The sequence below is a fragment of the Moraxella atlantae NBRC 14588 genome (assembly GCF_001591265.1).
Taxonomy (GTDB): Bacteria; Pseudomonadota; Gammaproteobacteria; order Pseudomonadales; family Moraxellaceae; genus Faucicola; species Faucicola atlantae.
In genome coordinates, this window is the sequence record NZ_BCUL01000003.1 from 1 (window position 1) to 170,295 (window position 170,295).

Consider the following 170,295-nt stretch of genomic DNA (forward strand, 5'->3'; position numbering starts at 1 on the left):
TTGGACTGCGACAACGATTAGCCGAACCCTAGCGTCTTAATCCCCTAGGAATCGGGGAAGGCTTTGAACCAGGGGCAGCTTTAAGCGCGTCAAGCTGCTTGCGTCTTAATCCCCTAGGAATCGGGGAAGGCTTTGAACTACTATTGTCAGAATTGTGTATTTACGGCGATCTGTCTTAATCCCCTAGGAATCGGGGAAGGCTTTGAACTGCACTTATTTTTATTTATCAATAAAAACAACCAGTTAAAAACAAATTTTAGTAGACAAAATTCAACTAAAAAGTTGGTGATTTTTTGACCAATTTTTGTTTTTATACAGTTCAAGGCAAATTTGACTTCCTCCCCTTGCTAAAGCAAGGGGATTCCTTCTACAAGACGGTCAAGCCCGACCGCAAGAATGTTTTTACTGGCATTGATATCTCTATCATGCCATGTGCCACACGAAGCACATATCCATTCTCTTATTCCAAGCGATTTTCTACCTTTCGGACTATTGGCGGTGATTTCACCGCAACACGAACATCGCTGGGTCGTGTATCTCTCATTCACGATTTCAAAACGGCAACCTGCGTTCTCGCATTTGTAGGTCAGTTGTCGTTTCAGATAAAAACTAGCGAGTCCTATTATAGCAAAAACCTCGCTATTTTCCAACACTTACGTTATTAACTAACACCACTATCCACCAAATAAAAAACAAAGCCGTAAATGGCAACGCCCCCAAAAACAAAGAAATAATCATAAAAGCAAATGGTTTAATAGGTTCCATATCATATCTCCAGTTTAGATTAAAATTATCATTAAATAGCCATAAATACCGACAACGCCGACTCGACTTTTTCATTAAACTTATCCGCCGACGTGTCTTTCACCGCCTCCGTGATTTGGATAAACTTGTCATGGTCGGGTGTGGTAAAACTAAACATATCTTTTTGCGGAAACATATGCCGAATCAGCATCATCGCCTCTTTACACTTGACCGAACTGATGTCATCACCCCGAGACGCCAATAGCGTAAACAGCGTGCCAAGTCGCCACGTCATCTGCTTGGCACAGATGGCATTGAAATACACGCCAATGATTGGCACATTGCCCAATACTTTGTCAAAAATGGCATCAGAAAGCACCTCTGGCAAAATGTTGGCAATCACCTTTAACGCGTCATCCGTCTGAATTTCTGGCTGACCATACACCGCCCGAATCTCATTCCACAGCGTGGCATAAATCAGCGGAATCGCCCCCACATCCACCGCCGTGGTCGCAATAAACCCAAAAAATCCACTCACACCTTGCAAAACCGCATTGCTATTGGCTTTATTATCGATAATTTGATAACACGCTTGGGCGGGTTGGGCGTGGCTAAGTTGATGGGTTGAGTGAGTTGGTGTTGGCATCGTTGGATTTGTGGTTGTTGTATTCATAAAAGCTCCGTGTGATTGATAAATGCTATTGGGTGAAATGGTTGAATTAACTGCGTTGGATGAGTGAGTTGGATTAAACGCATCAAAACTCGACCTTGCTGGCTGATTGGACGGCTGACTAGCGTCGATGAGCTCGTCACAGCCCGAATCTTCTCCAAGTTGGACAAAATGGGTAAACTGTCTATCCTGCTCACTCACGTTGTCCCCGTATTGCGGTATGATAGGGCTAGATTGCCGATTTGCGGCAGCGAAAGCATTGGCAAACTCTTGTTCAATCCCCTGTTGGTAATAACCTTGCCCAAGATTTTGGGGGTGACTGTATCCATAGTTTTGCCGATAGTTATTAGGTCTATATCTTGAGCGTGAAGTTGGTAGTAGTTGGTTTAAGACGCTGTCCACGCCTTGATTGACTTGGCGTTGAGTCATACGGTTCATACGGCGATTGGCGTGGCGTTTCAGGCTGTTTTTTAGATAATTTGGCATAGACACTCCAAAGACTTGTGATGACGTTGTGATGACGTTGTGATAGTTAGTATAGTCACAATTATTTGATAACTTGGATTTTGTAAGCTTATGGTTTGTCCCCCACTCCACCTTTACCACTGCATGCGCTCACCTGCCTCGCCAAATACCATCACATCAGGACAACGCTTGCCCACCACGAATGCTTGTTCTAACGGTGCCACGACATAAACCCGCACATCATCATGGTTTGGGTTGATAATGGTTTGAATTTTTTTAATCAGCTTATCCATGGCATCAGGATAAAGCGTGGCGTAATACACCGAATACTGTAACTGAAAGCCGTCTTTACTCACCAACCGCTGTAGGCGTTGCAAACGTTTTGGGCTGGTAATGTCATAGCAGATTAAAAAGTTCTGTTTGTGCATGGGTTAATTCTCCCTATCATCAAAATCGCCCAACATCACCAGTTCCGCACTGGGCAATGAAGTGTCCTTGGTTAAGCGTTTTTGCCATAGCCAGACATGGCGAAAAGCGGTCTTTCGCAGTATCGGCTTTATCTTGCTAAAGGCTTGATAAAAGCGATTGCGTCCCGACTTTAGCAACTCGCACGGACGCTGGGCAGACGGATTGACGCTAAAATCCGCCATTGTCAAAATCTGTTGATGAAATAATTGCCATACCCAATACTCAATCTCACCCCGTTGTAACTCGACAAAATCACACGCCAGTGACGCACGCCCATACGCTATCTCGTGCAACACGCCAAGATATGGGTCAAAGCCAACGGCATACACGGCTTCTTCATAAATCGCCTGTAACAAGGTATAACCCAATGACAAGATGGTATTGACCGGGTCAAGCGGTGGACGGCGGTTGCGGTTGTTAAAGCCAAGACTGGGGTCAAAAAACGCTTGATACTGGCGAAAAAATACCGCCGATGTCGCCCCTTCAATACCCCGTAGGCTGGCAAGATTGTCACTATCATTTTGTTTGAGCCGAAACTTGGTGCTATTTAATTGGGCTATCGCCTCATGAACAGCGGTAGCCAAACCATCGTTGCTTTGTAAAAGACTAATTCGTTGTAACAACTGCACTTGGCGATGGATTTTTAGACGTATTAACTGTCTTGCCCAGTATTGTTTTTGGCTGTCATCAGACAGGGTTTCATATTGTTTTTGGCGTCTTGTCACGCCCGCCTGCCACTGCCCTTGCACAAAACACGCCTGCCCCAACGCCCCAGACGGCAATATCACCACCGCAATGCGACATTCAGCCAATTTGGTCAATAAGGTGCTATTGAGCACCACTGAACTCACCAGCGTGATGCTCTGTATCTGTGAAAATGGCAAAGTGACAGGACGGTTAAAACTTGGATGATGCAAAATCAGTAGCTGTCTGTCGTAAGTTAGCTGACAGCCTTTTTGGTCAATCACGATATCTCGCATGGTTACCCCTTGTAATAAAAATTTGCCAAAAACATCGGTTTAGCCGATATAAAACAGATTTGAAGCTGACGCATGGTCGATAGGCGATTTTGGGAGATTTTGCCAATACACCGATTGCACTTTGATCACAGCACAGCCATCTTCGCCCAAGACAGCGTGCTGTAGCATAAATTCGATAAGCTGTTGGCGTTCATGCTGGGATAATGAGCATTCATACGCTGAATACTGCCCCGAAAATGAATGGCGTTTGACCCTATACCGAAATAAGGCTTGGCGTTTGGGTTCGGCGATGTCATAACAGGCGAGATAAAAATTGCGTTGCATAAAAAAACCCCATCAATGTGGGGTTAGTATGACATCCAAAAATGCTAGAGATAGAAAGTATAAGCTTATCATTGTGGGGGCTTTTTGAAATGAAATTGGTAAAAATCACGCACTTTTTCAAACAATGAACGATAAGGCTTATAGTTTTGGTACATGGCTTGTTCCATTTTGATTTGTACATCTAACCGTTCTTTGAAGCAGATATGGAGCAATTCGTTAAACCGCTCTTTGCTTGCTGTTTGCACTTCGGGATAAAATTCTGGGAAAAAATCTTGTTTGATTCTATCGTTGCGAATATAGACTTCTTCATCCAAGTACAAACTACAAATGCCCATCTCATTGACCGGCTGATTCTGAAAAACGCTCATCGCTTCATCAAAATCATGTCCGACATACAGCACCGTGGCTTGTTCATCGCCATAATGACAACACAGCACTTGGATAAGTTTTGGCTTAGGTATTCGAGCCATGACACTGGTAAAAACTTCAATGGTGGGCTTATTCATACGCTTCTCCTACTAAAAATTTGCAAAAAAAATGGCATACCAACGCGAGTAACGCCGTTAGTATGCCATAGTAGTTTGATAGGTGCCGAAACGGTAAGCTTGTGGTTTTAGGGACGTTAAATGGTAGATTTGGATTTATGCAAAGCTTCTCCTGCTTTTTGTAGCTTAAAGCTATCACCCTCTTTGATCATAAAAATTCGGTAATGATTGCCATCAATATCGCATTCCCAATAGCCTTTATCACGATACTGTTGCTCTTTTAATGGCTTGGCATCGAGTGAGCGTAGATTGGGATTGTTGGGGTTTTCTGCAAAAACGGCTAGTTGATCAATGGTGGTGTTAAGTTTAGGTATTAAATGGTTTGGCATAGCCTTAATACTGTCATAAAATTCTGGCATAAAAATAATTTTGCCAGAAATACTTTCTTGTAATTTTTCGCTGTACAAGGCATTTTTTTGCGATAGCCAAAGTAATTCGCCCCATTCCGACAATATGGTCTGACCTGCCAAATCAAATAACAGACTATCTGGAATCTGGGCAAGTTGTTCGGGCTGAATAGCTAGGTCATTGACTAAGCGACGAAATGCCACTAAGTTTTTTTCAATTACCTTACTATCGAGCTTAAAGGGTAATTGAGGAATAAATAATAACTCACTACTACCTTCAAATAAGTAAAAAGCCTGGTCAGCATAAATACTCGCAATTGCTTGCAAAAAACCGTTAAGGCTTTTGAAGCCACCAGTCAAGTTAAAATAGATTTGGTAGCCACTCGTTTTATAGCCGTCAATAATTTCAATCAGTTGTCTAGCCAAACCTGTCAATGCTTCTCGAAAACTTGCTAACTGTGAAGTACGTAGTCCTGAACTGTTTATGATTTGGCACTGGTAACCTTGATTTTTTAGCCATTGGCTAATGATATCAGCTGTCGCCTGCCCCATAAGGGTATCAGTGGCTAATAAGTAGTAGATATCTTGTGGGGTTGTGTTGCTTTGGTTTTGCCATGCCAGTAATCCGTTTAATTCAGCACTCATTCGCTTAATTTCACGTAAATCTTTCATTGCAAGTAGCGTAGATTTTCGTTCTTCAATATGATCCTGTAGATGTATCGCAATATCATCTGGTATAGCCGACCATTCAACTGTATTGGAGTAGCGAGTGATATTATTACGAACATCACTTGAAGCTTGATTGGTTAATACACTTGTCCCACAGGTAGATAAAATAAAATTTGCCATTTTGAATAGACCTTTGATAAGCAACTAAACGTGAATCGTGCGAAATGTTAAATTAATCCGACTTGATTTTACCCTTTTTTGCTTCGGCACGCTATGTTGCCAATGGTGCTGTAATTCGCCTGCCATCACCAGCACACTACCATGATGGAGGGGAATCTCGACTTTAATGTCGTGATTGTCTTTTAACCGCAATAAAAAACGCCGACTTTCCCCAAAATTGACTGATGCAATCATCGGGTTTTTACCCAATTCTGGCTCGGCATCGGTATGCCAACTGATATGGTCTTCGCCTGAGCGATACCAGTTACACAATACACTATTAAATCGACGTTTGCAGATTTTTTCTAGTTCATCACGAAGCTGATTGAGCTTATCTGTCCAAGTTTTTGGTTGCAAGGTAATGCCAGAATAAGTATAAGGGCGGTCACTATCGCCATACCAAGCCGATACTCGAGGCAAGCGATGTTCTTTGCCATACATTTTGATGGTGTCTTGATGCCATGCGATATTAGTAAACGGCATAGCATTGATATCCATTTCGTTTCGCCAGTCATACTCACGACTGTTGATGCCATCACACGCCAAAAAATAATCGAAAAACGCATCGCTTTGGCTTTGGTCAAAATAATGTGGTGCGTAATATAAGCGACCATAAGGCACGGCAATGACAATGCCTTTACCATCATTATGCAAATGAGCATCAAAATCGGTGTTTTGAAATTTGCCATTGATAATCAGCTTATTGAGTGTATTTTCTTCATCAAAGATGTTAAATAAATCCATGTTTTTTCCTGTAAGAATTACGCCACTTGATGAAAAGCCGAATCGTTATTGAGCGACAGCATAAAGCCGATGGCTTTGGAAGTGCGAGACGTAAAACCACCCTGTATCACATCATAGCATTGGTAGGTTTCGTTATAACGCTCAATATAAGTCGCATAGCCAAGCAGTTGGCGAGACAACAAATTTAAGCCATTAAAGCCTGTCGGATGGGCAATATCACTGGCAATAATATGCTGAACGCCTGACAATTGACGGATTTGTCCTGTGATATGGCTTAATTGTTGTTGCACAGCACGCACGTCTAAGATATATGACATCAAATGCAGGGTATCTGCCCCATTGCTAAAGTTTGGCACGGTGGCATTTGCCAAGAGACAATTTTGGGTCGTGATATTAGCATTAAAGCCATACGCTTGTGCCAAGCATAGCACTTTATAACTGGCATTGCCCAAAGACACGCTTGATGGCTCAATCAAATGAATATTAAGGTGAACGGTTTTTGGGTCTTTTTGACTGGCGATATGCTCCATCGTAGCAAGCGTTGCCACGCCTTGACCACAACCATAGTCAATGATATTGATAACACTATCACGCTGTTCAATGGTGAGATTATCCGCTAATACCGCACGAAAGGTCGTGTAGTGGCTCATACCATACGCCACGCTATAAAATAACGCATCGTTTTGGCTAGCAAGGGGCTGGGTCGCACGTCCTGTGCGATTGACAAATTCACCATACGTCATGGGTAGATTGGGGGCGACTTGTGCCACTAGGCTGTGATAAAAGCCAGCGAAACCTTGAGTGTTCATTGATTGGCAAGCGGTGTTGATGATAGCGTTCATAATGCGTTCCTCATTGTGAGTTGATGAACGCATTATGACGGTTTTTTAAAGGTAGGTTGAAAAGTATAAGCTTATGCTTTAATCAGCATTATTTATTTTATTGATAAGTTTTCCTAAAGCTTTATCTTCTATGAGGTCCATAACTCTTTTTGCGTGCTCTTTGAACCTTATTTTCTGTTCATCATCAAAATATGACCAATTATTTTCAAATGCTTGTTTGAATTTTTTACTCGCATTACCCTTGATGGTCTTAGTTACCTCAATTTCTGCTTGTGCAATAAAATCTTCAAGCTCAAGTAAAGTACGCTCTTCCTCAGTTGCCGTTTTCTTTTGTTCTTTACGTTTTTCCTCAGCTTGTTTTCTAGCTATTATCTTTTTGACAGTCATCATTTGAGCATCGAGTCTATTATGGTAAGAGAAGTCTATAGTAGAAGACTCAATATTGGTTAGTTTATATTGATGAAATTCTTCCATGAATTCATCCAAATATTCTTTCTTACGCAAATCAGCGTAAGCTTTAGGAGTAGATAAATATTCTAGATTTTGGCTTTGGTTGTCATATTTAGCATAATCTAGCAAAGCTTTTATTTCACCAGATTTTTCCCAGCTTTGATTGATGGATTTAAAGATATTTTCCATATAATCTATAAATTCTTGGCGACAAGCCATTAAAAACAACTCAACATCATCAATATTTTGGTGATCGTTGCGACGTAGTTTAATCGCACCATTATCTATGGCTAAACTTACTTGTCCTAAACCATAAGGTTTTCCTATACCAATTTGATGACGTAATTCTGTACGCCCACCAAAGTCTAATACCCAAATCAGAGCACCAAGCTCGACAGGTCTTAGATTATGAAAACGGATTTTGCTGCTAAATTGAGTATTCTCAGGTAATGTTTCAAAACGAACTTGCACTTTTGGTGTAGATTTATCGGGTGGTGGCAAAATATCTACCGGTTTAACGGGGTAGCGTTTCCAACCAGATAATTCTGCATTATTCTGCATTAACTGGTTAAAATCTTTATTTGATGTTTGACGAATGTACAATGGATAGTATGTTGCTTTTGGTGAACTTAGCACAGTCGGCATTGTTTTTGTTAGATGAAACTCATTTTGATTTAGGAAGCCTAAGCCGATATTAACTCGCCCTCGTAAGGCACTATCATCTTCAATAAAACCAAACAACAAATCTGAAAAATCTGCATTTGAGAATTTAATATGTTTACTACTTGTATGCCCAATTGCATCATGAATGCTGTTGTCATAAGCCAGCTTATACATTAAAGCCAAACCTAGAGAACGCACACTGCCATCAGTGTTAGTATGATAAAAAACAGGAATGCCATATTTTAATTGACTAATATTTTTTTGCCAAAATTTCCACTCGTCCGTATCTGCATGAATTTGTTTAAATCCACTCATCACTTTGGCGGAAATTGTCAGTGAGTCTTGATTTTCACTAAAGAAAATGAATTCATATTTTTTAGCACTTTTGTTGTCTTTAAATGCGGGTCCTGGCTGTCCAGTTACCACTAACTGACCTTTAATAGAGCCCGAATTATTTAATTTTGCTAGACTCTTGCCGTTCTTACTTTCGAATTTATCTTCAAATTTGACATTTGGACAAATCGTTAGCGTACTATAACGTTGTCTAATTGTTTTAAGCTTTTTCCAGTCATCATAATTTATATTGAAATTATTAATAATTTCTTGCTGATGAACTCGCACATATTTACAAGGCGTTATAACCCATTCAGAATTCTTAAAAGTTAACCACCCTGCTTTAGGACTTTCTTTAGTAATTGCTTTTGTATAAAAGTTCTGTGATTGTGAAATATCACGCACACCCAATTTCTGGTCTTCAACTTGTTTAAATCGTGAGAAAGTCGCAATCTCTAAAACATTACGTAGCATACCTTTTAAACTACTAGCAGGAATAGCGGGTTGACCGTCAGGTGTTTTAAAAAAATTAACGATCCCAGCAGATTGCTCGCTAGAAGGTGTTTGTTCACCACCAACGCATAGTTCGCTTAAAGATTTGATATTAAGACCAAACTCCCCACAAATACCATCTTTAAAGGGTTTATCATGACTGACTTGCTCTGCCCATTCTGGTAGCACTACTAAGTTTGATAACGGTACAAAACGATAAGGTGCTTGAATACTCATTTTTATTCTCCCTCAAAGCCATCAAATACGGCAATATCTGCGACAGGTGCGTTTTCCTTAAAAGACCAAAGGCGTTGATAGACCAGTTTTCTATTGCTATCAACCTCATATTGCATCATTTTCTCTGCCAAATGTGTTGGTTCATCATTTTGTGTCATTGCATAGCTTGTGATTTGCCATACATTTTTACCAATATAATCTAAGATAAAGCTCGTGCTGTCTCCATCATGCCATTCAGCATTTAAGGGAATTGACCGCCATTTGTAAGTATCTTGATATAAATGATGAATAAAACTGGTCTCTTGCACCCAACCAGAAATATTGCCTTGATTTTCAATATAAGCCACTAAATCATTGATAGAATGAAATGTCTGTACTGTGGTTGTTAGTGAGATAGGCTTATATTTGCTAATATCAAATTTCACGTCTTGTTGGTTGGCAATCAGTGTTAAATCTGCCAATAACTTTTGAATATTGTTTGACATAAATTATTCCTCTGCCATCCATTGTTCTTTATTTGACCAAGTCACGCCTTGACCTGTAGCATCTAAAAATACACCCAAGCCACGACTGCCAGATGCTCCCAATGGTAGCCATCCATTCGCCAAATCTTCTAAGGTTAAATCCAATGCCTTTTTGACGTTTGGTTCAACTGATTTTTTGCTATCCAAAATTTCAAAATTCACTTCAATATTACTTTGGTACAAATCAGCTTCACTAAACAATGCACCGCTAATCACGCCAGCGGTATAGCGGTCAATTTTATTGTGAATCACTTCTTGGATTTTTTCATTATTTGGGGTTAAATAAAAATCACGAATTGCCAAAATACCTGCTTCGCCTTCAACGTCTTCGTCTTTGGCATAACCAAATAAGGTTTTGACTGCTAGATTTTCATTGGTTTCAACACAATTACCATCTTCAACAAAGCAACCTGTTAAACAGTTATAATGATAGGCAATGCGATGCCGTAACGCTCCTTTAATTGCTGTGGCAGGCAAAATATAAAACTGCTCGGTAAACTTGCCCTTGTTATTTTCCCATGTGATTTTTGGTTCATGCATCGGCAATAAATCTGGATTTCGTTCTTTTACTAGTTTTTGTAGATATTGCTCACCACCACCAACACGCCAAAATGACTCCGCTTGTAATTTTAGATTTGCAGAAACAACAGGTAACACATCTTGTTCTGCGATATTTTTTAATCCTGTAAAATCAGCTCGGCTACGGTTACGTTGTCGATAGGCTTGAGCATCCGTTGCATTGGTTAAATCCCACTTTGCTTCATGAATTGCTTGGATTTTGAACAAGCCATAACCATTTCTTGTTCCTTGTCCAAATCGCAAAGGCATATGCAAAAGTTTAATAAAGTTTTGCCATATCTGTTTTGATTCATCAGTATCGTCGCCCCAATAATGAATAACGGTACTGTAGCGTGTACCCGCAGGAATTAATGTGGTATCAAATTTACCACTATCATGAGTAACACCCTTGTCGTTTAACTGAACACGTTGCCGGACAATTGGTTTTGTGTCTAATAATTTATTTAATAACTCATCTTTTAATAATTTTTCATCAGACAACAGACCTTCTTGAGCGATATTTTGACTATTATGTACAAGTCCCCAAGAGATATTAAGCCATGAACTTTGTCCGTCATCACCTTTTGCATAGCCAAATAGTTGGTTTGTAGCCTGCTCATCAAATTGTTTTTGATAGGCACTTCTTAACACACCTGCGATACTCGTTGCAGGTAGTGTGGGCAAGCCATTGGCATCTCTGACAACTAACGAATCGTGCGTCGTATCACCAAATCCAGTATGAACAGCATGAGCACTTTGAGCTTCGAAAGTTACTTTTACCATATTAAAATAGGGACGTGAGCTAATCATTTATCTGCTCCTTCTGCATCTTCTTTATTTAAACCTAGGCATACTTTTTCCCATTCATTTGACATACCAAGCACTGCCAACTCACCTATAATTTGTGGGAAATAGGATTCTTGTTTATAGTTGGATAACTGTTTTAGCAAAAAAGTCCCTAGATTTTGATTGTCTTGAGTGTCAAAGGTTAGATCCCAACCACTATTTTTATATAATTTACCGCTTTGACGATTATCCGTTTCTTGTACATTTTTCACATATAGAAAACCATTCGTTTCATTTGCTAATTCATGCCACAATTTTGACGAATCGTTACGAAAGCGATTTGCAAGCTCTTTTAACCCACCAAATTGTGTACGAGATGGGGCTTGTTGCCCTACCGATTCGAAGTTCGATGCATAGCGTACCCCATGAAAACGGCGAGCAGAGTTGATTTTTCCACCTAGTTGAGCAAAAATTTCATTCGCCAGTTGTTTGGGTTTTACACCAAATGCTATCGCATTGACACGTCTTGTTAAGGTTTGAACAAGCTGAGTTTTAGGCTCTACAATTTCGGTTACTTGCCCGACTTGTTGCTTAGTGCTATTGTTGATCCAAGTTGGATAAGTTTGTTGTAATATCTCAGGATTGATTAAAACCTGCCCTAAGCCTTGTTCTGTGTATAAACCAATACCTTGCTCTAAGGTCTTAACAACTTCATCAAAATTCACATTATCAGGCAATTGGTAACGCAATACACTACCTTGTACAATTACTTGACGCTCTTTGTCATAGTGTTTGCGGTAATTATTAAAAATACTATAGCGACGTGTACGTACAAATGATTTATCGCTTAGCCATTCTGTACCATCAGGCAACCCTAATTGTGCTGGTTTTGGTAATAGTGTGATTTGATTGTTATCCTGCAAGCACATATCACTTAATAACCATAAGGTTAAAATTTTATCAGCTTTAGGTTTTTGGTTTGGTTTATTGTCAACCTTACAGATTTCCACCTTCCCAAATTGCGAACTACGAGAACGTCCAAGATGAGCCGTACCATCTAACGATTGGAGAATCTTTTGCCATAAACCATCGTTAATATCATCATCGGCTTGCACGCTAAATTGTAGTTGCTGTCCTTTAGATAGTGCCTCATAGCCAAATAACTGACCATTGGCAGCACGATTATGGTTTTTATCAATCGCAGTTTTTAAGGTTTGTTCTTTGATTGGCGTGATTTTTTGACCAAAACTGTTAATATAGAAATTTCTTAATTGAACTGGCTGACGGTTTTTCAATTCTCCATCAGTAATGTTTGAAACATCAAATACTTGACTAGCTAAAATATTTTTTTCTTCTAAGTAAGTTTCACCCTTAAAATTATGCAAGCTTAAGGGTACAGGATAGCCAATCTCATTATTAGATGTTGGTAATGCATTTAAAAAACGAATCTTTCCGCTATGAAATACAGTAAACGCATCTTCTTGCGAAAGTTCATTGTAAATTTTGCCTGCGACCAAACCTAAAATACTTGAGCCAGAGATATAATCTAAGCTTTGGTGAGCCCCAGCTGTCGCGGCTTGCTGACTGATAATAACAGGCTGCTTTAAGTCAATAGTAAAAAATTGTTGTTTCATCATTGTTCCTTATGTTAGTCCTCAAACGTCACAATCACTTCCCCAAGCCCACGAGTACGATGAGCTCCTATAGCATCAATGAGAGGCAAGGCTTTTTCGATAATTTGCCATGCTGTATTTGATTCTAAGAATGCTTTTTGTTGAGCGATTAACTCGGATTCTAAGGCTGAAATTTTTAGGGTTAATTCGGTATATAACCGACAAGGTAAAGTAACCTCAATACCTCTTAGACTATTTTCAACAGCTGTTCCTGTCTCTGGATTGATTGCAGTGCTATAAAGCGGTTGATATAACGCTTGACGATATTGAACTTTATCCGCTTGCTGTAAGAAGCTATACTCAGGTTCGGACAAAGTCGCATTGTCCACAAACAACATCCCTGAAAAAGTATCAAATCGAGTTAAATCCTGACTTTCACTACCAAAAAGCAGTTCTTCAAAACTTTGACGTTTACCTGTAGGCAATACAAAGTCTTTGTACCAACCCCACGCTTCAGCACGACGCACCGCATGACGCAACAAACCTTTCAGTTGTTTACCTGAAACGTAAGGTAACCCGTAATTATCTTTTAAACATACTGCATCAAGATGATAGCCTTCACCACGCCCACTACCTACGTGCCAATAGCCCTGAAAATCAAGTTTTAATTTTTTATCCGCACTACTCATTATGCAACCTCGCTGTTTTTATTTGATTTTCCAGCCTCTTTGGATACGGTGATTAGAGATAATAAGTCACCCAAGACGGTATGATATTTTTGACCATTCACTAGGCTAACGGGCAGATCTTTTTGCAAACCTCCAATCAACTTAGTCAAATCATTTTCAAACTGTATAAAGTCTTTTCTTTCTTTAGTTTCTTGTTTAGAAAGATTCACTTCATTTTTTTCAGCCAAATTACGCCAACGACGATATACCTGTTTTGCTTGAGCAATATCTGCATGAATTAGTGTCGCTAGTTCACGCAGGGTTGTATCGTTGAGTGAAGATTTTGATAAATGCTGCTGTAAGCGTAATAAATCTTCAATATTAGCCAACTGTTCATGATGCTCATCAACCAAGTAAGCAGGTAGTGTTAAATCATAGGTTTGTTCGCCATGATCAGCAATTTGCGTTTGTGCATACATGGTCTTAGCATCTTCTAAGATGCTGTCGTTAACTTTGTAAAAAGCAATACTAGAAGGAATTATTTCCACTTTATCTGTCGAATCATCAGATTTTTTATGACTACGTGAATAGTTTTTTGCCTGTTTACACAAATCTTCCGCCAAGCCATAGGCTCTATAAAATGGCTGTGATGCCTTCATAAAGACGATACCAGCACAGGCAGTCAGATAATTCGGTAGTTTTTTGGCATTTTCAGATAAATTATTTTCTTCAAAAGCTTTTTTCAAAATAGCCATTTGCGTTTTACTGGATTCTTTAAAAGCTTTTAAAAAGGCATTGGTAAAATCAATAGCTAAATCCGCACGAACAATCACAGATAAATCATCACCACCAAGTACAAGTGGGCGTGCAGGTATAACATTGTTTTCATTACGATATTCAACCAATTGACTTTTAGTAGCAACTTTAGTTGCTTCAATCGTAGCGGTTGTAATCCCTTGTGAGAAGGTTTTGTAAAGTGTTTCATACGTCGTATCATTGGCTTCCTTGCAAGCATCATTCAAAAGACGTAAGATTTCGCCTAATCCATTACCGTCGGCATGAATCAATCCCACTAATTGACGGCGACCAAGTGGAAAACGTTTATCATCTTTTGCATCCTTTTCAAAATTATTTGGAAAGTGTATTTCATTATCATCAACAAAACGCTGTGTTAATGATTCACCATCTTTTCTCTTAAAATTTCGTAAAATTGATGTGGATAAATCAAGCGACTCTCTGCCAGAAGCTTCACGATTGCTATGTTCAACAGCAGCTAAACCCGTTCTAGGACTACGTTCGGTAATTGGGCTAGCATTTGGTAGTTCAATTTGTACCTTATTACGTTCTTCTGCAAGTTTTTTAATACCTTTGCTAACGGCATCTTTTATTGAATCTGCTTCGCTCATGGCATCAACACGTTCTAGGCCTGGCAACCACTGTGCAGATGCAACTCGCCAGACAGATTGGAAACGTAAAGCATCTTCTTTATTATCAAAAATAAGATAAAATACACCGCCTGCTATACGGGGTGTTTTTACTGTATCTTTTAAATGCAATGCTTCTAGTACTTGATTTACATAGCCTTTCTCGCTACAGATATAATCGATTAGTTCACTACCTGCAATCATGTCTTTAAGTTTGCCTGTTGCAAACAAAAAACGTTGAATGCCACGGGCTTCGAATAAATAAGCATATTTCATAATTTTATGTCCCCTAGTCTTTAAAGCTATCTATAATTGTTATATTGTCTGGGTTGATATTAAGGAAAAAAGGCTCTCCTCTTTTATCTTGGGTCAATTCAAGTTTACTAGCCAATTCCAAACCTAATTTTTCTTCCAAATTAGACTTTAGGCGTGATTTAACGGTTTCAAAAAAACGCTTATCTACGTCTTCGATTATCTCATCATCCACCAAATTATCATTTAAAGGTGATAAATAGTCTTTCTTTTTCACAGCCTTTGACTTACTTTTGGCTGTTTTCATTTCCTTAACTTCAAATTCAAGACCCTTTACCTTTTTAACATCTTGATAGTATTGACGATATTCTTCTGTTAGTTGGGCAACATAACTAATTTCATCTTTCTTAATATCTTTACTTTTCATATTACCTGTTGGAGCAATGATTCCATTTCCACCTTGTTTGCGATTTTCTGCAAACCAATGTAACATTGCAAATTCACGGGGGGGTAACTTGAATTCAAATTTATTGTTAACAACTATTTGGTAGTTAGCTAAATCTATTTTTAAGGAAATAGTATTAAATGACTCATTGATTTGCTTAACAACTTCACTAAAAGTCTTCTGTTCATTTTTAAGCTGATGCTTAGTAGAAATTGCATCTCGCATTCTGACAAACGGAATTTGAGCAAGCCAAACTTGAGCGTCTTTGGCATTTAAACGTTTATCGGTAAATTTTTGGGTGACAAAGTAGTCTGTGGTTGTTGGATAATAAAAGCCTTTTGCTGTTTCAAATTCACTGTCCACCAAAACATGCGACATTCTATCTTGGCTACGTCCATATAACGATAACGCATACCCAGCATAAAAGCCCATGGTCTTACGACCACCTGCAATAGAAACGTGCAAGTTTACATTATCATCTTGGGTAAATTCACGCACCTTTTGGCAAATCATATCGGCAGCTAGTTCATTGTCAGCAGGTGTTTTTAAATCTTTTAGAGCAATGCCATCCTTGCTAATCACATGTAGGGATTCTTTGTCAAATTTGGTATGGGTAAGTACAGGATAATCGCTTTTTAGTTTTGCAAAAACCTGTTCATCAAACAATGTGGCACGAATTTGGTTCAAGCCATCTTCAGTGCTTAATACATGAATCTCATCAGGTATCCATTTATCAGTTTTGTTCGGGTCACATGCTAGTGCCCAAACGGTTTCAGTAATGATTTGAGGAGTCATGCCTGTGACTAAAAATAAAATGTTACGATTCATACAGTTACCTTTTTAAACATAGTTTTAAATTTATATTAAGTATTTGTTTTGATATGATTATTTGGTTTAAAGCCAAATAATATACTAGACAAACTAACATTATTCCACTATTAAAAGTGTGGAATAATCATGTTTTTAACTTGACTTTGCAATGATTGCTAAGATTTGTTCCAAAATAGCCAAGTAACCGTGACCATAGGTGTCAATGGTTATCCAATTTACCCTTTTACCAATTATCGATTCAGCTTCGCACGTTTGTAGCCAGTTTTTCACCCCTTGATAATTGGCTTTTAGCAACAAGACTGATTCTATACATTCTTCGTGCAAGCCATAGTCACGCTGACGATTGGCATATCTATCGAGCAAAGTTTTTTCATCGCAATCAAGTTGAATAACAACGTCTGGAATTTTAATGACGCTTTCTTTTTGTCTGACGGCTTGATAATAAGCCAATGGCGACAAGCTATCATCAATCTTGTGCCAACGTACCGCAAGGCTTGTTATGATGCTACGGTCACCCAAAATAATATCTGTCTGCCAATCAATGCAACTGGCATGGTAATTTGAGCGTTCGGCATACAGCATTTCTCGATAACTATCACAGTTGCTATTTATTGCATATTGCATTTCTAACGGATGCTGTGAAGGCATAGGACGTGTTGGTGATAACACGGTATGGGTTTTACCATCTAACGGTAACGCTGATGCCAAAATGCTGTCTAAATGTGACACCATCGTTGATTTGCCCACGCCCTTAATGCCTTCAATTGCAATATACATCCAAGCTCCCATTTCATCTAAGATTACGGCTTATAAGAAAAAAGCTGATTAATTTCAATTTCCCACACTTGATTGCCCAGCGTGAGTTCTTCAGAGATTTCACCAACGGCTAGCCCATAAATCGCTTTGGCAAGTGGGGCGTTGTAGCCGATTTGCCAAGCATTGACATCGGTTTCATCAAAGCCGACAATTTCCCAAGTTTCGTTTAGTTCTTCGTCAGTATTTAGGTTATAACGGGTAATATTGACGACCGAACCGATGGCGACTTGCTCGATAGGACGATTGCCATCCATGATGGTCAACGGTTTGGCTTGAGCGATTCTATCGGTCAAGGTTTTCACCAAATGATTTAGATTGGCTTCCATCTGCTGCTGACGGTTAAACTCTGGATTGTCATGCCAGCCATCGCCCGATAATTCAAACGCCACTTGGCGATGTTCTCGCACTTCGGCGTATTCTGCTTGCTTGCGGGCTAGCATGGCTTTGAGATTGGCAAAGCCTTTTTCGGTCAAGAAAATGTCAGTTGGAATGCTGTTTGACAGTGCATTCATGATGTCTCCAAAATAAAAATAGAAAGTTTAAGTGTTAATAGCATAAGATAAACGATAAAAATTTTGCGGATTTATAAGCTTATGGAAAAATCGCTTTTATTTCCGCTGCGTCCTGCTCATCAAAGAGATTTAATAGATGATGCAAGCAATCAATGGCTTGGTTGTTGATTGACAAAGGTGCTTGTTGCGATTTTTTTAAGCGATGTCGCTCATTTATCATCTGATTAATGGCAACATTAGCTTGCCATTGTTGGCAGATTTTTCGCAAGCTTTGGTGGGGTTTGAAGTCAGTCAAGGCATAACCCTGTTCCAATAGCAGAATACTGATATGACGAAACAGTCGGTCATACCCATTTAAAAATTGTTGCGAATTTTCCTTTAACTGACGTGAACGCAGTTTTTCTAGGCTTGATTGTTCAAGCTCAATCAATGGATTTGTGGTGTCCAAAGTAGCAATTTGCTGGTGGCTTAGTAATGTTTGCAAAGTAGCGGTGGGAATCGTTAAATGTTGCATAAAAACCTCATTGTTAAAGTAGAAAAAAGCTAAAATTAAATTTGCTGGTTTTGAGTACCCTAATTTGAGAGCAATAACTAGCCTTGAGCCAAAAAACGCTCAATGGCTTCTCGTAACTCGTCAGGCGTCAGTTGTGCAGGTGCTAGCGTGGGATTGTCACTGCTGGGAAACAAGCGATTGGTCATGCTATCCGTTGGGGCGGTGCAAATCATGGTGGCGACCAGATTGTCCCCAGGGTGATTGATTTTATGTAGCTCATGCGGATACATGACATACGTATTGTCTGCATGCTGAACCACGTCTTGCGATTTGACCAGCGGGGTTCTGTGTAAAAATGCTTTTTGGGCAGGCGTGTTGCCTTGTTTGGCAGTATAGCGATACTCATCTGCCATGATGGTGGGTTGCTCTTGAGTGTCGGTGGCATCTTGCCAAATCTCACTTTTGAGCGTACCCACCAACACATGCGACGCAAAGCCCCAACGATGGCTATGAATATTTTCCTCACAGGCAACGCCATTGAACCAAATGTGCAAACGCAATTTATAGCCTTGGTCAAGCAACACAATTTTTAAAAAGCCATTGCCATGCCAGTACGAACGTTTGGCAATCGTGGCGAGCTGGGCGGGTGTGTTCAAAATAGCTTGGAGTAACGATTTAACCTGTGAAAGGCGACAGTTTTGCTCCAACAAACCAGCCAATGATGTCAAATCGTGTGCAGACGTGTGAGCAAAATGGCTATCGAAAACCTGTTGTAATACAGGTAAAGCCAGACTATCAACGTGATTGTGAGTGGTTGAAGAAGCTAGATTTGAGGAAATGAGATTTGAAGAAGCAAGGCTAGCAAGCGTATTTGAAACAACGGTGTTAGCAAAAATCATGTTCATAATAACTTCCTCATCATTGATTGGATGAAGCTATTACACACGATTTGATAGACTTTTTTTTATTCTATAAGCTTATGGTATTGTTGATTTGATATCACTATCGAAGCTGTAATTGGTACTGTCCCAAGCCAAGCGTGGTATTTTTTCCCACATGCAGATACTGCCCAAGCCATAGTAGCGGTAGCAGGCGGTTTAGCGTGTCGGTATCAGCGGTAAGTGAGATATCGCCAATCAAACCAAATAATTCAATTTTGCGATTTTGCCGGCTAGAATTACGTTTCACCTTTACCGAACTAACCTCCACGTCCATGGTAATTTTTTCGATATCTGCAAGATATTCGGCAAAGTTGGTGTAGATAGATTGCCATTGGTGGTTGGGGTCATGCTGTTCATTACATTGTTTAATGCGGTTAAATAGGCTAATCAGCAAGTTTTTTGGCTCAAACTGATTGGGAGAAAAAGCGACTTTACCTTGATGTTGCACCCGAAACGGGCTTAAAAAATGCAGGGTGACTTTGGATAAGTTCTCTATCGGGTCAATATTAACGATTCGCCGAATTTGTTCATTAGGCATATTCAATTGATGCTCAGATGAGTTAGCCAAAAAAACCGTTTGCGTTTGATTGCTCACTTTTATTAACTCGCCACAGGCGCGATGTGAGCCATTATCAAAGCCTAACTCGATCGCTTGTTGCCACGCTTTTAATACCAACGTATAGTTGTCGATAGCTTGCCCCAATAGCGTCACGCCAAACGTCCAAGTCTGCGTCGCATGAATGGTACGAATCCGGCTATTGGGCAGTTTGATAATATAAGGATTGCTGGATTGCTGGCTGTTTTGATGGGTTTGGATGAGCTGAGTTTCAAAAATGCGCGTATATTGACAGGTTTGGTTAAGCGGGCATTGTTTGCAGTCGGGCAAGTCGGTGATACAAGCTAATTCTCTTAACGCATGACCGAACGCCCCCCGAAGCATCGAGCCGGGGTGTTCGGGTAGCTGAAGCGTATCTCGCTGTCGTACAGTAAGATGAAAGGTGGCGATGTTCACTATATCAATCGACCAAGTATTGGTTCAAATCTAATATTTGTTTTCCCTCAATGATATAAATATCTTTATTTTGGGCGTTAATTTTTGCTTTATGTGGTAATGGGTATAATGATACCAGCGTCTTTTTTGACCCAATACCAGCCACTTCACCTGTTGAGTCCAAATGCGATACATTACGATTCACTGTGGTAGTATCGTCTTTCCATTTAACCGTTTTGCATTCCACATAGTGAAAGTAACCGCCTTTGACAAAAGCAATATCAATCTCATTGGGCGATTCGTTAAAGGTATAATCGACACTGGCATGAATTTCTAGTTTCATGCCCTGTTGCAAATGCGCCATAAGATACTGATAGCCTGTCAACACTTCAAACCAATTACCCATGATAAATGTTAAATCGTCTTCATTATCAAGAGTGAGTTGTTGTGTCTGGTCATCATAAACCATAAAAGGCTCTGACAATTGACTTAAATCGATGAGCCAATTTTGATAAAATTTTAAATGACGGGGTTCAATTTTGACTGTATAGGGATAATCATTCGTCGTATGACTGGCACAGCACGCATTAAGAAATGAGATAAAGCGACTAGCTTTATCAAAATCATTTTGCAGATAAGTCAAGATTTTTAAGGCGTATTCCAGTTGTCTAGCAGGCAGTTTATTGAGATTTGTTTGTTTGGCAACTTTTTGATAGCCATAGGCATTCATGTAAATCTCAATCTCACTGGGACGGTCTATTTTAAATACCCTTAAATCGGGGTTGTTGCGAGCATACCAAACTATTTCACCTTGCATATTTTGATATAAACACTCAATATTATTTGGATATTCTTGTGCAATTTGGTCTTGAGCGATAGAAATAAGTTTAGTACCACCTGTGACGTTAAAAATAACGCTTTTTGGCTTATTGTGTTGTAGCCAATCTTGAATACAAGACTTGATGGCGAACACGTCATTTTCTTCAATGCCATTGGGTAAAAACAGTTCTTGGATAACAAAAGAGTGCTGAAATTGTTGGTTATTCTGTAATAAATCAGTCAGATGTTTAACGAAGTTCTTCTTGCGACTAAACTCAGTGCTGATAATGACAATCTGTTCAATATCAGTTTTGTGATTGGCAAGATGCCAAATGGTATGATAGTTGGCAAGGGTTTGGGCAGTGGCAGTAACAAAAAGTGTTTTCATAAGTGCTCACATTTAGCGAGTTAGCTTGCATTAATACAAAAGATAGCCCCGTATTTTGCCGACTGTTCTTTGATTTGACAAGAAAAAATATGGTGTTGCATGGTTTTACATCGTTTTTCTTTGTTCAATTCGTGCATACCAATCTCGACCCTTTTGCCCACAATGTTGTCCGATATAAATCTTTAGGTCTCGTGTCTGCTGATTAATCGTGCGCAGTTGCTCAAGCAAACGGCTTTTTTCGTTAAAAAGTGCTTGTCGCTGAGATTTCGCCTGTGCCAAAAAGTCACGTGTTTGGGTTAGTTGTTCACGAATCGCCTGTTTTTCTGTGCCTGTCACCAAGTCACGTTGTTGTTTGAGTTTGCCGATTTGTTCGCCCAGTAATTTTTCACGATTGGCTATCATCTTGAACAACTTTTTATGGTCTTCGTAGAGCTTATAGCACGCGTTTGCCGTTTGTACAGATGCATGATGTAGCTCGATATGTTGGTAATAATCCTTTGCCAATGCTCGATTGGCTCGCAAGGTTTTTAGTTCTTGTTGGCGTGCTTGGGTTTCTTTTGCCAGACGGTCACTTTTGGCATAATAATCATTACGAGCGTTATTTTCCTCACTACTTAACCAAGCCACTACGCCAACCGCTGCCACGCCTAATAACCAGTACATAAACCTTCTCCAACAATTAATAAAAAGCGAATAACATGTAAGCGACATTCATTTACCGCACATCGGTGAATGTGCGGGGCGATGTCCGCAAACTATCAGCAAGAATTGCAAAGGCATTGACCGCACTGTCATTTTGTCCAATAAAATCATTAATTAACGCCGATTGTAGCGTTATCATCATCTGCAAGGCTTGATTGAGCCGGACACGGATATCATTGGGCGTTGTGGGTGAGGCAATCGTTTGTAGCGTCATCATGATTTGTTGTTCCACACTTTTGATAAGTTTGGCTTTGTCTTTAGACTGTTTGCTGATTTGCTTTAGGGTAATACCAAAACCACGACTCATGGTATCGAGCAACGCCATATCCTTGGCAAATTGACGTTCAATTTCTGCCATTTGCAAATTGGCATGGGCGTGCATTTGCTCACGAGCCAGTTCAATTTGCTGAGCTTGCTGACGATACACCAAGATACTCTGACAAAGGTTAATGCCTTCTTTTAACACGGTTAAGGCTGCGGTTTGACTAACAATAGCGATAGGATTTGCCATAAAAATTCTCCAAGATTTGATGTGTTTATTGAGCGTATAATAAGAAATAACGGGTCTTCATACAGGTTTTATAAGCTTATGATGCAATACGATTGAGTAAGCTATAAAAATGCTCTCGCCCGCACCGACAGTCCCGGCATTATCATCATGCCCGCTAGACTGCCCAATATTTTCACCGCTTTTTTGACTTGCTGGCTTTCTGCAATCCCTGTAATACACCAACTGGCAAAATGCTCGCAGTTGTTGGTGATAAGATGGTATTTATTTTCGCCAAGTCGGCTCATGGCACGTTTGATGATTTCATCGGGTGAAAAGCATTTGATACCAGCATAGCTCACTACCTCGATTTTTTTGGCTTTGCCTTGAAATACCGCTAATGTGGTCACCTCCACAGGGGCAGATTTGAGCCCTTCACACAAGCCAGCATAGTGAATGACCATACCATTACCAAGGTATACCCCATGATGACTATAACCCAAACGAGCAACTTTAAGATGTGAGCCGATAGCGAAATGTGTCATGGTCATTACCTCATAGAAAATGAATTGGATAATTACGTTAATCAACGCCTATGCTTAGACAAAGACAATGGCAATGTCATAGACACCGTGAAGTTAACGCAAAAGATTCAAAACGTTATTTCGAAAAACAACGTTAAACGAGGTAAATCCAAATGATTGGATTAGTGGGACAGGCGGGTGTTAGGAGAGTTGCATTTTGGGTAAATCATCATGATTTTCCTTGAGTTGGTATTGAATTCGATAGTGTTAGTTTAGGTTAAAGTGACTTATCAATCTGAAAATATAAGCTTATATTTTTGGTCATTGCTATATCTCAATATCACTAACTTTGGTCACGGCAAATTCTTCGAGCGTGGCTTGGCAGGCTTTGAGTTGCTCGACATCCAATTCCACGCCACGCAGGTGTGGCGGAATTTGCAACGATAAATGCAAGTAACGCACGCCAAGTTGGTTAATTTGGTAAATCAGGTTGATAGGCAAAGTGCCGATGATGACATCCCCTGCTTGCAGTTTATCAAGCGATAAAAGGTGCTCAAGGTGAACGTCAAAATGAATATCGTGAGCCGTTGCCCATTGTAATGCACCAGTATGGCGGGTGATAAAATAGGTGGTCATGTTGGCTCCGATAGGTTGTTGTTTTGATGGCGTTTATTGTATCGGATTTTAGATTTTTTGCAGAAACGGTAAGCTTACAGAAATAAAAAAGGACAAAACGCTGGATTTTGTCCTTTTTTATTTCTGGATGTAATACATACCCATAATGATAACATTTCTAAACGGAATGATTTTATTAATATCCTTATTTGGTATGTTTTTAAAAATGGTGAAAAAATAGATTTAAATAGTCCATTTTTCATTATTGAAGATTACAACAGAAAATATGCCTTGTATAGACAACTGGGCAAAATTAAAATTGAGCGTTGGAAACAATGCCAAAAGCTTTTACCCTTTGGTAAAGACCTACCGCTGCCACATATCGTATTCTATGAATAGAGTGACCCGAGAAGCCTTCATAACTAACGACCGTCAGATACGTATTCCGTAAAACAAAATTTACGGTCACAAAATGGTCACGTTTTGGTCACAAGCGTTTGGTCACGTTAGTTTTTCTTTAAGATAAAAGTCCAAATACCTTACAACTTAACAATAAGAATTAATTTTCAAATTTCTGTAATAGAATAATCAGAAAATATAGAAAACTTTTAAAATCAAAAGTTTATACAAACCTGTAAGATAAAAAAACCTCAAATCAGGGGAGATTTGAGGTATAAACTGGTCGTTTTAAACTTCTAAAAGAAGTGGCGCAGCGGACGGGACTCGAACCCGCGACCCCCGGCGTGACAGGCCGGTATTCTAACCAACTGAACTACCGCTGCAAAAGCTGTCTAACATCAAGCAATCGACCACGCTAAGCATGATGTGGTGGGTGGTAACGGGATCGAACCGCTGACCCTCTGCTTGTAAGGCAGATGCTCTACCAACTGAGCTAACCACCCTCACTGGCTAGCCGTGTATTGTGCGGCTAACTTGACGTTTGGTGAGTGCGCATTATATAGACTTTTATATCAATGTCAAACGTTTTTTGCTATATTTTTAAAAAAATTTGCACTGTCCCACACGCTGCTGGCGTTATTGCGATTGGTGCTGCAAACGGCGTTGTTTGCGCTCTAGACCCTCTTGCTGGCGGCGCGCTTGCACGTCATCATTGATCTGTAAGGGTGGTACGGCTTTGGGCTTGCCTTTGTCATCCACCGCAACCATCGTAAAATAGCAGCTGTTGGTATGACGTACGGCACGGCTTTGAATGTCTTCTGCCACCACCCGAATGCCGATTTCCATCGACGTGCGCCCGACATAATTCACCGATGCCAAAAACGTGACCAACTCACCCACGTGAATCGGCTCACGAAAGGTCACCTGATCAACCGACAGTGTGACCACATAGCTACCGCTGTAGCGACTGGCGCAAGCATAAGCCACTTGGTCAAGCAATTTGAGCAGGTCACCGCCATGGACGTTGCCCGTAAAATTGGCGTATTCAGGGGTCATGAGTACCGACATGGTCAGCTGATAAGGCAGCGGCGCGCTGGGTGATTTGGTTTGTTCGGCAGTAGCGGTCATAGGTATGGCTTCACTGGGTTTAAAGTCAGTTTATTCAACTTGGTTTGGTGTGCCGATATCTGGCACAAAATCAGTCATTATAGAGACCAGTCATCGTCACGACAACCACCTACACCACACACGAGACAATATTTTTTTCATTTTTTTATCAAACACGCTTGACAGGTTGAAATTTTTTGCTAAAATATGCTCCACTTTTGACGCACAAGCAATTAAAAGCTTGCATCAAAACACCGACTATTCCCCAATAGCTCAGTCGGTAGAGCATCGGACTGTTAATCCGTGTGTCCCTGGTTCGAGCCCAGGTTGGGGAGCCATTTTAATACCCTTTTGTACCTTACAAAAGGGTTTTTTTTCGTATACAGTTTTTAATCGTCTGCCATTTAAACGACATATTTTGTCGTGTTGTGTGTTAGGCGGCTGGTAATCGGGCATTTTGCCATATTTTTTTTGGCATAAATTTGTTATTATTCTCACGTTTTGCGACGGTGTTGCCCAATATTACAAATTTGCTGACCAAAAAATTAGGCAACATGCGCGCTTAGCCTATTTGCAGCGAACTTGGAGACCATGATGTCCGCTGAGACTCACCCTGTCCAAACTTTGACCATCACCGCGCCCGATGATTGGCATTTGCACCTGCGCGATGGCGCGGCATTGGCAACCACCGTACCGCATGCGGCGGCTAGTGTGCGTCGGGCGATTTGTATGCCCAATTTGGTACCACCTGTCACCACCACTGCCCAAGCGTTGGCGTATCGCGAGCGGATTTTGGCGCAAGTACCTGCTGATTTGCGCCAATGTTTTGAACCGTTGATGACGCTGTATTTGACCGACAACACCAGCCCCAGTGAGATTGACACAGCGATGGCATCAGGCGTGATTAAGGCGGTCAAGCTCTACCCTGCAGGCGCGACAACCAATTCAGCAGAAGGTGTGACCAATATTGATCACTGTACCGATGTGCTGGCTAAAATGGAGAGTGTCGGGTTGCCGCTGTTGGTACATGGTGAGGTAACGCACGCGCATGTTGATATTTTTGACCGCGAAAAACGTTTTATCGATGATGTGCTGATCAATATCATCAATAAATTTCCTGCTTTAAAAATTGTCTTTGAGCATATCACGACCAGTGATGCAGCAGATTTTGTTCTGGCGCAAGGCAAGCAAGTGGCGGCAACGATCACGCCACAACATCTGTTGATGAACCGCAATGATTTGTTGGTTGGCGGTATCAAGCCGCATTTGTACTGCCTGCCTGTGCTCAAACGCCAAAGCCATCAGCAAGTGCTACTTGATGTGGCAACCAGTGGCAACCCTAAGTTTTTTATGGGCACTGACTCTGCCCCACATGCTACCCATGCAAAAGAAAACGCCTGCGGCTGTGCGGGCTGCTATACCGCACCGTTTGCGTTGGCATTGTATGCTGAGGCGTTTGAGCGCATGGGTAAGCTTGATAAACTGGAAGGTTTTTGTGGCGTGTACGGTGCGCGGTTCTATGGCTTACCTGTTAATACCGATACCATCACGTTGGTGCGCACACCGTGGCAAGTGCCAACAAGTTACCCGTATTTGGATGGGCATAGCCTTACGCCACTTTTGGCAGGGCAAACCTTGAACTGGCAAGTCCAAACGGACGCGCCACAAACAACCAATTTGCCCACGGCTGGCTGATGGTTTTGCTACCATTAAATCGCCCAACGACTGCCAAATGATTGATGTACCCATGACTGATACCGTACCCCACCCATCTACCCCAACCGATCATGCCATCACAAATCGCCCGATCGGTACGGCGATTAGCGAACGTTTTCGGCATTATTTGCCCGTGGTGGTAGATGTCGAAACGGCAGGCTTTAATGCGCAAACTGATGCACTGTTAGAAATCGCTTGTCAGCCGATTTTACTTGATGATCATGGCGTGTTTTATCTGGGCGAAGCGATAAATGCGCACATTGAGCCGTTTGAGGGTGCTAACCTTGAGCCACGCGCTCTACAGTTTACGGGCATCAATCCGCACAGCCCGATGCGTAAAGCCATTGCTGAAGACGAAAAAGCTGCCATGCGCCGTGTGTTTAAGCACCTAAAAAACGTGCGCCAAGCATCAGGTTGTACCAAATGTATTTTGGTTGGGCACAACGCACACTTTGATTTGGGTTTTTTAAATGCGGTGGTTGAGCGCACGCATACCAAAAACCAAAATCCGTTTCATCCATTTTCAGTGTTTGATACGGTGACGCTATCAGCGTTGGCATTTGGGCAAACAGTGTTGGCGCGCGCGTGCCAAGCGGCAGGTATCGCATTTAGCGGTAGCGAGGCGCATTCAGCATTGTACGACACCAAAAAAACCGCCGAACTGTTTTGTTATATTTTAAACCATTATCCGCGTTTGGCGTCTGCACTAGACAGCGCGGCGGATGACGACCACACGCCACAAGCAGATGAAGCGCAAGCGGACGCGCGTGATTTTTAAACCTTAACGAACACAATCACCACCAGCGCAATCGTCACCAACACGGCGGTGGCAATCGCCAGACGCTGTAAATACTGGTCATCCGCCTGTTGGGTTTGTTTGAGCCCATCTGCTGCTGCCATGCTTGCTAAGACCGCTTGTGCTCCCTTATGCCCATCGTCTGCCGCTTGTGTGAGCCAAAACCGCCCCTGCGCCATGTCAGGCGTTACCCCATCGCCTGCAAAATACAATTTACTCAATGCTTTGGCGGCGCGAATATCGCCTTGTTTGGCGGCGGTTTCAATCAGCACAAAGGCTTGTTGGGCATCGGCTTTGATACCCAACCGCGCATTACCACGAAAGATCACCAATGCCTGACGCAACAACGCATCGGGCAGCCCCTGCACGGCATAGTCGCTGATGGTGGCATAGGTTTGTGGGTCGTGTAAGTCATCTGCCTGTGCTTGCCATGCGCTGACCGCGTTTTGATACGCGGTATAATCCTTACCGTCTTCAGGTAGTATACCTGTGGCTAAATCTTGCGCCAATTCACTTAGGCTATCTTGTACGGCAGCACGATTTTCGATCAAAGAATGCGATTGCTTGAGTAAATTGATATGAATTTTGGGATTGGCAAGTGCGTGTTCGATATCAGCTTGACTAAGCATTTTGGGCTGAGCAAGCGGATTGAACGGTGTAGCAGGTGGCATTGGGCGCACAGTTGTCGGCAGCACGGAGTCAATCGTGGCATCACGGACAGTATTGGTAACAATCGATGACGTGGCGCTGATACGTTCGGTTGTGGCTGGCTGATAAAAATCGGGTAATTCATATTGACGATAATAGACAGGCGCAGCTTTTGGCACAGCTATTTGTGACACAAGGTGTCTTGGCATCGACAAATCACGGTCAATCAGCGGATTATCCAAATCCGCCACCACAGGCTGGTTTGCCATCCTATCAGCAGTTTGGTTATAAAACGCATGGCGCGGCTGCGTGTGCTGCATGGCATGGTCTGACGGCTGAAGTGATGACTGGGCTTGTGCGTGTTTCATGTTGGTTAAATGAGCTGAGTTATTGTTTGCGTGGTATATTTGGCATTATAAAGCATTTATCGCCAACATTTGCTAACCATTACTAACCAAAATCGCCTCAAACAACAACCAATACCTGCCAAAACGTGCATGACAATACACATGTTTTTTGTTACGCTATGCGCAATTCATATCGTTTAATAAACATCAATATTTAATTTGTTTAATATTTACTTTGTTTAAATGATACGAATCAATCAAAATCGATCAAAAATGGAGCACAATTATGGGACTATTCAGCTTTGCCAAAGATGTTGGTGATAAAATCTTTCATCGCAATAAAGACAACGATCAAGCCGCCAATCAAACACAGCCCCAAGCGCAAACCCAAGCTGCACCATCGGCACAAAATACTGCACCCAATGTGCAAGTGAGTGCACCTGCTGAGCCTAATCCACAAGAAATCGCCAATCTATTGATCAAACGCATTCAACAATATGCTAAGGTTGATGCACTGAGTGTAAACTACGATGGCAATACTGATACCGTGACAATCAACGGTACCGCAGCGACCCAAGCTGACCGCGAAAAAGCCATCTTGGCAGCTGGCAACGTACAACACGTTGAGCATGTACAAGACAACATGTCTGTTGTTCAACCTGCCGCTGAATCGCGCATGTATACCGTCAAATCAGGTGACACGCTATCAAAAATTGCCAAAGAAATGTATGGCGATGCCAACCAATACAATAAAATCTTTGAAGCCAACCAACCACTGTTGAGCGATCCTAACAAGATATACCCAGGTCAAGTGTTGCGTATTCCTGAATAATACCAGTGCTTTGGTTACAAGACATTATTAAAGCATAAAGTGTCAAAACCAGTGGTTTAGTGCCGCTGGTTTTTTATTGGCTTGCGTTTTTTTGGATATAGTGGGTGCAGACCGTGTGAAATCAGCAAAAATGACCAACCAATAAAAAAAATTCAAAAAAGGCTTGACTACACTCTCAAAGATCAGTATCATACGCACCACTTGATACGACTGTTCCCCAATAGCTCAGTCGGTAGAGCATCGGACTGTTAATCCGTGTGTCCCTGGTTCGAGCCCAGGTTGGGGAGCCAATCAAGCTTTATTTAAGCTTAGCTTGCTCAGCGTATCAAACCTATACATTGCCCGTTCCACGTGAATGGGTTTTTTTATGTTTGTATTTTTTGTCGTTACGTTGAACCCGTCCATTCAAACCTACCATGGCTGACCTCGCTTTTACTCCTGCCCAAACTCAGTTTATTAAATTACAACAAACGATTGACCGTGAGCGGATTGCGCGCTTGGTTGAGGCGCAGCAACAAGGCAAGCTGTCTGATGCCGACCGCGCGTATTATGGGCAACTGATTGATGATTTTATCGCCTTGGTGCAGCTGCCTGATTCGGCACGCTTTGCCATGCAGCTGCTGCCTGCGTTTAAAATCACTGTACCTGCCCTGCTTGATGGCATGGCATTTTGCGCGCTGCGTGATAAGTCGCCTGAAGCGTGCGTGTTTGCCGCATTTATGCTGGACCAATCGCTGCTCCAACGTGATTTATCACCGCTATTTCATATGGTGCTTGAGTACGGCACGCCACCGTTGTGGGTGGAGTTGGTCAAAAAAGTCAATCACGCACCTGCAGAGGCGATTGTACAAAAGGTGTATGCCAGTGACGCGGCGGTGCAGGCGTTTTGGGAGCAGGCGATTTTGGATCTGCCCGATGCTGATGATCTTAACGCCAGCGATTTAAACGCCGACAAGGTGTATAATGCACACTGATGGCTGATTTGGCAAGAATAGACCAAATCAAGTATCATGCCCGTTTTGTGTGATCTAGCGAGAACCTTCATGCCCAATAACCGTAGCCGCAGCCGCCACAAGAAAACCGCGCCCGTCATGGTGCCGCTGCATATCAAACTGACCGAAGAAATGCACGCGCTGTTGTCCGATGTTGCTAAGGCGCATGGTTTTCCGCGTATTCAAGGCTTGATTCGGCTGTATATTCGTCAAGGGTTGGATGCCGAAAACGTTGGTTACTCATTGGCGCAAGATCGCCGTTTTTTGGAAAAACTTAAACGTCAAGGGGTCAGCGAGGCTATCATCAATGAAGCACTCAAGCTTGATGCCACCACTGAAGCAGCAATCCCTGCCACAACCAATACCAATCCGCCACTGCCTTTATCGGCCGGTATGTCGGATTTGATCACCACGGATTTGGCGGATTTGATATCGCCCAATAAGCTTTAGGCGTTAATTTTGTATTGCTAAAAAAACGCCCGTGATGTGTCACTGGCGTTTTTTAGGCGGCATCTACTTTTAGGCGGCATCTACCCTTCGTTGGCTTAATCGGGGGTGTTTTCGTTTGGCATCACCACAGGTTGTCCTTCAATCGGTGGCAGTGGCTGCCCATTGAGTGCTGCATTCAGGCGGTCTTGATCAAGTGCATTTTCCCACTTAGACACCACGATGGTGGCACAGGCGTTGCCCGTGAGGTTGGTCAAAGCGCGGCACTCAGACATAAAGCGGTCAATGCCCAAAATCAGCGCCATGCCCTCGATGGGCACACTTGGCACAACGGCAAGTGTCGCTGCCAAGGTGATAAAACCTGCGCCTGTGATGCCTGCCGCGCCTTTTGAGCTTAGCATGGCGACCAGTAGCAGTGTGACCTGCTCGCCTAGCGTCAAATCGATATTGCACGCCTGTGCGATAAACAACGCCGCCATCGTCATGTAGATATTGGTGCCATCAAGGTTGAATGAGTAACCTGTCGGAATGACCAAGCCGACGACGGATTTTTCACAGCCTGCTTGCTCCATTTTTTGCATCAATGACGGCAAGGCGGCTTCTGATGAACTGGTACCCAGCACCAACAGCAGCTCATCTTTGATGTAGCGAATCATTTTGATAATAGAAAAACCGTTATACCGCGCGACAGCACCGAGCACAATCAGCACGAACAGCAGCGAGGTGACATAAAACCCAAGCAATAGCTGCAGCAAATTGCCAATCGAGCCGATACCATATTTGCCAATGGTGAATGCCATTGCGCCAAATGCGCCGATTGGGGCAGCTTTCATCAGCATTTCAACAACTTTAAACACAGGCAAAGAAATTTCTTGCAAAAATGCGGTAACGTTTTTGGCTTTGTCACCCATCTGCGCCAACGCGATCCCAAACAGCACGGCGACAAACAGCACCTGCAAGATATTGCCCTCGGTCAGCGGACTCACCAACGTTTCGGGAATGATGTTCATCACAAAGCCCATCACGGTGGTTTCATGCGCTTTACTGGCGTATTCAGCGACCTTGAGCGCATCCTTGCCGCTGTGCAAACTGGCAGGATTAATGTTGAGCCCTGCACCTGGTTGCAGCACGTTGGCAACAATCATACCGATAATCAATGCCAATGTTGAAAATGTGATGAAATACAACATCGACTTGCCTGCCACACGCCCAACCTGCTTCATGTTGCTCATGCCAGCAATGCCCGTGACGACTGTCAAAAAAATCACAGGCGCAATAATCATCTTGACAAGTTTGATAAACGCATCGCCCAATGGCTTCATTGCCGCCCCCGTTTCGGGAAAGAACATGCCAAGCACAATGCCCAGCGCAATGGCAATCAAGACTTGTACATACAAAATCTTGTACCACGGCTGCTTGGGGTGCATGGTTGCATGGGGTTGGGTATCGGCGGTCATCATTGTGAACTCCTGTCGCCCGTAGGCTGGACGCCTTGATCGAGCATTCCTCATAGTTGGGTAACGCAAAACCACACACCGTACACGCCAGTACCTACGGCTTGTACCGTCTGTCATCTTGACGTAACATTGTGGTAAGATAATCAACGGTTGGCTACGTTTTGTCGCGGTTTGTAACGCGGCTATTGTATAAAGCTGGGCTATGGGTGACAAGTCCCAACTCCATGCCATTTATTTTTGCGGTGTTTAGCCAAAAGTTTGCTAAAATTTTATGAAAAAACACTTGCATTTGGATTTTGTTTGTATATAATAGCCACCACAAAACGGAAGCGTGGCAGAGCGGTTGAATGCACCGGTCTTGAAAACCGGCAAGGGTGCGAGCCCTTCGAGAGTTCGAATCTCTCCGCTTCCGCCATATTCAAAATGGCTGAAACCTATACGCAGCAAGGGTTTCAGCCTTTTTTTATTGGGCGATATTTATGCCCGTGGGCTGGGTCGTGGGCTAGCGGTTTTGCTGGGTTTGGGCTCGATGCCTTGAAAATAAAGGCTTGGCGGTGGTTTTGCGTCAAGCCTTTTGTGTTTTTGCCGTGGGCTAGGATTGGTTGAGTGCGTTGTCTAGCTTGTGGATGATGTGTTTTGCATCTTGTGGGATAAATTTGCCGTAGTGCTTGTGAATCATGCTTGTGTCTGCGTGACCCAATTGGTTTGCTAGCCACTCCGCCGTTACTGCGCCCGTTGATAATACTTGGCTTGCGTATGTGTGCCGACCGTTGTTCAGTGGGCGGTATGTCACTCTACAAGCAGCTAGGTGGCGTTTCCAGAGGGTTTCTAGGCGTTTGTAGGTATAGTGGGTTTTGGTGTCGGGGTTGTACCACAACCATGTCACGCTTTGCTGGCTGTAGCTGATGTTGTCACGTTGTAGTACGTTGATACGATCTGGTTTGTGATGCTGGACAAGTTGGCATTGTGATTGTAAGGCAGCGACAACGTTAGGTAGCAGTTCTATTTGCCGACGACGTCGTCGGTTTTTGGTGGCTTTGTGGGTGTTATCGACGTAGCCGCGTTTGACGTATAAATAACCGTTGGCAAGGTCTAGGTCTTCGACTGCTAGGGGGATGAGCTCGTGAGTCGATAGCCCTGACCAAAGCATAACTGTCCATAAGTTCTTTAAGGCAGGATCGGTTTCTGTGTTGATGATTGTATCGATCTCTCGTCGATTGTAGGGATTGATGTCGTCGCTGTCTTTATCGCTAAGTTTGATGTATTGCGTGGGGTCTTTGGGATTTCGCTCATGTCTTGCCCAGTACGACCATATTGCGCGAAATATCATGAGTAAATCTTTGATGGTTTTGACTGCAAGTTTTTTGATTAAGATTTTGTACACCCAGTGCTCTACTTGTTCGGTGGTGATTTTGGCGATTTGTTTTTTACCCCAGTAGGGCTCGATGTGGTTTTGCATTTTGTTTTTGTAGGTGCGCCATGAGCTGGGGGCAATGGTCGCAGATTCGGTGGTCTCCCACACGCGAATGTAGTAGTCAAAATAGGCTTGGGGGCGTTTGGGAGAGTTTGGGAATACTTGGTTGCGGTCAAAAATGCCCATGCGCAGTTGCTGGGCTATCATGTCGGCGGTGGCTTGGGCGGTTTTTAGGTTTTCGGGGGTTGGCGGTGTATTGTGTAGGGTTTCGCGGTGGCGTTTGCCGTCGATTTTCCACCAGATGCGGATGCACGTTTTTAGTTTGTCGATGCCTGCTGAAATGTTTGTCGTGTGCATGGTTTATCCTTTTTCAGGTCGGATGGGTCATGGTAATGGGTTTTTTGGGCGTGCCAAGGGCTAAAAACACGGCTTTTTAGCCGTGTTTTTGGGCGAGGAGATAAAAAGGTTACAAAGGTGACATGTGGGCTAAACGTTTGATTTATTTGGCGTTTCTGGGGCCATAAAATGGTGATTTTTGGGGCACAAAACGGTTACTGCCCTAACCTTTTGTTTGCCGCTGTAGGCGTTTGAACCGCTCAATGTGATTTTGGCAGTCTATGCAGCGCATAACACCGCCTAGGCGTTGGCGTACAGTGGGAATTGGTTCGTCACAGTCTATGCAGTACGCGGCAGAAGGTGCGTCAAATTTTGGGGCACGCGCGAGGCTGTGCGTGATAGTCTGTTCGACGATGGTGTTGGCTTGGTCGATGATGTCAGGCATGGTTGAGCTCCTTGCAGCTTTTTCCTTTTTTGTAGTTTGCACTGTAGCAGTCTATGCATTGAGCTGTATATTTTGTCTTACCTTGTTTGTCTTTACCCGATCGATAAAAAAACTCTCGGGCGATGGGGTAATATTCTTGACAGAATGTACATTGTTTTTCAATGCCACAATCTGTTTGAATGGTTTTGGGTTTGTTCATCGTGTTTTCTCCGTTTCAGTCGGTGGGTTTTTTAAAAATCCAGCATTTAAACGTTGGTGAGCCTTCGTGGTTGCTACGTACGCTGACGTTTGAGCCGATAAATTTGTAGCGACTCGACTGTTTGAGTAGTCGCTTCATGATGGTCATGTCAGGCAGGTCTTGATAATTGACCTTGGCGGCTTTGTAAAATTGGTTGAGGTTAATAGCGACGGTGTCATCATCGACGCGACGGTGGTTGGTAAACTCGCGAATCGTGTTGAGGTACTCAAACACGCTCCAAAACCGCTCAACTTCGGGGTGGTCGGCTTGTAAGCGTGTGACGCGTGCGTGCGCCATGCCAAGCAGGGTATTTTGCGCGCTCCACGCCTGCTCTTTGGTCATCAGGCTGCCTAAAATATGCGTTTGCAAGCAGTCGATAAGGGCGGCAACTTGCGCATGATTGAGCGCGATACGGGTGTGGGTCACGCCATCGTTATGGTACGCTTGTTCGTGAAAGCGTACGCGCTCGCGGTAGGTGGCAAGGATGGCGGCTTCTTGCTTGAGCGCGTGCGCGATAAATCGGCTGGTAAATTCTAGCGGCAGGCGGTCAAGGTTATCGACGATTTGTTTTGTCTGTAGAGTCTGCCCATCTCGAGTAAGCTTGACGTGAATGATACGTGTTAGCATGGCTTCCGAGGCAGTGATTTCCTCGTTTTGGCTAATCATGATGGCAGCACGAAAAGGCGGTGAGTACGTGTCGTTGCCATTGTTTTTGACACCGCGTGAGCGAATAGGCCGTCCGTTGTAAGCGTCCTTGAGGCTATCCCATTCAAAAGTTTTGGCAAAGCGGCTTTTGCCTTCGTCGTCGTTGCGATCGCCCTCGATGAGGGCGATAGGCATGTTGGCAACTTGGGCAAAGTTTCGGTACACGGCGACGTTGGTGGATTTGGTCGGGTCGAATCCTTCGTAGTCTTCCCTGCCCGACAGTTTCCACATAAATTCTAGTAACCGCGATTTACCTGCACCTGCTTGACCAACAAGCTCAAAAAATGGGTAGCTGCGGTCAATTCCGCGGATTTGCTCGGCAAAGTAGCTGCCCAGCCACCATGCCAAGACGATTGTACCGTAGTCGCCGCGTACATGATGAAAGTCTTGCCACCAACGAAAGTCGGGCGCGTCTTTGGTGTTGATGCTCAAGACAGGGTCGCTGACTAGCGATTTGATTTCTAGCCGCCCGATTTTGAAGTAGTCTTGTGCGTTTTTGTGCGCGACTTTGCCTTGGCTAAATGCAACGTCATTAAAGATGTAAGCGTTGTGCTCTTTAGCATAGCCGATGAAGTCTGTGGTTTTGACTTCTTTTAAGCCCTCCATTTGGTGTTTTGCTATTAAATCTAGCTGCATGGCTGAGCCCGTCCACAATACGCCTGCGAAAACTGACAATAGGCGCGGTTTGAGTTTGCTGGGGCTAGATAGCTGATCGCCTGTAATCGTGGTTTGCTTTTCGCCTTTCGGAGTTGTGATACGTGTGAAGTACCACGATTCGTCTGTGATGTCGTTGCGCTGGAAGTATAATGCTTCTAGCTTAGCGTTGAGTATTTCGTGGGTGGTTGAGCTGCGGCGGACAAAGTCGGGCATTTGCTGCTCAACGTCGGCGTCCATCGCCTCCTCTAGCATTTCACTGACTTCGTGGCGTTTGACGCCGATTAGTTCGCCCAGTTGTTTGACGTCTAGCTCAAACCAGTAGGTTCGGTTGGCGTGCTCAAAGTAAAACTGTGTTAGCTTGGTGTGCATGTAGCGGATGACTGCTGCATCAGTCGCGCTGGCGGCTGTAAGCAGGTCGCCATAGTATCGGTAGGTCTTGAGGTGCTCGGCCGTGAGCTGTTTGAGCTCATGTAGGTCGTTCCAATCTAGTTTGCGGTGTTTGTCGTGTGGCGGTTGAGCGGCAACACTAGTAAACCCCAGCTTACGTGCGGCTTCGATGGCTTTTTTGGTTTCGCGCTGACCTGCTGAGTCATTGTCATACGCCCAAACCAGCGTTGGTAACGTGTGGCGGTGGCTGTCATAAAGTCGTTTTAGCTCTTGTAGAGAGATCTCTGGGAAGTTAGTGCAGCTGATGGGGCTTGCGGTGGCAAGCCCATGTTCGGCTAGGGCACAAGCATCAAAAATGCCTTCTGCGATCCAAATTTCTTTGGGTAAAATTGGGTTGGCAGGATGCCACCACCAATAGCCTTTGACGCTGTAGCCGTATTTAATGTTGGCTTTGGCGTGAAAGCGGTCGGCTTGGTCGATAAAACGCTCCCACCAGCCGCCGTTTGGCAAGCCAAAGCGGACTGTGGCTGTGCCGATGTTTTGCTTGCTGTCAAAGTATTGCTCTTGCGCGTAGCTGCCTTTGATTCTGCTGATATCTAAGCCGCGCCCTTCGGCAAGGTAGGCATCGGCGGCGGCGTTAGGATTTTTTGGGGTGCGCTGGTAGGTTTTTGACCAGTCTTTAAACAGGTCTTCAAACAATTCTTTGACATGGACTTCTAGGCCGCATTTGTTGAGTCGTCCACATTTGACCACGCGCGGTTTGTGCGCGTGGGTGTAGAGGGATTTTTTGTTGCAGTCGGGGCAGACGCCTTCGCGTAGCCATTCCCCGACTTGTTTAAAACCGTAGTCACGTTTCAGGCGTGACACGATTTCGTCATTTCTGTTCATCGTGTTTATCTCTTACGTAAAAAAAAATTAAGCAATACAGGTGTGCATGTCACTTGCGTAACGCAAGCCAGTGATTGCATAAAACGTTTGTTTGCACTCAAAAATCTCGCCATCGATCGTGTCGATTTGGCGGTCAATCCGTGCTCGGCGGTAATCGCTTGCACGATAGCGTGCTAGTTTGAGTTCATTGAGCTCACGATTTTTGCCGCTGATAAAATGAATCATTGCTGCAGATACGTGACAAATTTGTTCGGGAGTTAGTGATGTTGTGAGCATCGTGCTTTCCTTTTATGCCGAGTCAGTTGTGCCGCAATTTCAGGTTTTGGCGCAAGGCTCGGGTGTATTTGACTAACGATTTCAACATTGATGTTTGCCACGAACATACAGTCTGGGTTAGTACATGTGCCGACTATTTTTTTGAGTAACGACGTCATCTGCCGATGACTGTGCGTGCGCATTTTGCTATGACAGTGGGGGCATGTGATGTAGGCAGATGTTGTTCGTGGCATAGTTTTATAAAAAAAAATTACATTTTGGTTAGCACGGTAAAAAAGCCGCTTGGCAGCTGGTATTTTACGGTTTGGGTTTTTGTTTGTGCTGGTCTATGCTTGCGGCTATCGACAATGATTGCTTGTGCTTGCTCGATCAGCATCGTGCGCGCGGCGGTCGACTTCTGATCAAGATCGCGTAGACGCATGGCTTCTAAAAATGTGTCGAGCTCGTGTTGGTTGAGATAGACGTGCAAACGATTATCACGAACTTTGTCCCAGTTTTTGTATGTCATTTGACCACCTCCTGCTGCCATGCGTTTAGTGCGGCGGCAAGTGAGTCATCAAGTTCTGTTTTGTAAGCTGCGTCGTGCTGTTGATGCTCGACAAGAATTGTCGTTACGACTGCTTGCAGCGATGTTTGTTGCTGCACTGCTTTGTGCTTCAGATAAGTGTGCATTTGTTCAGGAATGCGCACCGCTAGTGTCTTTGTCATCGTGTTGTCCTGTTTTTACTGCAGGGGGTTTATGTTTGTGTTAAATTGCATGATTAACTGTTAATAACCTAACAATTTAACAAGCTAGCAATTTAACAAGGCTATTTTGACTTAAACAAAAGTTTAAGTCAAGGGGATAGGTTTAAAAAATGTTTAATTTAGGACTTGGTGATCGTTTGGTAGCTGAACGTCGGCGGCTGGGGCTGCATCAAACGCAGGTCAGTGAGCAGTTGGGTGTGAGTGTGGTCACGCTGTCCAACTATGAAAACGGCAAGCGCGTCCCCGACGTTGCTATGCTTGCGGCAATGGCGCAAATCGGCTATGACGTGCGTTATTTGCTCTGGGCAGCGCGTAGTGATGGGCAAGATGGTAGCTTGAGTGATGGCGAGGTACGGTGGCTTGGTCTTTATCAAGCACTGTCTGATGATGATCGCGAGCGTGTGCAGACGATGGTAGAGGCATTGGTGTCGCGATAAATAAAAAACCCCTGCACGTGGCAAGGGCTTGGGTATTGATGTGACGGGCTGATTGGTCGTTACTTGACTGGTCGGTCATACGGATCGATGTAGTCAGACTCAAGTACCGCCATCTCATCGAGCTCGGCGTATGCCCATGCGGTGATGCGAGCAATGTCGGCAAAGATTTGTTCTAAGCTAGTTGTCTCTAGTTTGACCATCGTGCCGTTTGCCGCCAGTGCGCTCAACGCGCATGTATAGCTGTGGATGCGCTGGAGTTCATTTTTTAGATGTTGATTGTTTGTTGTCATGATTAAATCCCTGATTAATAAAATCGCTGATGGCGTGCCATGTTTGCCACGCCGCGGTGATGTCAGCACTGCCCCACAGTTGGTAGCCAAGTAGTACGGCTTGGGCAGCGGCTAGGCTCAGGGCGAAATCCTCTTTTTTGGGGTGGTAGACATAGTCTATCCCCTGTCGCAGTTTGCTGTCGTGTAGTTCGTTGTACAAGATGCTCGGCAGGATTTTACTATACGCAGCTAGGTCAGTCATGTAAATAACAATGCGGCGTTTGCCTGCTAGCTGAGCGCGGCTAATCGGGAGCTTATCCACGGCTGAGCTCCTTTTGGTAATTGGTATAGATATCGTCTATTTGATAGCCGTCTATTGCGCTAAATTGACACATGCAGTGCAAAAATCCGTGCATCCGTTGGCTGCGTTCGGCATTATTCAGGTCGCTGCGTTCGGCGAGTTTGGCTTTGTACTGCTCTATTAGTTGGTTGGCTTGTAGTGTTGTGATGTAGTTCATGCCGCTGCTCCTGTTGATTGTGATTGTATTTGTTTTAGCTCGGCTTGGATGGTGGGTTGGTTTAGATTGATAAGCGCGCGTGCGGCAATGCGGTAGGCAGGGCGTGGTTCACCGTTGCCGTCGATGTCGATTGACCATTCGGATTCGATGGCGACGCGTGTGCCGCCAAATGCAATCATGAGCGCGTCAAATTCGGCGGTGGTGATGTCTGCTAAGGGCAGGATTAAATCCTCTAGCAGCCCTGTCACGCGCTCGTGGGTTAGGTACAGTGTGGGTGAATTGGGGTTAAGTTGGCTGGGGCGATCGCTGAGAAACGCTAATCCTACGTCCTGTGCTAGGGTATTAATGACGCGCCAAAAGGTGGCTTGGCGTGTTTTTGTGGGAGGGGTCAGCGGTGCTGTGGGCGCGGTGAGGCGTGCCAAGATGTCTTTGGGTACGCGCGGCGCGGTTGTCGTCGGTGCTGTGGTTGGTTTGGGTCGGCGTGTGAGCCATGCGCGTGCGCGGCGATTGAATGTGGATAGTGCAAAAGCGGTCATGATGACCTCCTGTACTTTGATTTTCGAAATTTACCCGTTTGGGGTGTCAAGAGGTTCGAAAGCCGAGTACAGTCGGCTGGGATTATTTCCCCGAAGGGTGTTGTATTCTCCGCCCTCTCGACGCAGGGTATTATACCGCTTTTTGCTAGGCAAAAAAACAGGCACAAAAAAGCCGCAAGTCTGTCGGGTGCGGGTTTCCGCTGTACTTTAAAGGTTTCGACACCTCTTAAGATTCATGGTAAAAGAAATTTTTGTGTTTTGCAAGCGGTTTTGTTATATTGTTAGCAATTTAACAAATTAACATTTTAATAGGTTGTATCTTTTGAGGATTGCGTCATGTTGCTGCTGGGCATGTTGGTGTGGGTGCTGGTTATCCCTGCGTTAGCAATTATGGCTTTTGCTGCGCCTGCGCGGTTAAATATACGCTCGCCTAAAAACCCAACGGGACGGTTTGCGCGTAAGCCCGTGCTATGGGGATTGGCGATTGCATGGCTGCTGCTGCCTGTGTTGCTGGTGCAGCTTGACCTTGTGGCGCGTGAGTCGATAAACCAGCCGACGGCTCACCTTGCGGCAACTGCCAATCCTGCACCAGCACCAGCACCAGCTGTTACTACGTCGCCTACTACCGCAATGCCGCCTGTGTCCCCTGCTGAGCCTGTCCCTACACGCGTGACTGAGAAAGATTTTGGCGTCACGGCGGATGAGTTTGGGCAACGTATCGCGCAAAAAACGGCTGAGCTTACGGGTGAGAATGTGCGTTGGCATAAGGGCGATTTTGCCCCCAATGCGGCAGGAAATGTGCACACAGCGGCGTTGCAAGAGAACGTGCTCATGAATGTAGCGATGACCGATGATGATAAGGTTAAAAGCGTGTCTTGCGTCTATACGGGTGATAAGCAACAGGATGATACTGCTGAGCAGATGTTGGTGTTGTCGGGGTTGGTGGCGCGTTCGTTAAATCCTACGCTGTCTAATGATGCAGCGGTGCAGCCGCTGATGGATATTACCAAATCGGCATTTGCTGAGTATCAGCAAGGCGGAAAAGCTATCGAGCGTTCAACCACGGCTGGGCAAGTGCGCTATACCGTGCGCATGGGTACTGGGTTATCTTTTATATTTACGCCAGTGTAAGGATAAATAATGCGGATTTTGGTAGCAGTGTTGATGATGGGTTTAACAGCTGGGGCGCAAGCACGGGTGAAATGCAGCCAATTTGCAACGCAAGCTGAGGCACAAGCGTATATGCAAAAGCACGGGGCGCGGTACCTTGACCGCGACCATGATGGTATTGCTTGTGAGCATTTGACTGGGGGTAAGCAAAAAGCGGCAAAGCTATCTAAGCGGCGCGCGTCAAAGACCGTTCAGCCCAGCGTCGTGCGCACGGTAAATAATCCTATGGGGCGTTGATTTTGCTGTCAGCGTTGCGCGGCAGTAGCGTGTATGCCTCATTGCTTGCTTGGTTGTCCCCCACAAAATTGTGGGGGATTTTTTTTGCAAATATTTTGCATTTTGATGCTTGCTTTATGTCTTTTAAAGTCATATAATAAACACATCAAGCATGATGCTTGGTACTTGTAAGTTTAATTTTATCAACGCCCATCGGGCAGGAGTATCAACATGTTAAATACCCAATCTATCAACACTGCTATCACTACCCTTGGTTTTGAGCTTGAATTATCTGACAAAGCCACTCGCATAAACGCCATCAACCCCCATGCTGTCCAAAACTGGGTCGATGACATCAAAGATGAATTTAAAGACGCTCTTTTGTCAAACCAAAACGCCCAGCAAGCCATCGCTGACATCGAAACATTGCTTGCCGAACAGCAAACGCTAACAGTCGGCGTATCATCTGCCGAACTCAAACAAGTCTATGAAATGCTAAAAAACCGTCAGTTGCACCCAGCGGGCGAATTTGATAACGCAGGTCGTTTTTATCTTGAAGATTATGAGCTGGTTGACGTACGCGCCCCAAGCGCAAAATACCCATTTAGTCAAATGAACGCTGGTCGCACCAGCAAGTTTGTCAAAGCAATGGCTGAAAAATACAAAGTCCAGACGCTTGATCAGCTTATTTCATTGTTTCGCAAAGCTAAATAAGGTGCGGCTATGAAATTTAAAACATTAGCTCGCGAATGGCTTGACGAAGTCCACACAAAACAGGTCAAAGATAGTACGTCTCTTAACGTGGGTGGCGAGGTCTCTCGCCACCTTTTTAAACGAATTGGCGACTTGGATATCATTGAGATTACTCCCAAAATTCTGCTAGATATCTTGTTGGAAATTAGCACTCATTCACCGCATTTGGCAAAGCGGCTCTGCCAACGACTTAATGCAATTTTTGTGTATGCAGGCATCATGGGGTATATCGATAGCAACCCAGCCTATCGTCTTAGTGCTTTTTTGCCAAAAAATAAAGTTAGGCATCATAATCACATTAGCGATGCCGCGCAGTTGTCGCAATTACTAAAAGATGTAGATAAAGAGCGCGGTATTAGCCTCGCCACCAAGTCGGCATTTTGGGTGCTTGTCTATACGTCAACGCGTCGCAGTGAGACGTGTCTTGCTTTGCGCAGCGAGTTTGACTTACCAAATCGAATTTGGCGCATACCTGCTGATCGCACAAAAACTGGCAATGCGCACACTGTCACGTTATCTGAGCAAGTCATTACCATCTTGAGCAAAGAATTTGCACGTGTACCTCAATCGCCTTGGGCATTTACCTCGCCACACACCAAGGCTGGCTTTAAGCATATTGATCCGTGGTCACCTTACTATCTTTTGGTAAAGTTGGGCTATCAAGGCAAACAAACGTTGCATGGCTTTCGCCATATTTTTAGCACGCATATGCACAACCTCGGAAAAAATAGTGACGCCGTAGAGTTGTCACTTGGTCACGTTATTCCCGGCGTCAAGGGGGTGTACAATCATGCTCAAATGTTCGATCAACGATTTGATATTATGCAAAACTGGGCGAATTACATCGATAGTCTGCGAGGTGTATCGTGATTTATGCTAAACTATTTGCAATAATCAATTATTGCGAAATTCTTATGTATATAATCAGTATTAACAATCATGTCGTCAAACAAACTGACAACCCCAACATTGCTTGGGCAAATTATCGTTCCTTTGCACGCGACCAAATTAATAAATCTGCCAACGTTACTATCAGCAAAGACGGCGCAATCTTACATCAAAAAGATGCTGATAAACTTTTGCTGGAAGATATTAACGTTGTGACTACCAACGACTTGTTCAATCTTGTGCTTGCTACGCTTAATTTTGATTCTAAGCGTTTGAAAAAGTTAGTTGCCGACAGTGATCTGTCTATTTCTAACAGTCGAATAGACGGCTGGACAAGAAAAATTGACGACCGTCGCTATGTAGATATGCACAACGATGAACTAGCGGCAATCCTTGAGCTACTGCTGACGGATTTACAGACAAGCATCAAGTCCCCTGCTAACATTGCTAAAATGCGCAAAAAACTTGGTTTAACCCAGGCCCAACTAGCCCAAGAACTAGGTCTCAAATCTGGCTTTAGACAAGTTGCTCGCTGGGAAGCTGGTGAGCAAGAGATGCCAGATGTGCGATGGAAAAAATTACAAGGTTTGATAAAATAATGCTTGCTTTATGTCTTTAAAAGTCATATTATAAACACATCAAGCACGATGCTTGTTACTTAAAAAAAATTAATTGCTTCCAACGCCCATCGGGCAGGAGTTAGTTATGAGTTTAGAAGAGGAAAAGGTGATGGCTGAAATCGAAAAAATCAAAGCTGAAACGGCAAGATTAATGATCGAAGCCGAAAAGCTTAGAGCTGAAACGCTAAAACTGCAAAAAGAAACCAAGCTGCAACCTTGGCTGCCTATTATCTTAGCTAGCGTTGCAATTATCGTCGCATTGATAAAATAACTACAATCGTTTAAAAAAAATATCGGGGCAACTGCTCCGATATTTTTTGTCTATAACATTTTGCTTCTGCAATCTTGCACAGCAAAAAAAATCCCGTGTTGTCGATGACAGGACAGGGTAGCTAGAAACGTTATTACCAGTGCTCGGCTCGTTATTACCAGTGCTCGGCTCGTTATTACCAGTGCTTAGGTCATTATTAGGGTAGCTAGAAACGTTATTACCAGTGCTTGCACCTGCCAAAGTTTGGTCATTACCTGCTAAGCTGTTGCAATGGCATGGGTTGTTTGGGTGCTGAAAACCGACACACGATGAGATCGGCAGGCTTATTTGCGTAACGCTTATTACACCTCACCCAAACGCGTGCATTATATCATTTTTTGGTGGTACCCGTGATGGTTTTAGCGATTGTTGGATTGGTTTTCGGGTCGGCAGGTTTGTCGCCGAACTGCTTGCCGATGGTTGCGACGAGATCTAGCTGAGTGGTCAAGCCGCTGTTTTTGCTATAGCTGTGGGTGGCTTTATCCACCGTCCATCTGAGTGCGTCGAGCTCGGCTTTGTAGCCTTGCAAGATGATAGGGGCTTCAGTGGTGATAGCAGGATAGGCATACGCGCAGTTAATCGATAGCTTGGCTTGCTCGCCTTCGATGCGTTTTTTTTCGGCCATTGCTGCGGCGGTGGCGGTGGTTTTGTCTTTGTGGTTTCCTTTGAGTTTTTTGGCAGTTTTGCCGCCTTGATCGGTTTCAACGGTGACGCGCTTGGCGGTATTTTTGTCGTGATAACTGGCTTGCACGTTGTCCACGTCGGCTTGGCGGTCTTCAATGCTAAAACGAAACTGGTCGCCCGTCTGCCGTGTGATGGTGGTGAGCGTCAGTGGTAGCCCTGTCACGCTGATGTTGGCATAGGGTTTAAAAATCAGCAGTTTGCCGTGCTTGATATTGACTGCCGCGCCAAACAGCCAACATAGTCGCGTGAGCAAATGCAAGTCAGACTCGTCGGTTTGGTCAATATGCCCGACATTGATAACTGCCAAGTCAGCAGTGATGGACAGCTGTAGTTCGTGGCGTTGTGCAATCTGTTGCGCGATGTCGCCCAGCGTTTTGTTGTGATAGCTCTGGCTGCGCCCTGCTTTCAGACTGCGCTTCATGTCTGCCGATTTGGCTTTGATGGTGAGAGTGTCGGGCGTACCGCTCCACTCAATGCTATCGACGATGTAGCTGCCCATGTCGTGTATGCCTGCGTCGATGTAGCCCAGCCAACATTGCAGCGTGACACCGCGCTTAGGCATGGCAAGTTTGCCGTCGTGGTCGTCAAGCGTCAGTGATAGCTCGTCCGCGTCACCTGTTTTGTTGTCGGTGATGGTTAGCGAGATGATACGCGCCATCACCATGTCATTGAGCGGCTTGTCGTCAGCAGTCAGGCGGATAATTGGCGTGCGAAGCATTAATCATCCCTTTTTTTTATCTCTTTGTAGACGTCATATATATCTTTTAACTTAAATATACTCACACCGAGTATAAAAAATACGCCCAATAAAATAATATTGCCCATAGGCGCACTCCCGAAATCACCTAAATCTATGTTGATAAAATTCATCATATACTACCTGTTCTAAGTGGTTTAATTTTTTGGTTTGTTTTACAAGCCAGTGTAACTGGTGTTAAAAACAAGTACCAAATTTCATATCACCTAGTTTGATACAGGTCGCTTATGCCGATTAGGGGGTGTTCCAACCCTTTTATTAATTCGTATTTGGAATATCTGGTGGCTTGTCCGCTTGGATGCGGTTGTCGTCAATACGGGTTAGTTTGAGTGTGCCGTCGATTTTTTGAGGTACGCCTTGGATGGTTAGATAATTGCGCGTCTCGTCAATGCTGTCGATAGCAAACACGCCGTAAATATAGCCTGTGCCATCGATGAGCACATAGCCTGCGCCTGTGTCCGCCATCTCGGATAGATCGTCAATGGATTGGCGGTTGCCAAAGCCGTGGGCTTGGTAGATAACAAAGGGGATGCTGATGGTCTCCTCACCTACCCCTGTGAATTGATAGCGGTCGCGGCCTTGTGCGACGGCGTTGCTGGCATAGCTCCACGCGCGGTTACGCTGGAGCTGGTCAAACGTCAGGGTGTCTGTCGAAAATACAAATTGTCCTAAGGCTAAAATCATCTACCACGTCTCGGGAAGGTCATACAAGGCGGTGTTTTGGGGTGCGCGTGCTTTGGCAACTTCCGCGGCAACCAGCTGGGCGATGTCCTGCGCAGATTGGTTGGGCGTGGCATACACGTTGATGGTGATTGGGGCTGCGGTGACGGGCTGCTGGGCGGCTAGGCTTGCGCTAATCGGGGCGCGGCTGTCAAAGCGGATAGCCGATGTGTCGAGCGCGTCACGCATGGCGGTGCTGGTGCTCAAGATAGCAGCGACGGGCGACTGGTTGGCAATAAGGCCGTTGTGCAAGCCCTGCATGATATTGTCACCAAACCCGAAAAACACACGGCTGGGTGAATGGATGCCCATCATCCCTGCAAACGCCGATTTGACCTGCGCGGCGGCGGTTTGGATGCTGGCAACGACGCTTTGGACACGGCTTGCGATGCCGTTGCGCAAACCGTCCATGATTTGTCCACCCATGGCTGACATTCGGGCAGGCAGTCCTGCTAAAAATGACATAAAGCGGCTAGGTAGGCTGGCAACATAAGCGACGGCTTGACCGCCGTGGGCGACAACCATGGCTGCAAATGTACCGATGGCGTTACCCACGGCGGATAGTGCCCACGCCAATCCGCCCACCAGTCCTGCAACGGCTTGCGTGATTAGGCTGACGATTGAGCCAAGTACCTGCCCAAAGGCGCGTCCTGCGTTGGCAGTGGAGTTGAGCTGGGTTTGGGTGAATTGTGCTGGGGTAATCAACCACATAAACGCCCCTGCCAGTTGTTGTAAGCCTGCGACAATCATGTCAAAAACAGCGCGCAATGGCGCAAACGCTTGGCTTAATATCCCCCACAACTGCATAAGTGTGGCTTGCACGGGTGCAACACCTGCTAAAAATCCCTGCCACAATCCGCTAAAAAACGCCTTGATGGGCTGCCAATAGTGATAAATCAGCAATGCCGCGACAGCGATGGCGGCAATTGCTGCACCGATGGGCGTGGCAATCAGTGCACGTGCGATGCTAAGCAGCCCCGTGCGTAAGACTGCAAATGCGCCTCGCGCAATGTTGGCAAGGCTGCTGATGCTGGGCGCAAGGCTGGCTAGGCGGCTGCCAATACTAGCAAAAATGCCAAGGTTTGCCCGTGCCAAAATGCCAATGTTGGTAATAAGCAGCCGCAATGTAATCAGCGGCATCAGCACTGTGCCGATGGTGATGCCGAGTGTGCCGAACACCACCAATCCACCCGCGATAGCCATCAGTCCTACCCCGATGGCACGGGTTAGATTTGGGTAACGCTCCATAATAGCTGTCATGCCCTGTAGGGCTTGGGTGGCGGTCTGTATCGCGCCTGTATACGCTGGTAGCACCGCTGTGCCAAACGCAAGGTATGCGTCATGTAGCTTGGCGCGTGCATCAAGCTCTTGCCCGACAGCGGTGTTGCGTGCTTTGGCATCTAACGCGTCGATGTTGTCCGCGCCTTCGTTGAGACGCGCGTTTTTGTGAATTTGCGCTCGCTGCATGTACATTTGCGAAAATAGGTTGGCCGCGGTGCGGTTGGAGAAGATACTGCCAATTGCGTCCATCACATCACGCTCTTCGGTGATGCCTTTGGCGTTGATAGCTGGGATTAAGACCTGCTCCATCCACGCAAATTGGTTGTCGCGGAATAGCTCGGCATTTTTGATAGCACCGATATCTAAAAATGCCAGCTGTCCAGCTTTGTCTTCCTTCACTTTGCTGCGATCGCCAATGAGATCAAATTTTTGCAGGTTGCCCAGCGCGCGTTTGGTTGTGCGACCTTGGTACAAGTTTTGGTATGCCGACATGAGGGCTGTACCTGTGCGATGGCCGCCCATCTCCTGCACCATTGGCTCAAGCATATAATAAAACGCCTTGTTGTCCATTAATTTGGCGGCAACACCGCCTGTTTTGATGGTGTTGAGCCACTCCTCGGCTTGGACGCGGCCGCCTGTGGCGGTGATGACTTGCTGAATGATGTTGGCTTGCTCTTTAAATGCGGCTTGGCTTTTGAGCCCGTTGCGCATTTCGATGACTTTGAGCATGTCCATGAATTTTTTTTCGTTTTCTGCGCCGTGTTCGTTGCCATACATCGCTTGATTGGCAAATTTCATTTTAGACAGCATGGGTGCTGCCCATTCTGCGTGATGTTCGTCAGCAAAAACGGTCATCGCATCGCGCATAAGTTCAAGATTTTCGGTTGTCGATGTGCCATAGGTTGTCATTGCCTTGGCAAACTTAATGGAGTCTTTGGTGGCTTTGTCGCCCAAGCCCAATGATGCAACGCGCGTCATCTCTGTTTGGTAGCGTTTTGCCTCGTTCATCGGCTTAGATAACGCGTAACCCAGCCCCATGCCCGATGCCAACGCGCCATAGCCGCTACTGCGCATGTCAGCGGCTTTATTGCGTGCGTTTTGGGCTTGGTTTTGGGCGCGATTGAGGGCGTTTTGGGTGTCTCGCAAGCGGTTGAGGGCGGCGCGTTGGCGGTCGATGTCTGCGGTGGCACGTGCAATGCGGCTTTGTAATTGTGCTTGCGATTGTCCAAAGCGTTGGGTGTTAAAGCCTGCCTGTTGCAATGCTTGCCCTAGCTGCGACATTTGGGCGCGGTAGCTGGCTTGGCGTGCATTGAGCTGGGCTAGCTGGTTTTGTAGCCGCTGTAGGCTGGCTTGTTGGCGTTTGGTTGGGTTGTCGGTGGCGGCAATCGCTGCCGCCAGTGTGCGCTCGGCTTCGGCAACTTGTTTGATTTTGGCTTGTAGTTCGCGCAGGTTGCCGCCAATCTTGGTGAGTTTGGCGGCCTTGTCCAGTGTAGATTGCATTTGCTGCACGGACTTTTGTGCCGCTGCCATGTCTTGCTGCATGCGCTTGGCTTGCTGTGAGATGGCCGACAGCGGTTTGCTGATGGCATCGGTGAGACGGAGCGTGGCTGATAAGTCAAGATTGGCTGCCATATGTGCGCTTATTTTTTAACTTGTGAGCGTTCGCGTGCTTTGTCATGCCATGTCATGAGTTCGTCAAGCGGCATGGCATGGCAGGTATCTGGTGTCCAATGGAATACGACGGCTAGATCGGCGATGATATCATCGATGCTGTCGGGGAGCGATCGCTCGGACTGGCGAAAAAATTGACCACCGCCGTGCATAGTTTGGTCATGTCAGACAGGTCTAAGTCGGCAACGTCGCGCTCTGTTAGGGCTGGGCTGCTCACACGCGGAATTAGTTTAATCATGGCATTGACATCAATTTGCATGACTTCTGCCAGAGATAGTCCGCGCAGGTCGCCTGTTTTTGGTTTGCGGATGGTGATGGTGTCAATGCTGGTGTCACCGCGCGTGATGGGGTTATCAAGGGTGACGCTGTCGCTATCGGGGTGTTGTAGATCAAGCATGTTATAGTCCTAACAGATTGTTAATTTGGCTGGTTTTATCAACACCGCCGACGATATAGACGCCATTTACGACGTCAATTTCTAGCAGCTGTACACCGTCATCAACGATGCGCAAATAAGTGACGGTGTATTCAATTTCTTGTTCGTTGATGTTGCCCAACTCCATTTCGCCCAGTTTAAGGCTGGTGGCAGAGCCGCGCATATAGACTTCGCGGACAACGTGTTCGCAGATGTCTTGGCGTTCATACGCACCGACATAACGGATCGGCAGGTCATTGACGCTGCACTTAGATAGCTGCGCGATGTGACGGCTATCGACGCCTGTGTAAGTGATAGTGCATTTCATTTGCTCAAAACCAACATCGAGAGCGATTTCGCCAATCATCCCTGCGGCGCGGTAGTCCTCAGTTTTTTTGGTGATTTCGGGCAGCTCGATGGTTTTGGCTGTGCCTGCGTAGCTGTCACCATCGACAAAAACATTAAAGTTTTTGAGGGTGGCTGGTAGTTGTTTTGCCATAAGATATCCTTTTAGCGTTAAGCGGTTTGGGCAATCAGTTTGCTAAAATCAACCAAATAACGGTCGGTGATGCGCTGATTTAAGTATAGGTTCTCGAGCGTCGGCACGGGTGTGTAGTCGTAGTCAATGTAGAGTAAGCCTTGGGCTAGGTCTGCGGTGTTGTTCCATTCTTCGTTGTACCAGCATGACGCGCCAATCAGCCAGCCTCTGGCGACAAATGCGCGTAACTTGGCGTTGATGGAGTCGATGATGTCGCGCACCAAAATCGGCGTAAGGGGCTTGTCGATGAAGGGAAAACAGCCCTCAATGATGGTGTCAAGCAAAAATTGCGCGGTACGGGTGACGGTCTCAAACGCAAAGCGCGGGTCGTCTGAGGTGGTGCGGTTGCCCCAAAATCTAAAGCCTTCGTGCTGAATAAGGCTGGTAACTTCATGGCTGTTGAGATAACCAACTTCGGTGTTGGGGTCTTCGATGTCCCATGTACGTGGGAGTGCAATGCCATCTACTGATGCGATGGCAACGTTTGAGATAGATTTGGTGAATGACGCAGGGTTGGTTTCGTCAATCAATGCGCGGAGCGCGAGGGCGGTTGCGATGGTTGGGGTCATGGGAAGCTCCTAAATACTATATATAAAAGCGGATAGATCCGTCAGAATTGACAGAGCCGGTAGAGTCCTGCGAAGAAACCTCAGGTTTGTATTTACTAAATTCGGGTATGTATTTAATCTCAATTAAATGATTCGGTTTACCCTGAATATATGTTTTTACCCTGCCATTTTCGAGTTCAAACACGCACATATAACCACCTTCGCCCTCGAAACCATCGCGCCCCTGCACTAGTTTGATGTCTGTATCGGCAATGAACCCATAGTTATACGCCCCAGATATCTTGTTGCGTACATCAATACCGTCCACCTTAAAATATTCATAAATTGTCGGATTGGCGACATTTTCGGCAATAAAATAATCATTAGAATTATCAGGGTCTATAGCCGAAAACATTGGAGGATAAATGGAACCCACATCAACTGGGGTTAAAACTTCCCCCAAAAAAGGCAAAGGCGCACCCACGGGCTGACCCCATTCGTTCTCAATCAAATGCAGTTCACGCGCGCCAAACTGGTCACGATACGCGGCAATCTTGGCTAAATCAGTAATCAGCGTGCCGTCATCACGACGTGGCGACGCATAGACAAACGCGCGGCGACGCTGGGCAATGCTAACCAGTTTGTGTACGATCGCAGGTGTGTCAATCAGTGGTGCGCCCAAAATTTTGGGTGTAACACCAAGTCGCGTTTGACACGTTAAAAGCTCGTCCAGCACATCAACGTCGGCGGCATCAGTGACGCGTAAAACAACGACAGTCGGATTGTAGATATCGCGAATCGCTTGCAGGCTTGCAGATAGTGTGCCTCGCTGACCTGCTTTTACCAAATGGTCTTTGGTTATACCTGTGAGCAAGACAGGAGTATCGGCTGGGTACATAATGGGGTCTGCATCAACACTGGTTGCGACCAGTCCTATCACGCTGATGTTGGCGTTGCGCATGGGCATTAAGCCTTGGGTAAGTTCTTGCGCGGTAATGCCGTGATGAAAGTTTGCCATGGTGGTGTCCTTAGCTATATGTTATGTAAAAATCCCAAGGTTTGGTTTTGATTTGCTGACGCTTGCTAAAACCATTAATCTTAATCACAAATTGTTGTGCGCTGTATTCGCTAACTGAGTATGTGTTGCCGCTGCCATCTGTGACGCTGACATCGCTTGCGGTCTGGTGGGCATAGCGTGGGATGTAAATATTATTCAAATCTGCGTCGCTCTCAAAGACGGGTTCGTCATTTGCCGATTCCGCCCCTGAATCAAACAACGTCCCTTCAAACCACGTGCCGTGTATGTCTGACGTGTAGTTAAAATTGGGCAATGTCGTATCAAGCAATATCAAATCTGCTGTGCATTCCGTGCCCTTCTTAATCGTTCTACCGCCTGCAAATGTGGTTTCTAAATAGTAAGGCTGACAGTCGGTATAACATGCTTGTAGATGCGCTGTACCCGTCACACGTTGAACAACTGGTGGCACAGGCTCACTTGGTGTGGCAGGCACGGGTCTATCGCGCGTGATATTTAGCGTAGCGGCGTTACTTTGGTCAAACTTAACGCTATAGCTAAAGTAAGATGGCAAGTCTGAATAGACGTCATGTCTGTCTTGCGCATCCCCCGAATCGTCAAGCTGATAATGCGCGATTTTATACTCACCTGCTGTCAGGTTTTTAGCGTTCAAGCTATCTTGTGTTTCATACCACGTTATATACGACTGTAATTTTCCGCTGCTGTCATTGATACTGAGGTTTGATAGCTCAACCTTGCCATTGATATTGCTTGGAATAACCAACCATAGCTCAGCACCTTCATCGGCATAGATGTCAAGCGATGAGTCTTGTGCACTTGTATTGCGCCACTGCAAGATGAGTGGCACGCTATTGATGGTAGGCGCAGGCTCGGCAACCTCCACCGTCGCACTGGCGGCGATATTCGGATAATCAACAAACGCCAAACTAACTGTCGATTTGCCGTAGCCCGTTTGCTTGTAAACATGCTGCACGCTATTGCCGTTAAAATGCACGTGTACGTCTTGTGCCGCGCCGCCATTGACAACCTGTGATAGCGTGACATCATCCGCGCCGCCAACGCGTGTCATGGTAAATGTAATAGTGCCGTCGCTGTTATTGACGCTGGCTGTGATGCCGTATTGTGGGTCTCCCCAATCATCACTCATGCGCTGCCAAAATGCCACCACATGATAATCCGTGCCGCCTGCTTTGTTGATTGCGCCAAACTCATTGCCCATTGTCTTAACTGCGCCATCATGCGCGCCAATGGTGCTAAAACCTGCCAATACTTTGCCTTGAGCAAAGCGTTGCCATTTACCATAGCGCAAATCAGCTGCCACTTCGTCGCCATTTTCGTAGTGCTTGGCGGTGGTCAAAATACCGCCCACGGGGATGCCCTCAAACGCATCGGTTTTACGCAAAAAATGCTCATCCACCCACGCTTGGGTAGCAGTAACAACATGCGTATCGACAACAAGTTGGACATTGGGGTTGTCCAGCTGAACAAACACTTTGATGCGGTAATCAACTGCTGCGGAATTATCGTCATTTGGCTTTTGCACCATAGGTAAATTGCCTACCCAAATTAGTGTGCCGCTATCGTCAATCAAGCCGAGCTCACGGATGGCAAATCCGCCAACTTCAAGGGGCACAATGCAGGTGATAGCGTATTGACGCTCATTGATACGCACGACAGACTCGACGCGGCCTTGATAGCGTTTTGATACCAGCGTTTGTTTACCCAGTCTTTGGCTAAAATCAACATCAACCCCCTGCCCGACGACAAATTCGGTGATGTTTACCGATCCGCCTGTGTTTGCGGCGGCGGCGATTTTGGAGGCACCAAGATTGGTTAGCAATAAGCGATAATCAGGCATTAGACTAACTCGCGGTCTGATAGCACATAACGCTCATCAATCAGGCGCAGCTCTAGGTAGCGTTTTTCGCCTGCTTTGATGGGCAGTGGGTAGCTTGCGTTGAAGTATTCTTCAGGGGCTTGCTGGGCGGTAGCAATATCAGTAATAACACGCTTGGCAACGTGAATTTCAATGTTTAATTCAGCTCCGTTGGTGTTATCAAGCGTAAAAATTAGGCTGTCTTGGTGTGTACGTAGCAAGCCATCATTGACAACTAGCACGGCATTGCCGCTGTGGTTTGCGCCATCGATGCGGATAAAATTGGGCAGGGTGATTTGCCCGTCCTCAACAAACTCGATGAGATAAAATGGCTTGGCATCGGCAAGCGGCAGGTTAAGTGTAACGCCTTGCGGCTGGCATAGGTTTGGCATACAAATTCCTTAGGCTATTTAAATGGCTATATTAGGTGCTGATGGTGATTTCTACGCCCACGACGGTGGCAGCGTATGCGCATAAACTGGCGATGGGGCTGTAACCGATGTAAACGTCGTAGTGAGCGGATAACCGCTTAACCGCGTCAATCACGGCGCGGATTTGTAAAATGCTATCAGCAATGACGCCTTTGGTGGGGCGTACTTCGATACTAAATGTCCCTGCGCGACCGTGTGGTTCTTTTTCAAACCACTCGATCACGCTGGTGTCGTAGCTCATTGCCGCCAATGCACGTTTGACAGCACCCAGCGTGCCTTTGCGTTCGTGCACCCACAGGCTATTTTTGATGACAGCACGTTTGACTTCATCTGTCCAGTTATCATTCCATTCATCGACACTCCACGCAAATGCCAAAAATGGCAGCAGGCTATCAGGCGCGTTGTCTATGTCCCAGATATTGGCAAACGGTACGGGGATCGGCTCAAGCTTGGCAGTAATAGTAGCAAGCGCATGTTCAAGCGGCTTGCTGTTGGCAGGCAGCAGGCTCTGGTGGCGCGTCGCAAGACTGGGCTGTGTGGGGTCGGCATGAATAAGAGCAACCATTAAGTGCCCTCCGAACGCGCGGTGATGTTAGCATTGGTGCAACGCGCAACCTCGCCGATATTGACGATGATGTCGCTAGCAGGCTCAATAAGTTCTATACGGCTCACGCCTGTAACATCTAACGCACCGATAATTCGACTGGTGGCGACACGGCTGTTGGGCTTAAAGTTTTCGTTAAGATACGCGCGTAGCGCGGTTAAACCATTCTGCAAAATCAAGTTTGGGCTAATGCCGTTCTTGACATACACGACTGCTTCAATGCGATAGTCGTGCGCGGTGGCGGCATGCACACGTACGAGATCAGTCAAAGGGCGCACGTCGTCCGCGATCAAGGTCTGATAAACGGCAGTCACGGCAGCATCAGACACACCGACGGGTTGATCAGCTTGCGCCAGTACGTCGCCTTTTATTTGCCCTGCCAAATAGACATCAACCTCGGTTGGGGCTGGGCTGTGTACGGTGACATTATGCACCTCTGGACTGGCTGATAGGGCGTGAAACTCATAGCTACCTGCTGATCCTGCACGGGTCAAGGCTTCGATGGACAGGCTTAGGCGGTAGCGGTAGTCGTCGTCGGATTCGTAAACCGCGGCGGTGGGCGGTATAGCAGTTGGGTTGGCGGCTTGGATAAGTTTGCGCTCAAGGCGGTAATAAGTAACGCCAATGTGGTCAAGGTCGCCGCCTGAGGCGAATGCCAACATAAGGGCGCGTGCTTTGCGGTTGATTTCGCTGATTTTGAGCACATAGCGGTATGCTAGCACCTCTAAAATTTTGTTGATGGGTTCACTTTCTAGCGTTAAAGCCTGTTGAATGGGGTGATCATCGGCAAAGTAAGCGGCGAACTCAGCGCGCAAACGGGTGACCTCGGTTTCAAAGTCGATGGGTTCAATCGCATTGGGTAGCGGCAACCCTGTTAAATTAATAGCGTGGTAAACACTCATGCTGCGCCCCTTACGAGGGTCAAGGAAGTGGGCAAGCGCGTGTTATCCGCGCGGCGCAAATCAAGCAAGACGTTCCAACCGTGGTTGCCTGTTGCGTTAGTGCCGTCGGGATTGGTTGAGAGCTGGACTTGGCGCACTTTGACGCGAGGCTCCCATCTTACCAATGCGGTGGCAATAGCGGACATGATTTTGAGCTTGGTCGCGGTGTTGGCAGGTTGGTCAATCAAAAACGGCAATAGGCTGCCGTATTCACGACGCAAGATGCGGCTGCCAATGGGAGTCATCAGAATATCGTAAATCGACTGACGCAGATGATCGTCAGGCTGTAGTAACGCGCCTGTGGTGCGACTCATACCCATGGCAAACTGGATATCCATCAACGCGGTGCTCCTGTGCTATCCGAACCACCTTTGACACCGCCATGACGGTGGTTTTGTAGGCTAATGCTGCCAGCGACGATGTCGCCATCGGCGTGGATGTTGCCGTTTACTTGCAAGTCGCCTGTGATGAGGACGGTGCTGTCCAAAATGGTGTTATTGATAGTCAAATGCAGTTTGCTGCCGCGTGTGTCGATTTTGAGCATGTCGCGGTCGTTGTAACGCACGAATATTTCGCTGGGGTCAGTGCTGGGGCTGGGCATTTGGTTGCTATACAGACTGACAACTGGGACAGCATTGGCAAGCTCGCCCGACGGACTGACGAGTAAAAACTGCTCTCCCACGGACGGGCAACGCCACACGCTAACCTGCCCTGCGGCAAGCGCAGGGATGGGTAGCCAGTCGGTTTCATTGTCCCCGACGGCTAGGCGCATGGTTTGGTCGCTGGGATTGACAGCGAACACTGTGCCGATTGTGGCGATGTTGTGGAGTTTGCGCTGGTAGTCTGCGTTCATAGTGATACCCAATGGTTAGGCAAATTGTGACAATAACGCGCGCGGCATTAAATAGATGTGATACCGCAAACGCGCGTTTGCGGTATTTTGATTTTTGGCAAGTGTGGGTTAGCCGTGATTGGTGATGATGAGCTCTTTGCCGTTGTTGGCATTACTGATTTGGTTTTTACCCAAACACCAGCGGATTTGTCGATCGGTGATGATAAAGTCGGCAAACAGTGCGCGCGTTTCGGGTAAGTCGTTGATGGATAGAATAAATTTGCCTTTGAGGTTTAGTAGCAAATCGCGCAGGCGCACGAAGTCATCACGACTAAAAAAGTCTTTGCCGTAGTAGTCCTCGGTCGCAAAATACGGTGGGTCAAGATAAAACATCACGTCGGCGCGGTCATAACGGGGGATAAGCTCGTGGTAGCTTAAATTTTCGATATTGACGTGTTGTAGGCGGTCGTGTACGGCAGCAAGACGTGTGCGGACTTGCTTGGCGATGTCTAGGCGTGTGCGGTTGTTGCTGACGGGGATGTAGTGCTGGTCAGCGACTTTGTTGCCAAATGCAAGCTTTAGCGTGTAGTAAAAACGCACGGCACGTTGTAGGTCAGTGAGCGTTGCTGGATCTTGGGCTTTGAGCCAGTTGAACCAATCACGGCTTATTGGGGTGGCTTGTAGCTCGATAACCAGTGCGTCAAAGTGAAATTTGACGACGCGGTAAAAATTGACCAATTCACCGTTGATGTCGTTGATGGTTTCATACTGGCTGGGCGTTTTTTTAAACAACACCCATGCTGCGCCTGCGAACACTTCAACATAGTGCGCGTGCTCTGGCATTTGTTCGATAATGGTTTTGGCAAGTTTGTGTTTGCCGCCAATCCAGCCGCTAAAGCTGTTGCCGCTGGGATTGTAAACTGGGCGTAAAAGTTGCGTCATGGCATCCTCGTGGGTAGTGGCGTTCGGGACGCTCAAGACAAGGACGCTCGATGGCGTTCGGGTTAATTGACGCGGTTAGCGTCAGTTGATTTAAGGTTTTACAGCGTGGACATTTAACGGCGACCACAGCCTCACCAGCGATGCGAAACAGCAGTTTCGCACACGCATTGCAACGATAATCTTGCATAGTCAGCCTTGTGCTAAAAAGTTGCGAATCTCGCGTATTATAAGCTGTTCGTCGGCTGGACTAAAGCCCACGGTTTCGCGCACGGGGTAATTGACGGCACGGGTGTTGGGCGATGGCTGGGCGGTCAGCCCGTATTGGTGGACGGACATGACACGCGCAGTACGTCCGCTAAAGCCTACCTCGGCATGGGTGGACGAGTAGGCAGTTTTAATCATGCGCGGCAATCGCTGGAACATCGCGCCGCGGCGGATGGCGCGGTGATGGTCGCGCTTACGGGGGACAAAGTGACCGCCGTCGGGGTTTTGCTGAGCGCGGATGCGTTGGGTCATGCTGCGCTTAAGTTTGGTGGCGATGCGCTGCATGAGTTTGCGCTTTTGTGCGTCGTCGAGGTTCAGGTCGATGCGGTGTAGCCATTCGACGAGTTCGGCGTAGTCATTCATGTTATGGGCGCAATGATGGTGTTGGCAATGTACGCCCCTACCTCGTCTGACCAAACCAGCTCAGGGCAAACGCTGGTTGTGCCGTCGTCTAGTATGTTGAGCTTGTCAGACAAAAGCAGGTCAATTTGTAAGTCGTAGCTCTCAAGGTCTATCACGTCGCAATCAAACATCAGTTGTGGGACGCTCATGGCATGGTGTTCGAACCATTTGCGGATAAAACCAAGTACGTCAAACGGCTGCTGTAACCGACAATCTAGCAGGTAAAATCGCGCGGTATAGGCGATAGTTTGGCTGGAGTCGGGCAGATCGCCGTTTAGGATTTGCAGCTGAACCTTGCTTGGGGTCAGCTCGTCAAATCGATCGATGAGGTCGTTGCGCAGGTTAAAAAGGTATTTCATTGTTCATAAACGACGTTCGGGGTAAAATCAAAAACAAAATCAAAAACAGCGGGGTCAGTAATTGGTTCAATCGCGACATTGCCTATAGTACCATCATGCGGAATAGCACGGAAAACGGCAGCATCGTTACCAAAATTACCGCTAAAAATCATTTGTTGATGGTTGTCTAGGTTGCTAATCTTAACGCGATTTGTCTCAAGTTGGACTGCAATAGGGTCGATGGCTTTATAAACCATCGGCAACGTTATATTTCTTCGAGCATGACTATCCCATATCATTATAAAGTTAGGATCAAATGTAATTTGAAGGTTGCGTTTATCAGCAGCAACGATAGGGTCGCCATTCATTTTATAGTCAGCAGGAACTAATTCAAGTGTAAGAGTCTGTCGGTCATAGAGGCAGTAAAACCTAAAAGTCCGAACATCAGATTTAAGTTTAACAGTATAACCACCTGAATGTAGACCGTTGCCATCCCAAGTGTGTAGGTATTTTTCCTCTGTACAATTTACCAACTCATCCCAAATAACACCGCTGTTATCAGAGCTAGAAGTGTTATTGTCTGAGCTAGAGTCGTCCTCGTTAGAGTTACCCATATTAGAGCCATCCAACTCAGCGATAAAATGCCCATCAATCTGCGACAATACCAACACCATCACTGCCCCTGCCCCCACCTGCTGGCGAACCACGCGCGGCAAATGGCTCTCCAACGGCTCAGCGGCATAAGCCAGTTTTGCCGCTTCGCGCGTGCCGATATACAACGCCAAGTCAAATGCTCCACCATCGCGATTGTCAATATCTAAAAACACGCGGTCATCTGCCGTGCGTAACAATGCGTCATTCAGAACCAGCTGCACAAGACCGTTGTTGTCCTTGCCGTTGATTTTGATGTGGTTGAGCATAGCAACTTGACCATTGATGACGGTTTCAAGCGGATAAAAACCGACGGTGGGGGTGACATCAATTGCTAACGTGCGTCCAATAGGCTGTAACATGATTTGACCTCGATGGGTGGTTGTGGAAAATTGCACGAGTAAAAACTAGTGCGCGGCAAAACGACGGTATGCGTCGGCTAGTTTTTTGTCATACTGATTAGTTTTGTAGCCTGCACCATTATAACGGTAGGCAAAGGTTGCCCAATCGTGGCGTTGCAGCTCATCAACCAGTTTATTTGTCTTGATAAAACGGCACATCGCGTCCAGTTGGCTCGCCTCGTCACGATACATCGCATTGACAAATGCCTGTAGCGAAGGATAGCCCAAGTTGCGCCAGTGGTAGCCCATGATTTGACCCAAGCCCCAGCTACATGCCTCCAGCGCGGACTCGCGGTGATATTGGGACGCGGCATTGAGGCGGTCGGGCTGTATCGCGCTGCTGCCGTATTTGCGACTGCCCCATTTGGGATAGCACAGGTCTGGGCGGTTTTGCATAACTGTGTTACGAGTTTTAGTCAGCCCTTTTTGAGTCAATAGTCGGTAAAAAATATGCGGCTCAAACAAAATCACGGGCTTGCCATCGCTGTAAAAACCGCTGCCGCTGGTCTCAACGCTAATTACTGCCTGCAGCGCGGCACGCTCAACGCCGATTGAGTCGGCGCAGGTCTGGATTTGCGCAAGGATGAGCTTTTTGTTCGCTGGGGTTGCCATTAGCAGTCCTTAAAAATCTTTTGTAGGCGCAGGTTGAACAAGTTGCGCTTGTAAGCGCGGCGTTGTTTTTGCAGTAAATGCCACATCAGCAGCATGGCGGTGGTCAGAGCGACAAATCCAAGACGGATAAACAACAGATGCGGCGGCATGGCTGCCCATAATTGCCATGTCTCGTATGTCATATAGACGTTACAAACCAACGCAAACAGCAGGCAACTACGCAAGCCCCACCAAGACACACTGTCGTGCCCACGGGTTTTGAGTAAAAACCAGACGAGACTGGCGGCTGATAGCAGCATTAGAGTAAATATAACTTTAATCATTTATCCACCCCCAGCACTTTGGCAACCCATTCGGGCAAAAGCTCTTTGATGCGCGCGGAATTTAAAACAGCGATCGCAAGGCGCAAAATAAAATAACCACCAACCGCCCATAAAAAACTGACCAACACGACCAAATCCTCAGAACTGTTGAGCCGCCCCATCAACTCAAGCGATCCTCGAGTAAAAAATAACCCTGCGCCAAACCCCAGCAGCACATGCCCAACGCTGGTAGCCGATGGGGGGAATTTTCTGTCCTCGCCAAATGCCAAATAACTGCCTAGCGCACCAATAACCGTGGCAATCAGCATGGACAGTGTGACGGGCGCAAGCTCGGGATGCAAAACGGGGGCGGCAAACGCCACACTACTGCATAACCAAAGCGACGCGGTGATGCTCCAGCCCAGCAAATAGCCCACAGTATCTAAAATAACGGTTGGTTTGATGGTCATGGTCAGTCCCAAATCTTAATTTGCGGTTGCACGCTGCCGACAGCTGCGGTAAACGGTAAAACGACGGTAGCACGCATAGGTAGCAGAGCGTGGGGTGCGTGATCGGGATTAAGTTCAACCAATTCAGGTAAATACCGCCCCGACTCACTACCGAAAAATCGATAGGCGATGCGATCTAGCGTGTCAAATTGCTGCGCCTGTGTGGTGCGCAAAATACTCATGCTCTGCCCTCACAACAGGCGTACGCGGTTGCGCGTGCGTCCCGTTAAGTCCGCCAAACAATGGCTAACAATGCGGCGCAAGCGGTCTGATTTGGTGCGCTCATTGTTTGCACGTGTATAGCCTTGTCCAATGGTGTCAAAGTCAGCATGTTCATCACACATCAATGCCGCCGCCTCATTCATAACAGCGCGCACATAGGTGCGCCGCCATGTCGGGTTTTGGTGGTATAAAAAGCCAGTGTCGCTCGTAGCTGTGCAGGCGACGGCTGGAAGAGAGCTTTGAGGCGTACGCGCTTGCAAACGGTGGTGATGGCTAACCTGCGCTGGGGCGTGCTCCCAAACGCAAGTGGGTGTGACGGCAGCGACGTGAACAAACAGCCCTGCTGAAGCTAGCTCGCCATTGATGGTGTCGTAGGCGTCACGGATATAGCCGACGATGCGCGCTGTGCCTAGGGATTTATCGACGCGCATCAGATCGATTAGATCGGCGGTGCTCATCGACGGGTACTGGTCGATGGGATTTGGCACGATGTGACTGTCGATTTGTTGATTGATGAGCATACGTTATCCAAATGGCGGTAGTCGGCATTGAGTTGCGATGGAGCGATGAGTCACCGCCAGCAAGCCTTGCCGAGCCGCCAACCCGCGGGTGGGGTTTATTCGCTTGCCTTGAGTTTGGCAAGATCAGTTTTGCAACCTGCGCCATCGTCCAGCATGATGGCACGTTCGTAGGCTTTGATAGCCTCTTTGGGTTTATCATCGCGCAAGGCATTGCCGTAGGCGCGGTAAAGCTTGGCGCGCACGGGGTCTGGCATATCGTGCGCGTTGGTGATATCAACGGCACGCGCGAGGGTATCTGTGTACGTGGCCGCGCTATCAGATCGTTTGATAATTTCGCTAGCAAACTGCTCGGCATACACGGTCGCCACGTCACGGCTAAACGGCTCGGGCATTGCCATGTTATTGAGCAGGGCAAATTCGGCGATATCTGTAGCGGTGCTAAAGTCGTGTGTGTCAAGTGCCCACACCATAAGCTTCAACAACATATCGTTTTGTGCGCCAACACCTGCTGCCAGCGTGCCTTCAATCCACGGCTTATAAAACGGCAAGAACTCGGCTTTAAGCTGATTTTTTTTGCTGTGCGACTGGATGCCTGACAGCTGCTCCCAGTCATTGAAAAATTTAAGCTCAATGGAGCTACCTATTTCGGGTTCGGCATCGATGACTGGGGCGGTCTGACGGGTCATAGTCGTACCCATGGGTCGGGAATTGGCTTGGCGAGCCAGTTTTTCGGCTCGCACACGCTCGAAATGGTCGCGTAAACTGCTCATTAGCCCTCCACCTCGATGTGACCGATGAACGCGACTTTGTCGTAGTCTTCGACGACGAAGCACTCATTGACCGATTGATAATCGGCGGTGCGATTCCATTCGGGTTCGTCGCGGAAGAAGCGTCGCAGCGTGCCGCGCTGTTGATAAATCGACAAGTTGTCGTAGCTGGTAATCAGCAATGCGCCTGTTGGGAAATACGCAGGGGTATCGACTTTGCGTGTACCCAACTGGGTTTTTTGATACAAACCGTTGGCGGCAATTTGTTCAGTGGGGCTAAGCACTTGATTGATAAGGCTCAGGTATTTATCAGACACCAATCCAGCGGAGGTGATGGCAATCAAATCAGTATTTTGGCGGAAACGCTCGGCGATAAGCTCATTGACTGCCATTTCGACCAGTGCGTCGATAGTTTTAAATTCATGAACAGCACCGACCTTGATGCTCTCGATGTAGCGTTCGGGCGCGTGGTCGCGGATTTTTTGCAACCAGCCGATATTCACGTCTTGTAGCTCGGGGTATAGCTCTTTGTTGCTGGTTTTGGCACGGTGCGTACCATTAAATCCGATGATTTGCTTATCCTGCGCCACAGCTTTGACGGCGAGGCGCGCTAAGCGTTGCTGGAAATCAGAGAACGCACCCCAGTTGTCGATGACTGCCCAGTCATACGCGACATCGTAGTTAGTTTGGGTGCATAAATAATCGTCGTCGGTCAGTGTACCGATGGTGGTAGGGCGACGCGGCTGAATACGGGTGTCGGTATTGCTGGCAATACGCTTGTCGTTGCCGAGGGCAAGCTTTGGGCCTGAGGCTTGTTTGACCATGACCATGTTTACTTTGCTCAAAAAGTCGGCTTCTTTTTGGTAGGCTTCGATCAAGGTTTGCTGTTTGGCTGGGGTTACGTTGAAGGGAGCGGCAAAGCTTTCAGCACCGTTGATGGTGGCAACGCGATTTTTGTAGGCGTCTAAGCCTTGGCGAGTAATATCGTCTAAAACGTACATGACATGTCCTTTTAAAAACCAAATCAGTAATCGGTTAGCGCGTGACCTGAGCCCACGAGCGGCACTGATGTAGTGGGAGCTGGTGCATTGGCAAATTCTTGGCGTAAGTCGGTGACGGCTTGGCTAAGCGTTTGCACGGCGGCGGCAATTTCGGTCAGCTGTGACTGATGGTTGCTGACTTTATCGTCCATTTTGCTAAATGCGCTGAGCACTGCATCCTGCTCAGCTGCGCTTAGGCCGCTAGGTTTTTTGTTAAACAAGTTGGCAAGCTTTTGCAAAAACGTGTCAGAGTCCTGCACGGGCTGAGGTTCGTGCGCGGCAGGTTGAGTGGTCAGCGCGGTTGGCTCGGTGGCGGTAGACGTGGCTGGTGCATTAGCGGCATTGTCGATAGTCATCAAAACAAGCTCCGTGGGTTCGGCGATGAGTGCATCTTGGGTATTGGTGAATTTAAGCGGCTCTGTACCGCGACTGGCTGGGGTGTCAGTAACGGCAAGCCCAACAAGATAAGCGCGGCCTGTGTCAGCAAACTTTGGGTAAAACTCAATGCTTGTAAACAGTTTTTTGCCTTCGCGGTTGGCATCGACGAGCACGGGCAGCGCAGATAGCGTGGCGTACAAGCACATAAGCTGCGTGTCCACGCCGTTAATTTCAAACGTCTCAATCTGAGCATCGACAGCAATAACATCACCGAGCACAGGATAGTTTGTCGCCCCAAGCCCTGCCCAACCCCCCATGTGCTCAACGTTGATACGCGCGGTATATTCAACGGGGTCATACGTGTCTGCCATATCAAGCAGTTGTTCACGCGACAATGAGCGTCCATCCACCGTCTGCCCCTCACGGGCGACGCGGAAGCGTTTGACAACACGTTTACCTGCTAAATCCATAATTAATTCTCGTTTTGTGTGATTGCGGCTCTATTGGTTTTAGTTTGCGGTGCACGTCAAGTTGTAGCAAATAATCGTTTACCGCAAACACGCGTTTGCGGTATCAAAAACAATGGCAATGCCCGTGCGCGCCTTTAATCTAAAGTAATGGACACTTTAACTGACAAACGTGAGCAAGCCCGACTGCTGTATGCACAGGGGCTGGGAGTAACCCAGATTGCTCGCCAACTTGACGAAAACCGCGCCACTGTCGCGAGCTGGAAGAAGCGCGACGGTTGGGTGCGTGCCGATATTTTTAGCGACGTAAATTTAGCAATAAAGGCGCGGCTGCTCGCGCTTATCGGCATGGACAAAAAGGGCAATGGTGAATACAAAGAAATTGATGAGCTGATGCGCCAGCTTGAGCGCGTGGCAAAAATCCAAAAATACAACGACAGCGGCAACGGGGCGGACTTAAACCCAAATCTAAAAAAACGCTACAAAGAAGACCGCAAAACGCCTGCTAAAAACTTATTTACCGACGATGAAATCGTATCGCTGGAAGAAGCATTTGTGCGCTTGCTGTATCCGTTTCAGCAAGCGTGGGTTGATGTGTTAAATGGACAAAAAGAAAATGGCAAGCAAAAGCATGCCCCTGCCCGAATTTTTATGATGTTAAAAAGTCGGCAAATCGGAGCAACTTATGTAGTGGCGATTTGGGCGTTGATTAATGCGCTACGCACCAAGAAAAACAAGATCTTTTTGTCAGCGTCGAAGGCGCAGGCATATCAATTTTTGGAGTATGTCAAAAATTTTGTCTTTGAAGTGCTCGGGCGTGAAATAAAAGGCGATCCGCTGGAACTGTCGTTTGAAGATAACACCAAGGTGACGTTTTACTACATGGGGACAAACGCACTGACCGCGCAAGGGCGGCATGGCGATGTCATCATGGATGAGTTTTTCTGGATTCGTAAATTTGATGAGTTTCGCGGTGTGGCATCGGGCATGGCATCGCAGTCGCAGTATCAGCAAATTTATTTATCTACACCCAGCTCAATTTTGCACCAAGCCTACGCGTATTGGTCAGGTAAAGACGGGGTCGGTACGCAGGACATCGATGTCAGCCACGCAACGCTTAAAAAACCAACGTTATGTGCCGATGGAAAGTGGCGGCAAATGGTGACAGTCAAAGATGCGATCAAGGGCGGCTTTGACAAGCTTGACCTTGAGCAGCTTGCCAAGGAATACACGCCCGACCGTTTTGACAATTTGTTCATGTGCGTGTTTTTGGACGATAGCAGCAGTTATTTTCCGTTATCGATCCTTGAGCCGAATATGATTGACAGTTGGCAGGTGTGGAAGGATTTTAAGCCGCTAGGCAGTCGCCCGTTTGCACGCCCCGTATGGGTTGGCTATGACCCGTCGTTTTCAGGCGATAATCCTGCCTTGGCCGTTATCGCACCGCCCGACAACGTCAATCAGCCCTACCGATTGCTTGAGCGTAAACACCTCGATCACATGCCCCCCATGCAGCAGGCGCAGTATATTCAGCAGATTTGCCAGCGGTATCAGGTAGCGTTCTTGGGCATTGACGTGACAGGTGCAGGGATTGCGGTGGCGGAGCACGTCAAGGCATTTTACCCAAATTACACGGCAATTAACTATAGCATTGATGTCAAAACAAGGATGGCGTTACGCGCTAAAGAGCTATTCCAGCGGCGTAAGCTGCATTTTGACGCAGGGCTAACGGACGTTGCCAAGGCGTTTATCGCTATTAAACAACAAGTGACGAGCGGCGGCGGACGCATGACGTTGGTGGCAGCACGCTCGAAAGAGACGGGGCATAGTGATGTGGCATGGGCAATCATGAACGCACTAGAAGCCGCCCCACTCGCTTCAACCGAAACCCCTGCCGCGACCCAATCACGTGTCGCGGTGCACCGCTAAGGATAAACGATGCACAATTTTTTGATGACTAGCTTCGGCGAACCCGAGCCCGTGCTAGATGGTCGCAAACTATTTGAGTATGATTTTTGCCCACGCATGGGGGACTACTACGAGTATCCCTACGACATTGCCGCTGTAGCAAGCCTGTACCGCGCGACCAGCCACCACACCAGTGCGCTGGTGACCAAGCGCAATGTTTTAACGAGTTTGTTTATCCCAAATGACCGCCTAAGCCGCCGCGACTTTGAGTCCCTCGTACAAAACTGGCTGGTGTTTAACAACGGCTATCTGCAATTACAACGCAGCCAAGGTGGCAACGTCATCAAAGCGCGTGCGAGACTGGCACGCACCACGCGACGGGGGGTGGATGATGGCGTGTATTATCACGTCGATTATACTGCTACGCCCCTGTCGTACCGACAAGACGAGGTGGTACACGTGTATAATCCCGACATTCAGCAAGAAATGTACGGCATCCCAGATTATCTAAGCAGCGTCAATGCGATTTTGCTCAACGAAGCGGCGACGCTATTCCGTCGCAAATACTACAAAAACGGGGCGCACGCAGGCTATATTTTGTATTTAAGCGATCCTCTCAGCACGCAAAACGACGTAGACGAGCTCGAGCAGGCGGTGCGCGATAGCAAAGGCGCAGGGAATTTTAAAAACTTGTTTATGTACGTGCCAAACGGCAAGCCCGACGGTGTCAAAGTCATTCCGCTTGCCGAAGTTGCCGCAAAAGACGAGTTTCACAACATCAAAATCGCCAGCCGCGATGATCAATTGGCAGGGCATCGTGTACCACCGCAACTAATGGGCATCGTACCTAACAACACGGCAGGATTTGGCGATATCAAAAAAGCTGCTGAGGTGTTTTACTGGCATGAGATTCACCCAATCAAAACCTTGCTGCTTGACATCAACGAAGCAGCAGGGGATGAACTGATAAAATTTGGCGAATATTCTCTGACTGCGATTAGCAATTAACGATTAGCAATTAAAAAGTTAAAACGTGTCGCAGCCGACACGTTTTTGACTGGCTGCCGCTTGGCAGTAGAGTTATAGTAGCTCCGACAGCGGCTGAAAACGCTGTAAAATCAAGGAGCTAACACGATGAAAACCTACAAATCAACGACCCGTCAAGAAGTGCTGTACATCAACAAAAACAGCGTTCAGCTTGCAACCGACCAAGGCATACCGCTGGCGATCACAAACTTACAAATCGCGCCCGACAGCCCACATTACATTTTTGTACAAGGCAAAGACTACGCTTACAAAGCGCGCTACCTAACGCGCTTAATTATCAACGCAGGCATCGAAGCACTAAACCAAGCCACAAAATCAGATTTTGCATAATCGCATAAACAAATAGAGCAAAGCCCCAACCGTACGTTGGGGCTTTGCTCTAGGCTCTATACAAACAATCGAAGCTAATCGTTGGCTGAACAAAAAAAACATCGTCAAAATTGACGATGTTTTTTTGTTTTAAACTTTTGGTTATAAGCATTCGCAGACCAAGGTCTCCAGCTCATCATAGTCCATTGCCGTGTAGGTGTTGGTCAATTCCTCGTCTTCGCCTTCATAAACGCTGATATAGACAATATCGGGGCGTACTTTTATCACAATATAAAACTGGGGCTTGGTAATAGTCACAGTGCTGTCGCTGTGTTCGACGTGTAAAGTATCGGCGTGGCGGTAAACAATAGCAGCGGTATGCGCAAGTGTAAACATAATCATTTCCTCGTGTTGGCCCGTTTCAGTCAGGTGTCGTTATCAACGAGAACAGTATCGCTCTACACGCAAGCAGTAGCAAGTCAATGAGCGAATAGAATAATGTCCAGCGCGACATCAAGACTCAAGCCACAATAAAAACAAACGCGTAAATCGGCTGGATCGTGTGTAGACGTCGGCCGCTCCCTCCCGCGCGGACGCGATATACATAAAAACGTGATTTTTATGCATCAAAAATTGAGCCAACGGTCGCAACAATAAGGGTTTGGGTAAAAATGCGGTGATGCAAAACGTTGCTGCTTGAGGCAATAAAAACTTACGCAAAATTGGATGAAAATTGAAGCTGTTCTCACGATCAGCAGCAAAAAAGGTTACAAGGTAACAAAATCGGATGATTTCACTTAAACTTTTGTTTATATTGAACTTATTTTGCAACTTTCGGGAGGTCACAAAAAGTTGCAAAAAAGGTTACATAAAAATAAACCTATAAAAATCAAAGATTTAATTTGTTGAGCAAGTAACCTTTTTAAAAAGTTACATGCAACCTTAAAATCACTTTTTTGTAACCTTTTTATTTTAAGTTTTTTATCATTAATATCAATTACTTAAATAAATTTTTCTGAGCCTGTAACCTTTGTAACCTTTTTATTTTGCTGTTTGAAAATTTTACAAACCCCTAAAACAACATTAATATGCGCCTAGCTTCCAAACTGTTTCAGCTACTCTATATAAATAATTTGCATGGGCTAGCCGTGGGCTGGGTCAATGAAATCATAAATATATCAAGTAGTTGATTAAAATAAGATTTTTCAGCGGAAACAGTTTTGATTTATATGGGTTTTTGAGTTCGAATCTCTCCGCTTCCGCCATATTCAAAATGGCTGAAACCTATATGCAGCAAGGGTTTCAGCCTTTTTTTATTGGGCGATATTTATGCCCGTGGGCTGGGTCGTGGGCTAGCGGTTTTGCTGGATTTGGGCGCGATGCCTTGAAAATAAAGGCTTGGCGGTGGTTTTACGTCAAGCCTTTTGTGTTTTTGCCGTGGGCTAGGATTGGTTAAAAACTTGACACGGTATAACTTTATGCCAAAGTTCGGTGATTGACAAATATTGCCATCTGTGTGAAATTGCTATTATTTTAGCTAAATATAAGCTGGTTTAGTTTAGGCTATTGATGATGACAACTGCACAATTTTATAACGAAGCTGACACACGCCGTCTTTTGATTGATCCACAACTAGCCCGTAAAGGTTGGACAAAAGGTCATAACTACTTGGTTGAATATCAAATCACCGATGGCAAAATCACTGTTAAAGGTAAAAAGACCCAACGTGACAAACCCTTGCGAGCCGACCATGTGCTTTATACTGATCATATGAGCCAAATGCTTGCCGTCATTGAAGCCAAGCACACCTTTGACTTCCTCCCCTCACTTTAGGGAGGGGAGGAAGTCAATTAGAGAACCTGACATGACCCCGATTATCCAATCGCTGCTTGATACAGATTTGTACAAATTCACCATGCTGCAAGTGCTGCTGCACAAGTATCCGCAAACCCACAGCGTATACTTGTTTCGCTGCCGTAACCTTGATGAGGCGGCGTATCCGCTGGCGGAATTGCTTGATGATGTCAATGCCGAGTTGGACGCACTGTGTACGCTACGCTTTACTGCCGATGAGTTGCAGTATTTGCGCGGTTTGCGTTTTATCAAAAGTGATTTTGTCGATTATTTAGAATTGTTTGAGCTCAAACGCCGTTTTATCGTCGCGTCGATTGATGCATCAGGACGGCTTGATATCCGTATCGAAGGTCCGATGATTCAGGCGATGATGTTTGAGATCTATGTCTTAGCCATTGTCAATGAGTTGTATTTTCGCAGGCTTGACCAAGCGGCAGCATTGGCAGAAGGCGAGCGGCGACTGGCGGCTAAAATCACGCTGCTCAAAGGCTACCGTACGCGCATGCAGGACAATGACGTACCGTTTTTGTTGTCGGATTTTGGTACACGGCGGCGTTATAGCTTTGCTTGGCAGCGGCATGTCATTGAACGGCTAAAAGAAGTGCCTGAGATTTTTCGCGGTACCAGCAATGTGTATTTTGCCAAAACGTTGGGGCTAACACCAATTGGCACGATGGCGCATGAGTTTTTGCAGGCATTTCAGGCACTTGATGTACGCTTACGCAATTTTCAAAAGGCGGCGTTAGAAGCGTGGGTGCAAGAATATCGTGGCGATTTGGGCATTGCCTTGACCGATGTTGTCGGCATGGACGCATTTTTGCGCGATTTTGATTTGTATTTTGCCAAGCTGTTTGACGGCTTGCGCCATGACAGCGGCGATCCATATGTGTGGGGTGATAAGGCGTATCAGCATTACAAACGGCTTAAAATCAATCCAAAAACCAAGATGCTTAACTTTAGCGACGGCTTGACGCTTGAGTCGGCATGGGATTTGTACGAATATTTTAACGACCGTTTTCAGCTGGGGTTTGGTATTGGCACGCATCTGACCAATGACATGGGGCAAACACCGCTCAATATCGTGCTAAAACTGGTTGAATGCAATGGGCAATCGGTGGCAAAAATTTCTGATAGCCCTGGTAAAACCATGACCGATAATGACACGTTTTTGGCTTACTTGCGGCAGGTGTTTGATATTCAATGAACTTGATTTTATTGCCTGCTGATTGTGCCGATACGGTGACATTAACCGATCGTGCGCTCGTGCAGCATTTGGATGGCGTGCTGCGCGCAGCGGTTGGGCAGACGCTCAAAGTTGGTAAATTAGGCGGTCGCATCGGGCAGGCGCGTATTGCTGCGCTTACTGCTGATACGGTGACCCTTACGGATATCGCTTGTCTAACCGCGCCACCACCCAAACTTAATTTGACGGTAGTGCTGGCATTGCCGCGCCCCAAGGTATTGCGGCGGTTGGTGTTGGATATGACCGCAATGGGCGTGCAAACGTTGTACTTGGTCAATAGTTATCGCAGCGAAAAAAGCTACTGGCAGTCGCCACTTGTGTGCCAAATCGATGACTATGTGCGTGAGGGCATGCAGCAGGCGTGCGACACCGTGCCGATGGCGGTGCATTTGCGTACGCGCCTTAAACCTTTTGTAGAAGATGAATTGCCCGCGCTGCTTGCTGGTAAACAAGGCTTGATTGCTCACCCGTATGCTGCTGCTACATTGCATGAACAGCTACCGACAGCTGAGCCAATGATTTTGGCGATTGGGGCAGAAGGCGGTTGGATCGATTATGAAGTGGCGTTGTTTGCCGCACAGGGTTTTATGCCCGTCAGCCTTGGGACGCGGATTTTACGCACCGAAAACGCTGTGAGCGTGCTGTGTGGGCAATTTTTGCTTCACTCACACCCATCCGCTGCCGGCCTTATGGCACAAAATCATCGATGATGGTTTTGCCATCGGTTTGTGTGGGCGGTGGTGCGTTATCAATCAAGCGCACTTGCGTTGCCACGCGCCGCTCGTGATGACTGTCTAAACAATCTAAAATCATCGCCAATTGCTGATAGGTCGCATCTTGGTGCTGTTTTGCCAATGCCTGCCCTTGCCTACCTGCCATCGCGGCGGCGTCGGGACGCGCTAACCAGTCGGCCAATATCGTGCTTAGCGCAGGTGCGTCGGCGGCTTGTTGCAATGCGCCAACGTCGTGCAGTTTATCGACAATCGCTTGACACGCCTGTGTGTACTGTCCCATAATAATGGGTTTTGCCACCACAGCCGCTTCAATCGGATTGTGCCCACCGATATCAACCCATGACCCACCGACCAGTGCAATATCCGCCAGTGCATACCACACACCAAGCTCGCCCATGCTATCTGCCAAATACACGCTATCTTGTGGGCTTGGGGCGACGTGTTGGCTACGGCGCGGCACGGCATTGCCTGTTTGTTTGGCAAAAAATTCTGCCACCGCATCAAATCGCTCAGGATGGCGCGGCACAACAATCAGCAACACAGCACGCGCATTGGGCAAGGCTTGCACAGCCTGCCAAATCAGTGCTTCTTCACCTGCGTGGGTGCTAGCCGCAACAATAACGCGCCGCGGTGCAAGTTGCCAATCTTCTTGCAAACGCATGGCACGGCGAATCATCAGCGGATTGGTTTTACTTGACCATTTGAGTGAACTAGCAACGCGGATTTTGTCACTGGTCGCGCCCAACTGGCGAAAACGCTTGGCGGAATCTTCGTCCTGCGCGATGATCAGCGTCAAATTATCCATCATGCTTCGGCTGGTACGTTTGGCACGCTGATAGCCGTGAAACGACTTATCCGACAGCCGTGCATTGACCAAAATACTGGCAATCTGCTGCTGGTTAAGCTTTGCCAGTGTCGTCGCCCACAGCTCGGTCTCGACAAATAACGCCGCCACAGGCTTGACATGCGCCAAAAATCGCTCAATGACCGCCGCGTTATCAACAGGGACAAAACTTTGGTACACCGTACCTGCCGTTAAATCATCGCCAAACAACTGTCCAACACGCGCATACCCCGTTTGGGTGGTGTTAGTGATCCATAGCGCGTAGCCTGCCGCTAGCAAGCCTTGCAAAATTGGCTCAACCGTATTGGTCTCACCCAATGACACTGCGTGGCACCAAATCAGTGGGCGCGTGGTGCGCACTGCTGCATAGTCTTTACCAAACCGCTCGCCAATCTCGCGGGTGGGCGCACGCTTAAGGTACAGCTTGGCGCGGTACAACGGCGCAAGCACGCGCATAGCAACACGGTATAACGTTGGCACAGCGGTCATGGGTATAAACCTTTTAAAAGCATTATTGACCTGACAAACACCAACATACTTACTTGCCGACGTTTGCCAAACCGCGCCATTGTAAAAAATCAAACCTAAAATAGCAACCGTTTCGCCTCATCGTGCTTCAGCACACCGCCAACAAAAAAACCCATCACCGTTGGGCAATGAGGTTTGGCAGCAAGACGCTGGCTACGCTTAGGCTTGTTCAGTCCAGCGTTTTTGTGATTCTTTGATCACTTGTTTGGCTTCTTCGATATCGCCCCAATGCTCAACCTTGGTCGTGCCTGCTTTTTTTAGGTCTTTGTAGTGGTTGAAGTGGAACTCGATTTGCTTGATCAACTGCGCAGGCAAATCTGCCAAGGTGCTGATGGCGTTGCCGTTGTTGCGATCATCGGCAGGTACCACGACGATTTTGTCATCCACTTCGCCATCATCGACAAACTTCATCACACCGATGACTTTGCCTTCCATAACCACGCCTGTGGGTAGTGGGTCTTGGGTGATGATCAGCGCGTCAAGCTCGTCACCGTCTTCATCTAGTGTCTGTGGAATAAAGCCGTAATTGGTCGGCTTGGCAAACAGTTTTGGCTCGACACGATCAAGCTGCAACACACCTAGTTTGCGGTTCCATTCAATTTTGTTGCATGAGCCTGCAGGAATCTCTACCACCACGTTAATCACGCCGCCATCAACGTCGCCTGCGTCTAAAATTTGGTTAAAGTCTGCCATGATGCGTCCTTTTTGTTGGGTTAAAATGGCTAAAATCAGCCTAAATGATCAAACTCACCAGCCTGTGGTGAAAGCTGCCCATAGCCTACCGCAAAATCCTGTGCTTGCCAACTGCTATCTTGCGCGCGCGTTATTCGTTTTTGGCATTTAATCGGCTGCATCAAGCTTTGTCGAAGTTTACCAGAAAATCATCGCTCAGCAAAAGCAAATTTCTGTGGAAATTGGCATTCATCAAACACGGGACATTTAGCGCATTGTGGGGCGCGCGCTTTGCAAGTATAGCGCCCGTGCAAAATCAAGTAATGGTGCGCATCTAACATGTAAACATTTGGGATACGCGCCACCAAGCCATCTTCAACGGCGCGTACCGTTTTGCCTGTTGCCAGTCCTGTGCGATTGCCTACACGAAAAATATGCGTATCCACCGCCATGGTCGGCTGCCCAAACGCGGTATTGAGCACCACGTTGGCGGTTTTGCGCCCCACGCCTGCCAAACTTTCTAAATCAGCACGGTTATCGGGCACTTGACCGCCAAATTTATCCAGCAAATCTTGACAGGTTTTGATGATGTTGCGCGCTTTGGCATTGTATAGCCCGATGGTTTTGATGTAATCCTTGAGCGTATCTTCACCCAAAGCCAAGATGGCTTGCGGCGTGTTGGCAACGGCGTATAGCTTGCGTGTGGCGTGATTGACGCTGACATCGGTAGCTTGCGCGGATAAAATCACCGCAATCAGTAGTTCAAAATGGCTGTGGTATTCAAGCTCGGTTTCAGGCTTGCCAATGGCGGCAGATAGTTTAGCAAAAAACGTCGGCACGCAGGCATCGGGCATACGTGGTGATGACGGTGTTTGCGCGGTTTTGTGCGTGATACGCGTCGGTTTGGTGGCTGATTGATTGGGCATGGCGGCGGTATGTTGTTTGGTCAAGGGCTCGTTGCGTTAGCGGATTGTAATGCCGCAAGTTCTGCCATGAGGCACTCAAGCTCGGCTTGTTTGGCAGGATTGGCGCGCGCGGCAAGCTGTTTTTGCAGTTTTTTGATTTGGGTACGCAGTTTTGCCGCCTCGATGGTGGTTTTGGCTTGGTTGGCGCTGATCTGCACTTTGCTGTCGTTGAGTTTAGCTTGTACCATGCTGACGACAGGTTGAGCGTTTTGTTGATCATTGACTTGGCGTTCAACGCGGCGCAAATGCGCATGATAACGCGCGCGTAAATCCGCTTGTTGGGCAGGGCGCTTGGCAGCAGGCGTGGGCGCGACGGGATATAAGTCAATACAATCCACAGGACATGGCGGCAAACACAGCTCGCAGCCTGTGCACCAATCGGCAAAAATCGTGTGCATTTGCTTGCCGCTACCGATGATAGCATCCACAGGGCACGCGGTGATGCATTTGGTGCAGCCAATGCAGTCATCTTCACGGATGATGGCGCGTATCTCGCTTGGGCGGTCGCTGACTGGGTCGGTTGCCCATTTTGATGGTTTGGCAGGTAAGCTTGGTTTGTTGAGCAACGCAGCAATGGTATCGGCAACAGGCTGTCCGCCAGGTACGCACTGGTTGTAAGGTTCGTCATGGAGCACAATGGCGGTGGCATATGGCAAACAGCCATCGGCGTGCCCACACAAGCCACATTGGGTTTGTGGCAAGGCAGCATCAATCGCGGCAATTTGCGTTTGGGTGGCAATGTCTTGCGCATTTAATTGCAAACGCGCAAATAGCACAGGCAAGCGGTCAAACTCTACAGGCATAAAATGGGTAATACGAAGCGGTTTAATGACAAATCAAACCGTAAATTATACGGTTAAATCGCCAATTTTTAAACCGTCACACGATTTGGCAAATCTAACAATCACTTACTGGCTAAATTGTTGGTTAAACTGCTGCTTTAGCTGCTCAATGATAAACCGTGAAATCGTGCCTTTGACAGGTAACAGCGGACTATCAGCGGTTGGTATGGCATCATCTTGTGTGTTGAGCGTTGCCAAGTTAAAAAACCGCGCATCGGTCAGCTCGCGGGTGTCCCACACGATATCGCCGCTAACAAAGTCTGCTGCAAAGCCTACCATCAAGTTACTGGGGTATGCCCACGGCTGGCTAGTCAGGTAGCGCAAATTTGCCACCGTCATGCCGACTTCCTCATGCACCTCACGCACCGCGCATTGCTCAAGCGTTTCGCCAATTTCAACAAATCCTGCCAACAAGCTATACATGCCTGACTGCTGCGCGCGGTGGTGCTGTGCCAGCAAGATATGCGGTGCGCCGTCTATCGTACGCAACACAGCAGTGATGGTGCATGGCTGAATACGGGGGTATTGCCGATAGCGACAATTTGGGCAGATCGCTGCCGCCGATGCGTGATTGGTCTGCGTCGGAGTGCCACAGCGGCTGCAAAATTTATGCTCATCTTGCCAGCGCAATAGCTGACGCGCTTTGGTCAAAAGCTGAGCGGTATCGCTACCAACGCGCGCGATCAAATCGCGCAGCGGTGTGACACTCACAGCCAAACCCAACGCAGCAAAATCTAAGCCAAGATCCGCACGGCGAATGACCCAAACGCTCCATGTTTGACCTTGTTCAGCCCAATCACCAACGTATAAGCCATACGCCTGCCAATCTGTGGTTTTTGCCGCCAACTGCTCCAAATCATCGGGCGAAAACAGCACCGCGTCCGTTTGTTCGGCAAAATTGTCGCCATCGTTAATCAACCAGCGTAAGTTTGGTGGGTTTTGTGACATCATGCCCTATGCTGCCATCAATTCGCGCAGGCTGTTTTGCCCTACTTTAACCGCGTGTGGGCTGGCTGGCTTGTGCGCTTCTAGGCTCTCTAAATAGTAATCTGCCGCCATGATAACATCTGCCATACGTGCCAAACGCTCAGGACTGGTAGTGCCTATACGCTGTAGGACAGCGTCAGAATGTTCAGCGCCGCGTTTGAGCATTTTGGCGGTTTGTGGTAGGTTTAGGAACTGACACGCGCCTGCCACTTGGCGCAGCAACGCAGGCACGTTTGCCAAATGGGTGATATCAGATTCGGCAGCAGCAAGATAATCGTTGAACGCGGTTTCGATAGCAGCAATCGAGGCGCGGCTTTCTTTGATTAAGGTGCTATAGGCCGTATCAAGCTGGTGCAAAGAGATATCTTTGTTGTATAGCGGCATCAGCGACGCTCCTGGCGTATGACTTTTTGCCAGTTCGATCGAGGCGTTTTCAGCCACCATGAGGCTTGCTAGTAGGTTGTCGTAATCTTCAGGGCTTGCCTGTGTCCAGCCTTTGACGGCATCACGTTGGGCAGCCAATGCGTCACTGGCTGCAGGCAAATTAAGCATTTTAAAAACCAAATGTAAGCTGTCAAGCCGCTCGGCCATCTCATTTAAGGCTTGCTCGGGTGCGTTGAGGTTTTGCTCGCGCGTGTAGGTGTCACTGGCGGTTTTGATAGCTTCAATTTCTTGTTGGATCAAGCTGTTGAGCGTGTCGGTAACCTCAAAATTTGGCCCCAACAAAAACCGCCGCATATCAGCAAGCTGGGTCTCGCTTACCGTATTGCCACGCGCTTTTTGCTGCACGGCTTTGGCTAAATCGCCATCGCGCAAGCTGGCAAACTGCACCAAATCGGCAAATCGTGCATCATTGACGGGCAAATAGTCATGAAATTGCTGCTCGGCAAAAATCAACGCGCGTTTTTGCACCTTGTTTAGTGGCAAGGTCTGTGCCAAATCGGTGACACTTGCCGCCACCGCTTGCCAAAACAAGCTTGCCGTATGCTGGGCGATCAAGGTACACGCCGCTTGCATGGCAGCCAATTTTTGTAAATCCTCAGGATTGGTTGGTGGCTGTTTGGCGGTTAGTGCCACGCTCAAGCCTGCGCGATACGCGGTAGCAAGCTTGCCAATATCCTGCCCATTGATAGGGATGTCACGCAATGATTGAAAATTTTGCTCAGGGTTGGCAATCGCCAGACTACTGCTTTTGCTGTCGCTCAAATCGTCCAATGCCAACGCATGCTGCCCGACAACCTCACGCAGTTGGTTAATAATCGGCAGCAGCAGCGCAGGCGCGATAGTCTGCTTAAGCAGCACAAACTCCACATACCGCCCCAACAGCATCATGCCTTCTGACACGTGCATCATCAAATCATCGTCGGCGTTGTCGTGCTCATCGTACAGTTGCGCAAAGCCATCAGCAAGCGTACTTGCCAATACCGCAGCTTCTTCAAGGTTGATCAAACGAAATACTTGCGTCAGTTGGCGCAGCGTATCCACCGAATCCATCAGCGCGGCAAACTGCTCACTGTCATCATTAAACTGGTTTAAATGACGCTCGCCGTCGTTTAAAATACCGCTGATTTCGCTACGCAGCAGATGCAGCGACGGTAAATCAAAGTTACTGGCAGATGCGTTAGGGATTACATTGGCAGTTGGCATGGTTATTTCCTAAACAATGATCAATTATATAACGTTTGAATATATCAAAACTACTAAATGCCACCAGTATAAGACAGTTTAACCAAACTCGCAGCACTTTATACAAAAATTTATGCAAATTACTTTGCGCCACGTGCGTACCGCCTAGCTTTTTTTTGGCAGAATTTTTTGGCACAATAGCACCGACAGGCGCATAAACTCGCCGAATTTTTATTTTTTTAATTTAGCTTATTAAAAATTTTTAAAAATAGGTTGAAAGCTAAAACCAGCGCAACGTGGCAGCCGTTGTTTAGTTTAAAAAAACCTTACCCAATCATGAATGACCAAAATAATACCGAAAAATCCACCCATGCCAAGCACCGCGCCTTAGCCAAGCAAATTTTTCAGCAGGTATCGCCGTCCAATCGGCCACCGCTTGTGGCTTTATCCCTTCACCAGCCACACAAGCCAGCCATCAAAACCAGCAAGCCTAAACCAGCGGACGATGATGACAATGTTTTGACTGAAGATGATATCGAGCAGTTGACCCAGCAAGGCTTTGATGAAGCGTCTATCGAGGCGGTCGCGCAGGCGGTTGATAAGCAGCTTAGCAGCAATGCCAACGAAGACGAGGATGAGGACGAGGACAAAAAAGACGAGCCGACCAACACCGAGCGCGACACATCGCCCACTTCTAGCGATCAACCAACCGCCAAGCATGCGCTGTCACGCGAAGATATTGAACAAGATATCAATACCGAGGTCACAAAGCAACTTAAGGCGCAGCAAGAAGAACAGTACGAGGCGTTTAAGCAGTTTCTTGCCAAAAAACACAGCGAACAGGTGATTGACTACCGCCAAGTGCGCCTAAATATCGAATCGGGCGCATTGCCAACACGCATGTTTTATTTGCTCAATGGCTTGGCGGCGGTGATTGCAGGCTTTGGTTTGCTGGCAAACTCACCTGCCGTGGTTATCGGCGCGATGTTGGTTGCCATGCTGATGGGGCCGATCAGCGGTATTGCGTTGGCGATTATTGATGCGCGCTTTGCCTTGCTCAAAAAATCGTTGTTTACACTTGCGACAGGTGGCTTGTTGATTTATGCCATCGGTATGGTGCTGGGCTGGCTGCACCCTGAGCAGGCATTGAGCCAAGAGATCATATCACGCACCGCACCCAACACAATGGATGTGGTGGTAGCACTGGCAGGGGGGACGGCAGGTGCGTACGCGATGATCTCGCCTAACTTGCCTGTGGCGGTGGTTGGCGTTGCGGTGGCGACTGCGTTGGTACCGCCTTTGACGGCAAGCGGTATTTTGCTGGCGACGGGGCAATATCGATTGGCGTTGGGCGCGTTGGTTTTGACACTAACCAACATTTTGGCGATTCAGTTTACCAATGCGTTGGTGTTGTGGGTGGCAGGCTTTCGCAGGCTGGATGTGGATGAAGAACAAGACGAGAAAGCCAAAGGTTCTAAATGGCGGCAAACGTTGTTGTTTATTCGACGCAATGCTGTGTCTTTGACGTTGCTGATTATTATTAGTATGTATTTAGCGATGAATTTTCAGCAAAAAATGCGCCAACAAAACTATGAAGCGGCGGTCAGAAACATCATCGAACAAGGCATTGCCGACCAGCCCAACTATGTGGTTAGTACCAGTTTTGATATCAGCGAAAAAAAAGCAGGCTTAAGCCAAACACCTGATGACCCAACCGATACAACGCCAACCCCTGCCGTCAAACCGTATCTGATTCGGGTAGTACTGCAAGGCTTGGTGCCACCAAGCTACCAAGATGTGCGCGATATGGAGCAGCAGATCATCGCGCTAAGCCATGAGCGCTACCCCAAACGTCCGCCTGCTAAATTACAGGTGCGTTTTGTGCCTGAGCAGGTCATCGAAACCACGCCTGTCACCAAAGATGATATTAAGCTTGACCCTGCCTCGCTCAATCAGCTTAAAGACAATAAGCAGTAGTAATTGTGTACCCTCACCAATGCTCGGGCAAGGCATCGTACTGACCGCGCTGCATCTCAAGCCATGCGCGATGCGCCGCCTCGGTAGCAGCGTTGGCAGTATAACGCTTGACAGGCAGATTAAAACGCTGATGGTTGCCCGTACCGCCGCCGATTTCCTCATCAATTGCCAACGCAACCTGTCCGCCCGTCATCGCCAAATACACTTCGGCTAAAATCTCGGCATCCAGCAACGCGCCGTGAAAGGTACGATCTTGCTTGCCAACATCTAGGCGTTTGACCAGTGCATCAAGCGAATTACGCTGCCCTGCGTACATTTGCTTGGCAATGGCAAGGCTATCGACCACCGCCACACGTTCGTTGATACTTGGCAGACCCATGCGCTCAAACTCAGCTTGCAAAAAGTTCATATCAAAGCTGGCGTTGTGCGCGATGACTTCTGCGCCTTGGATAAAGTCAAAAATCGCCTGCCCTACCTGCGCAAATGTCGGCATACCGTCCAAAAACTCAGAATAAATGCCGTGCACGTTGATAACAGCCTCCTCCATCGCGCGCTGTGGGTTGATATACACGTGCAGTTTTTCGCCCGTAAAGCGGCGGTTGATCAGCTCAATGATACCAACCTCAACGATACGATCACCGTTTTGCGGATCAGTGCCTGTGGTTTCGGTATCCAAAATCAGCTGACGGTTGTCGCGGCGGCTGTTTTTGGCAATGGGCAATAAAGGCACAAAGGTTGGATTGGGCGCGTTGGTGATGCCATCAAACGTTGGGCGACGCGCCTGCAACGCATCATCTTGTGCCACAAATACGCCTTGGGCATCGACAAATGCCGACATATCCGCCGCTTGTGCTGCTGTTACTGGCAATGGCGACGCAGTCGGTGGTTGCGGTTGATTGAGCGCGGCGTGATGGTTGTCACCAGATGTGCCATCGGGTAGATCATCATAGGCAGCATTTAACGCTTGCCAGTCATCGGCAGTCATCGCGCTGCCTGTGTCGGCTGTGCGGTTTGATTGGGTAGGTTGGGTAAATTGGCTGGTTGGCATCATGGCTGGCTGGTTTGGTGATAAATGAGACGTGGGCTGACTGATGGACGCAGGATGAACGATTTTATTAAAGGTGTGTGGCAAACGGTCAATGCCTTGATTGGCAAGACGGTCGGCGTATTCATTGCCCACCTGCCCTGCATGGCCTTTGACCCAACGCCAACTCACCTGCCGCCCGCGGCGCAAGGTATCAAGCTGTTGCCACAGCTCGACATTTTTGACATTGCGCCAGTTTTTGGCTTTCCAGCCGTTGATCCATTGGGTAATGCCATCTAGCACGTATTTAGAATCCGCCCACAACTCAAGCGGCACATCGTTTGGGGTATGCTGCAAAGCGGCGATGACGGCTTGTAGCTCCATGCGATTGTTGGTGGTGGCAGTATCGCCGCCGCAAATATCGATTTGCTCGCCTGTGGGTAAGATAATCACCGCACCATAGCCGCCTGCCGCGCCACCTGCAACTTTGCCATTACCGCGACATGCACCGTCGGTGTAGGCTAAAACCTGCTGCGCTAATGGTGGTAAGATAGGATAAAACACACGACTAAAGGTTGTTTTTGGCAAGCTTGATATTCCGCTAAACTGGGCAAAATTTAAATAAACCGTGATGATCAACGCCGCTCACGTCATGTAGCCAATTTGATAACACTTTTTGGGTGATCAAATACGCTTGCTAGCCGTTTCAGATAAACTAGCCGTTTCAGATAAACATGACAATCAGCGTTATCATCGCAGCTAAAACTTGAGCAAATTTAGGCGATTATAGCAAAATTTGCCTAAACCAACAAATGCCGCCAAAACTGCCATAAGCCGCGTTATAATAGTGCGCTCTTTTATCGCTATTTTTATGTGACAAAACCTATCATGACCTTATCAGTTGTCGCTTATTGTGCGCGTGCGCGTGTTGGCGCCAAAGCCTTGCTCTTGGGTGGTGTGCTTGCTACACTTTGTCCCCTAAGCGCGTGCCAGCCATCTGACCCACCAAACCGCACATCCAATAGCAAGGCACAAGCGCAAGATACGTTGGTTGGCTGCTACACCGTCAGCCACGATGAACCTGCCCAAATCAAAATCAGCCGCAATGGCACGGGCTATCAGATGCAAATGCGCCGCTTTAATGACCCGACGCAAGGCTGGGATAATCCTGAACCGCTAGAAACACTGGCGCCTGATAACGCCGAATTAACGCGCTATTTTGACATCAAGGCAGATGAGCAGCGTTATTTGCAAGCGGTGCTCGCGCGCCCTGACCGCGTACTGGTTTTGGCAAAAATCACCGACAGCTTTGCGCGGCTCAATCCGCAGTTTGACAGCAGCTATTTGGCGTATATTTATCGCGGTAGCAACACCATCTATCACGTGGCGTGCGAAGGCGCCGATATCAAAACCGTTTAACAAAAAATCAAATCAGGTGACACATGGGCTTTTTAAATTGGTTAATGCTTGGTGTGGTGGCATACGGCTGCGGTGTGGCCCTGCGTTTTTATGGCTATGAGCAGCGCGGACGCACACTGCACCAACAAGCGCGTATCGGTTGGCTAGCGGTGTTTTTTGCCGCGGCGTGTGTGGTGTTTACCGCTATCAATTTTTGGCTGTTTAAAAAGCCGTTTGACGCGCTGTTTGTCGGTTTTTCAAGTCTGGTTGCCACGGGTGTGTTTTATGTCGGTATGACGCAAGATGCTGGCGGCAAGATGGATTTACCCGATTAACGGCTTAAATAAGCACAAAACTGAATGCAAAACATGGATTATACACCAGATTTTCAATGTATATTAGCCAAAAATGCTAAGCGTCTTGGGCAGGCGGTGCCGCTGTACTTACTCGCGCCTTCAGGCTTTAGCATAGAGGCACAACGCAATGAACGCGCGCTTGCACGGCTGATTGATGCAGGGTTTTATGTCATCAATCCGCAGGTGGTGATGCGGCGGTATCAGCGTTTTGCAGGGCGTGATGATGAACGACTGGCGGATTTACGCGTCTTGCTTACCATGACGGTGGCAGAGTTGCCCAAAATTGTGCTCAGCGTGCGCGGCGGCTATGGCGCAATGCGGCTGCTAGATGGCTTGACGGCGGATGAATGGCGCGCGCTTGCAACAAAACTGGCGGCACGTGGTACGCTGGTGGTGGGTTTTAGCGATCTGACAGCCATTGAGCTGGCATTGCTGGCGCATGGTGGGTTGCCAACGGTGGCAGGTGTGATGCTCAGCGGCGATATTGGCGCACCTGTGCCCAGTGCTTTTACCATGCAGCATTTTGTTGATTTGTGTCAAGGTGTGCCGCTGGATGTGCGCATTGATACGCCGCAGCCGCATGTGGTGCATGGTGCAAATACCGCGATCACAGGCACGCTGTGGGGCGGTAATTTGACGGTGCTGTCGGCACTGGTCGGTACGCCGTATTTGCCACAAATTGACGGTGGTATTTTGCTGCTCGAGGATGTCGGTGAGCAGCCGTATCGCCTAGAGCGCATGTTGCAAACCTTGCGCCTAAGCGGTGTGTTGGCGCGTCAGCAGGCGTTACTGCTTGGGCAGTTTAGTATGGGCAAACTGACCGACGCGTACGCGCAAGACTACGATTTGGCGGCGGTGGTGGCATATTTGCATGCACAAACGGGCTTACCGATTTATACCGATTTTCCGTTTGGGCATGTGCCAAGTCGGGTGAGCGTGCCACTTGGTGTGACCCTGACGCTAACGGCGGTGCAAGGCGGTGCAGCTGGCTATCGCGCCCAATGCGCGCCGTATTTTGGTTTGCAAGATGAGCGATTTGCCGAACGGTTGGATTTTTCCAAGCTATTTGGCTAAATTTTGCAAGTCTCTAATTTGTATCAAAAACTGATTAAAAAATCCGCTGATGATCGACAGGCTTGGCTATTTTGGCAATCTGTGCGTCCACATTTTCGGCAATTTGGCGATAATACGGCGCAAATTCATCTTGCGCTACCACTGATGGCGTGCCTGCGTCCATGTGCTCACGAATACCTGCCGCCAACGGCAACTGCCCCAACAACGGCACACCATAACGCGCTGCCATGTCCGCGCCGCCGCCTTGCCCAAAAATCGCCTCGGTATGCCCGCATTGGCTACAAACGTGTAGCGCCATGTTCTCCACAATCCCCAGCACGGGAATTTGGGTTTTGTTAAATAGCTCCACGCCTTTTTGCGCATCCAGCAACGCGATGTGCTGCGGTGTGGTCACAATCACCGCGCCTGTCACAGGAATACGCTGCGCAAGCGTCAGCTGAATATCGCCTGTGCCTGGGGGCATATCTATCAGCAGATAATCCAGCTGTGGCCAGTTGGTTTGCCCAAATAGCTGCATGAGCGCGCCCGTCGCTTTGGCTGCCCGCCATGCAATCGGGGTGGTATCATCCGTCAAAAGGCTACCAATCGACAACATGGCAAGTCCGTGCGCCTCAATCGGTACGAATTGTTCGTTCTCAAGCTGTGGCTGCACGCCTGCCACACCAAGCATGGCAGGCACACTGGGGCCATAAATATCGGCATCCAATATGCCAACGCGCTTACCAAGTTGTTGTAATGCCAAGGCAAGATTGACCGTGGTGGTGGATTTGCCAACACCGCCTTTGCCTGAGGCAACCACAACGATATGCCGAATGCGTGGATGGGGCGCAAGGTCGGCTTGGGTGGGCGCGCGTTTGGTGATCGGGGCTTCGGGCGCAGCATTGGTCGTCGGTGGCAAAGCGGTTGGCTGCGCTGTATTTTGTGGTTGGCTTGCCGATGACGCGGCAGATTTGGGTTTTAAAAAGTTAAACATAATGCCCTTTGCCTTGTGAATGATTGAGCCAATCAATGTTTTGGCTGACAAGTCGTGTTGGTGCAACACAAAAATTTGGTTTAGCGTGGGTGTTGTTTCAGTGGTTATAAGCAGATTGCACCAAAAACTGGCTTATTTGCCCAATATCAGCGTTACATGACGTTTATTGGATCTTGTTTCAATGGCTTGTGCTGAGTTTTACAGACTAAAATTTTCTTACCGCCAAATTTTGCCCCATTTAAACCGCCTCAGCTGCTAAACAGGTAAAAAATCAAGGCAGCAAAAAAACCGATTTTAGGCTATCATAACGGGTCACAAACAAACGCAGCAACAACAGGTGACTTGTGAGAAAAATTTTAGTAACCAGCGCACTCCCCTACGCCAACGGCCCCATTCATTTAGGGCATTTGGTTGAATACATCCAAACCGATATTTGGGTACGCGCTATGCGTGCTTTGGGGCATAGCGTGCATTATGTTTGCGCCGATGATGCGCACGGCACCGCGATTATGCTCAAGGCACAAGCCAACAACGTCACGCCCGAAGCTTTGATTGCCGAGGTCAAAGCCGACCATGAGCGCGATTTTGCTGGATTTTTGGTCGGGTTTGATAATTATTACTCCACCCATAGCCCCGAAAACCGCCACTACAGCGAGTTGATTTATAAACGCTTGCGCGATGCAGGACATATTTCAACCAGTGAGGTTGAGCAGCTGTATGACAACGAAGTGGGCTTGTTTTTGGCAGACCGTTTTGTCAAGGGTGAATGCCCACAATGCCATGCCAAAGACCAATATGGCGATAACTGTGAGGTTTGCGGCACAACCTACCAAGCCACCGAATTGATTGCGCCGTATTCAACGCTTTCAGGCAGCACGCCTGTGCTCAAGTCCTCAACGCATTATTTTTTTAATCTGCCTGATTTTGAAGCATTTTTGCAAGATTGGACGCGCCAAAAAGGTCGCTTGCAATCCTCAATCGCCAACAAGCTGCAAGAATGGTTTGACGCAGGGTTGGCACGTTGGGACATCAGCCGCGATGCGCCCTATTTTGGTTTTCAAATTCCTGACACCGAAGATAAGTATTTTTATGTGTGGCTTGATGCGCCTGTCGGCTACATGGCAAGTTTTGCCAACCTGTGCGCGCGCAAGGGGCTAAGTTTTGATGAGTTTTGGGCAAAAGAAGCTGCCGAGCACAGCGAAGTGCATCACTTTATCGGTAAAGATATCGTGTATTTTCACGCGCTGTTTTGGCCCGCCATGCTTGAGGGCGCAGGCTTTCGCACCCCAACCACCATCAACGCGCATGGCTTTTTGATGGTCAATGGCGAAAAAATGAGCAAATCGCGCGGTACGTTTATCAAGGCAGCAACCTACCTTGAACATCTTAATCCTGAATATCTGCGCTACTATTTTGCCAGCAAGTTGTCGGCAACGGTCGAGGATATCAACCTTGATTTGCTAGATTTTATGCAAAAAGTTAATGCCGATTTGGTCGGTAAAGTCGTCAACATCGCCAGCCGTAGCGCAGGTTTTATTGTCAAAAATCATGGCGGCAAACTGGCGGACACGTTGGCAGAGCCTGCGCTTGTCCAATCCGTCATTGACGCAGGCGATGAGATTGCACGCGCGTACGAGGCACGCGAGTTTAGCCGCGCCATGCGTTTGATTATGGCGTGTGCCGACCAAGCCAATGCTTATATTGATGACAAAAAACCGTGGGCACTCAACAAAATCGATGGCAACCAAGCCGAGGTGCAGGCGATTTGCACCGTCGCACTCAATATTTTCCGCCAGTTGATGGTGTATCTTGCGCCCGTATTGCCGACGCTTACCGCCAAAGCACAGGCGTTTTTAAACATCGAATCGCTAGACTTTGCTAGCCGCCATACACCACTATTGGGGCATGCCATTAACCGCTTTGAACCGCTCATGCAGCGTATCGAACAAACGCAAATTGACGCGATGATTGAGGCATCCAAGCAAGATTTGGTCGCCGTTGCCACACCACAAGCCGATGCCAAAACCCAAGCAACAACCAACCAATCTGCCAACTCAACCGAGGACACAGCCGATAGCATCGGTATTGAGGATTTTGCCAAAGTCGAGATGAAGGTCGCCAAGGTGTTGGCGTGCGATTATGTGGAAGGTGCAGACAAGCTGCTGCGCTTTACGCTGGATGTGGGTGAAAACACGCCGCGCAACGTGTTTAGCGGTATTCGCGCGTTTTATACGCCCGAAGCACTGGTCGGTAAAAAGGTGATTTGCATCACCAACCTTGCCCCACGCAAGATGAAGTTTGGTGTATCACAAGGCATGATTTTATCAGCAGGCGAGCCCAAAACAGGCTTGACGCTCATCACCCTACCCGATGAAGCAAAGGTTGGTGACAAACTGGCTTAACTGGCTTAAACAGGCACAACTACCAAGCAAGGCGCAATACATATGGCGCCTTGTTTACGGGTTTACGGGTTTATGGGTTATTGGTCGCAAGATTTATTGATTTTAACAATTTTAATGATTAAAAAAATCAGTGACGGAATAAATTTAAAATGATCGTCAAAACAATGCTGAGCACCAACATACTAACAAACGGCGCATAGACGCGCACATTTTTGTTTGATGACTCATAGCGCACATCACCTGGTAAGTGCCCAAACCAACCCAATGCATTAGGAAATAGCCACATCACAAGTCCTACCAACAACAGCACCGCGCCAACTACCAAAAATATTTTTGCCATTTTATGCTTACTTTAATCAATCATCTGCTTATGATGGTGTTGTCATCAGATTTATTAGCTTCATTGTAGGCAAGTTGTGTTCAATGATTTGTTATTTAAACGGTGTAGTCATTTAAAATTTTTTTACAGTTTTGTGGATTTTGTGTCGGTTTTTTCATTTTTTTGTCATCTTGGTATATTACACTACCGCCGTTTTTGATCGGTAATTTTCAATCTTTTTATTTTTAATCGGTCAATGACTACCGTTTATCAAAAAATCTTGGGCAACAAAACACAGCTTATCAAAAATTTCAATCGTATGACCAAAGTTTTTATTTAACAAAACTTTGGCTTTTTATTGGATGATAGATTTTGGCAAACTGGGTGTTGAGCAGCGACTATGAACACATCGGGCTTTGGTTTTTCAAGTTTAGCGTCACGGGTACTAACAATTTTGTTGCTAGTGTTTTTGATCACACTGGCGATTGTGTATTTTGTCATTGAGCAACGCGCCAAGCCTGAGGTAACCAATCTGGCATCTAAGGCGGTCATCGCAACGGGTGATGAAGCGGTCAATGGCATCATGGCGGATCTGGTACAGATTGATAGCCTATCAGATGCCGCTGCACGCTTAAGTGAAAGCCTGCCCAAAGACGCCACGCTGATCAATACAAGTATTGGACATTTGTTTGCCACCACCGAAGACCGCGTGATTGGTGGGGGTTTGTGGTACGATCCGACAATGTACCGTGCCGATGCCGAAGAACAAGCCTTTGCATGGCGGCGTGACAAAAACGGTGCAATGCAGCCCAACCCCACGTATGCCAATATCAACCCTGCCCGCGGTGCCAAAAGCGCGGTCAATGTGCTTGGGCTGACCAATGGCAACATCGCAACGCCCTCCGCCGCCAACGGTGAGTCTGCCCAAATGGCAACGCCGTATTATCGTGACTGGTGGTATGTGCCTGCCATGTACGCCAACCATGACCACTGCGTATGGAGCCGTGCGTATATCCAAGCAGACAGCAAATTGCCGATGGTGACCTGTGCGCGCGCGATTTTTAACCCCAACACCCAAGGTTTTGAGGGTGTGTTGAGCTTTGATGTATTGCTTGAAAACCTGCAAGCCACCGTCAAAAAATGGCAAGACAAAACGGGCGGCTATGCGTTTTTGGTCGATATGAACAACAACTTTTTGACCTTTCCTGATGAGTCACTGGTCAAACAAGTCACCCAAGCCAATCCGCAAGGCGAGATGATGGATGTCAGCAGTTTTGCGCAAAAACACCCCAACTTCACACCAATTGCCCAAAGCCTTGAGCGCATCAACACTCAGCTGATTGATAAAGCCAAAAAGATGGATACAGGGCGGTTTGAGCACATTTCAAACAACATCGTCAGTAGCACCAACTTGCAGCGCACCACACAAAAAGAAGCCGATATCCTAACCGCGCTGTTGTTCACCAATGCGCAAGAAGACATTGATTTAAGCCAAGAGCATTTTGTCGAGCGCGTCGCATTGGATGATGATTTGTTGCTCAATCAGCCCTCAACGGCGTTTGTGTTCTCCATGCCGTTTATCAACTGGAAAATGGTTATTGTCAAGCCCAACAGCGAGCTTGTGGCATTTGCCAACGATTTGGGGCGGCAATTGTTCTGGTGGATTTTGCTGAGTATCATTCCGATTATGGCACTTAGCTGGTATTTGGTACGCCGTTTTGCCACCAATCCGCTACGCCGCGTGGCAACCGAAGTCGATGAAATGGGTGAATTGATTGAGCGTAAACGCTACACCGAGCTTACCAAACACCAACTGCCTGAAGAAAATGTCAGTGAAATCAACACGATTTCTCGCGCGATGAACAATTTGATTCATCGCGTGGTCGAAAACGAGGGCGCACTGGCGGTAGCGTATGCCGATTTGGAAGCGGCCAACGAGGGCTTGGAGCAAAAAGTCGCCGAGCGTACCGAAGACCTACAGCTTGCCCTCAAAGAGCTCAAAGCCTCACAGGTGCAACTGGTGCAGTCTGAAAAAATGGCAACGCTGGGTCAGATGGTGGCAGGTGTGGCGCATGAAGTCAATACACCGCTGGGCTATGTGCGCAGTAACTTAGATTTGATTGGCGATAACCTATCGCGCTATGATGAATTGGTCGCCAGCACATTCGCGCTCAAAGCGCTGATGGCAGACGATGCCGCCAACCACGACGATGTAGAAGCTGCGCTGAGCACAACTTTAGACATCAGTGACGACATCGTCAATGACCAAGTGGCAGATGACCTCAATGGCTTGATTGATGATGCCAAATTTGGAGTAGAGCAAATCTCTGAATTGGTGGTCAATTTGCGCGATTTTTCACGTCTTGACCAAGCCAAGGTCAAAGAAATCAATATCAATGACTGCGTACAAAGCTCACTGACGATCGCGCGTAACAACATCAAGTACCTAGAGGTGACCACCGATTTACAAGCCACCACGCCGATTAGCTGCAACCCGTCACAAATCAACCAAGTGCTGTTAAACCTGTTTAACAACGCCGCGCAAGCCATGCCAGACGGTCATCAAGGCAAAATTCATGTCAAAACTTATGAAAGCACAGATGACGTGTTTGTGGATGTGGCGGACAACGGCACGGGCATGCCGCCTGAGGTGATCGCCAAGATTTTCGAACCGTTTTTTACCACCAAAGCGGCAGGCGAAGGCACAGGGTTGGGCTTAGCGATTTCTACCCAGATCATGGAGCAGCACGGTGGTGCGCTGAGTGTTGAGTCTGAGGTAGGCAAAGGCACGTGCTTTACCCTGCGCCTGCCCAAGCAGCGTGCTGCCACCCAAAACACCACGCCTACTGGTCAAGCCAAGCTGTTGATTAGCGAATAGTCGCGCTTGTATCTTGTTTTTAAATCGAAGGTTAAAGGCTGACATTTGACCTTCGATTCATTTTTTAGCCGATTAACCCCGAGGAAGTTATGGATACCAAACCTAAGATTGCGTTTATTGATGATGAAGAGCGTATTTTGCGCAGCTTGCGGATGCACTTTCGTGATACCCATGACGTGTTTATCACCACCGACCCCGACCAGCTGCTTGAATACCTAAAAAATAACGACGTGCAAGTGGTGGTTAGCGACCAGCGCATGCCACAAAAGCTTGGCGTTGAGGTGCTCAAAGATGTCAAAGAAGTGTCGCCGCATACCGTGCGTATCTTGCTGACAGGCTATGCTGATTTAAACGCGGTGGTCAATTCCATCAATGAAGGCGAGATTTACCGCTACATCACCAAGCCGTGGCAAACCGACCAGCTCAAGCATACCATCAACCAAGCTACCGACATCGCGCTACAAACCAAGTCGGTGTTTAGTGAGCAGCCACAGGTAACTTACCAAGACGTCAGTAACCGCCATGTGTTGGTGCTTGATGACCATGAAGCGGTATATCAGCAGATGCAAAACGCGTTTGGACAATATAACATCCAATGGGCAAACTCACTAGACAAGGCGCAAGAGCTGCTTGATAAAACCAAGTTTGGCGTAATGATCAGCGATGTGTCATTGGGTGGTGAAAATATCGCACCGATTATCTATTCGCTCAAACAAAACTACCCCGATTTGGCGATTTTGGTTTTGACTGAGTTTAAAGACGCGCACACGCTGATTGATTTGATTAACAAAGGGCAAGTGTATCGCTATCTGCCGCGCCCGACCAATTTGGCATTGTTACAGCTAAGTATCCAGCGCGCGTTTGAGCACCATGAGCAGTTGGTTGCCCAGCCCAAGCTACAAATGCGCCATCAAGTTGCCGAGGTCAGCGAAACCGAAAAACGTAGCTTTTCAGATAAGGTCAAAGGCTTTTTATCACGTTTTCGCGGTAAAAAAACCCAAACCGTGTAAGTTGATATTTGCGGCAGTGACTTCATGATCAGCGTTTATAAGACGGCTTATAAACGCTTTTTTACGCTTTTAAAAATCTTTATTCCAACACAATTGTTGCGTAAATTTAGCCAATTTAAACATATATTTCTTAATTCCAGTTAAGAAATGTCACCAAGCCTATATAACACTTGCACGGCTAGGTTAGAAACTTTTACACTCAATAAAAATAATGCGTTAATGATTTTTGCCTGCGTTAATGATTTTTGCCTTTGCCAGCAGGTGCTTAGCTATTTGATAGCCAATACCACCTGCCAGCTTATCACCATTGAAAGAGAAAAAAACAATGAGCGCGCCCAACAGCGAACCGACCACCCACAGCGGTGAACACATCACCACTGCCGATTTTAGTCTGACTATCAACGGACAAACTTACGATTTACAAGGTATAGACACCCGCACGTCACTGCTTGATCTGTGCCGCAATACGCTAGCCTTAACGGGCAGCAAAAAAGGCTGCGACCACGGGCAATGCGGAGCGTGCACGATGCTAGTCAATGGCGTGCGCGTCAATAGCTGCTTGACGTTTGCTGTGATGCATGCTGGCGATGAGATTACCACGATCGAAGGCATTGCACCGCCTAATGAACTAGACGATGACAGCGCACCTGCCAAGCTTGCGCCAATTCAGCAAGCATTTTTGGATCATGACGCGTTTCAATGCGGTTATTGCACGTCGGGGCAAATTTGTTCTGCCACTGCTCTGCTCAATGAGCTACGCGAAAACACACCAAGCTATGTATCGGTCAATTTAGCCCAACCGCTGCCCGATGATTTGGGCGAGGCGATCGATCAGCACGCGCTACGCCGCGAGATTCGCGAGCGCATGAGTGGTAATTTATGCCGCTGTTCGGCGTATCCCAATATCGTGCGCGCCATTGAGCAAGCGTTTGCCATCGAGCTTGACGCGCTTAAGCCGACCGATTTGACCGACAACCAATCAACCACGGAGGCAGATATATGAAAGCCTTTGCCTATGAGCGTGCGCAAGACGTGCAGGACGCGGTTGCCCGTGCGCGTGACAGTATAACGACTGTGCGCAGTTATTTTATCGCAGGTGGTACCAATTTGATTGACTTGATGCGCTATGACATCGAGCAGCCCGAGCGTTTGATTGATATTACCCATTTACCACTCAATGCCATTGAGCCTACCCCCGAGGGTGGTTTAAAAATCGGCGCGTTGGTCAGCAACACTGCCCTTGCCAGCCACCCAACGGTACGCCGCGATTATGCTGTGTTGTCACGCGCATTGTTGGCAGGCGCGTCACAGCAGCTACGCAACAAGGCGACAACGGCAGGCAATTTGCTACAACGCACACGCTGCCATTATTTTTATCAGCCTGACAGCCCATGCAACAAGCGGCAGCCCCATTCAGGTTGCCCTGCCAAAGATGGTGTTCATCGGCAATTGGGTATTTTGGGTGTTAGTGATGCGTGCATTGCTACCCATCCATCAGACATGGCAGTTGCTATGCGTGCGTTGGGCGCGCAGGTTGTTATTGCACGCGCTAATGGCACGCAAGACATCGTTGAATTGGGCGAATTTTATCGTTTGCCCGAGGATACGCCATACATTGAGAACATTTTGCAAGCAGGTGATTTGATTACCCATGTGATTTTGCCGCCACCTGCCCCATCAGCACAAGACAGCGTCCACGCTTATGACAAGGTGCGTGACCGTGCGTCTTACGCGTTTGCTTTGGTGTCAGTGGCATCGGTGATTGCCCACGACAATGGCAAAATCACCGCCATTCGGCTAGCATTTGGCGGACTTGCCCCAATGCCGTGGCGCGACCAAGCGGTAGAAAACGCGCTACTTGGCACGACAGGCGATGCCGTTAGTATCGAATATGCCGTCGCACTATTGCTCAAAGACGCGATAACCGACGCGCAAACCGAGTACAAAGCCATGCTGGTGCAACGCTTATTACATCATATCATCACGCGCGCGCTTGCTACCCCGGCAGGCGTATCGCCGCTGTCTAGTGGCGTAAGTGATGTCACAGATCACCCGCTAAACGACCACCAAACCACCGCCAATGCAGCCGACCAACACGGAGGTGACGCATGAACTTGACCGATTTACTCAGCAATCATCAAGACTTAAGCAAGCAACAAAAGATGGATGAACCCGTCGATTCGCTGCTTGATAAAACCGCCAGTCAATTGGTTGGCAAGCCAATTAACCGCATTGACGGGCATTTAAAAGTCGCTGGCAAAGCACCTTACACGGCTGATTACGTCTTGCCCAACATGGCGTACGGTGTGATGGTAGGTGCTACCATCGGTAAAGGCAAGGTCAAAAAAGTGCACGACAATACTGCCCTTGCCATCGAAGGCGTGATTGCCGTATTGCATGATGAGCTGTTTTTGCGCAACCCCCAACAAGGCACGGTCAAGAGAGCACCTGCCCAAACTGCCAGTGAGGTATTTTATCATGGGCAGCCGATTGTGTTGGTGGTCGGTGAGACACTAGAAGCAGCCCAACAAGGCGCGGCGGCATTGCAGATTGATTATGACAATGACGAGGCGCATGGGCATTTTGACTTTGAACAAGAAAAACCCCACAGCCAGTATATCAACTGGGTGACCGACAAAAACCAATATATGGGCAAGCCTGAAAAAACCTTGCCAAAAGCAGACGTTAGCGTTGATGTCACCTACACCACCCCAAGCCAAAGCAACATGGCAATGGAGCCACACGTGTCATTGGCCCAATGGCAAGATGGGCGGTTGGTATTGCACACCGCCAACCAAATGATTGGCGCAAGTCATGTGCAACTGGTCAAAGCCTTAAAAATCAAAGACGATGAAGCGCGCATGCTATCGCCGTATGTCGGTGGCGGTTTTGGTGCAAAATTGGGTATTTCATCGGAGTCTGTTATGGCGGCCTTGGCAGCCAAACAGCTTGATCGCCCTGTGTTGGTGGTGATGACACGCGCGCAGGTCATGGAATCAACCGTGCGCCGCAGCAACACTGAGCAACGCATTGGTTTGGGCGCAGACGCAGATGGCACGCTGCACACCGTGATTCATAACAGCTATGTATCAAGCTTACCAAGTGAGTTATTCTTTGAGCCGTGCGCGGTTTCCACGCATTTTTTATATCAAGGCGAAAACCGCGAAGTCAAATACCGCATGGTACGCATGAATCAAGTCTTATCAGGCTCAATGCGCGCCCCTGGTGAAGCCGCTGGACAACTTGCCCTAGAATGCGCAATGGATGAGTTGGCACATAAGCTTGATATGTGCCCAGTCAAATTACGCATTCACAACGAGCCTAAAGAAAATCCAAGTACAAACGTACCGTTTACCGCGCGTAAACTGGTCGAATGCATGCAGCATGGCGCGAAAGCATTTGGTTGGGACAATCGCCCTGCCGTCGCTAGCCGTATGGAAGGTGATTGGATGATTGGCTATGGCATGGCAGCTGCCGCGCGTAGCGACCAAGTCATGGCATCAGAGGCACGCGTTAGCCTAAACTTGGCAGGTACCGACACAGGCGTGCAAGCCATCGTCGAAACCGACATGACCGACATCGGCACAGGCACCTACACGATTTTGGCACAAATCGCTGCCGATTTATTGGGCTTGCCAATCGATTGCGTGGAGGTCAAATTGGGCGACAGTGACATGCCCACAGCCGCAGGCTCGGGCGGCAGCGTAGGCGCGAGCAGCTCAGGCAGCGCGGTGTATCTTGCCTGCCAAGCACTGCGCGAAGAGATTGCCAAGCTTGCCGATATCCCTGACGATATTTTGCAGCTTGCCAATGGCTGCGTGTACCCACAAGGTGAGCATGAGGCAAGTTTAGCTGAAAAATTAAGCGAAAAAATTGCCGACACCGTCACCGAAACTGTCAGCGATCTTAGCGAGACCATCAGCACCGCCGTCAGTGAGCTTGCCGAGCGCGTCGGCTTGACCGATGGCAATACGCAAAACGATGACCAGCAAGACGAACAAGCCACAGCAGCCCCGAGTAGCACCACGCTAAAGCACTTATTGAGTGAACATGCACCGCACGGCTTGTCAGCCCAAGGCAGTATTAAACCTGGTAAAAACGCCAACACCCACCACCGTGCAGGCTATGGCGCGCACTTCGTTGAAGTTGGCGTGCACCGCGTAACCGGTGAGGTGCGTGTGCGTCGTATGCTGGGCGTGTTTGCCGCAGGGCGAATTTTAAATGAAAAAACCGCCCGTTCTCAGTGCATCGGCGGCATGACGTTTGGTGTGGGCGCGGCATTGATGGAACAAATGATGTACGACACCCGCAACGGACGACTATGCAACCACGACTTTGCCGAATACCACGTGCCAACCAACGCCGATACTCCTGACCTTGAAGTGGTATTTTTGCCCGAGCGCGATGAATACGCCAACCCATTGCACGCCAAAGGTATTGGTGAGTTGGCGTTGTCGGGCGCTGGTGCAGCAATCAACAACGCGGTGTTTAATGCAACGGGTATTCGCGTGCGCGAATACCCGATCACCGCCGATAAACTGTTGGCGCAATTGCCATTGCTGTAAGAAACGACCAAGTGTTACGGTCTAAGCGCCGTAGACTCATTGTTATCCAGCGCTTTTTTATCAACCCCAATGACGCTAAGCCTGTACTTAGCGTCATTTTTCTTAGCTGTTTTAAAAAATTTTAGAAAAATTGCAACGTTGTAAGGTTAAAAACCGTGCAAACTTTTTATGATACGCTAACCAACCTAGCACCCGACGCGCTCAGCGATGTGGTCGTCGCCACCGTCGTGCAAGTAGAAGGCTCTGCCTACCGCCAACCTGCAGCGCGCATGGTGATTTTTGCGGACGGGCAAAGCGTGGGCATGGTCAGCGGCGGCTGTTTAGAAAAACACGTGGTTCAGCGCGCATTTTGGCTGACCCGTGACGGCGCAAGCCTACAAACCTACCAAACCGACGCGCCCAGCGATGATGATTTGACACTCGCTGACATCGAGCACAATTTTGGCTTGGGCTGCCAAGGCACGGTGCATATTTTGTTTGAGCGTTTAAGCCATGCCAACGCTGCGCCACTGCTTGATACATTTGCCCAAGTCATGCACACGCGCGCGCCACAACGCATGGCAACGATTATTCGCGCCACGACTACCAACTGCGCCTTAGCAATCGGGCGGCATGTGGCATTGGCAGATGGTACGGATTTGGCGTGTGGCTTAGGTTTGGGTGATGGTTGGCGTTTGGTCAAACGCACACCTGCCAGCCGCAAAAGCCGTCATAGCATTGAGCATTGGCAGCAAACCAACATGACACAGGCACAGCAGTTTGCGGCACTTGTCGAAACCATCGAGCCGCCACCGCATCTTGTCATATTTGGCGCAGGGCAAGACAGCGCAGCACTGGTACAGCTGGCTAAATGGCAAGGCTGGCACGTCAGCGTCGTCGATGCACGCGCCGATCTGGCAAAACCTAGTCGTTTGCCATTGGCAGACGCAGTGCTGCATTTATCCCTTGATGACATCGAACACAATGCGCAACCTGTGCAAGATTTGCTCACCACCTACCCAAAAACTGCCGTGGCAATTTTGACCCACAGCCTGCGCCAAGACCAAGTTTGGCTCAAACACGCGCTGACTGCCACGCCGTTGCCGTTGTATATCGGACAGCTAGGCCCACGCTACCGCACCGAGCAGCTTTTAACCGATTTGGCACACGCCTATCCCGAACTGCAACCAATTTTTGCACAGGCACAGCAGATATTGCACGCACCGATGGGTTTGCCGATTGGTGGCGACACGCCCGAAGCCGTCGCGCTCTCAACCGTGGCGCAAATTCAAGCCGCACTCAGTCAGCTTGCTGCCCCTACCTTGGTTTAATCTGATGCCGCGTTTGTTTGTCATCATTTTAGCCGCAGGTTTAAGCCAACGCTTGGGCATACCCAAGCAGTTAATCCACCAACACGGCATCAGCCTAATCAGCAAAACCGTGCAACAAGCACAAGCGTTATCCCCTGCCGCCATGCTTGTCGTCGCGCCTGCCTTAAATACGGCATGGGCAAAGCAGATATATGCCGAATTAGCTGGCTTATGCGTGACGATCATCGATAATCCGCAGCCATCTGCTGGCATGGCGCATTCGCTCAAGCTTGCCATTCATGCTTTGGCAAATACCACTTGCCGACGCGATGACCGCGTACTTATTTTGACCATCGACCAAGTAGCACTCACGGTAGACGATTTACATACGCTCAACCAAACGGCAGATAGCCATGAGCTCATGCTCAGCCGCTATGGCAAACAACCGATCTTAGGCGTACCTGTGAATTTATCGTGGGGATTTGTATACGATTCTGCTGCACGCCTACAAGGAGATAAGGGCTTGCGCGCGCTGTGGCAACAGCCAGCTGATTTGATTTGCAGCTGCTGTGGGGCAAATTATCGTTTAACGGCTATAGACTTGCCGCATTTGGCGATGGATATAGACACCATGGCACAGTTTGATGGGTTAAAACAGCGATTTAGTTTAACGTTGCCTGTTGTCTAGTTTTTGCCACCATTAAAATAAAACTTAAAAGATTGTACGCCCATCAAGGCTCGAACTTGAATCTGTCGCTTAGGAGGCGACTGCTCTATCCTGTTGAGCTATAGGCGTAGGCGGATGATTTTAGCACAAAATCGCGCCAAAATCATGCACACTATGTTGTGGCGTTATTTTGTGGCAACATGGCGTCTTTTTGTCAAAATTTTAGCCAACAATACCTGTCGCGTCAAATACTTAGCCATCAGCTATTTGTGGATTTTAAGCAAATTTGGCACAAAATTTCTTGCCAAAAACGGTATAATAACCGCCCAAATCAGTTTTAGCAGTAACAAGAATAAGGTACGGCATGGCATTTGTGCATTTTGGTATTCACAGCGAATTTTCGATTACCGATTCGATCGTGCGGATTGGTGAGCTGGTCAAAGCCGCCAAAGCCGATGGGCAACTGGCGTTGGCATTGACCGATGCGTCTAATTTGTACGCCGCTGTCAAATTTTATCGTGCGTGTCTGTCGGCAGGGATCAAGCCTATCATCGGTGCTGAAGTGTTTGTTGATGATGACACGCAAATTGTTACCTTGCTGGCAAGCGACCAAACTGGCTATCGGCATTTGACCCAACTGGTATCGGTGGGTTATACCGATGGCAAAGTATTGGGCAAGCCGATTGTGCCGCGTGAGGCAATTTTTGCCAAACAAGCAGGCGTGATCGCGCTTTTGACCGAAAAATCTGCCGTCGGACATGCGATGTTGGCAGGCAATGAAACGCGTGCCGATAGCTTACTAACACAGTGGCAGGCGGCGTTTGGTGATCGCGTGTATTTGGCGATTAAACGCACCCAACGCCCCCACGAGGATGTGTTTATTGAGCAAGCTTTGCGCATGGGCGCGGCGTTTGATGTGCCCATTATCGCCCACAACGATGTGCGTTTTTTGACTGCCGAGGACTTTGAGGCGCATGAAGCGCGTGTGTGTATTGCCAATTCGCACGTGCTTGCCGACCCCAACCGTCCGCGTGATTATTCCCCTGAGCAGTATCTTAAAACGCAAGCGCAAATGGCGCAACTGTTTGATGACATGCCTGCGGTGATTGATAACACACTGGATTTAGCCAAACGCTGCAACGTTACTTTGTCATTGGGCAAGCCTGATCTGCCTGTGTTTCCTGTGCCCGAAGGTGAGACGATCGAGACGTTTTTTCGCCAAACAGCGCAGCAAGGGCTTGAGGCGCGGCTCGATAAGCTCTACCCGACTGACCAACGCGGTGATGACTGGGCAGCCGTGCGTAAGCCGTACGATGAGCGGTTGGATTTTGAAATCAACACGATTTTGCAGATGGGCTTTCCTGGTTATTTTTTGATTGTGATGGATTTTATTCGCTGGGCAAAAGCCAACGATGTACCCGTGGGGCCAGGACGTGGTTCGGGGGCAGGCTCATTGGTGGCGTACGCGCTCAATATCACCGACCTTGACCCATTGGCGTATGATTTGCTGTTTGAACGGTTTTTGAATCCTGAGCGTGTGTCGATGCCCGACTTTGACGTAGATTTTTGTATTGATGGGCGTGACCGCGTGATTGATTATGTCGCGCAAAAATACGGGCGCGATGCGGTGTCGCAAATCATCACCTTTGGCACGATGGCGGCAAAAGCGGTGGTGCGTGACGTGGCGCGCGTGCAAGGCAAATCGTATGGTTTGGCGGATAAAATCTCCAAACTCATCCCCAAAACTCCTGGTATGACGCTGGCAGAAGCGGTTAATCAAGAGCCGCAACTCAAAGATTTGCTCAATAATCCCGATAATTTGGACTATGAAGATGCCAATGAAATTTGGGAAATGGCGGTGCGCCTTGAGGGTATTACACGCGGTGTGGGTAAACACGCAGGCGGCGTGCTGATTGCGCCCACCAAAATCACCGATTACAGCGCGATTTATTGCGATGAAGACGGGCATCGCGTTAGCCAGTTTGACAAAGACGATGTCGAAGCTGTCGGGCTGGTTAAGTTTGACTTTTTGGGCTTGCGCAACCTGACGGTGATCCACGCCGCTGTGCGCAATATCAACAAACGCCTACAAGCACAAGGCAAGCCACCGCTGGATTTAGACACCTTGCCGCTTGATGACCCCGATGCGTATGACTTGCTACAGCGCACACACACCACGGCGGTGTTTCAGCTAGAAAGCTCGGGCATGAAAAAATACCTTGGCAAGCTGCAACCGACCAATATTGAAGACGTGATCGCCATGTGTGCGCTGTATCGCCCAGGCCCGTTGGATGCAGGCATGGTGGACATGTACATTGACCGCAAACACGGACGTGAAGAAGTGCACTACGACCATGAGCGTCTTGAGCCGATTTTACAAAATACCTACGGCGTGATTGTGTATCAAGAGCAGGTCATGCAGATTTCGCAGGCGATGGCAGGTTATAGCCTTGGTGGCGCAGATATGCTGCGCCGCGCGATGGGCAAGAAAAAACCTGAGGAGATGGCAAAACAGCGTACCATTTTTGTCGATGGGGCGATTGCACAGGGCATTGACCAGGAGCTGGCAGGTGGCGTGTTTGACCTGATGGAAAAATTTGCAGGCTATGGGTTTAACAAATCGCACTCGGCGGCGTATGGCGTGCTGGCATACCAAACTGCATACCTAAAAAGCCACTATCCTGCTGAATTCATGGCAGCGGTGATCAGCTCAGACATGAACAACACCGACAGCGTGGTGTTTTTTATCAACGATTGTCGAGAGAATTTTAAACTCACTGTAGAAAACCCCTCGGTCAATGTGTCTGACTGGCAGTTTGTGCCCAAAAATCACTCGACTATCACCTATGGCTTAGGCGGTATCAAAGGCGTGGGTGAATCGGCGGTTGAGTCTATTGTACAGGCGCGTACACAAGGCGGCGCATTCACCGACTTGTACGATTTTTGCCAACGTGTTGATACCAAAAAAGTCACCAAGCGCACGTTGGAGGCGTTGATTAAAGCAGGCTGTTTTGATGACATGGCAGCCAATTTGCGCGCTGACTTGCCTAGCGAGCGTGGTTTTGATATCCGTGGTGCGTTGTTGGCACAAATTCCGCACGCCATGCAAGCTGCCGAACAACAGCGCAACAATGACAGCATGGGCATTCAAGATTTGTTTAGCGATATCCAAGCCGTCACCGCCGCACCGCCATTACCGCGCACACCCGTTTGGACAGATGGCGAGCGCCTTAAAGGCGAAAAAGACACGCTTGGCTTGTTTTTGACGGGTCACCCGATTGATGACTACCGTAAAGAGCTGGCACGCTACAGCAAAGCCAGCCTTGGCAATCTGTCTGAAACCAGCTATGGCGAAACAACAATGTTTGCAGGGTTGGTGCTTGATGTGGCAAACTTTGGCAATCGCTCGGTGATTGTATTGGATGATGGCAGCGCGCGCGTTGAGGTCAGCTGCTATGCCGAACGCTTTGCCCGTGTCAAAGACAAGCTAAAACCTGACAGTGTGATCATCGTTGAAGGCAGCGTGCGCGAGCGCGATGGCAAAACCTATGCCAGCCTGCAAGATGTCTTAACGCTTGCCGAGGCGCGGCGACGCTGGCTTAAGCGCTTGTCGGTACGCATTGCCAGCGACAACGTGGCATTACTCCATGAGATCAAAGCCTTACTTGTGCCCACAGACGCCCAAACCGCTGATGCCCAAACTACAACAGGTATCGCGTTGGGTTTATCCATTTACCACAATTGCGCCAATGGGCAAATTGCCGCCAAATACACGCCAGCGCATTGGCAAATCTCGCCCGATGACGCCACCATTGGCAAGCTTAAAGCCGTGGCAGGGCAAGACTTGGCGTGGGAGTTTACCTAAAAACTTGCTGAGCTGCCTGTACTGTCTGCTGGGCTATCGTCTGCCAGTAACAGGCTTTCGCTCAGCGCGACGGTATGAAAACCGCCATCGACAAACAATATTTCGCCTGTGATACCTGATGCCCATGGCGACAGCAAAAACACCGCCGCGTTGCCCACTTCCTCGATACTCACGTTGCGTTGCAGCGGTGCTATCTTGGCGTTTGCGTCCAGCATTTTGCGAAACGACTTGATGCCGCTGGCAGCAAGGGTGCGAATAGGGCCTGCCGAAATTGCATTCACCCGAATGCCCTGCGCCCCCATCGCGCTTGCCAAATAACGCACGCTTGCCTCTAAGCTGGCTTTGGCTAGCCCCATGACATTGTAGTTTGGCAACACCTGCGTACTGCCCAAATACGTCAAAGTCAATAACGACCCTTGACGTTTGGCAAGCAATTCACGGCTAGCTTTGGCAAGCGCGATCAAGCTGTAGCTACTGATATCATGCGCGATGGCAAAACCGTCGCGCGTGGTGACATCGGCAAAATCACCGTCTAGCTGTTCGGCAGGAGCAAAACCAATCGCGTGCACCACACCGTCAATGCCATCGCTCCAATGCGCTGCCACCTGGGCAAAACATTCGGCAATTTGGGCATCAGAGCTGACATCGCATGCCAGCACCCGTTCGGCACCAAACGCTTGCGCCGCCATCTCAACACGTTTTTTGATTTTGTCATTTGGGTAGGTCAAAATCAGTGCCGCACCCTCACGATGCAATGCTTCGGCAATCCCCCAAGCGATTGATAGCTTGCTTGCAATCCCCGTGACGACAAAACGTTTGCCTTGTAATAACATGTTGTTTTCCTTGCTAAAATTTTAAAATTTTGGCGTTTTCGCGATCGTGTTTTTGTTCAGCAAAGTGCCTTGCTTTGTGCTATTTTGTCCCATGGTTACAAATTTCACTTTACAATTTGCGCCAAACCGTTAAGCTATAGCCACTTTTTTGGCATTGCCGTGCGTTATTTTGTCATACAACAACGCGCGTTGTGCCAAGTCCACTGAATCAAGCCGAGCAAAACTGTTATCATATCATGATTGACCCAACGATTTATAGCCAGTTACTCACCGCCATGGGCGAAGATATCCAACGCGCAGGGCTGATTGACACCCCCACCCGTGCTGCCAAGGCAATGGAATTTTTGACCCAAGGCTACACCCAGACGTTGGATGAAGTCACCAATCAGGCGTTGTTCCCCACCGATAACAATGAGCTGATTTTGGTAAAAAATATCGAGTTTTACTCGATGTGTGAGCACCATTTGTTGCCGTTTTATGGTGTGGCACATGTTGGCTATGTACCCAATGGGCGTGTACTGGGCTTATCAAAAATGGCGCGAATCGTTGATATGTTCGCCAGACGCTTACAAATTCAAGAAAACCTGACCCAACAAATCGCGCAAGCGGTCATGGATGTGACAGGTGCGCAGGGTGCGGCGGTAGTGATGGATGCGGCGCACATGTGCATGATGATGCGTGGCGTGATGCGCCAACAGGCACGCACGCGCAGTGTGGCACTGCTTGGCACCATCAAAACTGACCCACAGGCGCGGCAGGAGTTTTTGGCGGCGTTGCCGAGTGTGGACTAACTGATCACCTAATTTTTACCTTTTTGAATTTAAGAAGCTATGAATTTAGCAATCTTTCTTAGGTCTTAAGATTAAAACTCACTATCAGGGATAGTAGTTGTTTGCATATTACCATCTGCCACTTTATATAAAGTCATAGTAATATCGCTAAATTGCGTACCAGCATAGCTTTCAATTTCTTGAACTTCAAAGGGTTCGGATTTGGCTATTTGGTCAGTATCTAAGTCTTTATAACGAATATCATAATTACCTTTTGTCACGTCACGCAATATCAGCCCACCGTACGCAGGTATAAAAAAATAGCGAACAGCTTTCGGTGTATCAACGTCTAAGTAGTACAATTTCCCGAATATATCCGAGTCATTTTGGCTGTTATCAACTGTAATGGTTGATAGCCCATCAGTATTTAACTTGGGATAACCATCAAGATGTTTTGGACGATTGGGAAAAGGTTTGCCGTTGGGTGCTAAACGCGTTTTGAGTGTTGTGGGTTTCGAGGTGTCGGGATGAACCGTAATATATTCTTGGTTATCGGTTGATTGATACGTATTAGAAACTGTTGTAATATCGGTTGGAGTTTCATTAACCGATTGAGTAAAATTTGCTATTGATTCTGGTAGGATTTTACGCTCATACATTTGTTGAATGGTTACGCCAATAACCACCAATATTAGACCTGGTAAAAGGATACGTATAACTATTGCCTTTACTATTAATAACATTCCCATAAAAAAATTATTAATAATATTTTTAATTTTTCGAAAAATACTTTTGATAGAGCTACCGATGTCACCATAGTTAACACTAATTGTAATATTTTTATGAGATGTATCTGAATGATTACGGCTTGTTGAAGTATCGCTTGAATTCAAGTTTCGATTATCTAGCCAAGCATCATACGCTTTACGCTGAATCGGATCTGACAACACTTGATAAGCTTGATTCAACTGCACCATCATATTATTAGCAAATGCTTTATCTGTTGCGCTTGCATTAACAAACTTATCAGGATGATATTTTTGCGATAATGCCTTGTATGCCGCCCGAATAATTTCAGGCGGTGCGTTTCTTGAAATATTCAAAACATCATATAATGTATCTATCGGCATAAGTATGTTACATGAGATAGCTAAAATAAAACTAACGTAACATTTTTTACGAAATTTGACAATCTTTATAAAATCTAAATTACTGCAACACAAACTCACGCAATGCCAGTACTTTATCACGCAGTTTGGCTGCTTCTTCAAACTTCAAATCGCGCGATAACTGTTTCATTTGTTTTTCTAGGCGATTAATTTCTTTTGCCAATAAGTCAGGTGAGCGCAAAATCTCGATATCAACATCAGGAAACGCGTTGGTGGTTGTGATGACTTGATTGTCATTGACCGCTTCAACCTCGCCTGTGTCGATTTTGTCGGTAATCTGACGTTTGGCAGACGTCGGCGTGATGCCGTGTTCTTTGTTGAAGGCGATTTGCTTGGCGCGGCGGCGTTCGGTTTCTTCAATCGCTTTGTGCATGCTCGGCGTGATGGTGTCGGCATACAAAATTGCCTTACCATTGACATGGCGGGCAGCACGTCCGATGGTTTGAATCAGTGAGCGCTCAGAGCGCAAAAAGCCCTCTTTGTCCGCGTCAAAAATCGCCACCAAGCTCACCTCGGGCATATCCAAGCCCTCGCGCAGCAGGTTGATACCCACCAGCACATCGTGCACGCCTGTGCGCAGCTCATGGATAATTTTCATGCGCTCAACGGTGTCGATGTCTGAATGCAGATACGCCACCTTGATGTTGTATTCTTTGAGGTAACTGGTCAAATCTTCTGCCATGCGTTTGGTCAGTGTGGTGATCAGCACGCGCTCATCATTGGCTTTGCGCAGGTTGATTTCGGACAACACGTCATCGACTTGGGTTAAAACGGGGCGAATTTCAATGACAGGATCAACCAAACCTGTCGGACGCACAACCTGCTCTACGATTTGCTCGCTGTGTTCAAGCTCGTATTGGGCAGGCGTTGCTGAGACAAAAATCGTCGCAGGCGCGATACGCTCCCATTCTTCAAACATCATCGGGCGATTATCCACCGCCGATGGTAGGCGAAAGCCGTAATTTACCAAAGTTTCTTTGCGGCTGCGGTCGCCTTTGTACATCGCGCCGATTTGTGGCACGGTGACATGGCTTTCATCAATAAACAGCAACGCATCGGGCGGAATATAGTCAAACAAGGTCGGTGGCGCTTCACCTGCAGGTCTGCCCGACAGATGGCGCGAATAGTTCTCAATGCCGTTACAGTAGCCTAGCTGCTGAATCATCTCAAGGTCGTATTGCGTGCGCTCCTTGATACGCTGGGCTTCAATCAGCTTGTCATGGGCGCGAAAATACTCTAGGCGTTCTGCCAATTCCTCTTTGATGGTTTCAGAGGCGCGCTCAAGTTTTTCACGTGGGGTGACATAGTGTGATTTGGGGTAGATCGTCACACGTGGCACGCTACGCACGGTTTTACCCGTCAAGGGGTCAAACCATGAGATTTTTTCAATCTCATCGTCAAACATGCTGACGCGCACCGCCAGCTGCTCAGACTCAGCAGGGTAAATATCCAGCGTTTCACCGCGCAAGCGATACGTACCGCGCCCAAAATCCAGCTCGTTGCGCGTGTATTGTAGCTCAACCAACCGCTTGAGCATGGCGGTGCGATCTACCCGATCACCCACAACGATATGCAGCAGCATTTTTAGATAGCTTTCAGGGTCGCCCAAGCCATAAATCGCTGACACCGAGGCGACAATAATCGCGTCACGGCGTTCTAGCAAGGCACGGGTTGCCGATAGACGCATTTGGTCGATGTGGTCGTTGATCGCGCTGTCTTTTTCAATAAATGTATCAGAGGCAGGCACATATGCTTCGGGCTGATAATAGTCATAATAACTGACAAAATACTCAACCGCGTTGTGTGGAAAAAACGCCTTAAATTCGCCGTACAGCTGCGCGGCAAGGGTTTTGTTGTGCGCCATGACGATGGTTGGGCGTTGGCATTCGGCAATCACTTTTGCCATGGTATAGGTTTTGCCCGAGCCTGTCACGCCAAGCAGTAGCTGCCCGTGCATGCCTTGTTCTACACCTTTGACCAACTTGGCGATGGCTTGCGGCTGGTCGCCCGATGGCGCAAAATCGGTGACCATCTCAAAGGCGCGGCTAGAGATCTGTGTGCCGCTGGCGTTTACACCTGTGATTTGGGCTTCGTCTTGAATTTGTTTGGCAAGTTGGTTAAGTTGGCGTTCAGAGCGTGAGCTTTGGGGTGGTCGCATATGTAAATCTTCTTATAATGTCAACATGGTAGGTATTTAATGGGGATTTTAGGCGCGTTTAAAAGGTGATAAAAACACAAAATCGGTTGTGGTATGATAGGTTAATCACAAATAAGAGAAAACCTGTGTCATTCGGCTACCAAGCAAGATTGTCTCATAGGCATTTAAATTAGCAGCCAATGCATTCATTGATCTGCTAAAAAACCAAACCAGCAAGTAAATTAAGCATACAACCCACTTATGACCACTTTACACCTACCCGACCCCTTACCACAACTGCTAGAAGATTACCTACGCCAAGCCCTGCCCACGCCCGTCACCCTTGACCCCGAGGTGATCGCCTACCGCTGGCAGACACGCCCCACTGGTGGCGGTGCGCTTGTTCCTTTGCAAATCGCCTCAAATTTGACGCTCGATGATCTACTTGGCATTGACACGCAAAAAGCCAAACTGGTACAAAACACACGCCAGTATTTGGCAGGTTTGCCTGCCAACCACGTGCTGATGACTGGTAGCCGCGGCGCGGGCAAGTCGTCGCTGATTCGGGCATTGCTCAATACCTTTTGCCATGATGGCTTGCGTATGATTGAAGTGGCGCGTGATGATTTGGTGATGCTTGAGCCAATTCGCCAAGCGGTGATTGAGCTGGGCAAACGCTTGCCCAATCACGGCTGCCGCTATATTGTGTACTGCGACGATTTGGCGTTTAACGCGCAAGATGAAAACTACCGCACACTCAAAAGCATTTTGGATGGCGCACTGGACTCAGAACAAGACCAATTGTTGGTGTACGCCACCAGCAACCGCCGCCATCTATTGCCGCAGTTGATGAAAGACAATGTCAGCATCTATAACGGGCAAACCGATGAAGTCAATCCGTATGAAACGATTGATGAAACCGTGTCACTATCCGACCGTTTTGGCTTGTGGCTGACCTTTCACCCCATGCCGCAGACGCAATACTTAGCGATTGTCGGGCATTATTTGGCGTGTGCAGGCGTGGCGTTTGATGACGCAGCACAGGCGGCGGCTTTGACTTGGGCAAGCACGCGTGGCGGACGCTCGGGTCGGGTAGCGTTTCAGTTTAGCAGGCATTGGATTGGGCAAACACGTTTAGCGCAAGCCGACGGTACAAATTGATTTTTAGCCAAACGTCCGCATTGAAGCGCTAAACACTTGATGAAACAATAAGGTTTATTATGTCTCAATTACCGTTTAATCCCGCTGTACAATCAGCAGGTGTGCCTGAGCTGGATTTGAGCCACGATGAGCTTGCCGCGCGTGAAGCCTACCGCGCCAAGTTGCAACGCCAAGCGCAAGATATCGTTGCCATTGCCACGCTACAAAGTCATTCTGCGCTCAACTGCTTGCACAAAATCAATGTGGCAGGTGGTACAACCGAAAAAGCCTACCGCGCAGTCAATCAGCGTATCATCGATGACCAAGACGCGCACGGGGCGTATCATGCGATTGCAATGGCACAAACCACGCCCGATTTGCCGTTTGATGTACCTGTGCTGCTTGATATCGTGTTGTCACATGGCGATGGCAACTTGCAGCTGCGCACGCTCAAATTGTTTGACAGTCAGCCTGTCAATGCCGCACCGATTGCACGTATTGAGCAGGCGATTTTGGCAGCAGGGGACAAGCCAACGATTGATGCGTTGCAAGCGCATTTGGCAGGGCGTTCAGCGGTCTAAGCCTAAGCTGTTAGCAAAACAAAACCTTAACGCTAAAATAGGCGTTAAGGTTTTTTTATGTTGTATTTACAAGGGCTTATGCTATAAAATTTAGCTAATTATAGATTATTGACAACGAAACGTGATGGTATATTCATAATCATCGTCGCGCGCGATACTGGTTTTTTTCATACCGACCATGCCACCCAACACGCCAATGGCTTGGTCTGCTACACGACCCATGTTTTCATCGAGCACGCCGTTGTAGCGGTAGGTGTCAGACAGCACAATCGGCGTACGGCGGCGACATTGTTGGCGCGCGTAGTTGAGCGCGTTGGTTTGTGCGGCCACTTTGGTTTTGCCAAGTCCTGTGGTTTCTAGCAAATTGTTGGGGCGTTGGATGACGGGTACGGCGCTTGGGGTGGATTGACAGGCGCTTAATACAGCGGCACACGCCAGTACAGGCAAAGCCGCGGCGTTTCTAAGCAATCTTTTGTCCGGTTTTGATGGGTTCAATTTTGGCATGGCAACATCCTAACTCAGGGTGCGCTTAGTGTGCCCAAAATTGTCGAGGTGTGCAACTTCTGCCTGCCTGTGCTTACAATTTTTTAAACACAAGCAAGAATTCACAATGTCTTAGCACTGTTGTTGGCAGCGTATTTGCCGCCGCCCCTAGCTATTTTGGGCAAAATTCGCTAGGATGTTGCTAAATTTTTGCAAATTGCCAAGGCGTTTTTGCCGCGCCAAATTGCGCAGCTTGGGCTATTTTTTGCGCCAAAACGAATAACACACACCAACCTAATGGATTTAAAGGATATCTATGCTAACCGCACCCCATTCGATATTAATTGACGCGCCTGCTGGCAAGCTTGAGGTTGATGCCCTATGGCACGCTAATCAACCGCAAGGCACGACAGCGCGTGTGGCGTTGTTGTGCCATCCCAACCCCGTCGAGCAAGGCACGATGATGAATAAAGTGGTGACGACGATGTACCGCTTTGCGCGTGATGCAGGTATGCACGTGGTGCGTTTTAATTTTCGCGGTGTGGGACGCTCAACGGGCAGCTATGGCCACATGACAGGCGAGATTGATGACGCGTTGGCGGTGTTACGCTGGATTGGGCAGCAGACCGATGCGCGTAAGCTGTGGCTGGGCGGTTTTTCGTTTGGCGGTTATGTTGCGCTGCGCACGGCAGAGCACGTGGCAGAAGATGGTGAGTTTGCCGACTTTGGCTTGACTGATTTAGCCCTAATCGCGCCGTCGATTGAAAAACATCCAACCGATGATGTGCGCCTACCTGCCGACAAGACGTTTTTGATTTATGGTGAAAACGATGAATTGGTCGCACCCGACGCGCTGGCCGCCTTTGGCGAGCGGTTTGGCATACGCGCGCGTGTGTTTGCTGATACGGGACATTTTTTTCATGGCAAATTGGGCGATCTCAAAACCACGCTTGAGGCATTAAGCTCGACGGATTGATAGTTAATTTTTATTTGACAATTCATTAAAATTAGGGAAAATATCTTGAACGCCAGCAGCCCTTTACAGCGTTATGAAGCCGCCTTACAAACGGGTGAGTTTCAGCCCGATGTGCAGCAACGGCAAGCGATGACGTATTTAGACGGCATTTATCGTGAGCTTTTGGACAATCGCGACAAAAAATCAGGCTTGTTTAGTTTTTTTAAGCGTGTTGAGCCGCCCAAAGGTTTATATATGTGGGGCGGTGTGGGACGTGGCAAGACATGGATGATGGATATGTTTTTTGATGCGCTGCCACCCGATGGCAAGCTGCGCATGCATTTTCATCATTTTATGCAAATGGTCAATCGTGAGTTGCACAGCTTACAAGGGCAAGCCGATCCGCTAGAAAAAGTCGCCGACCGCATTCACCAAGATGCCAAGGTGATTTGTTTTGATGAGTTTTTTGTGTCAAATGTGTCGGATGCGATGATTTTGGGTGATTTGTTTGGCATGTTGTTTGCTCGTGGTATTACGTTGGTGGCAACGTCAAATATCGCGCCCGATGGCTTGTATAAAGACGGGCTACACCGTGACCGCTTTTTGCCTGCTATTGCCGCGCTTGAGCGTCATTGTGTGGTGATGAATATTGACAGTGGCGTGGATTATCGCCTGCGGCTGTTGCAGCAAGCTGAGCTGTATGTCTCACCGCTGACGGCTGATAACGCACAGTGGCTGGCGCAGCGGTTTGTCGCGCTGACCAACAACCAACCTGTGACCCGTGAGCCGCTCACGATCAACGGGCGGCAAATCATGGTGCATGGCTATACGCATGATGTGCTATACGTTGAGTTTCGCAGTTTGTGTATGCAGCCGCGCTCTGCCAGTGATTTTATCGAGCTTGCCAACCGCTTTGCCACGGTGTTGGTTGATAATGTGCCTGCGCTCAATGACAATATCGCCGACCCAACGCGGCGGTTTATTTATTTGGTTGATGAATTTTATGACCGCCGTGTCAAGTTATTGGTACGCGCTGAGCAGTCGATTTTGGATTTGTATCAAGGGCAAAAATTGGCGTTTGAAATCGAGCGTACGCGCTCACGTCTGCTTGAGATGCAATCAACCGATTATTTACAAGCTGAACACCGCATTGCCCAAAATGACTTGCAAGAACAAACCGATTTGCAAAACCGAATGATTTAAAAGGCGTTCTTATGTACTCCATTCATCCTGAGCGGCATTTTAGTGAGCGCAATAACTGGCTGCGTGCCGCGGTACTGGGGGCTAATGATGGGCTGATTTCTACCGCCAGTTTGTTGATGGGTGTGGGGGCAGCGCAAGCCGATAGCCATACTCTGCTGTTAACGGGGCTTGCGTCATTGTGCGCAGGCACGGTGAGTATGGCGGCTGGTGAGTATGTATCAGTATCGTCACAGTCCGATACACAGCAAGCGGATTTAGCCAAAGAAAAATATGAGCTGACCCACAACCCCGAGCGCGAATTGGTCGAGCTGACCCATATTTATACCCAACGCGGTTTGTCGCCTGAATTGGCGCATGAGGTTGCTGTTACCTTGACTGATCATGATGCGCTAGAGGCGCATGCGCGTGATGAAATGGGTCTGACCGAAACCGCCGAAGCCAATCCGCTACAAGCTGCCATTGCCTCAGGGCTATCTTTCACGGTGGGTGCGATTTTGCCGATTTTGTGCGTGTGGCTGTTGCCGCATGAGGATTTATTGATCGGGCTTACTGTGGCAACATTGATTGGTTTGGCGTTTTTGGGGTGGTTATCAGCGCGTCTAGGCGGCGCAAAGCCTTTGCCTGCGATTGTGCGCATTGTGGTATGGGGTGTGCTGGCACTGGGGATTACCAATTTGGTCGGGCGGTTGTTTGGTGTGGATGCAGGTTAGAGGTAACACAAGACCCCAAAAAATATGCTTAATTGTTCTTGTTTATCAAGTCCTGTCATGGTTAAGTTAATGGCTGTTTATTCAGTGATTGATTAGGATGTCTGTGATGACTACCATACTTGCTATCTTGCTATTCATTGCTGTTTTGGTTTGGCTTTGGTTTTTTATCAAAACCTTGGTCATCATCTTTCGGCACAGTGTCTTGATGGGTATTTTGGCGGTGTTATTTTCGCCGTTGGTGCATATCATTTGGTATTTGTCCAACAAAGATCGGCTAAGCGCCAACGAGCGGCAGGTCTTTGGCCGTTTCTTTATCGTTTATGCCATCACGTTTGTCTTAGGTTTTGCGTTGGGCTATTCTTATACGCCTGACGTGGTGACCACGACTGTACCGACCACGCAACTATAAATGTGGCTTTAGCCCTTATGATTGATGAATGGTATCGATATCCAAAACTGTACTTGATTTAACAGGCGTGATATTGGCGGTTTTTCTGCCAAAACCATCTGCTATTGCTGTATCTGGCATGGCAAAATGCGACCAAAATCTGCTATTATTTTTGGCACAAAACTTTATCAATCCAAAACCTGATACAACTTAACTAATCACCATGCACACCGATGAATTTTTTGATTTAGTTGCCTCACGGCGTTCAATTGGCAACCTCAACGCGCCTGCCCCCACGCACGCACAAGTCAAGCGCGCCGTACAGCTTGCCTACACTGCGCCTGATCATAAATGCTTGCAGCCGTTTCGCTTTATTGTGTTAGAGGGCGAAGCGTTGGCGCGTTTGGGCGACGCGTTGCACCAAGCCACACTAGATGCAGGCGAAACCGACGCCAAAGCCTTGGACAAGGCGCGCAATCTGCCCTTACGCGCGCCAATGGTTATCACCTGCCTAACAGCGTATCAAGCACATGCCAAAGTACCGCCTTATGAGCAGCTTTTGGCAGCAGGTGCGGCGGTACAAAATCTGCTGCTTGCCTTGCATGCGATGGGCTTTGGCAGTGTATGGCGCACGGGCGCATTGACTGACAGCGCGGCAGTTAAGCAGTTTTTTGCCTTAGATGATAGCAACCGCGTGGTGGGTTTTATTTATGTCGGTACGACCGATGTGCAAATGCCTGAGCGCGCACCCCTGGATTTGGATAACTTGCTTGATTATTGGACGTAGAATTTTTAGCTAAACCGATTATTTATTTTATATAAATTTATTTAAACTATTATTAAAAATACGCCAAAAAGACTAGCTACTATGCCAAAACCAGTTGTCTATACGCCTGATATGGAACAAATCAGCCCCGATGAGGCGAAAACGATTGCATCTATCAAACAGGCGATGCATTATATTTTAAAAACCACGTATAAAGACTATGGCTACCCTGTGCGCAGTGTGCATGCCAAAAGCCACGCGATTTTGTCAGGCACGTTTCAGGTTCATGAAAACCTGCCCGAACATTTGGCGCAAGGTATTTTCAAACACCCACAGACCTACTGCGCGATTATGCGTTTTTCGACCACACCAGGCGATATTTTAGACGACAACGTTTCGACACCACGCGGCTGCGCCATCAAGCTGTTTGATGTTGAAGGTGAGCGTTTGCCCAACAGTGACGGCTTGGTGCAGGATTTTGTCATGGTCAATTCACCTGTTTTTAAGCCAGCAAATTTGCGTCAATTTCTAAACGGTTTAATCCCTGCCGCCGCCACAACAGACAAGGTCGAGGGTCTAAAAATTGCCCTATCCGCTGCCCTACAAACCGTCGAAAAAAATTTGCAAAAAGTTGGCATCCATAGCACGACATTGGCAGGCTTAGGCGGACAGCCGCCCACCAGTGTGATGGGCGATAATTTTTTTAGCCAATTACCGACATTGTATGGTCCCTATATTGCCAAATACCGCTTGATCCCTGTCAGCGATGCACTGCTGGGCAAAAAAAATCAAACCGTTGATTTGACTGGCAAGCCAAACGGATTGCGTGAAGATAGCATAGCGTTTTTTCAAACGCACGGTGGCATGTGGCATTTTCAGGTGCAATTGTGTGTCGATATCGACAAAATGCCCATCGAGCAGCCCAACGTTGAATGGGGTGAGACTTTAAGCCCCTTTGTGACCGTCGCTACCCTAGAAGTTGCCCCACAAACAGCTTGGGACACACAGCGTGCGCAGCGCGTCGATGACCACATGGCGTTTTCACCATGGCATGGGATTGCCGAGCACCGCCCATTGGGTGCCATCATGCGGGCGCGTCAGGCGGTTTATGCGTTTTCAGCCAATTTTAGAAGTGAACATAACGCCAAACCTGTGCAAGAACCGCGCTGTCCATTTCATTTTGATGATTAAATGATGAACTTGCCAAAGGATTGCCATGAAAAAGCCTCAACTGCCCACATTAGCCGAAAATCTAGAAAAGTTGTCGGCAAATCGACAAAAAGCCAGTAAATTGTTTGCTGATGTGCTGGATAAAACCGTAAAAAAAGTCAAAACCGATGACGAAACGGATGACTTAGATGCCATGACAGAGGCTGACCCCGTGCCTGCACGGGTGAACGTAGGCAACGCACTGCGCATCACTGTCTTAGGTGGTGGTAGCTTTGGCACCGCTATGGCAAACTTGGCAGCCAAAAATGGCGCGCAGGTCACGCTGTGGGTACGCGATAAACGCAGCGTACGGGCTATGCAAAAAACTCGTATCAACAAAAAATATTTGCCCGACTTTGTCCTTGATGATGGCCTGGCATTTAGCCATGATTTGGCTAGCGCGGTGCAAAATTGTGACATCGTATTTGTTGCCGTGCCCAGTGGCGCGTTTCGCGAAACCATCCAAAAAATCGCGCCCTTAATCAGCGCGCAAACTGTGGTGTCTTTGACCAAGGGCATCGAAAAAGACACCTTTGCGCTGATGAGCGACATCATTCGCGAGGAGCTGCCCAACGTGGCATTTGGCGTGATGAGTGGCCCAAACCTTGCCAAAGAAATCATGAATAATATGCCGTCAGCAACCGTCATCGCCAGCGAATCAGAAGCTCTGCGCCATGCCGTACAGCACGTGCTGCACAGCGCATTTTTTCGTGTGTTTGCCAGTGATGATGTCATTGGGGTTGAACTTGGCGGCGCGCTCAAAAATATTTATGCCATTGCCATGGGCATGGCGACAGCGTATGACATTGGCGAGAACACCAAAGCCATGCTATTGACACGCGCACTGGCGGAGATGAGCCGCTTTGGCGTACAAATGGGGGCGAATCCCTTGACGTTTTTGGGGTTATCGGGCGTGGGTGATTTGTACGCCACGTGCTCCTCAACGCTAAGCCGTAATTACCAAATCGGTAGCATGCTTGGCAAAGGCATGAGCCTTGAGCAGGCGGTCAAAAAACTCGGACAAACTGCCGAGGGTATCAACACCATCGCGCAGGTCAATGACAAGGCTAAAAAATCTGGCATTTATATGCCAATCACCCATGCGTTGTATGATATCATCTATCAAGGGCAGGCACCGCTTACCGTCGCGCTTAATTTGATGGAAGCAGGGTTTCGCAGTGATGTTGAATTTGTCATGCCGCATCAAGCCGCACCTATCCCTCGTTTTTAAGATAAAAATTACGCATTGCAAATCATTGGTTAAAAAAATACATAGGTCAGTTATGCAGATCATTTTGTTAAGACACGGTGACGCAGGCGCGTATACCCAGCCAGACAGTGAGCGCAATTTATCCGATTTAGGGCGCGCCCAAGCGCAGCAAACCGCCGACTGGCTAGCGCAACACTACCAGCCAACGCTGTTTATACACAGCCCCTACAATCGTGCCGCGCAAACGTGCGAGATTTTGCACCGCGCATTGACAAATGCTAAAGACGTGCCTGTGTGGGTCAATGGCGACATCACGCCCGATGATGACGCCAAACAGGCGGTAGACTCATTAGCCGCGCAGCTTGAGCACGTTGATAACCTTGATGAGGCGTGTGTAGTGGTGGTATTTCATATGAATATTATTGCCAATGTGGCAGCGATTTTGACAGGTAATGAACCAAACGGCTTTAGCCTTGCTGAAGCGCGTGTGTTGCATACCGAAGTATTTGCGCCCGAGCTTGCCGAAGTGATCACGCGCTTTGTACCACAAGTTTAACGTGCTGCACGTTTGAATTAATCAGCTAGGAATGATGAGGCAGTGATACACGTTTGGCAACCCAACCTAAATGCGCCATTGCGCGTTTGGCAGGACACCACACAGACTTGGCAGGCGGTCGAAGGCTGGCAAGAAGTCGGCGCGTTGGCAGCATTACAAGATAACAAAAATCGTGGCAAGTCCGTGTGCTTGTATTTTGCTAGCGTGTATTTGTTGCAACTAGCGGTCGATCTCAACGCACAGCAATTAAAAACCTTGGGCGAAAATGGACGGCGTTATTTATTTGAAGACAGTAGCATCGGCGGTGTGGATGATCTCATCATCAAAAGCCGCCCCCTTGCCCGCCCTGCCGACAAAGCCACGTCTGCCCCCAGCAAACCAGATACCAACGATATCGACGCGCAAGCATCCACCGCACAAACCCTGCTGTACGCACTGCACGATGCCGACCGTGAGGCTTGGATGGCGGCGGCGTCTTTGGCAGATATTCAGATCACCGCGTTATTGCCTGATTTTGTCTTATTGCCATCTGTGCCTAACACCAGTGGTGCAGCCGACGCGGCAGTTTGGTATCAAGATGCTGATACCCAACTTTTGACGTATACCCTGCCCCATGATGTGTTGCCAACAGGTATTGCGGTCAGTCACTTGCCGTTAGCCTTAGCCAAACTCAATCCAAAACTGCTGTACGTTTGCGGTACGCCTGATCAAGTTACGCTCAGTGGGCTTGATCTTACCAATCAGCCATTGGCAGAATTACCGCGTCCTGTGGCAGCACCATTGCGCCACGCGCTAAATTTTGCCCAAGCCACGCGTGAACATGGATTATCGGCGTATGGCAAAACTATTGCCGCGTTGGCGGTGCTGGCATTGATCAGCAGCTTAACATTTGATGGTATGCGCTTGTGGTATTATCAAAAAGCGCAAAAGCGCGCGCAAGCCATGCTAACCACGCAATACCGTGATTGGTTTCCCAATGAGCGCCTCAATCCGCGCTTATCGGTGCAGCGACAACTGTCGGGCAAACTAATCGACACACAGGCTGCGTCGTCTGCAGGTGTCCTCGGTGTATTAAGCAGCATCACACCTATTTTACAACAAAATCAACTGGTCGCTGAGCAGTTAAGCTACCAAAATAACCACATTGAGCTGTTGTTGAACGCGCCTACCATGGATAACGTCAATCGTGCGGTGGCGGCATTATCGGCGCAAGGGATCAAAGCCAAACTTGGCAATGCCAGCAACGCGCCTGTATTTGTGCCCAATGATCTGCCAAGCAATCCGCCAAACGCCAATGCGCCCAACACGCGCGCAACGCTTGAGATTCAGCTGTGACCTATCCTTTATTTTGGTTTCATTTGCCTTATGCCCGCCATGCCCTCTAAGTTTTCGTTTCGCCCCTCGTTTGCCTCATTCAATCCACTGGGTGCCACATTGCAGCGCACCACTGCACCGCTGCGCCAACGCTACAGCCAGCTGGCACCGCGTGATCAAATCGCCTTGGCGGTGCTAACGGTTTTTTTATTGGTTTTGGCAATTGGTTTGGGCGGCTGGACGCTACACCAACGCGCTGATGCACGCGAGGCGGCATACAATGCCACACTCAACGATGTATTTTGGTTGCGCAGCCAAGCAGGCAATATCAACGCCAACCAAAGCAGCGCACAAGACCCACAAACAGCGGTGCAAGAGGTACTATCGGGCGCAGGCATTGATGGACAAATCGCAGCGAATGCTGATGGGGTCGAGGTGGCATTTAGTCATGCCCAAGCATCCGTGATCAACAATGTGCTCAATCAGTTGGTGCAGCGCGGACTTGTGATTGAGCGTTTGCAAATCAGCCAAACCGCGCCCGATGGGTTGCGTGTACAAGCCTTGTTTAAGCAAGGGCATTGACTTCCTCCCCTCCCTAAAGTGAGGGGATTGCTACTGCTAGCCGGTCAGGCCCGACCGCAAGAATATTCTTACTAGCAATAAAGTCGCGATTAACGCTGTACCCACTGGCGGATTTTTTCGCGTTCTGCAGGCGTGGCTTTCAGCCATAAGTTCATGAACTGATCGAGCGTGTCCATATTTACATTGGCGTTCACATTTGTGCTGGTGGTGGCAGTGGCATTGCTTGTTACCGCAACACCATTGGTCGCCGCTGGGTTTGCTTGGGGGGCTAGCGCAGGAATGCTACTGCCCGATTTGCCTTCTAGCGCGTTGATGGTTTGTTGATTGGACTCGACCGCGTTGCTATGCCCACCAAAAATTCCGCCCAATGCCGAGCCTAGACCGCTAAAAATGCCGCCATCGCTGCTGCCTTGCGCCTGTTGGCTGGCAATGGTTTGGCTGTTACTATCCACTAAGGCAAGTGTTGGTTTTTTGGCGTAGTCTTTGGCACGTCTATAGGCTTCAGGCTGATTTGCCATCACCAATGTGTACGTACGGTTGTCTTGCAGCTCAACGGGGATGCTGATGTTATCCGAGCGCAAAATATCATGCTCATCACCGCGTAGATCATACAGACGCTGGTATTTGGCAGTGATCACATGCTGACCAGGTTCTAGCGTAAATGTGCGCACAGGGTCGCGAAACATACTGGTTTTGACCTCTTGCCCGTTGATTGCAGTGACCACAACATTGTCACCCACGTTGAGAGTAACTTGGGCGAACGCAGGTATGCTGGTTGCTGCCACTGCGGCTAAGGCGACGGGCGCAAGCGCACGCAAGGTGTTTAGCACGGTTTTGACGCTCATAAAACTTCCTTTATATCAGATAAATCGGGCTGATTGGGTTGAATAAAACTTGGTTTACGGGTGTAATTGATTGTTTAAACACGTAAAATTGTTATTGTTGTCAAACAGCTAAATCTTATTTAAAAATCTAACCAATCTTGCTGCCTGTCGCTGGCAAGCGTATCATCATCGGATGTCAAATCGCGCAATTCATCTAGCAACGTACGTTCATCAATCAGCTTGATTGCCGCTTGCACTTTGGCTTTGGTGACATGCGCGCGCTCAAGGTTGGTAAACATCGGCTGCACAGCGGTCAATACCTCAAGCATCGCTCCAATGCGCTTTGGGCCTTCATCAAGCAGATAATCAGTAATGCGCGGGTCAAATTGCCAGTTGCGCCGCTTGAGCACCGCCTGTAAAATCAGCGCGCGGTCACTGCGGTCACTGCCTGTTGGTAATGCCACCAACAGCGACTTTGCCAAGCGCGATTTTAAATCTTGTAGACCAAAATCAAGCTGTCCGAATGGCTTGCGACTGGCAAACGCCAACAGCACTTGCGCATCTTGGCTGCGTTCACGGCTACGGTTGATCAGATGAAAAATCGCCTCTTGCCAACCTGCATGCCCCTCGATCGCGTCAATATCATCAATGGCAATCATGTCCATATGTTCAAGCCCACCCACCACTTGTGGATCAAGCCCGACCAGCTCACGCATGGACAGATAAATCACCGAACTGCCCAACTCGCGGAATGACTCCCCAATCGCTGCCAACAGATGGGACTTGCCCGTATCTGCCTCACCTTGCAAATACAGCTGATTGACCAAGCCGACATGCGCTTGCCGTACCGCATCAATGACAGTCAGCCACCCAGGCCCAGCAAAATCGCTCAAACTTGCGTCTTGCTTGATGTATAAGTCTAGGCTAAGCTGGCGCTGCGTCATTGATGGTGATTGTCCTTTACCAAACGCATGATTTAAACATTTTTATGATGGACAGGGCGTTGGCAATTTGCGGTTATTATACCAATTTTGGCAAGCAAAGATAGCATGGCTAGGCGTGGGTGTGCAAATTTTTGTCACATACAGTCGCTAGATATTTTACAGCATATCAGAATTTGCCCCCACTTTATTGCTCCAGCTTGTCAATGAGCCCATCTTGCCAGTGCCAACAAACTTGCGTATGATACGTCTAACATTTTGACAAATAAACCATTATGCGATCTGATTTGCCACACAAGTTTTTAGCTTCCCAATGTTTGGGTATATTGACCGTCGCGCTTGCTGCTTTGGTAGGCTGTGATCGCTTGCCTGCGCCCAATCCTGCCAACAACAGCGCATCTAACGTTACGCATATTACGCGCGATACCACGCCAACCGCGAGCACAACCGCTGCACCTGCGCCACAAGACGGCGATGTCATCGTTGCCGATATGCCTGCCACAATGCCGCCTGCGGTGGTGGGTCTAAAAAAAGCCGACTTTCCTGTGTATTTGGCAGGTGTGCCTAGCTTGCTACACCCCATCGTGCCGTCTGTACCTGCCCAAAGCGCGTATCCTAACGCCAAACGCGGCGATGCCACGCCTGTCAATTATTTTCAGCAAACCGCGCCTTATACTTTTAGCGTGAATGTTTATAATTTGGTGTTTGAAAATATCAAAACTCGCAGTGCTAAGCGGTTGTTTGTACAGGACAATTATTTGATCAAATCGGTATTTTATCCGTATGTTGATTTGGCAAAAACCCCCAACGACGCGCCTGCTAATGCTGCAACTGCAGATAGCACCATGACGCCGACCGATAAAAAACTACTCGGGCATTTTATTTATGAAGTTAAAGAGCTGCCTGATGACAATGACAGCAAAACCAATATCGATGACCAGCTGTCGCTGTATATGAGCGATGATACGGGCAATCACTTGACCAAGCTACACCCGATTAACCAGTATGTCAAAACCACGTATTGGTTGCCTGAGGTTGAGCGGTTTTACTTCACCACCCAAGCCGACACCAACGGCGATGGGCTAATTAATGAAAATGATCACATTTATAACTATGTCATTGATTTTGCTACCACACGTGACGCGGTCAATGGCTACCGTGCACCCACGGTCGTAGCGTACAACTACAATCCTTGACATATGACACACTCCTCCGCCAAACCTAGCGTCTAAATTTAGCGTCTAAACCTAGCGGCCGTGGTGGAGAATCTTTGCGACCCATAGCCGCTCAATCAAGGTTGGGTTGCTACCTTTCACCAGTACACTTACACTGATAAGTGTTGCACTAGAAAAACGCTTTACGCCGTAGAGAATGACGCACGATCAGCTAAATTGTCAATAAAAAAAATCCCGTCATGGTGACGAGATTTTTGTTAGTCGGCTACTGGCAAATTGGCAATTACAATTTGCTGGTCAATTCTGGCAATACAGTGAAGATATCGCCTTCTAAGAAATAATCCGCCACTTGTGCGATGGGTGCTTCGGGGTCGTTGTTGATTGCCACGATGACTTTAGAGTCTTTCATCCCTGCTAAGTGCTGAATTGCGCCTGAGATACCTGCCGCGATATACAAGCTTGGCGCAACGATTTTACCAGTTTGTCCAACTTGCAGATCGTTTGGTACATAGCCTGCATCGACAGCTGCACGTGATGCGCCCATTGCCGCGCCCAATTTATCTACCAATGGCTCAAGGTATTTGGTAAAGTTTTCACCGCTACCCAGCGCACGTCCACCCGATACCACGATCTCGGCAGAGGTCAATTCTGGGCGATCAGATTTTGCCAACTCTTCGCCAACAAAGCTTGATTTGCCTACATCGCCGCCTGCGCTGATTTCTTCAATTTGTGCCGAACCACCTTGCGCTGCTGCCGCGTCAAACGCTGTGGCGCGCACGGTGATGACTTTTTTGGCTTCAGTGTCTTTGACAGTGGCGATGGCGTTACCTGCATAAATTGGACGCTCAAAGGTTTCGGCATCAATCACCGCGGTGATGTCTGATACCATATTGACATCTAGCAGGGCTGCCACGCGTGGCATGAAGTTTTTGCCTGTGGTCGTAGCAGGTGCAATGATATGGCTATAATCCCCTGCCAATGATACAACCAATGCAGCAACGTTTTCGGCAAGTTGATTTTCAAACGCGGGTTTTGAGGCGCACAACACGCGGCTGACACCTGCCACTTGGCTGGCTTGCTGGGCAACGTCTTGGCAACCGCTGCCTGCCACCAATACTGTGATATCACCGCCGATTTTACTTGCGGCGGTAACCGCGCTTAGTGTGGCTTTTTTTAGCTCTTTATTGTCGTGCTCGGCATAGACTAAAATGCTCATGTTGAAATCCTTTTTAAGTGTCAAATCTTCAAATAATGGGTCAATAGTTAGCGATTTGTTGCTAATTAGATCACCTTGGCTTCATTTTTTAGCTTGTCAATCAACTCATCCACTGAATTGACTTTTACGCCTGCTTGACGCTCGGCAGGTGGGGTGACTTTAACCACTTGGATATTCGCGTCAGTGCTCACGCCATAATCGGCAGGTGTTTTTTCATCCAATGGTTTTTTCTTGGCCTTCATGATGTTTGGTAGCTTGATAAAGCGTGGCGCATTCAAGCGCAAGTCCGTGGTAATCACTGCAGGCAACGGCAAGTCAACGGTTTGTAAGCCGCCATCAATCTCACGGGTAACGGTTGCTTTGCCATTGGCAATTTGTACTTTAGAAGCAAATGTTGCTTGCCCCACGTCTAGCAATGCCGCCAACATTTGACCTGTTTGGTTGTTGTCGTCATCGATGGCTTGTTTACCCAAAATCACCACGTCGGCATTTTCTTGCTCAGTAATGGCTTTTAGGATTTTTGCCACTTGTAGGGGACGTACGGTGTCGTTGGTTTCGACCAAAATACCACGGTCTGCACCCATTGCTAGCGCGCTGCGGATTTGCTCTTGCGCTTCTTTGGGCCCGATTGATACCACCACGATTTCGCTAATCACGCCTGCTTCTTGCAAGCGCACCGCTTCTTCAACGGCGATTTCGTCAAATGGGTTCATGGACATTTTGACGTTGGTTAGCTCAACACCTGATTGGTCAGCTTTGACACGAACTTTAACGTTATAATCCACAACACGCTTCACGGCGACTAATGCTTTCATAGCTTCCTCTTGCTTTTGCCTAACTTATGATTAAAAAAACCAAACTTACACAAGGTTTTTGGTGATTAAATAAAACATTTACGCACGCATGCCTTGATTTTACACAAGTTACTTGCTGATGTACAAGTTGAACGTACGTTTAGATTGCCCATCACGCGCACTAGGCTTATTTTATGTGTCCTTTTGTATGGCATAAAATAAGCGTGTCGCCACACCATCTTACCTGTGGCAGCGCGAGGTGGACTGATCGGTAAAATAACTCAGCCGCCTTATGTTGCGCTAACTGACACGACAAATCAAGGCTTGACGGTGAATTATAAGTCATGGTTTTGTTAAAGTTTTGCAGGTTTCATGCCGTAAAATAACTTGACAAGCGCATTTTATGGTTCAATCAGTGGTGATTTGGGCATAATTTATCCACTGCAATCAAGCAGTTTGAGGATTAGCAGTTTGAAGATTAGCAGTTTCGGGCAAAAATTCACCCAACACACGGTTTAAAAATAAAAACCCTGTGTCGGTGCAGCGAATGCGTGCGCGGTCATCAGCCATCAAGCCTTGCGCGATCAAACGCGCCAGTGTCGGTGCGATGGTATCAAACGCCAATCCTGTACGCGCTTGCCACAAATCACGCGGTACGCCGTTTTTGAGGCGCAAGGCATTGAGCATAAATTCAAACGCCAGTGCGTTCTCGTCAATGCGCTGCCAACCAACCTTGCCTTGGGTACCGTGTGGCGTCAGATAGTCTTTGGGCAGACGGGTTTTACTGAAGCGAAAAATACCGTCAGGTGTGGTGATTTTGGCATGTGCACCTGCCCCAATCGCCAAATAATCACCAAATTGCCAGTAATTGAGGTTGTGGCGGCATTGTTGGTCTGATGTTTGCGCCCATGCCGACACTTCATACTGCATCAGACCATGGGCTTGCAACAACACCGCACCCTGCTCGCCAATCTCGTCTAATGCGTCATCATCGGGCAAGGTTGGCGGTGTGCGATAAAACACGGTGTTGGGCTCGATGGTTAGCTGATACCATGATATATGCGGCACACGCAAATCAAAAGCTTGCTGCAAATCCGCCAACGCATCGGCAAGCGTCTGCTGCGGCAAGCCGTGCATAAGGTCAATATTTAAACGGCTAAATCCAGCATCTTGGGCGGCTTTGACGGCGGCTATTGCTTGCACACGGCTATGAATGCGCCCCAAAGCTTGCAGCTTGTCGGAGGCAAAACTTTGCACCCCCAACGATAGCCGATTGATACCTAAATTTAGATACTCAGCAAACGGCGCGTGCTCAACGGTAGCAGGGTTGGCTTCTAGCGTGATTTCGCAGTCATCGCTGAGCCGCAGCCGCTTGGCAATGCCGTCAAACAGCCGCGCGTAGGCAGCAATGGGCATCAAAGATGGCGTGCCACCGCCAATAAAAATCGAGCTAACCACACGCCCCTGCACCCATGGCAACTGGCTGTCCAGATCCTGCAGCAGCGCGTCGGCATACGCGGCAAAGTCCGCCTGACCATTTAGGGTATGTGAGTTAAAATCGCAATACGGGCATTTTTTGACGCACCACGGCACATGAATGTACAACGCCAGTGGTACGTTGGCAGATTGTAACACCACAGGATTTAAAATGCTAGAATGAGGTGAGGTCGTATTCGGCACAGCAGCAATGTCCTAGGTTGCATTTGCATCACGCAGCGCGCGCAATTGTTTAAGACTTAAATAGCCGATGTGTTGGTCATCGTGCGGCAAGGTGGCTTGCTGTTCAGGCGTAAGCTTGCGGATATGCAGGCGATAGTTAGGCGCGAGCAAATCCTGCACGTTATGAATATTATCAACATCGAGCGTCAATTGATTATCCACATGACTGGTCGCCACGCCGCTGATAGTAGGACTGGGATTGATAAAACTGTAGTCGTGATAAAACGCGCTGGTTTTGGCTTGCGCGATGGCACGGGCGCGGCTATCTGCTACAATCAGCAGCTTGTGGTGATATTCCTCAAACTGATTGGGCAAATATCCGCCTAAATTGATAAAAAATAGCTGTGGCGCAGACGGCCGACTGGGTGCGCTGACTTGTCGGTCTTGGCGGCTTACGGCTTCGCAAACCAACGCCACGCTATAATCGCCCACACGTGTGACCGCGCGCCACGCATCGATATGCCATTTGCCGCGCACCTCACGCCACGCAGCATTGACGGCAGGCAGCACATCGCCCAATGTTTTGGCAGCCACAAACATCACGTCATGCTGCTCAATCAGCCGACCTGGTGGCGTTGCGCCAATTTTTAGCATCAACAGCTGCATGGCAAACTTGTGTTAGTGCTGGTTTTGGCGCGGTTCAAAGGCGTGCATGACCTCAGGCAGCTTAGCTGTTGCCGCGTCCAACGCCCCTGCCACCACGCGCTGACTCAATGCTTGGGTAGCAGCTTGCGCTGATTGCGCCAAGCCAAGTTTTTCGGCAAATGTCGGTTTGCGGCGTGAGTGAATGGCATACACTTGCTGGCTTGCCATTTTATCCAACAAATAGCTGTCAGAGGTTTGCAATTCATCGACCAAATTGCGTGCCAATGCGTCCTCACCATACCAGTGCTCACCCGTGGCGACTTTGGCAACCTCTAACTGCGGGCGAAAATTACGCACAAAATCTTGAAACAGCTTGTGGGTTTGCTCAAGTTCTTGTTGGAATTTTTCTTTGTCTTCGGCATCATTTTTGCCAAACACGGTCACGGTGCGTTTGTACTTGCCTGCAGTGAATACATCAACATCGATATCATGTTTTTGCAAAAAGTCATGAAAATTTGGCACCTGTGCGACCACACCAATCGAGCCGACCACCGCAAACGGCGCAGCAATAATGTTATCAGCAACACACGCCATCATATAGCCACCACTGGCGGCAATTTTATCGACACAAACCGTCAAGGTCAGCCCAGCGTCTTTGATACGCACCAACTGTGCCGCTGCCAAGCCATAGCTGTGCACCAAACCGCCTGCCGACTCAAGGCGCAACACCACCTCGTCGCCTGCTTCAGCCACGGTCAATAACGCGCTGATCTCCTCGCGCAGTTGTTGCACGGCGGTGGCTTTGATATCACCATTAAAATCGAGCACAAACACCTTGTGCTGCGCTTTGCCGCGTTTGGGCAAATCAGTCAGCGCGCGCTTGAGCAGTTTTTTAAAACTTGGTTTGTCGCCAGTTTCTAGCATCAGCTGCTGCTTGCGTTGGTTTTTGATTTTGTTTAAGTGGGTGACTTTGATGTCAAGCGGATTTTTGCTGTTTTGAAATAGCATAATGATAACCTAATGGTTGTTTGACACAACTTGTTTTAAAAAAGGGGTGAATTCAACCTGCTTTGGTGGGCGCAGGTGGGGCAAATTTCAATATATCAGCTAAAATATCAGCTAAATCTTATGCTGGTCTTTGCTGGCACACGCAACGTCTTGTGAAACATTTTACGACCAAACATTGAGAAATCGCCACAAAAACGGCATAATAAGCGTTTGCATGATTTTTGCCAAATCGGGTGGTTTTATATTTGTGTATTTTTATTCATGTATATTGAATCGACACAAAAACCGCTTTGCCAATAGTGATTGGATCGTATCAGATTTTAATTGGGCAATTTCTTTACTTGGGCAAATTTTGGCTAAATTTTTATTGAAAAAACAGTGAGATAGCGTTGTATGATGCGGACACAGTATTGCGGGCTTGTTGATGAACAGCTGATTGACCAAACCATCACCATCTGCGGTTGGGTGCACCGTCGCCGCGACCATGGCGGGGTGATTTTTTTGGATATGCGCGACCGTGAGGGCTTGTTGCAAGTCGTGGTAGACCCCGATACGCCCGAAGCATTCACCACCGCCGATGCTGCGCGTCCTGAATACGTGCTTGCCATCACAGGGCGTGTGCGCCGCCGCTATGCCGGCACCGAAAACCCCAACATGACCAGTGGACAAGTCGAGCTACTTGCCAAACACATCGACACCATCGCGACTGCGGATACACCACCGTTTCCACTTAATGACGAATTCACCAATGTGTCTGAGGAATTGCGCCTTAAATACCGTTTTTTGGATATGCGCCGCCCCGAGATGCAAGAGCGCATGAAATTTCGCGCCAAAGCAACTTCAACCATCCGCCGTTACCTTGATGATCACGGCTTTTTGGACGTTGAAACACCGATTTTGACCCGTGCAACGCCTGAAGGGGCGCGCGATTATTTGGTGCCAAGCCGTGTGTCAAATGGTGAGTTTTACGCCCTACCTCAGTCGCCACAGTTATTTAAGCAGTTATTGATGGTAGCAGGGTTTGACCGTTATTATCAAATTGCCAAGTGTTTCCGTGATGAGGATTTACGCGCTGATCGTCAGCCAGAATTTACCCAAATTGATATCGAAACTTCATTTATGAGTGATGAAGATATCATGAATTTGGCAGAAGGCTTGATTAAAGACTTGTTTAAAACCATGCTGAACGTGGAATTTGGCGATTTTCCGCGCATGACGTATGCCGATGCCATGCGTGATTACGCCTCAGATAAGCCTGATTTGCGTATTCCGCTTAAACTGGTTGATGTGGCTGACATCATGCAAAGCGTCGAATTTAAAGTCTTTGCTGCCCCTGCCAATGACCCCAAAGGGCGTGTGGTCGCGCTGCGGATTCCTAACGGTGCAGAAATCACCCGTAAGCAAATCGATGAGTACACCAAGTTTGTTGGCATCTATGGTGCCAAAGGGTTGGCTTATATCAAGGTCAATGATACCAGCAAAATCAACAATGGTGTTGAGCAAGAATCGGGCTTACAATCACCAATTATCAAAAACATGACCGATGCGGTGTTGGTTGAGCTTATCAAACGTACCGACGCACAAAACGGCGATTTGATTTTTTTTGGCGCGGATAAAGCCAAAGTCGTCAATGACGCGATGGGTGCATTGCGCGTCAAAATCGGGCATGATTTAAACCTTGCCACGTGCGAATGGGCTCCGCTGTGGGTCGTTGATTTCCCGATGTTTGAAGAAACTGACGATGGCAAATGGACATCGGTTCACCATCCGTTTACCCGCCCTAAAGGCACGGTCGAGGAGATGAAAACCAGCCCCGAAACCGCGCTGTCTATCGCCTATGACATGGTGCTAAACGGTACCGAAATTGGCGGCGGCTCGCTGCGTATCAACACGCTTGATATGCAAAAAGCGGTATTTGAAGCACTGGGCATTGATGAAGCTGAGGCTGAAGAAAAATTTAGCTTCTTGCTCAACGCCCTAAAATACGGTGCGCCGCCACACGGTGGTTTAGCATTCGGGCTTGATCGTTTGATCATGCTGATGGTGGGCGCAAGCTCAATCCGTGACGTGATTGCCTTCCCAAAAACCAAAACCGCAGAATGTCCTTTGACCGACGCGCCTGCGCCTGTCGATGCCAAGCAACTGCGCGAATTGGGCATTCGTCTGCGCGAAAAAGACAAGCCCACCTCATAAGCCAAGCGTTTTGCTAGACTTAAACCCTGTCAAACCGCTAAGCGTTGCCTTGCGTCATGTGCCGCTAACTGCGTTAAACGGCATGGCACGCACGGCAAGCTGGGCTATCAATGATATCAGTCAGCTCACCATCAAGCGCGTGATTGGCTACAATCTTGCGCTTGCCTACCCTCATCTGTCGGCGCAAGCACGGCAACAGCTTGCTGAGCAAACGCTAACTAATCAATACCTCAATGCGGCGGCTGCGCTTAAAAGCTGGGTCATGCCACCTGATTGGTCAGTTCGGCAAATCCGCGCCGTGCACGGGCAGCAGGTGCTTACTGACGCGCTGGCAAGCGGCAGTGGAGTGCTTGCCATCGTGCCACATTTGGGCTGTTGGGAGATGATGAACGCGTGGCTTAATCAGTTCGCCGCGCCGACCATCATGTACAAACCGACAAACAGCGCGACTGTGGATGCGCTGATGCTACAAGGACGTGAACGCGTGCGGGCAACACTGGTACCGACCGATGCCCGTGGCGTCAAAGCCGTGCTACAAACCTTAAAACAAGGTGGCTTTAGCATTGTACTGCCCGATCACGTGCCCGAGCCCAGCAGCGGCGCAGTAGTACCATTTTTTGGCGTGCCAACACTGACAGGTACATTGACCACCAAGCTTGCCGCGCGTACGGGCTGCCGATTGGTAGGATTATCGTGTTTACGTGGTGCTGATGGCAACGGCTTTGCGGTGTATTGCGATGCTTTGACAGACACAGATTTGTGGGCACGCGATGCTGCCCGTTCAACCGCCGCGCTCAATCGCGCCATTGAAGCCATGATCGCACGCGACCCTGCGCAGTACGTTTGGGGGTATCGGCGTTTTAAAGGTGTGCCAAATTTTAAAGGCATTTATCGCAAAGACTGGCAAACCGTGCAGCGTGCGGTGGCGCAGTTTCATGGCGTGACGGCGATTCTACCGCCCAATCCGCGTATGGTGTAACGCCAAATCAAAGCTATTTTGAAAATCAAAACCAGCTTATGCAGGTGCACCCAAATGCCCAGCGACCCCTTGTTCCGCAATCTTGGCGTTTAAACGCTCTAAGCGCGCCAGTGTACCAACATCGACCCAGTCTTGCGTCAGTAATTCACCCGTGACCTTGCCATCTTGCATCGCGGTCTTAAGCAATGGCGCAAGCGATTGTGTCGCACCGATCGGCACGCTTGCCAGCAAACGCGGTGCAAGTACGCTAATGCCTGCAAACGTGTGTTTGGGCGCACCTTCTGCCAACACGCGCCCGTCTTGTAAGGCAAAATCGCCATTCGGGTTGTGCGTTGCTTGGTCAGTCAGTAGCAAATGTGCAAGATTGTCTTGTAAATCGTGTTGTAGCAGCTGGCTAAAATCCAATGGTGTCCACACATCGCCATTGACCAATAAAAATGGCTCATCTGCCAGTTTGCCTGTGGCTAAAGCTTGGCGAATACCGCCTGCGGTTTCAAGCGGTTCATCGGGCTCAATCGACCAATGTATCTGTATACCAAAGTCTTGCCCATCACCCAAAGCCGATAGCAGTGCGTCCGCTAGCCACGACACATTGATGGCAACGTCTGTCACCCCTGCTTGCTTAAGCGCGCGCAAATGCCATACAATCAGCGGCTGACCGCCAACGCTGACCAATGGCTTCGGGGTGGTCAAGGTCAAAGGGCGCAAGCGCGTGCCTTTGCCTGCTGATAAAATCATGGCTTGGCGAATCATAGTGGTAATGTTAGCCTTATTGTTTACGATTGTTTAGGGTTGTGACTGGCAAAGCGTTTGCCTAAACGCGGGCACCACGGCGGTATTAAGCCAGTGATCAAATTTGGCAAACACACCGCCTTGTGAACTGGCAAGCCAGCGCGTTTCAATCAGAGTATCTTGCAACACGCGCGGCAAGTTTGCCAAATACCGCGCTTTGCCGTCGCGCTGATATAGGCGCACAAAAATACCCAAAATCTTGAGATGACGCTGTAGCCCCATCATCATGGTGTCAAGCTCAAACTGTGATTTGGTCAAATGTGGCAGTTGCGGCTGCACCAAGGCAAAAAATTCATTCAACCACACATCGGTTTGCGCTGCACTCCAATCAACATATGCATCGCGCAGCAAAGACACGATGTCATAGCTGTACGCGCCCACCACCGCATCTTGAAAATCAATCACACCCAAATCCTGCGGTAAGATCATCAAATTACGGCTATGAAAATCTCGGTGCACCACCACTTGCGGCTGCGCGCTGACTTGGGCAATGATAGCATCTTGCAAGGCTTGCCAGTGTGCTGAACTAAAACGCGTGTCGTCAAACGCCACGCCAATATATGGCAAGAACCATTCGCTAAACAACAGCATCTCTCGACGTAACAACGTGTCGTCATAATCAGGTACGATGGCACGCGCTTGCGCCACAGCAATTTGCTGTAACTGGCAAATCACTTGCATCGCCTCACGGTAACGCTGCGCGGTGGGCGCATCTGCCGTGCCACCCTCACTGTGAATGACATCGGCAAAGTCTGTTCCGCCAAAATCCTCAAGCACGATAAAGCCTTGTGCCTCGTCTACAGCAATCAATGTGGGCACATGCACCGCACCTGTCATCAATTCATCCACAGCAACAAATTGGCTGACGCTTTCTTTGTCGGGCGGTGCGTCCATGACAATATAGCGTTGTTCGCCTGTTGGCGTGTGCACGCTAAGCCGATGATAACGCCGAAAACTGGCATCGCCTGCCAGTGCTGCCGTGCTAAACGCCGCGCCATCAAACACCTGCGTGAGCCATTGCGCCATTGTTTCGGCACGTGCTGTCTGTGTGTCATCCATTTGTGTTACCGCTGTTTGTCGCTGTGATCAAAATTTGCTAGTCGCCAAAGTTGGTGCTAGCAAAAAACGCTATGCTACCGAAAAACACCGCGCGCGACAAGGGCAAATCAACACGGAAAAATGCTATGCTACTGTTTTTCTCAAGTTAAAATCATATCTAAAAAACCGCACCGCCAACAACATAATTAAAACAAAGATAGCGCAACCTTCACGGTAATGTTATGATACAGCCATTTTTTCTAGCAATGATTTTTAGGCTCAATAAAGCCCGATTGATTTGCCGCCTTGCTAGGATGGCTGTATAAATAAACTGTTACATGCTATCCGTTTTGGCGGATTTGTGAGGCGTTGCCACGTATGCCAGTTGTGCACCATTTATCACCATTAACCCAAGCCACGCGACGCGTGTACCATGCAGATCACCGCCACACGCACTTATACCGACTGTTTGCCGTATGGCTGATGATGGGTGTACCAATGTGCAGTTGGGCGCAGGTGGCAGATGACAGCACGGCAAATCGTCAGTCGTCGGTCAATGCGACCAATCACGACACCACTGCCCAAAGTGATGGGTCAGATATAGTCACTGAGCCTGTGCCTACCCTCAGCACGCCACCCAGCCCAACCCCACTACCTGCCAGCGATCTAGACAACGCGACCTCTGCCACGCCTAACGCTGACACGGTCACACGCACGGACAAACAGCAAGCCAGCCTTGCGCGTTTGGCAACGTTTTATACACGTGACGCACAAGCTTCCGATCAAGCCGCCAATCAAACTACTGACACGCAAGACCGCGCAGCCACAACCACCGCACAAAACCTCACGGCTACCCCTGCCGCCACCGCCGACACGGCGCGCGACAACCAGCCAACTGCGCCGATGTGCTATGGACGCTGGGTTTATCCTGATGCCAGTGTGACCAATTTTAGCAATACCAATGGCAACAGCAATTTGACTAACCTTGCGCCCAATCAACTTGCCGCGCAGGCTGATTATGGCTACTATGATAACGCCGACTACGCCGAATTGTCGGGCAATGTCCATATTCAGCAAGGGCAGCAGCAAATCAACGCCGATAAAATCGCCGTGTATTTATCAGAAGGTATTGCCGCCGCACAAGGCAATGTCATGCTAATTGATGGCAACGATGCAGCCAGCACGACAAGCACCGAGGTCAGCTCGACCACGCGCCATCAAGCCCGACCCAAGACAGGCGGTTTAATCACTGTTGCCGACCAGCTGGCATATGATATCAACAGCACGCAAGCCACCGCGCATGATGTTGCCTTTGCCAGTGTGCCGCTACAAGCGCATGGCTATGCCAAACTGTTAAACCGCATTGATAACAACCGTTACCAAATCGATGACGCGATGTTTACCACCTGTGACCCTGCCAACCCAACGTGGCGGATTCACGCGCAGCAAATCGATGTCGATACCACCAGCGGACGTGGGCAAGCCTATAACGCGACTTTACGCATCAAAAACACGCCCGTGTTGTACTTGCCATATTTTAATTTTCCGATTGACAGCCGCCGCACCAGTGGTTTTTTGATACCACGGGCAGGTTTTAGCAGCGATGGCGGCTTGCAGGTGCAAGCACCGTACTACTTTAACCTTGCGCCCAATTATGACGCGACTTTGACACCGCGTATTTATAGCAACCGCAACCCCATGCTGTCGGGCGAATTTCGCTATTTAACCAACAATTTTGGTGCAGGCAATATCACAGGCTCGTACTTGCCCAATGACCGCGAATTTGACCACCAAGACCGCAAAAACTTGCTATTTAAGCACCAGTGGCAGTCACAAGACAACCCAACGCTATCGGCAGAAGCGATTTATCAGTATGTGTCGGATTCAGCGTATCTAGATGACTTTGACACATTAGGCAGCCAAACCACCCAGCTGAATCTACCGCGGCGTATTCAGGCAAATTATTACAATGATTATCTGACTGCATTGGCAAAATTTGAGACGTTTCAAACCCTTGATAACAATTTGACGCGTGACCAAGCGATTTTGGACAAAGACAAGCCGTATTATCGCTTGCCGCAGTTGTCGCTGCATTATCGTGTGCCTAGCCGTTATGTGCCATGGGGTGATTGGCTACAAGTAAGCGGCACCAGTGATTTTGCGTATTTTAAACGCCCGATTCAAGATGGCTCTGCGCCCGAACGCAGCGGCGGCAGGCTGTACAACAAACTCACCGCATCGCATTCGTTCGTGCGCGATTGGGGCTATGTCACACCAAGCGTTAGCCTACAACATCTGTACACACAATACGATGAGGAAAGCACGCTGGCAAATGATTTAGACCGCAACAACCGCAGCCAGTCGGTGTTTGTGCCAGAGCTGAGCATTGATAGCGGTTTGATGTTTTATAAGGCAGGTAGCCCGACCGCAAAACTTGGCACAGACGGCTATCAGCTGCTTAGTCCGCGCCTAAAATACGTTTACGCGCCATATCGCGACCAAAGCGATGTGCCGAATTTTAACACGCGCTTAGCATCGCTCAACTTTCCACAACTGTATGAAAACACGTGGTTTTTGGGTTATGATCGCCTAGCCGATAACAACCATCTGACGCCGTCATTAAATTATCGCTATATTGACGGGCAAGGCTTGACGCGACTCGATGCCAGCATCGGGCAGCAATTTTATTTTGGTGATATCCGCGTGCATCTCAATGACAGCAACGAGCCAATCCACCTTAATACCAGTGGCACGGTGGTGCAGTTAAGTGCCCAACCGCGCAACAAACTGTGGCTTGACCTAGACGGTGCGGTGACCGATGGCGGCGATCTGGGTTATATCAACACGCAGGTACGTTATCAGCCATCTGCCGCCAACCTGTATAATGTCGGCTATATCAAGCGCAATGCCAATCCGCTTGGGCAGCGTGATTTGTCCGCCGTGACCGCGTCAGTGGTGATGCCATTGACGTTTAAAGGTTTTGCTGAAAACTGGCGGTTTTTGGGCGCGGTGCAGTACGATGAAGAGCGTAGCCAATGGAGTGACGTGTTGGCAGGCGTGACGTATGACAGCTGCTGCTATGGCTTTTCGGTGTATGGGCGACGCTATTATGATGAACTTGATGACAGCCGCAAACCCAAACGCGCGATTATGGCAGAGCTGAGTCTGACGGGCATTTCAAACCGTCGGCAAGGACGGCTGGCGAGTCTGATGCGTGAACGTGTGGTGGGATTTGACCCCAATCGGGATTTTTAATGGCCAGCTTGGCTGATCTGACTGCGTTTTGGCAACCGCCCGTGTTTTAAAAATCTACCGAATTTTTACATTTAGGCAAGTTTTTCGGTTTATACTAAAAAAATTTTTGACAGTTTTGTTTTATCGGTGCAGCTTTCATACAAGGATAGCCATCCATGCGTAACCCCGTTTTTTCTTTTTCTACCACAACCACGCCTGTGGCTGACCGTGCGCGCCGCTTGTCGGTACTTGTCGCTGCCATGCTTGTGCAAACGCTCAGCCTAAGCGCGCATGCCGCCACCGCAGATATCAGCAACACCCCCATGGCTGCGCCAAATGCTGCTACCACGCGCGCGCCTGCGGTTAGTGTGCAAAAACGCACGCTAGATCGTGTGGTTGCTGTGGTCAATGATACGCCGATTTTGCAAAGTCAGCTGGATACAGCGATGGCAGAAGCTCAACAGATGCTTGCCGCGCAAAACCGTCGCCTTACGCCCGAGCAGCTGCGCCGCCAAGTGCTTGACCAACTGATTTTGCAGCAAATTCAGTTGGATATCATCAAACGCCAAGGCATTCGTGTTGATGATAGCCGCGTCAATGCAGCGCTGTTAAATCTTGCCAAGCAGCAAGGCATTGATTCATTGGCACAATTGCAGCAACAGCTTGACCGCGAGCAAGCAGGCAGTTATCAAGCGTTGCGCCAACAGGTCAGCCAAGAACTTGCTATGCAAACGTTACAGCAGCAACAAGTTGCGCGGCGGATTAAAATCAGCGACCAAGATGTGGATATGTTTTTAGCATCGCCCGAAAGCCGCGCGCTTGACCAAGTTGAGTATCGTACCTTGCACGTATTGGTGCCCTACCCCGAGACAGGCAAAGCGCCGACCAGTGCCGAGCAACGTCAAGCCCTACAAGTGGCGGACAAGATCGCCGACGCGCTCAAAGCGGATCATGCCGATGTCAATGCGGTGGTTGCCGACGCGCAAGCAGGCTATCCTGCCGAAATCCAAGGCGGTGACATGGGTTTTCACCGTGCAGGCGAGTTACCGCGCGATTTGTCACGTGATATCACCGCGTTGCGTGTTGGACAAGTCACCGCCCCCCTACCCACCACACGCGGGCTCAATGTCATCAAGCTGGTTGAAAAACAAGGCAATGACCAACAAATCATTGACCAATGGCAGGTACGCCATATCCTCATTAGCCCATCGGTGACGATGACCAACGAGCTTGCCAAGCAGCAAATTGAATCACTGTACCAACAGCTGCGCCAAGGTGCGGATTTTGCTACCCTTGCCGCAACGTATTCTAAAGACCCTGGCAGCGCGAACAATGGCGGCTCATTGGGTTGGGTTGGTGAAGGTGAGATGGTGCCACAGTTTGAACAAGTGATGAAAAATACCGAAGTCAATGATTTTTCAACACCGTTTGCAACACAATACGGCTGGCATATTCTTAAAGTTGAAGGCAAGCGGCAACACGACGTGACTGATATCTATCGCCGCAACAAGGCGCGTGAGACCCTTTATCAGCGCCTTGCCCCACAAGCGTTAGAAGATTGGTTGCAAGAACTACGCGCGCAAGCGTATGTCAAAATCATGCCCGAGGCGCAAACCACCAACTAAGTCAGCCACCAAATAGCGGTGTTCATTCGGCCTTAAATAATGGCAATCAGTGTTGCCATGCGCCCTGTTGCTGCCAGACCTTGCTGGGTTTGGCGGCGATAAGAATAAAACCGTGTATCAGCAAAGCTATCTAGCCTGCTGATATTCACCTGCGTAATACCGCAAGCTGCAAGCTGTGCTTGGGCAAGGTATGCCAAATCAGCCCAATAATGCCCATGCTTGTGGGGATTTGGGCGCAAATAATTATCGATACTGTCAGATGGTTGCACTGTCGCTGCCAATGCATCGCGCACGCGGTGATCAACTTCATAATGCTTAGCAGCGATACACGCGCCAATCCACGCCTGCCACTGACTGGTATCAGCATCGGACTGTGCTTGTGTCATGGCGTGCACAGTGCTAGCAATCACATTTTTGGCTAAGCCTTGCCACCCTGCATGGATCGCGCCAATCTGTGACCCATCGGCATTTGTCAGCACGATGGGCACACAATCGGCAGTCATAATGGCAAGCGCGGTCTTGGGTAAAGCGGTGAATTGCGCGTCGGCATCGGGTGCGGTGGTGCTGAGTGTAGCGTTTATTTGCACCACGTTTGCACCGTGAACTTGATTGAGCCAGCTGATACGATTGATGCCTGCTTGCGTATTTAGTGTATTTAATAAGCGCGTGCGGTGATGGTGCACGCTTGTCGGCTCGTCTTTGACGTGTAAGCCTACGTTGTTGCTGCCATAAGGGTGGGTCATGCTGCCGACGGTGGTTTGGATGACCCACACGCGCTGCCCGTTGGCAAAGGCTGGTTGAGCTAGGGTTAAATAATCGGGCTGAAGATTTGACACCGTTTTTTCCTTTTTTTAAATTAAGCAAAAAATTCTTTAAGTTTATAAATATTTTATGCCGTTTTAAAATTTATTTTAAATAAATAGTTTGTTCAAATAAACTTATTACATATTGGGCATGATTGGCTTGCTTTTATTCGGTGCAATTTTCATGGCTACGCGTGCTGATTGGTGGTAGCAAGCCATCAATCGTTCTTTGGTATTTAGCAGGCTTGTAACTTTAACTTAGCTGTTATATTAAATTAGCTGTTATATTAACTTAGCTGCCATATTCCCACTTGTCCGTCATGCAGTTTGGGCACTTGCCCCAGTACACGCCACGGCATGGTGGTGCCATGAAAATCGCTGCCAACCGACACCCGTAAGCCATGTGCTGCAATGGCGCGGTCAATCATGTGCCGTGTGGAAGGCGGCTCATTGCTGGCAGGTAGCTCGACCGCGTCACCGCCTGCTTTGGCAAAATCCGCCAACAGGTTACGCACTTTGGTCGCGCTCAAGCCGTAACGCGTTGGGTGCGCCAAGGAGGCTTTGCCGCCGCACGCATGGATCAAGCGCACGGTGTCGGTAAGGCTCAGGCCATCAAGTGGTACGTAGCATGGCTTGTAGTCGGCAAGATAGTGGCTAAACGCGCTTTGTACGTCTTTAACCATGCCAAAATCAACCATCGTGCTGGCAAGGTGCGTACGCCCAACGGCTTTGGGATTGTGCTGCGCCTTGACTAGTACCGCTTGCCACAATTCATCAACGGGCTGCTTAAAAACAGCCGCGATTTTTTGGCAAATTGCATAGCCGCGGCGTTCACGCTGGTCTTGGATCACCGATAACCGCGCGTGCATGGTGTCAGTATCATCAAAGCCGTAACCCAGCACGTGCAGCACGATTTGGCTATTTGCTGATTTTTTGCTGTAACCGCCTGTCACACGGTGGCGGCAGCTGATTTCAACCCCGTTTAGCAAGGTCATGCCCAGCTCGGCGGCGGTTTGGTGGGCTTCGGTCAGTCCTGCAACGCTGTCATGGTCGGTAAGTGCCAAGACGTGCACGCCATTGGCATGGGCGCAGCGCACGACCTCACTGGGCGCAAAACTGCCATCCGAGCAGGTGCTATGACAATGCAAGTCTATCGGCAATGATGTAAAACTGGGACTGGCGGCAAATAAAGCATGGTGTTCGGGGCGCGGTGCGTGCTGGCTAAATTGGTTCACAGATTAACCTTAGGCTGAACGATTTTACCTTGCGATTTTAGCACAACCGTGTAAACTAGCGGCTATTATTTGCACTTGTCTGTGTACTTGGTGTTTGACAAAACGGTTGTAAGGGTCGGCTATGACAGCATTGCTGGATTTTATCCCGTTGATTGCGTTTTTTGTGGCAGCAAAGCTATATGGCGTGCTGGCAGCGGCAGGCGCGATGTTGGTTGCGACGCTGATTGTCGCGGTGATTCACGCGGCGCGCGCAGGTGGTAAACTCACGCGTCAGCAATGGGTCACGGTCGTGCTAACCGTGGTGTTTTGCGGCTTGAGCCTTGCGTTTCATGATGACACGTTTATCAAATGGAAATCTACGGTCATCAACAGCGTATTGGCAGCGGGGCTGTTGGTTAGCGTGTTACTTGGTAAGCCGCTCATGCAGCTGGCATTGGGGCAGGTGTTTCGCCTGTCGCCTGCAGGCTGGCGCAAACTGACATTGGCATGGGTGGGTTATTTTGTGCTGATGGCGGCGTTGCAATACTACTTTGCGTTTTTTACCAGTAATGCAACGTGGGTTAATTTTAAAACATGGGGCTGGCTGCCTGTCATGCTGGTGTTTATGGTTGGGCAGTTTGCACTATTAAAAAACCATCTCAATCCCGATTTGGCAAAACCACAAAAATAAGTTTAACTATTTAAACATAAGGAAAAACCATGGCGTTATTTGTTTTGATTTGTCATGATGCACCCCAGACCGCCGAGGCGCGCCAACAACATCGTCCTGCCCACCTAGAACGCCTTGCAGCATTAGATGCGGCAGGGCAATTACGCTTGGCAGGCCCTACCCCTGTCGCCCATGGGGTCAGTGAGGTCACAGGCAGCGTGATTGTGGCGGATTTTGCTGACGAAGCGGCAGCGCAAGACTGGGTCGCGCAGGAGCCGTTTTTGCTGCACGGTGTGTATAGCCACGTTGATATCAAGCCGTTTGTGCAGGTGTTACCCAAGGCGTAAGATTGGCTATATTTTTTGTGGGATTGAATGTTTGATCGCTTGTTGGGTCTAAAGTTTTTTAGGTCTAAGGCGTTTTGGTTTGATAGTTTTTTGGGTTGAAAGGTAGGCAGCGGTGCAAGGTAGCCAAAAGCAAGATGGCAAACACAACCAAATGATGAAATGGGCGCAACAATCGGCTTGTGGGCTGTTGCTACTGGCGTTGCACATACCGACGTTTGCCGCGCCACAAGTGATCGTCAATCCTAACGCGCCTGCCTCTGCCGTGGCGGCAACCAAAAGCTTGCCCACGCAAAACCCCAATCAGCCGACACTTGCTCAGCTCAACCAACCCAGCGCACCAGCCTTGCAACAAGCCAATGAACAACTATTGATGGCAAACGCCGAACTTAAACGCCAAGTCGATAGCCTCGCCACCCAAGTCAATGTGCTGGTCCACGAACGCAGTGGCCAGCTGTTTATGTACGGTGCGGTCACCGCGTTGCTTGGTGTGTTGGTTGGGCTTACGCTGGGCTGGCTGGTGTTTGGGCGCAAGGGACGCTGGTGATGGCTGATTTGTCAAACACTGATCTGTCAAACGTTCACGCTATCGCCCCTGCACAAATCGACTGGCAAACCGATGATGGTGGTCATGTTGTGCCGATATCGGCGCGGTTTGGTGATGTGTATTTTAGCCGCGCCGATGGACTGGCAGAAAGCCAATTTGTGTTTTTAGACCACAACCAACTGGCACAGCGCTGGGCAGCGTTGCCCGATTACGGCTATTTTGTGGTGGGTGAGATTGGCTTTGGCACGGGGCTAAATGTGCTAGCCGCATGGCAACTGTGGCGGCACGTGCGCCCCGATAACCACAGTCGGCTGCATATCATCACTACCGAAAAATACCCACTGCAACGGGCGGACTTGGCGCGCGCCCTGGCAACATGGACACCGCTTGCACCCTTGGCGCAGCGTTTGCTTGACAATTATCCGCCGCTGTTGGCAGGCTGCCATCGGCTAAATTTTTTTGATGAACGCCTGACGCTGGATTTGTGGTTTGGCGATGCCATCACAAGCCTGCAGCAGTGCACGGGACAAGCGCGTGTCGATGCGTGGTGGCTTGATGGTTTTGCACCTGCGCGTGATACGCGGCTTTGGTCAGACGCGCTATTTGCCCAGATCCGCCGCTTGTCCAAAGCAGGCACGACGCTGGCAACGTTTAGCGCGGCGCAGGTTGTCAAATCGGGTCTACAGCGGCAGGGCTTTGTGCTAAGCAAAGTTAAAGGCTATGGCAAAAAACGCCACATGCTCACGGGTGTATTGCCCAAAAATCCGCCACCCGTGTTGGCAACGGCGCGTTTTCGCCACAACAAAAAAATCGCGCCGTTTTGGCTGCCGCTACCCTTTCGACAAGATTTTTATCATGCTACCTTACGGCATACATCGCGGCGCAAGCACACGCTCGATACGTTGCCAGACTTAGTACCCACCAATCATCGTGCGCTGACGGTGGCGGTGGTTGGCGCAGGTGTGGCAGGGCTTGCGGTGGCGTATAGTCTTGCACAGCGTGGACATCGTGTGTGGCTGCTGGATCGCGCCCATCCGCTGGCAGGCGCGTCGGGCAATATCCGCGCCCTACTTGCACCCAAGCTACACAATGTCACACGTTTTGATGACAACTTGCACCTCATCGGTTATTTGGCAGGCTTACGGTTTTATCCCGCCTTACAGGCGTTGCTACCACCGCATGCCGCGCCCGTGCTTGAGCGCGTCGGGGTTTTGGATTTATTGGCGCACCAACGCCGCGCCATTGACAGCGATGCACAAGCTAGCGTGGCGGATTTTGCTGTACCATTAGATGACAAGCAGGTGCAAACCTTGCTCGATGGTAAAACCCATGCCATACCGCCCACCCAAACGCCCGATCCGCAAGCGACCCAACAAGCAGGCTGGTGGCTTGCTGACGCAAGTTTAATCAACACGCAAATATTTGCCGAGGCGGTACTGCGTTTACCACATATCACGTTTTGTCAAACGACCTTGCAAAGCCTACAACAAACAGGCGACTGCGTTACGTTACAAACGGTCACGCACGCCAACGCCCAACCCATGGATCTACCGCCCACTTTTGACCATGCCGTGCTATGCATGGCACGTGACACGGCAGAATTTTTGCCGCATGTGTCACGGATCAAATACAGCCGCGGACAAATCAGCTGGTTTGCCTTGCCTACCGATGATGACAGCCTGCCGCCATTCGCGCTAAAATACGGTGGCTATTTGGCAACTTTTGGCGATACACGCCAGCGTTATGCCCTACTTGGGGCTAGTTTTGTTCGTGGCACATCCGATACGCGCACCCACGCTGCCGACCATGAGGCGAATTTAGCCACATTGCAGCAAGCTTTGCCAACACTGGCCAGCCAGCCACTGTTTGACAAAAACCGTCTGCCAGATTGGCAAGGCCGCGCCAGCCTACGCGCCCAAACCCCCGATTATTTGCCAGTGGTTGGACAAGTGTGGGCACAGCCAAACGACACGCACAGCCGCGTGTGGACATTTGCCGCGTTGGGCTCAAAAGGCTATGCGTACGCGCCGATTTGCGGCGAGTTTTTGGTAGGTTTGATGGGTGGTGAAATGCTGCCACTGCCGCGGCATTGGTTGGCAACCTTAAGCCCGAATCGTAAAGCGTTGCGCTAACGCTTGCCAACGTGGTTTAACCAGCGGTTGGTGGTGTTGATCGCGCGCGTTGCCGCAGTATTGTGCCATACACCCACGCCCGTAGCGCATTGGGTAGCAGACGCACAGGCACACGCATCGCAAGATTTTTGGCAACTTGCTGCCAACTAACAAAGCCTTGCCGATAAAACGCATGCTGCATCTGCCATTCAAGCCGCGCATACTGCCAGCCGCCGCGCCGCTGATACATCGCCGCACCTGCCCGTGCATATACCAACACATTGGGCAAATTGGCAAAACGCGCACCTGCCAACAGCAGCCGCACCCACAGGTCATAATCCTCATACAGCGGCGCGTGACGATAGCCGCCAACTGCCAGTACCGTCGGTTTGTGCAGTGCCACCGTCATGTGATTAATGGGGTTACGCGATTTGGCATAGCGCGCGATATCAGCATGGCAAAGTGGCACGGTTTTAAGCGTTTGCGCGGTTGCATCGGTCGGCGGCTGGCTGCCTACAAACTCCAGCACTTGCCCGCCCAAAACGCTGATATCAGACTGGGCATTGATAAACGCCACCTGCTGGGCAAACCGCGTCGGCACACAGATGTCATCGGTATCCATCCGCAGCACCCAATCATGCGTACAAGCGGCAAGCCCGTGCTGCAACGCACGCCCTAAGCCAACATTACACGCCAACGGCACGATGACCAATGGCAAACGCGGCTGATATTCGGCAATGACCGCGTGCAAATCCGCGCTCACCTCACCGTCAAGCACCAACACGACCTCATCGGCGGCAAGCGTTTGCGTGACAAGGCTTGCCAAACATTGCGCCAAATACGCCGCCTGCTCAGCTGCGTACAGCGACAACAGCACCGAAAACTTCACCCATTGCCCTCCGTTAGCCCATTTGCGCCAGCCACGCGCGTGCCACATCAGGCTTGACCTTACGCGCAAACCAAAACCCTTGTGCTTGTGCTGCCATCAATGTCGCGCGGTTCAGATACAGCGGACTGTTGCCATGGTTAAAACTTTTATCAAACACAATATAGCGTCTATTGTCACCGCTCAGCGTGATTTGCCCTGCCAATTGCTCACTGACCAAGGTTTGCAAAAAATGCTCATCGGGCACCAGTTTTTTGGCAAAAAACGCTTGATAATCAGCAATATACGGCAAAATTTTTTGCCAATCGCAGCGCGTGACTGAAAACCACTGTGAGCCAAAATACACAGGCGCAGGATATGGCAAAATTTTTGCCCGCGCCTGCTGCAGCTTAGTCAACACCTTGCCTGCCAACTTACGTTGCCACGGCGTGTCAGCATGTAGGCTATCACTGACCAAACGGTAGCCATATTGTGGCGCGATTTGGCAGTTTAGCATCATGGCATTGCCACGCGTCTGCCAATCGCGCGCAATCACGGCAAAATCTTGCAACACCACATCTTCACCGCTGACCAAATGCAAAAATTGATTGTCAGCATTTGCCAACGCTGCGGCAAATAAATTCACTGTGGCCTGAATTTGGCTAAAACCGCCCCAGTACACCGCCACACGCTCGCTTAACACATAAAAATTGGGCAAATCTTTTGACGTGATATTGACATCGCTTTTTGCATCTACATGCACATACACATTGACCGATGGCATGCGTGCGGCAAACGCCTGCCAATAATCCACCGCTTGGTGCGCCTGTACCAAAATCGCGTGGCGGTTTGCGGTCATACGCTGCCCTCACGATTAGGCGCGTCAATATCCACCAGCCGAAAGCCGCGACTGACCAAAAATTGATACGCCTCGACAAACTGTTGCCACAACACGCGGTTATACACCAACGTGATACGGGTGCGTGGCAAGTCTTTGAGCGTGAAAACCGCCGTGCTCATGAAGGTATAAATTTCAATTACTTGGTTGGGGTATTGGCGCAATTCAGCCATGACATAATCCTCGATGATGTTGTCAGTGGCAAGCACGGGCAACAACGCGCCAAAATCCAAGCGTTCGCGCGGATGTGGTACAAACGCATCGATGGCAAAGCGCGTGACCATGGTTTGCACCAGTTCGCGGTATGCCGCCTCACCAATAAAAGCGTCCAACCCTTGGCCAAGTAGCAGCCGCTTGACGGTTTGGTCAGCTTTATCTGTTTTATCAATGGGCTGATTATGGACAAGCGGTGACGGCAAATCCTTGTATAACGCAATGGGGATCGTATTTGCGATGACGTTTTTTTCATGGGGGAAAATCGTGTAATGCGCCTGCGATGCTGCCAACACCGCACCGACATCGGCATAGCGCACACCGAGCAATTTTTTAAACGCTTGCATGGCACGGGATTTGGGCAACGGCTGATGATAGCTAGAGTTGGGAAAAATATTTGCCGTGCCATCATCAAACGTGTATAGCTGGTGAAAGTTAATTTTTGCCATGACATATTGCAAAAATAGCACATCGATACTGGCAAGATACACGCGCTCGACAAATTGTTGCCACAGATTGAGCTGCTTTAAGGTGTGTTTTAGCTGATGTAATGTGGCAAACCGCTGCTGCCACGTTTGGTTTTTGAGCACAACAAAAGCCGCTTGATCGCACACGGCTTGCAACTTAGCAAAGTAATACCGATGTTTGGCGTGGTCAGCATACGGCAAATACAAGCCGATGATCTGAGCAGGCTGCGTGATCAAGTCCGCGATAATACGCTGAGCAATCAGCACCTGTAGCGGCGTGATACAAATAAACACATGGCGTTGGGCGATAGATGGTGGCATGATTTATACAGGCTCAATTCGTTTGGTCAGATGGTACAGCAGCGGCAGCAGCACGGCATTGCTGGCAAGCGTCGCCAAAGGCACCCACGTCAGCGCAAGGCTACTGGTGTATGCCAACACCGCGACATATACCAGTGTCGAGAGCATGGACGCGGCGGCAATTTGGCGGTTTTTGCCATGATAAAACAGCACATTGACCCACAGCAAATACGGTATCAGTAGCATAAACGCCGCGGTAAAACAAGCGACATAATACTGACTGTCCGCAAATGCCGCCCCCAACAGCCACCCAAACAGCGAACGCGGCAGCAACCACACCACCCCTGCGGCAATAGGGGCGAGCAGCAGGCTCATCAGCCCCCAACGATGCAACCGCACGATAGGCATACGCCGCGCTTTAAATGCCTCATACAGATACGGCACGGCCGCGCTATTGACGGCCATGATAACGACACTGACCGCACCAGCAAGCTGCACACCTGCGGCATACACACCCAAATCCGCCGCGCTAAAACGCTGATACACCCACACGCGGTCAAGCTGGCCCTTGAGCGTGTAGCTGAGCGCGTGCAACACCAACGGCAGCCCAAGCGCGACGATATAGCGCATCGCCAACCACAGCCGCCGCTTGCGCCAGCTAAGGCGTATGCCCAGCCGCGTACGCATGAGCAGCCACGCTAGGCAGGCGGTGATGGCTTGTGCCAACACGATGGCCAATAGCCGCGCCGCGACTTGACCGTCCGCGCCAGTTGCCACACGATCAGCCGTCATGGCAGAAAAAAACATCACCGTCAAACCAACGTTGGTGGTTGCCAGCAACAGCTGCAACGCCAGATAATCCCACGCGCGTTTTTGGCATTGGCGCACGGCAAGCTGGCTTTGTACCAGACTTTGCCCCAACGCCAACAGCGTGCTATAGCCCAGCAGCTGTGTATTGAGCGACAGCTGATTGCCAAGCAGCGCACCTGCCACAACCAGCCCACACGCCACCACCGCCCACAGACCAACGCTCAGCAGCGCGCCTGCCAACACCACATTGCCCAACCCGTGTTTGCCATACACATAATAGTAGCGCGTGATGGCAGCGTTTTGCGACAGGCTAATAAAAATCAACAAAAACGCGCTAACGGCGGTATAAAACGCCAACGCGCCAAACCCTGCCACTCCCAACTGACGCGTCAGATACGGCAACAGCACAAACGGCACAGCTTTACTCAGCAGCTCACCTGCCACATAAATCGCGCTGTCTTTGACCATACCTTGGGTCAAGCGTTTGCGCCAAATCTGCGCCGTACTTGCCAATGTCATTGGGTAGCTGATCTAGATTAGTGCTCGCGTTCGTCAGTTGGTTCGGTGGCAAGCACATCCCAGCTGACGGCGGTATTTGCCGCAATATCTGTCGTCACGCGTTTGCCAATGATGGCATCATAAAACTTAGGCGACACGCCAAAACCAGGGCGCACGCTGCGGATATGCTGCGCTGTGACGACCTCGCCTGCCTGCATGTCTTGCACAAAATACAACGAACGGCGAAACTGCGCGTTGCCTTGTTCACTGGACTTGCGCCCATAATCTACCCGTCCCAACGCTTGCCACGCCGTATAACTATCGCGGCACAGCGCTGCCAACTCATCGGCCTGTAATGAAAAACTGTCATCCGCGCCGCCGCCATTACGATCAAGCGTGACATGTTTTTCGATGATGCACGCGCCCAACGCAATACTGGCAATCGCCGTGGTATTATCCAGTGTGTGGTCAGATAAGCCAATCGGCACGCCAAACGCGGTTTGCATATCCAACATGGTGCGCAAGTTATAATCGGCAGCAAGTGCAGGATAACCGCTCACGCAATGTAAGAGCGCAAGCTGCCGACAGCCGCCATCATACGCCGCCGCAACTGCCTCACCGATTTCATCTTTATCCGCCATACCTGTTGAGATAATCAGCGGCTTGCCCGTGCTGGCAGCATAGCGAATCAGCGGCAAATCCACCGCCTCAAATGAGGCGATTTTGTAGGCAGAGGCGTTTAGCTCCTCGAGCAAATCCACCGCCGTGCTATCAAACGGTGAGCTAAAAATCGTGATACCCACTTGACGCGCATACTCAAACAATGGCTTGTGCCAGTCCCATGGCGTGTGCGCCTCGCGGTATAAGTCATACAACGTGCGTCCATGCCACAAACCGCCATGAATCTGAAAATCTGGCGCGTCACTGTTTAAGGTAATCGTATCGGGCGTATAAGTTTGCATTTTGACCGCGTTTGCGCCACATGCTTTTGCCATATCAATGATTTTATAGGCATTGTCTAGGCTGCCGTTGTGGTTGGCAGACATCTCAGCGATGATATACGGCGGCTCGCCTGCGCCGATTTTGCGCCCATCAATGCTAAGCGATGTAGTAACTGGTAAAGGCGCGGTTGGGCTAAAATTGGGGATAGATTGGGTCATGGCTGGCTGATAGGTTCACATTAAAATAAAAAGTCTTGCGCCGCCAGCACAAAATTTAGCACCGTTGGCGCGCTAGTGTCTGTGTCAGGCGATTTAGGCAAAATCGTGTTGCTTGGCTGGCAAGATGGCACAAAGCCCAACTTGCGGTGCAGCGCGATGGACGCGGTATTGTGTGCCAACACCTGCGCATCAATCACGGCTGGTGGATTATCGGCATTCAATGCATCTGCCAATGCCAGTACCGCCAGCGCAAAGCCCCACCCCTGCCCACGCGGACAATCGGGCGCAAGATAAAACCCCCATGTGGCGCGTTTGGTCTGTGTTGCGCCTGCGGTCAGTGTCTGATACGGTACTGCTTGGCAGGTGATATTGACAAAACCCATCGGCTTAGCATCGATCAAAAACATCAACAACCGCACATTGGGCGCGGCAAGCTGACGGCTAAACCAGCGCTGGTGACTTGCCCACGCGATAGTATCTTGCCCAAACATCCATTGGCGCACCGCGTCATGATTACGCCACTGCCAAATTTGGCGCATGTCCTCAACCGTTGCCCGACGCACGCGCGCATGGCACAAACGCGCAGCATAGCTCATGGCATTGACCACCCGTGTCGCACCGCGCCCATCGACCAACGCAGCAGCACGACGGCTCAACGCAGCATAATCGTTCAATACCTGTGCCAGCGCGTCTGGCAAGTCATCTGCCAGCTGCTCACGCGCACACACCGCCACCACACGCGCTTGTTGCAAGGCGGCAGCGATATGGCGTTGGTTATCCGCCAGCACCAACAACACACTGGGCAAACCCAAACAGCAACGCTCCCACGTCGTGCTGCCTGCCGCGCCGATGGCGATATCCGCTTGCGCCATCAACTCTGCCATGTTATGGGCATTGATAATGACTTGACAATCAAACGCTGCTGTTTTGGCAAACGCCTGCACGCTAGCACTGTGTGGTGCGGTCTTGCCCATGACCACTGTGACGTTCAATGCTTTGCTGTGATCCATACAAGCATTTAGACATTGCAAAATTTTAAGCGTGATATTGTCTTGATCCACACCGCCTAGATTCACCAAAATCGTGTTCGGCCTGGCTTGACGCTTGCGCCTGCTCAGACTTGCTTCTCGCCATTGCCGAAACTCATCGCGCAATAACGCATAGCGCGTACCAAGCAATAAGCGGCAATTGCTAGGCACAAGATTTTGATAATCACCAAGTTGTCGCCCAAAATTTTGGTCAAGTAACACATCGCAATCATGCGCGCGATCGGCCAAATCATCAATCACCAAGATTTTGACGTTTGGCAATAAGTGTCTGGCCCGTTGCTGCCACGGTTTGGCCAATGCGTAATGGTCGATGATAAGCCAATCGGGCTGATAGTCGGCTAAAATCGGCTGACAATCGGCAAAGTCATTGGCTTCACTCACGCCAAGCCACGCGCTGTGAGCATACGCCATGCCAGCGTTTTGGTCACACGCCGATGGGCTGGGTGTTGCCAACCCAAAAACCTCATACCCTGCCTGCGCAATCACCGCCGATAAATGCCCGTCATGCGCTCGGCAAATAAACGCCACCGTATGCCCTGTTGTGCGCAATACCTCGGCAAGCGTCAAGCAGCGCATGACATGACCACTGCCAATCGCTAGGCTGGCATCGGCTCTAATGATAACACGCATCGTCCGCACCATGCCGCAAGCGGTACACCATCTCGGCAAATTGCCAGTCCGCTTCCTCATCAATATCAACCACACTGTGTTTAGGCAACACAAAGCCTATCGCATGGTTATGAATCGATGCCTCCGTCAGCCATGTTGCCGCCTTGCCCCAATAAAACTGCCCTGCGTCATGATACGCCTGTGGCAAATCCTGCGTTCGGCTTTGCTCATATTGGCCAAACACACTGGCAAGCTGCTGATGCGCATCAAGTTTTAAGGCGCGCAAAATATTGGCATCAAACGCCAACACGGGCAAACAATACAAACTGTCGGATTGTTGCCAGTTTGCCAAACTTTGCGCAAGTACCGACACGGGCAACAGCGGCGTGCACGGGTACAGGCAACAGACATTGGTGGTCGCGGACAAACCCAAATCAGCGATAGCATGCCGTATCACTGCCACTGTGGTGGCATGATCATCGGCTAACTTGGCAGGACGCACAACAACCTGCGCGCCATGGGCGTGCGCGATATCAGCAATGGCAGCGTCATCGGTGGATACATAAATTTGGTCAAACAACTGGCTGGCTTGGGCAGTGGCAATGGCATGGGCTAGCATGGGTTTGCCACAAAAGTCTTTGCTGTTTTTGTGTGGAATGCGCTTGCTACCACCACGGGCAGGGATGATACAGCTATTCATAACGCGCTTGTCGCCTGTTTGGTTGCATGATTTAACGCATCTTTTAATGTGGCGATCACGCGATCTTGCTGCGCGTCGGTCAAATCATAATACAATGGTAAGCTGATTGCACCTGCGTAGTACGCTTCAGCATGGGGAAAATCGCCGACCTCAAAGCCCATCGCGCGGTAATACGGTTGGGTATGCACAGGGATATAATGCACGTTTACACCGATGTCATGCGCGCGCAGTGTATCAAACACCGCGCGGCGCACGTTGGGCGCGACTTGTATCGGATATAAATGCAGCGCGCTGACGTTGCGTGAGTCGCGGTGCGGCAAGCGCACACCAAACGCCGTCACCAAATCGGCAAGCTTGTCATCATAGCGTTGTGCCAGTGTCTGCCGACGGGTGATAAATGCTTGTAATTTGTCAAGCTGGCTTAGCCCCAACGCGGCTTGCAGTTCGGTCATGCGGTAGTTAAAGCCCAATTCAAGCTGCTGATAGTACCATGCGCCATCAGGTTTACCGACCATGTGGGCAGAGTCACGCGTGATACCGTGGCTACGCAAGCGCAGCATATGCGCCGCCAGATCCTCGCGGTTGGTGGTTGCCAGTCCGCCCTCTGCCGTGGTGATGATTTTGACAGGATGAAAGCTAAACACAGTGATATCACTGTACTGGCAATTACCAACAGGCGCGCCGCGATACTGCGCCCCCACCGCGTGTGACGCATCCTCGATAACAGCAAAACCATACTGCTTTGCCAACGCCCCGATGGCAGCCATATCGCACGGCTCGCCTGCAAAATGCACCACCACCACCACCTTGGGCAAGCGATGCTCCCTAGCCGCCTGTGCCAGTTTGGTTGCCAATGCATCCACCGATAAATTGCGCGTGACGGGGTCAATATCGACAAAATCTACCTGCGCCCCACAGTACACACCACAATTTGCTGAGGCGACAAACGTGTTTGGCGTGGTCCACAGCCAATCACCCACGCCCAACCCCAATGCCAAACAAGCGATATGCAGCGCAGAAGTCGCGCTATTGACCGCCACGCCATAGTTTGCCCTCACACGGCTTGCCAGCGCGCGCTCAAACTCTGGCACACGCTGACCTTGGGTCAAAAAATCCGACGTAAGCACCGCCACCACCGCGTCGATGTCCGCGTGGGTGATGTGCTGGCGACCATAGGGTATAAACTCGGGCTTGGCGTTTGGCATGGTGGTTTTTTGGTCTTTGTGTTGGTTGTTTGGCAAAAAAAATCAAATCTGCCCAATACTGTGAGCGTTTGCGTCAATCCACGCGCGCAATGTCTCAATATCCATCCAGTCTGGATTGGTATCGCTGGCGTACACAAAGCCCTCGGGCACGCGCTTGCCGTCTTTGATGCGCTCAGGTGAGTCGCCCCAGCCGTTGATTGCAGGCAAAATTTTGTAATAATCGGCGTATTCAAACGTGTGCAGCGCATCTTCACTGCCAATCATCTGCTCGTGGAGTTTTTCACCAGGGCGAATGCCAACGATTTCTTGCCGCGCATCGGGGGCAATCGCGGTTGCTACCTCCGTCATCAGCATCGATGGAATTTTTTTGACATAAATCTCACCGCCGACCATATCGGCAAACGCATGCCAAACCAGCTCCACGCCTTGCTCCAAAGAGATCATAAACCGTGTCATGCGCGGATCGGTGATGGGCAACACGCCACGGTCTTTGATGGACAAAAAATACGGAATCACCGAGCCGCGCGAGCCCATGACGTTGCCATAGCGCACCACGCTAAAGCGTGTGCCATGTTCACCCGAATACGCATTGCCCGCAACAAACAGCTTATCTGAGGCAAGCTTAGTCGCGCCATACAGATTGACGGGGCTACTGGCTTTGTCGGTTGAGAGCGCAACAACTTTTTTGACGCCTTTATCAATACAGGCATCAATCAAATTCATTGCGCCCATGATGTTGGTTTTGACGCATTCAAACGGATTGTATTCAGCGGTCGGCACAATTTTGGTCGCCGCCGCATGCACCACATAATCCACCCCATCAAGCGCACGATACAAGCGGTCTTTGTCACGCACATCGCCAATAAAAAACCGCACGCGTGGGTCGTTTTGGTAATGCTTTGCCATCTCCCACTGCTTCATTTCATCGCGTGAAAACACAATCAGCTTTTTGGGATTATATCGCGCCAACGTCATCGGTACAAAGGTATGTCCAAACGAACCTGTACCACCTGTGACCAAAATCGTTGCATTGTCAAACTGCTTCATTTACCACCACTCTTTATGTTTTCAAAAAACCTAGCGCGCGCCAAAGCCTGTCAGCATGGTTTGCAACGTCTTAATCACAATCAAACTATCTAGTGCCAGCCCGATATGCTTGATATAATAAAAATCGTACTGCACTTTGAGCGCGGTTTCATCCTCATTGCTCGCATAGCCTTGCGTAACCTGCGCCCAACCCGAAATCCCTGGTTTGACAATATGACGATAGTTATAAAACGGAATGCGCTGCTCAAACTCACAGACAAAACTTTGCTGCTCGGGGCGCGGACCAATCAAACTCATATCCCCTTTTAGCACGTTGATAAACTGCGGCAGCTCATCAATGCGCGTTTTACGGATCAACTTACCCACACGGGTGACGCGCGCGTCATTTTCACTGGCAAATTTTGCCCCATCGCGCTCGGCATCCAAGCGCATGCTGCGAAATTTATAAATGGTAAACAGCCGCCCCCCTTGCCCAACGCGCTGCTGGGTAAAGATCACCTGACCTGGGCTCTCTAAGCGGATCGCCAGTGCGGTCACCAGACAAATTGGCAGCACAAGCGGCGCAGATAGCAGCACCGCCAAGCTATCGAGCATTTGTTTGATGCGCAAATAGCCCTGCGAGGGCAGCAGCGAACCCAAATCGTTCTCATACAAATGCCGAATGGGCAGCCGTCCTGTCAAGGACTCGAGCACCTGACGGTTATTATACACCGCACGCCCGTGCAATGTCTGCTCAGTCAAAAACCGTTGCCACGGCTCATCAAGCTCAGGCGCGGACAAATCGGCCACAATGGCTTGCACGCTGCGGTCTTGTTCAGGTGTCAGATGCGGTGTATCCAGCCGCAACCAATGGATGGTCGCCGCATGGGTGACATGGTTTGTCAGTGTGTGAGACAGATCTTGGCACCCACCCAGCGGAATATACGCCAAATAACGCGTCCGCAGCGCCTGCTCTAGCCACACCGAGGCGACAAAAAACCCCAAGCCAAGCACACTTGCAAACGCCAAATAATACAATGAATACGGCAACCGCAGCACCAGCAGCACGCCTGCCAGCAGCAGCGCCACGCCAAGCAGCGTCGGCAGTACCAGCGTGAGCGCGCGCTGACCGGGAAATTGCGCCAACCGCCGCAGCGCGAACGTCGCAAGCAGCACGCCTAAGCTTACGATAATCAAGCTATTAAGCTGGGTATCCAATAAATCCCAACGCAGCAGCCGCCCCCGCCAACGCCACCACGCAGGCAATAGCGCGATAACCGCCCAACCCACCACCAAGCGCACGCCCACCCAACGCCACAGCCCCAAAATTTGCGTTGGCAGCCATGCCCACGCGCGCCGCCCCGTACCCACCACCTCAAAAGACGACGGCGCAGGTTTTGGCGAATAGGTAGGCGTATCGGACATAAGCATTTTAACCTAAAATCAGCTAACACGGCTCACACAGCTGGGGCACAGGCAAGCATGACGCGCCTTAACGCGGCGTTAAACCTGTTTTGGCAGGATTTGCCTTGCGCCATGCGACAAAATCTTGATACAGCGCACCAAACACAGCAGGATTTTGCTGGGCCAAGTTACCCAAATCAATGTCGATATTATCGCAGTTTTTGCGGTCACGCACCATCACACACGCCGCTTGCACATAACGCAGCGCGCTTGTCGTATCGCCTTGGTATGCCAACATTTGGGCATACGCCAGCATATTAAACTGTGACGAATCAAGCCCCATCACGTTATAAAACAGCCGCGTCTTATCCGCAATATTGACCGCATTGACAGGCACGCGCATGGCAAAAATACGCTCCTCATACGGCTCAAAGCCCCAAATCTGCCGATACGGCGGCACACTTTGGTCAGTGAATTTGTGGTTTTCATGGCGCACAAACTGGCTATAGTCCAAATAATTACGCGCCAAAAACGTCTGCACATAATACCCCAGCACACCTAGCACCGCCGCCAGCGCGCACACCAACCCACGCCGCCCGATCGCGCCCGCGCTGATACCCACGTTAGCAGGCAGACGCAGCGCATATTGGCGTTGGTCAATCAGCGCGACAAACAGCGCAAACACCGCCAAATAGCGAACATACCACAGCGGATATTCCACACTGGCATACAGTATACTTGCCCACACAAACGCCAACGCCGCCGCGCTCTCACGGCTATGGCGCGTGTGCAGCGCGCGCAGCAGCACCCACGCAATCGGCAAGCACCACGCCAGCCCAATCACACCAAGCTCTGCCAACAGCATACTGACAAAATTGTGCGTATGGTCGGCGATTTCTGGCCATGCAAACGCTTGCGCGTAGTCAATGCTTGCGCCCATGTAGTTGTTCCAACCCACGCCCGTGATCGGATGCTCAGCAAACATCATCAGCCCACGCGCGTGCATTGCTGCCCGATTACCCTGCCCACCTGCCAAGCGACTGACCGCGCCCAACGCATTGGCTTGCCCAAGGCTACTAAGCCAGCTTGCCGCGACATAATACAGTAAAAACGCCGCCAGCGTACCACCCACCAATGCCGCCTTACGCCGCCATGCCAACGGCTGCACGGCAAAAAACACCACCGCCACAATGACCGCCATGCCAAGCCCTGCACGGCTTTGCGTCAATGCCAAGCCAATGCTAAACGCGACAAACCCAAGCATCAGCCCCACGCGATACACTTGGCGATACCGCCACGTTGCCACGCGCTTGCCAAACAGCTGCCCATCGCCAAACGCCTGCTGCAACAAATACAACACGCCGCACAATGCCAACACAAACGCGTACGCGGTGTGGTTGGCTTGCCCAAAGTTGCCATCAAAGCGCGTCGGGTTTGCCGTGCTACGCGCGATAATCCAGCCCTGCCACGCGATTTGATACTGCAAAATCTGCATGATTTGAATGGCAAACGTCAGCACCGCCATGACAAACGCCGCGCCAAACACGCGCGTCAGCAGCCGCGCTTTATCCGTCACATTGCTGGCAGCGGTGGCGACCAATGCCACGATCAACAAACCGCCGATGGGAAACATCAGCGCGTGCGGATAGCGGATATCGACGATCAGCGACTGCACGCCAATCCAGCCTGCCAGCCCCAACCATGTGACGACCGACAAGCCGACATGGCGCAGCCGATGTGTCCACCAAAACGCCATCAGCCCCAAGACGATCCACGCCACCGACCAGCTATTGACCAAAAAATCGCGCCCAATCGGCGAATGCCATGGCAACAGATAGCCCAAAATCGCCATGCCCATGCACCACCCAAGCCAGCGGCTGTTGTCTTGTGGCGGATGGGTGGCGGATTGTGCCAAGGGCGGTGGCGGCGGTAAGGTGTCGGTGTGGGGGGTGTGGGGTGTATGGGGCATGGCAATCCGTGGTGGTGGATGGCAAATAACGGGGTTGATTTTTGATGGGCAATAAAAAATGCCAAACGGGGTAGTTTAGCATTTTTATTTAAGGTTAGACAGATTGGCGCAAGTTTTTATTGCCATGGGCGCAAATCGACGATTTTAACCACCTTGCCACCCGATTTTTTATCAATCAATACCGTCATGTCTTGTGCGTTGGCTTTAAGAGGAACAAAGCTATCTGCCGTAGGATATTGGCTTAATATTTTTTTTACATCATTTTCATCGTTAAATTTATTAAGTTCGTTCAGAGGCTTAGCTCGCTTTACGATTTGCTCATAAGCCCTCGATAAAGGTTGATAAAGTTCTGGGCGTTGTGGTGGAGCAATCCCATATTGTATTTCGTCAAATAATATCTCATTTGAAAGTTCAATATTAGTCTTAGGCACAACACTAGCAACATACTTCGGTCGCCCGACGGGTACATGTTTATATTCAGATTTTGCTTGAGCTAGTTTACGCTGGTCAATATCGTTCGTTCTCACTAACTGAAAACGATCAACATCATAAGCAATCCAAGCAGGCTTTCCTTGATACATAGTATACAAACCATAGCCTAGAGCCAACAACTGAACCGACAAAATAACAGCTAAGTCAAATCTCAATGTCTTCTTGGGCTTTTTGTACACAATAAATGTCAGCACAGGTCCTAGGATTGCATCAATTGCCAACATCATAAGGTACAAATGATTTACTCCCACCGCTTTTGCTAACGGCGAAGGATACCAAACCCCATAAACCAATAATATGCTTAATAATGCACTGACAGCACTAAACAGTAAATGCCAACCAAATGCTTTGATTTTTTGCTGAAATAACTGCTTATTCATATTTGCAACTTTTTTGAAAGCAATAAAAACCCCATCACTAGATGGGGTCTTATCGTTTTTATACCACTATCCGATTGACAGCAGATAGATTAACGGCAGTTAGATGGAGCTAGTTTTGGCTCAAGTGTACCAACAGTAGCGCCAGAAACTTTTGCGGTTGCACCTCTAGCCAAACACTGCCATTGGATCGCATCGGTAGGTGGGGTATAAGCTTGAGTTGAGTCAGGCAGCGCAGCAGGGGTTGCACCACTGAACGGTGCTAGAACCAAAGTACCGTTATCTTGTACAGGCTTATCATAGGTAACAGTAATTTCACCATTTGCATCATTAATTGCAACTGTCTTAACGTTAGCAGTTGCACTTGGTGCGGTCCAACCAAGGCTATATTGTGCAGCGTTCGAAGCATTCTCAGTTACAGAAGTTTTAGCAGAAGTCGCTAGTGACAGACCTTCAGTTACTTTAGAACGTTTCATGTAGTCTTGATACGCAGGCAACGCGATCGCAGCCAAAATACCGATAATCGCCACAACGATCATCAATTCAATCAATGTAAAACCTTTTTGAGCGTTCATAATGAACTCCTTTGTAAAAAATCAGTGATACGGTTGGGCATCTGCCCGTTTAGCTTTAAGCCAATCCACCCATCGGCTTTTTGTGTACTTGGTCAATTGTACATTTGATGGATCGATTGTTTTACCTCTACCTATAACCATGCATATCACGTGCCAACTTGGGCATGGTGGATTTTTGGCAGTCAATGTGACAATTTTTGTCAGTTGGGTGACAAAAATTGTCAGTTGGGTGACAAAAATTTACCATTTAGGCGGTGGTATGCCATTTTTTACTAACAAAATTTGTCATAGGGTGACAAAATTTGTCACATCAGCTGCCAAAATTTGGCAAGTTGTGACATTGTTTGGCATAAACTGACAAATTTTGTCACTTGGATTGCACCACACTTTGTCTTGCCCACTAATTACGCCACTCATCGCCACGTCCGCATGTGGTATCGCGGCATTTGATACCATTAGAGCGCAGCTCTAAAACCCCGTCGCCCTGCATCACGCCATTGCTTATCGGTGTGGCGGTGATGACCCAGTCATTGGTTTGACGTGCCACACTGTAGGTATAATTAGGATGGTCGGCAGGAAAGCTGACATTACTTTTGTCAATGTTGTCATACGTGCCTTCTGCCAGTTTACGCGCTTCAATCCGACCTGCCTCATTTTGCATCTCTGTCATCATCTCGGTGCGCTTGGTGCGTTTGACATGGTTTTGATAACTTGGGTAGGCAATCGCTGCCAAGACACCGATGACGGCAACCACGATCATCAATTCTATCAAGGTAAATCCACGTTGTTGCATCATAGATCCGTTATTTATTCCAGTGATATTATCGGTTTAATTGACCAACTACCAAACCTCGGGGTTTGCACCACAGTCGCCATTTTTTTGCAAATTATCGTCGGTTACGGTGTTATCGGTGACCACACAGGTGCGCTGTTGGCTATCAAGATACAGCCGCGGCGCACGGCTGAGGTTTGAATTGGGCAGCGCTATCATCTTCCAACCACGTCCAATGGCAATATTGGACAGTGAGCTGTCATCGCTTGTTGGTACCAATGAACGGGGCGTCGTCGTCGTCTCGCCATCATCGTTTGTTGCGCTGTCGTTTTGGTTATCATATAGCCGAATCACATACCGATAGTTACCAGCATTGCTACCGATGGGCACATAGATGCTAATATTGTTAGCATCATAACAATTATCGCCCGTGCCGCACACGTTGGGACGAAAGTTACGAAACGATAGGTTACTGGCACGCCAGCGTTCAAGCTCTAGTGATAACTCACGCATCCGCGCTTGGGTCTGATTTTGGGCATTGCGCACGGCATATTGCTGATAACTGGGAATGGCAATTGCCGCCAAAATTGCCACAATCGCTACCGCGACCATAAGCTCAATCAAGGTAAAGCCCGTGGGTCGTAAAACAGATTTATGGACAGGGTTTGACATCATCGGGCTCACTTGACTGTATGGCATCGTTCAAAGGTTGGCTTATTTTTCATACCAGCGTTGTGGGGTTAAGCGGTAGCGCGGCTCAATAAGGACACGCTCGGCAGAGCCACTGCCTAACGTTTTGGTCAAGCCGCCATCAATACCCATGTTTGTGGTTTGCGGCTGCCCTTGTAGCCCAATAGGATCGGTTGTCGATGAGACGTTTTTGTTTGTATCATCGCCAAAGTTGGTGCGTTTGGCAGTGTCTTTTAGTTCATTGAGACCCAACGTACCAATCATTAAGCGGCGGTTCACTTGATCGGCACTACCGCTTTGAGGGCCGAACGCTAGCTCTTGAATCCCCTGCCCTGCACGTTCATAGCCGCCTGTGCCATTGGTCGAGGTAGTATCATCACAAATCCCCCAAGGCATACAGTATAGCTGACGCTCCGAGCCGCCTTTGATTTTAGCCGAACATGCGTCCGACGCGCTGTAGTTCATATCAGGGTTATAGACTGTGGTGTATAGCTTGCCTGCGATGACCTCGCTTTTGCCCACGCCTTTTGAGTATTTGACATTCTCAAAACCATCAAATTTGGTCAAAGGATAGAACCAACCGCGTTTTGGCGTGGCATCGCTAAAGCTATACAAGGTTTGTTTTAGTTTATCCTTGCTGAGATCACCTGTACCAATCACGCCAAGTTTAACCAATTTGCTATCGCTTGCCATTGTGCTGCTGCTTGCTTGTTTGCTGCCCGTGGAGCTAAATTTGACCACCAAGTCTTTGATAGCAGGCGTAAAGTCGCTAGCATAAAAACGGGCATCGCCGATGGTGACATCGGTATCAAAAACACCATATACCCGATCGGCATTTTCTACGGTGTCACGCATTTTTGATAGCGGTGAGCTGCGATCGCCTGAGATGACATTGACCACCGCAAACAGTTTATTGCCCTGCCCTGTCTCGGTGTTGCGATAAAAGCTGACGTTCGGGCGCTCATAGAAGCGACGCGCGTAGGAGGTGCCCTCTTGGTCATCTTTTAAGATACGTACCACGCGCCCTTTATCCGATGCCACGATACCGTCTTCGAAGTCTGCTCGGAATACCTGACCGCCCAGATCGGCAAAATATAGCTGATCGGCATAGCCGTCGTTATCGCGGTCTAGCACAGTAATGCCGCCGACGATACTGTGTTTCATGTATTTTTTGCCATCAAAGCTACCTGACGCGCTGGCATTGTAGGTGGCTGACCATAAGAGCGCACCTGTTTTGGCATTGATGATATACACGGCATTGCCATCAGCCTGTGTCTTGCCTGCACAGGTGGCACTAATATCGTTTTGTGTTGTGGCAGTGACACCAATTTGGAAGTATTCATTTTCATAGCACATGTCATAGCCACCACCAAAGATGACAACATCTGTACCTTGTGTATCTGTCGCGCTGGTTTTGATACGTGCCAAGCTTGGTGGATTCCAAATATAGCCGATGCGCGCAAATCCTGTCGTATCGGAGTCTATTAAAGCATGTGCGCCCCCATCACTAAAGGCAGGTTTTGGTGCAGTGGTTGATGACAGGTCAAAGCCCAATAAGCCTTTGCCACCTAGGCGCATACCACCGTAAGCATACATACCATCACTAGAATTTACACCAACTTTATTATCTTTATAATTGTAGTTGTATTTGGCACGCACCGCCCACTGACCGTCAATACCAAAATACGGGGTAGCAGCAGGGCGTTCAGCGGTGGTGGTATAAACAGAATTTGGCACAATCGCGTCAGACTGGGTTTGCATCATGATCCGTGGAATGACGACAAATTGCTCTTTACCGCTATCTGATTTCACCATATGCAGCCCACCGTCCATGGTACCAAACAGCACGTAGTCTTTGCGCGCGCTGTCATCGCTGATGTTCTTGACGCGCCCATTTTCTAGGGTTGCTTCATAAGAAACCGCGACAGGCTTAGAGTGGATGCTAGCCCCCAAAACTTTGATGGCTTGTGTAGGCTGTGCCATGGTTAGGTCTTTGATAGGCGTTGTATCGCTAATTAACTGATCCAAATCTGTCGGGGTAGCCGCGTTGGGTTTGTAGGCTTGGGTATATCCCATAAACTGTAGTAGCTTAATTTGGTTAGCACGGCTATAGGTTGTGGTGTCTTTGAGCGTATCAAAGCCACTGGGGTGCTTGCTGTCATCAACGCTCAGACGGCGCAACGTTGTCGCGGTTGTATTGACATCCTGTAAATCCTCCACCCATACACTGCGTGTGGTTTTTACATTGCTGCTGGGTGTGGTGAGCTGCTCGTACATACCGCCTGCTTGTACAGCATCGTTACGCGTGTCGCCGTTGTCATTGATGTAGTCCAGCGATTGCCACAGGTCTTTTGTGGTAGGGGCTAAATTACCACTGACGTCTTTAAACAACTTTTGGTTACTCTTGCCGTACAACGTACCATCAAATAGGTCAAACTTTTTGATATTACCCGGCCAAATGTTGCGTAAGTTATCGCCACCTGACAACTGCGATTCTAAAGAGGGCAAGTAGGCAACGGGCAATTCACCTAGCGGACGATAAGGGTCTTTTGGAATGGTCAAGGTGCCCGATGGTGCGGCAGGGATGGTGTTATTAAGGCTAGCAATAAATGTGGTGATACTGTTGGCAATATCTTCTGATGACTGTGCATAAAAGAAGCCGCCTTCGCCATAGCCTGCGCCTTTTTTGCCCCATTTACAGGCGTTTTGGGCATCTTGGGTTGCCCCTGCGGTATCACAGTCATACGTGCCGTCTGTATTTTTATTGAGACCTGCAAATGATGCACCAAAGCCCGCCACTGCGGTGCGGATACTCACCCCTGATGGGTTGGTATCTTTGTTGTATAGGCGTTTGGCATACTCGCCAATCCATTCCCAGCCGCCTGTTTCACCATCAAATAAGCCTGAGGTCAGCGATGGGGAGACTAGACCGTCTGTTGGTTTGGCCGTGATGGTGTATTTGGTATTATCATTTAATGATTTGTTGATGATGGTTTTTGCCATCTCGTCTTTGGTCGAGTTTGGCGCGCCATCGGTTAGGAAGTAAATACCGTTTGAATTACATTGCGCTGAGGTATCGTTGGTGGTAGTCGCCCCACGGATGTAGTTATTATCACGCTTGGTATCATCTGCCGAGTAAGCGATACCGCCGTAGTTGTTATCCACTGGTGTGACGGTTTGAGTGGTGTTGGTGATGGTTCTATATTCAACGTCTCGCGCCACATAGTGTTTTTTCTGATAACAATAGGCCCTAGAAAGTTCCCAATTATTTGAGTTGGTATTTGCACGGTCAGTTCTTATGTCCGCAGGATCTTTGGGGTATTCACCTGCAAAATGATACACATTCCTTATTGGATCATCACCAACTTTAGGAGAAACACTGTTGTCACAATAATAACGTTTTTGGTATCTGTCATATTTTGCGTCTCTTACCCATTGGTTACTATATTCACGGGGCTTATAACACAAAGAAGGCCAGCCAGGTTCTACAAAAAATCCAGATGGACAATCCTTATAGACAAGCTTCCGTTCTGTTTTGTTAAAAGATTGAAGCTCCGATTCAATCGAAAACGGATTAGAACGGTAAGAGATATATGCTGTTGCCCCGCCTGAGTTTGACCATCCTTTGGTATTGATAGGCTCAATATCCATAGGGTTGTTAGCGACTTTCATCCAGCCGCCATATCGCCAGCCAACGGGTAGCTTGCTATGGGTTTCCCAAGCTGTGGTCATTGCTCCGACTTCTTTTTTTAGCTCGTCGGGGGTAACTTGTGTCCAGCCGCCAGTGCCATTAGGTTTGTAAATAGCAATGTTGCTACCCATTTTCTGGTTAGCAGAGTCATACCAAGTACCGTAGGCAGTCTTACTGATTGGATTGGTTTCTTTACTATTCCACGCATTATCACATTGCTTGATAGTGGCACCAAACTGTCTGGCATCATCAGCACTACCGAGTGCGACACAGACATAATATACTTGGTCACGCACGCTGGTAGAATTTGACTTTTGCATGATGGCGGCACCATCATATAACAAATTGATCTTATTAGGTAGGTTGCTAGAGCGGATACCTGTGTTTGTACCCATCATATAAGCGCCTGCTTCTGCATAAGCATGGGCAGCAGGCGTACCACTTGAAGGCTTGTAGATATTAGGATAATTAGTAGAGTTTGATGCAAGGTTAGGATTGCTGGTACCGTCTTCATCAGTAAAAGTATCGACTGATTTAAAGGCAGCAATGGCTTGGATTAGCTTTAGACGATGGGCAGGTGTCAAGGGTGCTGCGGGCACAAGTATAGTACCTGAATGCCCATCGACTAATTGGTTATTTGATTCACCTATCAAAACTGGGGTCTTGGAGGAGAAATGACCTAAGCCGATTTTGATACTATCGTCGATTTTCTTACCAGCCAAAAGTTGAATCAAAGAGTCCTTAAGGCGAGACATACGGTCAAATTTGCCTGTCTGTGTTTCTATTAAGCGACCATCGCTACCAATAGATGGTGAGGCACTACCATCGCTAGAGCAACCACGCAAATAATATGGCACTGTAGTCCCATTCACCGTGACCGATTTGTAAAAAGTATTTTTGTTCTTAGTAACCGATACAGGTCGCTTATCTATAGCATTATAAGCCCATTCAATAAGACCTGACGAACTTATCTTCGGTTGGCATAAGGACGAAGCAACATCGCCTGGGCTGCCATAGGCATTGTTGCTAGGTAACACCAACGAGCTAATACCCATTGACCCTGAAGTATCTAGCATCATCATCAAGTTGATCTGTCCGCCTGTTGCCGCTTGATAAATCTCTAAGTCACCAACATTGCGACGCTCCCCACCTGTCGGTACGGTATCTGCTTGAGATATGGGTGTCGTCATCATCGCCATCACCAATAGTGACAGCAACTTGACAGAAGTCTGTATACGCAACTTATTACCGTGAGATACTCGGATCATAACTTACTCCATCTGCCCAAAAGGCTCATACACCGCATAAATAAATCTTATCACACAAAAAACTTACATCTGACAAAAAACTCAATCAACTTCAACGCCTCATCGAGTCGCCGTACATTCACCATCTAGCAGCTGGCCTGTCCCTGTGCCAAAGTTTAGACAAGTGGTTGTATTTTCACCATAATCTAAATACATTTGGCTATCAATCTGTTTACTGGGCACTTGATTATCACGCAAACACTTGAGCAAATTTGGCTTATCTGTCAATCCTGCTTCCTTAAAACACGCTTTGGGATCATTGTACGCAGGAATAGCCGCCGTTGAGCGTACATTAAACAGATAATTGGTCACACCACCGTCATTGTCACCGCCAATATTGACATCGCGCTGTTGGGCGACATTGGTATACGCCTCTTGGGTGATTGGTGTTGCCGCCAACGTTATGCTTACTTGAGTTGCCACGGTATTGCGCGCGCTGATATAGCTACTAGCCTGAGATGGATCGCAAAATCCTGTGGTATAACCTGTCAAATTGCCACCGTTGCGCACAATGCGTGTGCCATTGGTCATCACTTGTTGATTACGTGGGTTATAGCAATAGATCAACTCATCACCACGCGCCTCAGGTTTAAAAAAATGACCAAAAACACCATTGTCGGATAATGAGTCACGATAATTAGAGCCTGTTACAGGACCGTTTACAACGTTTTCCAATTTAGCATTGGCACCATCACTGCCTTGCAAAAGTAGCGTATTAATCTGGTCACTGGTAGCAAGACGCAAATCTGATGTACTACGACGTACCGCAATAATGCCAACCAGCATCACCAAAACCAATACCAACAAGACCACGATCAACGCCGCACCACGCTGCCGATCATAACCCAACGAGGGTCGTCTTGTTATGACTGCTTTATCGCCAGCTAGATTGTGAAATGTATGACTTACCGTAGGCATTTTTTTTAGCATTGGGTGATTATCCTAAGGTGTTACGACACGCGCATTACGCAAAAAAGTCGTTGATTCATAGGTTTTTCGAATATATTTATCATTGGCGTTCTTGGGCGTATTGGCTTGACCAAAAATCATATAGCTGCTTGGTGCACTAAAATCCCCCACCACAGGCATTGCGCCACGCACCAATAAACCTAGCTTAACAGCAACAATCGGGGCGCGGTATAAAGGTGAGGTTTCATCCAAAGCGTTATATTGCGCTGGTGTGATATACGTCAAGGTATTACCGTTTTGAATACCTATTTCAACTTTAAACTGATCCACATTTAAAATTAACTCTTCGCCTGCACCGCCAAAACCAGGTATTTTAGGTGTCACACTATTGTTTGCAGGTAATATACCACTGACACCAACTCGTCCTGCATCACACGCCAATACCAACATATTCTGTGATACGTTGGTATTTGTACTGGGTTCACGCAAAAAATATCGCTCCACCACATGCGCATTTTGAGCCACGGTGTTGTTTTCACAATCAAGTATATTCTCGCCTGTAACGTTTTGGTATTGAATGACCAATTGATCGCTACCTACGTTTGTGTTGCTAATTTTTGACCACAGCGGGCTTGTGCCTGCTGTGGTATTGCCATCAGCACTTACCGTGATTTTTTGGGCAATATCATTGGGTGCAGGTTGATCAGTTGAGTAATTTAAATTCGCACCTGACAAAACAATACCACCATAGCCTGTGGTTTGGTTAATTTGGTTCACAGTATTACCCAAATTAGCCAAACGTAGCTTTTGTTCCACCTGCTGAATACCAAAAATACTGGCATCGTTAATTTCAGAGCCACTACGCTGGATAGCACTGGTGCGCACCATAGCGATATATACCTGAAACACCGCTGCAGTAATCAGCAAACCCAATACCAATGAAATCATCAGCTCAATGAGTGTAAAACCTGCTTGTGCCTGTCTAGATGCCCCAAAAATAAACTTTTGCGCAGTCATATAACTAGATGCAGCGTTTGTATGCTTTTTCAGCATTAGTATGCCTCCATCACAAAGCAAGATACGCCAATATTGTAGTCTCCTGTTTCCTTCATGCAGTCATTTGCTGCTGTACCAAACCTAGGTTCAGTATTGCCCCACGCAGCAATCAGACAGGTCAAAGGCTGCCCAGTTGTGGTAGCAGGGCAAATATCAGCGCGTACCTTTACGCCACTTTGACCAGCCTGCGCCTTAAGCGCGAGCGCATCACGCGCTGCCAGCTGATTGACCGTACAGCTTTTTAGCGTTGTGCCAGTAGTGACGCAGCTATCTTTGGTGATAGTGTCATCGTCCACAGTTATACTGGTTGTAGTAGCATTGAGTGCATCACGAAAACTTGTTATGCCATCAGGATTGGCACGCATCATCTCTGCACCGCCCCGCATCAGGCTTAATGCTTGGCTGCGTAAAATCGTCTCATCGGTCGCTTTAATTGCTGTGATTTGCATAGCAGAAAAACCCAATACCGCCACTGCCAGTAGCAGCAGCGCGACCAGTACCTCAATCAAGCCAATGCCTTGTTGTGACTTCATCAGCAGGTTCCATCTTTTTGCGTGACAATATTACTGTTACCGTCTACAAATACCGAATAACGATCCACCCCCGTGCCCGAGCATACAGATATTTTTGTGGTGTTATTTAGTGCTGTACCCGTACCTGTGTTGTTTTCAAACGCATGTTTTTGTGGTGTAAAACTTATTTTACTCAGACTTGCCGTGCTCGGTGTGATTGTTAAACCGTCACTCAACGCAAAGCGTGAGCGGCTGTCAGTACTATCAACAAACTTGACATCCATCCGCTTATCCACGGCTGTGTTTGTTAGCTCAACAAAAGTTGATTTTTGGTAAATTTGCGCCTGTGTCCGTGCATCTTTAAAAGCAGACTCAATCACATTCGCCCCGTCAATCACACGCATTTGTTGAATTTGCCGTGACATACTCGGTGCTGCCATTGCTGCTAAGATAGCAATGATAATCACGACAACCATCAGCTCAATCAGCGTAAAACCTTTTGCTGAATTTGTTGGCATCATTGCGTTGTTCCCCATCACCTAACCACTAAGACCATGCCCAATCGTTTCATCATATTGTTTAAAATAATGTTGCAAAAACCGTGCCTTATCTTTGGGCAAAGCATTTTTAACCACCGCTATATGATTAGACATAACGTTTAAGCATCTATGCTTGGCAGCGCACCCAACTGTCAAAAAAAAACCTCAGACTAACGCACAAGTTGTTAGCCCAAGGCTTGTTTGTATGGCAGGCTTAATATTTAAATTAAGCTATCAGTATTTGACTTTCATTTTGTTTAATCAATGCTTAGAAACTTAAATCCATTCAAATATATTCACCAAGTTTTGAATAAATTTTACAAATTACGATCGCTTAGCGCCCACGATACGTGATGCGTCCTTTCGACAAATCATACGGGGTCATCTCAACCTTGACTTTATCGCCCGTCAAAATACGGATGTAGTTTTTACGCATTTTGCCAGAGATATGCGCGATGATCTCATGCCCATTTTCTAGGCGCACTTTAAATAATGTGTTTGGCAAAGTATCCACCACCTCGCCTTCAAATTCGATGACATCGTCTTTTTTTGACATAGTACCTAATCTGCTAAAGATTTGCTAAAATTTTAAACACCGTATTTTACAATAATTCTAATCAATTAGCAAGTGTTTGCGCTGGCTTACTCGGGCAGATTAAGCCATACAGGTGATAGGCGCACTTTGGGTAATAGGGTCTGAAATTGCGGCGGATATAAGGCATTGATAAAATACAAGCCATCAGCAGGGGCGGTGGGCGCAGCTTGAGTACGGTCTTTGATGGTCAATAAATCGGCTAGCCACGTGGCAGGCTGCTCACCGCGCCCGATGGCATACAGACTGCCCATGATGTTGCGCACCATGTGATGCAAAAAACCATCGGCTTGAATATCAAGCACCCACAAATCGCCATGCGCATAAAGATTGGCAAAAGCGACTTGGCGCACAGGTTGTTTGGACTGACACGCCGCCGCGCGAAAGCTGGTAAAATCATGCTGCCCGACCAAGCTTTGACAGGCCGTTTGCATCGCCGCCCAATCGAGCGGCTGGTATTGGTGGGTCACCTGCCCATGCAGCAGCGCAGGGCGATACGGTTGATTGAGCGTAACGTAGCGGTAACGCCGCGCAATCGCACCAAAGCGTGCATGAAACGTCTCAGGCATGGGCACCAACCAACGCAGCGCGATATCATCGGGTAGCAGGGTATTGGCACCGCGTAGCCAGTTATAAGGGTCACGCCGCGCGGTGGTGACAAAATGCGCCACCATATTGGACGCATGAACGCCTGCATCGGTACGCCCTGCTGCCACCACCTCGATGGGTTGATTGGCAATTTGCGATAGCGCACGTTCGACTTCTTCTTGTACACTGCCGACTTCCTGCTGCCGCTGCCAGCCGCGATAGCCTTGCCCGTTAAACTCAATCCCGATGGCGTATGTTTGGGTATCGGTGTGCTCTACCGCGTTATTCAAACCGCTTGTTCCTTTTAAAACATCATATACCGACTGCCTAAGCCACGCTGTGCGTGTCTTTCATGCAATGCCGCCAGCGCTGGCGACGGCGACTTGGTGTGTCATATTGCGCCGTGAGCCACAATAGCCGCGCATAAATCGCCGCCACTGTTAGCCGTCCGCTGGATAGTACGCCACATTCTGCCAACCATGCGCCTGCCGCATACGTACTGTCTGCGCCACCATACGGGCATTGTGTGGAAGCCACCACCAAACAACCTTGGGCTTTTAATTGCTTGAGCGCGTTTTCAATCTCTGGCGATTGTAAAAAATTGCCTGCGCCAAAACCGAGCAAAATCAAACCGTCAGGTGCTTGTTGTATCAAGGCAGCAAAATATCCTTGCCACGCATCTGCAGCCATCGGCACGGCATACACAGTGACAATTTTTGCCACCGCCATACGCTGACAAACCATCGGTAGTTGCGCGATTTTGTCCTCAAGCCACAGCGCGCGCTGACGTGGGCTAATTTTTTTGCTAAAGCTGTTGGCAGGATAGCCTGCACGATGATGACCAACAAACGCCATCAGATCATGGCTATGGATTTTTTGCACCGTTTGGGCGGGCCAATGCTCACCGGCAAAGCATACGCGCACCCCTGCTTCACCGTGGCAAGCCAATTGACACGCGTCAAACAAATTTTGACACGCATCGCTATCAGGATTGACTACATAATCCGTCAAAACCTGTGTATCAAGTAGTGGTTGCATAGCACCTGTCACCACCACACAAGTATCGCTTTCTGCAAATGCCTCAGCTAATAACGCCGCCAAATACGCCAACGTATCAGTACCCGTGAGGATCACAAATCGCCGTATATTACCCATGCGTGCATGGATCAGCAAGCTATAAACGGCGGCAATATCCATTGGTGTAAGCTGGCTGCTGTCTTTGACCACCGCATTGGGTAAAATTTGCCATGGCACAGGTGCGTCAGTGTGATTGGGATAACTGGCAAAATGCGCTGCCAAAATATTTTGCAAAATCGGCAAAAACGTATCGGGCGCAAGGCTTGCCAAGGGCTGCCCATAACTACCAAACGTACCACCCAAATACGCAATGCCGATCGGCTCACGCGTCAGTTGTTTAGCGGATCTTGGCATCACGGCAACTCATACGGATTAGCAACACCCAGATCTGCCAACACAGCGATCTCGATACGCTCCATTTCATCCTGCTCAGCTTGTCCTAGCTCATGGTCAAAGCCTAGCAAATGCAGCATACCGTGAACCATCAAATGCGTAACATGCGCCGCTAACGGTTTACCTTGCTCAGCCGCTTGCTTGGCAACCACCGCATGGCAAATCACCAACTCACCCAGCGGCACCTGTGGTAATTGACCAGCCACTTCAGCAGGCAGATCAGCAGGGTACGACAAAATGTTAGTCGCATAGTCTTTACCGCGGTATGCCAAATTTAATGCTCGCGCCTCAATAGGCTCGGTGATATATAGCGACAACTCATAAGGCAAATCCAACGCTAGCAAATCGTCATGCACCCACGCGTTTGGCTGAGCTTGTAAATAAGTCAGCAAGTGCGCTAGCCAATGGCTGACTTGCGCTTGGTCATAAAACTGTGTAAGCTCGGCAAAATCTGCTTGCTGAGCTAGCGTATCACCAAAGCTTATAACCACATCATGATAGATTGGTTTCATTCTACGCTTGCCTGTGTGCTGTTGGTGCCACTCACTGTAGGATCAGCACTGTTTGCCATCGCTTGCGCTTGCTCGGCAAGACGCGCTTGTTTTTTTGCCTCTTTGATTGCCTCTTGCTGCTCATCAAAGGCATCATAGGCTTCAACAATTTTTTGCACCAAATGGTGGCGCACGACATCTTTGCTATCAAACTTGGTGATATGAATTTCTTGAATAGGTGACAAAATAGCCAGTGCTTGGCTCAAGCCTGACTTGGTGCCGCGTGGTAAATCCACCTGCGACATATCACCCGTAATGACAGCGCGCGAGCCAAAACCTAAACGCGTCAAAAACATTTTCATCTGTTCAGGTGTGGTGTTTTGCGCCTCATCCAAAATCACAAATGAGTTATTGAGGGTGCGCCCACGCATATATGCCAATGGTGCAACTTCAATAATTTGACGCTCAAGCAATTTACCGACCTTTTCAAAGCCAAGCATTTCATAAAGCGCGTCATACAACGGGCGCAAATACGGATCAATTTTTTGTGTCAAATCGCCAGGCAAAAATCCCAGTTTCTCTCCTGCTTCGACAGCAGGACGTACCAGCAAGATACGCTCAATCTCATTGCGCTCAAGCATATCAACCGCACAGGCTACTGCTAAATACGTTTTACCTGTCCCTGCAGGACCTACGCCAAACGAAATATCTGAAGTCAAAATGCGTTTAACATAACGCTGCTGATTTGCTCCACGCGGCGTAATTTTGCCTTTACGTGTGTGCAGGCTAATCGGTGCATACGTTTTATGGTCAGTTTCAGTTTGGGCTAGATTATTGTGTTTGGCATCTGCCAAGTCTATCTCACGGCTAAAACTGGTCTGAATCAGCATATGCAAATCTTCGGGCGTAATATCCGTATTGGTTTGCACCTCATCGGCAAGCTGTAGCAGAATTTTTTCGGCGCGCTCAACAGGGTCAAAATCACCCGATATGACAAAATCGGTCTTGCGCTGATGAATCTGTACATCTAATCGCTGTTCTAAATATTTAATATGGTTATTGTATTCGCCCAAAAGGGATTTTAATTGTTGGGTGGTAAGGCTAGATAAATCAACACTGCGCTGAATAGTATCGCTCAAGTGGTCATCCTTATTGCTGAGAATAAAATTTATTGATTGACATAATAAGTCAATAGCTAACTTATTATGGAATTTTTGACAAAAAATGCAAGTCTAAATTATAGGTCAAGCAATAAAAAACCCCCACTCAATGAGTGGGGGTTTGGGATAAAACGCTGACGATGACCTACTCTCACATGATCGAATCACACTACCATCGGCGCATTGTCGTTTCACTTCTGAGTTCGGGAAGGGATCAGGTGGTTCCAACAAGCTATGATCGTCAGCAAAGCATTGAGCCTTGCGGCATATAGAGAAATGAGTAACTGAATCGATAAACTTTGGTGAACGTCTACAACCCATTAGGCGTTGTATAGTCAAGTCAAACGAGCAATTAGTATTGGTTAGCTTCATGCATCGCTGCACTTCCACACCCAACCTATCAACGTCCTGGTCTAGAACGGCTCTTTAGGGAAATCTCATCTTG

At 48.5% G+C, this 170,295-nt stretch carries 169 protein-coding genes, 6 tRNA genes, 2 rRNA genes and 2 pseudogenes; 56 read left to right on the plus strand and 123 right to left on the minus strand.

Annotated elements, in window-relative coordinates; genetic code table 11:
- Positions 1 to 347: 347 nt before the first annotated feature.
- The 29 genes and pseudogenes from MA2_RS10830 to MA2_RS02805 all read right to left on the minus strand — a co-directional run.
- Positions 348 to 608 (minus strand): annotated as a pseudogene (locus MA2_RS10830) (zinc ribbon domain-containing protein); the annotation flags it as partial.
- Between the two features lie 188 nt (positions 609 to 796).
- A complete protein-coding gene (locus MA2_RS11090) occupies positions 797 to 1,900 on the minus strand; it encodes a hypothetical protein (protein WP_143821841.1) in 1,104 nt (367 codons plus the stop codon).
- A 113-nt stretch (positions 1,901 to 2,013) separates the two neighbouring features.
- Positions 2,014 to 2,307, minus strand: a complete 294-nt coding sequence (gene cas2, locus MA2_RS02675; RefSeq protein ID WP_067056173.1) for a CRISPR-associated endonuclease Cas2 — start codon at positions 2,305 to 2,307, stop codon at positions 2,014 to 2,016.
- Between the two features lie 3 nt (positions 2,308 to 2,310).
- A complete protein-coding gene (cas1, locus tag MA2_RS02680) occupies positions 2,311 to 3,327 on the minus strand; it encodes a CRISPR-associated endonuclease Cas1 (protein WP_067056177.1) in 1,017 nt (338 codons plus the stop codon).
- 39 nt (positions 3,328 to 3,366) lie between these two features.
- Positions 3,367 to 3,651 carry a CRISPR-associated endonuclease Cas2 gene (gene cas2 / locus MA2_RS02685; RefSeq protein WP_067056180.1) on the minus strand — a complete coding sequence of 95 codons (285 nt, stop codon included), beginning with the start codon at positions 3,649 to 3,651 and terminating at the stop codon, positions 3,367 to 3,369.
- 68 nt (positions 3,652 to 3,719) lie between these two features.
- A complete protein-coding gene (locus MA2_RS02690; RefSeq protein WP_067056183.1) occupies positions 3,720 to 4,157 on the minus strand; it encodes a hypothetical protein in 438 nt (145 codons plus the stop codon).
- 116 nt (positions 4,158 to 4,273) lie between these two features.
- Positions 4,274 to 5,392 carry a putative CRISPR-associated protein gene (locus MA2_RS02695; RefSeq protein WP_082987809.1) on the minus strand — a complete coding sequence of 373 codons (1,119 nt, stop codon included), beginning with the start codon at positions 5,390 to 5,392 and terminating at the stop codon, positions 4,274 to 4,276.
- 24 nt (positions 5,393 to 5,416) lie between these two features.
- Positions 5,417 to 6,175, minus strand: a complete 759-nt coding sequence (locus MA2_RS02700; protein ID WP_067056189.1) for an alpha-ketoglutarate-dependent dioxygenase AlkB family protein — start codon at positions 6,173 to 6,175, stop codon at positions 5,417 to 5,419.
- 17 nt (positions 6,176 to 6,192) lie between these two features.
- Positions 6,193 to 7,017 carry a hypothetical protein gene (locus tag MA2_RS02705; RefSeq protein WP_067337623.1) on the minus strand — a complete coding sequence of 275 codons (825 nt, stop codon included), beginning with the start codon at positions 7,015 to 7,017 and terminating at the stop codon, positions 6,193 to 6,195.
- A gap of 78 nt (positions 7,018 to 7,095) precedes the next feature.
- A complete protein-coding gene (locus MA2_RS02710) occupies positions 7,096 to 9,192 on the minus strand; it encodes a TIGR03986 family type III CRISPR-associated RAMP protein (protein ID WP_067056196.1) in 2,097 nt (698 codons plus the stop codon).
- A 2-nt stretch (positions 9,193 to 9,194) separates the two neighbouring features.
- The gene (locus MA2_RS02715; RefSeq protein WP_067056199.1) at positions 9,195 to 9,677 is read right to left on the minus strand and encodes a hypothetical protein; all 483 of its coding nucleotides are present in this window, start codon (positions 9,675 to 9,677) and stop codon (positions 9,195 to 9,197) included.
- Positions 9,678 to 9,680: 3 nt separating this feature from the next.
- Complete coding sequence (locus tag MA2_RS02720; RefSeq protein WP_067056203.1) at positions 9,681 to 11,084, minus strand: RAMP superfamily CRISPR-associated protein; 1,404 nt, start codon at positions 11,082 to 11,084, stop codon at positions 9,681 to 9,683.
- The gene (locus MA2_RS02725; protein ID WP_067056206.1) at positions 11,081 to 12,694 is read right to left on the minus strand and encodes an RAMP superfamily CRISPR-associated protein; all 1,614 of its coding nucleotides are present in this window, start codon (positions 12,692 to 12,694) and stop codon (positions 11,081 to 11,083) included. The genes MA2_RS02720 and MA2_RS02725 overlap by 4 nt, the downstream gene beginning before the upstream one ends.
- Before the next feature lie 14 nt (positions 12,695 to 12,708).
- The gene (locus MA2_RS02730) at positions 12,709 to 13,362 is read right to left on the minus strand and encodes an RAMP superfamily CRISPR-associated protein (protein WP_067056209.1); all 654 of its coding nucleotides are present in this window, start codon (positions 13,360 to 13,362) and stop codon (positions 12,709 to 12,711) included.
- On the minus strand, positions 13,362 to 15,041 hold the full coding sequence (locus MA2_RS02735) for a Cas10/Cmr2 second palm domain-containing protein (protein ID WP_067056212.1): 1,680 nt from the start codon (positions 15,039 to 15,041) through the stop codon (positions 13,362 to 13,364). The genes MA2_RS02730 and MA2_RS02735 overlap by 1 nt, the downstream gene beginning before the upstream one ends.
- Positions 15,042 to 15,054: 13 nt before the next feature.
- Positions 15,055 to 16,290, minus strand: a complete 1,236-nt coding sequence (gene csm6, locus MA2_RS11405) for a CRISPR-associated ring nuclease Csm6 (protein ID WP_067056215.1) — start codon at positions 16,288 to 16,290, stop codon at positions 15,055 to 15,057.
- A gap of 135 nt (positions 16,291 to 16,425) precedes the next feature.
- Positions 16,426 to 17,022, minus strand: a complete 597-nt coding sequence (locus MA2_RS02745) for a nucleoside/nucleotide kinase family protein (protein WP_245945313.1) — start codon at positions 17,020 to 17,022, stop codon at positions 16,426 to 16,428.
- 71 nt (positions 17,023 to 17,093) lie between these two features.
- Entirely contained in the window at positions 17,094 to 17,621 is a 528-nt protein-coding gene (locus tag MA2_RS02750) for a GreA/GreB family elongation factor (protein WP_067056220.1), read from the minus strand.
- 79 nt (positions 17,622 to 17,700) lie between these two features.
- A complete protein-coding gene (locus MA2_RS02755) occupies positions 17,701 to 18,105 on the minus strand; it encodes a hypothetical protein (RefSeq protein ID WP_169795159.1) in 405 nt (134 codons plus the stop codon).
- A 107-nt stretch (positions 18,106 to 18,212) separates the two neighbouring features.
- Positions 18,213 to 18,770 (minus strand): hypothetical protein, encoded by a 558-nt coding sequence (locus tag MA2_RS02760; protein ID WP_143821843.1) that lies wholly within the window; start codon positions 18,768 to 18,770, stop codon positions 18,213 to 18,215.
- 346 nt (positions 18,771 to 19,116) lie between these two features.
- Entirely contained in the window at positions 19,117 to 20,067 is a 951-nt protein-coding gene (cas6, locus tag MA2_RS02765) for a CRISPR system precrRNA processing endoribonuclease RAMP protein Cas6 (protein ID WP_079352248.1), read from the minus strand.
- A gap of 4 nt (positions 20,068 to 20,071) precedes the next feature.
- Positions 20,072 to 21,253: a Card1-like endonuclease domain-containing protein gene (locus MA2_RS02770; protein ID WP_067056231.1), complete on the minus strand. Its 1,182-nt coding sequence runs from the start codon at positions 21,251 to 21,253 to the stop codon at positions 20,072 to 20,074.
- 105 nt (positions 21,254 to 21,358) lie between these two features.
- Complete coding sequence (locus MA2_RS02775; RefSeq protein WP_067056234.1) at positions 21,359 to 21,916, minus strand: hypothetical protein; 558 nt, start codon at positions 21,914 to 21,916, stop codon at positions 21,359 to 21,361.
- Between the two features lie 52 nt (positions 21,917 to 21,968).
- On the minus strand, positions 21,969 to 22,466 hold the full coding sequence (locus MA2_RS02780; protein ID WP_067056236.1) for a hypothetical protein: 498 nt from the start codon (positions 22,464 to 22,466) through the stop codon (positions 21,969 to 21,971).
- Positions 22,467 to 22,567: 101 nt separating this feature from the next.
- Positions 22,568 to 22,987, minus strand: coding sequence for a lecithin retinol acyltransferase family protein (locus MA2_RS02785; RefSeq protein WP_158080613.1), 420 nt, complete (start codon positions 22,985 to 22,987; stop codon positions 22,568 to 22,570).
- A gap of 306 nt (positions 22,988 to 23,293) precedes the next feature.
- Entirely contained in the window at positions 23,294 to 23,602 is a 309-nt protein-coding gene (csx16, locus tag MA2_RS02790) for a CRISPR-associated protein Csx16 (protein WP_067056241.1), read from the minus strand.
- Between the two features lie 684 nt (positions 23,603 to 24,286).
- Positions 24,287 to 24,363, minus strand: a tRNA-Asp gene (locus MA2_RS02795).
- A 44-nt stretch (positions 24,364 to 24,407) separates the two neighbouring features.
- Positions 24,408 to 24,483: transfer RNA gene (locus MA2_RS02800), tRNA-Val, on the minus strand.
- A 133-nt stretch (positions 24,484 to 24,616) separates the two neighbouring features.
- The gene (locus tag MA2_RS02805) at positions 24,617 to 25,108 is read right to left on the minus strand and encodes an acyl-CoA thioesterase (protein ID WP_067056244.1); all 492 of its coding nucleotides are present in this window, start codon (positions 25,106 to 25,108) and stop codon (positions 24,617 to 24,619) included.
- Positions 25,109 to 25,349: 241 nt separating this feature from the next.
- Here MA2_RS02805 and MA2_RS02810 point away from each other — a divergent pair.
- The 3 genes from MA2_RS02810 to rnt all read left to right on the plus strand — a co-directional run bounded on the left by MA2_RS02810 (position 25,350) and on the right by rnt (position 27,581).
- Positions 25,350 to 25,425: transfer RNA gene (locus MA2_RS02810), tRNA-Asn, on the plus strand.
- Positions 25,426 to 25,681: 256 nt separating this feature from the next.
- Positions 25,682 to 26,782, plus strand: coding sequence for a dihydroorotase (gene pyrC / locus MA2_RS02815; protein WP_067056610.1), 1,101 nt, complete (start codon positions 25,682 to 25,684; stop codon positions 26,780 to 26,782).
- Positions 26,783 to 26,834: 52 nt separating this feature from the next.
- Positions 26,835 to 27,581: a ribonuclease T gene (gene rnt / locus MA2_RS02820; protein ID WP_067056613.1), complete on the plus strand. Its 747-nt coding sequence runs from the start codon at positions 26,835 to 26,837 to the stop codon at positions 27,579 to 27,581.
- Here rnt and MA2_RS02825 read toward each other — a convergent pair.
- Positions 27,578 to 28,615: a tetratricopeptide repeat protein gene (locus MA2_RS02825; protein ID WP_067056246.1), complete on the minus strand. Its 1,038-nt coding sequence runs from the start codon at positions 28,613 to 28,615 to the stop codon at positions 27,578 to 27,580. The two genes, rnt and MA2_RS02825, sit on opposite strands and share 4 nt — an antisense overlap.
- A 265-nt stretch (positions 28,616 to 28,880) precedes the next feature.
- Between MA2_RS02825 and lysM the strand changes: the two genes are divergently transcribed.
- The 4 genes from lysM (at position 28,881) to MA2_RS02845 (ending at position 30,868) form a co-directional block, all read left to right on the plus strand.
- Complete coding sequence (lysM, locus tag MA2_RS02830) at positions 28,881 to 29,426, plus strand: peptidoglycan-binding protein LysM (protein WP_067056249.1); 546 nt, start codon at positions 28,881 to 28,883, stop codon at positions 29,424 to 29,426.
- A gap of 214 nt (positions 29,427 to 29,640) precedes the next feature.
- A tRNA-Asn gene (locus MA2_RS02835) sits at positions 29,641 to 29,716 on the plus strand.
- Positions 29,717 to 29,842: 126 nt separating this feature from the next.
- Entirely contained in the window at positions 29,843 to 30,400 is a 558-nt protein-coding gene (locus MA2_RS02840; RefSeq protein WP_067056251.1) for a hypothetical protein, read from the plus strand.
- Positions 30,401 to 30,469: 69 nt separating this feature from the next.
- The gene (locus tag MA2_RS02845) at positions 30,470 to 30,868 is read left to right on the plus strand and encodes a hypothetical protein (protein WP_245945312.1); all 399 of its coding nucleotides are present in this window, start codon (positions 30,470 to 30,472) and stop codon (positions 30,866 to 30,868) included.
- Between the two features lie 95 nt (positions 30,869 to 30,963).
- Here MA2_RS02845 and MA2_RS02850 read toward each other — a convergent pair whose 3' ends face one another.
- Complete coding sequence (locus MA2_RS02850) at positions 30,964 to 32,322, minus strand: dicarboxylate/amino acid:cation symporter (protein WP_079352140.1); 1,359 nt, start codon at positions 32,320 to 32,322, stop codon at positions 30,964 to 30,966.
- Between the two features lie 325 nt (positions 32,323 to 32,647).
- Here MA2_RS02850 and MA2_RS02855 point away from each other — a divergent pair.
- Positions 32,648 to 32,737, plus strand: a tRNA-Ser gene (locus MA2_RS02855).
- A 177-nt stretch (positions 32,738 to 32,914) separates the two neighbouring features.
- On the opposite strand, the gene MA2_RS02860 is transcribed toward MA2_RS02855, so the two are convergent.
- The 7 genes from MA2_RS02860 to MA2_RS02890 all read right to left on the minus strand — a co-directional run bounded on the left by MA2_RS02860 (position 32,915) and on the right by MA2_RS02890 (position 38,376).
- Positions 32,915 to 34,093, minus strand: coding sequence for an Arm DNA-binding domain-containing protein (locus tag MA2_RS02860; protein ID WP_067056257.1), 1,179 nt, complete (start codon positions 34,091 to 34,093; stop codon positions 32,915 to 32,917).
- Positions 34,094 to 34,295: 202 nt separating this feature from the next.
- Positions 34,296 to 34,517 (minus strand): TraR/DksA C4-type zinc finger protein, encoded by a 222-nt coding sequence (locus MA2_RS02865; protein WP_067056260.1) that lies wholly within the window; start codon positions 34,515 to 34,517, stop codon positions 34,296 to 34,298.
- Between the two features lie 214 nt (positions 34,518 to 34,731).
- Positions 34,732 to 37,392 carry a toprim domain-containing protein gene (locus tag MA2_RS02875; RefSeq protein WP_067056266.1) on the minus strand — a complete coding sequence of 887 codons (2,661 nt, stop codon included), beginning with the start codon at positions 37,390 to 37,392 and terminating at the stop codon, positions 34,732 to 34,734.
- 27 nt (positions 37,393 to 37,419) lie between these two features.
- On the minus strand, positions 37,420 to 37,668 hold the full coding sequence (locus MA2_RS02880) for a hypothetical protein (protein ID WP_143821814.1): 249 nt from the start codon (positions 37,666 to 37,668) through the stop codon (positions 37,420 to 37,422).
- Positions 37,650 to 37,901 (minus strand): ogr/Delta-like zinc finger family protein, encoded by a 252-nt coding sequence (locus MA2_RS11525; protein WP_079352126.1) that lies wholly within the window; start codon positions 37,899 to 37,901, stop codon positions 37,650 to 37,652. Before MA2_RS11525 ends, MA2_RS02880 begins: the two co-directional genes overlap by 19 nt.
- Positions 37,902 to 37,918: 17 nt before the next feature.
- Positions 37,919 to 38,176, minus strand: coding sequence for a hypothetical protein (locus MA2_RS02885; protein WP_079352125.1), 258 nt, complete (start codon positions 38,174 to 38,176; stop codon positions 37,919 to 37,921).
- On the minus strand, positions 38,173 to 38,376 hold the full coding sequence (locus tag MA2_RS02890) for a hypothetical protein (RefSeq protein WP_067056276.1): 204 nt from the start codon (positions 38,374 to 38,376) through the stop codon (positions 38,173 to 38,175). Before MA2_RS02890 ends, MA2_RS02885 begins: the two co-directional genes overlap by 4 nt.
- Positions 38,377 to 38,525: 149 nt before the next feature.
- Between MA2_RS02890 and MA2_RS02895 the strand changes: the two genes are divergently transcribed.
- The gene (locus MA2_RS02895) at positions 38,526 to 38,852 is read left to right on the plus strand and encodes a helix-turn-helix domain-containing protein (RefSeq protein WP_067056279.1); all 327 of its coding nucleotides are present in this window, start codon (positions 38,526 to 38,528) and stop codon (positions 38,850 to 38,852) included.
- Positions 38,853 to 38,911: 59 nt separating this feature from the next.
- Here MA2_RS02895 and MA2_RS02900 read toward each other — a convergent pair whose 3' ends face one another.
- Genes MA2_RS02900 through MA2_RS02915 form a run of 4 tightly spaced genes read right to left on the minus strand, consistent with a single transcriptional unit; the run spans position 38,912 to position 40,175 of the window.
- Entirely contained in the window at positions 38,912 to 39,142 is a 231-nt protein-coding gene (locus MA2_RS02900) for a hypothetical protein (RefSeq protein WP_067056282.1), read from the minus strand.
- The gene (locus tag MA2_RS02905) at positions 39,111 to 39,443 is read right to left on the minus strand and encodes a hypothetical protein (protein WP_067056285.1); all 333 of its coding nucleotides are present in this window, start codon (positions 39,441 to 39,443) and stop codon (positions 39,111 to 39,113) included. Before MA2_RS02905 ends, MA2_RS02900 begins: the two co-directional genes overlap by 32 nt.
- A complete protein-coding gene (locus tag MA2_RS02910; RefSeq protein ID WP_067056286.1) occupies positions 39,436 to 39,639 on the minus strand; it encodes a hypothetical protein in 204 nt (67 codons plus the stop codon). Before MA2_RS02910 ends, MA2_RS02905 begins: the two co-directional genes overlap by 8 nt.
- On the minus strand, positions 39,636 to 40,175 hold the full coding sequence (locus MA2_RS02915; RefSeq protein ID WP_067056289.1) for a hypothetical protein: 540 nt from the start codon (positions 40,173 to 40,175) through the stop codon (positions 39,636 to 39,638). Before MA2_RS02915 ends, MA2_RS02910 begins: the two co-directional genes overlap by 4 nt.
- A gap of 336 nt (positions 40,176 to 40,511) precedes the next feature.
- Here MA2_RS02915 and MA2_RS02920 point away from each other — a divergent pair, with 336 nt between their 5' ends.
- The 6 genes from MA2_RS02920 (at position 40,512) to MA2_RS02945 (ending at position 44,093) form a co-directional block, all read left to right on the plus strand.
- Positions 40,512 to 41,306: a hypothetical protein gene (locus MA2_RS02920; protein ID WP_067056292.1), complete on the plus strand. Its 795-nt coding sequence runs from the start codon at positions 40,512 to 40,514 to the stop codon at positions 41,304 to 41,306.
- 9 nt (positions 41,307 to 41,315) lie between these two features.
- The gene (locus MA2_RS02925) at positions 41,316 to 41,582 is read left to right on the plus strand and encodes an excalibur calcium-binding domain-containing protein (RefSeq protein WP_067056295.1); all 267 of its coding nucleotides are present in this window, start codon (positions 41,316 to 41,318) and stop codon (positions 41,580 to 41,582) included.
- 210 nt (positions 41,583 to 41,792) lie between these two features.
- Positions 41,793 to 42,275, plus strand: a complete 483-nt coding sequence (locus MA2_RS02930) for a hypothetical protein (protein WP_067056299.1) — start codon at positions 41,793 to 41,795, stop codon at positions 42,273 to 42,275.
- A gap of 9 nt (positions 42,276 to 42,284) precedes the next feature.
- On the plus strand, positions 42,285 to 43,184 hold the full coding sequence (locus MA2_RS02935; protein WP_067056302.1) for a tyrosine-type recombinase/integrase: 900 nt from the start codon (positions 42,285 to 42,287) through the stop codon (positions 43,182 to 43,184).
- A 44-nt stretch (positions 43,185 to 43,228) separates the two neighbouring features.
- The gene (locus tag MA2_RS02940) at positions 43,229 to 43,801 is read left to right on the plus strand and encodes a helix-turn-helix domain-containing protein (protein ID WP_067056305.1); all 573 of its coding nucleotides are present in this window, start codon (positions 43,229 to 43,231) and stop codon (positions 43,799 to 43,801) included.
- Between the two features lie 106 nt (positions 43,802 to 43,907).
- Positions 43,908 to 44,093, plus strand: coding sequence for a hypothetical protein (locus MA2_RS02945; protein WP_067056308.1), 186 nt, complete (start codon positions 43,908 to 43,910; stop codon positions 44,091 to 44,093).
- A 370-nt stretch (positions 44,094 to 44,463) separates the two neighbouring features.
- Here the strand turns inward: MA2_RS02945 and MA2_RS02950 are convergent, their stop codons facing one another.
- The 27 genes from MA2_RS02950 to MA2_RS03070 form a co-directional block, all read right to left on the minus strand.
- Positions 44,464 to 45,534, minus strand: a complete 1,071-nt coding sequence (locus MA2_RS02950; RefSeq protein ID WP_079352124.1) for a contractile injection system protein, VgrG/Pvc8 family — start codon at positions 45,532 to 45,534, stop codon at positions 44,464 to 44,466.
- A 297-nt stretch (positions 45,535 to 45,831) separates the two neighbouring features.
- Positions 45,832 to 46,257 (minus strand): phage tail protein, encoded by a 426-nt coding sequence (locus tag MA2_RS02955; protein ID WP_067056311.1) that lies wholly within the window; start codon positions 46,255 to 46,257, stop codon positions 45,832 to 45,834.
- Positions 46,258 to 49,206: a phage tail tape measure protein gene (locus tag MA2_RS02960; protein ID WP_067056314.1), complete on the minus strand. Its 2,949-nt coding sequence runs from the start codon at positions 49,204 to 49,206 to the stop codon at positions 46,258 to 46,260.
- A gap of 8 nt (positions 49,207 to 49,214) precedes the next feature.
- Positions 49,215 to 49,397, minus strand: coding sequence for a GpE family phage tail protein (locus MA2_RS11530; protein ID WP_169795160.1), 183 nt, complete (start codon positions 49,395 to 49,397; stop codon positions 49,215 to 49,217).
- Positions 49,319 to 49,642 (minus strand): phage tail assembly protein, encoded by a 324-nt coding sequence (locus MA2_RS02965; protein WP_067056317.1) that lies wholly within the window; start codon positions 49,640 to 49,642, stop codon positions 49,319 to 49,321. Before MA2_RS02965 ends, MA2_RS11530 begins: the two co-directional genes overlap by 79 nt.
- Position 49,643: 1 nt before the next feature.
- On the minus strand, positions 49,644 to 50,159 hold the full coding sequence (locus MA2_RS02970) for a phage major tail tube protein (RefSeq protein WP_067056320.1): 516 nt from the start codon (positions 50,157 to 50,159) through the stop codon (positions 49,644 to 49,646).
- A 17-nt stretch (positions 50,160 to 50,176) separates the two neighbouring features.
- A complete protein-coding gene (locus MA2_RS02975; protein ID WP_067056323.1) occupies positions 50,177 to 50,767 on the minus strand; it encodes a phage tail sheath C-terminal domain-containing protein in 591 nt (196 codons plus the stop codon).
- Positions 50,768 to 50,783: 16 nt separating this feature from the next.
- The gene (locus MA2_RS02980; RefSeq protein WP_067056326.1) at positions 50,784 to 51,764 is read right to left on the minus strand and encodes a phage tail sheath protein; all 981 of its coding nucleotides are present in this window, start codon (positions 51,762 to 51,764) and stop codon (positions 50,784 to 50,786) included.
- A 10-nt stretch (positions 51,765 to 51,774) separates the two neighbouring features.
- On the minus strand, positions 51,775 to 53,640 hold the full coding sequence (locus MA2_RS02985) for a phage tail-collar fiber domain-containing protein (protein WP_067056329.1): 1,866 nt from the start codon (positions 53,638 to 53,640) through the stop codon (positions 51,775 to 51,777).
- Complete coding sequence (locus tag MA2_RS02990; protein ID WP_067056332.1) at positions 53,640 to 54,050, minus strand: hypothetical protein; 411 nt, start codon at positions 54,048 to 54,050, stop codon at positions 53,640 to 53,642. Before MA2_RS02990 ends, MA2_RS02985 begins: the two co-directional genes overlap by 1 nt.
- 31 nt (positions 54,051 to 54,081) lie before the next feature.
- Positions 54,082 to 54,654, minus strand: coding sequence for a phage tail protein I (locus tag MA2_RS02995; protein WP_067056335.1), 573 nt, complete (start codon positions 54,652 to 54,654; stop codon positions 54,082 to 54,084).
- Complete coding sequence (locus MA2_RS03000) at positions 54,654 to 55,595, minus strand: baseplate assembly protein (RefSeq protein ID WP_067056338.1); 942 nt, start codon at positions 55,593 to 55,595, stop codon at positions 54,654 to 54,656. The genes MA2_RS02995 and MA2_RS03000 overlap by 1 nt, the downstream gene beginning before the upstream one ends.
- A complete protein-coding gene (locus MA2_RS03005) occupies positions 55,592 to 55,972 on the minus strand; it encodes a GPW/gp25 family protein (protein ID WP_067056341.1) in 381 nt (126 codons plus the stop codon). The genes MA2_RS03000 and MA2_RS03005 overlap by 4 nt, the downstream gene beginning before the upstream one ends.
- Positions 55,972 to 56,487, minus strand: a complete 516-nt coding sequence (locus MA2_RS03010; RefSeq protein ID WP_067056344.1) for a phage baseplate assembly protein V — start codon at positions 56,485 to 56,487, stop codon at positions 55,972 to 55,974. The genes MA2_RS03005 and MA2_RS03010 overlap by 1 nt, the downstream gene beginning before the upstream one ends.
- A 108-nt stretch (positions 56,488 to 56,595) precedes the next feature.
- Entirely contained in the window at positions 56,596 to 57,408 is an 813-nt protein-coding gene (locus tag MA2_RS03015; protein ID WP_067056346.1) for a DNA adenine methylase, read from the minus strand.
- Positions 57,359 to 57,595 (minus strand): Com family DNA-binding transcriptional regulator, encoded by a 237-nt coding sequence (locus MA2_RS11535; protein ID WP_079352123.1) that lies wholly within the window; start codon positions 57,593 to 57,595, stop codon positions 57,359 to 57,361. Before MA2_RS11535 ends, MA2_RS03015 begins: the two co-directional genes overlap by 50 nt.
- A 2-nt stretch (positions 57,596 to 57,597) precedes the next feature.
- On the minus strand, positions 57,598 to 58,035 hold the full coding sequence (locus MA2_RS03020) for a phage virion morphogenesis protein (RefSeq protein ID WP_067056349.1): 438 nt from the start codon (positions 58,033 to 58,035) through the stop codon (positions 57,598 to 57,600).
- Positions 58,032 to 58,433, minus strand: a complete 402-nt coding sequence (locus MA2_RS03025) for a hypothetical protein (RefSeq protein ID WP_067056352.1) — start codon at positions 58,431 to 58,433, stop codon at positions 58,032 to 58,034. Before MA2_RS03025 ends, MA2_RS03020 begins: the two co-directional genes overlap by 4 nt.
- Positions 58,430 to 59,425: a hypothetical protein gene (locus tag MA2_RS03030; protein WP_067056354.1), complete on the minus strand. Its 996-nt coding sequence runs from the start codon at positions 59,423 to 59,425 to the stop codon at positions 58,430 to 58,432. Before MA2_RS03030 ends, MA2_RS03025 begins: the two co-directional genes overlap by 4 nt.
- A gap of 45 nt (positions 59,426 to 59,470) precedes the next feature.
- Entirely contained in the window at positions 59,471 to 60,076 is a 606-nt protein-coding gene (locus MA2_RS03035) for an N-acetylmuramidase family protein (protein ID WP_067056357.1), read from the minus strand.
- Positions 60,076 to 60,399 carry a hypothetical protein gene (locus MA2_RS03040; RefSeq protein ID WP_143821812.1) on the minus strand — a complete coding sequence of 108 codons (324 nt, stop codon included), beginning with the start codon at positions 60,397 to 60,399 and terminating at the stop codon, positions 60,076 to 60,078. The genes MA2_RS03035 and MA2_RS03040 overlap by 1 nt, the downstream gene beginning before the upstream one ends.
- Positions 60,396 to 60,848, minus strand: a complete 453-nt coding sequence (locus tag MA2_RS03045; protein ID WP_067056363.1) for a hypothetical protein — start codon at positions 60,846 to 60,848, stop codon at positions 60,396 to 60,398. Before MA2_RS03045 ends, MA2_RS03040 begins: the two co-directional genes overlap by 4 nt.
- Before the next feature lie 2 nt (positions 60,849 to 60,850).
- A complete protein-coding gene (locus tag MA2_RS03050; RefSeq protein WP_067056366.1) occupies positions 60,851 to 61,069 on the minus strand; it encodes a tail protein X in 219 nt (72 codons plus the stop codon).
- 9 nt (positions 61,070 to 61,078) lie between these two features.
- Complete coding sequence (locus MA2_RS03055) at positions 61,079 to 61,630, minus strand: head completion/stabilization protein (protein WP_067056369.1); 552 nt, start codon at positions 61,628 to 61,630, stop codon at positions 61,079 to 61,081.
- Between the two features lie 95 nt (positions 61,631 to 61,725).
- A complete protein-coding gene (gpM, locus tag MA2_RS03060; protein WP_079352122.1) occupies positions 61,726 to 62,400 on the minus strand; it encodes a phage terminase small subunit in 675 nt (224 codons plus the stop codon).
- The gene (locus tag MA2_RS03065; protein ID WP_067056375.1) at positions 62,400 to 63,398 is read right to left on the minus strand and encodes a phage major capsid protein, P2 family; all 999 of its coding nucleotides are present in this window, start codon (positions 63,396 to 63,398) and stop codon (positions 62,400 to 62,402) included. The genes gpM and MA2_RS03065 overlap by 1 nt, the downstream gene beginning before the upstream one ends.
- Positions 63,399 to 63,421: 23 nt before the next feature.
- The gene (locus MA2_RS03070) at positions 63,422 to 64,285 is read right to left on the minus strand and encodes a GPO family capsid scaffolding protein (protein WP_067056378.1); all 864 of its coding nucleotides are present in this window, start codon (positions 64,283 to 64,285) and stop codon (positions 63,422 to 63,424) included.
- 147 nt (positions 64,286 to 64,432) lie between these two features.
- Between MA2_RS03070 and MA2_RS03075 the strand changes: the two genes are divergently transcribed.
- From MA2_RS03075 to MA2_RS03085, 3 genes are all read left to right on the plus strand, one after another.
- Positions 64,433 to 66,211: a terminase large subunit domain-containing protein gene (locus MA2_RS03075; RefSeq protein WP_067056381.1), complete on the plus strand. Its 1,779-nt coding sequence runs from the start codon at positions 64,433 to 64,435 to the stop codon at positions 66,209 to 66,211.
- 9 nt (positions 66,212 to 66,220) lie between these two features.
- Entirely contained in the window at positions 66,221 to 67,198 is a 978-nt protein-coding gene (locus tag MA2_RS03080; protein WP_067056384.1) for a phage portal protein, read from the plus strand.
- 126 nt (positions 67,199 to 67,324) lie between these two features.
- Positions 67,325 to 67,567 carry a hypothetical protein gene (locus MA2_RS03085; RefSeq protein WP_067056387.1) on the plus strand — a complete coding sequence of 81 codons (243 nt, stop codon included), beginning with the start codon at positions 67,325 to 67,327 and terminating at the stop codon, positions 67,565 to 67,567.
- Between the two features lie 141 nt (positions 67,568 to 67,708).
- Here MA2_RS03085 and MA2_RS03090 read toward each other — a convergent pair whose 3' ends face one another.
- Positions 67,709 to 67,942, minus strand: a complete 234-nt coding sequence (locus MA2_RS03090; RefSeq protein ID WP_143821811.1) for a hypothetical protein — start codon at positions 67,940 to 67,942, stop codon at positions 67,709 to 67,711.
- A 1,176-nt stretch (positions 67,943 to 69,118) separates the two neighbouring features.
- On the opposite strand from MA2_RS03090, the gene MA2_RS03105 reads away from it, so the two are divergent.
- From MA2_RS03105 to MA2_RS03115, 3 genes are read left to right on the plus strand one after another with little or no spacing between them, the layout of a single operon-like run.
- Positions 69,119 to 69,379: a hypothetical protein gene (locus MA2_RS03105; protein WP_143821810.1), complete on the plus strand. Its 261-nt coding sequence runs from the start codon at positions 69,119 to 69,121 to the stop codon at positions 69,377 to 69,379.
- Between the two features lie 31 nt (positions 69,380 to 69,410).
- Complete coding sequence (gene pncB / locus MA2_RS03110) at positions 69,411 to 70,604, plus strand: nicotinate phosphoribosyltransferase (RefSeq protein ID WP_067056401.1); 1,194 nt, start codon at positions 69,411 to 69,413, stop codon at positions 70,602 to 70,604.
- A complete protein-coding gene (locus MA2_RS03115) occupies positions 70,601 to 71,353 on the plus strand; it encodes a 16S rRNA (uracil(1498)-N(3))-methyltransferase (protein WP_067056403.1) in 753 nt (250 codons plus the stop codon). Before pncB ends, MA2_RS03115 begins: the two co-directional genes overlap by 4 nt.
- Here the strand turns inward: MA2_RS03115 and MA2_RS03120 are convergent.
- From MA2_RS03120 to MA2_RS03145, 7 genes are all read right to left on the minus strand, one after another.
- Complete coding sequence (locus tag MA2_RS03120) at positions 71,331 to 72,710, minus strand: 3-deoxy-D-manno-octulosonic acid transferase (RefSeq protein ID WP_067056406.1); 1,380 nt, start codon at positions 72,708 to 72,710, stop codon at positions 71,331 to 71,333. The two genes, MA2_RS03115 and MA2_RS03120, sit on opposite strands and share 23 nt — an antisense overlap.
- A gap of 198 nt (positions 72,711 to 72,908) precedes the next feature.
- Positions 72,909 to 73,442, minus strand: a complete 534-nt coding sequence (locus MA2_RS03125; protein ID WP_067056409.1) for an inorganic diphosphatase — start codon at positions 73,440 to 73,442, stop codon at positions 72,909 to 72,911.
- 35 nt (positions 73,443 to 73,477) lie between these two features.
- Entirely contained in the window at positions 73,478 to 73,603 is a 126-nt protein-coding gene (locus MA2_RS11410) for a hypothetical protein (protein WP_255246905.1), read from the minus strand.
- A 27-nt stretch (positions 73,604 to 73,630) separates the two neighbouring features.
- On the minus strand, positions 73,631 to 74,275 hold the full coding sequence (gene nth / locus MA2_RS03130) for an endonuclease III (protein WP_079352138.1): 645 nt from the start codon (positions 74,273 to 74,275) through the stop codon (positions 73,631 to 73,633).
- 92 nt (positions 74,276 to 74,367) lie between these two features.
- Entirely contained in the window at positions 74,368 to 75,189 is an 822-nt protein-coding gene (locus MA2_RS03135) for an RnfABCDGE type electron transport complex subunit B (RefSeq protein WP_067056411.1), read from the minus strand.
- A 105-nt stretch (positions 75,190 to 75,294) separates the two neighbouring features.
- The gene (nudC, locus tag MA2_RS03140; protein ID WP_067056413.1) at positions 75,295 to 76,179 is read right to left on the minus strand and encodes an NAD(+) diphosphatase; all 885 of its coding nucleotides are present in this window, start codon (positions 76,177 to 76,179) and stop codon (positions 75,295 to 75,297) included.
- A 3-nt stretch (positions 76,180 to 76,182) separates the two neighbouring features.
- Entirely contained in the window at positions 76,183 to 77,862 is a 1,680-nt protein-coding gene (locus MA2_RS03145) for a hypothetical protein (protein WP_067056415.1), read from the minus strand.
- A 315-nt stretch (positions 77,863 to 78,177) separates the two neighbouring features.
- Here MA2_RS03145 and MA2_RS03150 point away from each other — a divergent pair, with 315 nt between their 5' ends.
- Positions 78,178 to 79,818 carry a DUF389 domain-containing protein gene (locus MA2_RS03150; RefSeq protein ID WP_079352137.1) on the plus strand — a complete coding sequence of 547 codons (1,641 nt, stop codon included), beginning with the start codon at positions 78,178 to 78,180 and terminating at the stop codon, positions 79,816 to 79,818.
- Positions 79,819 to 79,831: 13 nt separating this feature from the next.
- Here the strand turns inward: MA2_RS03150 and dnaQ are convergent, their stop codons facing one another.
- Positions 79,832 to 81,430, minus strand: coding sequence for a DNA polymerase III subunit epsilon (dnaQ, locus tag MA2_RS11415; RefSeq protein WP_245945311.1), 1,599 nt, complete (start codon positions 81,428 to 81,430; stop codon positions 79,832 to 79,834).
- A gap of 300 nt (positions 81,431 to 81,730) precedes the next feature.
- Between dnaQ and MA2_RS03160 the strand changes: the two genes are divergently transcribed.
- Genes MA2_RS03160 through MA2_RS03170 form a run of 3 tightly spaced genes read left to right on the plus strand, consistent with a single transcriptional unit; the run spans position 81,731 to position 83,670 of the window.
- Entirely contained in the window at positions 81,731 to 82,261 is a 531-nt protein-coding gene (locus MA2_RS03160) for a hypothetical protein (RefSeq protein ID WP_067056425.1), read from the plus strand.
- A gap of 23 nt (positions 82,262 to 82,284) precedes the next feature.
- A complete protein-coding gene (locus MA2_RS03165; protein ID WP_067056428.1) occupies positions 82,285 to 82,575 on the plus strand; it encodes a hypothetical protein in 291 nt (96 codons plus the stop codon).
- 33 nt (positions 82,576 to 82,608) lie between these two features.
- Positions 82,609 to 83,670: an LD-carboxypeptidase gene (locus MA2_RS03170; protein ID WP_158080601.1), complete on the plus strand. Its 1,062-nt coding sequence runs from the start codon at positions 82,609 to 82,611 to the stop codon at positions 83,668 to 83,670.
- Between the two features lie 34 nt (positions 83,671 to 83,704).
- On the opposite strand, the pseudogene apbC reads toward MA2_RS03170, so the two are convergent.
- Positions 83,705 to 84,604: pseudogene (apbC, locus tag MA2_RS03175) on the minus strand (iron-sulfur cluster carrier protein ApbC); the annotation flags it as partial.
- A gap of 383 nt (positions 84,605 to 84,987) precedes the next feature.
- On the opposite strand from apbC, the gene metG reads away from it, so the two are divergent.
- Positions 84,988 to 87,045, plus strand: a complete 2,058-nt coding sequence (gene metG / locus MA2_RS03180; RefSeq protein ID WP_067056440.1) for a methionine--tRNA ligase — start codon at positions 84,988 to 84,990, stop codon at positions 87,043 to 87,045.
- A 127-nt stretch (positions 87,046 to 87,172) separates the two neighbouring features.
- Here metG and MA2_RS03185 read toward each other — a convergent pair whose 3' ends face one another.
- Positions 87,173 to 87,385, minus strand: coding sequence for a DUF2905 domain-containing protein (locus MA2_RS03185; protein WP_067056443.1), 213 nt, complete (start codon positions 87,383 to 87,385; stop codon positions 87,173 to 87,175).
- A gap of 379 nt (positions 87,386 to 87,764) precedes the next feature.
- On the opposite strand from MA2_RS03185, the gene MA2_RS03190 reads away from it, so the two are divergent.
- From MA2_RS03190 to MA2_RS03220, 7 genes are all read left to right on the plus strand, one after another.
- Entirely contained in the window at positions 87,765 to 90,242 is a 2,478-nt protein-coding gene (locus MA2_RS03190; RefSeq protein ID WP_079352120.1) for a sensor histidine kinase, read from the plus strand.
- 89 nt (positions 90,243 to 90,331) lie between these two features.
- Entirely contained in the window at positions 90,332 to 91,252 is a 921-nt protein-coding gene (locus tag MA2_RS03195) for a response regulator (RefSeq protein ID WP_067056446.1), read from the plus strand.
- A gap of 325 nt (positions 91,253 to 91,577) precedes the next feature.
- The gene (locus MA2_RS03200; protein ID WP_067056449.1) at positions 91,578 to 92,255 is read left to right on the plus strand and encodes a (2Fe-2S)-binding protein; all 678 of its coding nucleotides are present in this window, start codon (positions 91,578 to 91,580) and stop codon (positions 92,253 to 92,255) included.
- On the plus strand, positions 92,252 to 93,364 hold the full coding sequence (locus tag MA2_RS03205) for an FAD binding domain-containing protein (RefSeq protein ID WP_079352119.1): 1,113 nt from the start codon (positions 92,252 to 92,254) through the stop codon (positions 93,362 to 93,364). The genes MA2_RS03200 and MA2_RS03205 overlap by 4 nt, the downstream gene beginning before the upstream one ends.
- Positions 93,361 to 95,817, plus strand: a complete 2,457-nt coding sequence (locus MA2_RS03210) for a xanthine dehydrogenase family protein molybdopterin-binding subunit (RefSeq protein WP_067056452.1) — start codon at positions 93,361 to 93,363, stop codon at positions 95,815 to 95,817. The genes MA2_RS03205 and MA2_RS03210 overlap by 4 nt, the downstream gene beginning before the upstream one ends.
- 155 nt (positions 95,818 to 95,972) lie before the next feature.
- Positions 95,973 to 97,127 (plus strand): XdhC family protein, encoded by a 1,155-nt coding sequence (locus MA2_RS11190; RefSeq protein ID WP_067056455.1) that lies wholly within the window; start codon positions 95,973 to 95,975, stop codon positions 97,125 to 97,127.
- A gap of 4 nt (positions 97,128 to 97,131) precedes the next feature.
- Complete coding sequence (locus MA2_RS03220) at positions 97,132 to 97,794, plus strand: nucleotidyltransferase family protein (protein ID WP_067056458.1); 663 nt, start codon at positions 97,132 to 97,134, stop codon at positions 97,792 to 97,794.
- Between the two features lie 35 nt (positions 97,795 to 97,829).
- Here MA2_RS03220 and MA2_RS03225 read toward each other — a convergent pair.
- Positions 97,830 to 97,902 (minus strand) — tRNA-Arg (locus tag MA2_RS03225).
- Positions 97,903 to 98,137: 235 nt separating this feature from the next.
- On the opposite strand from MA2_RS03225, the gene dnaE reads away from it, so the two are divergent.
- Complete coding sequence (gene dnaE, locus MA2_RS03230) at positions 98,138 to 101,638, plus strand: DNA polymerase III subunit alpha (protein ID WP_067056461.1); 3,501 nt, start codon at positions 98,138 to 98,140, stop codon at positions 101,636 to 101,638.
- Here dnaE and MA2_RS03235 read toward each other — a convergent pair.
- Complete coding sequence (locus tag MA2_RS03235; protein WP_067056464.1) at positions 101,635 to 102,471, minus strand: enoyl-ACP reductase FabI; 837 nt, start codon at positions 102,469 to 102,471, stop codon at positions 101,635 to 101,637. The two genes, dnaE and MA2_RS03235, sit on opposite strands and share 4 nt — an antisense overlap.
- A gap of 236 nt (positions 102,472 to 102,707) precedes the next feature.
- On the opposite strand from MA2_RS03235, the gene folE reads away from it, so the two are divergent.
- Positions 102,708 to 103,262 (plus strand): GTP cyclohydrolase I FolE, encoded by a 555-nt coding sequence (folE, locus tag MA2_RS03240; RefSeq protein ID WP_067056621.1) that lies wholly within the window; start codon positions 102,708 to 102,710, stop codon positions 103,260 to 103,262.
- 71 nt (positions 103,263 to 103,333) lie between these two features.
- Here the strand turns inward: folE and MA2_RS03245 are convergent, their stop codons facing one another.
- Positions 103,334 to 104,371: a J domain-containing protein gene (locus MA2_RS03245; RefSeq protein ID WP_067056467.1), complete on the minus strand. Its 1,038-nt coding sequence runs from the start codon at positions 104,369 to 104,371 to the stop codon at positions 103,334 to 103,336.
- Between the two features lie 79 nt (positions 104,372 to 104,450).
- Entirely contained in the window at positions 104,451 to 106,568 is a 2,118-nt protein-coding gene (gene uvrB / locus MA2_RS03250; RefSeq protein ID WP_067056470.1) for an excinuclease ABC subunit UvrB, read from the minus strand.
- A gap of 240 nt (positions 106,569 to 106,808) precedes the next feature.
- Here uvrB and MA2_RS03255 point away from each other — a divergent pair, with 240 nt between their 5' ends.
- Positions 106,809 to 107,708: an ATP-binding protein gene (locus MA2_RS03255; protein ID WP_067056472.1), complete on the plus strand. Its 900-nt coding sequence runs from the start codon at positions 106,809 to 106,811 to the stop codon at positions 107,706 to 107,708.
- A gap of 59 nt (positions 107,709 to 107,767) precedes the next feature.
- Positions 107,768 to 108,268, plus strand: a complete 501-nt coding sequence (locus tag MA2_RS03260; protein ID WP_067056474.1) for a hypothetical protein — start codon at positions 107,768 to 107,770, stop codon at positions 108,266 to 108,268.
- A gap of 105 nt (positions 108,269 to 108,373) precedes the next feature.
- On the opposite strand, the gene MA2_RS03265 is transcribed toward MA2_RS03260, so the two are convergent.
- Positions 108,374 to 108,772, minus strand: a complete 399-nt coding sequence (locus MA2_RS03265) for a hypothetical protein (protein ID WP_245945310.1) — start codon at positions 108,770 to 108,772, stop codon at positions 108,374 to 108,376.
- A 295-nt stretch (positions 108,773 to 109,067) separates the two neighbouring features.
- Here MA2_RS03265 and MA2_RS03270 point away from each other — a divergent pair, with 295 nt between their 5' ends.
- The 10 genes from MA2_RS03270 to MA2_RS03315 all read left to right on the plus strand — a co-directional run bounded on the left by MA2_RS03270 (position 109,068) and on the right by MA2_RS03315 (position 117,644).
- A complete protein-coding gene (locus tag MA2_RS03270) occupies positions 109,068 to 109,727 on the plus strand; it encodes an alpha/beta hydrolase (RefSeq protein ID WP_067056477.1) in 660 nt (219 codons plus the stop codon).
- Positions 109,728 to 109,772: 45 nt separating this feature from the next.
- Positions 109,773 to 110,909 carry a cell division protein ZapE gene (gene zapE, locus MA2_RS03275; protein WP_067056479.1) on the plus strand — a complete coding sequence of 379 codons (1,137 nt, stop codon included), beginning with the start codon at positions 109,773 to 109,775 and terminating at the stop codon, positions 110,907 to 110,909.
- 11 nt (positions 110,910 to 110,920) lie between these two features.
- Positions 110,921 to 111,619, plus strand: coding sequence for a VIT1/CCC1 transporter family protein (locus MA2_RS03280; RefSeq protein WP_067056482.1), 699 nt, complete (start codon positions 110,921 to 110,923; stop codon positions 111,617 to 111,619).
- Between the two features lie 106 nt (positions 111,620 to 111,725).
- A complete protein-coding gene (locus MA2_RS03285; protein WP_067334347.1) occupies positions 111,726 to 112,028 on the plus strand; it encodes a hypothetical protein in 303 nt (100 codons plus the stop codon).
- 202 nt (positions 112,029 to 112,230) lie between these two features.
- Positions 112,231 to 112,794: a nitroreductase family protein gene (locus MA2_RS03290; protein ID WP_067056487.1), complete on the plus strand. Its 564-nt coding sequence runs from the start codon at positions 112,231 to 112,233 to the stop codon at positions 112,792 to 112,794.
- A gap of 81 nt (positions 112,795 to 112,875) precedes the next feature.
- Positions 112,876 to 113,964 carry a catalase family protein gene (locus MA2_RS03295; RefSeq protein WP_067056490.1) on the plus strand — a complete coding sequence of 363 codons (1,089 nt, stop codon included), beginning with the start codon at positions 112,876 to 112,878 and terminating at the stop codon, positions 113,962 to 113,964.
- A 172-nt stretch (positions 113,965 to 114,136) separates the two neighbouring features.
- Complete coding sequence (locus tag MA2_RS03300) at positions 114,137 to 115,213, plus strand: NAD(P)H-dependent glycerol-3-phosphate dehydrogenase (protein WP_079352134.1); 1,077 nt, start codon at positions 114,137 to 114,139, stop codon at positions 115,211 to 115,213.
- 52 nt (positions 115,214 to 115,265) lie between these two features.
- Complete coding sequence (gene sixA / locus MA2_RS03305; protein WP_067056495.1) at positions 115,266 to 115,748, plus strand: phosphohistidine phosphatase SixA; 483 nt, start codon at positions 115,266 to 115,268, stop codon at positions 115,746 to 115,748.
- 42 nt (positions 115,749 to 115,790) lie between these two features.
- Positions 115,791 to 117,083 (plus strand): type II secretion system protein L, encoded by a 1,293-nt coding sequence (locus tag MA2_RS03310; RefSeq protein WP_067056497.1) that lies wholly within the window; start codon positions 115,791 to 115,793, stop codon positions 117,081 to 117,083.
- Positions 117,084 to 117,113: 30 nt separating this feature from the next.
- Positions 117,114 to 117,644: a type II secretion system protein M gene (locus MA2_RS03315; protein ID WP_245945309.1), complete on the plus strand. Its 531-nt coding sequence runs from the start codon at positions 117,114 to 117,116 to the stop codon at positions 117,642 to 117,644.
- An 89-nt stretch (positions 117,645 to 117,733) separates the two neighbouring features.
- On the opposite strand, the gene MA2_RS03320 is transcribed toward MA2_RS03315, so the two are convergent.
- Both MA2_RS03320 and MA2_RS03325 read right to left on the minus strand, forming a co-directional pair.
- Positions 117,734 to 118,489: a DUF2057 domain-containing protein gene (locus MA2_RS03320; RefSeq protein WP_067056500.1), complete on the minus strand. Its 756-nt coding sequence runs from the start codon at positions 118,487 to 118,489 to the stop codon at positions 117,734 to 117,736.
- Positions 118,490 to 118,608: 119 nt separating this feature from the next.
- Positions 118,609 to 119,412, minus strand: a complete 804-nt coding sequence (locus tag MA2_RS03325) for a DnaA ATPase domain-containing protein (protein WP_067056503.1) — start codon at positions 119,410 to 119,412, stop codon at positions 118,609 to 118,611.
- Positions 119,413 to 119,726: 314 nt separating this feature from the next.
- Between MA2_RS03325 and MA2_RS03330 the strand changes: the two genes are divergently transcribed.
- The gene (locus MA2_RS03330; RefSeq protein ID WP_143821809.1) at positions 119,727 to 120,605 is read left to right on the plus strand and encodes a hypothetical protein; all 879 of its coding nucleotides are present in this window, start codon (positions 119,727 to 119,729) and stop codon (positions 120,603 to 120,605) included.
- 262 nt (positions 120,606 to 120,867) lie between these two features.
- Here MA2_RS03330 and MA2_RS03335 read toward each other — a convergent pair whose 3' ends face one another.
- The 5 genes from MA2_RS03335 to sohB all read right to left on the minus strand — a co-directional run bounded on the left by MA2_RS03335 (position 120,868) and on the right by sohB (position 125,906).
- Positions 120,868 to 121,800 carry an electron transfer flavoprotein subunit alpha/FixB family protein gene (locus MA2_RS03335; RefSeq protein ID WP_067056509.1) on the minus strand — a complete coding sequence of 311 codons (933 nt, stop codon included), beginning with the start codon at positions 121,798 to 121,800 and terminating at the stop codon, positions 120,868 to 120,870.
- 65 nt (positions 121,801 to 121,865) lie between these two features.
- Positions 121,866 to 122,615, minus strand: a complete 750-nt coding sequence (locus MA2_RS03340) for an electron transfer flavoprotein subunit beta/FixA family protein (protein ID WP_067056512.1) — start codon at positions 122,613 to 122,615, stop codon at positions 121,866 to 121,868.
- Positions 122,616 to 123,041: 426 nt separating this feature from the next.
- Positions 123,042 to 124,274: a radical SAM family heme chaperone HemW gene (hemW, locus tag MA2_RS03345; protein WP_245945308.1), complete on the minus strand. Its 1,233-nt coding sequence runs from the start codon at positions 124,272 to 124,274 to the stop codon at positions 123,042 to 123,044.
- A 12-nt stretch (positions 124,275 to 124,286) separates the two neighbouring features.
- Positions 124,287 to 124,907 (minus strand): DUF1543 domain-containing protein, encoded by a 621-nt coding sequence (locus tag MA2_RS03350; RefSeq protein WP_158080600.1) that lies wholly within the window; start codon positions 124,905 to 124,907, stop codon positions 124,287 to 124,289.
- A 24-nt stretch (positions 124,908 to 124,931) separates the two neighbouring features.
- Positions 124,932 to 125,906 carry a protease SohB gene (gene sohB, locus MA2_RS03355; protein ID WP_067056522.1) on the minus strand — a complete coding sequence of 325 codons (975 nt, stop codon included), beginning with the start codon at positions 125,904 to 125,906 and terminating at the stop codon, positions 124,932 to 124,934.
- A gap of 393 nt (positions 125,907 to 126,299) precedes the next feature.
- On the opposite strand from sohB, the gene aspS reads away from it, so the two are divergent.
- Both aspS and MA2_RS03365 read left to right on the plus strand, forming a co-directional pair.
- The gene (gene aspS, locus MA2_RS03360; protein WP_172459189.1) at positions 126,300 to 128,099 is read left to right on the plus strand and encodes an aspartate--tRNA ligase; all 1,800 of its coding nucleotides are present in this window, start codon (positions 126,300 to 126,302) and stop codon (positions 128,097 to 128,099) included.
- A 10-nt stretch (positions 128,100 to 128,109) separates the two neighbouring features.
- Positions 128,110 to 129,078 carry a lysophospholipid acyltransferase family protein gene (locus MA2_RS03365; protein WP_255246906.1) on the plus strand — a complete coding sequence of 323 codons (969 nt, stop codon included), beginning with the start codon at positions 128,110 to 128,112 and terminating at the stop codon, positions 129,076 to 129,078.
- A gap of 36 nt (positions 129,079 to 129,114) precedes the next feature.
- On the opposite strand, the gene murU is transcribed toward MA2_RS03365, so the two are convergent.
- Both murU and MA2_RS03375 read right to left on the minus strand, forming a co-directional pair.
- On the minus strand, positions 129,115 to 129,831 hold the full coding sequence (gene murU / locus MA2_RS03370; protein ID WP_067056525.1) for an N-acetylmuramate alpha-1-phosphate uridylyltransferase MurU: 717 nt from the start codon (positions 129,829 to 129,831) through the stop codon (positions 129,115 to 129,117).
- Between the two features lie 33 nt (positions 129,832 to 129,864).
- Positions 129,865 to 130,929, minus strand: coding sequence for an aminoglycoside phosphotransferase family protein (locus MA2_RS03375; protein ID WP_067056528.1), 1,065 nt, complete (start codon positions 130,927 to 130,929; stop codon positions 129,865 to 129,867).
- 357 nt (positions 130,930 to 131,286) lie between these two features.
- Between MA2_RS03375 and MA2_RS03380 the strand changes: the two genes are divergently transcribed.
- The gene (locus MA2_RS03380; RefSeq protein ID WP_067056531.1) at positions 131,287 to 134,163 is read left to right on the plus strand and encodes an LPS-assembly protein LptD; all 2,877 of its coding nucleotides are present in this window, start codon (positions 131,287 to 131,289) and stop codon (positions 134,161 to 134,163) included.
- Between the two features lie 155 nt (positions 134,164 to 134,318).
- A complete protein-coding gene (locus tag MA2_RS03385) occupies positions 134,319 to 135,767 on the plus strand; it encodes a peptidylprolyl isomerase (protein WP_079352116.1) in 1,449 nt (482 codons plus the stop codon).
- A 32-nt stretch (positions 135,768 to 135,799) separates the two neighbouring features.
- Here MA2_RS03385 and pgeF read toward each other — a convergent pair whose 3' ends face one another.
- Entirely contained in the window at positions 135,800 to 136,603 is an 804-nt protein-coding gene (gene pgeF / locus MA2_RS03390) for a peptidoglycan editing factor PgeF (RefSeq protein ID WP_115254033.1), read from the minus strand.
- 254 nt (positions 136,604 to 136,857) lie between these two features.
- Positions 136,858 to 137,730: a PHP domain-containing protein gene (locus tag MA2_RS03395; protein ID WP_067056642.1), complete on the minus strand. Its 873-nt coding sequence runs from the start codon at positions 137,728 to 137,730 to the stop codon at positions 136,858 to 136,860.
- A 196-nt stretch (positions 137,731 to 137,926) separates the two neighbouring features.
- Here MA2_RS03395 and ispZ point away from each other — a divergent pair, with 196 nt between their 5' ends.
- From ispZ to mnmC2, 4 genes are all read left to right on the plus strand, one after another.
- Complete coding sequence (gene ispZ, locus MA2_RS03400; RefSeq protein ID WP_067056534.1) at positions 137,927 to 138,475, plus strand: septation protein IspZ; 549 nt, start codon at positions 137,927 to 137,929, stop codon at positions 138,473 to 138,475.
- 29 nt (positions 138,476 to 138,504) lie between these two features.
- Positions 138,505 to 138,801: a YciI family protein gene (locus MA2_RS03405; protein ID WP_067056536.1), complete on the plus strand. Its 297-nt coding sequence runs from the start codon at positions 138,505 to 138,507 to the stop codon at positions 138,799 to 138,801.
- A gap of 112 nt (positions 138,802 to 138,913) precedes the next feature.
- Entirely contained in the window at positions 138,914 to 139,345 is a 432-nt protein-coding gene (locus tag MA2_RS03410) for an SH3 domain-containing protein (RefSeq protein ID WP_067056538.1), read from the plus strand.
- Positions 139,345 to 141,477 (plus strand): tRNA (5-methylaminomethyl-2-thiouridine)(34)-methyltransferase MnmC2, encoded by a 2,133-nt coding sequence (gene mnmC2 / locus MA2_RS03415; protein ID WP_067056541.1) that lies wholly within the window; start codon positions 139,345 to 139,347, stop codon positions 141,475 to 141,477. Before MA2_RS03410 ends, mnmC2 begins: the two co-directional genes overlap by 1 nt.
- 16 nt (positions 141,478 to 141,493) lie before the next feature.
- Here mnmC2 and MA2_RS03420 read toward each other — a convergent pair whose 3' ends face one another.
- From MA2_RS03420 to MA2_RS03555, 27 genes are all read right to left on the minus strand, one after another.
- Positions 141,494 to 142,393 (minus strand): glycosyltransferase, encoded by a 900-nt coding sequence (locus MA2_RS03420; protein WP_079352115.1) that lies wholly within the window; start codon positions 142,391 to 142,393, stop codon positions 141,494 to 141,496.
- Entirely contained in the window at positions 142,359 to 143,180 is an 822-nt protein-coding gene (locus tag MA2_RS03425) for a beta-1,6-N-acetylglucosaminyltransferase (RefSeq protein WP_067056544.1), read from the minus strand. The genes MA2_RS03420 and MA2_RS03425 overlap by 35 nt, the downstream gene beginning before the upstream one ends.
- Entirely contained in the window at positions 143,177 to 144,220 is a 1,044-nt protein-coding gene (locus tag MA2_RS03430; protein ID WP_067056547.1) for a glycosyltransferase family 52, read from the minus strand. The genes MA2_RS03425 and MA2_RS03430 overlap by 4 nt, the downstream gene beginning before the upstream one ends.
- A gap of 3 nt (positions 144,221 to 144,223) precedes the next feature.
- A complete protein-coding gene (locus tag MA2_RS03435; RefSeq protein WP_067056550.1) occupies positions 144,224 to 145,528 on the minus strand; it encodes an oligosaccharide flippase family protein in 1,305 nt (434 codons plus the stop codon).
- Between the two features lie 17 nt (positions 145,529 to 145,545).
- Complete coding sequence (pseI, locus tag MA2_RS03440) at positions 145,546 to 146,667, minus strand: pseudaminic acid synthase (RefSeq protein WP_067056554.1); 1,122 nt, start codon at positions 146,665 to 146,667, stop codon at positions 145,546 to 145,548.
- 20 nt (positions 146,668 to 146,687) lie between these two features.
- Positions 146,688 to 148,346, minus strand: a complete 1,659-nt coding sequence (pseG, locus tag MA2_RS03445) for a UDP-2,4-diacetamido-2,4,6-trideoxy-beta-L-altropyranose hydrolase (RefSeq protein WP_079352129.1) — start codon at positions 148,344 to 148,346, stop codon at positions 146,688 to 146,690.
- Positions 148,330 to 149,025 (minus strand): pseudaminic acid cytidylyltransferase, encoded by a 696-nt coding sequence (gene pseF, locus MA2_RS03450; RefSeq protein WP_067056556.1) that lies wholly within the window; start codon positions 149,023 to 149,025, stop codon positions 148,330 to 148,332. The genes pseG and pseF overlap by 17 nt, the downstream gene beginning before the upstream one ends.
- Positions 149,022 to 150,266 (minus strand): UDP-4-amino-4,6-dideoxy-N-acetyl-beta-L-altrosamine transaminase, encoded by a 1,245-nt coding sequence (gene pseC / locus MA2_RS03455; protein WP_245945307.1) that lies wholly within the window; start codon positions 150,264 to 150,266, stop codon positions 149,022 to 149,024. The genes pseF and pseC overlap by 4 nt, the downstream gene beginning before the upstream one ends.
- Positions 150,267 to 150,272: 6 nt before the next feature.
- Positions 150,273 to 151,277, minus strand: a complete 1,005-nt coding sequence (gene pseB / locus MA2_RS03460) for a UDP-N-acetylglucosamine 4,6-dehydratase (inverting) (RefSeq protein ID WP_067056559.1) — start codon at positions 151,275 to 151,277, stop codon at positions 150,273 to 150,275.
- A 30-nt stretch (positions 151,278 to 151,307) separates the two neighbouring features.
- A complete protein-coding gene (locus tag MA2_RS03465; RefSeq protein ID WP_067056562.1) occupies positions 151,308 to 152,681 on the minus strand; it encodes an exopolysaccharide biosynthesis polyprenyl glycosylphosphotransferase in 1,374 nt (457 codons plus the stop codon).
- 67 nt (positions 152,682 to 152,748) lie between these two features.
- Positions 152,749 to 154,629, minus strand: a complete 1,881-nt coding sequence (locus MA2_RS03470; RefSeq protein ID WP_245945306.1) for a PglL family O-oligosaccharyltransferase — start codon at positions 154,627 to 154,629, stop codon at positions 152,749 to 152,751.
- A gap of 116 nt (positions 154,630 to 154,745) precedes the next feature.
- Positions 154,746 to 155,501: a TfpX/TfpZ family type IV pilin accessory protein gene (tfpZ, locus tag MA2_RS03475; RefSeq protein ID WP_067056565.1), complete on the minus strand. Its 756-nt coding sequence runs from the start codon at positions 155,499 to 155,501 to the stop codon at positions 154,746 to 154,748.
- Between the two features lie 89 nt (positions 155,502 to 155,590).
- Positions 155,591 to 156,073, minus strand: coding sequence for a pilin (locus tag MA2_RS03480; RefSeq protein ID WP_067056569.1), 483 nt, complete (start codon positions 156,071 to 156,073; stop codon positions 155,591 to 155,593).
- Between the two features lie 400 nt (positions 156,074 to 156,473).
- The gene (locus MA2_RS03490; protein ID WP_303621076.1) at positions 156,474 to 156,866 is read right to left on the minus strand and encodes a type IV pilin protein; all 393 of its coding nucleotides are present in this window, start codon (positions 156,864 to 156,866) and stop codon (positions 156,474 to 156,476) included.
- A 48-nt stretch (positions 156,867 to 156,914) separates the two neighbouring features.
- On the minus strand, positions 156,915 to 157,544 hold the full coding sequence (locus MA2_RS11510) for a prepilin-type N-terminal cleavage/methylation domain-containing protein (protein WP_067056578.1): 630 nt from the start codon (positions 157,542 to 157,544) through the stop codon (positions 156,915 to 156,917).
- Positions 157,545 to 157,559: 15 nt separating this feature from the next.
- On the minus strand, positions 157,560 to 162,494 hold the full coding sequence (locus MA2_RS03500) for a pilus assembly protein (RefSeq protein ID WP_143821808.1): 4,935 nt from the start codon (positions 162,492 to 162,494) through the stop codon (positions 157,560 to 157,562).
- A 99-nt stretch (positions 162,495 to 162,593) separates the two neighbouring features.
- Positions 162,594 to 163,451 carry a PilX N-terminal domain-containing pilus assembly protein gene (locus MA2_RS03505; RefSeq protein ID WP_143821807.1) on the minus strand — a complete coding sequence of 286 codons (858 nt, stop codon included), beginning with the start codon at positions 163,449 to 163,451 and terminating at the stop codon, positions 162,594 to 162,596.
- Positions 163,452 to 163,475: 24 nt separating this feature from the next.
- Positions 163,476 to 164,459 (minus strand): PilW family protein, encoded by a 984-nt coding sequence (locus tag MA2_RS03510; RefSeq protein ID WP_079352128.1) that lies wholly within the window; start codon positions 164,457 to 164,459, stop codon positions 163,476 to 163,478.
- A gap of 35 nt (positions 164,460 to 164,494) precedes the next feature.
- The gene (gene pilV / locus MA2_RS03515; RefSeq protein WP_067056589.1) at positions 164,495 to 165,031 is read right to left on the minus strand and encodes a type IV pilus modification protein PilV; all 537 of its coding nucleotides are present in this window, start codon (positions 165,029 to 165,031) and stop codon (positions 164,495 to 164,497) included.
- Positions 165,031 to 165,528 carry a prepilin-type N-terminal cleavage/methylation domain-containing protein gene (locus tag MA2_RS03520; RefSeq protein ID WP_158080599.1) on the minus strand — a complete coding sequence of 166 codons (498 nt, stop codon included), beginning with the start codon at positions 165,526 to 165,528 and terminating at the stop codon, positions 165,031 to 165,033. The genes pilV and MA2_RS03520 overlap by 1 nt, the downstream gene beginning before the upstream one ends.
- A gap of 355 nt (positions 165,529 to 165,883) precedes the next feature.
- Positions 165,884 to 166,105: a translation initiation factor IF-1 gene (infA, locus tag MA2_RS03525; protein WP_067056595.1), complete on the minus strand. Its 222-nt coding sequence runs from the start codon at positions 166,103 to 166,105 to the stop codon at positions 165,884 to 165,886.
- An 86-nt stretch (positions 166,106 to 166,191) separates the two neighbouring features.
- Positions 166,192 to 167,019, minus strand: a complete 828-nt coding sequence (gene truA, locus MA2_RS03530; RefSeq protein WP_067056598.1) for a tRNA pseudouridine(38-40) synthase TruA — start codon at positions 167,017 to 167,019, stop codon at positions 166,192 to 166,194.
- A gap of 37 nt (positions 167,020 to 167,056) precedes the next feature.
- Positions 167,057 to 168,160 carry an asparaginase domain-containing protein gene (locus MA2_RS03535; protein WP_067056601.1) on the minus strand — a complete coding sequence of 368 codons (1,104 nt, stop codon included), beginning with the start codon at positions 168,158 to 168,160 and terminating at the stop codon, positions 167,057 to 167,059.
- Positions 168,160 to 168,711 carry an rRNA maturation RNase YbeY gene (gene ybeY / locus MA2_RS03540; protein WP_067056604.1) on the minus strand — a complete coding sequence of 184 codons (552 nt, stop codon included), beginning with the start codon at positions 168,709 to 168,711 and terminating at the stop codon, positions 168,160 to 168,162. The genes MA2_RS03535 and ybeY overlap by 1 nt, the downstream gene beginning before the upstream one ends.
- Entirely contained in the window at positions 168,708 to 169,829 is a 1,122-nt protein-coding gene (locus MA2_RS03545) for a PhoH family protein (protein WP_067056607.1), read from the minus strand. The genes ybeY and MA2_RS03545 overlap by 4 nt, the downstream gene beginning before the upstream one ends.
- Positions 169,830 to 169,982: 153 nt before the next feature.
- Positions 169,983 to 170,096: ribosomal RNA gene (gene rrf, locus MA2_RS03550) — 5S ribosomal RNA — on the minus strand.
- Positions 170,097 to 170,181: 85 nt separating this feature from the next.
- Positions 170,182 to 170,295 (minus strand): 23S ribosomal RNA (locus MA2_RS03555); the annotation flags it as partial.

What these genes read in the sequence shown, in the direction of transcription:
- MA2_RS11090 (WP_143821841.1), bottom strand. Translation starts at nt 1,900, where the DNA reads ATGCCAAATTATCTAAAAAACAGCCTGAAACGCCACGCCAATCGCCGT.
- cas2 (WP_067056173.1), bottom strand. Translation starts at nt 2,307, where the DNA reads ATGCACAAACAGAACTTTTTAATCTGCTATGACATTACCAGCCCAAAA.
- cas1 (WP_067056177.1), bottom strand. Translation starts at nt 3,327, where the DNA reads ATGCGAGATATCGTGATTGACCAAAAAGGCTGTCAGCTAACTTACGAC.
- cas2 (WP_067056180.1), bottom strand. Translation starts at nt 3,651, where the DNA reads ATGCAACGCAATTTTTATCTCGCCTGTTATGACATCGCCGAACCCAAA.
- MA2_RS02690 (WP_067056183.1), bottom strand. Translation starts at nt 4,157, where the DNA reads ATGAATAAGCCCACCATTGAAGTTTTTACCAGTGTCATGGCTCGAATA.
- MA2_RS02695 (WP_082987809.1), bottom strand. Translation starts at nt 5,392, where the DNA reads ATGGCAAATTTTATTTTATCTACCTGTGGGACAAGTGTATTAACCAAT.
- MA2_RS02700 (WP_067056189.1), bottom strand. Translation starts at nt 6,175, where the DNA reads ATGGATTTATTTAACATCTTTGATGAAGAAAATACACTCAATAAGCTG.
- MA2_RS02705 (WP_067337623.1), bottom strand. Translation starts at nt 7,017, where the DNA reads ATGAACGCTATCATCAACACCGCTTGCCAATCAATGAACACTCAAGGT.
- MA2_RS02710 (WP_067056196.1), bottom strand. Translation starts at nt 9,192, where the DNA reads ATGAGTATTCAAGCACCTTATCGTTTTGTACCGTTATCAAACTTAGTA.
- MA2_RS02715 (WP_067056199.1), bottom strand. Translation starts at nt 9,677, where the DNA reads ATGTCAAACAATATTCAAAAGTTATTGGCAGATTTAACACTGATTGCC.
- MA2_RS02720 (WP_067056203.1), bottom strand. Translation starts at nt 11,084, where the DNA reads ATGATTAGCTCACGTCCCTATTTTAATATGGTAAAAGTAACTTTCGAA.
- MA2_RS02725 (WP_067056206.1), bottom strand. Translation starts at nt 12,694, where the DNA reads ATGAAACAACAATTTTTTACTATTGACTTAAAGCAGCCTGTTATTATC.
- MA2_RS02730 (WP_067056209.1), bottom strand. Translation starts at nt 13,362, where the DNA reads ATGAGTAGTGCGGATAAAAAATTAAAACTTGATTTTCAGGGCTATTGG.
- MA2_RS02735 (WP_067056212.1), bottom strand. Translation starts at nt 15,041, where the DNA reads ATGAAATATGCTTATTTATTCGAAGCCCGTGGCATTCAACGTTTTTTG.
- csm6 (WP_067056215.1), bottom strand. Translation starts at nt 16,290, where the DNA reads ATGAATCGTAACATTTTATTTTTAGTCACAGGCATGACTCCTCAAATC.
- MA2_RS02750 (WP_067056220.1), bottom strand. Translation starts at nt 17,621, where the DNA reads ATGAATGCACTGTCAAACAGCATTCCAACTGACATTTTCTTGACCGAA.
- MA2_RS02770 (WP_067056231.1), bottom strand. Translation starts at nt 21,253, where the DNA reads ATGAAAACACTTTTTGTTACTGCCACTGCCCAAACCCTTGCCAACTAT.
- MA2_RS02775 (WP_067056234.1), bottom strand. Translation starts at nt 21,916, where the DNA reads ATGTACTGGTTATTAGGCGTGGCAGCGGTTGGCGTAGTGGCTTGGTTA.
- MA2_RS02780 (WP_067056236.1), bottom strand. Translation starts at nt 22,466, where the DNA reads ATGGCAAATCCTATCGCTATTGTTAGTCAAACCGCAGCCTTAACCGTG.
- MA2_RS02785 (WP_158080613.1), bottom strand. Translation starts at nt 22,987, where the DNA reads ATGACACATTTCGCTATCGGCTCACATCTTAAAGTTGCTCGTTTGGGT.
- csx16 (WP_067056241.1), bottom strand. Translation starts at nt 23,602, where the DNA reads ATGACCACCTATTTTATCACCCGCCATACTGGTGCATTACAATGGGCA.
- MA2_RS02805 (WP_067056244.1), bottom strand. Translation starts at nt 25,108, where the DNA reads ATGACCGCTACTGCCGAACAAACCAAATCACCCAGCGCGCCGCTGCCT.
- pyrC (WP_067056610.1), top strand. Translation starts at nt 25,682, where the DNA reads ATGTCCGCTGAGACTCACCCTGTCCAAACTTTGACCATCACCGCGCCC.
- rnt (WP_067056613.1), top strand. Translation starts at nt 26,835, where the DNA reads ATGACTGATACCGTACCCCACCCATCTACCCCAACCGATCATGCCATC.
- MA2_RS02825 (WP_067056246.1), bottom strand. Translation starts at nt 28,615, where the DNA reads ATGAAACACGCACAAGCCCAGTCATCACTTCAGCCGTCAGACCATGCC.
- lysM (WP_067056249.1), top strand. Translation starts at nt 28,881, where the DNA reads ATGGGACTATTCAGCTTTGCCAAAGATGTTGGTGATAAAATCTTTCAT.
- MA2_RS02840 (WP_067056251.1), top strand. Translation starts at nt 29,843, where the DNA reads ATGGCTGACCTCGCTTTTACTCCTGCCCAAACTCAGTTTATTAAATTA.
- MA2_RS02845 (WP_245945312.1), top strand. Translation starts at nt 30,470, where the DNA reads ATGCCCAATAACCGTAGCCGCAGCCGCCACAAGAAAACCGCGCCCGTC.
- MA2_RS02850 (WP_079352140.1), bottom strand. Translation starts at nt 32,322, where the DNA reads ATGACCGCCGATACCCAACCCCATGCAACCATGCACCCCAAGCAGCCG.
- MA2_RS02860 (WP_067056257.1), bottom strand. Translation starts at nt 34,093, where the DNA reads ATGCACACGACAAACATTTCAGCAGGCATCGACAAACTAAAAACGTGC.
- MA2_RS02865 (WP_067056260.1), bottom strand. Translation starts at nt 34,517, where the DNA reads ATGCCTGACATCATCGACCAAGCCAACACCATCGTCGAACAGACTATC.
- MA2_RS02875 (WP_067056266.1), bottom strand. Translation starts at nt 37,392, where the DNA reads ATGAACAGAAATGACGAAATCGTGTCACGCCTGAAACGTGACTACGGT.
- MA2_RS02880 (WP_143821814.1), bottom strand. Translation starts at nt 37,668, where the DNA reads ATGCTCACAACATCACTAACTCCCGAACAAATTTGTCACGTATCTGCA.
- MA2_RS11525 (WP_079352126.1), bottom strand. Translation starts at nt 37,901, where the DNA reads ATGCCACGAACAACATCTGCCTACATCACATGCCCCCACTGTCATAGC.
- MA2_RS02885 (WP_079352125.1), bottom strand. Translation starts at nt 38,176, where the DNA reads ATGACATACAAAAACTGGGACAAAGTTCGTGATAATCGTTTGCACGTC.
- MA2_RS02890 (WP_067056276.1), bottom strand. Translation starts at nt 38,376, where the DNA reads ATGACAAAGACACTAGCGGTGCGCATTCCTGAACAAATGCACACTTAT.
- MA2_RS02895 (WP_067056279.1), top strand. Translation starts at nt 38,526, where the DNA reads ATGTTTAATTTAGGACTTGGTGATCGTTTGGTAGCTGAACGTCGGCGG.
- MA2_RS02900 (WP_067056282.1), bottom strand. Translation starts at nt 39,142, where the DNA reads ATGACAACAAACAATCAACATCTAAAAAATGAACTCCAGCGCATCCAC.
- MA2_RS02910 (WP_067056286.1), bottom strand. Translation starts at nt 39,639, where the DNA reads ATGAACTACATCACAACACTACAAGCCAACCAACTAATAGAGCAGTAC.
- MA2_RS02915 (WP_067056289.1), bottom strand. Translation starts at nt 40,175, where the DNA reads ATGACCGCTTTTGCACTATCCACATTCAATCGCCGCGCACGCGCATGG.
- MA2_RS02920 (WP_067056292.1), top strand. Translation starts at nt 40,512, where the DNA reads ATGTTGCTGCTGGGCATGTTGGTGTGGGTGCTGGTTATCCCTGCGTTA.
- MA2_RS02925 (WP_067056295.1), top strand. Translation starts at nt 41,316, where the DNA reads ATGCGGATTTTGGTAGCAGTGTTGATGATGGGTTTAACAGCTGGGGCG.
- MA2_RS02930 (WP_067056299.1), top strand. Translation starts at nt 41,793, where the DNA reads ATGTTAAATACCCAATCTATCAACACTGCTATCACTACCCTTGGTTTT.
- MA2_RS02935 (WP_067056302.1), top strand. Translation starts at nt 42,285, where the DNA reads ATGAAATTTAAAACATTAGCTCGCGAATGGCTTGACGAAGTCCACACA.
- MA2_RS02940 (WP_067056305.1), top strand. Translation starts at nt 43,229, where the DNA reads ATGTATATAATCAGTATTAACAATCATGTCGTCAAACAAACTGACAAC.
- MA2_RS02945 (WP_067056308.1), top strand. Translation starts at nt 43,908, where the DNA reads ATGAGTTTAGAAGAGGAAAAGGTGATGGCTGAAATCGAAAAAATCAAA.
- MA2_RS02950 (WP_079352124.1), bottom strand. Translation starts at nt 45,534, where the DNA reads ATGCTTCGCACGCCAATTATCCGCCTGACTGCTGACGACAAGCCGCTC.
- MA2_RS02955 (WP_067056311.1), bottom strand. Translation starts at nt 46,257, where the DNA reads ATGATTTTAGCCTTAGGACAATTTGTATTTTCGACAGACACCCTGACG.
- MA2_RS02960 (WP_067056314.1), bottom strand. Translation starts at nt 49,206, where the DNA reads ATGGCAGCCAATCTTGACTTATCAGCCACGCTCCGTCTCACCGATGCC.
- MA2_RS11530 (WP_169795160.1), bottom strand. Translation starts at nt 49,397, where the DNA reads ATGCACGGCGGTGGTCAATTTTTTCGCCAGTCCGAGCGATCGCTCCCC.
- MA2_RS02965 (WP_067056317.1), bottom strand. Translation starts at nt 49,642, where the DNA reads ATGCTTGATCTACAACACCCCGATAGCGACAGCGTCACCCTTGATAAC.
- MA2_RS02970 (WP_067056320.1), bottom strand. Translation starts at nt 50,159, where the DNA reads ATGGCAAAACAACTACCAGCCACCCTCAAAAACTTTAATGTTTTTGTC.
- MA2_RS02975 (WP_067056323.1), bottom strand. Translation starts at nt 50,767, where the DNA reads ATGACCCCAACCATCGCAACCGCCCTCGCGCTCCGCGCATTGATTGAC.
- MA2_RS02980 (WP_067056326.1), bottom strand. Translation starts at nt 51,764, where the DNA reads ATGGCAAACTTTCATCACGGCATTACCGCGCAAGAACTTACCCAAGGC.
- MA2_RS02985 (WP_067056329.1), bottom strand. Translation starts at nt 53,640, where the DNA reads ATGCCTGATTATCGCTTATTGCTAACCAATCTTGGTGCCTCCAAAATC.
- MA2_RS02990 (WP_067056332.1), bottom strand. Translation starts at nt 54,050, where the DNA reads ATGCCAAACCTATGCCAGCCGCAAGGCGTTACACTTAACCTGCCGCTT.
- MA2_RS02995 (WP_067056335.1), bottom strand. Translation starts at nt 54,654, where the DNA reads ATGGTTGCTCTTATTCATGCCGACCCCACACAGCCCAGTCTTGCGACG.
- MA2_RS03000 (WP_067056338.1), bottom strand. Translation starts at nt 55,595, where the DNA reads ATGAGTGTTTACCACGCTATTAATTTAACAGGGTTGCCGCTACCCAAT.
- MA2_RS03005 (WP_067056341.1), bottom strand. Translation starts at nt 55,972, where the DNA reads ATGGATATCCAGTTTGCCATGGGTATGAGTCGCACCACAGGCGCGTTA.
- MA2_RS03010 (WP_067056344.1), bottom strand. Translation starts at nt 56,487, where the DNA reads ATGAACGCAGACTACCAGCGCAAACTCCACAACATCGCCACAATCGGC.
- MA2_RS03015 (WP_067056346.1), bottom strand. Translation starts at nt 57,408, where the DNA reads ATGACGCAACTTTTACGCCCAGTTTACAATCCCAGCGGCAACAGCTTT.
- MA2_RS11535 (WP_079352123.1), bottom strand. Translation starts at nt 57,595, where the DNA reads ATGCAAGATTATCGTTGCAATGCGTGTGCGAAACTGCTGTTTCGCATC.
- MA2_RS03020 (WP_067056349.1), bottom strand. Translation starts at nt 58,035, where the DNA reads ATGAATGACTACGCCGAACTCGTCGAATGGCTACACCGCATCGACCTG.
- MA2_RS03025 (WP_067056352.1), bottom strand. Translation starts at nt 58,433, where the DNA reads ATGAAATACCTTTTTAACCTGCGCAACGACCTCATCGATCGATTTGAC.
- MA2_RS03030 (WP_067056354.1), bottom strand. Translation starts at nt 59,425, where the DNA reads ATGTTACAGCCTATTGGACGCACGTTAGCAATTGATGTCACCCCCACC.
- MA2_RS03035 (WP_067056357.1), bottom strand. Translation starts at nt 60,076, where the DNA reads ATGGCAACCCCAGCGAACAAAAAGCTCATCCTTGCGCAAATCCAGACC.
- MA2_RS03040 (WP_143821812.1), bottom strand. Translation starts at nt 60,399, where the DNA reads ATGATTAAAGTTATATTTACTCTAATGCTGCTATCAGCCGCCAGTCTC.
- MA2_RS03045 (WP_067056363.1), bottom strand. Translation starts at nt 60,848, where the DNA reads ATGACCATCAAACCAACCGTTATTTTAGATACTGTGGGCTATTTGCTG.
- MA2_RS03050 (WP_067056366.1), bottom strand. Translation starts at nt 61,069, where the DNA reads ATGAGTATTTTGCGCACCACACAGGCGCAGCAATTTGACACGCTAGAT.
- MA2_RS03055 (WP_067056369.1), bottom strand. Translation starts at nt 61,630, where the DNA reads ATGCTCATCAATCAACAAATCGACAGTCACATCGTGCCAAATCCCATC.
- gpM (WP_079352122.1), bottom strand. Translation starts at nt 62,400, where the DNA reads ATGAGCAGTTTACGCGACCATTTCGAGCGTGTGCGAGCCGAAAAACTG.
- MA2_RS03065 (WP_067056375.1), bottom strand. Translation starts at nt 63,398, where the DNA reads ATGTACGTTTTAGACGATATTACTCGCCAAGGCTTAGACGCCTACAAA.
- MA2_RS03070 (WP_067056378.1), bottom strand. Translation starts at nt 64,285, where the DNA reads ATGGATTTAGCAGGTAAACGTGTTGTCAAACGCTTCCGCGTCGCCCGT.
- MA2_RS03075 (WP_067056381.1), top strand. Translation starts at nt 64,433, where the DNA reads ATGGACACTTTAACTGACAAACGTGAGCAAGCCCGACTGCTGTATGCA.
- MA2_RS03080 (WP_067056384.1), top strand. Translation starts at nt 66,221, where the DNA reads ATGCACAATTTTTTGATGACTAGCTTCGGCGAACCCGAGCCCGTGCTA.
- MA2_RS03085 (WP_067056387.1), top strand. Translation starts at nt 67,325, where the DNA reads ATGAAAACCTACAAATCAACGACCCGTCAAGAAGTGCTGTACATCAAC.
- MA2_RS03090 (WP_143821811.1), bottom strand. Translation starts at nt 67,942, where the DNA reads ATGTTTACACTTGCGCATACCGCTGCTATTGTTTACCGCCACGCCGAT.
- MA2_RS03105 (WP_143821810.1), top strand. Translation starts at nt 69,119, where the DNA reads ATGACAACTGCACAATTTTATAACGAAGCTGACACACGCCGTCTTTTG.
- pncB (WP_067056401.1), top strand. Translation starts at nt 69,411, where the DNA reads ATGACCCCGATTATCCAATCGCTGCTTGATACAGATTTGTACAAATTC.
- MA2_RS03115 (WP_067056403.1), top strand. Translation starts at nt 70,601, where the DNA reads ATGAACTTGATTTTATTGCCTGCTGATTGTGCCGATACGGTGACATTA.
- MA2_RS03120 (WP_067056406.1), bottom strand. Translation starts at nt 72,710, where the DNA reads ATGACCGCTGTGCCAACGTTATACCGTGTTGCTATGCGCGTGCTTGCG.
- MA2_RS03125 (WP_067056409.1), bottom strand. Translation starts at nt 73,442, where the DNA reads ATGGCAGACTTTAACCAAATTTTAGACGCAGGCGACGTTGATGGCGGC.
- MA2_RS11410 (WP_255246905.1), bottom strand. Translation starts at nt 73,603, where the DNA reads ATGCAGCCGATTAAATGCCAAAAACGAATAACGCGCGCGCAAGATAGC.
- nth (WP_079352138.1), bottom strand. Translation starts at nt 74,275, where the DNA reads ATGCCCGATGCCTGCGTGCCGACGTTTTTTGCTAAACTATCTGCCGCC.
- MA2_RS03135 (WP_067056411.1), bottom strand. Translation starts at nt 75,189, where the DNA reads ATGCCTGTAGAGTTTGACCGCTTGCCTGTGCTATTTGCGCGTTTGCAA.
- nudC (WP_067056413.1), bottom strand. Translation starts at nt 76,179, where the DNA reads ATGATGTCACAAAACCCACCAAACTTACGCTGGTTGATTAACGATGGC.
- MA2_RS03145 (WP_067056415.1), bottom strand. Translation starts at nt 77,862, where the DNA reads ATGCCAACTGCCAATGTAATCCCTAACGCATCTGCCAGTAACTTTGAT.
- MA2_RS03150 (WP_079352137.1), top strand. Translation starts at nt 78,178, where the DNA reads ATGAATGACCAAAATAATACCGAAAAATCCACCCATGCCAAGCACCGC.
- MA2_RS03160 (WP_067056425.1), top strand. Translation starts at nt 81,731, where the DNA reads ATGACCTTATCAGTTGTCGCTTATTGTGCGCGTGCGCGTGTTGGCGCC.
- MA2_RS03165 (WP_067056428.1), top strand. Translation starts at nt 82,285, where the DNA reads ATGGGCTTTTTAAATTGGTTAATGCTTGGTGTGGTGGCATACGGCTGC.
- MA2_RS03170 (WP_158080601.1), top strand. Translation starts at nt 82,609, where the DNA reads ATGGATTATACACCAGATTTTCAATGTATATTAGCCAAAAATGCTAAG.
- MA2_RS03185 (WP_067056443.1), bottom strand. Translation starts at nt 87,385, where the DNA reads ATGGCAAAAATATTTTTGGTAGTTGGCGCGGTGCTGTTGTTGGTAGGA.
- MA2_RS03190 (WP_079352120.1), top strand. Translation starts at nt 87,765, where the DNA reads ATGAACACATCGGGCTTTGGTTTTTCAAGTTTAGCGTCACGGGTACTA.
- MA2_RS03195 (WP_067056446.1), top strand. Translation starts at nt 90,332, where the DNA reads ATGGATACCAAACCTAAGATTGCGTTTATTGATGATGAAGAGCGTATT.
- MA2_RS03200 (WP_067056449.1), top strand. Translation starts at nt 91,578, where the DNA reads ATGAGCGCGCCCAACAGCGAACCGACCACCCACAGCGGTGAACACATC.
- MA2_RS03205 (WP_079352119.1), top strand. Translation starts at nt 92,252, where the DNA reads ATGAAAGCCTTTGCCTATGAGCGTGCGCAAGACGTGCAGGACGCGGTT.
- MA2_RS03210 (WP_067056452.1), top strand. Translation starts at nt 93,361, where the DNA reads ATGAACTTGACCGATTTACTCAGCAATCATCAAGACTTAAGCAAGCAA.
- MA2_RS03220 (WP_067056458.1), top strand. Translation starts at nt 97,132, where the DNA reads ATGCCGCGTTTGTTTGTCATCATTTTAGCCGCAGGTTTAAGCCAACGC.
- dnaE (WP_067056461.1), top strand. Translation starts at nt 98,138, where the DNA reads ATGGCATTTGTGCATTTTGGTATTCACAGCGAATTTTCGATTACCGAT.
- MA2_RS03235 (WP_067056464.1), bottom strand. Translation starts at nt 102,471, where the DNA reads ATGTTATTACAAGGCAAACGTTTTGTCGTCACGGGGATTGCAAGCAAG.
- folE (WP_067056621.1), top strand. Translation starts at nt 102,708, where the DNA reads ATGATTGACCCAACGATTTATAGCCAGTTACTCACCGCCATGGGCGAA.
- MA2_RS03245 (WP_067056467.1), bottom strand. Translation starts at nt 104,371, where the DNA reads ATGCCGATAGATACATTATATGATGTTTTGAATATTTCAAGAAACGCA.
- uvrB (WP_067056470.1), bottom strand. Translation starts at nt 106,568, where the DNA reads ATGCGACCACCCCAAAGCTCACGCTCTGAACGCCAACTTAACCAACTT.
- MA2_RS03255 (WP_067056472.1), top strand. Translation starts at nt 106,809, where the DNA reads ATGACCACTTTACACCTACCCGACCCCTTACCACAACTGCTAGAAGAT.
- MA2_RS03260 (WP_067056474.1), top strand. Translation starts at nt 107,768, where the DNA reads ATGTCTCAATTACCGTTTAATCCCGCTGTACAATCAGCAGGTGTGCCT.
- MA2_RS03265 (WP_245945310.1), bottom strand. Translation starts at nt 108,772, where the DNA reads ATGCCAAAATTGAACCCATCAAAACCGGACAAAAGATTGCTTAGAAAC.
- MA2_RS03270 (WP_067056477.1), top strand. Translation starts at nt 109,068, where the DNA reads ATGCTAACCGCACCCCATTCGATATTAATTGACGCGCCTGCTGGCAAG.
- MA2_RS03280 (WP_067056482.1), top strand. Translation starts at nt 110,921, where the DNA reads ATGTACTCCATTCATCCTGAGCGGCATTTTAGTGAGCGCAATAACTGG.
- MA2_RS03285 (WP_067334347.1), top strand. Translation starts at nt 111,726, where the DNA reads ATGACTACCATACTTGCTATCTTGCTATTCATTGCTGTTTTGGTTTGG.
- MA2_RS03290 (WP_067056487.1), top strand. Translation starts at nt 112,231, where the DNA reads ATGCACACCGATGAATTTTTTGATTTAGTTGCCTCACGGCGTTCAATT.
- MA2_RS03295 (WP_067056490.1), top strand. Translation starts at nt 112,876, where the DNA reads ATGCCAAAACCAGTTGTCTATACGCCTGATATGGAACAAATCAGCCCC.
- MA2_RS03300 (WP_079352134.1), top strand. Translation starts at nt 114,137, where the DNA reads ATGACAGAGGCTGACCCCGTGCCTGCACGGGTGAACGTAGGCAACGCA.
- sixA (WP_067056495.1), top strand. Translation starts at nt 115,266, where the DNA reads ATGCAGATCATTTTGTTAAGACACGGTGACGCAGGCGCGTATACCCAG.
- MA2_RS03315 (WP_245945309.1), top strand. Translation starts at nt 117,114, where the DNA reads ATGCCCGCCATGCCCTCTAAGTTTTCGTTTCGCCCCTCGTTTGCCTCA.
- MA2_RS03320 (WP_067056500.1), bottom strand. Translation starts at nt 118,489, where the DNA reads ATGAGCGTCAAAACCGTGCTAAACACCTTGCGTGCGCTTGCGCCCGTC.
- MA2_RS03325 (WP_067056503.1), bottom strand. Translation starts at nt 119,412, where the DNA reads ATGACGCAGCGCCAGCTTAGCCTAGACTTATACATCAAGCAAGACGCA.
- MA2_RS03335 (WP_067056509.1), bottom strand. Translation starts at nt 121,800, where the DNA reads ATGAGCATTTTAGTCTATGCCGAGCACGACAATAAAGAGCTAAAAAAA.
- MA2_RS03340 (WP_067056512.1), bottom strand. Translation starts at nt 122,615, where the DNA reads ATGAAAGCATTAGTCGCCGTGAAGCGTGTTGTGGATTATAACGTTAAA.
- MA2_RS03350 (WP_158080600.1), bottom strand. Translation starts at nt 124,907, where the DNA reads ATGCTAAAAATTGGCGCAACGCCACCAGGTCGGCTGATTGAGCAGCAT.
- sohB (WP_067056522.1), bottom strand. Translation starts at nt 125,906, where the DNA reads ATGCTATTTCAAAACAGCAAAAATCCGCTTGACATCAAAGTCACCCAC.
- aspS (WP_172459189.1), top strand. Translation starts at nt 126,300, where the DNA reads ATGATGCGGACACAGTATTGCGGGCTTGTTGATGAACAGCTGATTGAC.
- murU (WP_067056525.1), bottom strand. Translation starts at nt 129,831, where the DNA reads ATGATTCGCCAAGCCATGATTTTATCAGCAGGCAAAGGCACGCGCTTG.
- MA2_RS03375 (WP_067056528.1), bottom strand. Translation starts at nt 130,929, where the DNA reads ATGGATGACACACAGACAGCACGTGCCGAAACAATGGCGCAATGGCTC.
- MA2_RS03380 (WP_067056531.1), top strand. Translation starts at nt 131,287, where the DNA reads ATGCCAGTTGTGCACCATTTATCACCATTAACCCAAGCCACGCGACGC.
- MA2_RS03385 (WP_079352116.1), top strand. Translation starts at nt 134,319, where the DNA reads ATGCGTAACCCCGTTTTTTCTTTTTCTACCACAACCACGCCTGTGGCT.
- ispZ (WP_067056534.1), top strand. Translation starts at nt 137,927, where the DNA reads ATGACAGCATTGCTGGATTTTATCCCGTTGATTGCGTTTTTTGTGGCA.
- MA2_RS03405 (WP_067056536.1), top strand. Translation starts at nt 138,505, where the DNA reads ATGGCGTTATTTGTTTTGATTTGTCATGATGCACCCCAGACCGCCGAG.
- mnmC2 (WP_067056541.1), top strand. Translation starts at nt 139,345, where the DNA reads ATGGCTGATTTGTCAAACACTGATCTGTCAAACGTTCACGCTATCGCC.
- MA2_RS03420 (WP_079352115.1), bottom strand. Translation starts at nt 142,393, where the DNA reads ATGTGGCACGCGCGTGGCTGGCGCAAATGGGCTAACGGAGGGCAATGG.
- MA2_RS03425 (WP_067056544.1), bottom strand. Translation starts at nt 143,180, where the DNA reads ATGACCGCAAACCGCCACGCGATTTTGGTACAGGCGCACCAAGCGGTG.
- MA2_RS03430 (WP_067056547.1), bottom strand. Translation starts at nt 144,220, where the DNA reads ATGCCACCATCTATCGCCCAACGCCATGTGTTTATTTGTATCACGCCG.
- MA2_RS03435 (WP_067056550.1), bottom strand. Translation starts at nt 145,528, where the DNA reads ATGACATTGGCAAGTACGGCGCAGATTTGGCGCAAACGCTTGACCCAA.
- pseI (WP_067056554.1), bottom strand. Translation starts at nt 146,667, where the DNA reads ATGACCCAATCTATCCCCAATTTTAGCCCAACCGCGCCTTTACCAGTT.
- pseG (WP_079352129.1), bottom strand. Translation starts at nt 148,346, where the DNA reads ATGCGTGTTATCATTAGAGCCGATGCCAGCCTAGCGATTGGCAGTGGT.
- pseF (WP_067056556.1), bottom strand. Translation starts at nt 149,025, where the DNA reads ATGAATAGCTGTATCATCCCTGCCCGTGGTGGTAGCAAGCGCATTCCA.
- pseB (WP_067056559.1), bottom strand. Translation starts at nt 151,277, where the DNA reads ATGAAGCAGTTTGACAATGCAACGATTTTGGTCACAGGTGGTACAGGT.
- MA2_RS03465 (WP_067056562.1), bottom strand. Translation starts at nt 152,681, where the DNA reads ATGTCCGATACGCCTACCTATTCGCCAAAACCTGCGCCGTCGTCTTTT.
- MA2_RS03470 (WP_245945306.1), bottom strand. Translation starts at nt 154,629, where the DNA reads ATGCCCCATACACCCCACACCCCCCACACCGACACCTTACCGCCGCCA.
- tfpZ (WP_067056565.1), bottom strand. Translation starts at nt 155,501, where the DNA reads ATGAATAAGCAGTTATTTCAGCAAAAAATCAAAGCATTTGGTTGGCAT.
- MA2_RS03480 (WP_067056569.1), bottom strand. Translation starts at nt 156,073, where the DNA reads ATGAACGCTCAAAAAGGTTTTACATTGATTGAATTGATGATCGTTGTG.
- MA2_RS03490 (WP_303621076.1), bottom strand. Translation starts at nt 156,866, where the DNA reads ATGCAACAACGTGGATTTACCTTGATAGAATTGATGATCGTGGTTGCC.
- MA2_RS11510 (WP_067056578.1), bottom strand. Translation starts at nt 157,544, where the DNA reads ATGCCATACAGTCAAGTGAGCCCGATGATGTCAAACCCTGTCCATAAA.
- MA2_RS03500 (WP_143821808.1), bottom strand. Translation starts at nt 162,494, where the DNA reads ATGATCCGAGTATCTCACGGTAATAAGTTGCGTATACAGACTTCTGTC.
- MA2_RS03505 (WP_143821807.1), bottom strand. Translation starts at nt 163,451, where the DNA reads ATGCCTACGGTAAGTCATACATTTCACAATCTAGCTGGCGATAAAGCA.
- MA2_RS03510 (WP_079352128.1), bottom strand. Translation starts at nt 164,459, where the DNA reads ATGACTGCGCAAAAGTTTATTTTTGGGGCATCTAGACAGGCACAAGCA.
- pilV (WP_067056589.1), bottom strand. Translation starts at nt 165,031, where the DNA reads ATGAAGTCACAACAAGGCATTGGCTTGATTGAGGTACTGGTCGCGCTG.
- MA2_RS03520 (WP_158080599.1), bottom strand. Translation starts at nt 165,528, where the DNA reads ATGCCAACAAATTCAGCAAAAGGTTTTACGCTGATTGAGCTGATGGTT.
- infA (WP_067056595.1), bottom strand. Translation starts at nt 166,105, where the DNA reads ATGTCAAAAAAAGACGATGTCATCGAATTTGAAGGCGAGGTGGTGGAT.
- MA2_RS03535 (WP_067056601.1), bottom strand. Translation starts at nt 168,160, where the DNA reads ATGCCAAGATCCGCTAAACAACTGACGCGTGAGCCGATCGGCATTGCG.
- ybeY (WP_067056604.1), bottom strand. Translation starts at nt 168,711, where the DNA reads ATGAAACCAATCTATCATGATGTGGTTATAAGCTTTGGTGATACGCTA.